This is a genomic window from Ruegeria sp. BJ6, from assembly GCF_056537885.1.
The window spans coordinates 854,905-1,084,809 of the sequence record NZ_JBQFSG010000001.1; the positions used below are offsets into that span (position 1 = coordinate 854,905).

The window sequence follows — 229,905 nt, forward strand, 5'->3', positions numbered from 1 at the left end:
GAGTTGCAGCGCGCGGAACGCGAAACCGAGATTGCGCAGCGAGAGCACTTGGCCAAGCTCGAGGCAGACGCAAAATCCCGAGAAGAAAGAGCGTGCGACGAGGCAAAGCTCGCCAGCGAAACCGCCCGGATCGAAAACGAAAAGCGGGTAAAGGCGACGCAAGTTGAAAGTGATGAGGCTCTGCGTAAGGCCGAGATGGCAGCAATTCGCGCTCTTGAAGAAGAAAAGATCGAAAACGACATTCTGATTGCCCGGAAGCGAGCCGCAGAATCCGAGGCGCGCGCGGAAGAGGAAGAAGCCCGGGTCAAAGTGATACTGGCGGCGGAAAACGTTCAGGCGCAGAAAGAACGTGCCATCGCAGAGCGTGAACGGGAAACCGCCCGCCTGAAACAGGAAAAAGAGCTTGAGCTCGAAAGTGCCAAGGTCAAGAGCGATGTCGAAACGCTGCTTGAGAAGGCCAAGGCTGATGCTGCCGCAAAAACCAAGGCCAGCGAAGCTGAACGCGCGCGCATGGAAGCCGAGGCCGCTGGCCGCATTGCTCTAAATCAAGCTGAAAACACACTTGGTGATGCAGTGATCCGGATGCGTCTGGAAGAGCGCAAACTCGACCGCTTGCCGGAAATCATGACGCAAATGATGAAACCGGTTGAAAAGATCGACTCGATCAAGATCAACCAGATCTCTGGCGCAGGCAGCGGCAATGGCTCTGGCGCGGGCGAAGGGATTGACGGCGCATTTGGTGCGGCCATGGACCAGATCCTAGGCATGGCCGTGCGTCTGCCGGCGATGAAGCAGATGGGCGAAGAAATCGGGTTTGATTTTGATGCAAATCTTGCAGGTCGGACTGCCGACTACGCCAACCGGATCAAAGACAAACCTAAGAACGACAAGTGACGGAAAAGCCGTCCGGCATCCAACAGGCATGACATTAGGGAGGAAATTGAAATGTCACTTAATCGCCGTAACTTTCTGGCCAGCACAGCGGCCCTTGCAGGCGCTTCGATGTTGCCCCGCATGGCAATGGCCGCAGATACGATAAAGCTGGGCTCGATCCTTGATACCTCTGGTATTTTTGATGCTTATGGCAAGCCGATGGACATGGCCATGCGTCTGGCTGTGGACGAGATCAACGCCGCTGGTGGACTACTGGGTAAACAGATCGAAGTCGTGGCTTATGACACCCAGTCCGACATGGCGCTTTATTCACAATATGGCCAGCAATTGACCCGCCAGGACCAGGTGGACGTCGTACATGGCGGCATTCTGTCGGCCTCGCGAGAAGCAATCCGCCAGACAATGCGCAAAACAAAAACGCCTTATTTCTATAATGTGCTTTACGAAGGCGGCGTCTGCGACCGGAACATCTTTATCAACGGCGTAACACCGGCACAGCAGGTTGAGGCGCTTGTACCCTACGCCATGGGCAAGTCCGGCAAGAAGGTCTACATCCTCGCCGCCGACTATAACTATGGTCAAATCACTGCGCGCTGGATTCAGAAATTTGTGGCTGACAATGGCGGTGAGACGGTGGGCGTCGATTTCTTCCCGCTGGATGTCAGCGACTTTGGGGCCACTATCGCGAAGATTCAATCTGTCGGTCCCGATCTGGTGATTGCCCCGCTTGTAGGCGGTGCGCATCTGTCTTTTTTCCGTCAGTGGGCTGCCGCTGGTATGAAAGACCGCATTCCGCTGGCTTCGACCACTTTGGGCGTAGGCAACGAGCACAAGGTTCTGACACCGGAGGAAGGCAACGGCATTATGGTTGCCTACAACTACAGTCAGGAGCTCGATACACCTGCGAACAACGCCCTCAAAGAAAAGTGGGCAGCTGCCTATGGCGATAGCAACCTGATCCATGAGATCGCAGTATCGAATTATCAAGGTGTGATGACTTGGGCTGAAGCCGTGCGTCAAGCAGGTTCGATGGATCGCGATGCGTTGATTGCAGCTCTGGAATCCGGACTGTCGATTGATGGGCCGGCGGGCAAGGTCACAGTCGATCCGAAAACGCACCACGCAGTGCTGGATGTTCACATTATGGAAATTGAGAACCAGGGCATGAAGGTGATCGAAACGCTGCCGCAGCGCCAGCCGATCGATACGCAGGCTGTGTGCGATCTGTCAGCCAACCCGGACGACAACTCGCAGTACGAAATCGAAATCTGATCTCCTGCAGATTTCGGCGGGGCGGCGGCATTGTCGCTCCGCACGCCCATTGTCGAGCCATCAAATCTTTCCAACGGAAACACATTCTCATGGACTTAACCGTCGTCATTCTTGTCGAAATGCTCTACGCGGTCGCCTCGCTGATCCTAATCAGCGCTGGGCTCGCGGTTGTTTTCGGCATGATGAAAGTGATCAACCTCGCCCATGGCGAATTCATGATGATGGGCGGGTACGCGACCATCACCGCCGTGAACCTCGGCGTGAACATTTTCGTGGCCATGCTAATCATTGCGCCCATTGTCGTAGGTCTGATCGGGCTAGTGGTCGAACGGCTGGTTATCCGCCATCTTTACGGGCGGTTGGTCGATACGATGTTGGCGACCTGGGGGTTGAGCTTGTTCTTCATTGGTCTCGCCACCATGATCTTTGGCAATACAACGACAGGGATTTCGACGCCGATCCCAGGCTTTGCCATCGGGAACTATCAGATCAACGGCTACAACTTCTTCATCATCGTGGTCGCAATTCTGTTGCTGATCGGGATGCTAACAATCCTGAAGGCCACGCGCGCAGGGCTTATCGCACGAGGCGCGATGCAGCGTTCGGATATGGCGGCGGCATTGGGTTACAGTCCCGACCGCATCTACATGGCGACCTTCTTTTGTGGCTCTGCCCTCTCTGGTTTGGCCGGGGCCGTTCTTGCGCCACTGGTTGGCCTCGTGCCGACATCTGGTGGGGCATATATCGCCAAGGCTTTCATCACCGTGATCGCAGGCGGACCATCCTTGATTGCAGGTCTCTTCTCGAGCGCCGGTTTCTTCGGCGTGGTGAACCAGATATTCACCTTCGCCATTTCTCCGGTGATCGGTGAAGTTGCTCTGTTGGTCGCAGCAGTCGTGCTGCTTCGCCTGCTGCCACAGGGGATCACGGGCAAGTTCTTCAAGGGGAAGCTGTGATGCAAGGGAGCCTGTCAAAAGACACCATCACGATCATCCTCGTCACGGCCTTTCTGATCTGGGTGATGCCTTTGATGATCAGCACATACACGCTGACCGTTCTGATCGTCTATGGGATGTTAGGGCTGAGCCTTGGCTTGATCTGGGGCTTCGGCGGTATCCTCTGCTTTGGCCAGGCCGCATTTTTTGGGCTGGGGGCCTACACCTATGCCGTTGCGGCCATCAACATCGGTGAAAGCACGGTTCCGATGATCCTTGCCGTTATTGTTCCGGCAGGATTCGCTGCTCTTCTTGGAGCAATGATGTTCTACGGACGACTGAACGATGTTTACCTTGGGGTCATCACTCTGGTTGTGACATTGATCCTATTCAAGTTCATCAATTCCACCGCCGGACCGCAATATGTGATTGGAGATGCTCGACTAGGCGGATTCAACGGCATTCCCGGATTTCAGACCTTGAACATCCCTGGAAGCCCGGACGACTACATATGGGGAGACAGCTATTTCTATGTTTGTGCCGTTTTGCTGGGGCTGGTGTTCTTCCTTGTGTCGGCATTGCTGAGATCAAGCTTTGGTCGCATCGCCGTCGGCATTCGCGAAAATGAAACCCGCATGTCCCTCATGGGCTACGATGTTCGGGCCAGAAAAACCGTTTTGTTTGCCACCGGCGCCGCCATTGCTGGGTTGGCCGGTGCGTTGTTCGCGAACTGGGCCGAAATTGTAACCCCAAGCTTGTTTTCCCTTGGCCAATCGGCCGAGATTATCATCTGGTGCATCGTTGGCGGGCTGGGTACGCGCTTGGGCCCGATCCTTGGTGCCGCTGGACTGGCCTATCTGAAGTTCCTTCTGGGCCAACAAACTTTGGTAGATAACACACTGATCACAGGTCTGATTTTAGTGCTGTTCGTCCTGTTCCTGCCAAAAGGCGTCGTTCCAGCATTGGCTGGTCTCTGGAAAGTGAGTTTTGGCCGCCGCCCATTGGGCCGCATTCATCAGCAACGTCGCATGATGAACCGAGGGCGAGTCAATGGTTGAAGCTGTTCTCGAAACTCATGGACTTACGATGCGTTTTGGCGGTGTTGTCGCGTCTGACAACGTTGATTTCAAACTCCGCGCACGCGAGCTGCGTTGCCTGATCGGACCAAACGGGGCCGGTAAATCCACGTTCTTTAAATGCGTGACGGGGTTGCAAACGCCAACAGAAGGCGAGGTATTTATGCGCGGAGTAGAAACTACGCATTGGATGCCTCATCAAATCGCCTCGATGGGCGTGGGCATCAAGACGCAAACACCCAATGTAATGGACAGCCTCAGCGTGTTCGAAAACATCTGGCTTGCGGCAAGGCGGTTTCACGATCCCCAGGATGCCAATCGGAAGACACAGGAAATCATCGAACGTCTCGCCCTTGGCTCGATTGCCCGGGACGATCTCGGGCGGCTGGCTCATGGCGAGCGACAACGCGTTGAGCTAGGCCTTGTCGCTGTCGGAGATCCCTGGCTGGTGCTTTTGGACGAACCAGCGGCAGGCATGAGCGCCGAGGATGTTGAGCGGATGACAGAGATCATCCATGAGCTGAACAAGACTGCTGCGATCATCATCGTCGAGCATGACATGCAGTTCATTCGCTCAATTGCCGAGATGGTGACGGTGTTCCACCAGGGAAAAGTACTGATGGAAGATCACGTTGATCGCGTAATGTCAGATCCCACCGTTCGAAACGTCTATCTTGGAAAGAAGGCCTGAGATGACTGATGACGTAACAAACATACTTGAAGTCAAAGGTGTCTCGGGTGGGTATGGCAAAGTGCCAATCCTGCACGGGATCGAATTCGCGGTAGCGGAAAATGAGGTGGTAGGCATTCTGGGCCATAACGGCATGGGAAAGACCACACTGTTGAAGACCCTCATGGGGTTCCTGCCCGCAGGGTCCGGGACGATCAGGTTTCATTCAACCGACATCACCGGGATGTCACCATTCGAGCGGGCAGGATTGGGACTTGGCTATGTACCCCAGGGGCGGGGAATTTTTCCGCAGCTGACCGTTCGCGACAATTTACGGTTTGCCTGGCATGAATATGCTGGTGCTTCTGAAAGCGATGTCATGGAAGCCGTTCTTGCGGACTTTCCGCGTCTGCGTCCGCTGCTTGACCGTGAAGGTGGCGCGCTGTCTGGCGGTGAACAACAATTGCTGGCCCTTGCCCGGTGCCTGATGGGCGATCCGGATTTCCTTCTGCTGGATGAACCAACCGAAGGAATCCAACCCTCGATCATCGAGGAGATGGGTGAAACGCTACTGGCCCTGCGCGAAAGCCGGGGGCTTTCCATTCTTCTTGTCGAACAGAATTTCGACTTCATCTCCGACCTGTCCGACCGGGTTCTTGTACTTGAACGCGGCCGCATTACCGGGGAACTCAGTAAAGCCGACCTGTCTGATCAGGCAAAGGTTGATCAGTTTCTCGGCTTCGGGGCGGCCCGCTCGACCCGAGGGCAGGCCAGTGCACGTCCGGCGACCCGGCAAACATCCACAACACGAACCAAATCTCAGGCAGTAACCGAGATCCAACCGGCTGCCGCAAGCGTGGTGACGAACATGACCATAAAACGACCAACCCTTTCGCAGATGCGTGACATGGCCAGCCGGTTTGGAATGAACCTGTCCGATGAAGATCTGAACGAATACCGCGAGATCATCGAGCCATACATGCAGGCCTATGACCGTCTGGATGCGATGCCCGACTACCTGCCCGAAGTTCGCTATCCACGCAGCCCCGGCCATTTCCCGAACCCGTCCGAAAATCCACTGAACGCATGGTACGTGAAAACAGAAGTGCGGGGGGCACCGGATGGCAAATTGCGTGGAAAACGCATTGCTCTAAAAGACACGATTTGCCTCGCTGGCGTACCGATGATGAATGGCTCGTCCATCATGGAAGGCTATACGCCCGAGATTGACGCCACAATCGTGACCCGAATGCTGGATGCCGGGGCCATCATCACCGGCAAAGCACATTGCGAAAATTTCTGCCTTTCAGGAGGGTCGCACACCAACGCCAAAGGGCCGATACATAACCCCTGGAAGCGAGGTTACATGGCGGGCGGCTCCTCTGGTGGATCGGCAGCGCTGGTGGCCGCTGGTGAAGTGGACATGGCAATCGCAGGTGATCAGGGTGGTTCAGTGCGCATTCCGTCCTCCAATTGTGGAGTCTACGGTATGAAACCCACCCATGGACTTGTCCCGTACACTGGCGCGATGCCAATCGAACAGACCATTGACCACCTCGGACCTGTGACAAACAACGTTGCCGACAATGCGTTACTGCTTGAAGTGCTGGCCGGCGAAGACGGTCTTGATCCGCGCCAGTACAAGCCCACAGTCTACAGTTATACTGAAGCGTTAGGTCGCGGTGCGCATGGGATGCGGATCGGCGTGTTGAAGGAGGGCTTCGGGCATGAAAACTCCGAAGCCGATGTCGACGCAAAGGTCATGCAAGCAGCAGATCGTTTTCGCGAATTGGGCGCGCGGGTGGAAGAGGCTTCCATCCCCGAGCATTACACTGCCATGGATGCGTGGACCGCGATTACACTTGAGGGCCTTCAGGATGGCATGATGTGGGGCAATTCAACAGGGACCAATTACAGGGGTCTGTTCTTGCCCTCGATGACTGATCACATGGCACAATGGCAGGGCCGCGCGGATGAACTCAGCCATTCACTCAAGGCCTGCATGTTTGTCGGAGAGCATTTTCAGCGCCAGTACAGGGGCCGGTTCTACGGCAAAGGTCAAAACATCATGCGGCTCTGCAACGAACGATATCTGGCAGCGCTAAAAAAATATGATCTTCTGTTGATGCCAACTCTTCCGATCAAGCCACAACCTCATCCGCCTGCTGACTGCTCGCTCAGTCTATACGTACAGCGTGCCTTTGAAATGGTTCCTAACACGGCACCCTTTAACGGTGGACTACCAGCTATGAGTATACCCTGCGGGTTGAGCGAGGGCCTGCCCATCGGAATGATGCTTGTCGGTCCAAACTATGGTGAAATGAAGATCTACCAGGCTGCGGATGCCTTTGAGCAATCGGGCGACTGGCGCAACATGTAAGGGAGGATCGATATGTCAATCCTGAGCGAAAGTCTGTCGGTTCGAATTTCTGAATGGGATGTGCGAACCGAGACAATCGGTGAAGCCACGGCGCCTCAAGACGGCAAATCATATGTCCGCGGCCCCACAACTCCACCATTGGCCTATATTACCATTTCCCAGCTTTTGCGCGATGCCGTTTCACGATTTGGCCCCCGAGAAGCCGCCGTATTCAACGAGCAAGGCATACGGATGAGCTATTACGACCTGGATCGCGCCGTCGATGAACTGGCTTCCGGGTTACTGGCGCTTGGTCTGGAAAAGGGGGATCGGGTCGGGATCTGGTCACCCAATCGTTTCGAATGGGTGCTTACGCAGTTTGCAACCGCTCGTGTCGGGCTTGTTTTGGTCAACATCAACCCTGCCTATCGCTTGGGTGAGTTGGAATACGCCCTGAACAAGGTCGGCTGCAAAGCCCTTATCGCGGCCAAAACCTTCAAATCCTCCGACTACGCAGGCATGGTCCGCAATCTCGCCCCCGAACTTGAAGATTGCGAGCCGGGACGTCTGCGTGCAGCGAAGTTGCCGCATTTGCGAAACGTCATCATCATGGACGACCAACCGGGTCCCGGTGCGTATTCTTTCGAAACGCTTAGGAAACTTGGCGGCCCGGCCCAGCAACTTCGAATCCCAGAGATCGACAAGACACTTAGCCCCGATGATGCCATCAACATTCAGTTCACCTCCGGTACGACGGGGATGCCCAAAGGGGCCACGCTTTCTCACTATAACATCGTCAACAATGCGCGGTACGTGACTGATCGCATTGGTCTGTCCGAGACGGACCGGTTAGCGATTCCAGTGCCACTCTATCACTGTTTTGGCATGGTCATGGGCGTGCTCGGCGCTGTCAGCAAAGGGGCGACTATGATCTTCCCCGGCGAAGGTTTTGATGCGCCGCAGACACTTGATGCGTTAGAAAAAGAGCGATGCACGGCCCTTTACGGCGTGCCAACAATGTTTGTGGCGATGCTTGAAAACCTTGAAGGTAATCCACGTGATCTATCCAACATGCGCACCGGCATCATGGCCGGGGCACCCTGCCCCGTAGAGGTCATGCAACGCGTGAATTCCGCAATGAATATGAAAGAGGTCACGATCTGCTATGGGATGACCGAAACCTCGCCTGTGTCCTTCCAGAGTTTCGTGGACGATCCCACCGACAAACGCTGCGAAACAGTTGGACGCGTTCATCCTCACCTTGAGGTGAAGATCGTCGATCAGGATGGGCAAATTGTGCCCGTTGGCATTCAGGGTGAGCTCTGCACCCGTGGTTATTCCGTCATGAAGGGTTATTGGGAGGACGCCGAGAAAACCGCCGAGAGCATCGTGGACGGATGGATGCATACCGGTGATCTTGCCGTTTTCGACCATGATGGCTTTTGCTCCATCGTGGGTCGTGTGAAGGACATGATCATCCGTGGCGGAGAAAACATCTATCCACGCGAGATCGAGGAATACCTGATGCGGCATCCAAAGGTCAGTGATGTTCAGGTCTTCGGCATTCCTGATGAGAAGTTCGGTGAGGAAGTCTGCGCCTGGGCAATTGCCAAGTCCGGCATGGAGCTGACCGAAGGCGAGCTCCGCGATGCGTTGAATGGACAGATTGCCCACTTCAAAGTACCGAGGCATATCCGCATCGTTGACGAGCTTCCAATGACGATCACCGGGAAGCCACAGAAGTTCGTAATGCGGGACAAGATGGTGGAAATGCTTGGATAGCGGTCATTCGCGCAACATGCAGCATCCAGGCAATTGGTCTTGGTGCCAACCAACGAGCTCGGCATCCGAGGGTTAGATGCGTCTGGTCTGGCTGAGGGCGGCCCATTGCGGACCTTCGCCACAACTTGAAGATGCTGCTGTGCGGCCCGTCAGACCGGCCTTTCGCTTTAAGTGCACTAACGTGCCACCGCTAAAGGTCGGCGGAGCGCAAAAATATTGCGCATCCCTCATGTGGCAAACGAATAGCGGCCAAAGCCACCACGTTGCGCTTCCCGCATTCCAAGTATTTCAACGGCTTACCCAAGATTTAGCATCGACTCAGGCTCCTATGGTAGCCTGAGGGCATCAGCGGGAAAACTCGGGAGGAAATGATGTCGGATGTTGACACTGTAAAGGCACTCGACGCGGCCATAATCGATGGAATCAACGCAAAGGACGCAGATAAGGCAACGGCACCCTATGCCGAAGATGGCGCAGCCATGCCCCCGGGGGCGCCGATGATGTCAGGTCACGCAGCCATTCGGGAATATTGGCAGGCAGCAATTGATGGCGGCCTAGGTGATGTTGTAGCCGATCTTACCGAGGCACAGGTCAGCGGAGACATTGCCATTACGATGGGAACATTGACTGGCTCCATGGGCGGACAAAAACTCTCTGGGAAGTACATTCTCTACTTCCGCAAAGGTGACAGCGGCTGGAAGGTTCAGCGCGACATCTGGAATTTCGACGAATAAAATTTGCGGAACGTCGCAACTGTCAAAACAAATGCTTTAAGGCGGCTGGTCGCACGTGGGCGGCATCGCTGTGCAGCACGGCGACTTGACCACTATCTGTGATTGTCCAACGAACCCGTGGCACCTTCAATCCACCACCAACTATGTTCGCCAGCCCCAGCCTGAAAGCAAACGGCCTCGGATTAGAACCGAGGCCATTTCTTCATTTGATTTGTATAAAATGACCTATTGAGACGTTTAGGTCATGCCGCGTGACACGCAACAGCAAACAGCTCGATACAGGGGTCAACCGCACTTGGAATGGCCGCAGCTGCGGCACGTCATGCACCCCTCGATCATGACCATATCGAATTGCCCGCAAGAGGGGCAGGCCTTGCCGCGAGGGGCGTCCGTGTTCACAACCTGCGCCTGCGGATCGGATTTCAGGCCCATCCCCTCACCTTCCAGAAAGCCGATAGCGATCAGATGCTGTTCGATAACGCCACCAATCGCGGCCAAAATTGAAGGGATGTATTTGCCCTTGACCCAGGCCCCACCCCGCGGGTCGAACACTGCCTTCAGTTCTTCAACCACAAAGGACACATCACCCCCCCGCCGGAACACGGCCGAGATCATCCGCGTCAGCGCCAGTGTCCAGGCATAGTGCTCCATGTTCTTCGAATTGATGAACACCTCGAACGGACGACGACGGCCGCCGATTACAATGTCATTGATGGTCAGATAGATCGCATGCTCGCTGTCGGGCCACTTGAGCTTGTAGGTCGACCCTTCAAGCGATTGGGGACGATCCAGAGGTTCGGACATATAGATGACATCGCCGCCCTCGACTTCGTGCGGTGCATCGGCACTTTCACCCGGTGCTTTATCTGAACTTTCGGAAACCGTCAGAACGGACCCCGTCACATCGTTGGGACGATAGGTGGTGCACCCCTTGCAGCCCTGATCCCAGGCCTGCATGTAGACATCCTTGAACGCGTCGAACGAAATATCTTCCGGGCAGTTGATCGTCTTCGAGATTGAGCTGTCGATCCATTTCTGGGCCGCAGCCTGCATTTTAACGTGATCCAACGGCGTCAGCGTTTGGGCGTTGACAAAGAAGTCAGGCAATTCGGCGTCTCCGAATTTGTCGCGCCAGTGCTGAACGGCGTAATCCACCACTTCTTCCTCGGTACGCGATCCGTCTTTCTGCAGCACCTTGCGGGTATAAGCATAGGCAAAGACCGGCTCGATCCCAGACGAGACGTTGCCCGCGTAAAGCGAGATCGTCCCGGTCGGCGCGATTGAGGTCAAAAGCGCGTTGCGGATGCCATGCTCGCGGATCGCATCGCGCACGTCTTCGTCCATGTCCTGCATTGCACCACTTGCCAGAAACGCGTCTGCATCGAACAGTGGGAACGCGCCCTTTTCGCGTGCCAGGTCCACCGACGCCAGATACGCGGCGCGGGCGATCGCGTGCAACCAGCGCTCGGTCTGACGCGCCGCCTCGTCCGAGCCATAGCGCAGACCGAGCATCAGCAGAGCATCAGCCAGCCCCGTCACCCCAAGTCCGATCCGGCGTTTTGCCTGCGCCTCGGCCGCCTGCTCTGGCAGCGGGAATTTCGAGGCGTCCACAACGTTGTCCATCATCCGCACGGCAGTTGCGACAAGCTCCTGCAACGCCTTTTCATCGAGATGCGCGCCATTCTCGAACGGCTCTGCCACCAGCCGCGCCAGATTGACCGAACCCAACAGGCAGGCACCATATGGCGGTAGCGGCTGTTCACCGCATGGGTTGGTGGCGGCGATGGTTTCGACGTAACTCAGGTTGTTGGCCTGATTGATACGGTCGATGAAGATCACGCCGGGTTCGGCATAGTCATAGGTCGCCTGCATGATCCTGTTCCACAGATCGCGGGCCTGAACCGTGTGATAAACCTTGCCGTCGAACACCAGCTCCCAAGGACCGTCCGCCTTGACCGCTTCCATAAAGGCATCTGTCACCAGAACGGACATGTTGAACATGCGCAAACGGGCCGGGTCGGATTTGGCGGTAATAAAATGTTCGATATCCGGGTGATCACAGCGCATCGTCGCCATCATCGCACCCCGGCGCGAACCGGCAGACATGATGGTACGGCACATGGCGTCCCAAACATCCATGAAGGACAGCGGCCCAGAAGCATCCGCCGCCACCCCGTGCACATCCGCGCCGCGTGGCCGGATGGTAGAGAAATCATAGCCTATGCCGCCGCCCTGCTGCATGGTCAGCGCGGCCTCTTTCAGCATGTCGAAGATCCCGCCCATGCTGTCGGGGATTGTGCCCATCACAAAGCAGTTGAACAGGGTCACCTGCCGTGCAGTACCCGCCCCGGCGGTGATGCGCCCTGCGGGCAGATATTTGAAGTCCTCCAGCGCTTCATAGAACTTCTGCTCCCAAAGCGCGGGGTCTTTTTCTACCTTGGCCAAATCCCGCGCGATCCGCCGCCACGTGTCCTCGACCGTCTGGTCGATGGGCGTGCCATCTGCCTGTTTAAAGCGGTATTTCATGTCCCAGATCTGCTCGGCGATGGGGGCGGCAAAGCGGCTCATTGGTGATTCCCTGACTAGAAAGAGGCATCCATCTTAGACCAGAAGCCACGCAAACCACAACAACTTGATGACATCCGATCTTGAGCTACAATATATAAGGTGGGCTTGGGACGACTCTGTGGGAAAGCTGTGGATAAGTACGTAAACCTCATAAAACTCTCGGTCGGGTCGGAAAGCGTGGATTCGCTGATTGCGTGGCAGGACAGCTATCGGCAACGCTTTGACGACGGGCTGCCGCGCCACATCACCCGCATGTGGCCCAAGCGTGAGGCCGAAATTCTGAACGGCGGATCGATCTACTGGGTGATCAAGGGCGTCGTTCAGTGCCGTCAGCGTATTCTGCGAATGGATGAGGTGACGGGCCAAGACGGCATCCGCCGCTGCGGCATCGTGCTGGAGCCCGAGGTTCACCGCACACAAAACGCGCAAAAGCGCCCGTTTCAGGGCTGGCGATACCTGAAGCCCGAAGACACGCCACCTGACCTGCCCAAAGGCAAATCACAGGACGATGCCCTGCCCGACGACCTAAATCGCGCCCTGGCCGAGATCGGTGTGCTGTAAGATCAGCTCAGCCGATCCATCAGTTCAGACAGAACCTTCTTGTCTGCTGCATCGTAACTGGCCACGCGACTGCGCCACAGGGTCGCCTGCGATCGCAGGATTAGCCCGTCTGGCAGGATTTTCAGGTGGTTGGCGCGCAATGTCTCACCGGTCGAGGTGATATCGGCGATGGCCTCGGCAGTCTCGTTAACTACCGTGCCTTCGGTCGCGCCCTGACTGTCGACCAAAGTGTAGTCTGCCACCCCCGCATCCGTCAGGAATTCACGCACCAGACGGTGATACTTGGTTGCGATCCGCAGACGGTGCCCATGGGCCTGCCGAAACGCTGCCGCCGCTGCATCAAGGTCATCCAGAGTATCAACGTCCACCCAACAGGCCGGAGCCGCGATGACCAGATCCGCCTGACCGAAGCCCAAGAGCGAGACCTCCTCGACCTGCTGTTCCCAACGCGGCAGTTTTTCGTGCACCAGATCGGTACCGGTCACACCCATGTGGATGCGCCCTGCCGCCAGTTCACGGGGAATTTCTCCGGCGGACAGCAGGATCAGGGAAACCCCGTCAATCCCATCGACTTTTCCTGCATACTCACGATCCGAACCGCTGCGCGACAATGTGATGCCACGCTTGTCGAACCACGAGAATGTCTTTTCCATCAACCGGCCCTTGGAAGGTACGCCCAGCTTAAGGCTCATTGGGACGCCTCCTCGATTTCAAGCATCAGGTCCGGGCGCAAAACACCTCCGACTGCGGGGATTTCGGCACCATTTCCCAGTTGCCGTGTCAGCGCATCATAACGGCCACCGGTTGCGATGGGCGGCAGATCGGGGCGCCCTTCGGCATAGAAACCAAAGACGAATCCGTCATAATATTCCATCGACGTACGGCCATAAGCGGCTTCGAAATCCAGCCGCTCAACGTCAACGCCACGCGCCTGAAGCGAGGCGATCCGGGCCTCAAGCCGATCCAGCGCGGGCGTGATCTGTGGCAGATCGACGGCCACATCGCGCAGTTGTTCCAGCGCAAAGGGCATGGTCTCGCGCACGTTGAGCAAGGTTTCCAGCCCCGCCAGCTCGTTGTCGGAAATTGGCGGTGTGTCACGGTCTTCGCGCAATGCAGCAATCCGCGCCTCGATCTCTGCGGCACGGCGCTTACCGATCATGGGCGCGTCAAAAGCCATCGGATCCGTCGCATCCAGCAAGGCGTTCCGGCCCTCGGGGGCCGGTTTACGACCCGCGAACCGGTCCAGCAGAATACGAAATCGGCGAGGACGCCATAGGTGCCGCATCAGCGCGGCCTTGCGCCGATCCGTTGTACGAAGACCTTGCACGGCAGCAGTCAGAATACCGATGTCACCTGTCGCCGCGCGCAAAGGCAGACCACGCAGCTGGAGCGCGAACAGCGAAAACACTTCGGCATCCGCTCCGGCGGGATCATCGCGGTCAAAGACCTCGTATCCGACCTGAATGTACTCATTGGCCCGGTCGGGGTCATGTTCCTGACGGCGGAAAACTTCACCCGAATAGGTGTAACGCGCAGGCTCGGCCCCGTCGCTCATATGCATCTGCACGACAGGCATCGTGAAATCGGGGCGCAGCATCTGCTCGCCCCGCAGCGCGTCCGAGGTCACATAGGCGCGCGCGCGAATGTCCTCACCATAAAGGTCGAGCAACAATTCTGCCGGTTGCAACAGCGGCGGGTCCACGACCTGCGCGCCGGCGGCCTCAAATCGCACGCGCATCATCGCGGCGCGGGCCTGTATCTGGGAACGGTTTGGCATCGCCTAGCCCTGACTGTCGAGAATTTCACGCACTTTGGAAACCAGATCGCCGCGCGGCACTTCGAACTGGCTGGGGCGTTCTTTCCATTCCTCCAGCGTGGCGCTTTCGGCGATCTTGGCGCCAAGGATAAGGTCCTTGATCTGCACGATGCCACCTGCCTTTTCATCACCGCCTTCGATCACGGCGATCGGAGAGTTCCGCTTGTCCGCGTATTTCAACTGATTGCCGAAATTCTTGGGGTTGCCCAAATACACCTCGGCCCGGATACCGGCATTGCGCAACTCGGCCACCATCGCCAGATAGTCGGCCATGCGGTCGCGGTCCATGACGGTAACGACCACAGGGCCCGTGGCCTGCGAACTTACCCGACCCTTTTCGTGCAGGGCGGCCAGAAGACGGTCGACGCCAATCGACACACCCGTCGCAGGCACTTCCTGCCCGGTAAAGCGTTTGACCAGATCGTCGTAGCGTCCACCGCCCGAGACCGATCCGAACTGCCGCTTGCGGCCCTTTTCGTCGAAAATCTCAAAGGTCAGTTCGGCCTCATATACAGGGCCGGTGTAATATCCCAGACCACGCACGACAGACGGATCAATCTCGATCCGGTCCGCACCGTATCCGCCCGCCGCCAGCAGCGCGCCGATTTGTTCCAGTTCGGCGATACCGTCCGCGCCAATCTTGCTGTCCCCTACTGCAGCACGCAGGTTTGCCAGCGTGCCAGCAGTTTCCGCAGCCTTGGAGGTCAGGAAGGCAATCACAGGCTCGGCCTGATCGTCGCTGAGACCCACACCATCGATGAACGCACCGGATGCATCCAAACGGCCCTTGGTCAGCAGTTCGCGTACGCCCTGCTCGCCCACTTTGTCGAACTTGTCGATGGTGCGCAGGACGTTGTCTCGGGCCGCGGCGTCTTCACCCAGCCCCATCGCCTCAAGCACGCCGTTCAGAACCTTGCGGTTGTTGACACGCACCAGATAGTCACCACGCGGAATGCCGACGGTTTCCAGAGTGTCCGACAGCATTGCGCAGATCTCGGCGTCCGCCGCCATCGAGGCCGTGCCGACCGTATCCGCATCACACTGATAGAACTGGCGATAGCGCCCCGGTCCCGGCTTTTCGTTGCGCCAGACCGGCCCCATCGCATAGCGGCGATAAGGCGTTGGAAGATCATTGCGGTGCTGGGCGTAGACGCGGGCCAAAGGCGCGGTCAGGTCGTAGCGCAGGGCCATCCAGTCGCCGTTGCCACCTTCGTCGAATTCCTGCCATGCAAAGACGCCCTCGTTCGGACGATCCACATCCGGAAGGAACTTGCCCAGCGCTTCGACGGTCTCGACCGCGCTGCTCTCCAGCGCGTCAAACCCATAACGATGATAGACGTCTGCAATAGCCCGCAGCATCTCGGTGCGCTGCGAAACTTCCTGGCCGAAATAGTCGCGGAACCCTTTCGGCGTAATGGCCTTGGGGCGGGGCTGTTTCTTGGGCTTGGCCATATGGGGCGTCCTTGGGATTTTCATGTTCCGCGCGCGGTCTATCTCATGGCCTGCATCGGGGCAAGCCAACCCACTGCCGCAGGGTGCGCTTTCTCTGGTCAGTCGGCCATGACAGCGCTATGAGCAGGATGGAAACAGGAGCACCCCATGCAGCAACTGGAAGAACAGATCGCCCACCTGACCCGTACGGTTGAAGACCTGAACACAGTCGTCACCCGGCAACAGGACGAGATCGACCGGCTGACCCGGCGGGTCGAAATGCTGCTGCAACGCGAGGCCGAGCGGGCGCAGGAAGGTTCGGGCGGGGTTGTGCTGGGCGACGAACGCCCGCCGCACTATTGAGCGGGCTAAATCATGCCAGGCTTAGAATCTTGCGATGCTCCAACCCGGTCATTGACCAATCGCGCCGACCACGCATCCTTGCTGCAAAACCATCCAGAGCATCGCCAAGCTGATCATCGAACCAAAGTGCCAGCGCTGTACGTGGCAGCATTGCCTTGTTGTGCTGGTAAGCGGTAACGAAAGTTCCGCCCTTGCCATCTGGTTCAAGCGTTACATCGAACTCTCCGTCCGTCAGACGCCGGTTCTTAGGATTTGAATTTCCAGAGAAAGAATAGTGGTAGCGATTTGGCGCATCGCATTCCAGCACGGTTTGCTGCTGCTTTTGAAAAATGGATGGCCCCATTAGGTAAGAAACGTCAAAGCTGTCTGGATTTCCCGGAACGGGTTGCGCGTCATACAATAACTGTTCCCAGCTCGAGCTTGCGCCACATTCGGCCAGCGCAAAAGCAGGCCAGACTTTCTCAATGGGTTGCCGCACACGCACGCGGCGTTTGGATTTCCAATCCAGACCAAAGCGAAACCCGTCCAAAACAGTCCCGTAGGTGATGGAGATAAAGCTCAGGAGCAATGCGAGGGTTATGATCGCTGTTAAAACGTCTGATAGGTTGAATTGATCAGCCAGACGTTCTGCAGGCTTAAGTGTGACATTGAGAAAAGCCCAGAAAGTGAGCATTTCAACCATCATTCGCAAACGGCGGAAGATCAGAACAAGCAGTGCAAAACCGGCAAACACGATGCCGCTGACCAGCACGATAGTCAGACCAAGGGCCAGCCACGTGATGAACGGGCCTGCGGTGGCCACCATTTCTACAAATTGCCCTTCAAATTGCTCCTGATGTTGAAAGGCGACAGTCATCATCAAGAAAAACGTCCCGAACAGAAGTCGGCGACGTTGCCTGTAAATCAGTTTGAACATGCTGCGCACACATAGGTTGTAGTATTCTACGCTGCATATCGCTCAGGATGTTGGCCAGAATAAGACGCACCAAAGCTTAGTCGAGAGTACCTTGGCCCAGTGATAGGCGACCCAAACCACCAATTGGTTACAAGCCCAGCGTCGTTTTCACAGCGTTGTCGACAACGCCACCCAGCAGCGCATTCTTGTCTTCGGCGCAACCTTCAGACAAAGCGGTCAGAAACGTCTCGCGCAGTTTGGCCTTGTCCTCGTCCGACGAGGCATGCTCTTCGATATTGATCTGGCGGTTGTAGATGGACAGGGCTGTCATTTTTTCGACGACCGCCAAAACAAAGGTCTCATCTCCGTCCGCCTCTTCAACTACAGATGCACAGGTGTGGTACATCACCGGCAAGGCATCCTGTACCATCTGATCCGCTTCTTCATCTGCCTGAGCCGCAATCGGAGTGACAGTGAAGGCAACAAAGGTCAGTGTTTTTAATGTGTTAAATCGCATCGCATTCACTTCCAGTTACGTCCGATAATGGCACCTGCCACGGCACCCGCTGCAGCACCTTTCCCGTCACCGATCAACGCGCCTACACCCGCGCCGACCACTGCCCCTTTGATTGTGTTGTCTTTCTTTTTGTCATCCGCCAACCCGGCAGATGCAGTCGCCAGAGATACGACCGCCGCGAAACCCAGTGATCTGAAACAAATACCTGAAATCGTCATGTCAGAGCCCTCCTGTGGCATGACCCAATAGGATATACCACTCAGCCTAACCGGGCACCTTCATTGTGGCAACAAAACGAAGGATCAGAGTTCCTCGACCGACAGGACACCTTCCAGAGACTTGATGGCGCCCTTGATCTGCGGGTTGATCGGAAAATCCTGACCAAGATCCATTTCCACCTCACCCGGAAGACCGGGGTCGAGAAGGCAAAGCTGTATCGGGCCTTTGGACGCGCCACGCGCTGCCGTGGCCGCATCTTCAAGGACGTTCGCAAACGTTGGCACCACCTGCGCGTCCTCTACGAAAACCCGCAATCCGGTCGCTCCGGCCTCGGCCACGGCCGCATCGATTGGACCGACAGACCGGCCCAGCAATTTCAACTGATCGGCCTCCATTGTCGCCTCGGCAGTCAAAACGACATGCGCACCGGTTTCCAGAAACTCTCGGCTTTTCTCCAGCGTTTCAGAGAACAACGTAACTTCATACGCGCCGGTTGGATCCGATAGCTGAGCAAAGGCGAAACGGTTGCCGCGCGCGGATTTACGCTCCTGCCGACCGGCGACGACGCCGGCCATCTTGGCAATCAGCGGGCCCGAGCGGGCCTTTTCCATCACATCGTCCAACGTAAGGACCTGTTTGCGCTTCAAGGCGGGCATGTAATCATCAAGGGGATGGCCAGACAGATAGAAACCGATGGCCTTGAATTCTTCACTCAACCGTTCCGCAGGCAGCCAGTCGGCTGTGGGCGACAGGCGGGGTTCAGGCAGATCATCCCCTGCCTCGCCGAACAGCGAAACCTGATTGGAGTTCTTCTGTTCATGGATCGCCGCCGAATACTGCACCAGCGGCTCCAGACTGTCGAATACCCGGCGACGGTTTTTGTCCAACTCATCAAATGCCCCAGCCCGTGCCATCATTTCGAGCGGGCGCTTGCCCACCTTTTTCAGATCAACGCGGCGGGCAAAGTCGAACAGGTTCACAAACGGCTTGTCGGCACGCCCTTCGACCACAAGGTTCATCGCCTCGACGCCGACGTTCTTGAGCGCGCCCAGCGCATAGACCAGATGCCCTTCGACTACGTCGAAGGTCGCCTGAGAGCGGTTCACGCAGGGTGGCACGTAGGGCAGTTCCAGCCCCTTGCGGACCTCTTCGAAATAGACCGCCAGCTTGTCGGTCAGGTGGATATCACAGTTCATGACGCCCGCCATGAACTCGACCGGGTGGTTCGCCTTTAGCCAGCCGGTCTGATAACTCACCACTGCATAGGCGGCGGCGTGAGATTTGTTGAAGCCGTAGTTGGCGAATTTCTCGAGCAAGTCGAAAACCTCGGAGGCCTTCTTGGCATCCACGCCATTCTCGCCCGCGCCCTTTTCGAATTTCGGGCGTTCGGCGTCCATCGCCTCTTTGATCTTCTTACCCATCGCGCGGCGCAGCAGGTCAGCACCACCAAGGCTGTACCCGGCCATGACCTGCGCGATCTGCATCACCTGTTCCTGATAAACGATGATGCCCTGAGTTTCCTCAAGGATGTGATCGATCAGCGGATGCACGGATTCGATCTTGCGCAGCCCGTTCTTGACCTCGCAATAGGTCGGGATATTCTCCATCGGGCCGGGGCGGTACAGCGCCACAAGGGCCACGATATCCTCGATACAGGTGGGTTTCATGCGCTTGAGCGCATCCATCATGCCCGAGCTTTCCACCTGGAACACCGCCACCGTCTTGGCCGCCGAGTAGAGCTTGTATGTCGCCTCATCATCCAGCGGGATGGCGTTGATCTGGTTCTCAGCCCCTTCGGCAGGTTCATAGAGTTCGGTTCCGTCCGCCGCGACGTGCAACGGGCGCCCAGATTTGAAAATCAGATCCATCGCGTTCTGGATCACGGTCAAGGTTTTCAAACCCAGAAAGTCAAACTTCACCAGCCCAGCTTGTTCCACCCATTTCATATTGAACTGGGTCGCGGGCATGTCGGACCGCGGATCCTGATACAGCGGCACCAGCGCGTCCAGCGGCCGGTCGCCGATCACCACACCCGCCGCGTGGGTCGAGGCGTTCCGCAGCAAACCTTCTACCTGTTGGCCGTAGGTAAGCAGACGCCCCACCACCTCTTCATTGCGGGCTTCTTCGCGCAGGCGGGGTTCGTCTTTCAGCGCCTTTTCGATGGAAACGGGTTTAACCCCTTCAACAGGGATCATCTTGGACAGGCGGTCCACCTGCCCATAAGGCATTTGCAGAACCCGTCCGATGTCGCGCACAGCAGCCTTCGACAACAGCGCACCAAAGGTGATGATTTGCCCCACCTTGTCGCGCCCGTACTTCTGCTGCACGTAACGGATCACTTCTTCGCGGCGATCCATGCAGAAGTCGATATCGAAGTCGGGCATCGAAACCCGTTCGGGATTCAGGAACCGTTCGAACAGCAGCGAATAGCGCAACGGGTCAAGGTCGGTGATCGTCAGCGCATAGGCCACCAGCGATCCCGCACCCGAACCCCGCCCCGGCCCCACCGGAATGTCGTGATCCTTGGACCATTGAATAAAGTCCGCAACGATCAGGAAGTAGCCGGGAAACCCCATGCCTTCGATGATGCCAAGCTCGAAATCCAGCCGCTCTTGATACTCTTCCGGTGTCACCGCATGAGGGATCACCGCCAGACGCTTTTGCAGGCCATCATTGGCGATGCGGCGTAGTTCGGCCACCTCGTCATCAGCGAATTTCGGCAGGATCGGATCACGGCGATAGGCCATGAAAGCGCAGCGTTTGGCGATCTCGACCGTGTTTTCGATTGCCTCGGGCAGATCGGCGAACAGCGTCACCATCTCCTGCTGCGATTTGAAGTAGTGCTGCGCGGTCAGGCGGCGGCGACCTTCCTGCTGGTCGACATAGGCGCCTTCCGAGATACAGATCAGCGCATCGTGCGCCTCGTACATGTCTGATGTCGGGAAATACACATCGTTGGTGGCCACCAGCGGCAGGTTCTTCGCATAGGCCATTTCCACATGGCCACGCTCGGTCAGGCGCTCAGCCTCGGGCCGTCCGTCTTCGCCCGGATGTCGCTGAAGCTCGATGTAAAGACGATCGGGGAACACGGTTGCAAGACGGTCCACCAAAACCTCGGCCGCCGGGCGCTGGCCTTGCTGCAGCAGCATCCCAACCGGCCCCTCCGGCCCGCCGGACAGACAGATCAGACCGTCTGAGCGTTCGGCCAACTCTTCCAACGTGACCTGTGGCAGTTGCCCGCCCTTGTCCACATAGAGGCAGGAGCTGAGCTTCATCAGGTTTTCATACCCAACCTCAGACTGCGCCAGTAGCACGAGCGGTGCTGGGGCCTTAGGTTTTTCCCCCGGCTGCGCCTGCACATAGGTCAGATCGACCTGACAACCCATGATCGGCTGCACCCCCGCCCCACTTGCGGTCACCGAGAACTCCAAAGCCGAAAACATGCTGTTGGTGTCCGTCACCGCGACGGCGGGCATCTCCAACTTGTCACAAAGACCCGGCAGCTTCTTCAGCCGCACGGCGCCTTCCAGAAGGGAATATTCGGTGTGAACGCGGAGATGAATGAATCGAGGGGTGCTGCTCATGCGCCGACGCTACCTCAGTCGGGCGTCGTGAAAAAGCCGGAACCGACCCGTTGAACAGCTAAAAAATCGCTCTGGATTATTCGGCTTTTCCAGAAGGTGCTTCGGGGGACGCTATTCACTCCAGAGGAAAAATGCTGTAGTTTCATAATTCTAGGCCGCTATCGGACAGATCGAAACAACGTTGGAGGAAGGTAATGCTGTATCTTAGGGGCAGTTTTTCTTGCCAGATCGCGCCAGCCCTTTCTAACATCTGTCGGCAAGCTATCAGCCCGCTACTCTTTCTACGTCGCATCGAAGGAGAGCACCACATGGGCGCAACCGGGTAAGGCGACGGGTTTCACGAATGAATATCGCGTTTCTTCTGAACGGAGAGACAGTGGAGTTGGCGGATGTCGATCCGACGGCCACGCTGCTGGACTGGCTGCGCGAGGATCGCGGCCTGACCGGCACCAAGGAGGGCTGTAACGAAGGCGATTGCGGTGCCTGCACTGTCATGGTGACGGATGAGGATGGCGCCAAGGCGCTGAACTCGTGCATCCTGTTCCTGCCTCAACTACACGGCAAGGCCGTGCGCACCGTCGAAGGTGCGAGCGGACCGAACGGAGAGGCCCATCCGGCCCAGCAGGCGATGGTTGATCTGCATGGGTCACAATGCGGTTTCTGTACCCCCGGCTTTGTCATGTCGATGGTTGCAAGTCACACCAATGGCGCGACGGATCATGACAACCAGCTTGCAGGCAATCTGTGCCGTTGCACCGGTTACGCGCCGATCATTCGTGCCGCCAAGGCCACCGAAGAGCATCCCGTTCCGGTCTGGATCAAGGATAAGCCGGTTGGCCCGCAGGCAACGCCGCCCATGCTGCCCGGCTCGTCCGACGAATTGGCCGCTGTCTATGCGCAGCACCCGGATGCCACTCTGGTCGCTGGAGCGACCGATGTGGGTCTTTGGGTCACCAAGCAGTTGCGCAATCTGGACCCGGTGATTTTCCTCAACCGCTGCGACGACCTGAAAGAGATCACGATCACTGAAGACGAAATCCGCTTTGGTGCCATGGTCGACATGAACCGTATGGGCGAAGCACTGGCCGATCTGTATCCGTCCTACGCCGAGATGATCCGCCGTTACGCCAGCGTTCAGGTCCGTCATGCGGCCACCGTCGGCGGCAACATCGCCAACGGCTCACCTATCGGAGACAACCCTCCAGCCCTCATCGCGCTGGATGCAACGTTGCATCTGCGCAAGGGCGATACGCGCCGTTCGATGCCGCTGGAAGATTTCTTTGTCGATTATGGTAAGCAAGACCGCACACCCGGTGAATTCGTCGAGGCCGTCAGCTTCAAACGGCAGGCGGACCGGCTGAAATGCTACAAGCTCAGCAAGCGGTTCGATCAGGATATTTCCGCCGTCTGTGGATGTTTCAATATAACCGTCACGGACGGTACCGTGACCAGCGCAAGGATTGCGTTCGGCGGCATGGCCGGTATTCCGAAACGGGCCAAAACTGTCGAGGCCGCTTTGATCGGCAAACAGTGGACAACCGAGACCGTGCAGACGGCACTGCCTGCCTTTGCCGAAGACTATACTCCGATGTCGGATATGCGCGCCTCGGCCAGCTATCGGCTGGAGACGGCCAAAGCCATGCTGGAACGGTACTTCCTCGAGGATCAGGGTGAAGTGACAAATGTGCTGGAGGTGTCGGCATGAGCGTGACCAAACCCCTGCCCCACGACGCCGCCCCGCTTCATGTCTCGGGAACGGCGCGTTATGTGGATGACATTCCCACCCCCAAGGGATCGTTACATCTGGCCTTTGGCCTCAGCCCCATCGCCAAGGGCAAGATCACGGCGATGGACCTGTCTGCAGTGAAGGCCGCCGAAGGTGTCGTCATGGTGATGACTGCTGACGATCTGCCTTTCGCCAACGACGTCTCGCCTTCTATCCATGATGAACCAATGTTGTCGGACGGAACCGTCAACTATGTAGGCCAACCTGTTTTCCTTGTGGCTGCGACCAGCCATCTGGCGGCACGCAAGGCCGCGCAACTCGGCAAGGTCGAATACGCCGAGGAAACGCCGATCCTGACAATCGAAGAGGCACTCGCGGCCGACAGCCGGTTCGAGGAAGGGCCGCGCATCTATGCCAAGGGTGATGTCGACAGTGCCATTGCAAATTCGGCACATGTGATCGAAGCCGCGTTTGAACTGGGCGGTCAGGAGCATTTCTATCTCGAAGGTCAGGCCGCTCTGGCCGTGCCGAATGAGGGCGGGGACATGCTGGTGCATTCCTCGACCCAGCACCCGACTGAGATTCAGCACAAAGTGGCTGATGCGTTGGGCGTACCGATGCATGGCGTGCGCGTTGAAACCCGCCGCATGGGCGGAGGGTTCGGCGGCAAGGAAAGCCAGGGCAATGCGCTGGCCGTCGCCTGTGCAGTTACTGCCCGCGCCACCGGCAAAGCCTGCAAAATGCGCTATGACCGCGACGATGACATGGTGATCACCGGCAAACGCCACGCTTTCCGTATCGCGTACCGTGCAGGGTTTGATGAGCACGGCCACATACAGGGCGTTTCATTTCTGCATCATGCCATCTGCGGGTGGGCACAGGACCTTTCCCTGCCCGTTGCGGACCGCGCCATGCTGCATTCGGACAACGCCTACCTGTTGCCGAACGCCCGGATCGAAAGCCACCGGCTGAAAACCAACACGCAATCCGCCACCGCCTATCGTGGGTTTGGCGGCCCGCAGGGTATGGTCGGGATCGAACGGGTCATGGATCATGCCGCTCATGAGCTGGGGCTGGACCCGGTCGAGTTGCGCCGCCGCAACTATTATGAGGCCGCACACAGCCCGGTGATCGAACCAACCCATATTCCTGAACGTCCGTTGGGACATGTCGATCCGCATGAGGATCTGACCAGCCTCGGCGCGGTTGAACAGGTGACCACTCCGCCGCCGGTCCGTCCGGTGCCCGAAGGCGGTAACACGACGCCGTATGGCATGGAAGTTACCGATTTCGAGTTGCACGGTATGACCGAAGCCCTGCTGAAATCCAGCGACTATGCGGCGCGCAAGGCGGCAATCGCAAAGTGGAACGCAGAGAACCGGGTGATCAAGAAGGGTATCGCCTTTTCACCGGTCAAGTTCGGCATCTCGTTCACATTGACCCACCTGAATCAGGCGGGCGCACTGGTACATGTGTATCAGGACGGCTCGGTGCATCTGAACCATGGCGGCACAGAGATGGGGCAAGGTCTGTTCCAGAAGGTGGCGCAGGTCGCCGCGTCTCGATTTGGCATTCCGCTTGAGATGATCAAGATCACCGCCACGGATACCGCCAAAGTGCCCAACACATCGGCAACCGCGGCCTCATCTGGCAGCGATCTGAACGGCATGGCGGTCAAGGCAGCCTGCGACACGATCTGCGACCGAATGGCGGCCTATCTGGCCGAGCGGCATCAGGCAGACGCCGCCACCGTCAAATTCAGCGACGGACATGTCGAAGTCGGCGGGGAACGCTACAGTTTCGCCGAGGCTGCGGCCCTCACCTATCAGGGGCGGGTCAGCCTGTCAGCGACCGGTTACTACAAAACTCCAAAGATCGAATGGGACCGGATCAAGGGACACGGTCGTCCGTTCTTTTACTTCGCCTATGGTGCATCCGTAACCGAAGTGGCAGTTGACACCCTGACAGGTGAAAACCGCATTCTGCGCACAGATATCCTGCATGATGCCGGGGCGTCGCTGAACCCAGCTCTGGATGTAGGTCAGGTCGAAGGTGGATACGTTCAGGGTGCAGGTTGGCTGACGACTGAGGAACTGGTCTGGGACGATCAGGGGCGGCTGCGCACGCATGCACCGTCGACCTACAAAATCCCTGCCTGTTCGGATCGCCCCGACATTTTCAATGTCGCGCTGTGGGATGGGCAAAACCGCGAGGACACGATCTACCGCTCGAAGGCGGTCGGTGAACCGCCCTTCATGCTGGGGATTTCCGCATGGCTCGCCCTGTCGAATGCGGTCGCTGCCTGTGGAGACGCCTACCCGGCGTTAGATGCACCTGCCACGGCCGAGGAAGTGTGGCGCGGTGTTCAGCGGATGAAGGGAGGCATCTGATGGGATTTGATCGGGAAGCTTTGAGGGAGGCGGTCAAAACCCATGGGTCTGTGGTCCGGGTGGTTATCGCCGGGATCAAGGGGTCGTCCCCCCGCGAAGTCGGTGCCGCGATGCTTGTTTGGGACAATGGGCAGTCTGGCACGATCGGCGGCGGCACGCTGGAATTTCAGGCCGCTGAGGCGGCACGTCATCAGAACTCGCAAAGAAAACTGACCCAACACGCGCTTGGTCCGGACCTTGGCCAGTGCTGCGGCGGTGCGGTCACCCTGCTGAGTGAGGTCTATGACCTGAAAGCCGTGAATCGTCTGGATGACACGATGATTGCACGTCCGGTTTCGGCTGGTGAAATGCCTCTGTCCGTCAAGCGTTTGCTGAACCGCGCGCGTGGACAAGGTGTTCAGCCAGAACCGCAGCTGCTTGACGGATGGATGATCGAACCAGTGCACAAACCGGCCCGCGACCTGTGGATCTGGGGCGCTGGTCATGTGGGCCGGGCGCTGGTTGATGTTCTTTCGCCCCTGCCCGATCTGGCAATCACCTGGGTTGATACAGGGCCGGAGCGATTTCCTGAAACAGTGCCGAACGGCGTGACGGTCGTGCCAGCCGCCAAACCAGCGGAACTGGTTCGTCACGCGCCGCGCGACGCCGAGCATCTGGTGCTTACTTATTCACACAATCTGGATTTGGAGCTGTGCAACAGGCTGCTTTTGCACGATTTCCGCTTTGCGGGCCTGATTGGCTCGGCTACCAAATGGGCGCGGTTCCGCTCTCGTCTTGCTGCGTTGGGGCATTTGCCTGAACGGGTAAGCCGGATCACCTGCCCGATCGGTGATCCGGGCTTGGGCAAACATCCGCAGATGATCGCGGTTGGCGTCGCGGCGCAAATCCTGCGCCCCGCCCTGCAAAACGACTTGAAGAAGGATCTGAGCGCGTGACCACACCACTTCTGAGCCTGCAAGGCCTGACCAAAGCCTATCCCGGCGTCGTGGCCAACGACACTGTCTCGTTCGATATCGGCGAGGGCGAAGTTCATGCGCTGCTGGGCGAAAACGGCGCAGGCAAATCCACTCTGGTCAAAATGATCTATGGGCTGGTCAAGCCTGACAGCGGTACGATGCTGTTGCGCGGCCAGCCCTACGCGCCACCCGAACCCCGCGCCGCACGGGCTGATGGGATTGCGATGGTGTTTCAACACTTTTCGCTGTTTGACGCGCTGAACGTGGCCGAGAACATCGCACTTGGGATGGAGAACCCGCCGCCGATGGGTGATCTGGCCTCGCGTATCCGCGAAGTCTCGGAGACCTACGGTCTGCCGCTGGACCCTTTCCGAACGGTTGGTGACCTCTCGGCGGGTGAGCGTCAACGGGTCGAGATCATCCGCTGTCTGTTGCAGGAGCCCAAGCTATTGATCATGGATGAACCGACATCGGTTCTCACCCCGCAAGAGGTTGATATCCTTTTCGAGACGCTTAATAAATTGCGGTCCGAGGGCACTTCGATCCTGTATATCTCGCACAAGCTTGAGGAAATCCGCACGCTCTGCGATCACGCCACGATCCTGCGTCTGGGCAAGAATGTTGGCGAATGTGTTCCAAACGAAACCTCGGCACGGGACATGGCCGAGATGATGGTGGGTTCGACCCTGCAGACGCCGGAACGGTCGGGACGTGAGTTTGGCGAGGTCGCACTGGATGTCAGCGGCTTGTCGGTGCCTTCGCCGTCGGAATTCGGGACGGCACTGAAAAACGTCCATATGACGGTGCGCAAAGGCGAGGTTCTTGGCATCGGCGGAGTCGCCGGGAATGGGCAGGACGAATTGTTGGGAGTCCTTTCAGGTGAAATTCCGACCACCGCCGACGCAATCAAGTTCAATGGCCAACCGATTGGCAAACTAGGGCCTACCGCGCGCCGTACGCTGGGCGTGCTGACAGCCCCCGAGGAACGACTTGGTCATGCCGCGGCCCCGGATATGAGCCTGACCGAAAACGCCCTGTTGACCGGATCGGTACGTGAAGGTCTGGAAAACAACGGCTTCCTGAAATGGGCTGAGACCAAGAGCTTTGCCGAAAAGATCATCGAGGTCTTCGACGTACGCACACCCGGCCCCGAAAACGCGGCACGGTCGCTGTCGGGTGGCAACCTGCAGAAATTCGTGATCGGACGCGAGGTGTTGCAGAACCCTGATGTGTTGGTGGTGAACCAGCCGACATGGGGCGTTGATGCGGCGGCGGCGGCCGCGATCCGTCAGGCCATTCTGGATCTGGCCGCCAAAGGCACCGCAGTCATCTGCATCAGTCAGGATCTGGATGAGTTGATGGAGATTTCAGACAGCTTTGCGGCCCTTAACGAAGGACGCCTGAGTGCACCGCGCACAACGGCAGGCCTGACGGTGGACGAGATCGGCCTGATGATGGGCGGCGCACACGGCATGGAGGTGGCGCATGTTTGATCCGTTGAACCGCCTCAAGCGGCCATATTTACAACGAGAAGAAGAACTTGGGGGGATGAGCAGATGATAGTGTTGGAGAAACGGCCGCAGCCGTCCAAAGCGTGGTCCTACGCGACCCCATTGGTGGCGGTGCTGGCAACAATGTTCTTTGGCGGGTTGCTATTCGCCATTCTGGGCAAAAACCCGGTTCAGGCGATTGGCACCATTTTTTGGGAGCCGCTGTTTGGCGAGTTTTCTTTCTATTACCGCCCGCAGCTATTGGTGAAAGGCGCGCCACTGGTCCTGATTGCCATTGGCCTGTCGCTGGGCTTTCGGGCTGGCATCTGGAACATCGGCGCCGAGGGGCAGTACATCATGGGCGCCATCTTTGGCGCAGGTGCGGGGCTTGCCTTTTATCCGCTGGAGGCGTGGTACGTCTTTCCGATCATGGTGATTGCCGGCGCGCTTGGCGGCTGGATCTGGGCAAGCATCCCGGCCTTTCTGAAAGTGCGGTTCGGTACCAACGAAATTCTCGTATCCCTGATGCTGGTTTATGTGGCTGAACAGATGCTGGCCTCGGTCTCGCTGGGACTACTGAAGAACCCCGAGGGGTTTGGCTTTCCCGGCTCGCGCAATCTGCAGTCTTATGCCAGCGCGCATAATGCTGAGCTGATTTCAGGATCGGGGATGCATTGGGGCGTCGTGACTGCTCTGATCGCTGTGATCTTTGCCTATATCCTGCTGAACCGTCACATGCTGGGCTTTCACATCCGGCTGACTGGCGAAGCACCCCGCGCCGCAAAATTCGCAGGCGTGAACCCGGCCCGCCTGATCCTGTTCTGTCTGGGTCTTTCCGGCGCATTGGCCGGATTGGCGGGGATGTTCGAAGTGTCCGGCCCTTCGGGCGTGGTCAGCATCGATTTCAACGTGGGCTATGGTTTCACGGCGATTATCGTTGCCTTTCTTGGCCGGTTGCACCCGATTGGAATTCTTCTGGCCGGGGGCCTGATGGCACTGACCTATATCGGCGGAGAAATCGCCCAGTCGCAACTGGGCCTGCCCGCCGCTGCCATTCAGGTGTTTCAGGGAATGCTGCTGTTCTTCCTGCTGGCATTCGATCTTTTGACAAACTACCGCATCCGTGCGGCCCGTAGTGAGGTAGCGTGACCCATGGATCTTGGTGAAATCAATCCCGTACTTTTGGTGGCCTCGCTTATGGTCGCCGCAACCCCCCTGCTATTGGCCGCGATCGGAGAGCTGGTCGTTGAGAAAGCTGGCGTTCTGAACCTTGGTGTCGAAGGCATGATGATCGTGGGAGCGATCAGTGGCTTTGCCATCTCGGTCGAAACCGGATCGCCCTGGCTTGGCTTCTTCGCCGCAGCGGTCGGCGGTGCTTTGCTGTCACTTCTGTTTGTCCTGCTGACACAGGTCGCACTGGCCAACCAGGTAGCGAGTGGACTGGCTCTGACTCTGTTCGGCTTGGGATTCAGCGCATTGATGGGACAAAGCTATGTGGGGATCACACCACCGGATATGAACGACCTCTATATCCCGCTCATCAGCGATATTCCGGTGATCGGTCCGATCCTGTTCCAGCATGATCCGATCCTCTATGTCGGGATCGCGCTGACTGCTACCGTCTGGTACGTTCTCAAGTTCACCCGTATCGGTCTGGTCCTGCGCGCGGTGGGTGAGAACCACGACGCCGCACATGCGCTGGGCTATAAGGTCATCAAAATCCGCGTTCTGGCGATCCTGTTCGGTGGGGCCTGCGCAGGTCTTGGTGGGGCCTATATCAGCCTGATCCGCGTGCCCCAATGGACCGATGGCATGACGGCCGGAGTTGGCTGGATCGCGCTCGCGCTGGTGGTGTTTGCCAGCTGGAAGCCATGGCGCGTTCTGTTGGGTGCCTATCTGTTCGGCGGCATCACCGTCTTGCAGCTTAATTTGCAGGCAGCGGGCGTTGCCATCCCTGTCGAGTATCTGGCAATGTCGCCCTACATCATCACGATCCTTGTGCTTGTGATCCTTTCGGCCGACAAGAGCAGTGCACCTGCCTCACTGGGCCGGATTTTCCACGCCTCGCACTAGACGGGGCCAAATGAACCAACTTGGGGAGTAACTACATGAAATTCACTTCAATTCTGGCAAGCGCCACCCTGGCGCTAGGGCTGGCCACCAGCGCCATCGCTCAGGAAAAAACCAAGGTCGGCTTTATCTATGTCGGCTCGATCAACGACGGGGGCTGGAACGAGCACCACCATCACTCGGCCAAGGAAATGCAGAAGCATTTTGGCGATAGCGTCGAGCTGGTTTATCAGGAGAACGTTGCCGAAGGACCCGATGCCGAACGAGCCATGACTCAGATGGCTCTTGAAGGCGCGGATCTGATCTTTTCGACGTCCTTCGGGTTTATGGACCCTACGATTAACGTGGCCAAGAAGTTCCCGGACGTGAAATTTGAACACGCGACCGGCTACAAGCGGGCCGACAACGTCTCGACCTATTCCGCCCGTTTCTACGAAGGCCGTGCGGTGCAAGGCCACATCGCCGGAAAAATGACCGAGTCGAACATCGTGGGCTACATCGGATCCTATCCGATCCCCGAGGTGATCCGTGGCATCAACTCGGCTTATCTCCACGCCAAGAAGGTCAACCCGGATGTCGAATTCAAGGTCATCTGGATTTACACTTGGCTTGACCCATCGAAAGAGGCGGACGCTGCCAAGGTTCTGATCGAACAGGGCGCAGATGTGATCCTGCAGCATACGGACTCGACCGCTCCGCTGGCGGCTATGAAGGACGCCGGCAACGTGATCGGGTTTGGTCAGGCTGCGGATATGGCTGAATATGCACCGCATCCGCGCGTCAGCTCGATCATCGACAACTGGACGCCTTATTATGTCGCCAGAACTCAGGCAGTCATGGATGGTAACTGGGAAAGCATCGATACTTGGGATGGCATCAGCAAAGGCATGGTCGGGATCGGAGAAATCTCGGACGCAGTTCCTGCGGATGTCAAAGAGGAAGCGCTGGCAATGAAAGCCGCGATCGCCGATGGCAGCTATCACCCCTTCACCGGCCCGATCAAGAAACAGGATGGCAGCGACTGGCTGGCCGAAGGCGAAGTGGCCGATGATGGCACACTGGCTGGCCTGAACTTCTATGTCGAAGGCCTTGAAGGCGAAATTCCGCAGTAAGCGCGGCTACTAAACCCAACGAAGGGCCAGCCATATTGGCTGGCCCCTTGCCAGAAATGTTGCAAGTTTATGCACGGCGCACGGCGCAACAGGCTGTTACAACAAAACACCCTCGCGGAATTCTGCGAGGGTGTTTTGTTGTCTGGAATGGCGGCTGTGCGGACAAAGCTGACATACGCATTGTCCTTGCCGATGCCGACTATCTGAGCCGGTTTTGGCAGCAGCGAACTTTTGAATTTCTAGTTTGGTACATGCACTAATTTGTTTTTCATCAATAACCCGTTAGGGTTACTTGTGAAATTGAAAGCCTCTAAGCTCCACTTCGTGGGATCGGTTTTCCAAGCCTCGTGAGGTCGAAATGGAAGATAGAATAAAAGAACTGGAATCACGGGTTCGTTTCTACGACAAGCTGCTGTATGCGGTGGGTGCCGTAGCTTTCGTGTTTGGCATTAGTGGCGGCTGGGGTCTGCTAACCATCAACAAGATCAACGCCTCAGTCGAGCAAGCTAGAAACAGAGTCGAAGCTGTTGCGCTCGAAATAAGAGAAGTTGCGGAGAATTCGGAAAATATCGATGGCGTCTTCCAGGAGCTTCTATCCAATGCTGAAGCTCAGATTTTCGCCACCGCATCGGAAATTGAAGCAGATCTTCCATCAATGTTAACTAACGAAATGGTGCTGAAGTTCTAAAGAACGGAATTCCAATGGGAAAATTTGAAGTGATCGAAGTGTCGGACCGAGAAGGGGGCACCATCGTAATTGGCAACCTAAACGATGGAACACCGAGTACAGCAATGCACCATGATAACAAAACCAAAGGAATTTATCTTACCGTTGGAGAAGTTGATGGACCCAGAATAAGATTCTTCAATCATGATGGGCAGGCGATCCTATTGCAATCCAAGAAGTCGGAATCCGGTTTAGTCATCAGTGGATTGGAAAATGAAACAAGAGTAGGTTTGGGAGTTATAGGCGATGACGAACATCCAAGTCTTGTCTTTACTGACGGTACAACCAACAAATCGTTTGGCATTCACGACTGAAAATTTTACTAGGTAACCTTTCCCTTATATTTTTTGATAGCGAAGAAATACGACTGGTCCTTAGCAAGAAAAACTGACCTTGGCTGTGCTAAAGCTTTGCTGTCAGCATGTCTTTTATGATTTGCTCTGCCAGTCCAAATACTGTCATTCGATGAAGGGCAGAAAACTGGCAATTTGGGCTCAAACTGGACCTGCAGCAGTGCGGCAGGCGAAAACACGGCCGTTGCCCAATGCAAATGACGGCGACGCGAAGCAAAATTGACGTTGGTTCAACGATCAGTCGCCGCCAATCGCGCGCCAAATGATTTAAAAACGTGAATATGATACTCTTGCAAATTAGAGAGCGAGATTATGACGCTTCCTTTTATGAAAGGAAATTGGGATGAACTCTGTTACCAATGTATCTAAGACGCTGATTGCTGCATTGATCGGATGGGTTGGCGTTTCCCAAACTGATATCAACCTAATTGGTTCAGCCGAGGCGCAGCAATCGGACAGCCAGATGCCGATGATATCGCCGACCGAAGCGCGTGAACGCGATTTCTACGCACCAAACAGTGAAACGCTGGCTCCCGATGAAATGCGTGTTATCGCTTGTGGCACCGGCATGCCGACCCCGCGACCGGCTCAGGCAGCAGCCTGTTTTCTTGTTGAACTAGGAAATGGCGACAAGTTTCTGTTTGATATTGGCGACGGATCGGTCGAGAGGCTTTTCGGGCTGCAAATTCCAACTGCTTTTCTCGACAAGGTCTTTATCGGCCACCTTCACGGGGACCATTTTGGCGGCATCGGCGCACTCTATGTTGCGGGCGGAATAGCCGGTCGGTTCTCGCCTCTGCGAATTTGGGGGCCCAGTGGCTCACGACCCGAACTGGGCACGGCGGCGGCTGTTGAAGCGATGGAAAAAATGTACCTTTGGGATCTCGAAGGGCGTTTGGGCCAGACCGATGTGCGCGGCTTTGCCACTGAAATTACTGAATTTGACTACAAGATCACGCAGGTCATTTATGAAGACAATGGCGTGAAGATCACTGCATTTCCTGCCATCCACTCCATCGATGGATCAGTTAGCTACCGGCTGGACTGGAATGATCTATCCTTTGTGTATTCAAGCGATACCTATCCGAACAAGTGGTTTGTTGAAATGGCTCAGGGCGCCGATCTGGTGGTCCACGAATGCTTCATAGCAGTGCCTGACCTAGTTGCGCGTTATGGTTTGACTCCCGAATCCGCTCTTCAGGTTGGCACTCAGATCCACACCCCGCCCGAAGCTTTCGGTAAGGTCATGAGTGCCGTGCAGCCTCGTCTTGCCGTGGCCTATCACTTCTGGACCGGAATCGACTCGACGCCTGGCGTTCTTGAACGGATTAGAAAGACGTATGATGGGCCGCTGAGCCTTGCTCAGGATTATATGGTCTGGAATGTCACAAAAGACGATATCAAAGTAAGAATGGCTGCAATCAACCACGAAAGCTGGAACCCGCCTGCAGCTTATCCGCCCGAACCTATCAACCCTGCGGATCAGAAAGGCTACTCACCGGAGATCGAAGCGGGCCGTTGGGACGTCGACGACGTGGTACGACCAATCTACAAAGAAGCCGAAGAAGCACTGGGGCGCGAATTCAAGTATCCCGGGGACTGAGCAATCACCGATGGCCTGAACAACGGAGGTACCGAGGTTTTATCGGCAAACTTTGCTCTTTATCTCTCATAGTTCGGTTTGGGCTCAGAACAGACACTAAGGTGTTGCTAATCGCGCACCCGCTCACACATGCTCAGCAACACTTCTGGCAGGTGTCTTGCCGTTTCGGCTGGCCCTTTTTCGCGGGGCGATTTCGATTTCAATCAACGATTTGAAAGGATTTCCTTGACGTGAACCGATCCGAGCGGGCCTCATTACCTTAGTAAGTGCGATCATCTTTTGTTTTGGAAAGGCCAGATGGCAGTCGAACCAAATGACAACACCCGTTGGTGGATACTGGGTGCGATGGGTGCCATTCTCGGCGTTATTCTGCTGGATGAGACCGTCGTCAGTGTCGCTTTGCCGACCATCCGAAAAGATCTTGGCCTGTCCGAACTGGATGCGCATTGGGTCGTAAACATCTATCTGCTGGTTCTGGCCTGTCTGGCTGGTGCCGCGGGACGACTGGGTGACATTCTGGGTCCCCGTCGGTTGCTGACGGCCGGGCTTTTGATCTTTGGCCTGTCTTCGGCCCTGGGGGGCCTGTCCCAAAGCGGCACGGCGCTTATCTTGGCCCGCGCGGTACAAGGTGTTGGGGCAGCTTTCATCTTTCCGCTGTCTCTGGTTCTTGTCACCCGGTCCTTTGAAGATCATGAGCGAGGCAAGGCGCTGGGACTTTACGGGTCGATTGGCACGGTGTTTTTGTCGCTGGGACCTCTGATCGGCGGCCTGCTGACCGAATACATGTCGTGGCGGTGGATATTCTGGGTCAACCCACCCATCGTTCTGATTGTGGCGGCCATCACGCTGAGCAAGTGGCGGGACCCACCCCATCTGCCTGAGCTAGGTTTTGACTGGGCAGGCTTTCTGATGCTGGTCATGGGATTGGGCATGATCGTGTTCGGCATTATGGAAGGACCCGACCGTGGCTGGACCCAGCCCGAGGTTTTGGTAACGCTCTTGCTTGGAGCGGCACTGCTGATCCTGTTCATACCGACCGAGCGTAAATCCCGTACCCCGCTGATCGCGGTATCACTGTTTGCCAGTCCCAGCTTCAGTGCTGCAAACATGATCATCTTTACGGCGCAATTCGTGAAAATCGTTCTGTTGGTCTTTGGCGCGTTGTACTTTCAGTCCGTGCTGGGTGTGTCACCTCTTGTCGCCGGGATCGCGCTGCTTCCATCGGTCGTGCCGCAGGTGCTGATCGCAACGCTTGCCGGCAAAACTTCGGACCGGCTTGGAACGCGCGGGCCGTCCCTGTCTGGAGTGTTTGCCGGAGTGGTCGCGGTCGCCCTTATTGCACTGGGTATGCAGAGCCGCCACACCATGTTCATATTCGCAGGGTTCCTGATCTGGGGCTGTGCCGTACCGTTCCTGTTCGTGCCCCCGCGCCGCGCGGTCATGTTCTCGGTTCCGCCGGCACTGCACGGTCAGGCGAGTGGAATTTCCATGTCATTTCAACTGCTGGGCGGAACGGTGGGTATGGCGCTTGGCAGTACTGTTTACGCGGTTACGCAATCTTTCTCACAGGTATTCTGGCTTGTTTCGACCTTTGTTGCGGCGGTGTGGACTTTTGCCTTTTTCTCGCTCGACAAAGAAACAAGCGTCCGCCCCCCGAAAGGGAGCGGGCGCAACTGAAGCACATTCAGCCAAGGATGGCAGATCAATGCCCGGTCAGCACCAGAGTATTGACCGGCATCAGGATCAGACGAAGCCGCAATCCGGCGGCGTGGACTACGCCGATCGTGTCGACCACATGCAGGAACGCCTTTTCCCAGAAGCCCAGATTTTCGTCTTCCAGCTTTTCATGATTGTCGGTGTAGACGTTTGCCAGACAGTTACTTCCGGGCGGAATTTCATTGGCCATCCCTTTGTAGAGCGGCTCAAGATACACCAATATCGAACCCGGATTTGTGTTTGCCTGCACATCACGCAACTCGTCGCTTGGCCGGATTTGGCCCGACGGGATAACGTCTTGTACTTCGACAACAACAACCGGGATCACGGTGAACGGCTTGGTCATGCAGCCCAGTTCACCAATCATGCCGGGTTTGATGACCTGAGCGGACAGTTGGTTGAATGCCGCCTGAAAACGATCATGCCCGGATGAAGACGGTACCAGAATGCCCGCAGGCCGCAGCAGCGGGCTGACATAGTCGCCAACCTGCAAACCGAACTGTTCGATCCGACCCGTCACACCCGCACTGACAACGGTTTTGTCCAGTTCGGTAAGGGCCGCGTCCAGTTGTGCGTTGGCGCTGGCCAGTTGAGCAGGGATCAGTTCCTCGATCTGCTGAACCACAGCTGCTCTTTGCGACTGGGCCGCGACCACTTTAGCCTCTCGCTCTTCAACCAGATTTTCCAAACGCTCGATCTCGGTCAGTCGAACTGCGCTTGAGCCTTCGTCGCGCAGCGTCGTGTTACGTTCCAGATCTTCAAGCGCCTGATCCAGCGCAGCACGCGCGCCGGCAATACCGGCTTCGGCCTCGGCCAGATCGGTTTGCGCCACCTTCAACGAGGCTTGAACCTGAGCGATTTGGGCATGCGCAGCCTCGACCTGCGCCGTTTGCGTAAAATCCTCAATCCGGAAAATGGGTTGACCGGCCGTTACGTGTTCGTTGTTCCTGACATACACCTCCGAAACGCGGCCACCCAGTTGCGGCAAGATCGTGACAGTGCGGAAATACGAAGCGGCGGTTTTGCTGGCCGGATGGAAATAAAACAACGTCGTGATGACGGTCAAAGCCAGAATCGCACAGGTCGTCAGCCCCCACCGCAATTCGTACCACATGGTGAAAAGCGTGATCTCGTGACCGATCCGTTTGCCTTGGACAAATCTGCGAAACAGAAAATCAGGCAGCACCGTGACAAGGGCGCACATCAATGTTTCCAGCATGTCTTAGCGCTCCTGCGGTGTGGGTTCGGACAGGTCCGGGATGCCCGCCGAAACATCTTCGGTCACCGGAGCGGGATCGCGTTCGGGTGCCAACGACCGGATGGCATCGGCTATCGCTCTGAGAGGGGCTGCAAAATCAGGGAACTGGAAACCGGCCACCAGAATGGCGGCAACCCAAAATATGCCGTTATGCGTGAAAAGCGCCAGAAGCGCCAATATGCCTACCAACTGAAACTGAGGGTGATTGGATTCGTGTGCAATCTTTTCCGGAATCGAATGGAGCGTGAAATAGGCAACCCCAATCAGCAATATGACAACAACTGTAAAAACAACCATGAACGTAAATAGAAAGTCACTGCCGTCTGCCTGGGTCACATAGGACGGAATATGCCCCGTGGCCATCGGGTGTAATTCTGCGGTACTCACCCTGCCCTCCTGTTTTTGCTATCACTTCTTTGGATGGGTTGATGCTTTATTTCAAGCCTGCTTATAAAGCATGAAAGACCTTTTTGTCGGTTGTACGCCCCAGAACCTCTGCAGAAACAAAGGCTTTTGAATGATGTCCACGCTGAACTCTTCTGATGGAACCCCGGCCAGCCGTTTTGCATTCGGCACGATGCAGTTCGGCGGGCGCGCCGATGCCGCGCAAAGTCAAGCCATGTACGATGCATGTCGGGGCGCGGGCCTGAACCATTTCGATACTGCATATGTATATACAGACGGACAGTCCGAAACTCTGCTGGGGGGCATGATCCGGTCCGAGCGTGAAAGCCTGCTGATCGCGACAAAGGCAGGGTACACCGGCGGCGCAGGCGGTAAGAACATCAGGTCTCAGCTGGATGTGTCCCGTCAGCGGCTCGGACAGGACATGGTGGACATTCTGTATCTGCATCGGTTCGACCCCGACACCGATCTTGCCGAAACGATCGAATGTTTTGCCGAACTCAAGCAGGCAGGAAAAATCCGGTATGTCGGCCTGTCGAATTTTGCCGCCTGGCAGGTGATGAAGGCCGTAAGAATTGCTGCGGATTTCGATCTGAGCATTGATATCCTGCAACCGATGTACAGCCTTGTGAAACGACAGGCCGAGGTGGAAATCCTGCCGATGTGTGCGGATCAGAACATCACGGTGGCGGCCTATTCGCCGTTGGGTGGCGGTCTGCTAACCGGAAAATATGCAAGCGGCGGCCAGGGTCGGTTGGCGGAAGACGACCGATATGCAGCGCGCTACGGGCAGGGCTGGATGTTTGACACGGCCAAATCGCTGACGGACCTCGCATCCGAAGAGGTGCTGGATCCGGCCACACTGGCCGTTTCATGGGTGGCGGCAAGCCCGTTTGGCGCAACGCCGATCATTTCGGCGCGGAATGTGGAACAACTTGCCCCATCCCTAGCGGCGATGTCTCATACCATGTCCCCTGATCTTTACGCCCGCGTGACGGCCCTGAGCCAACCACCTGCTCCGGCAACGGACAGGCTGGAAGAGCAGTCATGATAGATTTTCTTGTGATCGGCGGCGGCATCGCGGGCCTCAGCGCGGGTGCACGACTGTCGGAACACGGGTCTGTCACGGTTCTCGAAGCTGAAGACGCGTTGGGCTATCACGCGTCGGGCCGTTCGGCGGCCTTGTTCGAGCAGGACTATGGATCGGAATCGGTGGTTCAACTGAACCGTGCAAGCGCCGATTTTCTGCACTCCAATAACGGTGGTTACCTCAGCCCCCGGGGGTTGCTTCTGGTCGGTGGACTGGATCAGCACGGCCAGTTTGTGACAGACCTTGCGGAACTGGGCATGAATGAGACAAGCCCGGAAGATGCGATTAACCGGGTGCCTATTCTGAACCGAAAGACCGTCGGTTACGCCGCTATCAAGGAAGGCGCATTCGATATCGATACGGATCGGATGTTGCAGGATTTTGCCCGGACCATCCGCGCCAATGGCGGTGAGGTTCTGACAAAAAGGCGGGTCGTTGAAATCCGCAAAGACCGCAATTGGATCGTCGAGGCAGGCGAGACCTTTGAAGCAGCCCATCTAGTCAATGCGGCTGGTGCCTGGGCCGACGTGATGGCGCAGCTGGCCGGAATTACACCCATTGGCCTGATCCCCCTGCGCCGATCCATGGCCCGCATTCCGGCACCCGGCGGACATGACGTCCGCGATTGGCCGATGATGCTGGGTGTCGGAGAGCGCTGGTACGCCAAGCCGGATGCCGGAAAATTGCTGGTTTCCCCTGCCGATACCGACCCATCTGAACCGCATGACGCCTATGCTGATGACATGGTGCTTGCCGAAGGCCTGGCCCGCTACGAAGAGATGGTGACCGAGCCGGTGACCCGAGTCGAAGCCAACTGGGCAGGGTTGCGCAGCTTTGCGCCGGATCGGACGTTGGTTCTAGGCCCGGAACCATCGGATCCGACCTTTATCTGGTCCGCCGGACAAGGAGGGTATGGCATTCAGACCGCCCCGGCGGCGTCACGCCTCGTAACCGATCTTGTTGTGGGGACCGTGCCCGAGCTGGATGCCGCAACGATATCCACGCTGCGCCCGGACAGGTTGCGATCATGAAGGGCCGAAAACTCCCATCAAGTGCCAGTGTCGCAATCTCCACCGATGGGGCCAGAATGGTTGCGCCTGCGGCGACCCGGAATTCAGCCGCAATTTGCGATCTGCTTGAATCCGTGGCACCAAAAAAGGGACGCGCACTGGAATTGGCCAGCGGAACCGGGCAGCACGTCTCCGCCTTTGCCAAGAGGCTTCCCGGTGTGGAATGGCAGCCGACAGAAATAGCCTCTGACAGGCGCGCCAGCATAGACGAGTATGCGCTTGGTCTGGAAAATGTGGCCCCGGCAACCGAACTGGATGCGACCGCGCCGGGGTGGCACGCGAATTTCAGCGGCCAGCATCTAATAGTCCTGATTAACCTGCTGCACCTTATCAGTTGGACCGAGACTGAAACTCTGGTTTCCGAAACCAGTAAGGCACTCCTACCCGGTGGGCGTTTCGTGCTTTACGGCCCATTCAAGCGAAGTGGTGAATTTACCAGTGAAGGGGATGCTGCTTTTCACGCAACTCTGAGCGCCCAGGAGCCTGAAATCGGATACAAAGACGATGCCGATATTCTGGAACTGTTAAAGTCGGTCGGATTGGACCTGATCCAGATCGTCGGAATGCCAGCGAATAATCTGGCCTTTGTCGCTGAAAAGCGGGCGATCTGATCAAGATCAATACGTGCCCGGCGGAAATCCGTATGCATTCTCATTATGGAATGTATGAAGGATATTCGAATGACATGGCAAGAAAAGCTATCTGATACGCGCTCTGGCCTGCGTAATCTGAATGGTGCAATACCTGAAACCGCGCGTGCATTTGGCACCTTGGGGAAAGCCGTCAAAGAAGGCGGAACGCTGGATTACAAAGTCAAAGAATTCATAGCACTGGGCATGTCAATCGCCGTGCGGTGTGAACCATGCATCTCTTTGCACACCGAGGCGCTGGTGAAAGCCGGGGCAACGCGCGAGGAAATCTCGGATGTCTTGTCCATGTCCGTCCAGATGGGTGGTGGCCCGTCCATGATGTATGCCGCCAAGGCACTGGAGTGTTACGACGAACTGGTCGGCTGACCGTCCAAAAAAAAGGCCCCGGATTTAACCGGGGCCTTTGTTCGATCAACCGTCTTTGCGGATGACTTCGTTTTTCGGGTCGTAGGGGCTGTCGCAGGTGACGACCGCATCCCACAGCTTGTCCTGCATCTTGACCTGCAGCATGGTGCCTTCGACCGCCAGCTCGGGCTTCACATAGCCCATGCCGATGGATTTCTCGAAGGCCACCGAATAGCCGCCCGAGGTCAGACGACCCACGCGCTCGCCTTCCGGGGTGTACAGCGCCTCGCGGCCCCATGGGTCCGCATCCGACGGACCGTCGATCAGCAGGGTGCAGCATTTTACGCGCACGCCGGTTTCGACCATCTTGTCCTTGCCGTGGAACTCTTTGTTCAGATCGACAAAGCGCGGCAGGTCGGCCTCCAGCGGGTTTGCGTCACGGCCCAGTTCGTTGCCGAAGGCGCGATAGGATTTCTCCTGACGCAGCCAGTTTTGAGCGCGGGCGCCGACCAGCTTCATGCCATGCTTTTCACCGGCCTTCTCAAGCAGGTCGAACAAGTAGTTCTGCATCTCGATCGGGTGGTGCAGTTCCCAGCCCAGCTCACCAGTATAGGCCACGCGGATTGCGTTGACCGGGCACATGCCCAGTTCGATCTGACGGGCCGACAGCCACGGGAAGCGCTTGTTGGACAGAGCGGTTTCCGGATCGGCGTCCTTGATGACCTCTTTCAGAACGTCACGCGACTTGGGTCCGGCGATGGCGAACACGCCCCACTGGGTAGTCACGTCCTGGATCTCGATATAGCCGAACTCATCCATCTTGTCCTCGGCCGCCTTGCGCAGGAAGTCGGCGTCGTACTCGGTCCAGGCACCGGCAGAGACGATGTAGTAGTTGTTCTCGCCATTGCGGACGATGGTGTACTCGGTGCGGGTGGTCCCGTGCGAGGTCAGCGCGTAGGTCAGGTTGATGCGACCGACCTTGGGCAGCTTGTTGCAGGTGAACCAATCCAGGAATTGAGTCGCACCGGGGCCTTTGACGACGTGCTTGGTGAAGGCTGTGGCGTCGATCAGGCCAACGCCTTCGCGGATCGCTTTGGCCTCATCAACAGCATGTTGCCACCAACCGCCACGGCGGAACGAGCGGGCCTCTTTGTCGAAGTTTTCCGATGCGTCCAGCGGACCGAAATAGTTCGGGCGTTCCCAGCCGTTGACCCAGCCGAACTGCGCGCCACGTGCTTTCTGGCGGTCATACGCTGGTGCGGTGCGCAGCGGGCGGCAGGCTTCGCGCTCTTCGTCCGGGTGGTGCAGGATGTAGACGTGCTCATAGCACTCTTCGTTCTTGCGGGCCGCAAACTCGGTGGTCATCCAGTTGCTGCTGTACCGCTTGGGGTCCAGCGAGGCCATGTCGATCTCGGCTTCGCCATCGACCATCATCTGCGCCAGATAATAACCGGTGCCGCCTGCAGCGGTGATACCGAATGAGAACCCTTCGGCCAGCCACATATTACGCAGCCCCGGAGCCGGACCAACCAGCGGGTTGCCATCAGGGGTGTAGCAGATCGGGCCGTTGAAATCGTCTTTCAGACCGGATTCGGCACAGGACGGCACGCGTTCGGCCATAGCCATGTACTGATCCGCAATCCGGTCCAGATCCAGCGGGAACAGGTCTGCGCGGAAGCTGTCCGGCACGCCATGTTCGAACTGCGCCGGCGCGCCGTGTTCATAGATGCCCAGAATCCAGCCGCCACGTTCCTCGCGGGCGTAGGATTCATTGTCTGCGTCGCGCACAACCGGATGTTCGGGATTGCCCGCTTCACGCCATTTGACCAACTCAGGGTCTTTGTCCATGACGATGAAGGTATGCTCGACCGGGATCGCGGGCATCTTGATGCCCAACATCTTGGCGGTTCGCTGCGCGTGGTTGCCCGATGCTGTTACGACATGCTCCGCAGTGATTACCACCTGCTCATCTGAAGGAACGAGGTTGCCGCCCTTCTCGACCATCTTGGTGCAGGTGACTTCCCAGTGAGTGCCGTTCCAGTGGAACGCATCGGCCTGCATTTTGCGAACGATGTCGACACCGCGCTGGCGAGCACCCTTGGCCATCGCTTGGGTCACGTCAGCCGGGTTAATATAGCCGTCTTCGGTGTGATAGATCGCACCCTTCAGATCTGAGGTCTCGATCAGCGGCCAACGCTCTTTGATCTGTTCGGGTGTCAGCCATTCGTAGGCGACATCGCAGGTCTCGGCGGTGGACGCATAGAGCATGTATTCGTCCATACGCTCTTGCGTCTGCGCCATGCGCAGGTTGCCGACCACTGCAAAGCCTGCGTTCAGGCCGGTTTCTTCCTCGAGCTGCTTGTAGAAGTCGACGGAGTATTTGTGGATGTGAGTTGTCGCATAGGACATGTTGAACAGCGGCAGCAGACCCGCCGCGTGCCAGGTCGAGCCCGATGTCAGCTCGTCCCGCTCGATCAGCATCACATCGTCCCAGCCCGCTTTGGCAAGGTGATAGGCGATCGAAGTCCCGACGGCACCGCCGCCAACAACCAGTGCTTTGACTTGGGTTTTCATATCCGGGCGTCTCCCCTTGAATTAAGTTGCCACCATATGGCGCAAATACGCCTCTTTGCGTGACAACCATCCGACCAGTGGGGTTAAAAAAACGACGCGTTTCGGTTCGACCCGGTCAGTCTCCGAAACCTGAGCAGGTTTTTAGACTATCCCGAACAACGCAGGTGGCCGATCCGCCAACAAAACCACCCTTGTGGACCAGGACCGCGGCATTTTCCTCGGACGTTCCGGTCTGTTCGGATTTGCCGATAAATGACATCAGAGATGCAAACAGGTTGCTGATACCTGATCGGGCGTCAGCCTGCTGGGCATCACTGCCTACGAGTTTGGAGAGTTCTCTGCGATATGCGGCCTGAAGCGCATCGCCAATTTCGGGAACCCGGCCACCGGTGAAATCAAACAGATCTGTGGGAAATCCGTTGTCCTGCGCAAGAGTACTCAGCAGAAACGAAATGTCATCCGAATTCGCAAGCCTTTCTCCGGCGACTTCACCTTGCAGTTTCAGAAAGCGACCGCGCAGATCATTCATGTCCTGCGCCAGCGACACCTGATCGCCCTGCTGTACCGGAGCACCGCTACCGACAGACATGATCGGCTCGGACAACAAACCGTTCAGACCGTCGTAGTCTATTGTGCCAAGAATTTGGCCAATCGCGTCATCCGTGGCGCGTGCAACGACGATAATGTTCACCTCTTCGTCAAATCCAATTCGGCCTATGAACTTGCGAAGGTCATTCGGACCCAGTTCACTGGAATCACCGTAGGTGGCATACACAAATCCCACTCCGCCCAGAACAGAGTATCCTTGCTGCTGACCCGCATAAAAGTTGCTTCCGGAAACCCGCTGGGCCATCAGACCGGTCAAAGAGTTGGCGTCGCCCGCCTCCTTCAACACGACCTCGACCCAGATCACCTCATCGCCGCGCTGGTAAACCCAGCCACGTTTGTCCTGCGCGATTGCGCGTTCTTCGTCGGCGGAATCTCTGTTTCCGGTTGCGGCCACTTGTTCAGTACTGGTTTGCTCTGCGGCGGCAGGATTGGTTTGGGTCAATCCACTGTTGTCGCCGCTCAGCAGGCTGCGCCTCTGCCATCCTTCGGGCGCGGTGGGCAGATACGATTGTCCACCTGCGTCCCATCGCGCTTGACGACTACGCTCGTCTTGCTGTGCGGTTTTCCCCGCGCGGAATACGCCTGCCCGTTCTTCGATGGTGCGCACATACTCTTCGAACGACAACCGCCCGTCCGACCTTTTGCCCTGCTGAAAGTAGTCCAACACCACAAGAACAAGGCTGCATACCAAAGCAAATCCAAGGACACGCAAAACGCCCATCTTCTTCTCCGAAACGGATTTCGACTTGCTTTCGTTTGGCACCGGATTCAGGCGAGGTTATGACGATCCATGGACATGTTTACGAAATCACAACAATCAGGGCTCATTCACCCAGAATTTTCCCCGGATTCATGATGCCGTCCGGGTCCAGAGCGGCCTTGATCGCCGTCATAAACTGCGTCGCTGCGCCCAACTCTTTGGCAAGATACGGTTTTTTCCCCTGACCTATGCCATGCTCTCCGGTGCAGGTTCCCTCCATCGATATCGCGAGGTCGTTCAACCAACCCACGAATTCTTCTGCCTTGGCGACCTCATCCGCGTTGTCCATATCGATCAGCAGCAAGGTATGGAAATTCCCATCTCCGACATGGCCCACCACGGGGGCAAGCAAGCCAAGTTCGGCCGCTTTGCCCTGCGCGGTCGTCACGCACTCGGCCAGACGTGAGATCGGAACGCAGACGTCTGTCGAAATCCCTTTCGCGCCGGGCCTGAGCTGCAGGCTGGCCCAGTACATGTCATGCCGCGCCTGCCAGAGTTTGTTACGTTCCTCGGTTGTCGAGGTGGCCGCGAAATCTGTTCCACCGAACTCTTCGGCAATATTGCCAAAAGTCTCGGCCTGTTCGGAAACACCCGCATCCGATCCGTGAAATTCCAACAAAAGCAACGGCGTTTCGGGAAGGTCCAGATTGGAATAGGCATTTGCCGCACTGACGGAGGTCTCGTCCAGCAATTCGATGCGGGCGACCGGGATGCCGTATTGGATCGTCATCATCACTGCCTGACAAGCTGCATCGACCGAAGGGAACGAACAGCGGGCCGAGCTTATGGCTTCGGGAATGCCCTGAAGGCGCAGGGTGAGTTCCGTGATGACCCCCAGCGTTCCTTCGGCGCCAATCATCAGGCGGGTCAGATCATATCCAGCCGAGGATTTTCTGGCCCGTTGCCCGGTGCGGATAATCTGCCCGTCCGGCATCACGGCCTCAAGGCTCAGGATATTGTCCTTCATGGTTCCATACCGCACGGCGTTGGTGCCAGAGGCGCGAGTCGCCGCCATCCCACCCAGCGAGGCGTTGGCACCGGGGTCGATTGGAAAAAACAATCCCTGATCGCGCAGATAGGTATTCAGATCCTCGCGGGTCACGCCCGGCTGCACCACGCAGTCAAGATCGCCGACGTTCACCGCCAGAATCCTGTTCATCTGGCTCAGGTCAACGGATATCCCACCTGCAGGGGCGTTCACATGCCCTTCCAGAGATGTGCCCGTTCCAAACGGTATAACCGGTACTTTGTGCGCCGCGCAGGTTCTTACAATTTCTGACACTTCTTTGGTGGAATGTGGAAAGACAACCGCATCCGGGCTCTGATTGTCGATCCACGTGGTTGTGTGGCCGTGCTGTTCGCGAATGGCTGCCCCTGTCTGCAGGCGGTCGCCAAACTGTTGTTTGAGAACACCGACGACGGTTTCTATCCCGGTCTCGTTGCGCGGTAGCTCCGTTGCCTGCCCCATTGTGCTCTCCCCCTTCGATCATCACTCAGTCCCTTACATGAGTGAGTAAGAGGCTGCCTGCCATTGGGCAATACCCACAAAAGCGGATCATCATTCGCCCAGCGCGATACCCTCTCTCCGAGGGTCGGCCCCACCATAAAGCCCATCTGTGATTTCGATCGCGTGCAAGCCCGATGTCAGATCCCGTGCGTTGACTTCGAACTCCAGTTCGGTCAGCGCCTCGGCGAGGGCTTCGGCGGGTGTTCCCGCCTCGACGTCATAGGTGCCAAACCTGTTAACCAGATGCGGCAGGGACACGGCCTGCTGTACATCCATACCCCAGTCTGCCCATGCGATAATCGATTTCGCGACATACCCAATGATCCGACTGCCGCCCGGAGAGCCAATGGCCAGAACGGGGCTTCCATCCTTCATCACGATCGTCGGGCTCATCGACGATCTTGGACGCTTGCCGGGTTCCAGCCCGTTGGCGATGGGAATGCCATCCACATGCGTCCGGAATGAAAAATCGGTCAGTTCATTGTTAAGCAGGAATCCATTGGTCATCAGCCGGGAACCAAAAGCGTTTTCGATGGTCGTCGTCATCGACAGAACGTTGCCATACCCGTCCACGATGGAAATATGGGACGTCGATGGCAACTCCATCGACTCGTCATCCGCCCAGAGCATGCCATGGTCAAACTCGGGGTTGCCGGGCCCGACCTCTTGCAGGGCAGCGTCACTTTCCAGCAACGCGCCGCGCTGAGCCAGATAGCCCGGATCAACCAGCCCCTTGGTTGGCATCGGTACGAAATCGCTGTCGGCCATGTACCGGCCGCGATCCGCAAATGCGAGGCGAGATGCATCCCCGATCAACCGCCATGCCTCATGATTATCCGATCCAAGTCCGGCCAGATCATAACCGTTCAGCATTCCGAGAATCTGGCCGACTGTCAGCGCCCCAGAAGAGGGCGGCCCCATGCCGCATACATCGTACACCCGGTAGGTCGCGCAAACCGGCTCACGCTCGATCACCTGATAAAGCGCCAGATCCGTTCCCGACAAGACACCGGGGTTTCCCGGAGCTGTGCGCACGGTCGTAACAATGGCCGAAGCGATCTCACCTCCATAAAAACCGGCAGCACCTTCTGCGGCCAATGTCCGAAGCGTTTGGCCATATTCGGGGTTTTTCAGACGATCACCTTCGGCCAGCGGCACGCCATTGGGTAGAAAGTACTCTGCGGTTACCGGAAACCGAGACAACCGTTCAGCATCTGCTGCAATCAAACCCGCCAGTCTGGGTGAGACAAGAAATCCCTCTTCCGCCAACCGGGTGCCTTCCTGGAACAGCGCGGGCCAAGGTGTGCGGCCCCAGCGGCGGTGTGCTTCTTCCAAAAGCGCTGGTGTGCCCGGCGTGCCGACGGAAAGCCCCCCAACAACGGCATCAAAGAACTTCAGCGGCTCTCCGTTTTCATCCTGAAACAGGGTTGGTGTCGCTTCGCGCGGCGCAGTTTCACGTGCGTCCAGCGTGGTCAAGGCGCCCGAGGCGGCGTCATACCAGACCAGAAAGGCCCCGCCCCCCAATCCCGAAGATTGCGGTTCAACCAGCCCAAGAACGACCTGAACGGCAACCATGGCATCCGCTGCAGTACCACCGGCACGCAAAACCTCTGCCCCGGCCGCAACGGCAAGTGGGTTGGCTGCTGAAACCATCCAGTTTTCGGCATTGACAGGAATACCGGCCGCCTTGGCCTCCAGTGCGGCGACAACCTCCTCGGTCAGGGCTTGAACCTGACCTTCGGTGGCAGCTTCCGGGGAAACTGCATCGGCTGCTTCCTGCGCCAGAGAAGGCGAAATGGAAAACGCTGCCGAAAGAAGTAGTCCTGAAAAATACCTTAACCGCATTATTTCCTCCTATCGCCGGTCGGGCGTTCCGTATCGAAGGCGCAGTTCCACATTCCGTGAGGAAACCTCTGCGCCCGGATAGGACGCTTTACAACATGGACGGCACCACCTGATCGGGCGGGCGATGGCCGTCTTCGAAGGTCTTGATATTGATGATGACCTTCTCGCCCATCTCGATCCGCCCTTCCAGCGTGGCCGAGCCCATGTGCGGCAACAGCACGACATTCGGCATTTGCCGCAACCGGGGGTTCACGCTGGTGCCGTGTTCATAAACGTCCAGACCCGCCCCCGCGATCTCGCCCGATCGGATCATGCGGGTCAGCGCGTTTTCGTCGATCACTTCGCCACGCGATGTATTCACGATTACAGCTGATGGCTTCATCAGCTTCAGGCGGCGTGCGTTCATCAGATGAAAGGTCGATGGCGTCGACGGGCAGTTGACGGAAATCACGTCCATACGGGCAACCATCTGATCCAGGCTGTCCCAATAGGTCGCTTCAAATTCTTCCTCGATTTCCGGACGCAGCCTGCGGCGGTTGTGGTAGTGCACCTGCATCCCGAACGCGCTTGCCCTGCGCGCCACGGCCTGACCAATCCGGCCCATTCCCAGTATGCCAAGACGCCGCCCGCCGATGCGTCCACCCAGCAATGCCGTCGGAGCCCAGCCTTCCCAATCGCCTTTTTGCATGATCCCCAGACCTTCGGGGATGCGCCGTGTGACCGCCAGAATCAGCGCCATGGTCATATCCGCCGTATCGTCGGTCAAAACACCCGGCGTGTTTGAAACAAGAATTCCGCGTTGGCGCGCGGTGGCAACGTCGATGTGGTCGACCCCTGCCCCGTAACTGGCAATCAGCCTCAGGTTTTCACCGGCTTGCCCCAATAGCCCCGCATCGATCGTATCCGTAACGGTTGGAACCAGCACGTCGGCGTCGTTGACCGCCTCGACCAGTTCGTCCCGGGTCATTGGCGTGTCATCGTCGCGCAAACGCACATCGAAGAGTTCGCTTAACCGGGTTTCCACCGCTTCCGGCAACCGTCGCGTAACGACAACACTCAGACGTTCTCTTGGCACTTCAGCCCTCCCACTGCTTTGCAAACAGGCGCGCGTCATGGCATCGTGGCGCAGGATCAGGCGGGGCACAAGAACCCCGGGCGTTATTGGCACAACCTTTTTTGAAACCGGATCAACAGGCACAAGAGCAGGCAGGCAGTGAGTCGCGCATTTTCGGTGAAACGCCAGTGTTTGGCGCTGATTTTCTCGTTTCTTTTTGCGTTTTGCGCGGTTGCCGCAAACGCAGAAGATAAACGTGGTCCTGTCACCAACCTTCCGTTACCCCGCTTTGTCTCGATGAAAGCCGCCGAAGGGAATGTCCGGCGAGGCCCGTCTTTGACGCATCGAATCGATTGGGTTTTCAAACGCCGCGACATGCCGCTGCAGATCACGGCGGAATATGGCAACTGGCGCAAGGTGCAGGATCGCGACGGGGCTGGTGGATGGGTGCACTATGCGCTGCTGTCTGGTGTCCGAACCGTTCTGGTCGAGGACGAGATGTTGCCTATCTACGCCGGCCCCGATCCCAAGTCGCAAATCAATGCACATTTCGAGAACGGCGTGGTGGCCCGGCTGGGGACCTGCACGCTGGACTGGTGCCATATTTCAGCGGGCGGCTATCGTGGATGGGCTCTCAAGCAGGAACTCTGGGGGGTCGAACCCGAAGAGCTTCGCGAATAGGGCTGACGCAGGTTATCGGGGCGTTTGCGCTATGAACCGGTTGGTAACCTCGGCCAATTCAGCGCCAACATCTTCCTGCAGGAAGTGTCCTGCGTCCGGCAGCAAGACATGCGGCTGGCCAGCGGCCCCGGGGCACAGCTTTTGAAACACCTTGTCGACACCCGCCATGATGCGGTCATCCGCCCCAAACGCTGTCAGGACAGGCGTGTCGAGCGTGCGGATAACTTGCCATGCCTGCCGGTTCGGCTCGGACGCGGGATCGTCCGGACGATCCGGCACAAGCATCGGAAACTGCCGTGCACCTGACTTGAAACTCTCGTCCGGGTAAGGCGCGTCATATGCGGCGACCTCTTCATCCGTCAATTTCGACACCGTACCGCCAAAGACAATCCGACCGGCGGGAAACTCCGGAACTTCCTGACTGAAACTGCGCCATGACGCAAACGCGTCACCCAATGGCTGGTCACCCGTAGGCAGTGCGGTGTTGGCAACGACAATGCGGGCAAAACGCTCGGGCATCTCAGCCCACAACCGCAAACCAATCAGCCCGCCCCAGTCCTGACAGACCAGCGTGATCTGTTTCAGATCGAGCTTGCGAAGCACCTCTCCCATCCAGAAAACATGACGCTCATACGTATAGTCGCTGCGTTGGGCAGGTTTGTCCGATCGTCCAAAGCCGACCAGATCAGGGGCTACGGCACGGTGACCAGCAGCCGTGAATTTGGGTATCATGTGCCGGTACAAATAGGACCAGCTGGGTTCACCATGCATCATGAGAACCGGCGCGGCCTGCTCTGGTCCTTCGTCAACGTAGTGAACCCGCAGCGTTCCGCCTTCGGTATCGTCTACTTCCACGTAGTTTGGCGCGAAATCATAATCGGCCAAACCCTCAAAGCGCTGATCGGGTGTACGCAGCGTTTTCATGTCGGTCTCTCCCTCTCACCATTCTGACCCTAGCATTCGCCGGTTGCACCGCTAGTGTGAACGTAACGACACTCCGGGGGTGAAAATGAAGGCTGTAACCTATCGTGACTTCGGCACTGCCGGCGACGCGCTGCAGTTAGAAGAGCTTGAACCTGTTCCACCGGGTCATGGAGAGGTCGTCGTCGACCTCGCTTATTCCGGCGTGAATCCGTCCGATGTTAAGGCCCGATCCGGCGCCCGTCCGGGTGTTATCAAGCCACCTTTCCCGATCATCATCCCTCATAGCGATGGGGCAGGTGTCATCTCTGAGGTTGGACCCGATGTTTCCCAATCGCGAATTGGCGAGAGGGTTTGGATTTGGAATGGCCAATGGAAACGTGGGTTTGGGACGGCTGCCGAAAAGATCACCCTGCCATCGGAACAGGCCGTCAGCCTGCCCGATCAGGTTTCCCTGCAAACAGGCGCCGTACTGGGAATACCGGGCCTGACGGCCAGCCACACTGTATTTTCCGGGGGTGAAGTCGAGGGTCAGACCGTTTTGATCCACGGCGGATCGGGAACAGTTGGTTATCTGGCGGTGCAACTGGCGAAATGGGGCGGCGCAAAAGTCATTTCAACTGCCTCCCGGCACAATCTGGACCGGGTTGCCTCAGCCGGGGCCGACGCAGTTTTAGATTATAATTCTCCGGATCTGGAGCACCAGATTCTCGACGCAAACGGTGGCAAGACGGTTTCTCGAATCGTCGACGTGGAATTTGGCAAAACCGCCGAGATCAATTCGGCCGTGATCTCCGAAAATGGCCGCATAAACGCCTACGGATCAGCCCTGGAAATGGCGCCGGTACTTCCATTCTATCCCTTGATGTTCAAAGCAGTAACGCTGGAGATGGTATTGGTTTACCTCCTGCCCGCCGACCAAAGGGTTGCTGCAGCAGAACGATTGAACACCGCGCTGAAATCCGGCGCCCTGAACTGCCCGATACAATCGGTGTACAAGCTACAGGAGTGCGCCGCTGCCCATGAGGCCGTCGAGGCTGGAAGCCGTCAGGGCGCTATTCTTCTGGAAACGTCGGGATGATAAAAAAATATTTCTGAGCGGCTCATTTTTTTGAGAAGTGGGCCTTGATCCCCCCGAACAAGAGTCGTAGATAGCCGCTCACCGTTGGGGTGTAGCCAAGTGGTAAGGCAGCGGTTTTTGGTACCGTGTATCGTAGGTTCGAATCCTACCACCCCAGCCACCTTTTCCAGAAAAGCCAGGAAAATAGGGGGCAACTGAGCCTCCGGAAAATCCGATGTGATACAGCCGGCCAGAAATCGACCCGGCGCGCGGTCGCGCGAACTCCGTTACCATGCGGGCCCCTACCTCATGCGCCGCGGCCGTATTTTCTATTTCCGAAAACGCTTGCCAAAAAAATGCTAAAGCAGGTCCCAAACCTTTTTCTTTGCTTACCGATCGGGCAACCTCACCAGCTGGCATTACATTACATGTAGTGATCCATTGCATGTGCGCTGGATCAGAAAACATACGATGTTTTTTTTGCAGAATTTGGATAGACAATCTCAATGAAGAGGCTCGCCTAAGGTTTTCTTTCTGTCTTTCTTTCAGCCAACGCCACTTGATTTCAGGCCGCGACTAATCTTCGGTTTGCCATGGCAATCTTTGCAACAATAAAACGGGTAACCTTTCGCGCGTGCTGCGGCATCAAGAAGAAAAGGCTCGTTGTGGACATCGGAGGCAGTGCAGCATCTGCTCAGGATCGTGTCAGCGCCCGATCGCGGACGGCCCACAGCCGACCTTGAGCCCGCTCTTCAATTGCTGCAGTCACGCCCACATTGCCGCCATTCGCTGCGACCGCAAAGCTACCCTAAAAGCACGGCAATTCCGTTTGCGTTTGACGCAAAGTTGACAATTACATTGCCTCGTAATGATTGAACACTTCTGTGGCGCCATCCTTGCGGATCAGGAAGACCGAATAGGCCTCTCGCTCACTCTCCGGCCCCATGCCGGGTGAGCCAAAGGGCATACCGGGAACGGACAGCCCCACCGCATCGGGGCGCTCGGCCAGAAGACGCCGGATATCGGTTGGCGGCACATGGCCTTCGATGACGTAGCCCTCGACCAGGCCGGTGTGACAGGAGGCCATCTCCTCCGGGACACCCTTGGTGGCTTTATATTGAGACAAGGTCTCCCAAGAGGCGTTCTGCACCTCCATCTCGAACCCGTCGCGCTGCATGATGTCGATCCAAGCACCGCAACACCCGCAGTTCGGGTCCTTGAGGACCTCTACCCGCGGTTTGGCGGTTGCCAGAGCCGGCGAGGCAAGAGCGATGCCGGAGGCACCAAGGCCAGCCAGGAAGAGGCGGCGGTCGAGTGTCGGGGTGGTCATGTCATTTCCTTTCCGTTTTCGCGCCTGCGGTGTAACGATGGTTCTTGTGACCGAAACCGCGGGCAAGTGTCATGATATGTGTCAAGCGGGCGGTCAGGAGCCACCCTGCATCTGTTCGCTTTCGGTGCGCACCGCCTGCATGTCGCGGATTCGCTCAGGCCAGGTAGATTTGATATAGGCCAGGATGTCCCAGATCTGCTGGTCGCTCAGGCTGTCGCCGAATCCCGGCATACCGCTGGCAAAATCGGACACGCCGCGGGTTTCCAGCGCCGCTTCACCACCCCGTTTGGTGTAGTCAAACAGCAGCGCATCCCCGTGATGCCAGGTATGGCCGGTTTCGTCATGGGGCGGAGCAGGCAGGGTTCCATCCTCATTTGGGGCGCGCCAATTGGGTTGCCCCTCCAGTTCAACTCCATGGCAGGAGGCGCAAAACTCGGCATAGAGCACCGCGCCCTCCTCAACATCGGACGTTTTCGGTTGCAGCGGAGGTCCCGCCTGTGTGCCTGACGGCGCGAGCCATACGACCGCAGCACCGGTGACGACAATCCCGGCTAGGACAAATGCGAAGATGGTTCCGGTATTCATTGCCTCATCCCCCTTCATGTTCGTCCATCAGATAGGTCGCAATGGCTGTCCGGTCGGCTTTGGTCAGGAAACTTGTGCCGTAAAACACGACCTCGCCCATGGAACCGCCGAAGACGTCCCCTTCGGGTGTGATGCCGGTGCTCAGGGCATAGGCCAGGCTGGCCACATCCCATCCCTTTTCAGCCAAAGTCAGATGATCGATGGCCGGTGTTTTCTCACCGTCTGGCAGCGCATCGCTGCCCCGGAAGTGCTCCGTGTTGGACTTACGCGCGCCGGCGAAGTTGCGCCCTGTATGGCAGGCCGCGCAATGGCTGGCTCCTTCGACCAGTTCGCGTCCCCGGTTCCATACCGCGCCCTTACCTGCCACAGGCTGTGTCCTTGGAGGTTCCAGAAAGGCTGCGCGCCAGAGTTTCAACCCCCAGCGCTGGTTGAACGGAAAGACCATTGCGGGAGGGCGCGATGATTCTGCGACCGGTGGCACGGTTTGGAAGGCGGCCCAGAGATCGGCAATCTCCTGATCCGAGAAGTTGGCATAGAAAGGATAGGGGAAGGCCGGGTAGTAGGCGTGCCCTTCGGGCGAAACCCCCTCGCGGACGGCGCGGGCGAACTGTGCCCGGCTCCAGCCTCCGATCCCGTGGTCAGGGTCGGTGGTGAGGTTTGGCGAATACAGCGTGCCAAACGGGGTTTCCAACGCCATGCCACCCGCCAGTGGCGCTCCGCCTTTCGCGAAATCGGTATGACATGCGATGCAGCCGGAGGCGCGGGCCAGATAAGCACCGCGGTCGACATCCCCCTCCAGGGCGATGGGCGCCAGAGGCTGGCCGATCGGCCAGGCCATCAGGCCGACAAGGCTAACTGCGGCGATAACAGCGCCAGCCAGCCCCAGGCGATAAAACATACGCATTGTCCAGGCCTATTTCTCGACCCGAAAGCGTGTATGGCAAGCCGAGCAGACCTGCCCCATCATGGTGAAAACCCCGTCGGCCGGCATCTGCGACAGGTCCATCATATTGGCGCCTACACCGGTTCCCATCGTGCTGCCACCCATCATTGAGCCCCCCTGACCGCCCATCATATCGCCGACTGCCGGTGCTTCGCCCGCCATCAGCAACCCGTTTTCGGAAGCTTCCGCCAATCCGTCCGCCATCACACGCAGCTGATCGGCCAAGGCTGAAAACGCCTCCCAGTCCTGCCAGATCTCTGGCTTCGCCTCGGATGGTGCATCAAGGCTGCCTTTGGGGAACAATTTGGTCAGTGCCTCGCCGGCATGGCGGCTGATACCCTCCGACCGTTCGCGCACCACAGCGGCATCATAGTCGACCTGCCCCCGCATCATCGGGGTCAGCACTTTCATCGCCTCTTTCATCACGCCCATGCCATCCATGCGTTCTTTTACAACGCCGGTGGCACCGCCATGCGCAAACACCGATTGGCTTGCAACAGCCAGAACGGAGGCAACCACCGCGCCCAGCAACAGTTTTTCAATTTTCATCGGATTTCCCTGTCTGAGTTATCTCATCGCACCAAAGGGTGTGTACGGATACGGATCAGATCAGGGCTTTGGGTGGGGGCGGATCAAAATTCGAAACAACCGGGATGCCATTCGTCGCGTGCGGCAGACCATACCGTTCACTACATCCCGATAAATCCACGTTCAGATTTGACAGTTGGATGATCGCAGGGCCACTGCAGAACGCCCCGCCGTGACAATGGCCCTGGCGGTCCTTTTCAGCATGTTCAACGTGCGTTTGAACCTCGACGGAAACCACGGAGGGCTCATGTTTTCCATGGGCCTCAGCGACACCGCCGGACAAAAGCAGAGCAGCGACGAACACGCCTGCCGCGACGAGCATCAGCCCGATCCATCTGCGATTGTCCAAAAGCACTGCTCAGCTCATCCCATTGTGTTGTTTCAACTCTCTTACCGAGGCGATGATGTTCTCAACCTCTGCGCGGGTCAAGTCTTCGATCAGCGGCAACTCGCCGAACCGACACTGATGCGCGACCAAGTCTAATTTCCGCTCAATTGTTTTGGTGCTCGGTTGCCAATACCACTGAAGATTCCCATTCGCGGATCGTCGGCTATGCTTCATCCATGTCAAACCTTTCCGAACGAAGGCCGGCTGCTATTTCGGCTGCGGATGTGGCAACTATTCCAATCTCATGGGATAGGATGAAGCCGCCGCATTGACCGCGTTGCGTCGTTTTCGAAGCGACCTTCTTGCCCCAACAATTGGTGCGCACGGCGGTCGGGTGATTAATAAACATAGAGGACGGCTGGTTGATTGCGTTTACCAGCGTGGTTAGTGGTATCGAATGCGCGATGGCTATCCAAAACGGACTGACCGATAATCCTCAGCTTAAGTTGAGGATGGGTTTGAACAGCGGCGACCGGATGGACACGAAGAAGCCATTGAGTGGGCTGAAGCGTCAATCCGCATCCAGCCACATCGCAACAGCTCTTATCTGGATCTTGCAGTGAACAATGTCATTTACGGTAAATTAGGTGAGGCCGGGCATGCTATTTTCGACCGAAAGCGTTTGGTTCCTGACGCCTCGCTCCATTTGGCAGAACGCACGCATCCATTCACGCGACCCGAAGACCACGGACAATATCAACAGGGTTTGCGAGCAGCAGGTTTGAACAGATGCTCGATGTCGGTCCGGCGGGTTGACAGAATCTGACCCCACGCCATAAGGACCAGCGCGGCAAGACCCAGATACTGGGAAAGCAACGCGGCTTGGTCAGTGATGACTGGCAGGGAAAAGAGCCGATATGCGGGAACAAGCGTTGTTGCACAGATCAGAATGAGGCCAATCGGATTCATCTCGGGTCCTTGTTGAAAATGGGGTCGCCTTTACCTGAGAAGCTGTTGCGTCCGACAAAATTGGCCTTTCGGCAGAATTCAAGCGACATAGGCCGAAAGTTCATGCCCATCATGGCGCTTGTTTTGGCCTAACCGGCAGAGCTCATATCAATTGCACTACGGTGTCTGGCTGTGGAGCCCCAAATGAGAGTTTGTGGACCACCTTTGTGAGTAAGTGGAAGTGGTCCACAGAGATAGCAGTTTTGGTGAACTGCTATCTCATGGCCACGCGCGAGAAGGTCGAGGTGGCCAATCAGAGTTCTTTGTTTTGGTTTGCCAAAACACGAGTGACCTCCGGTTTAGAACTTCCATTCGTAGGAGGCCCAGAGCGCCTGTGTTGATACGTCAGCCCCGAGGGTCGATCTTGCTTCAAGGCGAACGACTCCCCCGTGATCGAACGGTTTCTCGTAGTTTAGCCGCACCTCTCCAAAGGTGTCTGTTCCTCCCCCGCCTGACGCCAAAGAAAGTGTGTTGCCAAATATGGTTACATCCACAACTGACGGGGCATCCGCGTCCCGATGGACTGCCTCCAGAGATGCTGACAGGCGCCCACCAAGCATCGGGGTTGCATAGGCCCCACCGATCCGGGTTTCGTTGAATGTGACGGTTCTGTCGCCAACTGATGCGTTTACGGTTTGGCCTGTTTCGGTGTAGCCATCCAGTTTTTGCTCGCCGTAAAGAAAGCTTGCCCTCGGAGTCAGGATTGAGCCATTTCTCAAGGCGATTTCTCGCTCTGCCGCAACCAAGGCAGTAATAATGTTGCTGGAATAGTCGGCCTCCGACGTCGTGCTCCCGCTGAAACGGGACTCGCTATTGTCTAGGTCGCCGTATCCCAAACCAAAGCTCAGATCGGCAAATCCGAAATTTTGAGCGACGATACCGCTGATAAACACACCCGAGGTATCAAAAGACGAAGATCCAAAGGTTCCGTCATTCTCCAAATAGCTGGCCCCAAACCCGTATCGCAATCCAGTTCCAAGATCGCGGGTCGCGCCTACGCTGACGCTCCACATATTTGACGTAAGGGATGCGGAGCTGCCGCTTGCCGTACCATCACTTCTGCTGCCGCTCACCAGGAAGTATGGTCGGAACCCTTCGATTGGACCACTTCCGCGAGTACTGAGCACCACCCGGTCACGGTCGACATTACCGGCATCGGCGCTGTCCAACTGGCGTGCAAGAGCGTATGAAAGCCCAGCAATCTCAAACGGCTGGTTTGTGTTCGGTTGCAGTTCCTTGGCATCGAACGAGGCGTAGACGGGTGCCGCCCCTCCTTCACCAGAGGTAAACCATCCCTGAGACGCAGAGGACACCGAGGTGGTGAATACACCGTTAGCGATGTCTTCATCCTGGAAACGGTAGACAACGCGACCGCCGACGTGACTCAGGTTTACGTCGTGATCGCTGACCCGAATGGTTCCGGTGATATTTGCCGTGGATTTGGCATTTAGCGTACCTCCTCCGTCACCGAGGTAAATCGCATAGCTTTTGCCGGTAGACACAGCTGAGACGTCACCTGTCACATTGACAGTGCCTTGGGCGCTACCAACAAAGATTCCGAAAACTTCTGTTTCTTTGCCACCATTGGCCGAGGCCGATATTGGGCCGGTGCTGTTCAGAGTGCTATTCGCGCTCAAAGCGCCAAGGGTCAGGCCTCGCGCACGCACAGTCTGGTCGCCCTTCGCGGACACCGAGATCGCACCTGAATTGTCGACCCGCCCATCAACATCGCCGACCTCCAATCCAATCGCTTCTACTGTCGCAACATTACGACCGTCGGCGAAAACCTGAATCGAGCCAGAATTCGAGATGCGGTTGTTGTTCGAAATATTACCCGTGACAATCCCTGCACCGAGTGCAGACGAGCCTACGGAAGTGTTGACAGCGACGGAGATATTTCCGCTGTTGGTTGCATTGAAGTCATCTCCGCCCTGGCCAAGGAAGATAGCGTTGCCTTTGCCTGAGGATTGGACATTGATATCCCCTGTCACGTTGACTGTGCCATTGGCGTTGCCCACAAAAATGCCATAGGCTTCCGTATCTGTACCCCCGTTGGCAGACACCGAGATCGAACCGCTATGGCTCAGAACGCCACCTGTGGGCAATGCGTCCGTTGTAATGCCGTGCGCACGGACAAGCATGTCACCTTGGGCGGAAACCGATATCGCTCCGGCATTCGATACATTCGTGTCGATCTGGTCAAAGGACATTCCGACGGCTGCAACGGCAGAAACATTTTGGCCCGTTGCTGAAACCTGAAGGGTGCCGGAGTTCAAAACGTCCCCACTATCACGAACGTTTGCTCCAAGAATACCAGCCGCAAAAGCTGTAGAACCCTGATCCGCCACCGCGTTGACAGTGATGTTGCCGCTGTTGGTTAGTTTGCCACCGACGTGAGAAAATCGCAGCCCCAGGGCTGAGGCATTCAAACCTGAAGCCGAGGCCGCAATCGCGCCCGAGTTCTCGAACACCCCGAAACCGCCCATCGGATCTTCGTTGATGTTGTCTACGTTAATCCCGGTGGCAACAGCGCGTTCGAAGGGAACAGGAGCGCTCGAATTGGTTATCGTAGCGCTCGCGACGATGCTGCCGGAATTTGAGAAACTGCCTTCGATGAAACCGAGGGCAATCCCGCTCGCGCGCGCAGTGGTATCTCCCGACGCTCTTGCCGTGATGTCCCCCGAATTGACAGCCAAACCCAGAACATCGTCCAGGGCGATCCCGTCTGCGCCAGCAAAATCAGCCTGCGCAAATGCCGAGATGACGCCCGAGTTTCTGAATGTGCCGCCAATGTCAGTCGTGTTGATCCCGTCTACATACGCCGAGCTTGTACCGACGGCCTGCACCGTAATAGCAGCGCTGTTATCCAAGGAACCATCGACATTCCCCCTAACATTAATTCCCTCTATGAACGCAAAGGATCCTCCGCCAGCGGTTGCCGTTATTGTTCCGCTGTTGGCTAGCGATCCATCCACGGCACCTGTCAGGATACCAATTGAATTGGCCGAGTCGCTGTCGGTAGCCTGAATCGTGATTTGGCCACTGTTTTCCAGCGAGCCCGCTACACGGCCGAAAACTCTGATCCCTTCGACGCTTGCGCCGGACCCCTGCCCTTTGGCCGAGGCAATGATCGTACCGGTGTTTGTCATAGTCCCATTTGCTGCAATGGAACCTGCGCGGAGTCCTTCGGCCGAGCCACTGGACCCCTGACTGGCAACCATAATATTCCCACTATTGGAAAACGTCCCCCGTACCGTTGAAGACCGGATTCCAATGGCTTCGATGCTTGATCCGTTGTCCACCTGGATGGTGATAGAGCCCGAGTTGCTCAGAGTGCCGCCGATTTCACCCACATCAATGCCGTATGCGGAGGCATGACTGACGGCGTCAGCCAGAACACTAATATTTCCCGAGTTCCGAAGCGTCCCGTTCAGCCGATCGGTATCAATACCGGTCACCAGCGCTGACGAAGATGTGGCGACAGCGCTCAAAGTGATTGTGTTAGTATTGATCAGGGAACCATCGACATTCCGGGAGTCTATCCCGGACGCGTTGGCGCTACTGCCTTGACTATTTGCTGTGATGGCTCCGTTATTGGTCAAAGCACCCTGAACAACTCCCGTTAATATCCCGGTCGCGTCGCCGTTGCGCGTACCGTTCGCCGCGATCACCAAAGGACCGTCATTGGTTAGTTGGTTACGCACCTCATCAACTTGAAACCCATATGCTTTGGCCGACCCGTTGCTGGCTCTTGCGTCGGCAAAAATCCCACCGCTGTTGAGCAGGGTACCCGAGATGTCGCGCGTCTGTATCCCCCGGGCAGTGGCCGAAGTGATCCCCGCAGCGACGACATTGACGGCTCCGCTGTTCGAAACACTCCCAGCGACATTGCCGAAATTGAACCCGTCAGCATTTGCGGTTGAGTTCGTCGCCACTGCCTGAATAACGACAACGCCCGAATTGTCGAAATTCCCGCTGTCGCCCACGCCTCCGATATCGAACCCATCTGCCGTAGCACTTCCGCCGAAAGCCAACCCGGAAATCATCCCTGAGTTGGTCAGTGTTCCGCTCAGGCCAGAGACTTTGACAACGTCATAGCCTGCTCTGCCGGTGTTGCTTGCTGTCATCTCGACAGTAAGTGCGCCGCTGTTTTGCAGACGCCCGGAGAGGTTGTTTACCACAATTGCGCCCCCGGTTGCCTGGTTTCCACCAGCTGCCAACACATTGATGGCGCTGGTACTGTTCAATTCCCCGATCAGACCATCAATTTCAACACCGGCTGCGCGGCTAATATTTGTTCCGGATGCAGATGCCTTAATGGGGCCAGAGTTATCAACCGTCCCGTTGATTGTCACAAAGGACATGCCAAATCCAAAAGCCGACCCAAAAGAGCTTGAGACATCAATACCAATGCTGCCGCTGTTACTCGCAGCTCCATTCACAACGTCGGCTATTAGTCCAATTGCTATAGCTCTGCTGCTGTTGCTGCCCCTAAGATCAATCGTACCGCTGTTTGAAAGCGTGCCATCGACTTGATTGGTCAGAATTCCAAATGAGGTTCCGCTAGTCAGGGCAGAATTCGCGATATCGATGACACCTGTATTCTGAACCGTTCCTGTGGTGATGCCCGATACATCTATCCCGAAAATGACAGCTGAGTCGCCAAGCGCGGCACCCATCGAAATCGTGCCCGAGTTCAGGACAGTGCCGGACAAGTCGCCATTGATGTCAACCGCCGAACGAGTCCTGACGTTGGCCTCGGGGGCCGTCAGTTGTCCGGCGTTTGTCAGCGTGCTGGAATAGTCCGGTACATTGACCTGCACCAATGCAGGTCCAGGCAAGCGGTTGATGTCGATTGATCCGGTAGCCGTGATCGTGTGGTCTTCGTCTATTGAACTGACCAGAGGTGTGGTACGCGTCCCGTTGACGACTTCACCAAACGATGCACCAGCCGAAACAGCCAGAACCGAGGCTGAACACAAGAATAGCGAGGGCGCAATGCTTGCCACTCTTCCCTTCCATTTGGTTAGACGCCCCCCGCGCTCAAAAGCGCGTACCCGCTGCTCGACCTGCATGTTTTCTGCCCCATCTGGTTAAAGTTTTTGATGCGCGCATGCGGGGTTGATTACCCCGCGTCATCCGCTCAATGCGCGTTTGCTTGCACACTCAACACTGGGCTTGAAGGGTCAAAAAGGGCGAGAATACGGCTGTTTCATAGGTATTGAACCTTAGTTTATGCCGCTTACACCTTAGTTTATCGCAGCCTGAAACTTCGCAGCGTCGAAGATGTGAAAAGCAGTTCTACCAAACCGACCATTCTCAAAGCTGCGTAGACAGCACGGACCGCATTTGTAGCGAGGCTGACCATCAAAACATGAAAATGAACAGTTTGTCGGCTCTGTCAAAATTGCAGCATCAGCGGGACACTGGCGTTTCGCCACCACCGTTGGACTTGAGGGTAAAGTGCATATCACCAATGAGCCAATCTGTTCGGAGTGGCCTTCACTGAGGATCAAAAATGGTTCAAGGATAGATATCCGCATCCCGACACCTTGAAGACCGGGCCGCGGGCCGAGCGCGACGCAGAAACAAGCCTATCAAACTTTAGGCGCGGCGAATTGGCTTCGATCCATCGCCGGTAAGGTCTTCCAAAAGGGCGCTGAAAAGTTGTGCTTTGTTTGAATAACCAGATTTCTTGTAGATTGAGTTTGTTTGGGCCTTCACAGTGCCCTCTTTCGCATCTCGGGCTTCAGCAATCTCTGCGGTGGAGCATCCTTTCAGGAGCAGTCGCGCGACGTCCCTCTCGGCTTTGGTAAATGCCCACTTTTCAAAGTAGCTCATCAAGAGCTCCTCAAACGCCTCAGAGGCGCGACTCGCTTTGCCTTCAAGCTTGGTCACGTGGTTTCCCATACGAAGCAACTCAACTCCTAGAACAGCGATCGCCCCCAACAAACACAGCATTACGATGATTGCCCAGATGTGGTACTCATCCCAGTTGTGCAACCACTCCAGACCCATCGCCTCGCTGAATTCTTCCAGAAGCATCACGAAAGCAGCAGCAAGCGATGCGAAAAACGATAGGGCCAGACGTTCTTTGGAGGGCGCCATAGTAAGTCTTTCAAGTTGCCGGTGATCTTTGCGCCGGTCGTTGTTTCTTTTGCGAGGTGTCGGGCTGGTCAGTTGCCCATCCGCTCCATATCGAACGGCACGATAGGGATGATTTGAGCAGACGAGATTTTGTCTGGGGATCGAGTTTTAGTGCTGCATACAAGAAACTTAGCATTGAGCATGTTTGTTTTTGGTTGCTCTGTCTGTTCGCTTGGGTTCAGGTGCCCGCGCTCCTCGTTGTTCAATTGTTTCTTTAACCTTGGACACTATTTTTCGGCTTATCGAAAATTCGTCACCACCCGGGTTCACGACGTAAGGGTTTCCATTTCTGTAAACGAGCTCGCTTATCTCGCTGTTAGACAGCCACCTCGAACGGTGAACCAACAAACCAGCTTCAGAATCCAAGCTCTCCACAGCGCTTTTAAGTGTCATTCTTATCAACTGCGTCCCGTTTTCAGTTGTTACCGATACGTATTGGTTCTGAGCTTCCAGCATCAGCAATGGCCCGCGATTTTTTTCGTCGAGCTTCAATTGGAACGGACAATCAGTTTGCTTAGGGGGGCGCCGAAACAGATACTTCAGGGGATCGTATCCGAACCCGGTTACAGCCTGGGCTCTGAAGTGCAAAAATATTGCGTAGGTAATTACAGACGAGACGAATGCAGACGTAAAATAATAGAGGATTGCGTGCTTAAGTGATGATCCGCCTGCCAGCAAGTGAGTTACAATAAAGGTCTTCAGGAATAAAATTATTAGATAGCTGCCCAAAGTCGTCCAAAAAACGCAAATTGAGTTTCGAATGGACCAGTAGAATAGACTGGGCCCGGCAAAGTAATAGAAGGCGTAAAACGCGATTACCCAGGCCAGCACGTACAGTGCATGCTGAAACTGACTGATGTTCGGAACTGCATGTCCCCGCTCCACAACCACGAGAGCGAGAAAAACCACAGCGTAGGCTGAAATGAAAACTTTGTCTTTCATCAAGCCACGCAGCCAGACCGTAAGTTCAGCCTTTGTCAGCAACGAACTATACTCCCCCACAAATCAACAACTCAGACATATCTGCTTGCCGCCGCTAATGGATAACCGAAGGGTGGTGCGACGGCTGTTCAAGGGCAGCAGAATGCAGGTTCTCGTTGGAGGTAATACTGCCACTATCTCGAGTGGCCAAGCAGGGATTGATTGGGTTTTGGACTGAGAGGCGTCGTTCAAACATATGCCTGGTGCGACTAGCATGACGCTTGAAACTGTATGACATGTGGACCTCTTTCATCCCCAAAATGTACTCCCGCAAGCCTTACGGTTGCGGGGTTTTGATCAGCCAACCGGTGAATGCGCTTGGCAAAACTTTTTCCGTTGTGAGCAATATCTGCGCTTTGGGCGTCGCTCGAAGAAGCAAATTTCTCAAGGCCCGCCCGTCGCGGAACTTATAGCTTAGTTGGTTTCATCTAAACTGGCTGGAGAGTGGAAAGTCTCGCTTTGGTGCGAATAACTGGCGTTTTGGTGTGAGCAACGTTCGACAGCGACTACCTTGTTGCCACTCTTTCTCACTCGGGCTGAGCAATTATTTTCGGCCGCTAAGTCGATCGGCGCGGGCAGGTGTTCGAACCAACGTTAATAGTAGGTGCGCTCTTCAACATCGCCGAGACGGGCCGCCGTGTAGCGGCGTCTCGAGTGGTCCGCGAACAATGAGAAATGATTGCAAATATAGCTTGTGCAAGGCCTGTTTCTTGGCTGTCGCTGCCATTCATAGCTTAAGCAGCATTTGACCCAATGGGACCTATGGGCTGCACTTAAGGTCCGCTATTTACTCGGTAACCAAAGTGGAGAGCAACCGCAGCGAATGGCCGTTTCCCGCCCATCCCGCGCAAGTCGTATGACCGGCGAGTTCCCTAACGTCCAAAAAATCAAAAGCAGAAAAGTGAGGCACAATATTGGACTCAAACCAATTTCTGAGCACTACCCATTGACCCCATTTCTTTTATTTTGTTAATTTTCAATATGTTGACAAAAAATCCTACCACCCCAGCCATCTTTTCCAAAAAAGTATATCGTCCGGTGTGATATGAAACTTGACCGGCTTGAAACACGACTTTTGTCGGGCAAGAACGCAACTTTTGCCAATCTTGAAGGTTTTAGCGGGTGGTTGTCAGCTTATTAGGCTGGTTTCCTCGTCTCCAGGAACAGCCGCGGTACATGAAGTCTGATGGCTCTGGATTCCTTACCCAAAACGGTAAACGGTGCTGTGGTACGATCCAGCAGACTGGCCCCTCGCTACGGGCGCAGAATTCGGAGCTGGTTGAGTTTGCACTTTGCGCAGCAAACCCGCCACTCAATTCGAGATATTGAGTGGCGGGTTCTGGGATTTGGCCATGACCAAAGATGAGCTTCACCCGTGTTGCGTGGTGTCCCACCAATGCGGTTGCATGAACAGTGGGATAGCCACGGTCTTGCCACTCAGTTTCTCTACTGATCCTTTTGTCAGCTCAAGCGCCATCCACGCCTCTGGTGCTGTCATCAGGTCCGGGTATGGCGTTTGCTTGTCCGTCCGGACAAACCCATATCTGGGGTAAAACGTCGGGACGCCCAGCACGAACACCGCATCCGTCCCAACTGAACTCAGTCGTTTAATGCTCGCCTCCATGATCTCTTTCCCAACACCGTGGCCCTGATACTCAGGCAACACCCCGCAAGGCGCCAGCAGGTAACATTTTGCACCTAGATGGTCTACGAAGTTAAACGGAGTAAAAAGCACGTTGCCTACGATCTTCCCGTCGCGTCTGGCGCTGATAGAAATCGTGTCCGCGAGGCCGAGAAAGTCTTCGGCAAGCCGAGCGATGTCGTCGCCTTCATCTTTTCCGAATGCCAGCCGGTGGACTTCAATAATAGCGTCAATGTCTGCTTGGTTCATGGTTCTTTCCTATCTTTGATTCATTTGGGCGCGAACGGATTTGATCCCCAACGCGGAGGCGCGGTAGGGATGACCATTCTTCGAGTGAATGAAGCGCTTTTTCAGCAAGCGTTGGAAAACGCTGAGAGTGCAGTCGGACAGCACATAACCGTCACGCGTATAACAAGTGACGTCATGGACTTTTCCGTTTTTCAGGCGATCGAAATGGATCGACCCGCCAAGGGCGAGTTCGTGCAAAACACGTTGCTCGTGCTTTGAGATATTCATTGTGATGTCTCGATTTTACGAAAGTACAACAACAGGACACTCAGCATCGCGCGTGAGTGTGCCCATCAATGTTGGTGTTCCTGAATTTGGGTCGCCAGGAACGGGCGTTAGGCCCGGGTCTCTTTCATAAAATCTCCGTTGTGTGAGGCGCACCGCCTCATACGTTTGGCGCACATAGGCCTTCAAGCGAGACAGGTCAATATCTCTTAAGTTCCGAGTGCCTTATATTGAGCGGTCGTGCGCACCGCCTCCCGCACGCGCCAGCACCCAGTCGACACCTCGTAAGAAGTCATCGATTGTTAATGGGTTTTCTTCGCCGCTTGACGCGGAGAGTACAAATCCATGCGTGTAGTCGATGAGAAGATGCAAAAGCACATCATTCTTGTCACCACCATTGAGCTCCTGCGTACAGGCCCGCAGCCTATCAGTGATGTCCAAGAGGTCTTTGCTGATGAGAGTGACATCTTCCAGAACTGCGCGCAGTAGGTTGGCATTCGGCAAAGCCCGAAAATAGTAGGCACTTAGTATGCTACGCGCTTTCGCGGTTGCTTCTTCTTCAACAGTGCCTTGAAGCGTGTTCGCAAAGGCAAGTTCAACCAAGTCGGCCAGCAGCTTTCTCTTGCTGCCAGAATGGTAAGTTACGGCCATCGGTGTGACCTTTAGCTTATCCGCGAGAACTCGAAACGAAAGCGCGCCTGCGCCCTGCTTTTGAACAATGGGTAACGCAGTTTGCAGGATATGCTGTTTAGACAGACGTTCTTTTGATTTTCTAGGCCGTCCGACGGTCGGTGTATTGGTCATGCATTTTGCACTTTGTAAACCAGATCGACCATACCTGATGGAAAGGGTTTGGCAGAGATCAGTTCAAGATCAACGTCGCCATCTGTTTCGCCAAAAATGCGAATGCCATCACCCAGTAGAATCGGAACTAACGTAATCTTCATGTCTTGTACAAATCCGGCTTGCAGGAACGACCGAATGATCGCACCGCCATCGACATAAACACGCTCGTAACCGCGCTGGTGAAAGATCTCCCATAACTCTTCTGGACTTGCAGTGGAGAACTCTACTTTGTCATGCAAATGTTGAGGCAAATCCTGTTTCGTCATGGAGCGGCTGAGTACCACGACGGGTTTCTCATAAGGCCATTCACCAAATCCAAGGACAGTTCGCAACGATCCTGTTCCCATAACAAGGGCATCAACACTGTCCATAAACTCGAAGAACCCGTGGTCTTCATTTTCTGCAGGTTGCTTGTTCAACCAGTCGAGCGAATGGTCTTTCCTGGCAACGAAACCGTCCAGGCTCATGGCCATCATGATGTGTCCGGTCGGCATGGCATCCTCCGTTCTATAGTATTTATACACCGTATAATAAAATAGAGCAAAGCCTGCGATTTGATCCCATCAGATACGACGCTTCAATGAGGAAAGTGGACACTCGCCCTCCCAAAGGCCCAATTGTAACGGGCTTGGAAGCGATGTAGCATTGGACTGCCGTGACCCTTTACCCGTTCTCCCGAGGTTTCCTGGCTGGATAAAGGCCGTCTTGGCACCGACAGCTGCGCAAAATTTTGAGAAAGAACAATCAGTCTGACCATCTGGTATTCTAGATTACCCGATATAGGTCACCCCACCCCGCCACCTTCTCATTTCGAATGCCGCAACGCTTGGTTTTGCAGAGATTCTGACCTTTCAAAGCTGGAAAAATCAGAGAACATGGCGTGGTGATGCGCAACAAGTCGAGTTATTCTGGAAAGACATCCGATACCTCTAATAGCACTTCCCTTATCTTATTCATTCCCCAGATCGCGTTTCAGTCACAGGCTGCCGTCACAATCATTTCTACTTTCAATACGCTGCGAGCAAGCTTGGACTCTCCACAGGCACGGGCTGGAGCGTGGCCTTCTGGTACCCAGGCGTCCCAAACGGCATTCATCTCGGCAAAATCTGCCATGTCGGCCAGCCAGATTTCGCACTTCAAAATACGGGTCTTGTCACTGCCTGCTTTGGCCAATAGATCTTCAACCTTAGCTAGAATGTCGCGTGTTTGGCCACTTACCGTAGACGCGTCCGAGGTCTGGCCGCATAGATAGGCAACACCGTTATGTTTGACGATCCGGCTCATGCGCTGGCCGGTTTCGATCCGTGTGATGGTCATGTCTTGTTTCCTTCCATTTGGGGAACCTTAGAGGGATTTTCGCCGGCCCAAATGTTCAAGTGGTTAGGCTTTTGGGGCTGTTTGGTCCGGTCTTATTAATGAGATGTGTATCAACTCGTTTTGGCACCAAAAGAGTGCAGGCAACTCGCCTGTGTGCGACATAGCAACTTTCTGCCCAGTTGGATTTCTTCCGCACTTACCAAATTCAACAACCCCAAGAAGGTTTATTACGGAGTCGATGGGATCAAGGAAGATATCTTCGGTGCGCGCCATTTCCTCAAAGGCCGCGCGGGACGTTCCGCTTAGTTTCCCCATATCCTGTCCAATACCTCTGAACCCTTATGTCCAAGGCATGATACCGGTATAGGTTTCGCGCGTTGCAACGGTATGCGCCATCTGCGCCAGTGTCGTCAAATCGAAGACCGAAAGTTGCAGTTCTTGCTGAAGCCGCGCGGCATATGGCGGCAAGTCGGTACACTCCAATACCAACGACCGTATCCCCGGTGATTGACGTCTAAGTCGCCGTGCGGCCTCAAGTACTTCGGCCTCGATCAAATCTGTGTCCATGCGGGTCCGCGTATTCCGCAAGATCACTTCAGCGAATTCGTTGGTGTCCTCCAATCCCTGAACCGCAACGGGAATACCAGCCGCTCCGACACCTTCGAAATGCCTCGGTGTCAGCGCAGACGCATCGGCTGTCAGTACACCCACCGGCGCGTTTGCCCCGGTCATATGAAATGCCAAAGGCACCTGGATCAGGCTGGATGCAAACACAGGCACGGAAACGGCTGCGGCGAGTTCTTTTTGAAACAAAGCCAGAAAACCGCAGCTTCCGGTGATGGCTCGAACTCCCTCTGCCTCAAGTCGTTTTGCGCCCTCAATAAAAGGAGCTAGCAACTCGGGCGTTGGGTTGTTTAGCAGGGTCGGGACTGTGATGCCGTCGATCATTTCATAGAGTACAGGAAACGGAAGGCTGGACGGGTTCTTGATATGCCCCGGCGGTTTTGGGAAGTAGCTTTCAAGGCACAAAACCCCGATTGAGGCCCCGCAGATGTTCTGGCCGCCTTCATAAATTGGCATGGCGCTTAGGTCCTTTCGAATTAGAGATTTAGAAGCGGGCCAGCGAAAATGGGTCCAGGTTTATATTTGGGCTGCGACCAGACACGAGGTCCGCCACAAGTTCCCCTGTTTTCGGCGCCATCATCAGGCCGTAGTGAGAATGCCCAAACGCGGTGTAGAGCCCTTCTTTGCCATTGAGTTGTCCAATCGCGGGCAAGCTGTCGGGAAACGAAGGACGCCGGCCCATCCAAAACTGCGCTTCGCCTGTGTTAAGGTCCGGCACCAAAGACTTGGCTTGATCAGTCAGTATCTGTTCTTTTCGAGGGTCGGCTGGGGCATCGATGCTGCCGAATTCGGCCGTGCCAGCAACCCTTAGGCCGCCCTGCATCGAACTTGCGACGATCTTTGCATCCACATCCATGACCGAATTGTTCAGCACAGCGGATGGGTTTGGGAACTCAACATGGTAACCCCGCTCGGCTACAAGGGGCACGGGTAGTCCCAGGGGTTTCAGCAGGTCGGCAGACCACACTCCGGCCGAAAGGACGACATGGTGTGCATTCAACGTGTCTTGCGACGTGTTTATTTGCCAGGCGCCATCCTCAGCGCGGGTCAGGTTGCTGACTTCGGCTCGCACGAATTCGGCCCCTTGCGCACGCGCTTTTTCGGCTAGAACAGCACCCAACCGTCCCGGAGAAGTTGCGCGCGCCTGACCTTTAATCACAATCGCGGCCTTGAACTCCTTTGACAATGCAGGTTCCATGCGCCGCAGTTCGGCGCCGTCGACACGCTCCAACTCACCACCTTTTTCCCGGCGGATTTGATAACCAAGCTCGTCCATGTCGGCCTGGCCAGGGTTGCGGAACGCGTGGATGTAGTAGCTGTCTGCGATAAGCTGTTCGTGCCCAGTGCCTTGGAGGTGTCGACGGTACAGATCAATGGATGGACGACACAAAATCTCCATCGCATCCGAAACTTCGCGCACAGACTTTTCGCCGGACTTGCCCAGAAAGCGCATCCCCCACGGGATCATCTTAGGCCAGAATGACGCCCTGACCGACAGCGCACTTTTTGGGTCCAGCAGCATTTGGGGGAGTTTCTTCCAAATGCCTGGTACTGCCTGCGGAATGATCGACCAGGGCGACACCACGCCGGCATTGCCGAATGAGGTTTCCTGCCCCGGGTCGCCCCGGTCCAAAAGGCGGACCGGTATGCCGCGTTCCTGAAGCGATAGTGCGCAACAGATGCCGACGATCCCTGCGCCTATGATGGTGACTTGCTCTGTCATCGCATCAGGCCGGAGATTGGCTGCGATTGCGCGCGATCAGCTGGGTGACGATGACCGGCGACGCCACGGCCAGAGCGATCAGGTCAGCCGTCAAGCTAGGCGCGACAAAGATCACCCCCGCAATGGCCATCAGAACACGCGAAGCGATATTCAACGGCTTCAGCCAATACCCGACCACAGCTGCGGACAGGGCTATGACACCGGCGATACAGCTGGTGGCGGTATAGGTGAATTCCCACAGGTTGAACCCGGTTGAGGATACAAACAGCAGAACCGGAGCATAGACAAAGGCCATCGGTGCGATCACTTTGCCCAACCCAAGGGTAAAGGCGGATAAACCAGTTCGGAACGGATTAGAGTTCGCAATCGCCGCCGCGGCATAGGCCGAGGTGCAGACCGGAGGTGTGATCTCGGACACCACACCGTAGTACAGCACGAACAGGTGGCTTGCGATTGGTGGAACGCCCAACTGCGCCAGCGCAGGCTGCGCCACAGAGACCAACATGATGTAAAGCGCTGTGGTAGGGATGCCTGCGCCCATCAGGATGCAGACGATAGCGATGAATACCAGCGAGATGAACAACTGTAGGTCTTCCATCGCAAACAGCTGGAAGCTGCCAAACGAGATCATGTTGTAGAGATCTGCCGCCAGATTTCCTGCGCCTTGTGTTACCATGAACCCGATGCGGAACCCGATACCAGTCGTGTTGATCACACCGACCACGATGCCCACGGCTGCTGCAGCAGCACCAACGGCCAGCGAGTATTTCACACCCAGTTCCACTGCAGCCAGCATCTCGGGCACTTCGATGCGCTTTTGCGGGTTCAGCGTTGCGATCACGGACAATCCGCACAGGATCACGGTCATGTTCAGATCGAAGCCGCCATCCGAGAATTTCCATAACACAAAGGCCAAGAACGCGACTGCGTAGATCAGTGTCGGAGGTTGTTTCAGGCGTGACATGCCCGCGATAACAGCAAGCGAGATGCCACAGAAGGCTGACATGAACGGCGTGTAGCCGGTAAACAGGACCACAAGCAGACCGATCAGGGGCACGATATTAGCCCAACCTTCCGCCCAGACGGCCTTAAGTTGCGGCAACTGCTCCTTGGCGAGACCTTGCAGGTTCAGCTTGCGCGCCATCAGGTGCACCACGGCAAAGACGCCGACATAGTGCAGGATCGCCGGGAAGATCGCAGCGATGACAATGGTGGTATAGGGAACTTCAAGGAACTCGGCCATGATGAAGGCGGCGGCTCCCATGATCGGCGGAGTGATCTGGCCACCAGCCGAAGACGCGGCCTCGACACCACCCGCAAAATGCCCGGGGTATCCAAGGCGCTTCATGTTGGGAATTGTCAGCGCGCCGGTCGAAACGGTGTTAGCCACGGAAGAACCCGAAATCGTGCCGAAGAAGGCTGAGGACACCACCGACACTTTTGCCGGACCGCCAGTATAGCGCCCCGCCAAAATAGTGGCGTTGTCTATGAAGAGTTGCCCCAACCCGGTGCGTTGAGCGATCACGCCGAACAGGACAAAGTGGAACACGATAGTCGAGACGACCCAAAGCGTAACGCCATAGATACCTTCCTGCGGGAAATACATCGACGACACGAAGGTCTTGAAATTCACACCGGGGTGTTGAAGCAGGCCCGGGAAATAGGGGCCCAGCAACGCATAAGAGATGAAGACACAGATGATCAGAGGCAGCACCCATCCCAGCGTGCGACGAGCGATGTCCAGCACCAGCAGGATGATGACCACGCCTAGAAAGACGTCATAGCCGTTGGGGTTGCCCATCCGGAAAGTCTGTTCTTCGATCCCGAGAAACGGGATCCCGCGCCACGCAAGCCCGACATACAGAGCGGCAAGAATTCCCAGCGCCATGAATACCAGATCGTAGAGAGGAACATTACCGATCCGGAACCGGCTGACCTTGAGGGCATAGAGGCTTTTGGCTCCGACAATCGGAATGGTGGCGTAGACCAGTATGAACAGCAGGGCGAGGTAGATGCCCATATGCCAGTGATCAGCTGGCAGGCCGAACCCGGCTGTGAAAAATTCGTAAAACGCAAAGATCAGGGCAACGACGCGCAGTGCCTTGCCCATTGTGGGCGTAACCTGTCGTACAGCGGCGCCTTCGTCGAACTGTTCCTCGATCGCGGCCAGTTCTTCGGCCGTCAGTTCGTGGTCATCAAGTTGCTGGGTCTCGGACATGATGGCCTCCCTGTATTTTTGGTGCTCTTTGAGAGTGCGATGCCCCTTTTCAGGGCATCGCTTCTGCAGCTCAGTTCACTGAGTGTTGGATTAGAGAAGACCAGCTTCTTTGTAGAACTTCTCGGCCCCTGGATGCAGCGGAACGCCCAGCGCTTCGACGCCGTCCAGCGCCGTGTCGGGCGTGATCTGCTTGCCTTTGGCGTGGCCATTATCCAGCAGCTTGCGAGTGTTATCGTTCCACAACGCCTTGGTCAGCTGATAGACCAGATCGTCGGATAGGTCCGAAGAGACAACCAACATCGCGCTGACCGCAGGTGTCTTGGTTTCAGCGTCGATGCCTTCATAGACACCACCCGGAATGGCCGAGGGGATGTAGGCAGGAATGATCTCGTTGATCTTCGCCAGATCTTCGTCGCTGAAGGAATGCAGGTTCATGCCCTTGGTCGAAGACAGTTGAACCATCGCGGCGACCGGCCAACCTGCGGCATAGAAATAGGCATCCAGCTGACCGTCGGCCAGACGCTCAGCGCTCTGGCTGTTGTTCAGCTCGGCTTCGTCCATATTGTCACGGTTGACGCCCCAGGCATCCAACATCTGCAGAACCGCAACCTGCGTGCCCGAACCAGCCTGCGCGATACCAACGCGTTTGCCTTCCAGATCGCCCAGATCACTGATCGTCTGGCCAGCTGGCAGAACCAGATGCAGGTCCTCAGGGAAGAGGTTGGCTACGATACGAAGTTTGGGGTGAGGCTTGCCCTCAAACTTGCCCTCGCCCAGATACATCGAGCGGGTGACGTCGGCTGCAGCCAGACCGGCCTCAAGCTCTCCATTCTGAACAGCGGCGTTGTTGAAGACGGACGCCGTGGTAGATTGTGCAATCGCAATCAGACCCGGAACGCCACATTGGCCGCCTTCTTCACACGGACGCGAGCCCGGAGGGGCGGAGATACCGTTTGCGATGGTGCCGCCGATGGGGAAGTAGGTTCCGCCTGCACCACCGGTCCCAATGCGGAAAAAGGTTGGGTCCTGCGCCAGAGCAGGAGCGGCAAGCGCGCCTGCCAGTGCCAGTCCGGTCAAGCATTTCACAAATTTCATCATCATCTCCCTTGTAGAATCGTCAGATTCGGTTTGGCCGAATTTCGATCCTGCAAGCGTAGTGGCAATTTTCATAAATACAAATTTGTTATATTTCACAAAACTAAAGTTTAGCTTATGTAATGTCTATGAACCTGACACAACTCACCGTCTTTCGCGAGGTGATGGAGACCGGCTCTATCTCTCAAACCGCCAAGAAACTGAACCGCACTCAGCCCGCGATCAGCCTAGCCTTGAAGAACCTTGAAAAGGATCTTGGCCTGACACTGTTCGAGCGGAAAGGACGACGATTGGTACCTGTTCCGGAAGCGCATTATCTTTTAGCCGAAACCGCTGGTATTCTGGACCGCCTTGCGTCGATTTCCAGCACAATGGAGGGGCTGATCAAAGGGCATTCCGGCAGCCTCAATATCGCTACAATGCCGGGCCCGTCCGCTTTTTTGTTCCCGCGCTTCATCAGCCAATCAGTCGGTGAAAACCCCGAGATACGCATCACATTGTCAACGCGCAGCTCGCCCCAGATTATGGAACTTGCGGGGACGCAGAATATAGATTTCGGCTTCGCGGACTTCGAGCACTCGGCCGGAAAAGAGCCTCAGTATTCTGCCGAACTGATCCGGGCAGATTGTTTTTGTGCCGTTGACCGTGACAGCCCGCTTGCTTCCCGCAAGATCGTATCCATTTCCGATCTTGACGGGGCTCCAATGGGGGGATTGCATGCCACGCATCCATTCCAAAGAAAAATCCGGCAAGAGTTTCAGGATGTTTCTGCTAACTACAATCCAACAGTGACCTGTCAGTACTTTCTGCCGTTGATTCCCTTTGTGAGCTCAGGTCAGTGCTGTTCGATCGTAGATCCGTTGACTGTAGCGACTGAACGAGAACTAAACCTGTCCAACGGAAAGGTCGCGTTTCTACCTTTCAAAAAACCGCTCAGATACGAATACGCGCTCCTTGAGCCAGACCACCGACCACCGTCCCAATTGGCTTTGAAGATCAAGGCGGGGTGGAAAGCCGAAGTGGTAAAGATGTTGGAAGAGGTGAAAGCAAACCCTGATGTAGTAGGAATACATGAAGCGAGAAACTAACGGAACAAACAGCTTTGGCGTTGCAAAACGATACTGTTGAGAGGGAGTTTCCGAATTTGGATCTATTGCGGTAGGTCAATGAATGCCTGCAATGGGCCGACCGCCGAGCTTTGCAAAATCCCCTTTAGTGCGCGTTGGGGTCATCGAGGCACCATGCAGCATCAGTCGCTTTGGGCTCTTTGCAGACCTCAGAGCCAGCGCAACATCTTGTCGGCAGATCCGTCTAGCTCAGACAAGGACGGCCCGTTCCGGACGTTCATCGCATAGCCTCTATGCTGCGGCCCGGCCCGTCAAACCCACCGTGCGCTGCACACGTAAAATCAGCGGGCGAACAAATTCACTGACCGTGGGACAAAGCTGCCGTTTACCGTAATGTCCTCAATCTAATTTGCCTGCATCCGATCAGCGTTGAATGGTGGCGAAATTAATGAGTTAGGAACCGAGAATAGGGTTTTAACTGAACTCTGCCGCTATACTGGCGAGGACAATTCAGAAGCCCGGTTGTCGGGCTCCAGAGGAACACGCACGGAGCCTGCAAACCGAACGAGCATGTTGAACCACCCCATGACCCATATTGCTTTAGTGGCATCGTTTCGCCCATATCGGTCAATCAATTTCTCCAATGAGTTTCTGCTTATCACAACCGATTTAGTGATCTCATCGCAAATTTCGCACAAAGTTGCAGTCCATCCATCGAGCGCGCTCAGATCGTTTCCAACAATTGCGTCGATATCACGCTGGGTTAGCCCCGCGTTTTTAGCGAATGCGATATGTTGTATCAGGACGTAGTCGACGCTGCAAAGTGCCGCGATGCGCAAAGCCATGACTTCTCTGTCAATTGCCGGAAATTGTGCATCATCGAACATCTCGGACAAGATCGCTGAAATTTCGCTGAGCCAGCCCGTTCTTCCCAGCATCCATAAAATGTTGAACTGCGACATTTTCTCAAGCAATTCAACGGTTTTGGCGTCCACACCATCAGGATTATCAATTGTCGGTACGGGCAACATGGATACTACCTTTCAATCAATCTACGACTGCACCATAGCATTTGAAGCCTCAATGACGGCCAGGTCAACCAAACGGATTGGGTGCCGTCCTGGTTCGCTTTGGGCTCATTGCTGTCGTTGGAGCAAGCGCAGCATCTTGTCTTCAGTCCTGCTTGACTCAGGACAGGACGACCCATTGCCGACCTTAGCTGCTCCTTCGGAATACTGCGGTGCGTCACGCCAAACCAGTCGTTGGCTACAGATGAAAATCCGCGCGATTGACTGACACTAGACGGGACTTTGAGTGTGCACGTGGGCCGGAATGCATTCTTAACTCTTCGCCACTTCAGCTTCGTAAGCGCTGATCATCTCATGACCGGTCATGAAGAAGGACGACTTGGAGACTAGATCGGTTATTCCATAGCGCTTGAGTTCCGTCTTTAACGATGGCTCGGCGAATAGAAACACGACGTTGATACCGCGTGCACGGAGCTTTTGAACAGTTGACTTCAAAACGTACCCGGCCGTGTAGTCGATGCCATCGATTGCGGATGCATCGATGCATAACCAGCGCGTCGGATCCTTGATCGCAGCGATGACATCTGTGACCTCGTTCGAAAATCGCTGTGCGTTTGCATAGTACATTCCGTGCGAGAAGCGGTAGATAGTCAGCCCCGGTTCAAATTGGCTGGGTTTGTCTAGGGATTGTGTTAGCCATTCGCCATCTGACGCCTTGGTGATCACGGAGTTCTTGGGTCGATAACCCTTTCGCGTGTGATCGATCAGCGAAAGAACCATTGCAAAGATGATGCCCTGTTCAACTCCGACGGCGACGACAACCGCAGCGGTGCTAATCGCGATCCAGAACTCGGTTGGCGCCTGGACGAAGATATCCCGCAATCCTCGATGGTCGATCAGCTTTAGGCCAATCAGGAATACGATAGCGGAAAGCACCGCGTTGGGTAAGAACGCGAGCGGCTGTGTCAAGAACAGCAGCACCAAAAGCACGACCAGAGCTGTGGTTAGTTGCGCTATTTGGCTTTGGCCTCCGGAACCGGCAACCATCTCGGTCTTGGTCGGGCTACCGTTGACGACGAATGTTGCACTGAAAGCCGCGCCAATATTAGCGATACCCAACCCGACAAGATCGGTATTTTCGCTGAATTTGTCCCCGTAGCGCATCGCATAGGCGCGGGAAGTGGCAGCACTCTGTGCGAGGATGACAACCAGTATCGCAATCGCTGTCGGCAGCAGCTGCTTGAATGTCATCCAGGTCCAGTCGACATCCGGGATTGAAAGCGATGGCAAACCACCGGGCACGTGGCCAAGCAAGGCAATACCATACCCTCCGAAATCAAAGTTCCAACTGAGCCCAATGATCCCGATTACAGCAATCAAAGGCCCCGGGATTTTGGGAGACAGGCGCTTGGTTCCGATGACAATGAACAAGACTGCGGCCGCAATCAAAAACGTTGCCCAATTAACCTGACCCACGTTTTGATAAGCGCTTGAGAGTTTTTCGACGACGCCATGGCCGCTGGTTTCAATACCAAACAATCCAGGCAATTCGCCCAGCGAGACCTGTACTCCGACACCGGTCAGAAATCCGACGAGCACCGTCCGTGACAGAAAGTCTGCCAGAAATCCAAGACCTATGATCCGGGCCGCAATCAGCAGAATGCCGGCCATCAACGCCAATAGCGACGCCAGCGCCATATATTCGGAAGGGCCACTCACAGCCATTCCGGCCAAGGCCGATGCGGTGATGGCAGCGGTCGCTGAATCTGCACCGACAACAAGATGGCGCGAGGATCCGAAAACCGCGAACAATGTCATCGGAATCAGGATCGTATAGAGCCCGGTAATGACCGGGGTTCCGGCAATTTTTGTGTACCCCATGACCTCGGGTATTGCGAGACATGCAAAAGTCACGCCGGCAAGAACTTCCATCGGAAGCTTCGCTGTATTAATCGGCAGGATTCCTTGCAGGACCGGAAGGGATAATCCGCGAATGCGGGGTGTTTTTTCAGGCATTCAAACGCTGCACCTTCGAATTAGAGTGGTCGCTGCTCGGTGGTGGAAACTATTTCTCGTGTTCGCGCGCGCGTTTTTCGGCGGCATGAAATTTCTTACGAATTTCTTCGAGGTCAACAGTCGGCTTCGGAAACTCCATATTCAAAGATTCCAGATATTCGCTGACAATCCGGGATACGGCCAGATTGCGGAACCACTTGTGATTGGCCGGAATGACAAACCAGGGCGCAGCGTCAGTACTGCACCTGGAAAGCGCCGCTTCAAAGGCCTTGGTGTAATCGTCCCAAAGCGGGCGTTCGGCATAGTCTCCTTCGCTGATCTTCCAATGCCGTGCGGGATCCTCCAGTCGTTCACCAAACCGGCGCAACTCTTCTTCGGGACTGATGTGCAAGTAAAACTTCAGAACATGCGTTTCGCTATCGCGAAGCAGCGCTTCGAATGCGTTGATATGGTCGTATCGCCTTACCCAGACGTCTTTGGGCACCAGATCATGTACCCGGACGACAAGAACATCCTCATAATGCGAGCGGTTGAAGATCGCGACCTGACCCTTGGCGGGTGTGGCTTTGTGATAGCGCCACAGAAAATCATGGGCGGCTTCTTCTTTGGTGGGAACCTTGAAGCCGCTGACGTTACAGCCCTGCGGGTTCATCGCTGCGAGGACGTGATTTATGGTCCCGTCTTTTCCGGCGGCATCGCGCCCCTGCAGGCAGATCAAAAGCGAGCGTTTCTTCTCGGCATATAGAAGATATTGAAGCTCGCTGATCTTTTGTGCGTAAGCCTCGATCTCGGGCAAAGCGTGCTGATGGTCTTCGTGCTTGTCCTTAAAATCGGCATCAATGTCGTCGAGATTGATCTTGCTGCCCGGCTTTACTCGAAATTTATTGAAGTAATGCATGAATCAGCCTTCCTATGCGTTTCACGCTGTATGGTGCGCCGCATTATGAGAGTCCTGTAACCGGCGCATCATACCCAGCTTTGTCAGATCAAGAATAACTAACCAGATCAGCATATAAACCCAGACCAGACCGATCACGGTCCACGGAATTTGTTCGACAAACCAACCGAAACCGCACAACGCGACGGCGATCGCTTGAGTACCGATAACCGCGATCAGCAGCGGGCGCGCGGGCCAGGGCCGGGCAAAGAAAGCTCCCCTTGATCGGACAACGAACAATAAAAGATGCCCACCCGCCGCAAGTTGCAGAAACAAGACCGTCTGTATTTGTTCTTGTGTCAGCGAAATCCATGACTGCAGAGACGTGCTGTTGATCCAGTGCATCCCAATCAGCAAGAGGCCAAAGGTCTGAACGATTGAAAGCAGCCCCATCAGACTGGCGCCAAGCAGAATGCGCCGCATGTCCCATCGGACGGGTTTCTTCGGCAGGTAGGTGTTGTCGTAGGCGATTGTCATGATCGGCACATCATCAAGCAGCGCCAGCATGATAATCATGATGGGCGTCAACGGAGAAAAACCGAATAGTATCGTCGCCATTACCACCACGAACATAATGTCCAGCGTCATGGCGACCCGGTAGACGATATAGTTCAGGATTCTCTCGAATATACGCCTTGCTTCTTCGATGGCATCAATGATGGTTGACAGTCCAGGCGCCGTTAAAACCAAGGCAGCGGCGGCGCGTGCAGCGTCTGTTGCCCCACTGACCGCAACCCCACAATCGGCCTGCTTCAGCGCCGGGGCATCGTTCACACCATCTCCGGTCATTGCCACGACATGTCCGCGATCCTGCAGTGCCTTGACGATGGCGTACTTATGTTCAGGAAAGACCCGGGCAAACCCATCCGCCCGTTCAACGTTTTGCGCAACTTGCTCTGGCAGCTGACTCATGTCCATGTTGGATGTGAACAGGTCCGAGGCCGCCTGAAGATGCGCGCCCATGCCTAGTTGGGCGGCGATCTGGTCGCCAATGGCCACGTCATCACCCGTTACCATTTTAACGGAAAGCCCATGTTCCTTGGCTCGCTGAATCGTCTCTTTCGAGTCATCACGCGGCGGATCGTAAAGCGACAGAATGCCCAGAAACGCCCAGGTTTTCCCATCGTCATCTGATCGCGCGACGCCTAGAGCGCGCATCCCTTTTGACGCAAGGCCTTCGACGTCATCTTGCGCTTTCCTGAGCAATTCAGACTCTAGCTCGCACAGGTCCAAAATGACCTGCGGCGCCCCTTTTGTATAGCTTGTAGATTTGCCGTCCGGGCCAGTTATGACCGCCTGGGTTCGTTTGGAAACGGGATCGAATGGAACAAATTTAACCTGCTTGTATTTGGACAGAGCGCTGGAATCCGACAGCCCTGCGATCACGGCCGCATCAATTGGATCGTCGCCATCAAACTGCGAAGCCAGTGCGCCCGCCTGAACAAGCTCTTTTGGATCATTCGCACCGAACAACACAGGATCGCCCAAGCTAAGCTGGTTCTTCGTCAAGGTTCCGGTCTTGTCCGAGCACAATACATCAACGCCGGCAAGTTCCTCGATAGCCTCCAATCGCGAAACGATTGCCTTCTTCTTGGAAAGGTTCATCGCGCCCAATGCGTTCGTTACTGTCATAACCGTCGGCATTGCCACAGGAATCGAAGCGACGAGCAGCGCCAGAACTGTTCTTAGGATGTCCGCGGCCGAAGACCATTTCCAAGAATGATCAACGATAATGTCGCGGTAAAGTTCGGTACCAACCAGAAGGAAGGCCAACGCGATTGACAGGATAATCAGGAAATCACCGATATGCGTGACGGCGATCTGTGAATGCGAAGCGCCTTTACCCGCGCCCGCCACAAGGCTTGCAGTTCGCCCAAAAAAGGTATCGGCGCCCGTAGCGATCACCACAGCGCTCATTTCGCCCTTCTTCGCGATACTACCGGAATACCCTACGTCGCCCACCGCCTTGGATACCGGAAGAGATTCGCCCGTCAGCGCTGCCTGGTCGATGCTGACATAGTCGCCGTCAATGAACCTAACGTCGGCCGGAATGACGTCGCCAAGCTTAACGCGCACTACGTCGCCCGGAACGACCGTCGCCGCATCAATTTGTGAGAACTTTCCGTCTCGCAGGACCATGGCTTTAGGGGCCATCCCCGCCTTCAGCGCCGCCAACGCATCCGCCGCCTTGCGTTCCTGCCAGAATCCTGACGCCGCGTTGTAGGCCAGCAAAACAAGGATGATGATGAAGTCTGACCAATGTCCGATCATTGCCGAAAGGACAGCTGCGGCCTCGATCATCCAAGGGATCGGCCCCCAAAGATATCCGAGCAATCGCTGCAGATCGCTGACGTGTTTTTCAGCCAGCTCGTTTCGCCCATATTGGCTCAGCCGATCCGAAGCCTCTGCTGAACTGAGGCCGTTACGAGTTGTCGAGAGATCCTTTAATACTGTCTCCAGGTCGACCTTCTCGAGCCCCGGATCTTTCTTTTGCGAAGGTTTAGACTGTGCCAGCATCTCTCTCACCCTGCAGACAAGCTAGCCCAAAAACAGCTTGCTTCGCAATTGGTTACACAGATCTGCAATTTGCTCAGTAGCGCTGCTAGCTGAGCGACCATGTTTCGCCAAGCCTTTTCAGCATTGAAGTCTGGCGGAAACTCTTAGTCTCACACAAAATCGCCTGACCACCTCAATAGGCAAGGTGATTGCGGTGGTCGTAACCCAAATTGCCCAAGGGCGTCTTCAAACCCGAAACTTGAGAACGTGGAAAACAGGCCGACCGGAAATAGCCCTATCTAAGGGCTTGCGTTAACCAGCTCTCAGATAAGGGATTGAGCCAGCGATGTCCGTGTCGTCGATGACGCGGAAATTCGAGATGCTTCCTGACTGCCGGGCCTGACCGTAAGGCGCGTAAGCAGGATCGGTCGCAAACCCGTCCAGTGCGGCGCGGGATGGAAATTCAAGAATAGCGATCAGAGTACTGTCTTTTGCCTCACCTTCGAGCGTTTCGATGTTCCCGCTGCGCGACAGGTAGCGGCCACCATGTTTCTCGACCAGCTTGTGGACGTTTGAGGCATAATCCGGGATCCAGCTTTCGTCCGTGACTATGATGTCTGCAATCAGATAAACGCTCATATCTTGTCTCCTCTTCTGTGGCGAACCGGTGTGGTAACACCAAGCATTTCGACGTTGCCCGAAGCGACAGACGCTCAGCTAGTCCTGGAACTGGAGCGGGTGATACAGTTTCTGGACTAGATGCATGTAGTGGTGCCGTTAGAGTGTGGATGAAAGAGCCAAGGGAGACGTCATGACACAGGCCGGTTACAAGCAGTTCTGCCCGCTCGCCATGGCCGCCGAAGTGCTCTGCACAAGGTGGACGATGGTATTGATGCGTGAACTCATTGCGGGCTCCACACGGTTCAACGACCTGCGCCGAGGCGTGCCCAAAATGTCTCCGACATTGCTTTCGCAACGGCTGAAAGACCTAGAAGCGTCAGGAATTGTCGAAAGAAAGCCGGTGCCCTCGGAACGGGGTGTATTCGAATATCACCTGACTGACGCCGGGCGCGATTTACGCGAGGTAGTTGTCGCGATGGGAATGTGGGGTCAGAAATGGGTCGAGTCGTCGCTTTCCTTGAAGAATCTCGATCCGTCACTTCTGATGTGGGACATGCGCAGGAACCTGAATCCCGAGCCGCTTCCAAAACAGCGTACCGTAGTCCAGTTCCTGTATCACGACCTGCCCTCAACAAAACGGGACTGGTGGTTGGTGATCGAGCCCGCAGGTGAAGTTGACCTTTGCTGGGCCGATCCCGGCTTTGAAATCGATCTTTATATATCGACAGACCTCAGAACCATGACGGCAATCTGGATGGGATTGACGGATATGTCTGCTGAGCGCGACAAGTTCGAGTTCACGGGTTCGAGCGAAATTTCTTCGACGATGCAGACATGGCTTGGACTAAGCCCCTTTGCCGTTCAGAAAAAGCTCGTATCTTAAAGGAGTTGGGATGTCTGTTTCGGCCACGTTGACTTGATCTACGTTTCAATTGAACCGGGTTGGATGGATGCAGATCGCAACAACTAACCTGCCATTGAGATTGCGACATTCATGCCGCGCGTCAACGTGTTGCTTACCATGCAGTTTTCTTTGGCGCGCTTAATGATGCTTGCCGGGTCAGATCCGTCATCGGTCGTACAATGAACAATCATTCTCGCATCTGTAGCCACAAGAGGTTCACCACTCAGGTCAAGTGAAACGTCAACCGTCACTTCTGCAAGGTTGACGCCAAGTTCTTCAGCCACATAACGCAGATCGTTGCAGAAACACCCACCCAAAGACAGGGCAAGAAGCTGGGCGCCGTTGAAGCCAAGCCCTTGCCCACCAGCTTTCCCCTCAGGCCTGTCGGCAACAATTGTGTGGCCTCCGGCCCAACCAACTGCGGCCTCTGTGCCGGGGATGTTTCGCAGTTTTACGTCAACCTGCATTTCTCACCTCCGCTAAATGGCAGACTTAATGCGGTGTCAGCATACTTTAAAATGGAACCTTCAGGTCAGATTTAACGCGAAGATCAATCTCATCTGACATTCAATACCTGCGCGTGGAGTATCGTGAGTGTCTGCCCGAATTGCTCTCAATACCTCAAGAATTGCGTTGGACGCTTCAGCCAACTTTGACCCAGATATCACCTCGTATTGGCCCGGTTTGGGAAATCTTGTTGACTCGCCGATAAATGGCAACTGCACAAAACCACCAGTTTTGCGGGCAGTGAGTTTACAGAAACCTAGCCTATTGACGCATTGGGTGCCGAGGGCAATCTTGGGTTATGGAACGGCCTAGGACACAATATGCCAAGGCAGGTGATATTCACATCGCCTATCAGGTTTTCGGGGACGGACCGATTGATCTGCTATGGGCACAAGGTTGGGCAACCCATATCGAATACGCTTGGGAGAGTCCGGACTATGCACGATTTCTGACGAAAATCAGTCGGTTTGCGCGGGTAATTTTCTTCGACAAACGCGGTGTGGGCATGTCTGATCGGGATGTCGGATATCCCACTCTTGAGGAACGTTCGCTGGACATCAACACGGTGTTGGACGCTGTAGGTACCGAACGGGTTGCGATCTTTGGAATGTCAGAAGGTGGTGCGATCTCCAGTGTTTTCGCAGCCACCTACCCCGAGCGGGCGAGCCATCTCATCCTAAACGGAAGCCGCCCTCGATACAAATGGGCGCCGGACTATCCGCTTGGGCTAAAGCCCGATGAATTGGAAGATGCGATAAAGCACTTTAGCGGTTACGCAGACGGCGACTTCATCGGGCTGGATGGCGCTCCCAGCATTTCTGATGATCCGGCGGCTCAACGTTGGCTCGATACCTATTTTCGGTATGCCGCTAGTCCCCGCGCTTTGATGAAGTTGTCGCAGATGAACTACAACATCGACTACCGGCATGTTCTCAAGGCGATTCAGACCCCTACTTTGGTCATGCATCGCGAGGGAGACCGATGGTGCGACGTGGGCCACGCGAGATATCTGGCCGACAATATCAAGGGTGCAAAGTTGCGGATTTTGCCAGGTGAAGACCACATCGCCTGGTACGGAGACCAAGATCAGGTGGTTTCTGAAATCAGGGCATTCGTGACCGGCGAAGCAGCCTCGGCGTCTGCTGAGAGAACATTGCTCACTTTGGTTTTTCTTGATCTCGTTGCTTCAACCGAACGCCTCACAATGATGGGTGATGAACGCTGGCATAGTTTACTGGATCAACTTGACCAGATTGTACAACGTCGCGTCGCTGCGTTTGGGGGAAACACAATTAAGTATACGGGAGATGGCTACCTTCTATCCTTCCGTGGGCCCACAAGTGCTTTGGATTGCGCACAAATTCTACGCAACGACGTGTCGAATATGGGATTAAAAAGCCGAACGGGAGTTCACACCGGCGAATGTGAAATCAGGGGAGAGGATTTGGCCGGCGTCGCCGTACACGTGGCGGCACGACTTATGGGCGAAGCTGGACCTGATGAAATTCTGACATCTCAGACGGTCAAAGACCTGACACTGGGATCAGATCACGACTTCTGTGAACTGGGGCGGCGAGAGCTCCGAGGCACCAGCGGAGAATGGACCCTCTTTGCCGTCGCAAATTGATGGTTCGTCAACCGTGCGACATAGGGTTGGCGAGGGTACGTACTGTGCTTTGCACCGCCGTCGGTCCTGATGCAGCGTCGAAGCCTGTATTAGTTTGAAAACCCTACAGTTCGACCTCGGGCAAGCTTTGACTTGTGAACCTGAGTAGCGACGCCGGCCGTCATACCGGAGCATAGTTTTCAGGCTAACCTGATCCGTCCCATCTGAGTGATCTAGTTTGAGTACTATTGCAGCTGAACAATAAATGCGGACACTCAGCCAATCAGGCCAATCCAATCATGTTCACCGCGTATGCAATATCAGCGTTTAGAGAATGGTCAGCAACGACAATAAAGCCGACACCGCTTTAACCAAACCATGTCCGCTATGCGCCAATAAAACCTTCTACCTCTGGCGCATCTTCCTCAAGGTATCGCGGCCCGGGACCGTTAGCACCGATTTTGTCGTCAGGATTGACCAGCTTGCAGGTATCCATCGACAAGCAACCACACCCGATGCAGCCTGCCATTCCGTCTCTCAACCGCTGCAAACGTGCGATACGGTCATCCAGTTCTTCGGTCCATCTGGTTGAGAGTTTTTCCCAGTGTTTGACTGTCACCTTTTCTTCGGGCGGCAGAAAATCCATTGCTTCGGCAATTTCCCGAAGCGGTATGCCCGCCCGTTGCGCCACCTGGATAATGGCGATCTTTCGCAAAACAGTCGGAGAATAACGACGGTGGTTGGCGTCGTTACGTACCGACGCGATCAGCCCTTTTCGCTCGTAGAAGTGCACCGCAGACACAGCGATGCCGCTGCGTTCAGCCACGTCTCCAACCGTCAGGCCACCTCTTCGCTTCATCCTGCAACCCTCGCGTTCAACCTATTGACCTCAACTTAAGTTGAGGAAGTAGCAACGCAAGAGCAGGCTCGAATCATCGGGCAGAAAACACGGAGATTGAAATGTCGAAACAGAAGCCAGCCTACCTTGTGGCCAGTTCGTTTATGCCTGAGGGCCACGGGGCGCTTGACCCCTACGGTCAGGCCACGCACCCCATTATGGAAAAGTGGGGAGGAGAGTTGATCGTTGCAGGTGAGACCGGGCAATTTATGGATCATTTCGAGGGTGAATGGAAAAAAGACGCCCGGTTCACGCTGTTCAGGTTCCCCTCGATGGAGGCGCTGCAAGGCTTCTGGAATTCGGAAGAGTATCAGGCCGTCAAGCACCTCAGAACGGATGTGATCCCCCCAAATTTTACGTTTGCAGTTGAGGGTTTCGACGCCGAAGAATGGGCCGAGCAAAACCCGGATCACGCTTACGTACAAAAAGACTGAACACCAATTTTGAGCGCGGAGCGAACAATGACGACAGCCGTAGACCACAAAACAGAGGCCGGGTGGCAGGAAATTCTAAGGGGAGAGTTCTCAGCAGCGTCCGCCGTCCTTGCGGCTGGCATAGCACTTCATGCGGTGAACATTACCCTTTCTGCCACAATGCTGCCTTCCATCGTGGCAGAGATTGGTGGGCACAGCCTTTACGCCTGGAACGCGACGCTTGCGACGCTTGCAGCGATCCTCAGTGCAGCCGTCACTGGGAAGCTGTTAAGGCGCACAGGTGTGCGCCTTGGATTTGGGCTGTCCGGGCTTGTCTTCGCGACTGGCAGCCTGCTTGCCGCATTGGCGTGGACCATGCCGATTTTGCTGGTCGGTCGGGTCATTCAGGGTGCTGGCGGCGGGATGCTGTTCACGCTCTGCTATTCGATGATCATCGTCGTCTATCCGGAACGCCTGTGGTCGCGGGCGATGGCGCTCTTGTCCGGAACGTGGGGGATCACAATGCTGTTTGGTCCAGCTATCGGAGGCATCTTCGCCGAGCTTGGCATGTGGCGCATGGGATTTGGGATCATGCTTCCGATCACGGCCTTGTTTGTCGCTCTGACCCTAAGGCTACTTCCTCGTAGTCAACAGGATCATAAGCCGACCGAGCGAATTGCATTCGGGCAATTGGGGTTACTTGCAGGGTCAGTCTTGGCGGTTTCCCTTGGCAGTATCGCACCATCTATCACATGGGCGGTCGCAGCTGTACTTGCGTCTGTCTTGCTTTTGCTGACTCTGATGCGCCGCGAACTGGTTCAGACCGTGCGACTGTTCCCGCGCGGTGCCACCGTCCCTGGAACACCGCTTTTTCTGGCTATTTCGGTCATGGCGCTTTTGATTTTCTGTATCAATGCCGAGTTCTTCATGCCGTTTTATCTGCAACGGCTGCATGGGCTAAGCCCGCTAATGGCAGGCTACGTGGCGGCTTTGGTTTCCATTGGATGGGCGGCGTCCGAAGTTTACTCCGCACGCTTTACAGGTCGAAAGATGCACCAGGCGGTCCTCGCCGGACCAATCCTGATGATGGCTGCCTGTGTGGCGCTTGGCACGGCCACGCCGATGTTCGGGATCGCAGGACCGGCAATGACGTCGCTGTTGTCCGTCGCCCTGATTGTTCTGGGTGTCGGCATCGGCTCCGGTTGGCCTCACCTCAACACATTCATCTTGCAATTCACGGATGAAAACGAACGGGACATGGCCGCATCTGCCCTATCTACAGTTCAGATGTTTGCAGTTGCGTTTGGCACTGCCGCGGCTGGTCTGGTCGGCAACTTCACCGGATTCAACGACGCTGGGAACCTGACGACCATAGCCAATTCCGCAGTGTGGCTGTTCGTGACTTTCGGGATGGTCGCCGGGGTTGCAGTTCTTGCCAGCCGCGCCTTGATAGCCGGGCAGAAGGAGTAACAGGATGGAACAACTATTCCCGGGCCTTTGGCAAGCACCGCATGAATTGCGCCTTGAGACATTGAAATCCCATGCCAATCTTGTTCAGCATCCTGAAGAACGAGAATAGACCAATGTCGCCGAAAGCACAGCGTCACCACTCTTTGGTCGAGGCTGATTTCGGCGAAATGGTTTGCCACGAAATCAATCAAGGTGCGCATCCGATGCGACAGGAAAGCTGCTTCCAGGCGAAGAAGAAAAATGCCACCGCCCCCAATGCAAAATTGAAAAATTGGGGGCGGTATCAGATCAATTCGAAAGTTGATTCAGTTCAGTAAAAATACGGCAGGTTTTTCTTTTTTGCGACCTCTACCCAGTTCGGCACGAATGGCACGATCTTATCTTGTGACGGCACCATGATCTCAATGAAATTCGCCCCGGGATTGGCGATCGCGTCGCGCAAGGTTTCTTCGATCTCATCTTCCGACGTGATGCGCGTGGCTTCGAACCCGAAGGATTCCGCCAGCTTCCGATAGTCGACCCCGCCAAAATCAGTTGTCCATGGCTCGTCGACATCATCCAACAGGATTGCCTCACCACGAATCCATCCGAATGTATCGTTTCTGGTCAGGATCACGGTGATGTTCTTGCCGCTTCTGCGAAGAGTTTCCAAATCGCCAATTACGAAGCCAAATGACCCGTCGCCGGTAAAAGAAATGACAGGGCCTTCTGATGCGTAAATCGCGCCCAGACCGGCAGGTATCGAATACCCCAACGCACCCATGGAATAGTTCGTGATGTAACGTCTTCCGGCCTCCCGGACAGACAACAATGCTGACGGGTAGATCGCGCTGACCCCGGGTTCGGACGTAACAACTGCATTCGACGGCAAGATCTTGTCCAATGCCTGAGACAGCTTGACCGGAGAAATGACACCCTCGGGCATTGGGATGTTGGAATTGAAAACCGCATCTAGAGCAGTGCGTTTGACCGGGTTGAGGTCTACCTCTGGTCTCGTGAGGTCAGGATGGTTCTTCTTGATCAGCTCAACCATGTATTCAAGGCTGGCCCGTGCATCCCCGACCAGTCCTACTTTGACCGGAAAGTTGTTGCCGACATGCGCTTCGGCGATGTCCAAGTGGATGAATGTCTTGCTGTAGGGATCTCCGTACAGGCGCCAGTGATCGGTCGAACTCGAATCCGTATTGGTCCCGACAAAGAACACCAGGTCCGCATTTTTGACGTAGTCATTTGAGTATTCCATCCCCCCTCTTGCACCGATCACGCGCAATGCAAGCGGATGGGTTTCCGGAATCGTACCTTTTCCTGCCGTGGTCGTGCCGACCGGGATTTGCAGAAGCTCGGCAAGCTCCAGAAGTGTTTCCGAAGCTTTTGAGATCAGCCCACCCTGCCCGGAAACGATCACAGGGCGTTCCGCCTTGAGCAACAGGTCAATCGTTTCCTTGATCTTGCTATGATCAGCGACCGGGCGATGCGCCGGATACGTGCTGTAGTCGGGTTCCGCATAAAGGTCGTCAATTTCCGCCTCATCGTGGAAAACATTGATCGGCACGCGGATGTGGACCGGTGCGGGCCGACCGGATGTAGCGACGCGAAATGCCCGGCGGAGGAGAAACGGAATTTCCTTGGGGTTGGTCACCAAAAAGGACTCTTTACAGATGCTGTCGTAGAGAGCGGTTTGATCGACCCCGGTTAAACCGTGTTTCTTGTCCTGATTGATAGGGATATCCGAGCTGAAAAATATGACCGGGACAGAGCTCAAATATGCCTCGGTGATACCCGGAGAACAATGCGTGACACCCGGGCTTGGGGCTTCGAGAACGGCGGGTCGGCCGGTAATTTTTGCATAAGCCTCGGCCGCGAAAGACGCGGTTCTTTCGTCGCGGGTCAGCACGTACTCGATCGGCGACTGCTTGCCCCATTCCTTGTACCAGCCGATTGTCGTCTCACCGGGCAGTCCAAAGACGTGGGTAACACCGTGCAGTTCAAGCATTTTCAGAATGACCTGAGCGCCATTCATTTTTTGGGTCTCAGCCGGTTTCATCTTGGATTCCTTTGTGTGAGAGAAATCTGTATACAGAGTTGTGGACTTACTATTATACAGATATCTGTTCAGTCAATGCATGAATGCACCGACGGCATAAACAATCCCGATCGATGGCAGGCACGGCTCGTGGTGTGGAGGTGATGAATTTTCCCAGGCCGATTTATCCTTGGCGCTCATGCTGCACAGAACAGTCGTGGTGAATGCTTCTGCGCGTCCGGAAAAAACTGCCAGGATGATCTGTGAGCCCGCGCCTGCTTAACCAGGGTTTCTTAGATGAACTTCTGACCGGGTGATCGCTGCAGCAACAGCGTCACCCATCAGATCCGTCATTGCGAAAGATGGATGCATGAAATCCTCAGGAGAGGCGTGGATCATCCAGCTCCAGCGGAAAGCGTTTCGGCATCAAACCCGCCTGAAACCAGGACACGAACGAATGTATCGAATAGACCGGCAACCCGGTTAGCTTTCTGACGTCTGCAGCATAAGGAACCATATTGGTGCATTCGAGCACGATAGCGCCGATATTCTCGTTCTTCGTCACCAACTCTTGCGCAGCATCCAACATGTCGAGCCGACACTTTTCGAAATCTATTTCCAAATGGCTGTCAAGAATTCCACGGGTGAATTCCCGGCCATTGTCGGTTCCAACAATTGGCGTGTCGAGCGGAACGTTGGCGGCGTTGAGGTGCGCCTCCGTCAGGGTCGACTTGGAAATCGTGATCACTCCGACTCGCCGTTCCGGCGGCAGCAGGACCTGGACCATTGGCACTTGCATCAGTGACGATGTCGCGACGGGCACGCCGACAGCTGCTGCGACTTCTTCCTGTATCAGGGACAAGAAACCGCAATTTGTGGTGATCCCGTCAACGCCGCTTTCGACCAGTTCACGCGCCGATGCGATGAAGGCTTCGGTCAAACCACGCGCGCCGTCGCGCACGACCCGATCGGGTGAGGCCCCCCGTACCAGCCGGTACTGAACCGGAAAATCCCAACTCAGCGCATTGCCTATATCTCCGGGAATTCGCGGGAATGTTGCGTCAAGCATCAGAATTCCGACTGAGGCGCCGTATATGCCTTTTCCACCCTTCAGGACAGTCATCAGTAGTTCCTTTGTTTTGTAGTCACAGCCGAGTACTTAGTTGGGTACGTAAAGCTGTGAAAATGCTTGCCGCACTGCGGCGGTAGTTTCTTCAATCCGGCGGCCGATATGATTGCGCAGAGCCAAAACGGCCTCATCTTCATTTCTTTGCGCAAGCGCATCCAATATTGCGACATGGTCCGCCCGGGTCCGCGCGCGCCGTATTTCCATATCGATAAACCGTACATAACGAATACGGGCATTGATGTTGGAAATCTGACGTTCAAGTTCCTCGTTCCGGGAAAGGCGGACCAGTCCCAAATGGAATTCTTCGTCCACATCTACCATTTCGGCGATGGAGTCTGTTGCCATGTAGTTGTCGTCACCACGTTTGACGTGTTCGGAAAGCGCCTCAATTTCCGCATCTGACGCACGCTGCACCGCTAGGCGCAAAGCCTCGCTTTCAATCGCCACGCGGGCCTCATAAAGCGCCTGAATCTTTTCCGGGCTAAGCGACCGGCAAAAAAACCCACGGCCGTTTTCGAAGTTCAAAAACCCTTCGGCGACCAATCGGTTCAGCGCTTCACGAAGTGGTGTTCGGCTGGCACCCAGAGATTTGGAGAGCGAACTTTCGTTGACACGCTGGTCTGGCTTGAATTCAAAATTCGTCGCCATTCTGCGCACTTCATCATAGATTTTGTCAACGCTGCTTGAAAGCTCACTCATATCGTCTCTCCGAGCAAAAGTTGCATTCAATTTGGTACACAGCGCTTCCTACACTCACATTGCACATATGTACATGCATCTCACATATGTACACGCATCCTCTGATGTCAGTTGTTGCATGACCTGAAAAAACTCACTGGAAAGTTCGGGAGCCATGGCAAACGCACGGGCAATTCCAACCCGTCTTGCGTTCGCCTTGAGACCTTCTCTGGCAAGCCGGATGCTCAAACACCGAAATTGGTGACCCGACAAGGAGTCATCCGGTCTCCACGTTAGCGTGTTTGGACCAAGAAACGACGCCCTTTGGGGTCAAATCCACGTGCCAAGGATCAGGAAAACCAACGCAACCGCTGCAGGTGATAGTCTGGCGTAAAGGATGAAGTTTCCGCGCGTGCCCGCGCTGCCGACCATGGCCGTCAGAACGATAAAACCCAAAACAAATGCTTGGGTCCAAGACTGAGAAGAGCCCGGCAGCCAAAAACTAAAACAGAGTCCCAAACCAATGGAGGCGTTGTAGGACGCGATACTCCGGCCTAAAAAACGTGTTCTATTAACCTCTTCCACATTGAAGTCAGTCACCCTTTCACACACGTCCTGCCAGCGAAACCACTGTGCGTAAGCAAATGCAAAATGACCACCTATTACAGCAGCAAGCGCAAGATAATAAAAATAAATCATGTAAAACTCCGTTAACTCAAACTTCGGGTGTCAAAAAACTGCCTCCATAGCGCATCATCATTCGAACGAATTGCGTTCGGTTAGAGCAGCCGGTTTTTGAAAGAATTGATTTCGTCTGCGCATTGATCGTCGAAACGGCACGCCCACGGCGATCGGCGATTTCCGGGTTGGTCAAACCGCGTCCAATTGAATTGACGATCGAGGTTTCTGCCTGCGTCAGACCAAAAGCTTGTTGCACATGATTGACATTAAAGGTTGCAGGCAAACTGGTGTCAGTGCTGCAAAGCAAAAACCCCCGAAACGGAGAAGTTCCCATCTCGTCCAGTCTATGCAACGGAATGACTTCAACACACAAAACATCGTTCGTGTGATTGAGTATACACTCCTTTCGGGGTCTTGCGCCGAACTTGCCATGTTGACGGGGACTATCCATCAAAGCCTCTAGACTGTTCTGTCCCTTGGGATCCGCAATGTGCAGACGCCCGTCCGCCAGAACACGAAACAACCGATAGCTTTCCTGCTGACGCTGAAATTCGTCGTTGCGCGCGACAACGCAACCACGCGCATCCAGCACACAAATTCCGATAGATAATTTGTCGATTGCAGACAGAATGGCCTCGTATCGCTGTTGCAACTGGCGCGTTGGAATTCCCAAATCAATTGCCTTTGCGAGGTGCGGCAGGATTTTGGACAGGAAGGCTCGTTCCTCTCCTATCAGCGGACCGCGCGCGATGTTCAGCTGAACAGAAAAAAGGGATATCCACTGATTGTCCTTGTTCATAACGCCCGCGGCACGATGAAGAATGCCAAGCTTCATCAGTTTTTTGACGTGTTCCTGCGATTTGAGTTCATTTAATGAGGGTGCCAAAGCGCTATCATCAATTAGCTGTATTGCGTCATCTTCATTCGTCTGCTGTCGTATGATTGCCTGATCGCGAGCCTCCAGTTCCTGACATTTTGACAAATAGACAGACAGTATATCTTGCGAGTACAGCCCTGAGTGCATCGGTGCCGTCAGAGTGCGCCCGTTGACAGTATCTGACCACTCAAAAATGATACTACCTTGCGCAGATACGCGATCTACAACCTCGTCAAGAACGTCGGTCCAACGATTGCTGTCTGCAACCGTATCGTAAATCCGCAAAATCAGCTGCTCTTCAGAATTGGTCACGGGACTATCCACCTATTCATTTTAGACAGGCTCTGTAATTCTAACCCTGCATTTAACCGCAAGCATAGCCCATTTGGGGGATGCTGAGATTTTGACAAATATGTAGTGTCGAAGGACAAATAAGATTCATAGTATATTTGAGAAATATGGAACAAAGGAGATTATAACGTCGCCGAGTATTCCTTTCTTTGGTTTGGAGAGTTTTTCCAGCTCGCTTTGAAGGACCTGAAAGATCTGACATTTAGACGACCAATTCGCGCGGCATCACTGCATCAACATTCAGGTACTCTAATTCTAAACTGATTTTTTCAGCTACCCGCAGTTGTGTTGCGATGGATGGTTTGCAATTTCATGGCTTTGAATGTAGCTTTCATCGCTAGAATAAACATTTTTGTTGCAAGTGGTTAGGACTCGTCAATCCTGCGCCACCTATCTGAGAACGCACAAGTAGATAAAATTTTAATGTGCCGAGGCTGGCGACGTCGTTTCCAGATGTCTGTCACGCTCGATGGATTTGGCAGAGTTAATTGCCTGACGCGGTTTGACACAGGGTTCGGAACATCTGCTCCAATAGGGCATCGCCCTTTCTGGCGCTGAATTCGTCGACGGGATCAAGATGTCCTGGACCAGAAAGGATACGAGGTTCCAGTTTACCGTTTCTGCGGTTTCTCAGGATCCACACGTTTGAAGTGTGCTGTTGATCCAGGTTTTTGCCAGCGAGATTGTTGTTATGTTCGATTTTATTACGCAAATTACAAATGCCGCCGCCGCAGTGTCCAACGATATTCGGCAAGCCCGTCGCCGCAAGCTGATAGAACGGCAATTTTATGAGGCCCAAACATCAATAACAGCGGCCTATAAACACCATGTTTCAGGGGCCACGGCTATCCGCTCGCTGCAAAGCCAAGCCAAGGCGCTATCGGTGACATGGCGCGACATCATTGATCTTGGCGACCCCTACCGCACCATCCATGAGCGTCGGCTGGAAAATCTGAAATCACAGGTCGTCAAAAACACCGAAGAAAAGGGCGCATGGTTTTTGGAACCGGACGCTGCAACTTTGGAGGCGCTGCAGGAGCCAAGGGTAGCCGCTGTACGAGCCCAGGCCGAAAATGATCTGTTTGAACTCCTCGATCAGTCACTCGATGCAGCGCTTCAGCAATTCGACAGGAAATGTACTGAGATCGAAAATCAGGCCGAAGATCAGCGCCGGACCGAACTCCGCGCGTTGATCTCCAAGAAACGCAACATTCTGGTGGCGGCCACACAGGCGGATACAGAGCGGGATGATGCGCGCAAGTTGCTGGTCGCTGCGCAGAATGGCTGGGCTGAACGTGTTGCAGCGTCTTACCAATCCGCGCTGGTCGACAAGCTGACCGAATTTGACGAAAAAATTCGACCGAAGTTGATCGCAAAGGTCGTACGCGAGCGCACAGCTGCTCACTGGATCAAGGAAATTCTTATCAAAGGCAACAGCGTGCCTCATGCCAAGCTGGGACGAGAATATCAGAAAAGCGATCAACACCTGCAGGACCAGTTGATCAACACGGTGACCCTGATGGTTTTGGAAGACGGCTCGCTGGTCTACCGCGCGCGTGAGCGCGATGCCGGAGGTCGGTTTTCATTCGAAACGAACTATATGCACGAGAGCACTCAGTTCAGAAATCAGGCACGGCACAAGGCTCCCGATCCTCAGGTTCGCGGCCCGGAGGATCGTGAACTGCCATTTGCCTTGCGGTTCCTTGATCAGGTGCAGATCCCGGCAACGACCTCTGCGAGCTTGAAAGAGGTTGCCTCATTCAGCATTCGTAGCGGCGACGATGTTGAACAAGTCATGTCACAATTCGAGGGCGATGTATTTGGTGCGCTGCACGGCTTGGAGGAAAACGGTTATCGCTACCCCCCACATATCACGGGCTTTCCGGGCACGCAGAGGGTTGCGGAGTGGCTGGGCAAGAATTCCGCGCGGCAGATTTCAGTGGCACTTCGCCCTGACGGGTTGTTGGCCGTTGTAGTCAAGCTGAACGATAGCAAAACGATCGTAGACGGCGACAAACCCGACAAGGTGATCCAACTCCGCGAGGATTATAATAGTGCGCGACTGATGAGCCTGCTGGTCGTGACATTGGTGACGCGCGTGCTGAATGGTTCGGACGGTGCCCGCTGCTTCCCAAGAAAATGCGGTCCGAGCGAGCGGCTGCATATTCCAAGTTTCTGTATATGGCCGCTTCAGGTCGATCCGCACGGGGCAGTGACCCGGGCCGAAACTCTTCTCGAACAGTTTGAATCAGGGGCGCTCAAACTGGACAACGTGCCAAGCTGGGCGGTGGGTTGGACCCCAACGATTCAGGCGAATGCACTGGCGGCCCGCTTCACCTTTACTGCGGAACGGCATCTACGCGTGCTGAACGCAACCGACGCTGGACCTATCGAGGTGAGGAAGGGTGTGAATGAAAATGACGCGCTACATAAGCTGACACAGTGGTTCAAATACACCTGTTTGCTGCTAGGTGCCCTTTGGGCGTCTATGGTGTTGTCTACTGTGGTGGCGACCAATGCCTATACAGTGCGCGAGCTATGGCTATCCACGCTGGCGTTTTCATTGATCGGTGTCTGGCGCTGTCTGATTTGCTGGGGTCTGTCAGCCCGTGCACGTGAACCGCGTCCACCGGCGAACCTGAACGGGTGGCTGTCGCGATTGGTGTCAGGCCTTTCAAAATTCGTAGGTGCGGTGGTCGATCGGGCCTTTGCCCGTCGATGGTTTCTGCTGACCGGTCCGGCAATCATGTGCTTGCTGATTGCAACTACATATCTTGGAGCACATTCACATTGGGAGGATATTTGGACCTCGCTGCAAGAACGGATACCTGATTTTTTCGTACTCAGCTCTCTTTTGCCGAATGGAGTTTCCTTGAGTGCCCTTTCTGGCGGTATCGAAGAGAACTCTGATGTCGCAGGGTTTCAGGCGTCGCTCTACAAAGGTGTCTGGGCGCTTCCGCTTCTCGCCATCGGTTTGATGCGGCACGGCTACATGCTGCTGTATGATCTGGTCCTGCAACGCGGCCAGCTACAACGTAAACTGAATTCGGTGGCCGGTGTCGAACAGACATGGGCTGCGGGTCGGGCACTGCCGTCGCTCATGACGTCTTCTGAGGGCGAGGCGCCAGCGTTGACCGACGAAAAAGCCTCGGCCATCAGCAACGCACTTGCGCGAATGGGAACGCGTGTGACCGCTGAACTCGCCGCAGCACGGTCGCGGTTCGACAAGGGCTCGGCGGCAAATGCCGCATTGGTAGCCGTGATTGGGCTGCTTGCGCCCTTTAGCGCGATGGAAGCAGCAAAGCTCAATGAACCAAGTGAACCAAGTCCCTATGAGGGCCTTTCCACCGAGTTGGAGAAGACACATGACAATTTGGTCGCGAAACTGGAGCCGTTGATACCGGAGTATCCTCTAGTCAACCGGATCGAGGTGACACCTGAGGTGCTTGCCGATCTGAGCAAGCTCAACGGTGAACTCTCTACGGTGTTGGAAACCCTGCAGGATATTCAAAACAACCGAAGTGTGACAATCTCGACTCGGGCCGAAACGAAGAACGCGATTGCTGCACTCGACGAGTTGTCTCGCGTAATGCGGCGGATGACAATGAGTTCCAAGTTGGCATTGGATGCCGATATCGGGTCAGCGCTGCAAGAGCTGGGGCTTCTCAAAGCCGTGCTCGATAAGTTGCGGGAAGGAGTGGTCATTCCCTTAACGCCCAAGGGATTGAGACCTCCTGAATCCGCACGATGGGTCGACATAGACCTCGCCTTTATCAATACGGCACCCGACACAGGAATTATACACCGGGTGTTCAAGCATTGTGACCAGTTGGGCGGGATGCGCTTCGATATCAACGATGCGAATATCAACAAAGGTGAGTGGTTCAGCGGCCACAACGTGACTGGCACGACCGACCTTGCTTCGCTTGTCGCGCGCATAAGTCCCGGGACCAACGCGCGAGGCGCAACTGCAGATGAACCCTGGCGGATATACATCCTGGGGCTGGCCGACACGCAGGGCAATGCCGTTTCAAACCTAAACCTGTCAAAGCGACGGGCCGAGGCCCTGAAAGAGGAGCTGTCTGATAAAGTAGGCGGGATACCAATTATGACCCTGCCTTTGGGTGAAGCAGGATGGCTGGCGGATACAGGTCTGCCGGATCAGGAAAGTGACGCAAATCATCGCAGCGCAACCGTGTATCTGTGCCCGCGGCAGATTCAGGTTGCAGACAACAATGCTGGAAGGGATTTTCAATGACCATCGTCAAGATCAATCGCATAGCCAAGGAAAAGACCCCGCGCAAAAAGCTGACTCAGATCGGCGAAGTGACAATGCAACACGGCCGCGGTTCGGGTGTCGATGTCAAAGAGTTCGACCTCCCCGATCAGCACATCATCGAAGCCGAGCTTGAAAACGGATTGATCCTGTTTCGGCGCGCGGATGATATTGGCGAAGTGAGCTCTGACCGCAGCGGTTCCGGCGGGACACAGCTAGTCCTGCCGCAATCTCTGGACCAAGGCGGCAACTCGCGCGGGCTGGGTGCGTTTGCGGTGCGCACTTACCGGTTCTTTTCAGGCAGTGGCCTGGGTGAAAAGGCAGCTTATGCCACCGCGCGGAAGCTTGAGCAAAAACCGCGGGAACTGGACGGTTGGCCGCGCAAACCCGCCTATCGTGACGAAGACGTGTTGCTGCCTTTGCTGCGCGACGGGGGGTTCGGAGAGATGGACGCCTCGTTGGCCACGCGTGATGGCGCTGAAATTCTTGTGCTGATCCACGGTACGGCTTCCAGCACCATGGGGTCTTTTGGACCAATCGTTCATGGCAAATCCGATGGAACCCTATCCCCGGGGACAACATCGCGCACGCAATGGGAAAGGCTTTGCAAAAGATTCGAAGACCCAAAAGACGACAATGAAGAAAAGCGTTGCCTGATCTATGGGTTCGAGCATCACACGCTGACACGCAGCCCCGTGCAGAATGCCATCGCGCTTTTGGAAGCGATACCGCGCAACGCCAAGTTACACATGCTTTCCCATTCACGGGGTGGGTTGGTCGGTGAACTGCTGTGCCTGCTACCGGACACATTAGACAAGGATGATCTGGAGCGATACGCGGACGCCGGGCTGCCACGCGACGATCTGGAAAAGTTCAAGCAACTGATGGCATTCAAGGCTCCGCAAGTGCAGCAATTCGTGCGCGTTGCGGCACCGATGCAGGGCACGTTGCTGAATTCGGACCGCATCGATACGACCTTCTCGTTGCTTTTCAACCTTATGAAGATCGTACCGGGTGGGCAGAACGTACTGGCCGACGCGTTCCGCGAATTTGCCCGCGAATTTATCGCAACGCGCGAGGATGTCTCAGTTTTGCCGGGGTTAGCGGCAATGAGCCCCGAGTCCGCACTGGTTGCGATCCTCAATCGGGCCAATCGCACCATCGAAAGTCCCTTGACTGTTGTCAGCGGTGATATCGAGCCATCCGGCATTCTCAAGTCGCTCGCCGTATTTGCGACGGATCTGTTCTATCGCGAGGATCACGACGTGGTGGTCCATACGCGTGCGATGCTCAAAGGTGTGCCGCGCAAACCCGACTTAAAGGTGTTTCCCGCGCAAGGCAGCGACGTGAATCACTTCAGCTACTTCTCCAACAAAATGTCATCGAAAGTGATAGTCGATGCGTTGACCGGCGTTGAGAACCCCAACCTTGAGTCGCGCGCGCCAGAGCCTGAGGCGATGGAGTTAATCTCGGGCACCCGAGGATCAGGGGCGGACAAGCCGCTCGTGTTTGTGCTGCCGGGGATCATGGGCAGCCATCTGCGGGTCAAGGGGCAAGACACGCCGATCTGGTTCAATCTCCCTCGCATTCTGACCGGCGAGCTTAGAAAAATCACAAGCAAGGACGGCGAACCTATTGAAGATGTTGAACCTGCTGGCGTTCTCAAACGCTTTTACGGAGGGCTCGTACGGCATCTGAGCCGCAGCCACGAGGTTGCAGTCTTTGATTTCGATTGGCGCAAGCCGCTACAGGAAGAGGCGGATCGGCTTTCCGCGCGCGTGCAAATGGAACTCAGCAAAATTCCCAACGGGGAAACGCGTCCGATCCGATTTGTGGCCCACTCGATGGGGGGGCTTGTGGTGCGTCTGATGATCAACCGCCATCGCGAATTGTGGGAAAAACTGCGCAGCGATGCGGGCAGCGGGTCCACGCTTGTTATGCTGGGCACGCCCAATCGTGGATCGATGTCGATTGTCTGGGCTCTGATGGGGCTCGACAAGATGATCCACACGATCGATCGCATCGACTGGAAGCATGATGTGCCCGAACTGGTGGAGAAAATGGTCCCATTGCAGGGCATTTTGGAACTGCTTCCCACAGACGGGGACGGAGCCTATTTCAAAAGGTCGACATGGCAGCAGTTGCGCAACGCAAAGGGCCCGAACTGGCCGCTACCCGAAAGCAAACGACTGAAAAATGCGGCCAAGACCTATGATGAACTGAAGCTGATACCCAATGATGCGCCCGCCATGAGCTATATCGCGGGCAATGCCGATATGACGCCGGCCGCATTGGACAGCACGACATTAAGGATGACAGGATCGCGACACGGTGACGGGCGCGTGCTGTGGCGCACCGGCCTGCTGCCGGATGTTTCCACATGGTATGCGTATGAAACCAGTCACGGCGACCTGGCGCGCGACAGGGATTTGTTCGGGCCGATCCTCGATCTGTTGCAAACCGGGCGCACAAACGGTTTACCACAGACACCGCCGGTTGAGCGCAGCGGTGCTCCGCTGTTCGAAGTGGTGGAACCCGAACTGCTCTACCCGTCCAATGAGGACGCGGAAGCGGCGATCATCGGGGCCACGGGTGCGGATGATCAAGAAATTGATGCCGAGAAGCGTACTCCCTGCAAAGTGTCCGTCACGCATGGAGATCTGCGACTGCACAATAGTGTGGTCACCGTTGGGCGTTATGAACACGAACCGATGGAAGGGGTCGAGCGCGACATTGATGAACAGTTGGACGGACAATTGGCACAACGTCGCGCGCTTGGGATTTATCCGGGGCAAGAAGGCACAGCCGAACTTTTCTTGCGCAAACAGCCCGTTGGAGAGTTTGCCACGGGGATCGACGGCGCCTTGGTCGTCGGCTTGGGCCGGGTCAGCGAATTGTCGCGGCGCCGCCTGTCGGTGACGCTGGCCAACGCCTTTGTCCTTTACGCATTACGCACGGGCCCCGTTGAGAAAGATGGGACAAAGGCACTGACGACTTTGCCAATCAGTTCCAACGACAGTCAGCTTTCAATTACCGATAGCGTGGAAGCGATCCTTGTGGCGCTACAGAACGCGAATAATCGCTTGCCACGCGATCACAGGATCACGCATCTGACCATCCTCGAACTCTACGAGGACCGCGCCATCGAGGTCGGCTCGGCCCTGTCTCGGATGGAGCGCGAGGGGCGCTGGAAACAGGACTTCAAGATCGACTGCAACATCCGCAATGGCCTGGCAGGACGGCAGCGGTTCCGCTTTGGTCCAGATACAAGCGGTAACCGGCGCATGCAGATTACAGTGCCTGAAAATGACACCGAGAGTCTGGATTTCGTGGTGTTTGATCGCGGCGCGTTGGCCCAGAAAGTGACTACGCGCGTCAAACGCAGCCGTATCGACAGCCTTATCCACGAGGCCACTGCAAACAGCCATACGGGACCGGACACAGGCAAACTGCTGTATGAGTGGGTCATCCCCAAAGAGTTGCGCGCCAAAACCTCGGACAAACGCAACATGACATTGCAGGTCGACGAAGCCGCGGCAGCTTACCCATGGGAGATGCTGCAGGACAACTGGGCTGAAGGTGGCAAACCGGTTGCGGTTGAAGCGCAGGTAACCCGCCAGTTGATTCGCCGACGCAGCGGTCTGGGGTCAAACATCGCCGCATCGCGCCGGGTCTTGGTGATCGGTGATCCGGTCAGCTTTTTCAGTGAACTGAAAGGCGCACAGGCCGAAGCCCGGCTTGTTGCCGACAAACTTGGCACCAGCGGCTGGACGCAAGATATGGACGTGCAAATCCGCGAGAACGTCGATGTAGAGCGCGCGCTTACATTAGAGGAGAACCAAATCCTGCATTTCGCCGGGCATGGTGTGTTCGAGTGGGGCGACAACAAACAGACCGGGCTCATAACAGGCAAGAAACGGGTGCTGGAGCCCGCCTTCATCGAAAAGCTGCGCTATGTGCCAGAGTTCGTGTTCCTCAACTGTTGCTACGGCGGCGCAATCGGCATCGCGCCGGACATGGCGGAAAATCCGGACGAAGAGAGAGATCCGCACACTCCTCGGGCAGCGCTGGCCAACCGTCCCGATCTCGCTTCGGGAATTGCGATGAAGTTCATCGAAGCTGGCAGTAAGGCCGTGATTGCCGCCGGTTGGGCTGTAAACGATGGCATGGCGCAGCTGTTTGCGACAACCTTCTACGACGCCTTCCTGAACGGATACAGTTTTGCCGAGGCAGTACGACTAGCACGGGCCAAGGTCTACGAGAGGGATCAAGACGGAAACACCTGGAGTGCCTATCAAACCTATGGCGATCCTGAGTTCAGATTGCAAAGGGGTGTGGGCGCGCATCGACCGGGCTGGGTCAAGCCCGAGTTCGTTTCACCCCGACAGGCAACATTGACGCTGCGGTCGTTAAAACTTGACGCACGGTTTGCGCCAACGGCTCAACAGACAACGCAGGTTGCCAAACAGTTCATGGAGACACTGCGGGTCGTCAACGGGCACAGCGAATGGAGCCGCAATCCCGAGCTGTTCGAGGCCATAGCTGATGTTTGCGCGGAATTGGGCGATTACAAAAGTGCCATTGAATATTACGAGAGAGCGGTACGCCGTTCGCCCCCGACCCTGTCGCTGAATGCCTTGGAAAACCTGATGTCCTTGCGGGTGCGCGTGGATACGCAAACCCGCATCGAGAAACAACAAGGCTCATCGAAAAGGGAAATTGAAAAGGCGCGCAAAAAGGAAGAAGAGACGATACGGGCGGCAATCGACTATCTGGTGCAACAGGAAAAAATCGCAGGTGAACGCAGTGCAGCCCTGCGCCAGACACGGATCGGTGACGGATACCTGCGGCTGACGGCCTGCGCTTTTGTCGGTTCCCCTACAAAGGCAACCACCATTGATTATCTGGAACGTGCGCGCGGGGCCTATGACACTGCCGTAACCTGCGGGTTCCAGCTTCCCGAGTTCGACACGGCGTACCCCCTGATCCGACGGGCGCTTGCAGACTTTCTTTTGTCTTGTGCATCTGACGGCAAACTGGGTCACTCCATTGATGAGCTTATGCCGGTGGTAAATCGCGTGGCTCAGGACATAAAGGAAACCGACGCGCAACAAACGCAGTTCCAACGTCGCCGACTGATTGCGGAAACCCGCCTCTTCGAACTTGTCTCGACGGACGTATACAATGCCTCACTCCAGGGCGAGTTGCTTGATGTCTTTGGGCAGTTGTTTCTGGATGGCGGGTCCATCCGGCGACGCAGAGAAGTCGTGAGCGACCTCTACACCGTCGCCCAGTTGTTGTCCGAGGTAGGCAAGCAACGCACCAATCAGTTGGACACAACAGTCGGCGAAACGGTCAGGTCATTGGCGCGAGAGCTTGAGAACGGAATTCCAAAAGTCTCGGACTCAATTTTGAATTTAGCAGAGGAGATTTGACAATGAACGACCTGTTTGAAGGAAACGAATACGATTTTGTGGAAGGGGATTTGCTTCAGGAGGCGCTAAGGGGGGACTATTCCCGCAGTGATACGCCTGAGATGGTGGAATTCCGGGCATTTTTCGACACCCTGCCCAGCGAGTATTTCACCGCAGACGAATTTATGGTTCTTGGCCCGTCCAACCGCCCCGGCGGAAGTTGTGAGGGCAAGAACGGTTTGGCGCCGAAAAGCCTGTGGGACAATGTGAAGCCGCTTGTGAAGGCCATGAACCTGATCCGGAAGGAATTGGGCACTTCGGTTCAGATCACAAACTGCTTCCGCAGTGGACCCTACAACGCGTGCGTTGGAGGCGTACCTGGCAGCTTCCATTCAAGATTCCAGGCGGCGGACTGGATCTGCAGTGCGGGCAACTCTGCCACATGGGCGAGCGCGGCCAGAGCAGTCAGAGATGCCGGAGGGTTTTCAGGCGGCATTGGTATATACAACAGTTTTGTGCATGTTGACGTGCGCGGCTCAAACGCAGATTGGGACAATCGCAGTTAATCTGCTCGGCTGAATCTTTCTGAACTCAGGCAGGGTCGTTTACACGCTTCGCGCTTTGTGGAGTATCGTTGGATCAGCCATTCTTCCTCAAAAAAAGGGCGCCCATCGGGCGCCCCCAATATTAAACCTTTGGCAGGGCTTCAGCCGTTGGCGGCAATAAGTTCGGACTGCGCAACGATGACTTCCGCCTGCTTGATCGAGGCGATATCAACCAGACGTCCTTTGTAAACGGTCGCACCTTCGCCATTTGCCTTGGCCTGCTCCATTGCGGCAAGGATTTCCCGCGCCTCAGCGACAGCTTCATCGGATGGGGTAAAGACCTGATTGGCAAGGGCGATCTGTTTGGGGTGAATAGCCCATTTTCCCACCATTCCCAACGTAGCCGACCGTTTGGCCTGCGCAATATAGCCTTCGTCATCCGAGAAATCGCCAAACGGTCCATCCACAGGCAACACGCCATGTGTGCGGCAGGCAGCAACAATTGCGGCCTGCGCCCAATGCCATGGGTCAGACCAGTGTTTCTGACCTTCGCGCAACATGTAATAGTTTTCCTGCGTTCCGCCGATGCCGGTGGTCTGCATTCCCATCGATGCCGCAAAATCCGCCGCACCAAGGCTCATCGCCTGCAGGCGGGGCGAGGATGCCGCGATTTCTTCGACATGCGCAATACCGGCGGAGGATTCGATGATCACTTCAAAGCTGATTGGCTTGCTGCGGCCCTTGGCGCGTTCGATGGCCGTGACCAGCGCGTCGACCGCGTAAACATCGGCCGCACAGCCGACCTTGGGAATCATGATCTGGTCCAGCCGGTCACCCGCCTGTTCCAGCAGGTCAACAACATCACGGTACCAATACGGCGTGTCCAGCCCGTTGATCCGCACGGACATGTACTTGTTGCCCCAGTCGACCGTGTTAAGCGCCTCAATCACATTGGCGCGCGCGATGTCCTTGTCGGACGGGGCGACCGAGTCCTCCAGATCCAGATTGATCACGTCCGCAGCAGACGCCGCCATCTTTGGGAACAGTTTGGTGTTCGAACCAGGCCCGAACAACTGACAGCGGTTAGGACGCGCAGGGGCGGCAGGTTGAATGCGAAAGCTCATCTGGACCTCTTTCGGGTAATGAAATTGCGATTTCGTTGCCTCATGGGGTATTAAATTGCGCATGCATGCGCAAGCACCTTTGTGCAAGTGCAGCATTGCCATCGCAGCATCTGTTGCCGATGCAGTGGTTTTGAGTGACTAAAGTTTAATCAGTTTGAAAACTTGAAAGATTTTTGCGCTATTTTCTAAGTTTGCGCAAAAATCTCCTGTCAGAGACCCCGGCGGCCGGGCAAAACGCGAAACGCTCGCCACGCCGGTTCAATAGTTTACGCCGGAATCAAAGGAGTGCATTGCAATGATCGAGACACCGTATCTGTTGTTTTTGGGCGATGCGCCCGACCAGCTGGCGGCGAAAGTGGCCCAGGGCATCAAGGACTGGCGCCCTGAAAATGCGGTTGGTCAGTTCCGCATGGACGGATGCAAGGCCGATCTGGGCCTGAAGGACATGGACCTGATCGAAGCCCGCGAGGCCGGGGCAAAAACTCTGGTCATTGGCGTTGCCAACCGGGGTGGCGTGATCAGTCAGGAATGGAAAAAAGTGCTGGTGATGGCACTGGAGGAAGGTTTCGATCTGGCATCGGGCCTGCATAACCTGCTGCGTGACGAACCCGATCTGGTGGCCGTAGCCGAGGCGACCGGGCGCAAGTTGCATGACGTGCGCGTACCGGAAGTGGATTATCCAATTGCTAATGGCATCAAGCGCAAGGGCAAGCGTTGTCTGGCCGTTGGAACCGATTGCTCGGTCGGCAAAATGTACACCGCCCTCGCAATGGACAAGGAAATGCGCGCGCGTGGAATGAAATCGACCTTCCGCGCCACTGGCCAAACCGGAATCCTGATCACCGGAGACGGTGTGCCGCTGGATGCGGTTATCGCCGATTTCATGGCCGGATCGGTTGAGTGGCTGACACCGGACAATGACGACGACCACTGGGACCTGATCGAAGGTCAGGGTTCCCTGTTCCACATCTCGTATTCCGGCGTGACGATGGCGCTGATCCATGGTGGCCAGCCGGATGCCCTGATCCTGAGCCATGAGCCGACACGCGAGCATATGCGCGGTCTGCCAACTTACCAGCAGCCTACCCTGCAGGAATTGCGGGACATGGCACTGACGCTAGCGAAGGTGGCGAACCCGAAATGTCAGGTCGTCGGCATCTCGGTGAACACCCAGCATATGGGTGAAGCCGAGGCCAAAGCGTATCTTGAGAAACTCGAAGCCGAGATGAACCTGCCCGCGACCGATCCGTTCCGTTTCGGTTCGGACAAGCTGGTGGATGCGCTGGCCGCAATGTGATCTAAGCGGCGCGCCGGTGGCTAGGTTTTCTGCCTCCGGCGACCGTATTTTGAACAAGAAGAAGGATGGCGCGTGTGCAGATAGAAGTCACCCGCGATGTATTTCGACTGGCGCAGGTATTCACCATTTCGCGCGGGTCGCGGACCGAAGCCAAGGTATTGACGGTTCGGGTGTCCGATGGCGCGTATCAGGGCTGGGGCGAATGTGTGCCTTATGCGCGGTATGACGAAACGCTGGCATCCGTCGAAGCAGAGATTGCCGGATTGCCCGAGGCGTTCACCCGTGAAGGGTTGATGGAACTGTTGCCTGCAGGGGCCGCACGCAATGCCGTGGATTGCGCTCTTTGGGATCTTGAGGCGAAACGCGCAGGCAAGCGGGCATGGGATCTGGCGGGGCTGGCCGCTCCGGGGCCAGAAATTACTGCCTACACCCTGTCGCTGGACACACCCGACGCAATGAGAGAACAGGCTGCAAAAAATGCGCACCGGCCTTTGCTCAAAATCAAGCTGGGTACTCCGGATGACATGCCCCGACTTGAGGCAGTGCGCGCCGGTGCGCCCGATGCCCGGATCATCATTGATGCGAACGAAGGATGGTCTGCGGACGTCTATGCCGATCTTGCACCACATCTGGTGCGGCTGGGCGTGGCGCTGGTCGAACAACCCCTGCCCGCCGGCGATGACGAAGCCCTGATCGGGATGGAGCGCCCAGTGCCGGTCTGTGCCGATGAATCCTGCCATGATCGGTCCAGCCTGCCCGCGCTCAAAGGCAAATATGATGTGGTGAACATCAAACTGGATAAAACCGGTGGGCTGACCGAAGCGCTGAAACTGCGTGAGGCGGCGCTGGCCGAGGGGTACGGTATCATGGTTGGCTGTATGGTCGGCAGTTCGCTGGCGATGGCCCCTGCGACTCTGGTGGCACAAGGCGCGACAGTAACCGACCTTGACGGCCCACTTCTGTTGGCCGAAGACCGCGACACCCCGCTGATTTTTGACGACGCCGGTGTGCACCCGCCCATGGCGGCACTCTGGGGCTGAGGAGACATACATGACCCGAACCGTTTACGTGAATGGCGAATACCTGCCCGAGACCGAGGCCAGTATCTCGATCTTCGACCGAGGCTTTCTGTTTGCCGATGCCGTCTATGAAGTGACCAGCGTTCTTGATGGCAAGCTGATCGATTTCGAAGGTCACGCCGTGCGCCTGAAGCGTTCGCTGGATGAGCTGGACATGGCCGAGCCGTGCAGCAAGGACGAGTTGCTGGAAATTCACCGCAAACTGGTCGAGCTGAACGGCATCGAAGAAGGGCTGGTCTATCTGCAGGTGACCCGTGGCTCGGACGGTGATCGGGACTTCGTGTTCCCTTCGGCAGACACCAAACCGAGCCTTGTCCTGTTTACGCAAAACAAGCCCGGGCTGGCTGACAGCCCTGCGGCCCGCAAAGGTGCCAAGATCATTTCCATCGAAGACATCCGCTGGGGCCGCCGCGATATCAAAACGGTCCAGTTGCTGTATCCTTCGATGGGCAAGATGATGGCCAAGAAGGCCGGATGCGACGATGCGTGGCTGGTTGAAGATGGCTATGTGACCGAGGGAACATCGAACAACGCCTACTTCGTCAAGAACGGCAAGATCGTTACCCGCCCGCTGTCGAACGACATTCTGCATGGCATCACTCGCAAGGCAGTGCTGCGGCTGGCCGCCGAAGCGCAGATGGAAATTGAAGAGCGGTTGTTCACAATTGATGAGGCCAAAGAGGCGGATGAGGCGTTCACCACCTCTGCAAGCGCCTTCGTGATGCCCGTTGTCGAGATTGACGGCGTGCAGTTGGGCGATGGTGCGCCCGGCCCGATTTCCAAGCGGTTGCGGGAAATCTATATCGACGAAGGCCGCAAAACTGCGATCTGAGGCCAAAACGACCTCTGACTGACGAGAACAGACGATTTTGCAAACCTCCCGCTGGTAACCTGCCAGTGGGAGGTGTTCTTATGCGGCCATTCGAGGGATTGCGGGTTCTGGACCTGACACATGTCTTTGCCGGACCTTTCTGCGCATATCAGTTGGGAGTTCTGGGTGCCGAGGTCATCAAGATCGAACCGGTGGACCGCCCGGACATGACACGCGAGGAAGGTGCAGATACCGACCTGAACGCAATGGGCATGGGATTGTCGTTTCAGGCACAGGGCGGGAACAAGCGAACACTGGCACTGGACCTCAAATCGGACGAGGGTCAAAGCCTGTTTGAGCATTTGGTCAAAACGGCAGATGTCGTAGTGCTGAACTACACCGCCCACGCGGTGGATGAGCTTGGTCTGGACTATGACAGGCTGGCCGCGCTGAAACCGGATTTGATCTACTGCTTGATCAGTGGATTTGGCGCTACCGGTCCAAAGGCGGATCACCCGGCATATGATGTCGTCATTCAGGCATTCACCGGTGTCATGGCCGCAAATGGTGAAGCTGACAGCGATCCGGTGCGCATAGGCCCGGCGGTCATTGATTACGGCACCGGGGCGCAGGCGGCACTGGCGATTTCCGCCGCTCTGTACGGGCGGGCGCAAACCGGTCTCGGACGGCGGATTGACGTTGCGATGGCTGATTGCGCGCTGATGTTGATGAACTCTCATACCGCTACGACGCTTGCGACCGGCGTTGCACCCAGACCTCATGGCAACCATGACCCGTCGCTGGCCGGATATGCGACTTACGAAACAGCAGACGGAACTTTGATGATCGGCGCATTTTCCAACGCCCAGATGGCACGCCTTATGTCGGCAATCGGCGAGGATGAACGGGCCAGTGCCATATTGTCGACCCCGAGAACGGAAATCGACACCCGCAGGGAAGAAGACGCCGAAGTATTGACGCGCGCACTGCGGTCGAAGTCGGCGGCCGAGTGGGAAACCATTCTGAATGCGCACCACGTCCCCGCTGCAAGAGTGCGTGGTCTTGCCGAGACGCTTCGCGAGGATCAGGTTGCCTCTCGTAACGTCGTTCAGCAAGTTGACGAGGCGCGCTTTGCGGTCGCCGGGTTCGCCTACGATCACGGCAGCCCAATGCTGACCGGCGCGCCTAGGGCGCACGGAGCCGACAGCCGATCCGTGCTGGCAGAACTGGGGATCGACACGGCCAGATTTGACGCTCTGGCCGCGGCTGGCGTAGTGTTCAGCCCTTCTTGAGTACGTTTTCCTCGAAGGCGACTTTGAATTCGGCCTGCTTTTCAGCGCTGGCCTCGGTCTGATAATTGGCCTTCCATTCGTCCATGGTCATGCCATAGAAAACCTCACGCGCTGCCGCCTTGTCCATCTCGATACCTTTTTCATTCGCAGCTTCCTGATACCACCGGGCAAGACAGTTGCGGCAGAACCCGGCAAGGTTCATCAGGTCGATGTTCTGTACATCGGTCCGGTCTTCCATCAGGTGTTTTTGCAGACGGCGAAAGGCAGCGGCCTGGAGTTCAATTTCGGTTTGCTGGTCCATGAGTGTGGCTCCGCGTGAAATACTGTTGTCCTGTATCCGACCTAACAATCCAGACGTCTGGTTACAACAAACAGGAGGGACCCGAAGGTCCCCCGCAATTGGTATTTTTGCTGCCTATGGCGTCCTCAGGCCAGTTTCAGCGCCAGCCAGGGTATCAGGCAGAAGATGATCGTCAGTATCTTGTAGTTGGCCAGATACTTGAAATAGGCCTTTTTGACATCGGCCCGTTCCATCTGAAACATCCTGCCGTGTATGCCTGCAATCCAGTCCTGCAGCACCACAACCATTAGCGTGGTAAACAGCAAAATCGCAATGTTCAGGACCGTCATCCAGCCGAAGACGGTCGTCAGGAATTCCTGAGTCATGGTCGTCTCCTTTCATCCATAATATGGGGTTCGGCCGGTGCCCGCACAATAATCTGACGCCCGAATCCGGTCTAAATTGACCCCACGTTACGCTTCGCTATTCCCAAGCGCGTCTTGCAGAACAACGGCCAGTCGCTCAGCCCACGCACGTTGCCCAGCGTGGTTTGAAATCAGGTCATTCCGTATTTCAATCAACGCGTTAGGCCGTCCATGACTGGTGCAATGCTTGTCGATCGCATCTCCGGGCAAAACACCCGTATAGGGTTCGTTCACACCAACACACAGGTCGCCTTCGGCCTCAAGCCGGTCGATCAGCGGTCGGGAAAACCGCTCATCCGAAGTGTGCAGAACTCCAATGTGCCACGGACGCGGATCGCGGCCCCGCAATTGGCGCGTGAACGAGTGCATAGATACGACAACCGCATGAGGCAGAGCGGCCATACGCCCCAATGCGTCGTGATAGGGGCGGTAACACATGTTCAGCCGCCGCTCCCGCTCTGCCTCATCAGCGTAGCGGTTTCCGGGGATGATCGAACCGTCATAAAGCTTCATCAGCAGGGTTGGGTCGTCTTCGCCCCGGTTCGGATCGATAACAAGTCGCGAAAAGTTCGCCGCGATAACCGGTGCATTCAGAAGCTCGCCCAGATGTTTCGATACCTCATAGGCCCCGACGTCATAGGCGATGTGGCGCTCCATATCCTCGCGCGGCAGGCCCAGATCCCCTCCGTTAACTTCCGGTGGAACGGTGTTGGTCGCGTGATCGCAGGTAATCAGCCAGCGGGACGGCCTGTCCTCGCCGTGAATAAAGAACGGAGTGTTTGTCATAAGCCTGTCATCTAGTTTGTCGCAGGTGTAGGGCAGTTGTCTGGAAAAGGGAATTGCGCAATAAGCAGACCGGGGCGCTGTTTGCGATAACAGCGATAAATTGAGGAGAGCAAGGCCAATGCGACGCCTGAGAAATGTGAAAATCGTGGCGACGTTGGGTCCGGCGTCCGAAAGTTATGAAATGATCCGGGCGCTGCACGAGGCCGGGGCAGACGTTTTCCGCCTGAACATGAGCCACGGCAGCCACGATGAGATTCGGGAAAAGCACCGGATCATCAGGCAGGTGGAAAAGGATCTGGACAGCCCGATCGCCATTCTGGCTGACCTGCAAGGCCCCAAATTGCGCGTCGGTGTCTTTGCCAATGATGCCGAGGACCTCGAAGAGGGCGCTGCGTTCCGTCTTGATCTGGATGAAACACCCGGCAATTCAACCCGCGTCTGCCTGCCGCATCCCGAAATTTTCGAAGCGCTGGAGCCCGGCGCGCATCTGCTGGTCAACGACGGCAAGATCAGTCTGCTGGTGGAAAAATGCGGCCCTGATTTCGCGGATTGCAAGGTGGAAATTGGCGGCACGATTTCGAACCGCAAAGGAGTGAATGTACCGGATGTGGTATTGCCGTTGGCCGCGCTCTCCGAAAAAGACCGGGACGATCTGGAATTTGTCTGTCAGCTGGGTGTCGACTGGCTGGCGCTGAGCTTTGTGCAGCGTGCGAAAGATGTGTTCGAGGCGCGCGCGCTGGCCGATGGCCGCGCGGCGATCCTGTCCAAGATTGAAAAACCCGCCGCGGTCGAAGCATTCAACGAAATTCTTGATGCCTCCGACGGGATCATGGTGGCGCGCGGCGATCTGGGCGTAGAGCTGCCGGTGTCCGCCGTACCACCAATTCAGAAACGGCTGGTGCGCCGCTGCCGCGCGGCCGCCAAGCCGGTGATCGTGGCGACCCAGATGCTGGAAAGCATGATCGAAAGCCCGATGCCAACCCGTGCCGAGGTGTCCGACGTGGCCACAGCCATCTATGAAGGTACGGACGCAATCATGCTCAGCGCCGAGTCCGCCGCGGGGTCCTATCCGATCGAAGCGGTTCAGACCATGGACAAGGTGGCTGTCGAGGTCGAGGCCGATCCGAACTATACTCAGATCATCACCGCCTCGCGGACGGCCAAGGGCACGACAGTTGCCGACGGCATCGTCGCTGCTGCACGTGAGATTGCCGAAAAGACGGATATCAAGGCGATCTGCTGTTTTACGCAAAGTGGCACGACCGCCCTGTTGACCGCACGAGAACGCCCCGGCGTGCCCATCATTGCGATGACATCCCTTAAAGGCACGGCGCGACGTCTGTGCCTGAGCTGGGGCTGCAACTGCGTGATGACCCCGGAACTGGAGCGATTCAAAAGCGCGGTGGTCAATGCGGCGCGTGCTGCACGGGCCGGAGGGTTCGCAGGGGATACGGATCAGATCGTCGTTACGGCGGGTGTCCCGTTCAATGTCCCGGGCACCACGAATATTCTGCGTGTTGCACCTTGTGACGAAAGGTTGATCTACAGCACCGATCCAGAGTAATTCGAGCGCTGTTTCTATGCCTTTGGCAAAGAATCCTGCCTTTACCTCTTGCCAGTTGGCCAAGACTTGCGTAAACGGCGCCTCTGATCGCGTGACCGGCCAATGTGGCATGCCGAGTCGCGTTTAGTACCGAACCCCGAAAGGAGACGGAAATGCCTAAGATGAAGACCAAATCGAGCGCCAAGAAGCGCTTTAAGGTGACTGCGACCGGTAAGGTCCTTGCTGGCCAGGCCGGCAAGCGTCACGGCATGATCAAGCGGACCAAGAAATTCATCCGCGATGCCCGTGGCAACACCACTCTGTCCGCCCCCGACGCCAAGATCGTCAAGGGCTACATGCCCTACGACCGCTAAGAGGAGATACCGATATGTCCCGCGTTAAAGGTGGAACCGTAACTCACGCCCGTCACAAGAAGGTCATCAAGGCCGCCAAAGGTTACTATGGCCGCCGCAAGAGCACCTTCAAGGTTGCCCGTCAGGCCGTCGACAAGGCCAACCAGTACGCAACCCGCGACCGTAAGAACCGCAAGCGCAATTTCCGCGCTCTGTGGATCCAGCGCATCAACGCTGCTGTCCGCAGCCACGACGAGGCTCTGACCTATTCCCGCTTCATCAACGGCCTGAACCTGGCCGGTATCGAAGTGGACCGCAAAGTTCTGGCCGACCTGGCCGTGCACGAACCGGAAGCGTTCGGCGCGATCGTCGCCAAAGCTCAGGCTGCTCTGGCCGCCTGATCCTCTTTCGAGAGACAGTGATTGAAAGGTCGTTCCTTTGGGAGCGGCCTTTTTTTGTTATGAAAGAACGCAATTCGCGTTGGCTTTGTTCGGATACTTCCGGTTTCAGCCTAAGCTGAATTTTCCCAGGTTACCGGGTCCAATCGGAACAGCTTGGCCAGTTCATCGTAAACTGCCGGTACCTCAGCTTTCAAACCTGAAGGTCTTTCGAAAAACACCTCTACGGCGACCGCGAAGAACTCTTCATGACCTACTGCGCCATAGGCGTCGATTAGCGTCCTTTGCCCGTTTTCTACCGCCCGGACATGGGCGTCATAGGCTGTCAGAAACACCTGCTCCCACTTGGAATAGCTCTGCCCCTCACTCAGAACGGGAACTCCATCGGTGTGGCCGGATAAGTCGTCTATTTGATGCGCAAATTCGTGAAACACGACGTTTTGTCCATCTCGGTCGTTCAAGGCCCCTTGCCTGCTGTGCGCCCAGGACAGAACGACTGGACCGCGCCCCCAGCTTTCTCCGGTGCGAACAACTTCCTGTTCCGTGACAACAAAGCCCGAATGTCTGCTTTGCCGGGACTTGAAGGCATTTGGATAAATGAGAATGGTCGTCAGATGATCGTACCACAAGTCACTGTTGACAATGAGAAGGCACGCCTGAGCAGATATGGACAGTTCCATTTCTTCGGTGACCTCCAGCCCATTGCAGCCGACAAAGTTCACCTGCTCGAGAAACAGATTCACTTTGCCGTCAAGATTGCCGCGCAGGTTCGGTGGAAGCCTACGGATCAAAGGAACCTGCGTTTCAACGATGGCGCGTTGCCGGTCTGAAAGCGGGGTGGAAAGCAACTGCGCGCGAGTGCGCTGTTTCGACCAATAGCGGTACCCGAAATAACCTACGGCCAAAAGAAGAACTGCGATGAAAATTGTCATGGACAGACACTACTGCGGTCAGTTGAGACTGGGAATGATATTCTCCTAAGTCAGACCGATGTCGGTTGCTGGCAAAGCTTCATACGCCGGTTGAACGTCCAAGCCAGCATCACCTGAGATGCCATACTTCAGGCTCTTCTGGTGAAACAAAAAAAACCGGCGCTGTGCGCGCCGGTTTCAAATAGTCTAAATTGCCAAGCGAGTGTCAGCCAAACACACGCCCCAGCGCGCCGTCGACCGCGTCCGTGATCTGGTCAATATCATCTGGTGTCGCGATCAGGGCGGGCGAGAAGCACAGGGTGTTGTTGCGGCCCGGCAGCGACCGGTTGGTGACGCCGATGATAACCCCCTGGTTCATACAATCCGCCACAACAGCCTGTGCCAGCTTTTCATCCACCGGTTCTTTGGTTGACCGATCCGACACCAGCTCGGCCCCCAAGAACAAGCCTTTGCCGCGCACGTCGCCGACGACTTTGTGCTTTTCCATCAGCGCCTGCAGGTTGCCCATCATGCGCTCGCCCATGTTGGTGCAGTTGCCCAGCAGGTTCTCGTCCTCGATGATCCGCATGTTCTCGATTGCTGCTGCCGGTCCGGCGGTGCAGCCACCAAAGGTCGAAATATCGCGGAAATAGTTCAGCGGATCAGAGGTGTCGTCCTTGAACATGTCAAAGACTTCTTCGGTGGTCACCATGCAGGCAATCGCGGCGTAACCCGAGGCGACGCCTTTGGCCATGGTCACAAAGTCGGGCTTGATGCCGTATTGCTGATAGCCGAACCAGGTGCCGGTACGGCCCACACCACAAACAACCTCATCGATATGTAGCAGGACATCGTATTTCTTGCAGATTTCCTGCACACGCTCCCAGTAGCCTGCGGGCGCTTCGATCACGCCGCCACCAGCGGTAACCGGTTCAAGGCACAGTGCGCCGACGGTTTCAGGGCCTTCGCGCAGGATCACCTCTTCGATGGCATCCGCCGCTGCCTGACCAAAGGCCTCGCCCGACAGATCCTCTTTGCCCAGCTCGTGCTTGCGGTATTCCATGCAATGGGGCACGCGCACAAAATCAGGTGCAAAGGGGCCGTATTGCGCGTTCCGCTCGTCCTGACCACCTGCCGACATGGTCGCAAGGGTCGAGCCGTGGTAGTCGCGGTCACGATAGAGAATCTTGGTCTTTTTGCCGCCATAGCGCTTGTGCGCGATCTGGCGAACCATCTTGAAGGCTTTCTCGTTCGCCTCAGAGCCGGAGTTGGTGTAGTAAACCCGGCTCATGCCCGGCATCTTGTCGATCAGTTTTTCAGCAAAGATCGAACCGGGGATAGAGCCTGCGGAATTGGCGAAATAGCACAGCTTCAACAGCTGGTCGTACACCGCCTTGGCAATGGATTCGCGGCCGTAGCCGACGTTGACGGTCCAGACGCCCCCCGAGACAGCGTCGAGGTGCTCCTTGCCCTTTTGATCCCAGACACGCATGCCTTTACCTTCGACAATGATGCGCGGATCATTAGTTTCAAAGGGCTTATGCTGGATCAGGTGATGCCAGATATGGGCGCGGTCGGCCTCGACCACGCGGGAAAGATCGTTTTCGTTGAACGTGCCGTCCATGACATGTCCTTTCAAAGTGAAGTGTTGCGCTGAACTCGGGGCGTGCTCTGTCCGGGCAAGCAATTTTCCATGACTCAGATCAGCGCGAAAGGCCAGTATTAGATAGGGCCAGATGGGCTGATCGCGTATCTCCAGTCCAAAACGGACTAGTATTACTACGGATTTATTTCAAACACTTCTTTGTGCTCTATGCGCCAACACGATCTGGGAGGAATGGCAGATGACTTCGACCAACATTTACGATCGCCATCTGGGCAAGAATCAAGCCAACCACACACAGCTTTCTCCGCTCAGCTATATCGAGCGGACCGCAGCCGTGTATCCCGATTATGAATCGGTGGTGTATGGCCAGCGCCGGTACACCTGGGCGCAAACCTATTCGCGTAGCCGACGTCTGGCCAGCGCGCTGGCCAAGCGCGGCATCGGGCGGGGAGATACGGTTTCCATCATCGCAGCCAATATCCCGGAAATGTACGAGGCGCATTTTGGTGTACCGATGGCCGGAGCGGTCCTGAACGCCATCAACACGCGCCTCGACGCAACGATCATCGCGTTCATTCTGAACCACGCCGAGGCCAAGGTTCTGCTTGTCGACCCCGAGTTCTCGGGTGTTGTGCAGGAAGCATTGAAGCAGGTCGAGAGGTCGGACATTCTGGTGATCGATATCGAGGATGACAGCTTTGACGGCGGTGAAAAACTGGGGGCTCTGACCTATGACGCACTGCTGGCCGAGGGCGATCCCGAGTTTGACTGGTCGCTGCCGGGGGACGAATGGGATGCGATTTCTCTGAATTACACGTCGGGCACAACCGGCAACCCCAAGGGGGTGGTTTACCACCATCGCGGGGCGGCGCTGAATGCGACCTCGAACATTCTGGACTGGGGTATGCCAAAGCATTCGGTCTATCTGTGGACGCTGCCGATGTTTCATTGCAATGGCTGGTGTTTCCCTTGGACGATGGCGGCCAATGCGGGTGTGTCGATCTGCCTGCGCGCGGTGCGGGACGAGCCGATTTATCGCGCCTTCCATGATGAAAAGGTCACGCATTTCTGTGGCGCCCCGATCGTGCTGAACATGCTGGCAAACGCGCCCGATCACCTGCGGGATTTCGATCATGAGATCAAGGTGATGACAGCAGGTGCGCCGCCCCCTGCCGCTGTCATCGAAAAGATGGAAGGGATGGGGGTCGCGGTCACCCATGTCTATGGCCTGACCGAGACATATGGCCCATCAGTCGTCTGTGCATGGAAAGATGAATGGGACGCCAAAGAGGCCGAAGAGCGTTCAGCGCTGAAAGTACGGCAAGGGGTGAAATACGTTGCCTTGTCCGGTCTCATGGTTGCCGATCCCGAAACGCTGGAACCGGTCCCCGCTGACGGTGAAACCATGGGTGAGATATTTATGCAGGGCAACATCGTGATGAAAGGATACCTCAAGAATCCCGACGCCACGGACAAGGCCTTCAAGGGGGGGTGGTTTGCCTCGGGCGATCTGGGGGTCATGCATCCTGACGGGTATATCGCGCTCAAGGACCGGTCCAAGGACATCATCATTTCGGGGGGCGAAAACATCTCGTCAGTCGAGGTTGAGGGCATCCTTTACAAGCATCCGGCAGTGATGGAGGCGGCAGTGGTCGCACGTCCGGACGAAAAATGGGGTGAAACCCCGTGCGCTTTCGTCGAACTGAAACCCGGCAAAGAGGCAACCGAGGCGGAACTGATAACGTTCTGCAGGGACAATATGGCCCACTTCAAGGCACCCAAGACCGTCGTGTTCGGAGCATTGCCCAAGACGTCTACGGGCAAGATTCAGAAATTCGCCCTGCGGGACCGGGCGCGGGCGCTTTGATCGGAAACTGAAAACAAACAGGCCGCTCTGGGACGGCCTGTTTTGTCGGTTCAGCGGTCGAAGATCGACAAATCCAGATCCAGCATCTCACCCATCCAGAAGGCCCTGTCGCGGTGATCTTCAAGGTGCTGCCCGGTTTCGGGATGGGTAAAAACGGTCAATCCCTTCCGGTTCAGCAAAAGCCAGGGGATAACAGCGTCAAACGCGTCGGCGTCGAACCCCAGCTGACAGCTCCATCGGGGATGAGGACCAACATTGCGGGCGTGCATGCGCCCCATCTGAACGGGAAACAGGCGGGCGGCATCTTCGCAGACCTGCCGCGCAATATCCTGCGTGTCAGCGTCGAAATAGACGTGGGCGTGGTATCCGGTGATTTCGGGCATTCGAACCTCTTGCGGTGACTGCACGAAATTTAAGGTGGCCGGACGGCGATGAACACAGCCATCCGCAAACATAATATGTGCGCTTGTTCAGGCGGGTGCGTGCATATCCGGATGCGCCGCAACAAAAGCAGGATGTTTGGCACAAGCGGCTTCAACACTCAGAAGTTTTGGCAGGTTGGTCAGGTCCACGTCCCATCGCCGGGCGTTATACATCTGTGGCATCAAACAGATATCGGCCAGTCCCGGTTTTGAACCGGTGCAAAAGGGTGCCTGATCAAAGCCGCTCAGCAGGGTTTCAAAGGCCAGTAACCCCGGGCGAATGAAATGCCGCATCCAGTCGCCGGGCATTCTTTCAGTTCCACCACTAAGGTCGGTCGCGTATTTGGCCACCTGCAGGTTGCAGACAGGGTGAATGTCCACTGCAATGGCATGGGCCAAAGCCTGCTCACGGGCCCGCGCGGCCGGGGATTCGGACAACAGGCCCAGCCCCCGCGTTTGATCCAGATAGTCGAGTATCGCCAGAGATTGCGTCTGCCTTTGGCCGTCAATTTCCAGAACAGGTACAAATCCCTGAGGGTTCAAAGCTAAATGAGCGTCGGATTTCTGCTCTCCGCTGACCAGATCAACAACAACTGACCGGTAGGCAATACCGGCCAGATTCAGCGCGATCCGAACGCGGTAACTGGCCGAAGACCGCCAGTAGTCATAGAGCACAACGTCGCTCATTCAATCTTCCCCGAATGCAGTAAGGCAACCGACGCCAGCCGGTTGCCAGTTTCGAACAATTTGGTTGTCTCAGAGGTTACTCAGTTCCTTTGCATGCAGCCAGTCCGCATGTTTGGGGGCCTTTTTCGTCTTTGACCACTCTTCCAGCATGTCCCACTTCACATCGTTCAGCTTGTCCAGCATCGCCTGTTCTTCCGGGTCCGGGCAGGCCAGTTCGACGCGATGCCCGTTCGGATCGAAGAAGTAGATCGAATGAAAGATCGAGTGATCCGTGACGCCAAGAACCTCAACACCATTGGCTTCCAGATGATCCTTGAACGCAATCAGTTCGTCACGGTCTTTTACCTTGAACGCGATATGCTGCACCCATTTGGGGGTATTCGGATCGCGACCCATTTCGGGCTTAGTCGGCAGCTCAAAAAACGCCAGCACGTTGCCGTTCCCTGCATCCAGAAACAGATGCATGTACGGGTCGGGTTCGTGGGTTGAGGGGACATGATCCTCGGCAATCGCCAGAATGAAGTCCATATTCAGCATCTTGCCGTACCACTCGACCGTTTCCTTGGCGTCCTTGCAGCGATAGGCGACGTGGTGAATCTGTTCAATTTTCATTGGGCTTACTCCTGTTTCAGGGCCGCTGCATTAATTGCCTGGCTCAGTACTGTGCGATCACCAATGTGATTGGCGAGCACCAATACAAGCCGGGCGTTCAGGGCATCACTATCCGCTTTCTCCAGCCCCTCATGGGCCGCCAGTAGATCGGCATAAAAGTCATCCGCGCCGTCGATATTCGGTGTCAGGATCAGATCGGTCATGTGCTCTTACTCCTTGCCGGTGGCCCGGCGGATCGCATGCCGGAACGAGTTTTCTTCGAAAGTGTCGCGCCGCGCCGCCACGTGCTGGTCCGGACGGATCAGATAAACGGCGCTTGTGGCATCACCCAAATACCGGCGCTTCAGCTCCAGCGTCGGATCATCCTTGACGGACAGGGCAAGGCGCGTGACTTCGATGCCATCTTCTTCGATGACGTCCGGTGCATCCGCATCAATCGTGAGCAGTGTGAACTTACCCGCCAGCTTGGGCAGCAGGAACTCATCGCCCAGCGGGGCATCGGGGCAGGCAGAACCCGGCCTTGTTCTTGCGGGCCCGTTCAGAGCGTCCGCCGAGTTCAGCGGCGAGCCGTCATAAGTGCAGGGCACGCTAAGACGACCGGAATTCACCAATGGGCGGGCGAATTCATAGTGTTCACTGAGGTCCAAAACGGCATCCCGAAGAACGCGCGACATTTCGGATTTCGGAGTGATGAAATCGGTCGAACGGGTCGAATTCAGAATGTTCTCGTCCGCACCGTGAATGCGTTCGGCATCATAACTGTCCAGCAGGCTTTCCGGGGCCTTGCCGTCCATCACCAGCTTCAGTTTCCAGCACAGATTGTCGGTGTCCTGCAGCCCTGAATTCGCACCACGGGCCCCAAAGGGTGAAACCTGATGTGCGCTGTCGCCTGCAAAGATCACGCGACCATGGCGGAATTTTTCCATGCGGCGGCACTGGAATGTGTAGATCGAGACCCATTCCAGTTCGAACTTCACGTCCTCGCCCAGCATTGCCTTGAGGCGGGGAATGACGTTTTCGGGCCGCTTCTCACGCTCCTTGTCGATATCCCATCCCAGTTGCAGGTCAATCCGCCATACGCCATCCGGTTGCTTGTGCAACAACGCCGACTGGCCTCGGTTGAAGGGCGGGTCGAACCAGAACCAGCGCTCGGTCGGAAAATCGGCGTCCATGATCACGTCCGCGATCAGAAAGTTGTCTTCGAACACGCGGCCGACAAAATCCTTGCCCAGCATGGCCCGGGTTGGTGACCCCGCCCCATCGCAGGCGATCAGCCAGTCCGCCTCGACCGTGTAGGAACCTTCGGGCGTTTCCACCTCAAGTTTCACATGATCGGGATGAGTACCGATGGCTTCGACCTTGTTGCGTCCGCGGATTTCAATCGGGGCTCCTCCGGCCTGCAATTCACGGACCCGGTTCACCAGATATTCTTCGAAATAGTATTGTTGCAGGTTGATGAACGCCGGGCGTTGGTGGCCCTCTTCGGGCAGAAGGTTGAAACCATAAACCTGACGGTCGTCAAAAAAGACCTTGCCAAGGTTCCAGACGACGCCCTTGTCCACCATTGGCTGCCCGCACCCCAGCCGATCCAGGATTTCCAGCGGGCGTTTGGCAAAACAGATCGCGCGGCTGCCAAAACTCACTTTGTCATTATCGTCCAGAACCAGCACTTCGACACCTTGCTGCGCAAGGTCGATGGCAGCGGCGAGACCGATTGGCCCTGCACCGACCACGATCACCTTGTGCCGAACCGGCGCAGATGCGTCCTGATCCGCGCTGTGTTCGTAGGCATAGAGTGGAACTTCAAAGATCTTGTTCATGGGCCCTCCCCCGATGCTCATGCGCTCAGGGCGCAAATCTCCTGTCCTTCGCCGCGCTGGCGCCGAAGGTTCTGGTGTATCGTTTCATTGTTTCATTCGGGGCAACACGATCTGGATCAAAGTCGCCCCGATTCATTAGCCCTGCAGGGCCTCCCACATTTCCAGATCACGCTGGGCGGTCCAGATGCGGGGTGTGTCTATACCGCGCGCTTCGTCATAGGCGCGGGCGACGTTGAATGGCAGGCAGTGTTCATAGATCGCGTAATCGGCGAATTTCGGATCACATTCTGCGCGCACTGCATCCCACGCCTCTTTCAGCGATCCACCGCGGGCGGCAACCTTTGCCGCCGGGCGATAGGTGCTTTCAACAAAGTCACGCGTGTTCTCAATGGCGGCGTTGACCATGTCTTTGCCGACCAACGCGTCACCCCGGCCAGGCGCGATCGCATCAACGTCAAACCACTTGATTTCGTCCAGGGTATCGCCCCAGTCATTGAAATGACCGTCGCCGCAATAGCAGGCCGAGTGGTATTCGACGATATCGCCGGTGAACATCACGTTCTGGTCCGGCACATGGATGACAATGTCCCCTGCCGTATGCGCACGGCCCAAATGCATCAGATCGACCCGGCGATTACCCAGATAGATAGTCATCGTGTCGCTGAACGTGGTTGTTGGCCAGGTCAGGCCGGGGATGCTCTCATGTCCTTCGAACAGGCGAGGAAAGCGCTGGAATTCGCTATCCCAGTCCTCTTGCCCGCGTTCCACGACCATGGCGCGGGCCATGTCGGACATGACGATCTGCTGTGCACCGAAGGCACTGGCACCCAAAACGCGCACCGCGTGATAGTGGGTCAGCGCCACATGAGTGATCGGCTTGTCTGTCACTGAACGCACACACTCGATCACCTTGTTCGCCAGTCGAGGTGTGGCCTGCGCTTCCACAATCATAACGCTGTCATCGCCGATGATGACGCCCGAGTTCGGATCGCCCTCAGCCGTGAAAGCATACAGTCCCTCGCCGACTTCGGTGAAGGATATCTTCTTTTCCGTCATGTCCCCCTGGGACGCAAATGCTTTGGTCATGGTGATTTCCTTATCGTGCGTAGGGGTTTTCAAGTGCAGGCAGAACGGTGCCCGTGCAGTCACCGAAGCCGATTGTATAGCCGTCACCTTTGGCAGCACCTTTCAAGGTCAGCGTATCGCCATCTTCGATGAAGGATCGGGCCTCACCCGTGTCCAGCGTCAACGGCTCCTTGCCGCCCCAGCTGAGTTCCAGCAGCGAACCGCGCTCGGGCTTGGTCGCCCCGGAAATGGTGCCAGACCCCAAAAGGTCGCCCGCATTCATCGGGCAGCCTGACGTCGTATGGTGGGCGAGTTGCTGCGCGGCGGAATAGTACATTTCCCTATAGTTAGTACGCGCAATTGTGGTCGCGTCTTTCCCGTCCGGCGCCATGGTTATTTCCAGGTCGATGTCATAGAGCATCGGACCACAGTCGTTGAGGTGATCCAGCAACTCGAACTCGCGTGCGGGAGTGTCACAGCGAAACGGCTCCAGCGCCGCTTTGGTCACGATCCACGGGCTGATTGAGGTGGCGGTGGCCTTGGCCTGGAAGGGACCAAGTGGCTGGTATTCCCATGCCTGAATGTCGCGGGCCGACCAGTCGTTCAGCAGAACGTAGCCAAAGATATTATCATCAGCTTCTTGCACCGATATCGGTCCGTCCGACGGCGTACCGACAATTGCGCCCATTTCCAGTTCGATGTCGAATCTGCGGCAGGGCAAGAACGCGGGCAGATCATGGTCAGGTGACTTGAGCTGTCCCCAAGGCCTGCGGACATCCGTGCCGGAGACGACAACTGACGATGCGCGGCCATTGTAGCCGATGGGAATATGCAGCCAGTTGGGCGGCAGTGCATTTTCAGGCCCGCGGAACATAGTACCGACGTTGAATGCGTGGTTCCGGCCTGCATAGAAATCGGTGTATTCGCTGACCGCAAAAGGCATATGCAATTCGGCGTCAGTCATCGGCACAAGCAACGGTTCAACCCTGTCCTGTTCCGGCGAACCTTCTGAAAGCAATGCGATCAGCCGGTCACGCAGCGCCGCCCAGACGGCAGGACCTTCTTCCATCAACTCGTTCCAGAAGGGCACGTCGAACAGAGGATAATCGGCCAGCGAAATCAGACCGGCGGCCTCTGCCTCGGTAACATCAAGGATCATGTCTCCGATGGCAACACCACAACGTGGATCGGACCCGGCGGTCGAAAAGACGCCATAAGGCAGGTTGTTCAGCGGAAAGGGGTGGTTCGCATCGTTGGCCGAAGCCACCCAGGATTTCATTAACGGCATGTTACGTCCTTAATCAGTCGCGGATATAAGCCCGCTAAATTGGGTTATTGGGCGGAGCGCAGAGATTTTAGCCCTAGAAGCAGGGCCGCCACGATCATGAAGCTGCCACCGATCCGGTCCAGCCACAGCCGTGCGGACCCTTTCAGGCGGCTGGCCAGCCAGCTTGCGCTGCCGCCATAGACCGTCAGGAAAAGCCCGTCGATAGCCAGGTAGGTTGCCGACAGAATTGCGAACTGCAGCCAGAAAGGTTGTGCGCCGTTTATGAACAAAGGGAACAACGCGGCAAAGAACACAACAGCCTTGGGGTTCGCAGCAGAGGTTACAAAACCTTGCATCCACAGCGCCTTGCGGCTGGCCAGTTTCGCGGATTGCGAAGTCTTGCTTTCGGCCTTCAGAATTGTGCGGAGGCCGAGAAACACAAGATACGCCACGCCGAGCCACTTGATGACCGCCAACGCAGTACCAGAAGTCGCAATCAGCGCCGCAAGGCCAAGACCTGCTGCCAGCATCTGTAACAGGTTTGCTGTTAGGTCACCGGCTGCTGTGAACAGGCCACGCGGCAACCCGTTAGCAGCCGAATTGGACAGCATCAGCAACTGGCTTGGTCCCGGTGTACTCATCAGCAGCAGGACCGTGGCGACGTATGTGATCCAGATATCAAAGCTCATGATACGCTCATTTCTTGCCCGGAGTTCCGTCGAATTTCTTCTCAAGCGTTGTCCAGCAATCGATATAGTCGTCCTGCAGTGGCGCTTCGTTGGCTGCAAACGCGGTCAGATGCTGCGGGAAGCGGGTCTCGAACATAAACGACATCGTGTTTTCCAGCTTGTCCGGCCCAAGGTTCGAATTCGATGCCTTTTCAAAGGCTTCCTTGTCCGGTCCATGCGGCAGCATCATATTGTGCAGGCTCATCCCGCCGGGAACAAATCCCTGCGGCTTGGCATCGTACTGACCATAGATGTTCCCCATCAACTCGGACATGATGTTCTTGTGGTACCATGGCGGGCGGAATGTGTCCTCCATCACCATCCAGCGTTCCCGGAACAACACAAAGTCGATATTGGCGGTTCCCGGTTGTCCCGAAGGTGCGGTCAGAACGGTAAAGATCGACGGATCGGGGTGGTCGAACAGGATCGCTCCAACCGGACAGTATGTGCGCAGATCATATTTACAGGGCGCATAGTTGCCATGCCAGGCAACCACATCCAGCGGGCTGTGCCCGATGCTGGTGGTATGGAACTGTCCGCACCATTTGATGGTGACGGTCGACGGCACTTCGCGGTCCTCGAACGCGGCAACCGGTGTTTTGAAATCACGCGGATTGGCCATGCAGTTGGCGCCGATCGGGCCCCTGCCCGGTAATTCGAATTTCTGGCCATAATTTTCGCAGACGAATCCACGGGCCGGACCTTCCAGAACTTCGACGCGATAGAGCAGTCCGCGCGGAATAATCGCGATTTCCTTGGGCTCCAGATCGATAATGCCAAGCTCGGTCGCAAAGCGCAGGCGGCCTTCTTGCGGGACAACCAGCAATTCGGAATCGGCCGAATAGAAATAGTCGTCCACCATGGATTCAGTGACGAGATATATGTGGCTGGCCATTCCGACCTGGGTGTTCACGTCACCTGCCGTGGTCATGGTACGCATGCCGGTCAACCAGGTCAGCGACTCGTTCGAGTGCGCAACCGGGTCCCAGCGGTATTGGCCAAGGCTGATTACGTCAGGATCGACACAGGGCGCAGATTTCCAATACGGCAGATCGATCTTTTCGTAGCGATGCGAGTGCTTGACCGACGGACGAATGCGATAGCACCAGGTCCGTTCAGGGTGCGTTGCTGTAAAGGCCGTACCGCTCAGCTGTTCACCATACAGTCCATAGTTACATTTCTGTGGGCTGTTCATGCCCTGCGGCAGAGCACCGGGCAAAGCCTCGGTTTCGAAGTCGTTTCCAAAACCCGGCATATAGCCTTCGTGCGTGCCCACAGGCGTACTGGCCTGGGTCATTTTATGGGGGTCAGTCGGACGATTCATGGCGCGTTCCTCCGTTTGCTGCTTGTCGAATAATAGTTGATTTTGTAACTAACAAGCATGACACAGCACAAAAAACCCGAAAAAGATGACTTCGATCTGCGAAATTTCCTGCCTTTTCTTCTGAATCAGGCCGCCGAGGAGAGTTCGCTGGAATTCCAGCGCGTCTACAAGAATCGGTATGGAATGTTGCGTACCGAGTGGCGCGTCCTTTTTCATCTGGGCAATTATGGTGAAATGACCGCCAAGGAAATTGGCGAGCGCGCCAAGATTCACAAGACCAAGGTCAGCCGTGCGGTTCACAAGCTGGAACAGCGTCGATATCTGTCCCGCACCCGCGATGAAAACGATCGCCGGGTGGAACGATTGGCTCTGACGACCGGCGGTCAGTCGGTCTATCGTGAATTACGGGGGATTGCAGAGCAATATGACGCAAAACTAGCTGCGCATTTCACAAATGGCGAGGCCGCGCTGCTGCGCATGATGCTGCGACGGCTGGCGGGTATGGATTGACGCACTGGTAAATTCAGGACGCCAACCCCAGATGACTCTCAGCAGATTTGGAGCCTTACATGACCGCCGCAAATACCATTTCCCCTGAGGCCAATACACTGATCAGCTGGCTGATCGAGCGGGGGCTGGAAGGTGCAGGCCACGAAGAACTTCTTGAGGGGTACTGTACGAGGCTGGTCGAGCTTGGTGTGCCGCTTATGCGGTTTCATTCGGCTCAGACCGCGTTGCATCCGACCTATGGGGGGATTGGATATAGCTGGTATCACGACGAAGGCGGGCATTTCGAGAATTATGAATATACAGAAACGCCCAGCGAAAGATGGGTAAACAGTCCGCTATATATTTTGATGCAACAAAAGATGGATACCCTGCGCGAAAGGCTGGTTGAGCAAAACGAACCCAGCCGGTTCCCATTTCTGAATGAGTTGCGCGAACGCGGAGCCACCGATTATCTCGCCACAGGCCTTGTGTTGGAGAAATGGGATCCAGATAAACCCATCGACCCCAAAAATTCACCCGAAGGTGTCCTGTTGTCCTGGGCCAGCAACGGCGCCGACGGGTTTCGTGACAGCGATCTGGAATTAATCAGGGCCGCACTGCCGCATCTTGGTCTGGCGATCAAATCGGCGACCAATCGCAAGATGGCCAGTGATCTGATGCGCGTATATCTGGGCCGGGACGCGGGGCGCCGCGTGCTGTCGGGCGAAATCCGTCGAGGATCGCTTCAACAGATCGATGCGGTGATCTGGAATTTCGACCTTGAGGGGTTCACCAGCCTGTCCGAAGAACTGCCGGGCCCCGAAATCATCGAAATGCTCAATGACTATCTGGCCGTCGCCGTCGACGTGGTTCAGGATTGCGACGGCAGCATTCTGAAGTTCATGGGCGACGGCCTGATGGCGATGTTCGATGTCGGTGAAATCGACGCCGATGCGCGGGCGGCGCTTGAGGCGGTTGCTCAGTTGCAGGCCCGGATGACCGAAAAGAACGCTGAGCGGCAGGCAGTCGGTCTGCCCACAGCAAATTATACGCTGGCCCTGCATGCAGGCGAAATTCTGTATGGAAATATCGGGGCGGAAAACCGTCTTGATTTTACCGTGATTGGCCCGGCGGTAAATCAGGCGGCCCGAATAGCCGGAATGCACAGATCACTGGGGCAGAGGATTTTGCTTTCGGACGACGTGGCTCGTGCCGCACAACCATGCGCGCACGATCTGATCTCGCTTGGCCGTTACATGTTGCGCGGCGTTTCCGAGCCGAAAGAACTGTTCACCGTGTATCGGGGTGGGTCCTAGAAATCGATCTCGACACCCGGCAGGTTTAGTTCCTTCATCATGTCGCGCAATTCCTGCCGGGCCGCGATGTTCGAGATATTCAGCTGCTTGACGCCGATGTCCTTGAGATCCAGCAGCGTCAGACCACGTGGGAACAACTCGCGAAAGATCACCCGCTCGGAAAAGCCCGAGGCGACACGGAAGCCGATTCGCTGGGACAGCATCTCGATGGCGCGCTGCATCTTTTCCTTGTTGACCATGCGCTGTGTGCCGACCCGGTTTCGCACGACAACCCAATCGAGGGGTTTCAGACCTGCCTGTGCCCGAAGCTGGCGCGCGTTCCAGACCATTTCGGAATAGACGGACGGGCCAAGAATTTTTTCGCCCTGCGTGTCGATCCGCGCCAGCAGATCGAAGTCGATGAAGCTGTCATTGAGTGGCGTGATCAGCGTATCGGCCAGTGAATGCGCCACCTGGCTGAGCCGGGTATGAGAACCCGGACAATCGATCAGTATGAAATCACTGTCACTTTCCAGCTCGGCAACGGCTGCAGACAACCGATGATCATAGATGTTCTCGCCGGGTTTCAGAACCGAGGCGTCGATTTCCGGCAGGTCGTGGTGTCGGGGGCTGGGCAGCCGAAGCTCGGACCCGTTGATATAGCCCTTGCGGTTCTCGAAATAGCGGCCAAGGCTGCGTTGGCGCAAATCCAGATCCAGCGAACTGACCTTGTGCCCCAATCTGGCCAGCGCAGTGGCCACATGCATGGATACCGTAGACTTGCCTGCGCCGCCCTTTTCGTTCCCCACTACGATGATATGTGCCATGCCTGTATTCCCGGTTTGTCACGCTTTTGACCACGCGTTGTTGGTCGACACTATATGTTGTGTGGGCATCGAAGGAAAGAACCTACATGCGTTTACCGGGCATATTGAGGCTCAAAAATGCAGCGATTGCTTCGAGGTTTTCTTTCCCCTGCCCTGCACGTGCCGAATTTCTGCTGCTGAATCACTCTTTTGTGGTGCGCGCGGGCCAATGCAGGAACGATTGGAACGCTCATTCTAAATGCCTTGAATATCGTCCTGCCAGCACTGATCCGTGCCGGAATTGGATACTGGCTGGCAAATATCGACGCCCCGGTTGACGACAAACTCATCAGAAGACCCGTTGCGTGAGTCGGCTGCCCGCCCCTGATCCTGGCGTATCTGGCCACAACCACGATCGGGGTATGGACCTTCTGTTACATGATGACCCGAGCGGCGAGTCTCATAAAACGATGATACCAACATCGTTGTCACCGGAACGTATCCTTCGTGCAGCCTATGGGCTGTCAAAAGAAAACGGGGCCTGAAGCCCCGTTTTCGAACCTTTTTAGTGTCCAAACACGTTGTTTGGCACCCACTTCATCTTTTCGCCCTGCTTGCCCCATTTCATCATCAGGCAGGCAGTGCTGTATTTCTGAAAGTACACAATGTTCAGATCATACCATCCGGCCTCGGGTACTTCGACCTCGACACGCTGGTTGGCCTCGCATGGCTGGCGCGCCGAGAAATAGCCGACCTGCTGACCGCCGATCCGGGCGTCGATCCCGTCATTGGACCAGGTTTCCAGCTCATAGATTCCGGGCGCATCGAACCGGATATATCCTTTGATATCGGCAGCAACGTTCATCGCCTTGTCAAACGTCAGAACCGGGTCGCCTTCGGATGTGTCCCGATAATCCAAACCCCGCAACGCGCGGCCGGGTTTGGCGCTGGATACCATCTGCTTGGCCATGTCGATCGATTGAATCTTGGACGGCGGATCGCCGCCCCATGCGTATTTCACCGCAAGTCCGGCTTTTGGGCTCGAAGGCTGCGGACTGGCCGGTTTTAGCTTGATAGGCGCGGCCGAGAGCGCCGAGGCCAGCGTCAACCCAAATACCGCAACCATTCCTGTTAAGAATGATTTCATACTCATCTCCCGTGCTGTTAGTTTGCCGACCCTCGCCGATCTGATGCAAACGAACTCATCCATGAGCCTAGGCGGCAATTTTTCGTGCGACAACCCCGCTCGGCATCACTTTTGTCGACTCAGGCCCGCATGTCCTTGGGCGAGCCCATGACAACATAAGATGTGATGGATGTGACATGGGGCAACGTTCCAAGAACTTCGGTATGAAATGTCTTGTATGAAGGAAGGTCTGCACATTCCACCCGCAGCAGATATTCGATGGTTCCGGTAATGTTGTGACACTCCACCACTTCCGGTGCCTGTTGCAGCGCCTTTTCGAACCCTTCCTGCGCGGCCTTTGTGTGCTCTCCCAGCCCGACACCGATATAGGCCACAAAGCCCAACCCAAGCGCAGCGGGGTTCAACACGGCACGATAGCCCGCAATGATGCCCAACCGCTCCAGTTCCTGCACGCGACGAAGGCAAGCCGAAGGAGAAAGCCCCACGCGCTCGGCCAGTTCCAGATTGCTGATGCGCCCATCCCGCGATAGCTCGCGCAATATTCGGCGATTTATTTCGTCCAATTTAGTCATTTGTTGCGAAATCTATTGATACACACACAAAAACGCAATTTCATTTGCCGTGAACGCAGCAATTATCGGCGCATGACCTACGATATCCTGTTTGCCCTTGTGGTGTTTGCCTTCGTCTCATCCATCACGCCGGGGCCGAACAACCTGATGCTGATGGCCTCGGGCGCCAATTTCGGCTTTCGGCGCACGATCCCGCACATGTTGGGCATCGGGCTGGGATTTACCTTCATGGTGCTTCTGGTTGGCGCAGGATTGGTGCAGGTCTTTGACAGATTTCCGGTCAGCTATTCCGTGCTGAAGATCGCGTCTGTGGTTTATCTGCTGTATCTCGCCTGGAAGATCGCCCATGCCGCGCCAGCAACCGGTCAGGACGCATCGGGCAGGCCAATGAGCTTTCTACAGGCCGCCGCGTTTCAATGGGTGAACCCAAAGGCTTGGGCGATGGCGCTGACCGCAACAACCGCATACGCGCCGGGCCAGACGCTGAACGCAATAATTGTTGTCGCCCTTGTGTTCGGTGCGATCAACCTGCCTTCGGTCAGCACATGGACGGTACTTGGGCAGCAGATGGCGCGAATTCTGACAAACCCGCGCCGTCTGGTGGCTTTTAACTGGACCATGGCCGGACTGCTTGTTGCCTCGCTCTATCCGGTTCTCTGGCCGCAATGAATTAGCGGAGCGGCAGACAGATCTCGGTCAGCAACTCCTCAGGCGGCGTTTCCCGCGGATTGTTCAGGTAGATTTCATAGCAAGGCTGATCAGCGGGTTCTTCGCCCGATTGCGGCAACCAGTTACCAAACAGGCTGTGATAGGCCGCATGGATGCCGGAATACGGCCCTTTGTAGGTCAGAACAGCGGTCTTGCCACCGGGTATCTGCCACTCTTCCATACCATCGGGAATATCCGCGCCCCGGAATTCAGCGCCTGCAAAACTGCGCAATTGATCCTGCGGAACGTCTTCGGGGCTGTCCAGATACAGGGCCAGCATGGGTCCGACATGCGGCCAGAGCTGGCGGGATTCGCACAACGCTCCGAACGCTTCAAAGCTCTTGCCGATCTTGGCATATTCGCCCTTGTGCGGCAGCGCAGCCACGCGGCGGGCAGGTTCATTTCGGGTGGTCACAGGGTGCATGGGATATCCTCCGGTTTTGAAGTTTGGATGAGCCGGCAGAAACTGCCCCGCCTTTCTGAATGCAGCGGGGCTGCTGCCGTAAGCCTCGGAAAAGGCCCGTGCAAAGGATTTCAGGTTCGGATATCCGACGTCAGCCGCAATCTGCGGAACCGGCGTTTCGGATTGTACCAGCCACGTAGCGGCGCGATGCAGACGCAAGCGGCGAACAGCCTGTGCGCAGGTCTCGCCCGTGATCGCGCGAAATACGCGATGCCAATGAAACCGCGACATTGCCGCCACATCCGCCAGAGCGTCCAGCGACAGATCATCTGCCGGGTGGTTGTGGATATGGGCAAGTACGCGCAACACGCGATCTTCGTAACTGGTTGCCATAGTGGCTTTTCCTCTTTCACTTCGCTCCATTGAGGATGCATATTCCATTGCCACAAATCTTGCTGAGTTGCATCCTGAGCGACCTGAGGTCATATAGCAGGGAACTTTCGCGTTAAGAGGCGTCATGACTCAGTATCTGGATTTCGAAAAACCCCTGGCCGAGATCGAAGGCAAGGCCGAGGAACTGCGCGCGCTGGCGCGTGCCAACGAAGAGATGGACGTGACCGAAGAAGCGGCAGCGCTTGATGCAAAAGCGGCCAAGCTTCTGGACGAGCTGTACGATGACCTCACGCCATGGCGGAAATGCCAGGTGGCACGCCATCCTGAACGGCCCCATTGCAAAGACTATATCGAGGAACTGTTTTCCGAATTCACTCCGCTGGCCGGTGACAGGAACTTTGCTGACGATCTGGCTGTCATTGGTGGGCTGGCCCGTTTCAACGATCAGCCGGTAATGGTGATCGGTCACGAAAAGGGTTCTGACACGAAATCGCGGATCGAACGGAATTTCGGCATGGCCCGACCCGAAGGGTATCGCAAGGCTGTGCGCCTGATGGAAATGGCGGGCCGGTTCGGCCTGCCGGTGATCACCCTGATCGACACCGCTGGCGCCTATCCCGGCAAAGGTGCCGAAGAGCGCGGACAATCCGAAGCCATCGCGCGCTCGACCGAGATGTGCCTGAAAATTGGTGTACCTCTGGTTTCGGTCATCATAGGCGAAGGCGGGTCAGGTGGCGCGGTTGCGTTTGCGACCGCCAACCGCGTCGCAATGCTGGAACATTCGATCTACTCGGTGATTTCTCCCGAAGGCTGCGCCTCGATCCTTTGGAAGGATTCCGAAAAGATGCGCGAAGCTGCCGAGGCGCTGCGCCTGACAGCGCAGGACCTGAACAAACTTGGGGTTTGCGACCGGATCATTGCTGAACCCAAAGGCGGTGCGCACCGTGATCGTCCGGCAACCGTCGAAGCCGTCAGCGAAGCGATTTCCGCAATGCTGGAGGAGTTGAGCGGAAAAGACGCTGCGGCCCTGATTCAGGATCGCAGGCAGAAATTCCTTGATATCGGCTCCAAAGGACTGGCCGCTTAACTGCGCGGCCAGCCCTGTACCTGGTAGATTAGACCATCAGCCGCCAAGGCGGCGCAGCAGGTCCACCGAGGGCTCACCCGTAACCGTCAGGCCGTTGGCACTTTGATATTCGCTGATGGCGGCCTTGGTGTTGGACCCGACCACCCCGTCCGCGCCTTGCGTGTCGTATCCCGCAGCGGTCAGACGTCTTTGCAGGTCCTTGCGATCATCCAGCGTCAACCCGGTCGCGTCCGGGCCGAAAGAAGCCTGAAACGGTGCGCCGCCCGCGATGCGGTCTGACAGGTGACCCACCCCGATCGCATAGCTGTCCGAGTTATTGTACCGTTTCAAAACCTGAAAATTCCGGAACACAGCAATTCTGGGTCCTGGAACCTGCGGTTGCAGAACCGCAACCGGCGTGCCGGAATTGGCGGCGGCCGAACCGACCTCACCTCCCCAAGGCTGTCCCCGGACCCAACCCGCGCGGGCCAGATAGGCGGCGGTGGAGGCCAGCGAATCCGTCGGATCATCCGACCAGATATCGCGACGGCCATCGCCGGTGAAATCCACGGCATAGGCCAGGTATGACGTCGGAATGAACTGCGTATGCCCCATGGCCCCGGCCCAGCTGCCGGTCATGTTCGCAGGCGTCGTATCACCGTTCTGCAGGATCTTCATCGCGGCCACCAACTGGCTTTCAAAGAAAGCTCCACGCCGCCCGTCATAGGCTAGCGTCGAAAGCGCCGAAACCACCGGAACATCCCCACGTCGCTCGCCGTACCGGCTTTCCAGCCCCCAGACGGCAACCACGACTTCCTTGTCCACGCCGTATTGTGCCTCGATGCGCGACAACGTGGACCCGTGGCGTTGAAGCATCTGCTTGCCAGTGCTTATTCTTTCATCCGAAGCGGCAATAGCCAGATAATCCTCAAGCGAGCGCTTGAATTCGGTCTGGTTGCGGTCGCGCTCGATCACGCCAGGCAGATATCCCGCCCCCTGAAAGGCGCGGTCTATGGTCGTTTGCGAGATACCCTGAGCCGACGCGCGCCCTTTGAAGCCCGCGACCCAGGCATCCCAACCGGCATTTGGCACCGCCTTCATCCGACTGCTTGACGTATTCTGCGTCACGCCGCCGCCGGAACAGGCCGCCAGCATCGTTGACCCAAGCCCAAGTGAGAAAATTCGACGATTGATCATGACTGAAATCTGCTCTTGTTTTGATTTGTATTCAGATTAGCGAACTTGCCGGCATCGTACCAGCAAACATGGCGCGTGAATTGCTTTCGAAAGCATCACGCGATCCGCACTGGAAAATTCGGCAAAAAGCCGCTCAGGCCACAAGCAGACGAAGGCCCTGCGTGACGTCCGAGCGGACCGCTAGGCGAAGACCCGGCTCGTCCCCGGCCTTTAGGGCGGATATGATCAACCTGTGAAAATGCGGCGGTTCGGTCCGGCGCAACCGACCATAGAGGGCGCGCATGGTTGGCCCAAGCTGCAGCCATACGGTCTCTGCCATGGCCAGCATGGCCGGTGCCTGCGCTCGCAGATACAGCGTGCGGTGAAATTCCAGATTGGCGCGGATATACCCAACTGCATCCCGCTTGGTCACCATTTCCGCCACGGACATGTTGATGGTCTGCAACCGATCGATCAGCGCCATATGGGCACGCGGTAGCGCACGGCTGGCCAATTCCACCTCAAGCAGCGCCCGCAAAGCAGCCAGCTCTTCGATACGGTCATTGCTCAGCTCAGGTGTCGAAACCCGTCCCGATGTCGACAACGAAAGCGCACCTTCCGCCGCCAGCCTGCGAACTGTCTCGCGCGCCGGCGTCATGGATACGCCAAATTCCTTGCCAATGCCTCGTAGGGTCAAAGCCTGACCCGGTGGAATTTCCCCATGCATGATCCGCGACCGCAATGCGCGGTAGACACGATCATGCGTGGCTGGTTGGGAGTCTGTGGAGCGTGCGGACAACATGGCCCCATGTGATCACAAAATGCGGCGACGTCAACTCGCGTCGATATCGAACCGATAACGGTGCAGTTCCGCGCCATTGTCCCGCAACCAGCGGCGAGGCAACTGGTACGGCCCGAATAGGCGTTCGACCTGCGCCCAGAAAGCCGGGGAGTGGTTCATTTCGGCCAGATGCGCGACCTCATGCGCCGCAACATAATGCAGCACTTCGGACGGAGCCAGGATGAGGCGCCAGGAATACATGAGCCCCCCGTCCGAACTGCACGACCCCCATCTGGACCGAGTGTCGCGCAAGGTGAGGCGCGAGTATGACCGCCCAAGCATGGCGGCATAGTCATCGCTGGCTTCAGTCAGGCGCTCGCGCGCAAGCTCCTTGAGGAAACGGGCAAGCCTGCGGGCCTCGGATCCGGCCGGGACAGCAACTTCCCCCGGACGCAGTTCAATTCTGCGCCCTGTCGCTACAACGATTCGCCGCAGCCGCCCCTCTATCGGAATCTCTTCGCCGGGCCGTACAACGGAATGCTCAGGTCTGGCCTGCAGATGCCCCCGGATCCAGTCCTCCTTGACCCGCGCAAAATCCAGCGCCTCGGTTTCGGGAACTCCGGGCGGCAAGGTCAGCGTAACCCGACCATCCAGCTGAGAAATCCTCAGGCTGATCCGTCGCGCACGCGCCGATCTGCGCAATGTCAGGGGCACTGGCGGATGCCCTGGCAACGCATGTCGCCCCATGGCACGATCTCCTCTGCTCAAAGGCTTTGACAGCCCCTGCCGCATGTGGCAGGTGAGCTGAATCATTTATACGACTCACCTGATATCAAGGGGATTTGAGATGCCCAAGGAAGAATGGGGTGTAAAGCGCGTTTGTCCGACAACAGGCAAACGGTTTTATGACCTGAACAAGGACCCGATCGTTAGCCCCTATACCGGCGAGATCGTGGAACTGGAAACCGGCAAAAGCCGGATGATTGCCGCGGACGCCGAAGACGCCGCATCGGCCAAGGCACGTGAGAATGCCTCGGACGAAGATCTGGTTCTCGACGATGATGACGCCGCGGACGTTGATATCGACGACGACATTCTCGAGGATGACGACGACGACAACGTCTCGCTGGACGACATCACGGATATGTCCTCCGAGGACGAATCCTGATACTTTTCAGAGGCGGCGGAAACTGCGCCGCCTCTGAATCTTCGGCTGGATTTCGGCCGACAAATTTTTAGCGGACTCTGCTTTTTGGGCTTGCACTTGGGTGCTTCGTCTCATAAACGTCCGTCCACCGCGAAGCGGTACCTATTTGGGGCCTTAGCTCAGTTGGGAGAGCGCTTGCATGGCATGCAAGAGGTCAGGGGTTCGACTCCCCTAGGCTCCACCAAATCCTCACAGGACAACTAAATAGCAAGCACGAGAGCAGTGTGGCGCAAAGGTCGCTGCAGGGGTATCTCTTGCTGTCCAGACACGGTTTCTATTGCTTCCGTTGGCCCTGTGACAGGTGTCTCAACGCCGATGTGTTAACCGCTATTCCACTCTTGGCAGATCTATCCGTGACGCCAAAGGTCAAGCCCGTCACGGATAGGGAAAGCCGGAACGTACAAAGACGTTGCGCAATAAAGCTTGGGAAAAATTAAAGGGCTGACCGAGGGGGTAGAGGTCAGCCCTTTTTGGGGGTGTCCGGATCTGTGAATGGTGACCCGTTGAATCATCTATACCGTTTTCCGCGACCGCAGGATATTAGGGCATTCCCGTAGCCGCAGCAAATTGCCTATCAGGGCTGAGTTCCCGGCAAGCTTGCCGTTGGATTTTCTCTTGGAACCAGCGCGAAGCCCACGTGTAACAAGCAGAAATGTCACGACTATTTTGACAGCTCTTTAAACGCGGTAGCCAGACGCTCAGAAGGCCAATTCTAAGCGGAAATATTCAGGAACGGATTTTTTTAGGAAATTTCCCGCTTACCCTGCCCGGAAAGCAAGATTGCGGTCGATTCCCCACCAAGGCCGAATCGCTGCCTGAGGAGAAAACGCAAGGCACTAGCCACCGCGCAGGCGCTGCATCAGGTAAACTTCGCTGCCTTCGGGGATCGGCTCGGTCAGGCCGGTTGCGATGACGCGGCCGTCAATGGCGATTGAGACACCGGCATCAACCGGGCCCTGCAACTGCGGATAGGCTTTGGTCAGTTCGCGCAGCAATTCGCCGGTGGTGCCTGCCTCAACCGTCACAACCTCCTGGCCTCCGGTCAGAGACCGGAGGCCAGACCAGAGGTGGACCTCAACCATTGTCCTTGAGCGCCGCCAGAATACGGGGCGGTGACATGGGCAGTTGGCGAAGCCGCACGCCAGCGGCGTTGGATACAGCATTGGCGATGGCCGCAAGCGGCGGCACGATACCGGTTTCGCCGACGCCGCGTACGCCGAACGGGTGGCCCGGATTGGGCACTTCGACAATCACCGTGTCGATCATCGGCAGGTCGCTTGCGACAGGAATGCGGTAGTCGAGGAAGATCGAGTTCTGCAGGCGTCCATCGTCGCCATAGACATATTCCTCGTTCAGCGCCCAACCAATGCCCTGCGCGGCACCGCCCTGGTACTGACCTTCGACATAGGTCGGATGGATCGCCTTACCCGCATCCTGAATGACGGTATAGCGGGAAACCGAGGTTTTGCCAGTTTCCGAATCGACCTCGGCATCGACGATATGGGTGCCAAATGACACGCCGGCGCCTTCCGGTGTTGCCTCGAAATGACCCGAGATCGGGCCGCCGGTTGATCCCATATCGGCGGTGATGTCGGCTAGTGGCATCGGATCGAAATCGCCTGCATTCGGACCGGAAGGCACAGCACAGCCGTCTTCCCATTTCACCGCGTCGACCGGAATGCCCCATTTGGCTGCTGCCCGTTCGCACAGGCGTTCAACCGCATGGCGTGCCGCCTTGATGGTGGCCAGACCGCTGGCATAGGTCACACGGCTGCCGTGGCTGACATCGTTGTAACCCAGCGTGGCAGTGTCGGCGACGGTGACGCGGATATTCTGGTAGGGAACGCCCAAAACCTCGGCCGCCATCAACGCCATCGAAGCGCGCGAGCCGCCGATATCGGGCGTGCCAACCATAAGCTGCGCCGATCCATCCTCGGACAGGGCCAGCGATACGGATGTTTCGCCTCCGTGGTTGAACCAAAAGCCGCAGGAAATCCCACGCCCCTGTCCCGGCTTCAGCGGCGCTGAATAATGGGGATGGGCCTTTGCGGCCTCGAGCGTTTCAACCAGACCGATCTGTTCGAACCGGGGGCCATAGCTGGCCTTGGTGCCTTCGTGCGCCGCGTTTTTCAGGCGTACGTCGACAGGATCGAGGCCCAGCTTGTTGCACAGTTCATCCAGCACGGATTCCACAGCAAATGCCCCCATCGGCGCGCCCGGCGCGCGATAGGCCGCCTGTTTCGGGCGGTTGGTCATCACGTCATAACCCACCTGGCGAACATTGGTCAGGTTATATGGCGCGAAGGCACACATGGCGGTGAATTCACCCGGTGCGCCCGGAAAGGCCCCGCCCTGCAGGCGGAAGATGCCCTGAGCGGCTGTGATGGTGCCGTCTTTCTTCATCCCGATCTTGACGTCCATGGACGCCGAGGACGTCGGCCCGGTAGCCCGGAACACCTCAGAGCGGTTCATCACAATCTTGACCGGGCGATTGGCCTTGCGCGAAAGCGCCAGTGCCACGGGCTCGATGAACACGGTGGTCTTGCCACCAAAGCCGCCGCCGATTTCCGACGCCGTCACGCGCAATTGCGAGGTTTCCATCCCCAGCAGAGCGGCGCAGGTCTTTTGCGCGATCCAGTGTCCTTGTGTCGTACACCACAGCTCGCCTTTTCCATCATTGCCTAGCGTGGCAAGACAGGCATGGGGTTCAATATAGCCCTGATGGGTCGCCTCGGTGGTGAAGCTGTCTTCAAGCACCAGATCGGCCTCGGCAAAGCCTGCCTCGACATCGCCGTGACCGCTTTCGTGATAGCGAACCACGTTCGGGTGCATGCCCTCAGGCACGGAATAGTCTGCCGCCCCTTCGCGGATCACCGGCGCGTCAGACTGCATCGCCTTGTCCACATCCGTGACGTGCGGCAGAACCTCGTATTCCACCTCGATCAGTTTCAGCGCGTCCCGCGCGGCCAGCGCCGAAGTTGCGGCCACAGCTGCCACCGCATGGCCGTCATACAGCGCCTTTTCACCGGCCATGACGTTTTCAAGAACGTTCCAGAATTCGCCTTCCATCCCGGGCAGGAACGGCACCTTGTCCGAAAAGTCGGCGCGCGTGACCACGGCCTTGACGTCCTTGTGCGCCTCGGCTTTGGACGTGTCGATCCTGACGATCCGTGCATGGGCATGGGGCGAGCGCAGGATGGCACCGTGAAGCATACCGGGCGCATAGGCGTCAGCCCCGAATTTGGCGCGGCCTGTCACCTTGTCCAGCCCATCGGGGCGGTCGGGGCGCGTTCCTACGAATTTAAAGTCCGATTTGCGATCGTCGAGTGCCATTACGAAGCCTCCCGCAGTTCAGCAGCCGTATCCATCACGGCGCGAATGATCTTGTCGTATCCGGTGCAGCGGCAAAGGTTACCTGCCAGCCAGTACCGCGCCTCCTCCTCGGTTGGGTCGGGGTTCTTTTCCAAAAGCGATTTGGCGGCGACCAGAACACCGGGTGTGCAGATCCCACATTGCAGGGCCGCGTGTTCGATGAACTTCTGCTGTAGCGGGTGTAGAATGTCACCGTCGGCGATGCCCTCGACCGTTTCGATCTGTTTACCTTCGGCCTCAACACCCAACATCAGGCAGGAACAGACCAGACGGCCATCCACCGTGACCGAACAGGCGCCGCAGTCGCCGGTGCCGCAGCCCTCTTTCGCGCCGGTCAGGTTCAGTTTGTCGCGCAGGCAATCCAGCAGGGTTTCGCGCGGATCGCAGAGATATTCGACCGTATCTCCGTTAACGGTCGTGGAAACGTGGAACTTGCTCATGGCTCATTCTCCCTTTGCGCGGGCATAGGCGATTTTTGCGGCGCGTTTGGCCAGAACGCCAGCGACCTCGGTTCGGAATTCGATGGTACCGCGTTTGTCGTTGATCGGGTTGCAGGCGGCAGAGGCCGCAGCGGCCAACGCATCAAGCGCCGCATCGTCCAATGTGGTGCCGATGATGGCATTGGCGCACTCTTCCACCAGCAAGACGGTTGGTGCAACGGCGCCAAGCGACACGCGGACTTCGGCGATCGTATCGCCGTCCAGTCGCAGGTTGACGCCAACGCCGACCACGGCAATGTCCATCTCGGTGCGCGGAATGAAACGCAGATAGGCGTCACCGCCATTCTCGCCACGCGCAGGGATGTTGACCGCTGAAATCAGCTCGCCCTTGGCCAGTGACGTGCGTCCCGGAGCGGTGGGGATATCCCCGACCGCGACTTCACGGGCTCCATCCGGGCCGGTAACAGTAACAGTCACTCCGGCCGCCACCATGGCCGGAACGGAATCAGCCGCCGGCGAGGCGTTGCACAGATTTCCGGTCAGCGTGGCGCGCCCCTGCACCTGCGTCGACCCGATCAGATCCATGGCCTCGACCACGCCGGGCCAGTCGCGACCAAGTTCGGGATGCTCGCTCATCTCGGCGCCGGTGGCCGCGACACCCAGCGTCCAGCTGCCGTCGGTATTGCGGGTGATATCCGATACACCATTGATTTTCTTGATATCGATCAGTGTGTCGGGCGTTACAAGTTCCGAGCGCAGCTGCACCAGAACATCTGTGCCCCCCGCCAGAAAGCGGGTAGTGCCGGTTGCGTTCGCAGCCAGAGCCGATGCCTCGGCAAAGCTGGCTGGGCTATGATAGTCCATGATTTTACCTCGCGCCTGTTGGTCAGGGTTCACTGGGGTTTGGATGGACGTTAGTGCAGCAACCCCGGCGCGTCCATGGCAGGAGCGACCTATTTTTTTAATACGGAATGTCGTTTCCCGACCATAGTCAGAGATCGATTTCGATTATCCCGTCCGGCTCTGCCGCGCGGCTCTGGCACAAGATGATCGCACCTTCGCGCTGTTTCTTCGACAGCACAAAGTCTCGGTGTTCGATTTCGCCGGAAACAACACCGCATTTACAGACGCCGCAAATCCCGTCGGCGCATTTGACATCCACGTGGATGCCGGCCTCATTCAACACCTGCGCGGCATCCTTGTCGGCCGGAACTTCCAGTTCACGCCCCGATTGGCCCAGTTTCAGTCGGAAGGGGTGGTTTTCGTATTCCGGCTGTTCCGGAACCGAGAAATATTCCAGATGCCGCGCCTCATCCGGAAAGCCCTGCCGTTCCGCCGCCTGAATTACGCCGTCCATGTACCGGTCCGGTCCACAAGTGTAGACGTGCCAGCCATCCTGATACCCGGACAGAATCGCATCCAGTTCGGCACGGGTACCTTCATCCGAGAAATGGTAATGGACCCGATCTGCCCATGGCATCGCCGCCAGATCATCCAGATATCCTGCCGATTGGCGCGCGCTCGATGAATAGTGCAGTTCAAACTCTCTGCCGAGCGCGTGCAGGCGGTGGGCGAAGGCGATCATCGGGGTAATGCCGATGCCGCCACCCATCAGGAACGTCTTGGCTGCGCTTTCATCCAGATCAAAGTGGTTGATTGGTTTCGAGATGAAAACCTTGCGACCTTCGTCAAAGATCCGATGCAGCAGGGCGGACCCGCCACGCCCCTCATCCTCGCGCAGCACGCCGATCTGGTATTTGCTGCGATCCGACGGATCTCCGGACATCGAGTACTGACGCAGAAATTCGGGGGCCACCAACACGTCCAGATGCGCACCAGCTGTCCATTCCGGCAGCGATGCGCCGTTTATGGCCGAAAACTCGTACTTGCTGACATCCGTGGTCATTTTATCGACCTTGGTCAGTTCGACACGCATCACCGGGGCATCGCCGGCAATCTGATAGCGGTGCACCACGGACATGTCGCCCGCAGCCATGCGGGATTTATACTCTTCCGCCGTCACCATCGCCTCATAGGCAGCGATCCCGGCCTCGCGGTCCATCGCAAACGGATAGGGCCACGGGTGCGGCGCCAGATAGGCCGGGTAGACGGCAAGAGTCTGATCCTCGTATTTCAGGTCCAAATCCTTTTGCAGGTCGCGCCGGTTGAGGGGATGCACGGATGGCCGATAAGCCCCGTCCGCCTGCAATTCGATGTCCCACCACCATTTCTTGGTGTCGTTCAGTCCTCCGTTACCGACGGCATCGTCCAGTTTTGCAAGCACAGGCGCGGTCGAGGGGATATTCATCGCCGCCCAGCGGAAAGGACGTTCCTTGAAAATACCTTCGAGGTTCCAGGGACAGGTTTTCATGCATCGGCCGCACATTGCCCCGCCCGGCGTGGTGATCCGGTAAGTGGCACATTTCTGACTGTCTGATTTCCAGATCTCATAGCCGTTGAACATCAGCTTTGGCCCGGCGGTGATCGCGCCCGACGGGCATTCGCGCGCGCACTTGTTGCAGGCCTCGCAAAACTTCTGCAGGCCAAAGTCGATGGGCTTGTCATGGCTCATCGGCATGTCCGTTGTCACAACACCGGATTTGAGGCGCGGTCCCAGATAGGGGTTCAGGATAACCTCGCCGATGCGACTGACCTCACCCAATCCGCTTAGCAGCAGAAGCGGTGGTTGCAGCACTTCGCCATCCATCACCGTATGCGCCTTGGCCTTATAGCCGAGATTGCGGATCTGCTGTGCAATCACACCGCCAAGCAGTGAGAACCGCAAATAGGCCCGCATGGACTGGGCGACGCTGATCCAGTCGTCGCCAGACGCGCCCTCCATCGTCTCATAACCCTGATCGATGATCATGCTGACGGCCTGATCATGGGGCGGCACAATCTCTTCTCCGGTGGCGTCATGCGAATACCAAGCCCAGTCAGGACAGCGGCTGAGGCCCACTGCATCGACACCCAGAAAGTAGGTCGCGGCCTTGATATTCGCCGCGTTGCGCGTGGCATCAGCGGGTATGGGGACCTCAGCGCTTTCGCCGTCCTGCAAAAGGACAAACGCCCCCAGCGCCCGGCGTTGCGCAAAACTTGGCGCGGCCTTGCGTGCGTAATGCCCGCCCTTGGCCCCATCCTGCAGCGCCTTACCCATGTCGCCAAACTGTGCCCGGGCAAACATGTCGGCGCGTTTGGGCACGCGGGCGACGTTGGCCTCGTCAATATAGGTGGTCGGGTCATCCACCCGTTTGAGCCTTTCGAACGGATGCGCGCCGTCCATGTATCGGCGTTTGGCGTAGGGATCGCGGTTCAGTGCGTTTTTGGCAAACCCCGTACCCAGCCACCAGGCCGGGCCTTGGGTTCGGAACCAGGGCTGATCGGCCATAGACACCAGAGGGCTGTCATGGGCGATCTCCATCTCGGTGGTCACGGCCGCCAGCCCAAACCGTGTTCCCAACCACGGCGCGACAAGGGCCCCGTCCTCGGCCGATACCAATCCTGCCGCAACTGCCAGTTTGCCCAGATCGACATCCGAAGACGTCGCCGTGTGCGCCCGCGCGTCAAATCCCAGCAGGCGGATGTAGTTGGCGATGACAACGGCGTTTTCTGTCGCCAGCAGGCAGGCGCGATGGTCTTGCGCATCCCCGATCCAATCCGACCCCGGTTCAGTCGGTTCAGGGTCTCGGTGATGTTCGTAAAGGAACACGATGGCATGGCGATGACCATCAATGGTGGTTGGTTTGGCCTCCATGCTTTCCTTGAGGTCCGCCATGATCACGTCAATGCCCGAGGCCAGCGTTTTGGTCTGCCGGGTCTTCAGCGCGTGGGCCAACCGGTCGATATCCGGATTGCGGCGGGATTCGCCCAACATGGCCTCAGCGGGCAGAGGGCCGCATCCCATCATCGACGCATCGTTGAAATACCCGAACGCTTTCAGATGATCGGCGCGTTCCTGCGGGTCAGCCGGAATCTCCGCCATCGCCGGATTCACGAATCCGTCCCGGATCGCATCCATCATCGCCTGAAACTCGCCCATGGCATTGACGATGCTTTCGGGGTTTTCAGGCCGGTGATAGCTCAGCCCGGCCATCGCGGGCACGGCGGACAGGTCCGGCATCCCGGTGCGGCGTTCCAGACGCTCCAGCGGATAGCCCCCCATATGAACGGGCCTGTTTTTGTCCGAAAAAAAGCGGAGTCCCATCGCGCATCTCCTGTTTCCAGCCTCTGCTAGACTGGATTGGACAGCAAAACCATTCATGATTAATCATAGATTGCATGAACAAAATCGATTTCACAGACATAGACGGCAAGGTGCTGCGCGCCTTTCTGACCATCCTCGAAGAAAGCTCGGTCTCAAAAGCGGCTGACCGGCTGGGTGTCACGCAGTCGGCGGTCAGTCACACACTGGGGAAATTGCGGGTGATGCTTGGCGATCCGCTTTTCGTCCGATCAGGTCAGGGGCTGACGCCGACGGAACGGGCGCAGTCGTTGAAGGAGCCGGTGCAAAAGGTGCTCGACGGGATGCGGGCCCTGACCGAAGGGCGGCCTTTTGATCCATTGTCCGAAGAAATGCACTTTCAGATCGCCGCCAACGATCTGCAGCGCGAGTTGATCTTTCCTGCCCTTCTGCGCGAAGCGCGGGCAGAGCGGGTAAGGCTGCGGCTGGACCTGGAACTGTCAGGCGTTCCCGATCCCGCAATATTGCGCAGCGACCGCTGTCAGCTGGCACTGACCCCCCTGCCCCCGGACGGGCCCGACATTTTTCAGAAACGTCTGCTAAGCAGCCCGCTGATGATCTACTATGATGCTAAGCGGCGCGACCCGCCCACAAGCTGGCGAGACTATTGCACAGCAGAGCATGTCGAGGTGCGCTTTGCGGATGGCCGCAGCGCCAAGTCGGTCATGCGCGGCGTGGACCAGAGCCAGATTCGACCCGCCACTGTCACGCTGCCGCATTTCAACGCAATCCCCGCCTTTGTGAAGGGCAGCGACCTGATTTCGACCGACACCGCACTTATGTCGCGTGGGCCACTGACCGGCCTGGATTGCGCGCCGCTGCCTTTCGACTGCGAACCTGTATCCATCTACATGGTTTGGCACGAACGCTCGACCGGCGATCCGGCACATCGCTGGCTGCGTGAACGCATCGAGAGAATTGCGGCACGCCTTCATATCTGAGATTTCAGCCACTCCCGCATCGCCGTGACAAGTTCGGGCTGCCGCGGCTGCCTTGGGGCTACGATGAAAAACCCCAGATCCTCGACGAGGCTTTCCGCCAGTGGCCGCACCAGTCGGCCCAAAGCTATTTCCGCAGACACCAGTGGCGCATTTGCAAGCGCGCAGCCCTGACCCGCAATTGCGGCGTCAATCGCAAGGCTGGTTTGGCTGAAACTCATCATGCGCGGCTTGCCAGAGACGCCCAACCGTTCCAGAAAAAGCGGCCAAAGGCCATGGGAATCGCTGAGCAATGTCTGACGCAAAAGATCCGAAGGCTCGGTAATCTGTGCCGCAAGGTCGGGGGCACAGACGGCTACAAATTCCGTTGAAAACAGTGGCTCGGCCGTCAGTCCCGGCCCAAAGGGCGCCCGCCCCTGTCGGACTGCGATATCGATGCCATCCGTCTGAAAGTCAGCCAACCGCTCGCGCGCGTCCACCTGCACCGAAATGTCCGGGTGTTGCGCAGTAAAATCGCGCAATCGCGGGACAAGCCATTTGGAGGCAAAGCTGGGTGTGACCGAAATTGTCAGTTGCCGCACTTCCGACAATCCATCCACGGCTTCCCCAATCAATCGAAAGGCGCGGCGCAGGGGCGCGTGGAAGCGGCGTCCGGGCTCGGTCAGGCGCAAACCTCGCGGTAGCCGCTCAAACAGCTGCACACCCAACCGCGCCTCCAGCCCCCGCACCTGTTGCGCCACGGCCCCCTGCGTCACGCCCAGTTCCTGGGCCGCAACGCGGAAATTGAGGTGACGCGCCGAAGCCTCGAAAGCGCGGAGCGCATTGAGCGGAGGGAGTGAAGTCATGAGGTCCAGCTGTAGATTTTCTACAGGATAAAGACACGAGAACTGATTGGTCAAATCGCAATTCAAACAACATTCTGGAACCCGGTTAGATATGGAGAAATACAATGTCGGACAAAGTGGCCCTGATAACGGCAGGCGGCAGTGGAATGGGTGCAGATGCAGCGCGCAGGCTTGCCGCGGATGGCTTTCAGGTTGGTATCCTGTCCTCTTCCGGCAAAGGCGAGGCACTGGCTGAGGAGTTGGCAGGGATCGGTGTGACCGGTTCAAACCAATCCAACGAGGACCTGCAAAGGCTTGTGGATGCGGCCATGTCCCGCTGGGGGCGCATTGATGTTCTGGTGAATTCCGCCGGGCATGGGCCGCGCGCGCCAATACTTGAGCTAACCGACGAGGACTGGCATCGCGGGATGGACGTCTATTTTCTGAACGCAGTGCGACCCGCGCGACTGGTGACCCCGATCATGCAAAAGCAGGGTGGCGGGGCGATCATCAACATCTCGACCTTCGCAGCGTTTGAACCTGACCCGGTCTTTCCTACATCCGGCGTGTTCCGGGCGGGTCTTGCTGCCTACACCAAGCTGTTCTCGGACAAATACGCCGCGGACAATATCCGCATGAACAACGTCCTTCCCGGCTTCATCGACAGTCTTCCGGAAAAGGAAGAGTTTCGCACCCGCATACCGATGGGCCGTTATGGCAAAAGCTATGACGAGATCGCTTCGGTCATTTCCCTGCTGGCATCAGAGGGCGGCGGGTACATCACCGGTCAGAACATCCGGGTGGATGGTGGCATCACCCGCTCGGTCTGAGTGGTCAGAACCGGGCCTTTACCAGATGCGTCAGTGCCGCGCCGGTTTCAAAAAAGGCGCGGCGCAGGCCCGGCCAGCTTTCCGAATGCGTTTGCACGGCCGGTAACGGCAGCAGGTCCGGGTCACCTTTCAAAAGGCTTTCGGCCATCAGCCGGCCGAACACCGTTCCCGGACCGATACCGCGTCCGGAAAACCCGTGCGCAGACAGGGCATTCAGCCCGATTTCGGTGATCTTCGGGATATGGTCCGACGTCATGGCGATGCGCCCGTGCCATCCCTCGGACAATGGCTGATCCGCTAGTTGCGGGAACAGCTCTGCCAGTTTGCGTTTGATCCAGCCGGTATGCGCGGTGCGCCCCGCATGGCCCAGGTCACCCATTCCGCCGATAATCAACCGCCCCTCCTGATCCGTGCGGAAAGAGGTCATGATCAAACCGGTGTCCCAACAACCTTCACCACCGGGCAGAATGCCTGCGCGCAGATTGTCGGACAAAGGGGCTGTAGCGTACTGAAAATAGTAGACCGGCACATAGGCCGTCGCAGTCGGTTGCAAGCCCTGATGATAGGCATTTGTTGCCTGAATGACCGAACGAGCGCGCACCGTACCGCCGGTTGTCGTCAGCTGCCAAAGGTCTCCTTCTCGGTGCAGGGAATGGACCGGGCTTTGGGTAAACACGTGCGCACCTGATGCGATGGCCGCCCGCGCCAAGCCGCGAACATAGGAAAGAGGCTGGATCGTGCCCGCCCGTGGATCAAACAAAGCGCCGTGAAAGGCGGTGCTACCTGTTCTGGCGCGGGTCTCATCTGCTGATAACAATTCGACCGGGGCGCCTGAGTCGCGCAATTGAGTGTGGCGAGCCTTGAGATCACGAAACCCTGTCGGTGAATGCGCACAATGCAGGGTTCCGTTCTGCACCGGCTCGCAATCGATCCCGTGGGCTCCGATCAGCCGAAAAACCTCTGACGGGGCCTGAGCCAGCAGGTCAATCAGCCGATCCCCCGCCCGCACCCCGAGATGCGCCCGGATGTCGTCAGGGGGCAGCCACAGCCCGGCATTTGCCAGCCCGACATTGCGTCCCGAACCGCCATGCCCGATCTCCTGCGCCTCAAGCAGACAGACCGACGCCCCGGACTGCGCCGCGTGCAGTGCGGCGGAACATCCGGTGTAGCCACCGCCGATCACGGCAAGGTCGACCGTCAAGTCTCCGGCCAATGGCGCTGTTTCGGTCCGTTCGTGACTGGTATTCAGCCACAGGGAATGCTCGGGGTTGTTCACGGTCTGCCTATCAAGATTTTGCGCGGATCATTGCGGCACGATCAGCCGGTTGCAAGCGCCCTTTGGTCCTCACGACCCATTGAAACCAGCATCGGCTGCGCCTCCTGCTGATCCTGAAAAGACGCCTTGTTCGTCATTCCACGCCATTCGGCCAGTACCAGAGACTGCGCTACGGCCCCGCCAAGCGTGGCGCCCGGCCCTGTGACGATGAACAGATCGGGGGCGAATTCACGTGCCGCGGTCTGGATAGCGCGGGTGAAATCATACGCCTCGGTCACCTGATGCCCCAGCGTGTAATCCCACAGGGCGCCCGTATCCGTCGCCCCCGGCCACCAGATATTGCCGCGCCCGTCGATCAACGGGCGGTCAGGCTGACCGAACAGGTCGACACCAAGCCGCGCGCGCCCTTCGGCGGCAACGGGGGCCTGCAGCCGGGTGTGGAAGGCAGCATGATTGGCAAGGCGCATCGGAAAGCGTTCCTGCACGATGGGTTGAGATGCCTCAAAGGCCTTCAGCCCCTCTTCGTTGCCCGCCAGAACCAGCATGCCGCCCAGATCGATGGACAGCGCCAGATCATGCCCCTCCATCGCGTCGATGCGCGCAACATGGGCCAGCAGCTCAGCCTTGCGGGCGGGATCGCGGACCCAGTCGTCGCCCATGAAGGGATAAACCAATTGCCCACCGATCAGCTTGTCCTGCATCAGCGTGCCCATGGTGTTCACGACGCGAAACCCGTTTTCCGGGCTCAGCGCCCCGGCTGCGGCCAGCGCGATGTACCAACCCATCGAGTTGCCGGTGACGGCCACCACTTCGATATCCTCGGCCAGCGCCTGCGCATCAGCCAGCGACGCGGCGTAGATCAGTGGCGAGGCCACATCCCCGCGGGAAAACCTGCCGACCGAGAACCGTTCGGCGCTGTCCAATGCGGTAACGGCCTCCTGCCCTGTTTCAGCGCGGATGGTGTCAAATGTGCGGAACAATTCCATCTGCCCGGCATGGTGGCGGTGCAGATAGCCCAGTTCCGGTTTGTTATACGTCCCCCGACCGGGGCAGATCACAACGGCGGTACGGGTCATTTCTTTGCTCCGGTCAGAGAGAGGGCGGCGGTGACGATGCCATCTTTCGACGGCAACGGCGCAGCATAGGCAGGGCCGGTGGCGATGAAACAATCTTCGGCCACGACACGCGCGGTCGGAATGGCACCACCTTCTTCGCAGAAGAAAGTCATCAACGCCTCGGACTGGCTGCCTGTACGGCGGCATTCATCAACGATCAGAACGTGTTTGCAGCCTTTGGTGGCCTCGCGCAGCGCCTCGACCGGCAGCGGCGCCAGCCAGCGCATGTCAATGATCCGGGTACTCAGACCTGCCGCCTCCAGCTCGGGCAGCGCCTGCTGCGACAGGTAGTGCCCATTGCCGTAGGTGACGATGGCCAGATCAGTGCCGGCGCCGTGCACACCAACTTCGCCCAGCTCGATCCGTTGATCCGGCGATGGATAGGTGGTCATCCAAGCAGCATCCTGCGCGCCGTGCAGATCCCGCATCGGGTAAAGCGCGATGGGTTCGAGGAACACCACGACCCGTTGCTCTTCGCGCGCCAGCCGCACGCATTCGCGCAACATCCGCGCCGCATCTGAACCGTTCGAAGGGCAGGCGATGATCACACCGGGAATGTCGCGAAGGACAGCCAGCGAGTTGTCATTGTGAAAATGCCCGCCAAAGCCTTTCTGATAGCCCAGCCCCGCGATGCGCAGCACCATAGGGTTGGTGAACTGACCGTTCGAGAAAAACGGCAGGGTCGCGGCCTCTCCCCTGATCTGATCCTCGGCGTTATGCAGATAGGCCAGGAACTGAATTTCGGGGATCGGAACAAATCCGTTATGCCCCATACCGATGGCAAGGCCCAGAATCGACTGCTCATCCAGCAACGAGTCGATCACCCGGTCGGGGCCAAAGCGTTGCTGCAATTTCTGCGTCACACCATAGACGCCCCCTTTGCGGCCGACATCCTCGCCCATGCAGACGATCTCGCCATGTTCCAGCATCAGATCGGTCAGCGCCCAGTTGATCAGGCGGCTCATGGGCTGGGGCTCATTCATTGCCCGCATGTCGCCGCCAAATGCTTGCGCGCGCACCTCGGCGCTGGGGCCATTGGTGGGTTTGCAGTCGCGTTTGGGCGGGATCAGGCTGGCCATGACCTCTTGCGCGGTGGCCAGATGCGGACGGGTTGCCGCCTCGGCCGCTACGCGGTCGGTGCGGGCGCAGGTGTCTTCGTAAATCTGCAAGGCCTGATCCGGCGACAAGGCACCGGCCTGATCCAGCAGGCGCACCGAATGCAGCAGCGGATCATTCGCCTCATCCGCCTCAACCTCGGACTTGCTGAGGTAGGTGGTTGGCACGTCGGCCCCGGCGTGGCCATAAAGGCGCACGGTTTTCAGGTGCAGGAAGGCGGGTTTGCGGCGGGTACGAACATACTCGGCCGCCTCTTGTGCGACGGCGTAGGTCTCATAAATATCCAGACCGTTGGCCTGGAAGTACCTGATGCCCGGTCGATGTTCCATCGAAGCCTGTATCCAGCCCTTCGGTGTTTTCACCGAAATACCGATGCCGTTATCCTCGCACACAAACAGCAGTGGCAGCGGCGTGGATTGCACACTTGTCCAGCCCGCCGTGTTGATTGCCCCCTGTGCCGTCGAATGGTTGGCGGACGCATCGCCAAAGGAACACATGGCGATCCCGTCTGCGGGCAGTTGCCGGTGCTCCGGGCCGTGCCTGCGCGCCGCGCCCAGCGAATAGGCCGCCCCCACCGCCTTGGGCAGATGGCTTGCAATCGTCGATGTCTGTGGCGGAATCATCAGTGCCTTCGATCCCAGCACCTTGTGCCGCCCGCCTGAAGTCGGGTCCTCTTTCGAACAGGCAAAACTCAACAACATGTCCCATGTGATCTGTTGACCGGGCACCTGTTCGGCGCGGGCGATCTGAAACGCGGCGTCGCGATAGTGCAGAAAGGCAATGTCGGTCGGACGCAGCGCGTGTGCGACCGCGGCCATCCCTTCGTGCCCCGACGAACCGATAGTATAGAACCCCTGCCCGGCCTTTTGCATCGCCCGGCTCGTACGATCCAATGCACGGCTAAGCACCTGCGAGCGATAGAGCGAGACGGCCTCGGCGTCACTCAATCCCGGCGTCGGGTCGGCGCCATCGGGAAAGTCGCGCTTTGCAACGCGGGTCAGGAAATTCTCGTGAACGATCTGGGCGCGGTCCATGGCTCGGCCTTCTCAAGTAATGTTGTCGTGTCAGAGCGCGGCAACCGCGCGCGAGATGCGGGCAAGCCCTTCGGTCAGGCTATCCGTTGCATAGGCGAAGGACAGGCGCAAATGGCCGGGCATCCCAAAGGCGCGACCCGGAACCAGCGCGACACCGGCCTCATCCAGCAGATACCGACAGAACTCATGGTCTACAGGCATCTTTGCCGGCGTTTTGGGGAACACGTAGAAAGCCCCGTCAGGTGTCGCGCAGCTAAGTCCGGCAGCATTCAGCCCTGCGACGACAAGATCGCGGCGCGCCTGCATCTCGTTTCGACGCTCGGCCAACAAGTCCTGCGGGCCTGTGATGGCCTCCAGCGCCGCAGCTTGCGCGATGGAACAGGCACCGGATGTAATCTGACCTTGAACCGCCACCATTGCCTTGATCAGCGCCGCGGGCCCGATACCCCAACCGATCCGCCAGCCGGTCATCGAATAGGCCTTGGACACCCCGTTCACGATCAGCGTGCGATCCGCCAGCGCGGGCACGGCCTGCACAAACGGCGTGAAAGGCACATAGGCGAGGTGCTGATAAATCTCGTCCGAAATCACCCAAACCTGAGGGTGTTTTTCCAGAACCTCGCCCAGTGCCTGCAATTCATCTTTGGAATATACGGCCCCGGTCGGATTGGAGGGTGTGTTCAGCAGCAACCAGCGGGTGCGCGGGGTGATTGCGGCCTCCAATTGCCCGGGTGTCAGCTTGAAATCCTGTGTGACCGGGCAATCCAACACCACCGGCGCGCCTCCGGCCAGCTTTACCATGTCCGCGTAGCTGGTCCAGAACGGGGCGGTCGTTATGACTTCGTCCCCGGCGTTGAGCGTTGCCATAAAGGCCGCAGACAGGACCTGCTTGGCCCCTGTGGAAACGATCACATTGGCGGCCTCCACCCCTGCCTGTTCCGCAATTGCTCCGCGCAATGCTGGTGTTCCGGCCGTCGCAGGATATCTGGTTTGGCCATTTAGCGCCGCGCTATGTGCCGCCTCGACCACGTGGCCCGGAGTTGGAAAGTCTGGCTCGCCCGTACTCAGCGCGATCACATCCACGCCCTGCGCGCGCAGTCTTGCCGCATGTTCCGAAATCTGAACGATTTCGGACAGTTCGATCCCTTCAAGCCGCCCGGCCCTTTGAAATTCGCCCAAGCTGTTCTGAATGGTCATGGTGCAATCCCCGAATAACAGTCAGTACCTGTGTGTATCCTGCTGGCATTGGCAGAAAGCCAGTGATATTCCATCCGAAAGGTATGAGGATAAGTCATATGATTGCGCCCCGCCGGTTTCTGCCCTCGATCTCATCCCTGCTGGCGCTTGAGGCGGTGGACCGTCTTGGCAGTGCCTCGGCAGCGGCCGAGGAGCTGTCGCTGACACAAAGTGCGATCAGCCGGCAACTCAAAACGATGGAAGAACAGTTGGGGGTCGAGCTGATCCAACGCACGCAGATGCGTCTTCACCTGACACCTGCGGCAAGAGAGTATGTGGAAACGGCAAGATCGGCGCTGCAACAACTGGCGCAGGCGTCGCTCAAGCTGAAAGCCAATCCAACGGGCGGGTCGCTGCATCTGTCGATCCTGCCCGCATTTGGCATGCACTGGCTGGCACCTCGGCTGCAGGACTTTGCTCGGCGCCACCCCGAGGTGACGGTAAACCTGAACACGCGGCTGAAACCGTTTGATTTCGAAACCGAGCCCTTTGATGCCGCAATCCACTTTGGCCAGCAGGACTGGGCCGGAGTGAACTACCTACCCATCATGCGCGAAGAGGTTTTGCCAGTCTGCGCACCTGACCTTTTGCCGGAAGGTCTGAGCAGTATCGGTTGGCTGCAGGATGCACCGCTGCTGCACCTCGACACGCGCCCCGATGCCTGGGAGCAGTGGTTCGCAGCCCAGGGCCAGCCTGCCGAAGGCGTCCGCGGCATGCTGTTCGATCAGTTCTCGACAATGATACAGGCAACCATTCACGGGTTGGGCGTTGCGCTGATGCCCAGCTATCTGGTGGCCGAAGACCTGAAATCCGGGCGTCTGGTTCTGGCCTTGGACGGGCCCGTGGTAAGCCTTGGGGATTACTACCTCGTCTGGCCGCAAAGACGGGCCGAGCCCGAGCCGCTCAAATCCTTTCTGAAATGGCTGAAAGGGCAACTTGAGCAGGAATGATGAATTGGCCGGTTCGAGTTTTCAGCTTCAGAACTTGCCGTTTTCATTCTTCCATTCACTGCGCGGTGCAATATTTTCGACGGTGTCCCAATGCTCGACGATCTTGCCATCCGCGACACGGAACAGGTCATAGAACGCGCTGTGCGTCCCATCGGAATACCCTTCGCAAACCGTCAGGACAAAACTGCCCTCGGCCAATACCCGGTGCAGATGGCGATAGTCGATCATCCGCTGACCATCCATATCCGGGGACAGAGCCTTGCGCAGCTGCGCGAGGTCGTCATCAAAATGCGGGCTGTGCTCGGCAAAGGCGGATGTGTCGATGCAGGCATCGATCTGGCCCGCATCACCACCGATCAAAGCGGTTTCGACAAACTTCCGAACAAGAGCCCGATTGGCTTCGGTCTTTTCCGGATCAGTGGCTTCGGCGGGGCCGTCAACCATGCTGCGCCCGGACAGGTTTGGGCCTTGCCGCTTCTGGATGTTGTCCCAGTGCTCGACGGCCTGACCGTCTTCAAACCGGAACACCTCGAACCCGATGTTGCGGCGGGAGAAATCGTATTCGGTATGTGCAAAGACGAAATCCCCGTCTTCAAAGGCGCGCACGATATTCACACGGGGCGAGGTTTCGGACAGGCGCTTGAACAGCACCGCCAATCCCTCACTGCCCTCGTGTGTCTGAGGGTTGTGCTGGATGTACTTGGCCTCATTGACCACGGCGACCGGGCCGGGGTCACCGGTTTCGATGCTTTTCAGCAGGGCGCGAATGCGGTCCTTGTTGGCGTCCGGCATATCGGTGTCCATTCACGGGTCAGATGTCGCGGTCCGGGACAGAATGTCAGGCATCTTTGATCCCGGCAACAAGGTTGTGAACTGGGTCAGCAACGATACAGCAGCTTAAACTGTTCGGCCTTCGGCCTTGCGTACTGCGGACAGCGGGCTGGGCGCGCGCGTTCAATGCTCGCGCGTGCCCAGCCCAACGGGAGGAAGTCTTCCGGCAGGAAGGTCGACGTCAGGCGGAAGCGCCCCTTGCCTGCTTAAACGTCCAGCGAACGCGCGATGAGTTCTTTCATCACCTCATTGGTGCCGCCATAGATCATCTGCACGCGCGCGTCCGCATAAAGACGCGCGATGGGATATTCCATCATGAAGCCATAACCGCCAAACAGTTGCAGGCATTCGTGCATGATCTCGTTTTGCACTTCCGAGCCCCAGTATTTGACCATCGAAGCCGTCGGCGCATCCAGCTGCCCCTGTTCCAACTTGGCGATGCAGTCGTTGACGAAGCTGCGCAGGACCTCGGCCTTTGTCTTGCACTCGGCCAGCTTGAACCGGGTGTTCTGAAAATCCATCACGCGCTGGCCGAACGCCTTGCGCTCCTGTACGTATTTCACCGTTTCAGCGATTGCGAAATCAATGGCGCCCAGCGCCATGATGCCGATTGTCAGACGCTCCCAAGGCAGCTGCTTCATCAGCTGATAGAACCCCTGCCCCTCTTCGGGTCCGATGAGGTTGGTCATCGGGACCTTCACGTCTTCAAAGAACAGCTCGGCCGTATCGTTGGCTTTCATCCCAAGCTTCTTGAGATTGCGCCCCCGGCGGAAACCCTCGGCCCCATCCGTTTCGACAGCAATCAGCGAGACACCTTTGGCGCCCTGCGATTTGTCCGTCTTGGCGACCACGATGACAAGATCAGCAGTCTGACCGTTGGTGATGAATATCTTCGACCCGTTGATCCGGTAGGAATTGCCGTCCTTTTCCGCCGTGGTCCGGACCGATTGCAGATCGGACCCTGTGCCCGGTTCGGTCATGGCAATGGCACCGACCATTTCGCCGGATGCCAGCTTGGGCAGCCACTTCTGCTTTTGATCTTCGCTGCCATAGGCAGTGATATAATGGGTAACGATAGATTGGATGCCATAACCCCAACCGGCATCCCCGCGCGATGTCTGTTCGTAAATCGTGATCGAGTCGAAACCCATGTCACCACCAACGCCGCCGTATTCTTCGGCGATTGAACCAGCCATCAGGCCGGTTTCACCGGCCTTGTTCCAGAACTCGCGATCCACAACCCCGTTGCCGACCCAATTGTCGATGTTGGGAACAAGTTCGTCGTCCATGAAACGGCCCGCCATTTCCGCGAACATGCGGTGTTCGTCGGTGGCCCAGGTTGAGGTGCTGGTGATTAGCGACATATCCATCTCTCCGGTCTGAAGTTGCAGGAAGGCTAACGTGCAAGGCGATTCAAACCAATCCGGGTGACGCCGCGTCTCGAAAGAGTGCTACGCAACGTCCTTTGGGATCAGCCGGATACTCGCCGCCGAACGCCTTTTGCCGGGGGTTTTTCGGCACCGCCCGCGAAACACTGGGCAATGGACATCCATTCGACCGCAACAGGCCCTTCTACCTTGAGCGTGGTGTCCGCAATGTTGCGTGTCTGTGTGACCACCTGAGCGAATTCCACCGCAGAACCGGAAATCCGGTTCTCTCCAGGTTCTCCGAACTCCCAAAGGGTTCCGGACGGGGCGGTCAGGTCCAGTCGCGGCATGATTTCAGGTACAGCCGAGCCATGCACCTTGTAGGTCCAGCCAAACGTGTTCACGCCCAGAATGACGATGTTCTTTATCCGGTCGGTTTCCTGCCGCTCTACCCCAAGGATGTCGAACACCTCTTGGCCATGCGCCCAGGTTTCCATTTGCCGGGCGGTAATCGACGAACGAACGGACATGTCCGGACCGGCCCATTTCACGCGTTGCTTCGGATCGAGACCGGCCCAGCGCTTACCCATGCCCGTGTACAGCTCCCGCCACGCTTCGCGCAGGTCTTCGCCACGCTCGGATATCATGGCATTTTCGGTTGCCCTGAAGCCGTTGGACTGAATTCCGGCAAAGGTCTCGGCCACGCGAACCTGAAAGGCGTCCTCGTCATTCAACGACAGCTCGGCCATCTGATTCCAGAAGTGCAGGTGCACAAGAACATCGTTCAGCGTCCAGCCCTTGAACTGGGTAACCGTGTCCCATTTGTCGCCCGCCACGTCAGCCAGAACGCCGTGCAGAGCCTCGCTTTCGTCCAGAAAATCCTTTGCCTGTTCCATGCTCATCCCTCCAACGTCGCCATCAGCCGTTCGGTGGCGTCCAGATAATCCTGCTTGAACTCCTGCACGACAGCGCCCGCCGATGACATCTGGTTCATCAGACCGACCCCCTGCCCGACCCAATAGGTTGCAAGCTCGGCCGCGCCTTCGTGCCCGCCTTCTGCCAGTTTCTCGATCTTGCCCAGGGCCGGTTCCGAGATCAGCGACTGGAACGGCATCGGCAACGGATCGGGGCCTTGCGCCTCCCACGCTTCGGTCCAGGCCGAGCGCAACTGGCGCGAGGTTTTGCCGGTGCGCGACCGGGAACGGACCGTATCCGAAGACGAGGCCGCCAGCATCTTGTCCTTGATCGTCTGGCTGGGCTCGCCCTCGGCAGTCGTCAGCCAGACCGATCCGCACCACGCCCCGGCGGCCCCCATGGCCATTGCGGCAGCCATCTGCCGCCCCGTGACGATACCACCCGCCGCCAGAACCGGCGTGTCCCCCGCGACCGAGACCACCTCGGGCACCAGCACCATGGTCGAAATTTCACCACAGTGCCCGCCGGCCTCGCCACCGGCGGCTACCAGAATATCCACGCCCGCCGCAACCTGACGTTCGGCATGTTTTCGGGATCCGACCAGAGCCGCGACCGGGACACCCGCCTCACGGGCACGATCCAGCATGATCTGCGGCGGTGTCCCCAGTGCATTTGCGATCAGTTTGATGGGAAAGGAAAAGGCCACATCCAGCATTTCCTGCGCACCACCGCTGTTGAGATTGTGCGAGAAATGCAGCATCGCCTTGCGCCGCTCGGCCAGATCGTCCGCCTGAACGCCATTTTGGGCCAGAACAGATTCGACAAACTCCATGTGCTCGCCGGGCAGACCGCCAAGCAACTGGTCGTCCGATGGCTCATCCCCTTGCCGTTGAATCGAAGTTGGGACGATCAGGTCGACGCCATAGGGTTTGCCGTCACAATTGGCGTCGATCCATTCCAGTTCGGTTCGCAGTTGCTCGGGCGTGTACATCACCGCTCCAAATACACCCATGCCACCCGCGCGGCTGACCGCGGCCACTACGTCACGGCAATGGCTAAACGCAAACAGCGGAAACTCGATTCCAAGTTTTCGGCACAGGTCGGAATTCATCTGATCATCCCCTTTGATCTCTATCGCTGCGCCGCCCGGTGCGAATGGCGCGGAACGCGACGTTCTTTCTGTGACGCCCTCCTCGGCGCTTTACAGACCATCCGTTCTGTTTCTACGTTGCCCGCAACAGGCGTACCGGTCAACGCAGCGCGGACCCGCGCGACGTCACGGAACAAGCTGACCCAAAAGGAGGCGACATGACCTGCCCTTCCCCATTCATGACACCCGAGCGTGAGGCCTATCGCAGCAATCTGAAACGGTTCTTCGACACGGAAGTGAAGCCCAACATCGAGGATTGGGAGGCCAAGCGGTCAGTCCCATGGGACCTGCATGAAAAGCTGGGCGACATGGGTGTCTTCGGCTTTGGCATTCCCGAAGAATATGGCGGCCTTGGCTTTGACGACGCTTTCATGCGGGCGGATTATGCCGAAATGGCCTTCGGCTGTGGCGCCTCGGGCGTTGCGGCAGCCGTTGGTGGGCGCATGATATCGCTGGGCCCGATCGTCAAGTTTGCACCCGAAGAATTCAGAAATACGGTTCTGCCTGAAATTGTCGGCGGACGCATGAATTCCTCGCTTGCGATTACCGAGCCGGGCGGCGGATCGGATGTGGCAAACCTGACCACCAAAGCCGAACGAACCGAAGATGGCTGGGTTCTGAACGGCGCCAAAGCCTACATCACCGGGGGCATGGATTCGCAATGGTTCGTCGTTGGGGCCAGAACCGGCGGGCCGGGGCTGACGGGGATATCCCTCTTTCTGATCGAAGCGGACACACCGGGTTTCACCCGCACGCCGCTTGGCGGCAAGATGGGCTGGCATTGTTCGGAACAGGCGATGCTGCATTTCGATGACTGCAAAGTCTCAGCTGAGGCGCTGATCGGCCCAGAGAACAAAGGGTTCATCGCCATCATGAACAACTTCAACTTTGAACGCCTCGCTATGGTTGCCGGAGGCCTTGGCATGATGCGCGTTTGCTATGATGCCGCGCTGGATTGGGCACGCGAGCGCCGGACCTTCGGCCAAAGGCTGATCGACCATCAGGTCATCGCTCACAAGTTCGCCGAAATATCGGCCCGTATCGACATGATCGAAGCCTATCTGGAACGTATCTGCTGGGCGATCAATCAGGGCCTCATGCCCGCTGCCGAAATCGCCAAGGCCAAGGTCCAGTCCACCAAGGCGCTGGAATTCGTGGCCTCCGAGGGCATGCAGATATTTGGCGGTGCCGGTTATCTGACTGGCAACCCAGTGGAACGGGTCTGGCGCGAGGTCAAGGTGATGGCCATCGGCGGTGGTTCGGAAGAGATCATGCGTGATCTGGCCGTGCGGCAAATGGGGCTCGCCGGGCAATGACCATCGACGGTCCACACTAACGCGCCGGACTGATTGGGGATTGGAACAGATTCCGATTCCACAGGTAGGCCCTGCGGTGTAAGTTGCCGATATAGCCAACCCATGAAAGTCCCACGGCGGGAAAGACCAACAGATGGCCGTCATTGCGACATTCAAAGCGATCCCGCTGGATGCCTTCAGCGACCGCCCCGGCGGCAGCAACGATCCGTTTGTTCTTGCCAACAATGATCCGGACCAGTTTCTGAACGTCACCATCGATGATGACGATACATTGATTGACGGCGACACGATCATCAATGAAACGCCAGACGACCCCAATCAGATCGGCATCGTAACGGACGCTGCCGGAAATCCGGTTTCAACCGACGGTATCTACGTGGAATGGACGGCCACCTATACCGGTACCAACGGTCAGGTGATCGAGGTCTGGCGCTTCGAGCTGGACAATGGGCTGCGCTTTTTCGCGGTATCTGAAATCCCCGAGGTGGGCGTCACCTTCACCACATCTAACAAGGATCAGGGTGCGGACGATCTGAACCCCGCGGATATTCCGGATACGCCCTGTCTGACACGTGGCGCTTTGATCCGCACTGAGCACGGCGACCGCCCGGTCGAAAGCCTGTCCGAAGGCGACCTGATTTTGACGCATGACAATGGCCTGCAGCCCCTGCGTTGGATCGGCAGGCGATCGTTCGGGCCTGATGAACTGGCCATGAACCCCAAGCTGCAACCGGTGCGAATCCCGGCGGGATCGCTGGGTTTGGGGCAACCGACAAGGGACTTGCTGGTGTCCCGCCAGCATCGCATGTTCGTTGCGTCAAAGATCGCCGAGCGCATGTTCGGGCAATCAGAAATCCTTGTGCCTGCAATCAAACTGACTGCGCTGCCTGGTGTGACGATTGAAGAAAGCGCCAAGTCGGTCGAGTATTATCACCTGTTGTTCGATCGGCATGAAATCATCTTTGCCGAAGGCGCCGCAACCGAAAGCCTGCTTGCAGGCCCTCAGGCGCTCGGGTCCCTCAGCGCAGATGCGCTTGAAGAGATTCTGGTTATTTTCCCTGACATCATGAACCTGAAATGCCTGACTGATCCTGCAAGGTTCATCCCCTCGGGAAAGCAGCAAAAACAACTGGTCTGGCGTCACCTGAAAAACAACAAACCCCTGCTGCGTGACAGCTATGTAACCTGATTCAGACAGCGCTACGTGACGTCACTAAACAAGTTCCGTAACTGTTCAGTTGCAGATTCGGATTTCAGCCTTCTAGCTTTCCGGCAACGGATCAGGAGGAGAAACCATGGCCACCCCAGCCTATATCTACGATGCGGTGCGGACACCGCGCTCGCGCGGCAAGAAAGACGGCACCCTGCACGAGGTAAAGCCCATTCAACTGGCCGCCGGGCTGTTGCGCGAGTTGCAGTCGCGGCATGATCTGGACACCTCGCAGGTAGGTGACGTGATTTTGGGGTGCACCGCGCCCGTCGGCGATCAGGGGGCCTGTGTGGCCAAGGCCGCCGTGCAGGCCGCGCATTGGGACGAGGCAGTTCCCGGCGTACAGCTTGACCGGTTCTGCGCTTCGGGTCTGGAGGCAGTGAACATGGCGGCCGCCAAGGTCGGATCGGATCAGGAAGATCTGGTCGTAGCAGGCGGTGTGGAATCCATGAGCCGAATTCCGATGCTGTCACAGGGCGGGGCGATGTTCACCGACCCGGATTTCGTAATTGACCAGAACTCGGCCCCGCAGGGGATTGGTGCAGATCTGATCGCCACCATCGACGGTTACAGCCGCGAGGATGTGGATGCATTTGCCGTCGAAAGCCAGAAACGCGCGGCACATGCGCGCGACAACGGCTGGTTCGACCGGTCGGTGGTGCCGGTGAAGGATGAAAACGGCATCACGGTGTTGCAGCGCGATGATTACATCAAACCAAACACCGATATGCAGAAACTGGGCGCGCTGAATCCGTCCTTCGCGCAGATGGGTGGATTTGGATATGACGACATGGCGCTGGCCAAATATCCGCAGGTTTCGCGGATCAACCATGTGCACACGCCGGGCAACTCCTCGGGCATCGTGGATGGGTCGTCGGCGGTGATGATCGGTTCGGAAAAGTCAGGCAAGGAACTGGGGCTGGAGCCTCGTGCGCGGATCGTTTCGGCCACAGTGATCTCTACCGATCCGGTGATCATGCTGGCAGGCCCCGGACCGGCGGCTAAAAAGTGCCTCGACAAGGCAGGTCTCAAGGTTTCGGACATCGACATCTGGGAGATTAACGAAGCTTTCGCATCGGTTGCCATGCGTTACATGAAAGACCTCGAAATCGACCACGAAATCACCAACGTGAATGGCGGCGCGATTGCCATGGGTCATCCGCTGGGCGCAACCGGTGGGATGCTGGTTTCGACCGTTCTTGACGAGCTGGAGCGCCGTAATGCCAAGCGGGCCATGATCTCGCTGTGTGTGGGCGGCGGCATGGGTATCTCGACCCTGATCGAGCGTCTTTGAAGGAGAACGGATATGGGTGAATTTCGCTACGAAAAAGACGCCGATGGTATTGTCACGGTCACCATGGACATGGACGGCCCGGTAAACGCGATGAACGCGCAGTTCTGGCCGCTGTTTTCCGAAACCATGGACCGGATCGAGGCCGAAGAGGGCCTAAAGGGTGTGATCTGGACCTCGGCCAAGGACACGTTCTTTGCCGGCGGTGATCTGAACATGCTGAAAAGCATCGAGGCAGACGGTGTTGATGAGTTGTTCCAATCCGTCGAGGCTACCAAAGCCGTGATGCGGCGGCAGGAGAAATTGCCGGTCCCAGTGGTTGCTGCCATCAATGGGGCCGCGCTGGGTGGAGGCTATGAGATCTGCCTTGCCTGCAACTATCGCATCGCCGCCGAGAACCCGAAAACCAAGATCGGCCTGCCCGAGGTGACCCTGGGCCTGCTGCCCGGTGGGGGTGGCGTTGTTCGCCTGACCTACCTGCTGGGCATGGAAGGTGCGATGCCATTCCTGCTGGAGGGCCGTCAGGTTTCCCCTGACAAGGCGATGAAGGCCGGGTTGATTCACGAGGTGGTTCCGCCCGAACAACTGCTGAGCCGGTCCAAGGAATGGATATTGTCGGTACAAGGTGACGAAGCGGCGATAACGCAGCCGTGGGACACCAAGGGCTACAAGATACCTGGCGGGCCTTCGACATCACCCAAGAACATGACCCGCATCGCCGGGGCCGCCGCGATGCTGTTCAAAAAGACGCGGGGGCTGATGCCAGCGCCGGTCAAAATCCTGGACATCATGACCGAAGCAGCAGGCAAGGTCGATTTCGAAACCGCCCAACGATATGAGAGCCGCCGCTTTGTCTCGCTGACACCGATGGCCACAACAAAGAACATGATCGAAACGCTGTTCTTTGGCATGAACAAGGTCAATGGCGGCGCAAGCCGTCCCAAGGGTGTACCACCATCTAAGGTCGAGCGGCTGGGCATTCTTGGCGCGGGCATGATGGGTCAGGGCATCGCCTATTCCGCGGCGATGGCAGGTTTGCCGGTGGTGTTGAAAGACATGTCGATGGAGGCCGCAGAAAACGGCAAGGCCTACACCGCCGGGTTGCTGGACAAACGGGTCAAACGCGGCCGCATGTCGCCCGAGCAGCGGGATGCCGTGCTGGCCCTGATCACGCCGACGGAACAGTCGGACGACCTGAAAGGCTGCGATTTGATCATCGAGGCGGTGTTCGAGAAAATCGACATCAAGGATGCCGTTCTGGCCGAGCATGAGGCGCTGCTGGCCGAAAATGGCGTCTGGGGGTCGAACACCTCGACCCTACCGATCACACGGCTGGCCACCGGAGCCGCGAAGCCCGAGAATTTCGTCGGCCTGCACTTCTTCTCACCTGTCGACAAGATGCCGTTGCTGGAAATCATCGCTGGTGAAAAGACGTCGGACGAAACGCTGGCGCGTGCCTTCGACTTTGCCCGCCAGATCCGGAAAACCCCGATCATCGTCGGGGACAGCACCGGGTTCTACACCTCGCGCACCATCGGCACCAAGATCATCGAAGCTGCTGAACTTGTGGCCGAAGGGCATGATCCGGTGCGCGTCGACAACCTGTCGCGCCTTACCGGAATGCCGACGGGGATGCTGTCGCTGCTGGATGAGGTGCAGATCAAGCTGGTCACCGACATCTACAACACACAGGTTGAGATGGGCCTGCTGGACCCCGCGCAGGAACAGAACCCCGGCGCACGCGCCATGCTGGCCGAAATGATCAGCCAGCACGGGCGCCACGGCCGCGCAACCGGCAAGGGCTTTTATGACTATTCCGATGAGGGCAAGACAATCTGGCCCGGCCTTGAGGCCTGGCGCAAGGATGACGTGCAGATCAGCGACCAGGATATACAGGACCGCATCCTGTTCCGCGCGGTGCTGGAAAGCCTGCGGTGTCTGGAAGAAGGCGTTTTGCGTACGGTTGCCGACGGCAATGTCGGGTCAATTCTTGGCATCGGCGCTCCGGTTCACACCGGTGGGTACATTCAATACGTGAACACCTATGGGCCTGAACGATTTCTGACACGGTGCGAGGAACTGGCCAAAGCCTATGGCCCACGTTTTGAGCCGCCCGAAATCCTGAAACAACATGTGGCAGAGCAAAAGACTTTTGCCTGATCTGAACGGCGCGGCTTACCCCCGCGCCGTCATTTTTTCAGTGCCGCGTCCAGCAATGTTTGTGCTGCCTCTTTTGCCTCCCTTGCCGGGTCGCAGCTGTTCAGCAAAACCGAAGTGACAATCGCCCCTTCCTTCAAAAGCAGAATCTGACACCCCAATTTTTCGGGGTCGGACACACCCGCATCGCGCGCCAGCCGTGTGAAATGCTCCAGCAGCAGGCGCTTGTGCTCTGCCGCCTGAACGTGGATCGGGTGATCCTTTTCCTGAAACTCAGCCCCCGCCTTGATGAACATGCAGCCGCGATAGGTGTCTTTTTCAAACCACTCCTGCAGCACGTCAAATCCCGCGATAAGCTGACCCGCGGGCGTGTCCGCCAGTTCTTCGACACGGCGCAGAAACCAGTTGCGAAAACTCTCATCCCGCAGGCGCAGCGCGGCCAAAATGAGCTCTTCCTTGGTGCGGAAGTGTTTGTACATCGACGTTTTCGACACACCGGTTTCTACAACCAGCTTGTCCATTCCGGTGGCATGGAAGCCGTCGCGGTAAAAGACCTCCAGCGCCTTTCGGACAAGCTCATCCCGTTTGTTTGGGCGCATGATTCGGCTCCTTGGTGTACAGATCAGTACATAGTAGTGAATCTACTTAGACGCAAATGACCATGGTAATTCATTGTTATTGATTACTTTTCCGCACACGAAACTCTACCTCGAAAAAATGTTACCGTGCATGACTTGAAAAAGTTTACCGATCTGTACACTTTAACTACATCATTTACCGATCTGTACACCAAGGATCTGACCGATGCGCCGCCATGCCAGTTTATTTCACACCCGGCACGTTCCTCTTCTTCTGACTCTGGCGCTACTCGCCGCCACTCTCGCCTGAAAGAACCGAATGATATGACCCGCCCTCCTCTGCCTCCTTTCACTGCAGAAACCGCTAAGCAAAAGGTGCGCCTGGCCGAAAACGGATGGAACAGCCGCGATCCCGATGTCGTCACACCGGCCTACACCGAAGACAGCCAGTGGCGGAACCGGGCCGAGTTCCTGTCCGGGCACGACCAGATCCACGCCTTTCTGACCCGCAAGTGGAACCGGGAACTGGACTATCGCCTGATCAAGGAACTGTGGTCCTATTCCGGCAATCGCATTGCGGTTCGATATGCTTATGAATGGCATGATGACAGCGGGCAGTGGTTTCGCTCTTATGGCAATGAAAACTGGGAATTCGCCGAAGATGGACGTATGGCGCGCCGCCACGCGTCGCTGAACGATCTGCCCATACCTGGGGAACAGCGCCTGTTTCACTGGCCAGCCGGTCCCCGGCCCGACGATCATCCTGGCCTGTCCGAACTTGGCCTCTGAAAGGAACCGCCATGCCCCGCGCCTTTGCAGAACTGACCTTCACCCCCGCCGTCCGCGCCCATCAGGAAAGGATGGGATCAGCGGCCTCATACGCGAAATTCATCAATGGCGGCCCGCAGCAGGGCCATCAGATCGGCGACGCCGAAAAGGCATTTATCGAGGCGCGTGACGGGTTCTATCAGGCCACCGTGTCCGAAACCGGCTGGCCCTATGTACAATTCCGCGGCGGACCCGTCGGGTTCCTGAAGGTGTTGGGCCCGACAACGATCGGCTATGCGGATTTCTCGGGCAACAGGCAGTATATCTCGCGCGGGAATCTGGATGGTAACGACCGGATCGCGATGATCCTGATGGATTACGCGAACCAACGCCGGCTCAAGATACTTGGACGTATGGAATTTACCGAAGGCGACGCCGCCGCCGTGGCCCTTTACCCGGACGGAGCAGAGGCCTCCGCCGAACGGGCCGCAATCATCCGGGTCGAGGCACTGGACTGGAATTGCCCGCGCCACATCACGCCCCGCTTTACCGAGGCAGAGCTAAAACCGCATCTGAATAATTTGGGGCAGCAACTGGCCCAGTTGCAGCAGGAAAACGAACGGTTGAAGGCGGAACTCGCCGCACGGCCCTGACATGCCGTTCATGTAGAAAGACGTCAGCGTTCAATCCCTGCCGGTCGAAACCATTGCCTCGATTCCCGCCGCGCAAAATTCGATCAGGCGATCCAGACCGGACAAGTCGCCGCCCTGCGACAACGCCTCGACCCGCCACGCGCTGTTGAGATGGGCCAGCATGGCCGACACGGAATAGACCTGACCGGTCGCCAGCACCGCCGGATCTACGCCGGGATACAGCGCCGTGATTTCCGCAATGAACCGCCGGGCTGTCGGGTCAAAACACTCTGCCGCAATGTCGTGCCAGCGCGGATCGACCGAGACATGCGCGACCAGGCGCCCGTAGGCCATCCACCCCGACCCGCCGGTCTGCGCCAGTGTCACGTAGGGGCGGATGAAGCAATCCAGAATGCCCCGCAAGGTGACCCGCCCCTGCAAATTAAGCGCCTCAAGCGCCTCGATCCGGATGCGGGCCAGTTCGTCCGCACGGCGGGCGACCGCCTGATGAAACAGCTCTTCTTTTCCACCGCCGTGATGATGCACTAGCCCCACCTGCACCCCGGCCAGCGCCGCGATATCGCGGATAGATGCACCTTCGAATCCTCTTTCTGCAAATACAGCCTCAGCCGCATCCAGAATCCGTGCCTTGGTCTGCAGGGACCGTTGCGAGGGTGCCCTTTGCCTTTGTTTTTGCGTGATTTTCGCCGTCATGAGATTCATCTTGCCTTATTTTGAACGATCGTTCAAGTTAAGCATCGCGAACAGGGGAGAGTTCATGACGGAAACGCGCGAGGCATTCGCCTTGATCGGGGCCGGTCCTATGGGGCTGGCTGCGGCAAAGGTGCTCAAGGAACAGGGCATCCCGTTTCAGGGGGTCGAGTTGCATTCCGATGTGGGCGGATTGTGGGATATCGACGCCCCCAAATCGACGATGTACGAAACAGCCCACCTGATTTCATCCAAGCGGATGACCGAGTTCGCCGATTTTCCGATGTGCGATACGGTGGCTGAATACCCGTCACACCGGGCGATGAGGGACTATTTTCGCGATTTCGCGACGCGCTTCGGGTTGCGCGAGCACTACAGGTTTGGCGCGGAAGTCATCGAAACAGCCCCTTTGGGCGCGCCGGGTGAGGGCTGGCGGGTGAAATGGCGCGACGCAGATGGTGTGCACGAGGCCGAGTTTGCGGGTGTGTTGATTGCCAACGGCACGCTGTCCGAACCCAACATGCCCGAATTTGAAGGCACATTCGACGGCGACCTGATACATGCCTCGCAATACCGCTATCCTGGTCAGTTCGACGGCAAGCGGGTTCTGATCGTGGGCGCGGGCAATTCTGGCTGCGACATCGCGGTGGATGCCATTCACCACGCGAAACGGTGCGACCTGTCCATGCGGCGCGGGTATTACTTCGTGCCCAAATACGTGTTCGGCAAACCCGCCGATACGATGGGCGGCAAGATTCAATTGCCCATGTGGCTCAAGCGCAAGGTGGACAGCCTGATCCTTGGCTGGTTTGTGGGGAACCCGCAAAAGTACGGTTTTCCCAAGCCGGACTATAAACTGTACGAAAGCCATCCGGTCGTGAACTCACTGGTCCTCTACCACGCGGGACACGGTGATCTGCGCATTCAGCCCGACATCGAACGGCTGGACGGCAAAACGGTCCACTTCAGGGATGGCAGCAGCGAAGATTACGACATGATCCTCGCCGCCACGGGGTACAAGCTGCACTATCCGTTCATCGACCGCGACCTGTTGAACTGGCAGGGGGACGCACCGCATCTGTACCTCAACGCGATGCATCCAGACAGGGATGATCTGTTCATTCTCGGAATGATCGAAGCAACCGGATTGGGCTGGCAGGGACGGCACGAGCAGGCCGAGATGGTGGCGCGCTATATTAAGGGTATTCGCAATGGCTGCCCGGTAGCGGCTGAGCTGAAAGCCAAAAAACAGGAAAACTATGGGCGCGCCACCGGAGGCATGAACTACCTCAACCTCGCCCGCATGGCCTATTACGTGGACAAGGCAACCTATCGGAAAGCGGTCACAGGCTGGATCAGGCGGTTCAGGAAAGCCGCCCCATGACCGGCATCGATGAAATCACGCTGAACTTCAGTCCCGCCTCGATGATGCTGCTAAACGCAATTCTGGCGGTGGTGATGTTCTCAATCGCCATCGATCTGACGCCGCAGGATTTTCAGCGCCTGCGCCGCGCCCCCAAGCCGGTGATTGTGGGGCTGGCGTCGCAATTCATCGTCCTGCCCGTTTTGACCTTTGCGCTGGTCTGGCTGATGGCTCCGCGCCCCTCAATCGCGCTGGGGCTGATCCTTGTGGCGGCCTGCCCGGGCGGCAACATCTCGAACTTCATTACCCACAGGGCGGGTGGCAACACCGCCCTTTCGGTATCCATGACAGCCTTTGCAACGATAGGCGCAATTGTCATGACGCCCGCCAACATTGCGCTTTGGGGCGGGCTTTATCCGCCAACGCGCGCGATCCTGCAGCGCACCGAAATCGATCCGGTTCAGATCGCCATCACCGTGGGCCTGATGCTGATCCTGCCGCTGGTTCTGGGCGTAACGCTGAACCAGCGACGCCCGGAATTGACCGCGCGTCTGCGCAAGCCGCTGCAATATCTGTCGATGGGTATTTTTGTTGCCTTCATCATTCTCGCTCTGGCTGCAAACTGGGGATTTTTCCTCAGCTTCGCCGGGGCCGTTGCCGGGCTTGTGATCCTTCACAACGCGCTGGCTCTGGGGGGCGGCTGGGTTGTGGCCACTCTGACCCGGCTGTCCCCCTATGATCGCCGCTCTGTCACCATCGAAACCGGCATCCAGAATTCCGGGCTTGGCCTTGTTCTGATCTTCGCCTTTTTCAACGGGCTTGGAGGCATGGCCGTCGTCGCAGCTTTCTGGGGCATCTGGCACGCGATTTCCGGAATTGCGCTGGCTTCGCTCATGGCCCGGACCGAGGCCGCCCGATGACCCGCATCCTGATCACCGGAGCCGCCGGAATGGTGGGGCGCGCATTGCTTGCGGAACTGGAAGGGGCCGAGGTGTTTGCGACGGACCTGCACCGTCCCGATCCCATGCCGGACGGCATGAGTTTTCTGCGCATGGACGTCACCACGGGCGAGCCCGCCCGCGTCATCGCCAAGGTCCGACCTGATATCATCGTGCATCTGGCCTCGATTGTGACACCGACGCCAGACATGGGTCGTCAGACAGCGTTTGCGGTGGATGTGGAAGGTACGCGAAAGGTCGTGAATGCGGCCATTGCCAACGGGGTCAGGCGGCTTGTCGTCACCTCATCCGGAGCGGCCTATGGCTATCACCCGGATAACCGCGTGCCCCTGCGTGAGTCCGATCCGCTGCGTGGCAACGCTGAGTTTCCCTATTCCGACCACAAGCGGCAGGTCGAAGAGCTTTTGGCCGAGGCCCGTAAGGTTGCGCCCGGGCTGGAGCAGGTCATTCTGCGCATCGGGACCGTTCTGGGCGAAGGAACCGAAAACCAGATCACCGCACTTTTTCACAAACCGCGCCTGCTGGCAGTGTCGGGCAGCGAAAGCCCGTTTGTCTTTATCTGGACTCGCGATCTGGCCCATATCCTGAAACGCGCGGCAACCGATGGTCCGGCTGGGATTTACAACGTAGCGGGAGACGGCGCACTGGGTGTGTCCGATCTTGCCGGCGCATTGGGCAAACCGGTACTGCGCCTCCCGCCCTGGCTGCTCAAAGCCACACTTGCTGTCGCCCGCCCGCTGGGGCTGTCGCGCTATGGACCTGAACAGGTTCGGTTTCTGCAATACCGGCCGGTACTGGCGAATGACGCCCTGAAATCAGAATTCGGATACACGCCCGAGAAATCCAGCGCCGAGGTCTTTGATTTTTGGAAAAAGCAGGCGGGCCTGTGAAGACTGCCGTCATATCCGGGGGTGCGGGTGGATTGGGACAGGCCCTTTCAGCCGCATTGCAGCGCGACGGCTGGCGCGTGGTCCTGCTGGATCTGGATGTAACCGGGCTGCACCCAACCCCAACTCAGTTGCCGGTATCCTGCGATCTGACTGACCCCGGGCAACTGGAAAATGCCGTACAGAAGGTATTGGCGGCAAGCGACAGCATCGATCTGGTGATCTACAATGCGGGAATTACCCAGATCTGCGGGTTTGACAGGTCGGACGAGGCCAGCCATCGCCGGGTATTCGAAATCAACTACTTCGCAGCTATCGCCATGGCCCGTGCCTTTCTGCCCGAGATACGGAAATCAAAGGGGGCGCATCTGGCGATATCATCGGTTGCCGGTTTCGCCCCGCTTTATCATCGCACCGCTTATGCGGCGTCAAAACACGCGCTGGAGGGGTTCTTCAAATCCCTGCGGTCCGAGGAAAAGCCGTTCGGTGTACGCGTTCACATCGCCTGCCCGTCTTTTGTAGCCACCAATCCGGAGAATGAGGGACGGCAGGCTGACGGAACGTCCCGCCCCGGCTCCGCTGCCGACGGAATGGACCCGATGACGCCCGAAAAGGCTGCCGACATCATTCTGAACGGCATCAGACACGGCAGGTTCACGATCCCGGTCGGCAGGGTGGCCTTTGTTGCCTGGCTGATCAATCGTCTGTCTCCGCGCCTGTACCAACGACTGATGGAGCGGAATATTCGTGGAGCCTTGACGAAAAAAGTGTGATCAGCCCTTGACCTTCCCGTGACTGGAACCCCCATTTGATTGTCAGGTTCCAGATCAGGACGACTCGGATGACACCTCAAACAACACAACTCAAGATCACCGGCATGAGCTGCGCGTCCTGTGTTGCACGCGTTGAAACCGCGTTGCGCGACGTCGATGGCGTTACCGATGCGTCGGTCAATTTCGCAACCGGGACCGCTCAGGTGGATTATGCTGGGCCGGTCGCCGCATTGGCCGATGCGCTGGATGCTGTCGGATATCCGGCTGCCACGCAGGAAACTGTTCTGAAGATCGATGGCATGAATTGCGCCTCATGCGTGGCCAAGCTGGAACGCGCGCTGAAGGCGGCTCCGGGTGTTATCGATGCCAGCGTTAATCTTGCGACCGAAAGGGCGAGCGTCACTTATGCCGAAGGCGCAACCGATCCCGGCGCCCTTGCCGCGGTTTCGACAGAACTCGGCTATCCGGCGCAGCCAATGGGTGATGGCAGCGACACTCAGACCCATAACGATCAAAAGGATCAGGAAATCAAATCCCTGACCAGATCAACGATAATAGCGGCCGCTTTGGCTTTGCCCGTGTTCATTCTTGAAATGGGCGGACACATAATCCCGGCGTTTCACCACTGGGTTCATGCCATGATCGGCGCGCAAACCAGCCAGTTGATCCAGTTCGCGCTGACCTCGGCCCTTTTGATCGGTCCGGGTCGGGTGTTTTACGCCAAAGGCGTCCCCTCGCTGCTGAGGGGGGCGCCGGACATGAACGCTCTGGTCGCGCTCGGCACGGCCGCCGCTTATTTCTATTCCGTGGTCGCGACATTTGCACCGCAGGTTTTGCCGCAAGGCACTGCCAACGTCTATTTCGAAGCGGCTGCCGTTATCGTCGTCCTCATCCTGCTGGGCCGCCTGCTGGAAGCGCGCGCCAAAGGGCGAACCGGATCGGCGATCCGCAAACTGATCGGTTTGCAGCCCAAAACGGCGCGGGTCGAACAGGACGGCAAAACGGTTGATTTGCCGATAGCCTCGATTGTTGCCGGAAACATCCTGCAAATCCGACCGGGCGAGCGTGTTCCCGTGGATGCAGAGGTATTGGACGGCACCTCATATGTCGACGAAAGCATGATCACGGGCGAGCCGGTTCCAGTCAGCAAATCAACTGGATCCGAAGTTGTCGGCGGCACCGTGAACGGAACAGGCGCGTTGCGTGTCCGTGCCACCCGCGTGGGCGCGGATACCGTTCTGGCGCAGGTCATTCGCATGGTCGAACAGGCGCAAGGGGCCAAACTGCCGATTCAGGGGTTGGTTGACCGGATCACGCACCGCTTTGTTCCGGTGGTGATCGCCGTTGCGATCCTGACGGTTGTTGTCTGGCTGATTGTCGGCCCATCACCATCACTGCCGCTTGCGCTGGTCGCGGGCGTATCGGTTCTGATAATCGCCTGCCCCTGCGCTATGGGGCTGGCCACGCCAACATCGATCATGGTGGGGACCGGGCGCGCGGCTGAGCTGGGGGTTCTGTTTCGCAAGGGCGATGCCTTGCAGCAGCTTCAGCAGGCGCGCGTCGTTGCGCTGGACAAGACCGGCACACTGACGCTGGGCCGACCCGAACTGGTCGATGTCATCACGACAGGAGGATTTGCCCGTGACGAGGTGTTGCGCCTGGCCGCAGCGGCTGAGGCACAGTCGGAGCATCCGATTGCCGCCGCCATCACCCGCGCTGGACCATCTGAGTTGCCTAAACCTGCGGAATTTGAATCGCTCACGGGCCTTGGGCTTCGCGCACGCGTCGATGGGCGTGATATTCTGGTCGGTTCTGCACGGCTCATGTCTCAGGAAAGTATCGATCTGTCACAGCTTGAACCGGCAGCGCTTAAACTGGCAGATGAAGGCGCGACGCCGCTTTATGTCGCCATCGATGGCAGCCCCGCCGCCGCACTGGCGGTTTCCGATCCGATCAAGCCGGGCACCCGTGAAGCTATCGGTCAGTTGCACGACATGGGTCTGACCCTGGCCATGGTCACCGGCGACAATGCCCGCACGGCAAATGCGCTGGCCGACAAATTGGGCATCGACCATGTGACTGCCGAAGTTCTGCCGGACGGCAAGGTTGCCGCCATTGAGGCACTGCGCGACACCCATGGAACGCTTGCCTTTGTGGGTGACGGAATTAACGATGCCCCGGCCTTGGCTGCTGCTGATATCGGGGTGGCCATTGGCACCGGAACCGATGTGGCCATCGAAACGGCAGATGTGGTGCTGATGTCGGGCGATCTGCGCGGCGTGGTGAACGCGGTCGAGATCAGCCGCCGAACCATGCGCAACATCCGTCAGAATCTGGGCTGGGCCTTCGGCTACAATGTCCTTCTGATCCCCGTGGCGGCTGGCGTGCTGTATCCATTTGGCGAGCACCTTCTGTCACCGGCGCTGGCAGCCGGTGCCATGGCACTGTCGAGTGTCTTTGTCGTCTCGAACGCCCTGCGTCTGCGCCGGGTGCGGCCCAGCATGCCCGAAGACACGCAGCCGGTATCGACACAGGAGGTGCACTCATGAATATCGGAGATGTCGCAACCCGAACCGGTCTGCCCGCGAAAACCATCCGCTATTACGAGGATATCGGCCTGATCAGGCCGCTCCGCGACGACAACGGGTATCGCCGGTTCCGCGATCAGGACCTGCACAAGTTGAACTTTCTGGGACGCGCCCGCGCACTGGGCTTCACGATCGAGGATTGCCGCACCTTGCTGGCGCTATACGAGGATGAAACCCGCGCCAGCGCCGACGTGAAACGTGTCGCGCGGGATCATCTGGCACAGATCGAAGCCAAGATCGCCGACCTGAACGCCATGCGCGACACGCTGAGTCATCTGGTCGACGCCTGCGCAGGTGACGACCGGCCCGATTGCCCGATCCTGCAGGATCTGGGCAGCAAATCGTGACGCGGGGTTGCCCTTTGGGTTCAGCTTTGCTTTGTCTCTGCCAGATATTTCCGGCCCGCTGAACTTTCCCGGCCGGGTTGGACAGCAGAGAGGATCACCAGATGGCAAAAGTCGCGTTCCTTGGCCTTGGTGTCATGGGATATCCCATGGCAGGTCACCTTCAGGCCGCGGGCCATGAGGTTACCGTTTACAACCGCACGGCCGCCAAGGCCGAAGCCTGGGTTGCCCAGCATGGCGGGGCGATGGCCGCCACTCCGGCAGAGGCGGCGCAGGGGGCGGAACTGGTCATGGCCTGTGTCGGCAATGACGACGATCTGCGCATGGTCTGCACAGGTGATGGTGGCGCATTTCACGGCATGTCCAAGGGGGCCATTTTTGTCGATCACACCACCGTTTCGGCCAAGGTGACCAACGAGCTTTATGATGCTGCCAAAACCATGGGCATCTCTTTCGTGGACGCGCCGATTTCGGGCGGACAGGCAGGGGCCGAAAATGGCGTCCTGTCGATCATGTGCGGCGGCGATCAGGATGCCTATGACAAGGCCGAGCCAGTGATGCAGGTCTATTCCAAGATATGCCGCCGCATTGGCGAAAGCGGCGCCGGGCAAATGACCAAGATGTGCAACCAGATCGCCATCGCAGGGCTGGTGCAGGGCCTCAGCGAAGCACTACATTTTGCGGAAAAGGCGGGTCTGAACGGGCGCGCGGTGGTCGAGGTCATCAGCCAGGGCGCCGCAGGCAGCTGGCAGATGGTCAACCGGCACGAGACGATGCTGGACGATCATTTCGACTATGGTTTCGCCGTCGACTGGATGCGCAAGGATCTGGGTATCTGTCTGGACGCCGCCAACGAAAGCGGCGCTTCCCTGCCCGTTACCGCGCTGGTCGATCAGTTTTACAAGGACGTGCAGAAACTGGGCGGCGGGCGCTGGGATACGTCCTCGCTGTTCAAACGGCTGCGGGCGCTGGATTAATCAGATGAGTGACATGACGGATTTCTGGGCCGCTGCCCTGCGGCAACATTGGGGACTCGAGGCCCGGCTGTCGCGACTGGACGGCGAATATGACCTGAACTTTCTGGTCGAGGCCAAAAATGGTCAGGACTATGTGCTGAAGGTCATGCGCGCGGGCTGCGAAGCCGGGTTTGTCGACCTGCAGGTGAAGACTCTGGAATATATCGCGGCCGAGGCCCCGGGGCTGCCGTTTCCCAAGGTTCTGTCGGACCTGAAAGGCGTCAAGCTGCCCGAGATACCCGATGAACAGGGCCAGCAGCGCCTTGTCTGGCTGCAGGAACGGCTGCCCGGTCGTTGCTACGCAAAGGCCACACCAAAGACCGACGAACTGATTATGAAACTGGGCCGGGTTCTGGGCGCCACCGACAGGGCACTGGAACGGTTCACTCACCCAAACCTGCACCGCGAGAATTTCAAATGGGATCTGACGCAGGCGGGCTGGATCTCTGACAAGCTGGGCGCAATCGCAGACCCGGCCCGGCGTGCATTGCTGGAGGGGGTCGCCGCCCAATTCGACGGCATCTCGGATCAGTTGGCGGACCTGCCCAAACAGGCCATCCACAACGACGCCAACGACTACAACATTCTGGTCGAGGGAGAGCTGAACGACCGTCAGAGCATTTCCGGCCTGATCGATCTGGGGGACATGTGTGCCGGCCCGCGCATCTGCGATCTGGCAATTGCCGGAGCCTATATCGTACTGGATCATCCCAAGCCCGAGCGCGCTCTGGTCGCGCTGGTGCGCGGATATCACGCCGCCAACCGCCTGCGCCCGCAGGAGGTTGATCTGATCTGGCCGCTGTTGCGGATGCGGCTTGCCGTCTCGGTTGTGAACTCGACCCTGATGGCGGTCGAAAACCCGGATGACCCTTATGTCACCATCAGTCAGGCGCCTGCGTGGCGGCTGCTGGAGAATGCATCGATCAACGGCGATCTGATGCCTGCCCGTCTGCGCGCGGCCTGTGGCCTGCCAGTGACCGACGGGGCCGAGCGCATCCACGCCTATCTTGCGGAACATCGCGGTCAGTTCGCTGAAATGTTCGGTCAGGACCTGACCGATGCGCCGATGGGGTCGCTGTCGGTCGAAAACTCGACCTGGCCGCAGAATCCGTTCCACATGCCTCTGGATGAAGCCGCCTGCGTGGGCGAAGAATTCGGCGAAGGCCCCTGGCTGGGTTATTACAGCGAACCGCGCCTGATCTACGCCGAACCCGGTTTCCGCAAAGGGCCGTGGAAAGCCTCGGACCGACGCACCGTTCACCTGGCCGTTGACGTTTTCGCCCCGGCGGGAACCACGCTTTATGCCCCGCTCAGCGGACGGGTCGAGGTGGTCGAGAATCGCATCAGCCACCTTGATTACGGCGGCGTGGTGATCCTGCATCATGAAACACCCGAAGGTGATCCGTTTTACACGCTCTACGGTCACTTGGACCCCGAGATTTGCGGCAGGCTGAAACCCGGCGATCCGGTGGCGCAGGGGGCGGCTTTTGCGCGGCTTGGCGACGCCAGCCAGAATGGCGGCTGGGCGCCGCACGTTCATTTCCAACTGGCGCTGACAACCGACGGGATGCAGGCCGACTGGCCCGGCGTCGGCGACCCGGACGAGATGTATCTGTGGCATGCCGTCTGCCCCAATCCGGCGGCGTTGTTGAACCTTACGGATGACAAGGTGTTCTATCGCCCGACCGACAAGCAGACGATCCTGCATGGTCGGCATGACCATTTCGGCGGCAATCTCAGCCTGACCTATGACGATCCGGTGATGCTGATGCGCGGCTGGAAGCATCATCTGTTCGACGAATGGGGCCGCCCCTATCTGGATGCCTACAACAACGTCCCGCATGTGGGCCATGCCCATCCCCGGATTCAGGCGGTTGCAGCGGATCAGCTAAAACGGATGAACTCGAACACCCGCTATCTGCATCCGGCGCAAACGGCCTTTGCCGAAAAGGTTCTGTCGAAGCTTCCCGATCATTTCGAGGTCTGCTTTTTCGTCAACTCAGGCACCGAGGCGAACGAACTGGCCTTGCGGCTGGCCCGGGCGCATACCGGCGCAAGGGGCATGGTGACGCCGGATCACGGCTATCACGGCAACACCACAGGTGCGATCGACATCTCGGCCTACAAGTTCAACAAGCCGGGTGGCGTCGGGCAGGCGGACTGGGTCGAACTGGTCGAAGTGGCGGACGATTATCGCGGATCATTCCGACGCAACGATCCCGACCGCGCCACAAAGTTCGCGAATCTTGTCGATCCGGCAATTGCCGCACTGCAAGAAAAGGGTCACGGCGTTGCGGGCTTTATCGCCGAGACCTTCCCCTCGGTCGGCGGTCAGATCATCCCGCCCAAAGGGTACCTGACAGCCGTTTACGAAAAGATCCGCGCGGCGGGCGGGGTCTGCATCGCGGACGAGGTACAGACGGGCCTTGGCCGATTGGGTGAGCACTATTTTGGCTTCGAACATCAAGGCGCGCTGCCCGATATCGTGGTGATGGGCAAACCTATCGGCAACGGTCATCCGCTGGGCGTTCTGGTGACAACCCGCGCCATTGCCGACAGCTTCAACAACGGGATTGAATTCTTTTCCACCTTCGGCGGTTCGACGCTGTCATGCCGTATCGGCAAAGAGGTTCTGGATATCGTCGACGATGAGGGCCTTCAGGACAATGCCCGCGCCATGGGCACACAACTGATCGAGGGGCTGCGCCGGATCGAAACCGATTTTGCCTGTGTCGGCGATGTGCGCGGCATGGGGCTGTTCCTTGGCGTTGAACTCATCAACCCGGATGGATCGGAAGGCACCGAAATCTGCAGTTTCGTCAAGAACAGAATGCGCGATCATCGTATCCTGATCGGCAGCGAAGGGCCAAAGGACAACATCCTGAAAATCCGCCCGCCGCTGACCATCGAAGCCGAAGACGTGGACATGATCCTGTGGGCCTTGCGCGACGTGCTGTCCGAAGTCGGAGACTATACCCCTGCCCCGACCTGTGATCACGAACACCATGGGTGTGGCTGCTGCTGAAACTGCAAAACCCCGGCGGGGATATGCCGGGGTTCTGCGATCGTCGATGCTATTAAACTTTTATCAGTGCAGTACCGACGATGGGGTCTGATGCCCGGTTGTCGGCATTGGCACGACAGCCGTCATGCGGCGCAGCGCCAGCCCCAGTTGCTCGGACAACGACGTCAGGGCGGGTGCAAAATCCGGGCGGACGATGAGCGAAGCCATCATCATCGCATCTTCCCTTTCGCCATCAGCAGCTGCCGCGATCATCTGGGCAAAACAGTTTTCGTCCGCGCCAAGACAGGCGCAGCCCAATCCGTGACGGATAAGCGGACGGCGGCCGTGTTGCGCACAAAGCGCGCAAAGGCGCTCCAGCGTCATCATGGCAGCGCGCCCCTGATCCGCGCCCAGCGCGATATCGAAATCACTGGCGGCATCGGCACGACCACCGGCACCTTCACCCCAAAGGCGAAGGTACATGACGGCGCCGGCCTCGACAGGGTTCAGATCGGCCAGACGGCCCACCGCCGCCCCGCCGCGAGGGGTCGGACGGCTCATTTCGTGAGGATCAGTTTGCCCGCGCGCGTGATGCGCAGCGTATATAGCTGATCGCCCAGTTCGATATGGGCGAGGTTGCCGCCTTTGGTCAGTTCCTCAGCCTTATGGGCGGGAAGCATCGAGACAGCATAACCTTGGGTCGGAGTGGGGTTCTGGGCATTCATAGGATCATCTCCAGAGCTTGAATCACGAGGGGCCTTGTCGCTCGGATCGTCGTTCCGGCTGGTACGCTCAGACATATCAGATCCTGACTTTTTGCTTTTTTATCATTGGGTTCAGATCTGGCTGGCCCTGAGCACTCTGGGGTGGCTGATATTTCCCACCTGTAATCTGATTAAAATAGTAAGGTATGTCAAGGGGCCATATTTCCCATCTGAAACAGATGCGGTTGCGCAGCCCGTCACGACCGGCTACCCCGTTCAAGAACCGTATTCTCAGACCGGGATTCACAGATGACCGCCAGGATTGTTTTTGACCTCGATGGCACTTTGGTCGATAGCCTTCCCGACATTGCCGGGGCCGTAAACAGCATGCTTGCTGAGGTGAACCGCGATGCATTGTCCCTGAGCACAGTTTGCTCATTCGTCGGGAACGGCCTGCCGAATCTTGTCGGAAAGGTCATCGATCACTGCGACATGGATATGGGGCAACACGCCGAGCTGACGCGTCTGACACTGCATCACTACAACAAACGGTCCAGCGATCTGACGGTTCCATATCCCGGTGTGCGCGAATCGCTGGCAACGCTGCAGGGCGCGGGATTTACACTGGGGCTCTGCACAAACAAACCCGAAGCCCCTGCCCGCCACGTTTTGGAGGCGCTGGAACTGGCGCAGTTTTTTGACGTCGTGATTGGGGGCGATACCTTCGACAGGCGCAAACCCGATCCGGCACCGTTGCACGCCGCGTTCGACCACCTCGGGGACGGGCCGCGCCTGTTCGTTGGCGACAGCGAAGTGGATGCTGAAACCGCACAACGGGCCAAAGTGCCGTTTCTGTTGTTCACGGAAGGATACCGGAAAAACCCGATCGAGCACTTGGCTCATACAGCTTCATATAGTGACAGTGCCGACTTGCCCGAACTGGTTGCGCAGGTTCTGGACGAGATGCCAAACACTGTGCCAAACGGAACGTAACCAGCTGCTTTCAGCCCCGGAATCCGCTGTTTTTTAGGGCCGGATGAATTTTGCGCTGCCGACCCTTCGCTGGCTGGGGGCATTACTGCTGTCCGCAACTGGGGCCTGTTGCGCCGCCGGGGCCGGTTGCGCCACCGCCGGGGCAGATCCGCAGGCCACACCATCTCCGTCCAGATCGTTTCTGGGGTGATATCCCGGCTCGCCCATGCGTACCGGCCCCAGTCCGACGGCCCGCGCCGCATCGCACCCCGCCAGCGCCACAAGATGCGCCACCGCTTCGGTCGGCTCGTAAGACGTCGTGCGCATGTAAACACCCAATGCAATGACAATGGTGGTAATTGGCAGGACCAGCACCATCATCAGGATGCGAACCGGTGACAACGCATGTTTGCGCAGCGCATCCGCCCGTTCACGCCGCCTGGCGGATCGGGGGTTGGGACTTTTCTCCGGTTCCGGGTTTCTTCGGCGCATCATGGGAACTTAGATGATCATCCTATGTGGCAATGAAAGGGCCGCGACATGACAAAAAACCGGCCGGGTTTCAGGGCGCGTTGCGCTGCGAGGCGTCTCGCGTGAAGGCTTCGGGATAGGATGCCACCTCGCGCTGATGGGATGCCGCCCCGGCCCACCAGACCAACTGATCGAATGTCCGCGCCATATATCCCTGCCATCGTGTCGAATCCACTGTTTCAGCAAACCCGCCATCGGTCGCAAAAACATCGTGCGCCTTTGGTACGTGGATCATTGCGGAAACCGGCAGGCACCCCAACTCGCTCAGGAATGTGCGCATGTTGACCGCCGCGCGTGCACCACCCCATTGCCCGGCCGAATAGGTGACAATCGCGCTTGGTTTGTAGGAATACAGCGAGCTACCGAAATGGTTCAGAAGGTCCGCAAGGGCCGGGGACATGGAATGGTTGTATTCCGGGCTGACCATAACGAACCCGTCCGCACCGGAAATCTTGCCCGCCAGCGCGTTCAGCCCTTCCGACGCGCGCCCCCTGGCATAGGAAAAATGAGGTTTGAACGGACGCGGCAGATAAATCTGCAACGGGTCAACAAGCTCGACCTCATGCCCAGCGCCTGTCAGCTGCATCTGACAGGCGCGCGCGACCCGTTCACCCAGACGGGCGGGGTGCGGAGGGGTGCTTTCACGGACAGAACCGAGGAATACAAGAAATTTCAGGGGCACATCCAACTCCATATCGACAGGCAATTTCAGCCTCGCCGCGGGCAGCCTATGTGTTTATCACTTGCTTTGCCATTCGCGGATTACAAAATGCCGGAGCCACCATGATTAGGAACGATCCAGTTCAGCCCGCCGACGATGCGGCCCGTACACTTGCGCGCGAGTTGATCTCTGCCGCGACGCACGCTGCCATCGCCGTATTGCAGCCGCAGTCATCGCTGCCATCGGTTTCCCGGATTGCCCTTGCGACCGACGACCGGAACCAACCGGTATCACTGATCTCGTCTCTGGCCGAACACACCCGTGCGCTGCAGGCCAACCCAAACTGTGCCCTGCTGATCGGGGAACCTGGTGAAAAAGGCGACCCGCTGACACACCCGCGCCTGACCCTGCATTGCCAGGCCGAGCTGATCGACCACGGGACCGAAGACCACAGGATTTTGCGCACCCGGTACCTATCGCAGCGGCCAAAGGCAAAGCTGTATGTTGATTTTACCGACTTCTGCTTTGTCCGCTTCAACGTTTCCGACGGGCTTCTCAATGGCGGCTTCGGCAAGGCGTTCCGGCTGACACCACAGGATTTCTGACGGCGGGCTTGCCCGACTCGGGCAAGGGGCGCACACTGGCACTCTCTAGTTCACAAACGGCGCCCGGGTCGCGCCGACTGCTCAGACGGGCGCCATGGAGTTACGGAGGACACCATGACCATAGCTGCGCGCCTCAAACATCATCTCGACGCTCAGGGGCTGCCCTTTGACATGATCCGGCACCCTTATGCCGCCACAGCCGCCGAATGCGCCGAGGCGGCCCATGTCCCGGGTGACCATCTGGCAAAATCCGTCCTGATTCACATGGAAGAAGGGCCGATGCTGGCAGTAGTGCCATCAAACCACAAGCTTGACCTCACAACGCTGCAATCGATCCTTTCCCGCCGCATCGGTCTGGCGCCCGAGGCCGAAGTGGAAGACGTCTTTGACGATTGCGATCTGGGCGCCGCACCACCGGTTGGGGCCGCCTATGACGTGCCAACCATCATCGATGACAGCCTGACCGGTCTGGACAAGGTCTGGTTCGAGGCCGGTGACCACAAAACACTGGTTGAAATGAAGGGCGGAGATTTCGACCGCCTGATGAAGGACGCCGATCACGGCTCATTCTGCTGTGTGAACTGATCCGGCGGCTGGCCGACTGGCCAGCCTTCGGTCTCAGGCTGTTGGCTATCGAACCACGTGCACCGCACACTGCGCGTGTCGGACAACGTGCGTCGTGGTCGAACCAAGCAGCAAATCCTGCATCCCGGGCCGGTGGGATGCCATGATGATCAAGTCCGGTTTGTTTGCCTCCGCCCAATCGAGGATCGTTCGACCCGAATGCCCTTCGATGACCAGTCCCACCGCGTTCGGCAGATTGGCTGCAAGGCGGTCCAGTTCGACCTGTATCGCCTTGCGCGCCTCTGTCAGATACTCCGCAGGCATATATGAGATGGCATAGTCGGGGATATGTTCGACAACATGCAGCAAAGTGATCGCCGCCCCGGGTGTTGCCAACATCTCGGCCAGTTTGAGCGGCCCGGAAGTATCCCTTTCGGCATCGAAGGATATCGGAACAAGAATATTGTGATACATGGCTTGCGCCTCCGCTTCAGTCAGGGTCAGACTGCTCCGACATAGTTGAAATCGCCTTGATTCAGGTCAGTCTCAGCCAAAGGTTTCCGCCACGTCGTACATCACCGGTTCGAAACTCTTGCACAGTTCGTTGATCTTGCGGTTGCGATCACGCATTTCGGGCGTGCGCAACATCGCCAGAAAATCCTCACGCCGCTGCCATTGCGAATAATTGGCTATCCGGGTCTGTGCATCGTTCACATGCAGGCCTGCGGAAATGAAACCGGGTTGCTTTGAAATGAAGCTCTCGAAGGCGTCTGTCAGCGCCTCAAGCAAATCCTGACAGGTCCCCGGTGTCATTTCGAAGGTGGTGATCACAGTCTGAATGCTGGCGTCTTTCGAGATTTTTGGCATCTGGCTACTCCTCCTGCTTCCTCCAGCCTAACACAGCTTTTTCCGTTTTCTCAATTTTCCTTGGCAATCCAGCGACTTCCGGAACGAAATGTTTCGTAGAAGTTACCAACTGACTAACCAAGCGTTAACCAAGGTTGCGGATGCTGCGCCCGGAAGGGAAGTTCATGGTCCGCTTGCTTGCAATCCTACTACTTATGGTCCCAGCACCTGTCGAAGCCGGTGCGTGGCTGCGCGACAAGGGCAAAGGGTTTTGGGCGCTGTCGGCAACCGGGTTCAAAACAGATGCGGGAGAGTACAAATACAAGTCCTCCGCCTATTTTGAATACGGCGCGCTGACATGGCTTACGGTCGGGCTGGATGCCGAGGAACATCAGGATCTGTACGGCCACGCACTTATTTTTGCCCGGTTTCCCGTTAAGGATTTCGGCAATGCGGGCAGACTGGCCGCCGAGTTTGGCGTCGGTGCCTATCACAAACGGGACAAGGCGTGGGCGCTTTACAAAACCACGTTGTCCTACGGCAAAGGCTTTCAGAGCGGTTGGGGCAATGGCTGGGCCGCGGTTGACGCCGCGCTGGAATACCGCTCGCACGAGAAACTGGCGCGCAAACTGGATTTCACCGTTGGCGTGACGTCCGAGCGCTGGCTGGATCCCCTTCTGCAAATCGAAACGACCCATGTTTCCGACAAACCGTTTTACTGGAGCGTCAGACCGTCGGTGATGATCCGCCCGAAATCCTCTGAAACCATCTGGGTGCTGGGGCTGGAGCGTAACTCGGCCCGCAGGGGAACCGGCCTGAAGTTCGCTGTGTGGCGCGCGTTTTAATCCCCGCGCTGGAACAGGCCGCCGTTACCGGCGACCTGAAATAAAGGTGTGTCAGACATCAATCCGCATCGTGACAGAGACCTTACCCTTCACGGCATCAGACCAGTTCAAGCGCACCTGATCACCACTGCTGCCCTGCTGCAGGTCCACATATTGTGTCGCATACCGGACCGCGTTGTTCCCATTACGAAGTGGACCATGGGCCACAACGCTGTCGCACCCTCTGGCGCGGGCGCCGAACGGTAAATTTCCCTCCGAACCAACGGTCCAACTCAACGCAGCCGTGTTCTGACTGTGGATCACGCGCAGCGGGTTGGAGCTTTTGTGCGTCACGTTGTGATAGGTGTTACCTTCGAACTGCACATGCGTGGTTCGGTTCAAATCCAGCCCTGCATACGTGGTATCGATCCGTTCGGCCCGGGTTATTTTCCCATTTATCGATCGGAACTTGTTTCCGGTGACCGAAAAACCATTAAGGAAATGACCGGTCCCGTAAGGACGGACCACAATATAGCTGAACCACGGCGCAACATCGCCGGACAGAAAGATGTTGTCGGTGACGCTCATGGCGCTGAACGAAAATCCGGTGGTAAAGTCCGGAAACTGATCACGCTCGTTTGTCCATTCGATATGACAGTTGTCGACGTAATTCTCGGCGATGGTCGAACTGCTGTAGGTACCGATCATGACCAGACCGGCCGTGCGCACGCCGTTTGCAACGGAATCACCCTGAAAGAAGTGATTTCCCAGAACCATGTTGTTGGCCCCGCCCAGCACTGCAAAATGGCGGAACCGGGTGGCCCGGTTGTGGCGCAGCTTGATATCGTTGGCATTGGCGTTCAGGGCAATGGTGGTGCGGTCCGGCACCGGCTTGGCGTCCTCCGACGACAAGAACTGGCACCCGTCGATCAGCATACCCTGACACCCGCTTCCGATCGAAGTGATCCCGCGGTTCTTTGGCCGGCTGATAAAGCAATCCTTCAGCGAAAAGGTTGAGCCAGAGGGGGCCAGACGGATGGCACTGCAACGGCCATTGCACTGAAACTCTACACCCTCCATGCCGAATTTCTGAAGCGAACTAAATCCCTTGAAGTCCAGCAGATATTTCTGGTTACGAAATTCATAGTTCTGCGTGCCGCCTCCGCCAAACAGCTGTCCGCTCAGCGTAATCTCACCTGCGCCTTCGTTCTTGGAGCGGACATAGATCTCGCGCCCGACACCGCTGCCGCGCAGCAATGAGCCAACCGGGATATTCGCGATATTAGCCACATTTTTCAGCTTGTAGGGATCGCTCGGTTGATAGGTTGCGACCGAATTATAGAAAACCGTATTCCAACTGTTGCTGTCTTGTGCATCCAGTTGGCCGTTGCGGATCACCCGACGGGTAGCATAGCTGGTTTTGTTCGGCACCGCCGCCTGCATATCGATCGGTTCGCTGACCGCGATCTTGAGCCCGCCCATATCAAGCGATTCGTGATCCGAATTGTTCAGCAACGCCTGAAAGGCCTTGCGAAAGGCCAGTGACTCGTCGCCGAAAGCTGCGACATAGGTCGGCAGATCGAAGCTTTTGGTCAAAAGAAAAATCTTGTCCGCAGGCATCGTAACCGTGCCTTCAAACTCGATTTCCGAATTGATGCTTGTCGTTTCGCCCAGAAAGTATGTCCCCTTCGAGACAAAGACACGGCGACCGTTGGCGGCCTGATCCGCTGCCTCGAAAGCAGCCGAGTCGTCGGCCACGCCATCACCGACCGCGCCAAAGTCGCGCACATCGACAACACCGAGCATATCGCGCAGGAACACTTTGGTAACATCCGTGATCTGGATGTCGTCCACCCGCACTACCGAGCCATTCGGCCCTTCGAGGTTCAGACCGAAATGTCCGTACAGGGCCTGAGTCCCCCACGACATATCAACACCGGGCCTATACCCTGTGCCGACGATCGCGGTCACCTCGGTCACCTCACCGTAGTTCGTCAGCTGAATCGCCGGGCCTTTTTCGATCAGACCGGCGACATGAGCGTCACCCGCACCGCCAGCCCAACCTGCAATCCGTACAACCGGCAGTGGCCCACTGACCGCCTTCACACGCGCAGTTACGCGCAGGTAACACCCCGGCAGCAAAGGTGTCTGCCCCATGTATCGCAGCTGCTGGGTGGCGCTGACCTTGATCAGCTCCAGACAACCGCCGAAATGAGAATCGGAAGGGGCAAAATTTCCGATGCCAGATCCCTGATAGCTGGGCGAACCGGCGGTCCCGTCGCCGCTTGACCATACATCCAGTCCGTTCACAAACGCAGGCGGCATGAAAACGATGCCATCGGTGATTGCCTTGTTCATAAAAAAATCCCTTTCGCAGTTGCGCGGCACCCGCATGCCGACGCACGTCGTTGGCCGGGTCCGGGCCATTCCCGAACGCGGGCTTTTGGGTATCTGAAAGGGATTAACCGGTGCTCATATCATCGTGACGGTGGTGTTGCGTCAGGCCGCCGGGTCCGAAACGCCAAGGATCTGCACTGCATTGATCCTCCAGCCGTTTTCCAGTTCGATCATCTGGTAATCCAAAAGATGAACCTGCCCTGCCCCGTCGATGACCATGACTTTCTGCCAAAGCGCGCCTGCGATTTCGCGTAATTCCAGAAATCGCACATCGGCCGGTCGCCAAACCATGGGGTAGCCATTTCTGACCATCGCGCCAAAGTTCTCGGGCGTGCGAAAGAACTGCTGGATATTCGGGCTTGCAAAGGTAAAGGCCGTCGCGAAATCATCCGCCTCGAAGGCCCTCATCTGCGCCTTGATGTTCGCCTCGATCTCGGCGTTCTGAGCCCATGCAGGCGCGACCACTGTAAACCACAGAGCAACTGCAAACATGAAACGACGCATGGGGCCACCTCCTGTCGGTCAGGTAGCCCCATGTGAATTCAGGTCAAATCAGACCAGCTCTCCGGCCAGCGCCTTGTCGATCAGAGCAACGGTTTCCGGCACGCCATATAGCGCGATGAAGCCACCAAATCGCGGGCCCTGACTTGCGCCCAACAGAACTTCATAAAGCGCCGTGAACCAACCCCGCATCGGGTCAAACCGTTCACGTCCGATCGAATAGACAACGGATTGCAGCGCCTCATCCTCGATCGGCCCGTCATAGGCCTGCAATGCGGTCTTCAACGCCTCCAGCGCCTCGCGTTCCTGATCGGTTGGGGCACGGTGCTGGCGCGTCGGTTTAACAAAGTCGTTGAAGTACCGCACGGCAAAGCCAGCCGCCTGATCCAGATCAGGATGCGTCTCGGCGGTTGCCTCGGGTGCATAACGACGGACAAAACCCCACAGCGTCTCTTTATCCTCGGCACCCGATACGGACGCGAGGTTCAACAGCATCGCAAACGGCACCATCAGGGTGGATTCAGGCACCTGACCACCATGGATATGCCATACAGGATTGTTCAGCTGTGCCTTCAGCTCCTGCCCCGGATAGGCGCGCAACTGCTGGTGATATTCGTCAACCGCCTTCGGGATCACGTCGAAATACAACCGCTTGGCCGTCTTGGGCTTCTGGTACATGAAATAGGACAGGCTTTCGGGCGCCGCATAGGTCAGCCATTCCTCCATCGAAAGGCCATTGCCCTTGGACTTGGAAATTTTCTGTCCCAACTCGTCGTTGAACAACTCATAGCTCAGACTTTCAGGCGGCTGTTTGCCCAGCGCCCGGCAGATTTTCGATGACTGCGTGACCGAGTCGATCAGGTCCTTGCCCGACATCTCATAATCCACGCCCAGCGCTGCCCAGCGCATGGCCCAGTCCGGCTTCCACTGCATTTTGACATTACCGCCAGTGACCGGAATCTCGACCTTCTCGCCGTCCGGCTCTTCATAGACGATGGTGCCCTTGGCCACATTCCGCTCCAGCGTCGGCACCTGCAAAACATGCCCGGTTTTCGGGCTGACCGGCAAGAAGCACGAATAGGTCTCGCGCCGCTCAGGCCCAAGGGTCGGCAGCATGATTTCCTGAACCTTGTCGAACCGTTCTAGCGCCGTCAGCAACATCTCGTCGAAGCGGCCCGAGGTGTAGTAATCGGTGGCCGACGCGAATTCGTATTCAAAGCCGAAGCTGTCCAGAAAATCACACAGCATCGCATTGTTGTGCTGCGCGAACCCCTCATGCGTGCCGAACGGATCGCGCACCTTGGTCAGGGGCAGATGCAGATCCTCTTTCAGTTCTTCCTGCATCGGAACATTGGTCGGCACCTTGCGGAAACCGTCCATATCGTCCGAAAAACACAGCAGTCTGGTCGGAATGTCACTGATCTGTTCAAAGGCATGACGCACCATCGAGGTCCGGGCCACTTCGCCGAACGTACCGATATGCGGCAGCCCCGAGGGGCCATACCCTGTCTGGAACAGCACATATCCCTTCTCGGGCGGAGATTTCTGATAGCGTTTGAGCACCCGGCGCGCCTCTTCAAAAGGCCAGGCCTTGGACGCAAGAGCGGTTTCACGCAGTTCAGACATTGATTTCGATCTCCATCGGGGAACAGCGCCGATCACCCCATGCGACCGGCCCGAACCCTCCTATTGTGCTATCGCAGCATGAGTCAATCGCCAGACCCGGCAAACAGCGCAAATCCCGGCACAGCGGCCCTGTTTATGTAATTTTCGCATTTATGCGGCATTAGAGTTGAACACCCTCATGGCGGCCCGTATCTTGCGCTGAATATATTCAGCAGGACAATATCATGACCGAGCAAGCGCCCCACCCGATGACCCCGCAGGATTGCCTTGTCGCGATCATGGTTGCGATTTCAGCATCCGATGAAAATATTCGCACGGCGGAACTGGTGAAAATCCAAACTGCGGTGAACATGCTACCTGTTTTTGCCGAATACGACATCGACCGGATGAAGCGTGTCTCGCAGATTGTATTCGATTTGTTCGAACAGGAAGAAGGCCTTGATGCCATGTTCGGCCTGATCCGGGACAACCTGCCGGAACGGCTGAACGAAACGGCTTATGCGCTTGCATGCGACGTTGCAGCAGCCGACGGCAAACTTGCCGAAACAGAACTGCGCCTGCTGGAAGAGATTCGGTATGAGCTGAACATCGACCGGCTGCACGCCGCCGCCATCGAACGTGGTGCGCGGGCACGTCACGCGACTTGACGGGTTTTGACGAGCAAATCCAACTCAGACCACAGCAAAGAAATCAGCTGAAAGGCCGCACGATCCTGCGAGCCAACCGCAGAAATTGTGCGACCGTCTCAGGCTGGGCCCACTTCTGACCTGTTCATTTCATACTAGTGGCGATCCCGGAAGGACTCGAACCCTCAACCTGCTGATTAGAAGTCAGCTGCTCTATCCAGTTGAGCTACGGGACCACTTTGCCTTTCTTGCTGCTTTTAGCGGCGGGGTTCAAGAGGCAAGCGCATAAAGGCGCTGTTGGGATCATCCTCATACCCATGGATGGGCCCGCAATAGGAATATCCCAACGCTTCATAGAGTTTGCGCGCGGCATCATATTCCGTCAGATGCGCGGCCCCCGTTTCCAGAACCAGCGCGGTCACCCCTTCGGACTGCGCAATCCCGGCAAGGCGATTCATCATCACCTTGGCCAATCCGCGCCCGCGCGCTTCAGACAGGATATGGACGGATTTCACTTCTGCCGTCCCGTCGGGCAAAGATTTCAGCGCCCCACATCCCAATGGCTGCCCATCATCATAAAGCGCCCAAAACCGAATTCCCGGCCCGCGCAGGGCCTCGGCATCCATTGTGTGATTGCTTTCCGCCGGTCCCGCCGTCTGACTGTGGGCAAAATGCGCCTGTACGACCGGGCGCATCACCTCGGACGTTGGGTCATCCTCGCGAATTTCGATCATTCAGTGGGTCCAGGGGCTACGCCGGTCGGTGGCGAAATTCTCACCATATCCCCGGGCGCGCAGATTCGGCTTGCGTTTATGTGGCTCACTCACCTGCACTTCGATGCCATGGTCCGCTGCGTAATCAAGCGCCTCTTCCTTGGTGTCGAACTTCAGCCGCACCTGCGTCTGCGTGTCGTTCGACGACGTCCAACCCATAAGCGGATCAACTTCGCGCGCCGAGGCGGGGGCGTATTCCAGAACCCACTTCCGGGTCTTGGCCATGCCCGAGGTCATTGCATTCCTTGCAGGCTGGTAAATCCGTGCGCGCATGTGGCTCTCCGTACTCGCTTGGCTGGGCTTGTTTATGCGTCAGAGCTCGGGCGGGGACAAGATCGCAATTGTCGCGGCTGAATGTGCTTTCTGATGCCAAAAACTGTCATCAGGGTCTTCTATCACTCACTACGATACCTAGAAGAGGTAAGAAAGATGATGGGCCCAACCCAGGTTGAACATGCAAAAGCTATGACCCGGAAAGGGCAATCAGAACGGAACTCGGCGATACAACCTGCACTAAATGGTGTTCAGCATATGCGACACAGGATCAGGTCTTGCAGTTGGACAAAATAAGAACAAATGTAGGGGCCTGACCCGGAGCTTGCCTATGCCCTACGCCCATTCCGACAAGACCCAGCTGACGGCTGATGATGTCCGCGCCCGCCTGAAGCTCGAGGGCGGCAAGCAATTCGTCATGCACACCGAATTTGCCCCCGCAGGCGACCAGCCGACCGCGATCAAGGAACTGGCCGGCGGCGTGCAGGATGGCGAGCGTGATCAGGTCCTGTTGGGCGCGACCGGTACGGGCAAGACCTTCACCATGGCCAAGGTGATCGAGGAAACCCAGCGCCCGGCGATCATCCTTGCACCCAACAAGACGCTGGCCGCGCAGCTTTATGGTGAGTTCAAGGGCTTCTTCCCGGAAAACTCGGTCGAGTATTTCGTGTCCTACTACGATTACTACCAGCCCGAGGCCTATGTGCCGCGCAGCGACACCTACATAGAAAAGGAATCGCAGATCAACGAACAGATCGACCGGATGCGCCACTCGGCCACCCGGGCGCTGCTCGAACGGGATGACGTGATCATCGTGGCCTCGGTCTCTTGCATCTACGGTATCGGCTCAGTCGAAACCTATGGGGCGATGACGCAGGACCTGAAGGTCGGCAACGAATACGATCAGCGTCAGGTGATGGCTGATCTGGTCGCCCAGCAATACCGCCGCAACGATCAGGCGTTTCAACGCGGGTCTTTCCGCGTACGGGGCGATTCACTGGAAATCTGGCCCGCCCACCTTGAGGACCGCGCGTGGAAGTTGTCCTTCTTTGGCGAAGAACTGGAACAGATCACCGAATTCGATCCCCTGACTGGCGAGCGTGCCGCCACGATGGAGCATGTGCGGGTCTATGCGAATTCGCACTACGTGACGCCGAAACCCACGATGCAGCAGGCGATCATCGGCATCAAAAAGGAACTGCGCATCCGGCTGGACCAACTGGTGGGCGAGGGCAAACTGCTGGAAGCGCAACGTCTGGAACAGCGCACCAACTTCGATCTGGAAATGCTCGAGGCCACCGGCGTCTGCAACGGGATCGAGAACTACTCGCGCTATCTCACGGGCCGCGCGCCGGGTGAACCACCCCCGACCCTGTTCGAATTCATCCCTGACAACGCCATCGTCTTTGCGGATGAAAGCCACGTCAGCGTCCCGCAAATCGGTGGTATGTACCGGGGCGACTATAGGCGCAAGTTCACGCTGGCCGAACACGGGTTCCGCCTGCCGTCGTGCATGGACAATCGACCGCTGAAGTTCGAGGAATGGGACGCCATGCGCCCGCAATCCGTCTTTGTCTCGGCCACCCCGGCGAAGTGGGAGATTGAACAGACCGGCGGCGTCTTCACCGAACAGGTGATCCGCCCCACCGGGCTCTTAGATCCCGAGGTCGAAATCCGCCCAGTCTCCATGCAGGTCGACGACCTTCTGGACGAGGTGCGCAAGGTCGCCGCCGATGGCTACCGCACGCTGGTCACCACGCTGACCAAACGCATGGCCGAGGACCTGACCGAATACCTGCACGAACAGGGCATCAAAGTCCGTTACATGCACTCGGACATCGACACGCTGGAGCGCATTGAAATCCTGCGCGACCTTCGCTTGGGCGCTTTCGACGTGCTGGTTGGCATCAACCTGCTGCGCGAGGGGCTCGATATCCCCGAATGCGGGCTGGTCGCCATTCTGGACGCGGATAAAGAAGGCTTCCTGCGCTCGGAAACCTCGCTGATCCAGACCATCGGTCGCGCTGCGCGGAATGCCGACGGGCGAGTGATCATGTATGCCGACAAGGTCACCGGCAGCATGGAACGCGCCCTGAGCGAAACCAACCGCCGCCGCTCCAGGCAGCTTGCCTATAACGAAGAACACGGCATTACGCCCGAGACGGTGAAGAAGAATGTCGAGGATGTTCTGGCCGGGCTTTACGAGGGCGACGTCGACATGAACCGCGTCACCGCCACCATCGACAAACCGATGCACGGCGCGAATTTGGAAGCCCATTTGGACGGTCTGCGCGACCAGATGCGCAAGGCCGCCGAGAACCTGGAATTCGAAGAGGCCGCCAACATCCGGGATGAGATCAAACGTCTGGAAGCGGTCGATCTGGCCGTCGCCGACGACCCCATGGCGCGCCAATGGGCGGTCGAGAAAGCCTCGGAAGATGCAGTGAAATCGCGCGGACGGTCAACGGCTGGCAGGCCGGGGCAAAGGGGTGGGAATGTGAAGCGGAGGAAGCGGTGAAATTAACGATCTTTTTAATGATCACCTAAAAGGCAACACAAGGTTCTCAATACTTCTATGTATCGCTTCGATGTTTCGTATTTCATCTTGGGGTACGACGATGTCGGGCTGTTCTTGCAGCCGATTGATGTCCTGGCTCAAAACCTCAGTTAACTGATTGACTTCGCGAAGTGCTTCTGCCTGATCCTGCGCTGTTTGGGCGACTGTTGAAAACACTCCCAACGCGTTACTTACATCCACAATCATAGTTGTATCAGACCTGATTGTCATTGGCACGTCACGACTTACACGACGTCCATTCAATCGAAAATCTGGTGGCGGAAACGGGCTTCCTTGCAGGTCATGTGGAGTAACGACCATTTCTAAGTCGTGTTCACCGTCTGTAGAGAAAAACTGCGCGACCAGTGATGCAGTGAAACAAAACGCGCCGACGTACATAAATTGCTGCAAAATACTCTTCTTGTTGGGGGTAATGTCTGTAAGTGTGAGCGCATATATGACGAGAACGAGCATAAGGCCCGCTAAACCAAGTGGCCCATACTCCAAAAACGTCTGAAAAGCTGGGATGCTATCGTTATCCATAACAATTCATTCAAAAAAACCGCTTCTATGGTATCATGCTCAAAGAGTCTTAGCAAATGCCTTGATAATACATGGAATCATAAAACGGTTTTCCATCCCTTCACTGCTAGCGTGTTAAACGCAAGAAGGGGTTAACACCATCCCGCGCCTCAGCACCGCCCACTTCTGTCTGATCAATCTTGCCACCGTCGCCCATGCTCAACACCCCACATTTCAAACTTGCAGCCCAGCGCTCCCTCCTCCACGTTTGAAATCACAAATTGTGGTTCCAAACGGTTGCCATGACGAACCCGATCACCCTGCCCTGCACGCATGAAGTCCAAAGCGCCAATCAAAGAAAGCTTGGCGTGCGCGTGGCCTGACAGAGCAAATTGCGAACTAGCTCAGCCCACTCCAACCGCAACACATATCCGGAAAATCAAATGAATTCATCTGGGTACCTGGCTCTGGCGCGCGATTGCTTGCTTGGGGCTGACTGTTGCTGGCGTTAGCTGGCTTTCGTTGGCTTTTGCTTGCTGTTGCTGGCGCGAGGCTGGCTTTTGCGTGCTGTGGCTTACGATGGCTTGCTGCAGCTGGGTTCCTGTGAGTTCAGTATGGATTGGATATAAGAATCCCCGAACCCATGTCAACAAAAAATCCAATAAAAACATATAGTTGACTTATTTGGTCGGGCATTTTCACCCAACGTATTTCCCCGATTTCCCATCCCGCACCTGTAGTTCAAGGTTGCAGCCCAGCGGGCCCTGCTTCACGTTTGAAATCACAGCCTGTGATTCCAAGTGGTTACGATGACGAACCCGAAAAACCTGCCCAGCCCGCATGAGGTCCAAAGCGCCATTCACAGGGTGCGCGGCACCCGCGTGGTGCTGGCCGAGGATCTGGCGCAGTTCTATGGAAAATCCGTCAGTGCCTTCAATCAGGCCGTGTCGCGCAACAAGGACCTGTTCGAAGGCTACCGCTTTCAACTCACCGACACCGAGGTCGCCGATTTGATATCACAGAATGTGATTTCAAAACCAAAGGGCCGCGGCGGGCGGCGGGTCAATCCGTGGGTCTATACGGATTACGGCGTGGCCATCGCCTCGGCCCTGTTCAAGGACCCACGCGCCATCAAGATCACCCGGATGATCACCGAGGCCTTTGTCGATGGCGCAAATGCTCTGGCGGAAACCCCACGCAGCCTGCCCGAGATTCTCCCCCCCGACGGCACCCCTGCCCCGCTGCTGCCCAATGGCGAGCAACTGCGCGATCTGGCCGAAAACATCCTCGATTCCGGGCAGCAGAGCCTGGTTGACTACATCGCCAATCCCACCACCAAGCGCCAGCAAGCGGTGGCGGTGATCATGAAGACCTTGGCTGAAACTGCAGGCGAAGAGGTCCGGACCCAGCAGGAACGCCTGCGCCTGCGCATCGCCGAACGTCTAGCCACCGGCGATTACGCGGATGATGATGATCGCAAACAACTGCTGGAATTGCTGCAGGCGATGAAGGGTTAGAGCGCTTTGCGTTTGATTTGAATCGAAATACGCTGCCTCTCCCTTCGGTCGAACGCGCATTTCGATCAGGTTGTCTCAGACAAAACGCAAAACGCCTTAAACCCCCAGCTCGGCCCGCATCTTTTTGGTCAGCTTGGCCACGACCAGATCATAAGAGGTCACGATATGCTCACGCAGTGAGGTATCGCTCATGCCCCGCTCGTCATAGACCTGCAGCCACTTCATCCCCCGCGACGCCAGATAGGGGGCCGGGCGTATGCCGGGTTCGTCCCCCAGCACTTCAAAGGCCAGATCGGTCGCCTTGAAAGTGAACGCATCGCGCCCTTCGTTCCACCCGCAGATCGCAAATACCTTGCCGCCCACCTTCCACACATCCGCATTGCCCCATTGAACCACGTGACTGGTTGCTTTGAGGCCGGAACAGAAGGCGTTGAACTCATCACGGGTCATTGCGCCGCTCCCGGTTGTTGCGCCCGTAGAAAACTAAATTTTCATCGTTCATGAATGCCTCAACAAGGCAGGCGGTCGACGATCGGCTTGAATTTTCTGGATGCAAGGAAAACCTCGGGCAGCTCAGACAGTACGGCGTCGATCGGATCATAAACATTTGACGCCGCCGCCAGAATCTCTTCGGACACCTGCTTGGGCTCTCGCCCCACGCGATCAGGCAGCACAAACTCCAACCCAATAAATTCCGAGATATCCTTTTGCCGTCGCCAGATTGCGTCATAGTGCACGCACAACACCGGCACTTCTTCGAAAGTTGCCCACTCCCTTACTTGCTCGGCCTGGCGCAAAACGTCGTATTTGAACAGGTCTTCGAACGGGCCTTTTGCGTTCATATGGTAAAGGTGTTCTTCAACCCAATCCGCCCCGAAGCGTTCCAATGTCGAATACACCGAAAGCGCAGAATCCCTGGTCGGACCAAAACAAAACACGACTTTGACATCGCGACGTCCACGCAACGCATCAGGGAAATCGTGCGTTTTGACGACCGTCCCGTAAGAAAGTGACGCTTGATCAAGGCGGGGTTCAAATATGGTTCCAGCCTTTTTTTTCCACCACGTATCCTGAACGCGTGCCTCACGCAGCGCTTCATACATCAGCGTACTGCCGGAACGGCCGTTGCTGGCCACGACGAGGCAAGGTCTCGGTTTGAACAGAATGCTGGGCCTGAGTTTTATCACCTGGCAAATTTCTCGTGTCTACGCCCACCGGAGGCGGCGTTCGCACCGAAGGGGCCTCGTGGAATTGTGATGGTCTTGGTAACCTTTGCCAGTGGGGGGTTCAACCCCGTCGCAGATTCCCCCGAAACCGCAAACGCGACAGCTGTGCGCAATCTCCGCACATAGTTCCGGCAAATTTTAGTGAGGATCGCCAGCGTTCAGGATGGAACGTGAGGGTTGGTAGCGGGTTGCGCACTGGCCAGCAACTTGAGCTTGCAAATGGCAAAGGCCAGAACACCAGCCACAAGGACCACTCCGAACGAGACACTCAAGTAGGTGGCGACGCCCTGCCAGACAGATGCGCCCAGAAAGACCATGCGCCCAATAGCGGAAAGGATTCCGATGATACTGCCAAGAAAGATTACTATCAGCGCCATTCCCATGCACTCTCATAAGTGGTGCGATCATGGAAGCAGTAAAATTGGGCGGAGATGTGGCGCGCATTGGGCAAAGCCGGGTTGCGCTGAATTTTGCTTATCAGCGTCCGTGAAACCGGCAGGAAAACTCTCAACACCGTGGAATCAGGGGCGGTTAAGCCTGACGCCTTCAAGCATTTGCCTCGCTACTCAGCTTTGTCGCGGCAAGCAGCCCCTCAAGGACCGCTTCTTCGCAACTACGGGCCATCTGACAATCACCGATTGAAAAAACGGAACCTGAATATTCTGCCAGTGTTTCCTCAAGCTCGACATTTGGGCGATGCCCCATTGCAAGAACCAGAGTGTCCACATCTTCCAGAACGATCGCGGAACCGCTCACGGTGTGCTGAAAAAAGGCGCTGTCCGCGTCGCGACCGAACACCCTTGCATAAGGTATGATTTCGACGCCAAGCGCGTGCAGACGTGCGACAGTCGCGTCACGCACATAGGATTGCAGCCCCTCGCCCGCGTGCAGCCCGTTGACGGCAAGCCTGACGTGACACCCGGCCTGGGCCAGCATCTCAGCCACGCCCAGACCGATCCAGTCCCCTTTCCAGTCTGCGACCACAACACGGCTGCCGGGGTTGACCTCGTTGGTCAGAACCTGCCAGGCGTTACAGGTTTGGCCCTCACCATCATCATGAAAGCTCTCCGGCCAATACGGTTCCGCGCCGGTGGCAAGGATCACGGCATCCGGCGCTTCGGCCCGAACAAATTCTGCATCCACGCGGATACCCGTTCTGACCCGCGCGCCCGAGTTTCCAAGTTCTCGTTCCAGATTGGTGATGATACCACCGAATTCTGCCCGGTGCGGTATCAGCTGCGCCAACCGAACCTGCCCGCCCAGATGCCGCTCGGCCTCGTACAATGTTACATCGTGACCGCGCAGGGCCGCCGCTGCCGCCGCCTTCATTCCGCCCGGGCCACCACCGATGACCATCACCTTTTTCGGGTCGGGCGCGGCAATGACGCTGGCGAATTCCAGTTCCCTGCCGCTTTCGGGATGCTGGATGCAGGATATCGCATGCCCCTTGTGAAAGTGTCCGATGCACGCCTGATTGCAACCGATGCAGGCGCGGATTTCGTCAGAATGGCCTGACTGCGCCTTGGATGGCATCTGAGGATCACAGATCATCGCGCGCGTCATGCCGCACATGTCCGCGGCACCGGACGACAGGATGCCCTCGGCTTCCTGCGGCTGGTTGATGCGCCCGGTCACGATCACCGGCAGATCGACCGCGGCCTTCACCCGGGCCGAAAACGGCGCGACATACCCGGGTTCGTAGAACATCGGCGGCACGATATGCACCGCTCCACCCAATGTTGCCGACGTTCCGTCGACAAGCGATACATAATCGATCTGATCCGCAGCTGACCGGATCGCGCCGAGGGAAATTTCGGCGTCGGATCCATCTTCGTACTGCTCGTTGCCAGAGATACGCAGACCGACGACAAAATCCGCGCCGGTTGCAGCGCGCGCACTTGCAATGGCTTCGGTCAGGAACCGGCGGCGGTTTTCTTCGGTTCCGCCCCAACGGTCCGTACGCCGGTTCACGTTGGTGTTCAGGAATTGCGCAGGCAGGTATCCGTGACTTGCGACGATTTCGACACCATCAGCCCCGGCCCGCTCCATCCGCGCGGCGGCTGCGCCGTAACCCGCGATCACCTCTTCGACCATCTCGCTGGTCATGGCGCGCGGGATCACATGGAACCGTTCGCTGGGGGATACCGATGGCGCCCAGGCGACCGGGGCTGTACCGTCCAGACTTTCGGTCATTTCCCGACCGGGATGAAACAACTGCACAAACAGCTTTGCACCCTCGGCATGCACCGCGTCGGCCAGACGGGCGAACCCCTCGATACAGTCATCGTCAGTACCCATCAGGACATGGCTGGTATAGCGGGCACTTTCGTGAACCCCGACAACCTGCGTCACGATTAGCCCGACACCGCCGGCTGCACGGGCGCGGTGGTATGCAATCAGCCTGTCATTGACCTTGCCATCGGTGGGCATGGTCGTGTCATGGCCGGTCGATACGATCCGGTTGCGTATGCGGGTCGCGCTGATGTTCAGCGGTTTGAACAGATGCGGAAAGGGCTGGCTCATGCTGGCGTATTATTCCTTCAGGTTGCGGATCGATCGGCCCGCGCCATCCGGGCGGGGAAAATGGGCGTGTTCCTTCTCCAACTTCTTCAACGCTTCGGCAACATGCGGAAGCGGTTCGCAAACCTGCCGGGTACACAGATCGACATGAAGGATCATCATCTCCACGGTGGCCGACAGCCCTCCATCTGGGCCCAGAATGCGGTGAAACAGGTGCGTTTTCCTGCCGCTGCCATGCAGCACCTGCGTCTGCACCGTGATCATGTCGCCCTCGTGCAGCTCGGACAGATACCGAATGTGGGTTTCCCCGGTGAAATGACTGTTGCCGTTTGCGATATACTCGGCGGTCACACCACAGCTTTCCGTCAACGCGTCCGCCGCGTTTGAAGCGACTTCGATGTAATGCGCCTCGTTCATATGGCCGTTGGCATCGGTCCAGCTTGGCGGGATAACACGTTGCGCGGTTACCGGCAGATCGGCGCTCTGGGGAATTGGCAGATGGGTTTCCTGTATGCGGATCGTCCGGCCCGCGCCGCAGTTTCGGTGCTTTAACGCCCGGATAAGAGCCACCAGATTGGCATCGCGGGCCTTTTCCATTTCCCGAATGCTCAGATGCCCGGATTGCGCATCGGACTGGTCCGCCACGCGCGCCACAAGCGCCTCGTCAAGGTCGGGGACATCCATCAAATGGGTCAACGGCTCTTTCAGTGAGGGTCCGAATTGCGCCAGAAAATGGCGCATCCCTGCCTCTCCTCCGGCAAGCCGATAGGTGTCGAACTGCCCCATCTGTGCCCATCTCAGGCCGAACCCGTAAAGGATCGCTTCGTCAATCTGCCCGGTGGTGGCAACTCCGTCTTTCACCATCCACAGCGTTTCGCGCCAGACAGCTTCCTGCAGGCGATTGCCAATAAAGCCATCCACCTCACGGCCCATCACCAGCGGATGCATCCCTATCGAACGCAAGGTGTCGGCCGCACGGGTTTTCAGTATGTCCGGAGTGATATCCGACCCGACGATTTCCACCAGCGTCATCAGGTAGACCGGGTTGAACGGATGCGCGACGATCAGGCGTTCCGGTCGCTTCAGCAGGTCCTGCAACCGACTGGGCCGGTAGCCTGACGTAGAAGAGGCCAGCACCGTTTCCGGACCAAGATGAGGTTCGATTTCGGCATAAAGCGACTGCTTGATTTCCAGCCGTTCGGGCGCGCTTTCCTGCACCCAGTCCGCGTTTGCAACTGCCTCGGCCAGAGTGGCCGCGAAGGTAAGTTTGCCCTCGGGTGGCAAGGGGCGATCATACAGCGCAGGCAGGCTGGCGCGGGCGTTGTCCAGCACTTCGGCAAGTTTGCGTGGTGCATCCGGCGAGGGGTCGAAAACCGAAACGTCGTGACCGTTCAGCAGAAACCGGGCAGCCCAGCCACCACCGATGACGCCGACACCAACAATCGCGACCTTCATTCCGCCGCCTCTTGCGCGGTGCGCTGCGCGGGAACAATCAGGGCATCCACTGCCATCGCCCCTGTCGGTGTCACCATCACGGGGTTCACGTCGATTTCAGATATCTGGCTGGCAAGGGCCGCACAGGCGAGGGAAAAGGCACTCAGAGCTCTGGCCGCGCCTGCCATATCGCCGGGTGCTTCGCCCCTAACCCCGTCGATCAGTCGCGAGATACGCAGCTTGCGGATCATCGCCTCGGCCTTGTCCACGCCAAACGGGGCCCGCGCAAACTGGCGCTCGTCGAACAGCTCGACCAGAGTGCCTCCGGGCGCGACCATGACCAGCGGTCCGAAATCCGGATCCATCACGCAGCCAAAGGCAAGCTCCACGCCTTTTTCGGCCTGCCTCTGCACGACCACGCGCGGACCCAGACGGGTTGAGAGGCGGGCATAGGCCGCATCCAGGTCAGCAGCATTCCATAGGTTCAGGACCACACCACCCAGATCGCTTTTGTGGTCAATTCCCGCTTCGGCAGTCTTCAGCACTACCGGATACCCCAGTTCCGCCCCCGCTTCGGCAACGGCACCTGCATCCTGACAAATCCTGCTGGTGGCACCGGGCACGCCGAAACGCGCCAACACCTCAAGGCTTGCGGCCTCATCAAGATGGCCGGGCAGATCGCAATCAGTCTCTGGTACGTCCGGCACCTCAGCCAATGCCCCACACCGTGCATCCGCCCAGTTCTGGAACGCCCGAACGGCCTGCATCGCGTTTTCCGCTCCGTTCAGACATGGCACACCCAACTCCGCCAATTCGTCTCCGATCCCCCGGTTGTGGGTCTGCCCGAAACTTGCATAGAAAAAGACCGGTTTTTCGGTGCGATCAACCAGCCGTTTGGCATGGGCCAGCAAATCAGGTTCATAAACATAGTCATCGCGCAGGTCGGCCTCAAAGCCCAGCATCGACACTTCGGGCGCGGTGGCCAGAATATCCAGTCCTCGGTCAAAGACCTTGGGAAACTCATCAGTCAGGTCCGCAGCGCAATCAAGCGGGTTTGAGGGTTCCAGTTCCGGCGGCAGCGCATCGCGCAGCCGGGCGCGCGTCGTGTCGCTGAGCCGGGCCAGAGGCGTGCCGGTTTCCTCGGCCAGATCAACCTGCATTTCCCGCAGACCCCCGCTATCCGTCACCAGCCCTGCCCCGCCCGGGCCGGGAATACGCCCGGTCGAACACAAAAGTGCCGTGTTCATCAAGGCGTCCACCGACGAGACCGAGATCGCATCGCATTCCTCGAACACGGCCTCGTAAGCCGTGTGGCTGCCCGCCAGCGCCCCGGTATGCGAACGGGCCAGCCGCGCGCTTTCCTCGGTCCGGCCAACCTTGCAGATCACCACCGGCTTGCCCGCATCACGCGCGCGCTTCAGGCTTTGGACCAGACCTTCGGGGTTGCGTGCACTTTCCATGAAAACGGCGATGGCCTTTGTCGTATCACGGCCTGCGGCATAGTCGATATACTCATCCACGGTGGCGCCGATCTCCTGCCCGGGTGACGCGACAAGATCAAAACGAAAGCGGGGATCGTTCATTCCCAACACGGTGAACACACTGCCGGAATGAGCAATCAGTGAAATTCCTCCGGGTTTCATGTGATCCGCAGGATAGAAACTGCCCGTCAGCCCCGTCCGGATGTTAAGGACCCCCATGCCGGCCCCACCGCAAACCGGAAGACCGGCCTCTGCGGCAATATCCCTGAGCCGAGCCAGAATCGAGGTGCCATCCGGCGTTTCTCCGTGGCAAGCATCGAACAAAACCGCTGATTTCACGCCAAGGTCGATGGCGTCCACCAACGCAGCCTCAAGGTTCGGACCGCCAATGCCAAGAACGGCCAAATCCGGTACGTGATCCAGATCACGGATCGAGGTCACAGCCCTGCGCCCCTGAATTTCACCGCCCCGCGGATTGATAAAGTCGATTGGCCCGGAAAAGCCACCGGACAAAGTGGCCTTTGCCAGCCGCTCACCAAATGAACCGGGCCGGGCAGACGCGCCCAGCACGGCCATCGAACGGGCCTCGAATAATGGGGATAACCGGTGCGTCATGTTCTCAGCCCTTGAAACTCGGATCACGCTTTTCGGCAAAGGCGACAGAGCCTTCGGTGAAATCGTCCGACTGGATCATCCGTTCGTATAGCGGCATGTCGCTGCGCCCGACCCAGGCGCGGCGCACGGCAGCATGGCTTTCCTCGACTGAGCGATGCCCATATCTTCGCATGTATTCCTTGAGCGCCCCGGCCACCAATGGCGCACCCTGCGCAATTGTTTCAGCGACCCCGCGCGCATGTGGCAGCAACTGATCCACTGGCACCACATCCCGCACAAGACCCCAGTGCTTGGCCTCGTCCGCATACATCTTGCGCCCCGTCAGGATCAGATCCATCGCGACATTCCATGGAATGCGGTGATGCAGCTTCTGGATCGCACCACCATCGGGCAGGAAACCGCGCTGCATCTCGGGCAGCCAGAAATAGGCATCCTCTGCACAGATGATCACATCGCCACCCAGCGCCAGCTCGAACCCGCCGCCAATTGCGCCACCGGCCAGGGCCACGACCACAGGTTTGTATAGATCAAAAAACTCCGGCAGCCCTCCCAGCCCGCCGGGGCCAAGGTCAAAGCCGTTTTCATCGTCAGCGCTTTCACCGGCTGCAAACGCCTTAAGATCCCAGCCCGCCGAAAAAATGTTCTTGTCATTGCCGAGGCTGGACAACAGCCCGACGCGCAGATCTTCGCTATCATTCAGCCGCTTGAACGCGGCGTACATCTGTGTGCTGAGATCAAGGTTGATCGCGTTCACTGGCGGTCGATTCATCGCAACCTCCAGAACGTGCTTATGTTCAGTTACCTGAATCAGCCCGGTCATGACATCCTCCTGCAATCATGATGAGACGGTAGAATCCGACCTGCCATCCGTCCAATTTTCTTGATTTCTGTAGAGAAACGGCATGATTGATAGGGGGAAAGAGATCATTATATCATGAAGAGGATTCATGATGCAGTATTGGAAGACCATCCCACCGCTTAAGGCGCTTCTGGCGGTCGAGGCCACGGCGCGCCTGCGCAGTTTCACACGCGCCGGAGAAGAGCTGAACACAAGCCAATCCGCCGTAAGCCACGCGGTTACGTTGGCCGAGAGTTTTCTTGAAACGAAATTGTTCGATCGCTCTGCCCGTCCGATCAGCCTGACCCGCGAGGGGCGCGAATATGTCGCCTCTCTCACCGGCTGTCTGGCGCAACTCTCTGCCGAGACTGAATCGCTACGCAGCCGTCAAACCGGAAATATCCTGACGATTTCCTGCAATCTTGCCTATGGAAACTACTGGCTTCTGCCGAGGCTTAAAAACTTCCACGAAACGCATCCGGACATACAGGTCAACATGGTGACGGCCTATCACGGGATGGCGACCCTTGATCCGGGCATTGATGTGGCGATCCGCTTCGGCATGGGCGACTGGCCGGATTTACAGGCGTATCTGTTGTTCAGGGAACAGATCCTGCCCGTGGCCTCGCCCGGATACCGGGACCGGTCAGAGACGGTTTCCAGCCCTGCGGATCTGATCGGCCATACGTTGCTACATGCCCATTCCAATGACAAATCATGGTACGATTGGCCGCAATGGTTTGAACATTTCGGCACCAAACCAAAGGGGCCGCTATTAGGACCGACCTTCGACAACCACCTGCTGATGATGCAGGCCGCGCTCAGCGGGCGCGGTGTCGCGCTGGGTTGGATCGGAACCGCCACCGATTTCCTCAGAGAAGGCCAGCTGGTTCCGTTGCTCGATACGCCCATTGCGCTAAGGCAAGGATTGTTTGCGGTCGTCCGGGACCAGCAGAACGCAAATGTTGCGGCTTTTCTGAATTGGATATGCAGACATACCAATGAACAGTTCAAAACCCTGTCATCTGAGTTTTGGTCCGATCAGGTCAGCTAGATCAACGCGCAGATGGTCCGCTGCCCGGTCTCATCACCGGCCCGGCCACTGCACGCTGATCGGGTCTGTACAGCAGACGGCGTCCCCGCATAATGTCGACCGGAATGCGCATTCGGAGACGCCCCCATGAAAGTTGCCACCGCCGCTTACCCGCTCGACTGGCTCGACAGCTGGGCGCAGTATGAAGACAAGCTGAACGCCTGGGTGTCCGAAGCCGCCGGGAATGGCGCTGACCTTCTGGTGTTTCCCGAATACGGCGCGATGGAACTGTCTACGCTGGACGGTGCCGACGTTGCCGGGGATCTGGAGCGGTCGATTCACGCCGTTTCCGACCGGATGGAAGATGTACAAATCGTACATAAGCGCCTCGCAGCCGAGTACAAATTGCACATTTTGGGTGCATCAGCGCCCGTGAACACAGGTCAGGGCCGTCCGGTGAACCGGGCCGATCTCTACACCCCCAATGGTGGCCACGACCATCAGGACAAACAGATCATGACCCGGTTCGAGCGTGAGGACTGGGACATCGCCGCCGGCGGTCCGCTCAAGCTGTTCGATACCGACCTGGGCAAGATCGGTATCCTGATCTGCTATGATAGTGAGTTTCCCCTGCTGGGCCGCGCGCTGAGCGAAGCAGATCTGATCCTTGTGCCCTCGTGCACCGAGGCCCTGTCGGGATATTGGCGTGTTCGCATTGGCGCTATGTCAAGATCGCTGGAAAATCAATGTGTTACCGTCATGTCATCGCTCGTGGGCAGCAACAACTGGTCCGAAGCGGTGGATATGAACACGGGCGTGGGCGGGGTTTTCGGGCCTCCTGACACTGGGTTTCCCGAAACCGGTGTTCTGGCCGAAGGCACGCTGAACCAGCCCGGCTGGACCTATGCCGATGTCGATCTGAAGGCAATTGCTCATGTCCGCGCGGATGGCAGGGTATTGAACCGCACCCACTGGGCCGAGCAGGATCCCCGCGCCCAATCCGTCACAATGTGTTGCCTTTAGGCAATTCCACCCTTGAAATAAGGCCAAAATAGGCTCATTTAAGCGCACATACTGCAGATTCTGCAGGTGCAACGTAATGATGGAGACAACATGGCCAAGGAAGATACGCTCGAATTTCCCGGTGTCGTGAAGGAACTCCTGCCTAATGCGACGTTTCGGGTCGAGCTGGAAAACGGCCATGAGATCATCGCACATACGGCAGGCAAGATGCGCAAAAACCGCATCCGTGTTCTGGCCGGCGACAAGGTTCAGGTCGAGATGACCCCTTATGATCTGACCAAGGGTCGGATCAACTACCGCTTCAAGTAACGCCAGTCACATGGCGTTTATCCTCGGATCGGGCAGCCCGCGGCGGCTGGACCTGTTGGCTCAGCTTGGCGTGCAGCCCGATGCGGTTCGCCCCCCCGATATCGACGAGACACCGCTGAAAGGTGAGCTGCCGCGCCCGTATTGCCTTCGTATTGCGCGCGAAAAAGTTCAGGCAGTTCAGGCAGGTAGCGATGACATCGTGCTTTGCGCCGACACGACCGTGGCACTGGGGCGGCGCATCCTCGGCAAACCGGCAGATGCAGCCGAAGCAGCCGAGTTCCTCTATGCATTGTCCGGACGCCGCCACAGAGTGATTACAGCCGTCGCCGTACGGCGCGGTGACCGGGTGTATGAGCGCGACGTCGTAAGCCAGGTCAAGGTCAAACGGCTGTCGGATTCCGAGATCAACGCCTATCTTGCGACCAAGGACTGGCAGGGCAAAGCGGGTGCCTATGCAATACAGGGACCCGCCGGTGCCTTTATTCCCTGGATAAGCGGATCCTTCACAGGCATCGTCGGCTTGCCACTTTCAGAGACGGCGTCACTTTTGCAGGCGGTACGGTATCCGCTGTATCAGGAGGCTTCATGAAAGGTCGAACCATCGTCCTGGATCACATTCAGGGTCGCGAGGCCGCTGCCCTGATGGTTGATGGTAAACTGGACGATTTTCTGATTGCCGGAGATGCCCCGCCCCCCGGCACCATCTATCGCGCCCGTGCCGACCGTCCGGTCAAAGGCCAGGGCGGAATGTTCCTCTCGACACCGGATGGCCCGGCATTTCTGCGTCAGGTCAAAGGCTTGGCACCGGGCGCATCGCTGTTGGTTCAGGTCACGGGCTATCCCGAGCCGGGCAAGGCAATTCCGGTTACTGCCCGTCTGCTCTTCAAAAGCCGTTATGCAATCGTGACACCCGATGCACCGGGCCTGAACATATCACGCAGCATTCACGACGATGAGGAACGTGACAGGTTGCTTGAAATCGCACACGACCACATGAGCGACTGCGCACATGGCCTCATACTGCGGTCCTGTTGTCAGAATGCGGATGCCGACGAAGTCGCCGAGGATATCTCTGCGATGCGAGCTCTGGCCGATCAGGTTCTGAATGATGCGGGAACTGAACCCGAAGTGCTGAGCGAAGGCGACGGTCCGCACGTTCTGGCCTGGCGCGACTGGACTGAACCTGCGGAAATCGCGACCAAGGCGGGCGACTTTGAAGTGCACGGCGTTCTGGACGCGCTTGAAACCGCCCAGAGCCAGGATGAGCCCCTGCCCGGCGGCGGGCTGTTGCACATCCAGCCAACTCGCGCACTGGTGGCCGTCGATGTGAACACCAAGGGCGATACATCTCTGGCAGCCGGTACCAAGGCCAATTTCGCATGTGCCAAGGCTTTGCCTCGCGCATTGCGAATCCGCGGGCTGGGCGGCCAGATCACGCTCGATCTGGCCCCGATGCCCAAGAAAGATCGCCGGGGGTTCGAGTCTACGCTGCGCGCGGCCTTCCGGAACGATCTCGAAGAGACGATACTTGCCGGGTGGACCCCTTTGGGCCATTTCGAATTGCAGCGAAAACGCGGGCGCGTTCCGCTGGCCGAGGCACTGAAATGAGCTGCCCGATCTGCGAAGAAGCGACGGACAATAAGTACCGCCCGTTCTGCTCGAAACGCTGCGCGGATATCGATCTGGCAAAGTGGCTGAACGGCTCGTATTCGGTTCCGTCGCAGCGAGAAGACGATACTGACACGGTGGAAAACCCCGAGGCTGGCGGATCGGATCGACCGCACTAAAAAAATGTCAAAAAGCCTCTGGACACTGCGTGGTGCAAGTCATAGAACGCGTCCACCCAACGGCAAACGCCGTTCCCGTGCCCGGGTAGCTCAGGGGTAGAGCAGTGGATTGAAAATCCTCGTGTCGGTGGTTCGATTCCGCCCCCGGGCACCACATACATTTTATATCCAATTGATTGCTATGCTAAATCCAGATCTCAAGCGAAGTATATCCACCTAAATATCCACCCACTCGTCTAAGCTGCTCGCGGTCATGTCTATAGCGCGGCGGCAGCTTTCGGACAATTTGGCACGATTTCCCGGACAACTCGACGTGAACATTTGGTCGGCTCGGCCACACAACCGACATTCGCTGCAAGCGAGTGATCTGTTATGGCGCGGCGCGGCTACCGACATGCTTTGCATGGCCGCGCTGTGATTGACATCGAGCCCCCCTTAAACAAACTTAGTAAGTCGCTGCGGCGGTGATGCCAGACGATTGCAAACCAGTCACGGCAAGGGTTGAATTGCTGACAATCATTCAGCGCAGACTGTGCAACATCGAACCGTGGTCGCGTTCGTCGGCCGCCGGAACGGCCCAATCCGGTCATTGAGCCTTGCCAACTGATGCTGCGCCGCGGCCCGTCGAACCTGCTGTCCGCTGCAGGCGCAAAATCAGAGACTGGCTAAACTCACGCTGCCCGGACGAAATGAACTTTCGCTGCGCCTCCACTAAGGTCGGCTATCGCCTGCGCTGCTGATCATTTGATTTGATAAAAAAATGAAAGCTTTCGGCTTACGCCGCCCGGCGGGCGCGGAAAGGGTGCCGCGCTCTGAACCTGTGCCTTGGCGGCACGGTTTAGATTCTGGGAACCTGAACTGTCGACGATGTCGACCCAAGCCAGCGTTCCATCCGGATTGATCTCGAAGAAAACCTGCGCGAACCCTCTGTCTTTGACATAGACGACCGGAGATCGATTGAGATGGACCAGTACCTCACCGGCATAGTTTGTTGTGTCAGCGTTGCCTGGTCCGCGCCCACCTGACCGGCTTCCGCTGCTTCTCTGACTGAAGGCATCGACACCATCGCGCTGATAGGTGCGAAGCGGCGACTCGACCAACTGCGTGGGATTGCGCAGGTCACTGAAATCGTTCAATCCGTCGCGCAAACCCTTCAACGTGGGTGTTGGCCGCTCTTCGCGTAGACGCGGACGCGGAGAAGTGGCCATGGCCAGATCGGTCGCATCCGTTTCTTCATCGCTTGCTGCGGCATCGGGTTCGTCAGGCACTGGCTCTGCCGTTTCAAGCGGGATTTCCGGCACGATAGCCGCCTGTTCCAACGGGACAACCGGAACTGCCGCGGTCTCGGGCGCCGGAGCAATCGTGGCAGCAGGTGCAATGGATGGCGCGACCGCGGTCTCGGCCTCAACGGGTGCTGCGCTGCCGTCAGCCGTGCCAACCGGAGTTTCTGTAACCGTGTCGGGTTCCACCGGCGGTGTTGCGGCCGTTTCCTCGGCGGTGTCAGCGCCATCTTCGGGCGGGTCTTCACCCTCTGGCGCGTCGGGTTGAGGCGGCTCCGCTGCCGTCGGTTGCAGGATTTCAGCAGTGCCGGTGTCGGGCGATGACACTTGTTGCGGGTCGTCCGAGGCCACACGCGCATCGCTGGTCGGTACTTCCGCCGGTTCAGGTTCCGGCGCCGTCTCGACCGGAGGATCGGGCACTTCTGCGGGTTCGGGTTGCACCGGTTCGGCGGGGGCATCCGCCAGATCTTCGAAAGCATTGCCCAAGGCGACCGTGTCCGCTGTGCTGTCCGCCGCAGGCCGTGCTGCCGGGTCAGGCACAACAACGCTCAGGCCAAAAAAGTGAACCAGCAGCGACACCAGCAGGGCAATCGTCGCAACAGCCAGCGACCGGCGGATCATTCGAGGGCCTGCACGGTCACGAGAAACACCGAGGATGCGCCAAGGCGGCGGAGCGTGCCGGTGACCTCGATCAAGCGGGCGCCGGAGACGTTGCGGTCGGGCACAATCCTGACGGGTTCGGTACCGTGACCCGTCATGTAAGCCTCCGGATCGGTCGCTGTGCCGCGAAAGCTCAGGCTTCCGTCCTGGTGCAGCACCAATGCGTCGGGCGGTTCCCTCCCCTCGAGCTCGTTTGTGTTCACAAGCTCCAGATCGGGGTCGAGCGGTGCGGCCAGCGTGCCGGCAATCAGGAAAAAGATCAGCATCAGAAAGACGACGTTGATCAGCGGGATGGTCGAGTCGCGTTTGCGGCGGGGACGGGCGTGGCGGATCATTGGCTCACTCCAACACCGTTACGCTCAACCCGTCGCGCCCACGTAGGCGAACCAGCAGATCCACCAGCCGCTGCGCCGAGGTGTCGGCATCAAGGCTGACCAGAACCTGCCCGGTCTCGACCTGCACGGTCAGCTCATCGAGTGAGGTCGGCGCGCCATTCAACGTCAGCCGCTCTGCGCCAAGCTGAACAAAGACCCGTTCCGTCGGTTCGCTGGCTGCTGCACCCCCGGCGGTTGCGCTGCTCAGCTCGATCTCGCTGAAACGCGAGAAGGTCGATGACAGCATGAAGAACAGCAAAAGCAAGAAGATCACGTCGATGAGCGGTGTCACCGACAAGGGCCGTCTGACAAAGGGCGCTGCCCTACGCATGCTCGGGCGTTACCGAGGAGGCATCGGTTCCCGCCGCCGCGATGGCCTGACCCGGCACGAGCACGGTGCGCAGGGCTTTGTCCGCGAAGACCCGCTCGCGCGCGGTGCGGCTTTCGAACCAGGAGAGCAGCATCGAAGTGGGCATGGCCACGGCAAGGCCAACCGCCGTGGTCACCAAGGCGACCCAGATGCCGCCGGCCAACAGAGAGGGATCGACAGAGGAGCCCGCCGTCTGCAGGCTCTGAAACGCTTCGATCATGCCCAGCACAGTGCCAAAGAGCCCTAACAGCGGGGCGAGCTGCGCAATGGTGTCCAGCAAACGAAAGCCTCTCTCAAGCCCGGCAAGCGCCAGACCCGCTTCGGCGTCCAAACGATCATCGAGGCCGGGCGTCTCGGGTGTATCCATTGCGGCGCCGACAATCGGGGCGAGGTAGCTGTGGCTGTCGTCAAGACGCGCACGCGCCGTCTGCCGGTCTCCGTTGTCCCAAGCTGCCAGCGCCTCGGACAGAACCCGGTGCCGACCGACCCCACAAGCTGCATATTGCCAGATCTTGTAGATGGTTACCGCCAAGGTCAGCACAGACATTACGATCAGGATCGCGACCACCGGACCGCCTAGAGCAAGGATCTCGCGCAGGGCTTCAAACGGGTTCATCCGAGAAGCTCCACTTCGACACGGCTGCTTGGAGACAGCGCCTCATGACAGATCTTGCTCTCGGCCCCCGCGACAACGCAAGAATTCGCCCCGTTAATCAATGCCCGTCCCACCATGTCGCAGGCCATGCCGGGCAGATCGAACTGGCGCACGCGCGGTCGTCCCGCCGGTAAATCGCGGAAATCGAAGAGCGACAAGCGCACGACCCCACCGGTTGGATCGAATATCACGGTCTCGAACACGGCTTTGTCGATCTCTTCTTCTGTCATGTTTTGCGCAAAGAAGGTCAGGCGGCAGGCGCCGTCAACATCCTTAAGCGCATTCAGTTCAATAAGAAGGCCCGATGGTCGCTCTGTGGTGACCTGTGCGAGCAGCGTCGTCTGAAACGAAGATGCTACGACCAAAAGCCCAGCAAGAGCAAGGCGACGAAATAGCATGGTTTGTCTCCCGAGCGCAGATTTCTTGAATGCCATAGAACCGCGACGCTCCGCGTCGGCCATGCCAAAACTATGTCAACTCGTCCCTGCTTTAAAGGGCCATTAGAGACAGCCTTGTCAGCAGCCAAAGTCGGCTTTCGGCAATCGCTTCCATTTATTCAAGGTGCCGCATTTGGGACTATGGGCTCGAGCTTACCTTAGAAGCGCCGCACCATTAATACACCCAAACCATCGCACCAAATTGAAAACGGCCCAAACCGGTCATTGAGCTTTGCTATCCGATGCTGCGGCGCGGCCCGTCGAACCTGCCGTTCGCTGCGTGCGCGAAACTTGAGACCGATCGAACTCACGGTTTGCGGACAAAGTTGCATTTCGCTGTGCCTACCTGCCCCACTCTCTCAAGTTGTCGACAATTAAATACACGGAAGAAGCGCTAACTGCCTGACCTGAATTGCTCCACCGTTTACGTGGAAGACGATGGATTGAGAATTGAAGCAAAGGCCACCGCTTAAAGTTGACGCGAACACTGTATGGCAATGAGATAACGCAGGTTTGTGAAACAGATATCACGAAATGTCGTAGCGATAACATAGCCCGACCAGCGACGGTTCACCTAACAACAGTCAAACCAAATCAGATGGAATTAGTCGCAGACCACAATGCGCGGGAAAAATCGCAGGGTTCAATCAAGCTGAAAAAACTTGGCCAAGGCCAAAATCTTCCGGTTTGACGATTCTGGCCACTACCAACCAAATAGAGCCACTCATGGATACATCATCAAGAGGGCAGCGCATGTCTCAGCACCGCAATCAGATTGGTTTCCCGCAAATTGGCAAGCCTGCCAAGGATATCCTCGACGCGATGGACGCGGCACGGGTTGGAGATTGGGATTGGTTCTCTCTCAAAAACCTGACCGCCTCTTACTATGGCGGAAGTGACGTAGCCGACGTTGCCAAGGACGCTTTTGTCAAACATATCGGTGACAACGTCGTTCACCAAACCGGTCTGCATCCGTCGGTTCGGAAGTACGAAACCGAAGTGATCGAGATGGTGAAAGAGCTCTTTCATGCCCCTGAGAATGCAGCAGCGACCATCACGACCGGTGGGTCGGAATCCATCATCCTGGCCCTGAAAACTGCGCGCGACCGGGCGCGTGAGCTCAAAGGGATCACCAAACCCAATATCATCGTGCCGCAGTCGGCCTATGCCGTCTTCAACAAATTGAGCCACTTCCTGGATATCGACGTCATCCAGATGGACGAAAGCCCCGACTACCGGGCTAACGTGGCTGGCATGAAAGCGGCCATCAACGAAAAAACCATCATGTTGGTGGGGTCCTGCCCGCCGTTCCCTCTGGGCGTTGTGGACCCGATCGAAGAGATCGCAGCCATTGCCCAGGAGCATGATCTGTGGATGCATGTGGATGCCTGCATCGGGGGCTTCATGCTGCCGTTCGCTAAGGAACTGGGCTACGACGTCCCGAACTTTGACTTCTCGGTACCCGGTGTGACCTCTATGTCAGCAGACTTCCACAAATACGGGTACAGCTATCGCGGGTGTTCGATCCTGGTCCTGCGTGATGCGGATCTGGTAAACTGGCAGGGTTTCGAGGTCGCGAACTGGAACGCGGGTGACTATTACTCGAAGAACACAGCCGGCTCGCGCAACTCGGGTCCGATAGCTTCGGCCTGGGCCGTGTTCAACTACCTTGGCCGCGAAGGGTTTCTGCGCGTCACAGCCGAAGTTATCAAAGGTCGCGAGGCGTTCTGCAATGGGATCAACGCCATCGATGAACTGGAGATTCTGGGTACACCCCAAGGCCCCCACTTTGCCTTCAAGGCCGACGGGCTGAACATTCTTGCCATTGCGGATGGTCTTATGGATCGCGGATGGGCGATCAATATCGGTAGCAAACCGGACGCCATTCTGCTGATGGTATCTTGCCACCACCATGAAATTGCCGACGATTTCCTGAGCGACCTGCGAGACGTGGTCGAAGCAGTCAAATCCGGAGAGATCAAGGCAAAGGGCGAAGAAGAGGTTTACGGAATCTACTGATGTGCTCAAGGGAGGGTATGTGATGGAAATTCGCAAACTGGCTGTTTACGCGGAAACCGTAATCACTGAGGCTGGGAAGCCTAATGCACAGGAGGTCACGCGCGTGGCGGCAGCGGGCGTGATAGCAAACCCTTTCTCCGGCACATTCCAAGAGGACCTGAGCCAGCTTTTCGATTTTGGTGGCTTGCTTGGGGAAAGGCTGGTTCAGGCCGCCCTGCCGCATCTGCCGCGTGCCGCAGTGTCTTACGGGAAGGCTACCATCGTTGGCGTGAACGGCGATATCGAGCACGGTCACGCCATGTTGCACCCAAAGCTGGGAAAGGCCATGCGCGATCCTATTGGCGGCGGCGCTGCGCTGATCCCGTCAGCAGCAAAGGTCGCCGCGGCTGGTGCAGTGCTGGATGTACCACTCGGCCATAAGGATGATGCCTGGTCATTCGATCATTTTGATACAATCAGCCTGTCTGTTCCCGACAGCCCTCGGCCTGACGAAATCATGATGGTCATAGCGCTTGCCGATGGCAGTCGTATCAATCCGCGTGTTGGCAAGACGCGCGCCGAAATCTGAGGACACAATGACTCCTGACAGAGATCGTCTCGCACAAACGCTTATTGAACTTGTCCGAATTCGGAGTGTGAATCCATTTGATGAAAGCGCCAAGGAAGGTTTCCGCGAACAAGAAATGTCGGATGATTTGCTGTCCCGGTTTCGGACCTTGGGCATGGAAACAGGCTGGCGTCAGGTTGCACCCGGGCGACCCAATGTTTGGGGTCGATTAAAGGGAAACGGCGACGGGCCGACCATCATGCTTGCGGCTCATATGGATACGGTTGGAACGGTAGGTTACGAAGCGGCATTTGAAGCAGAGCTGAAAGATGGCCAGATCAATGGTCGTGGATCTTGCGACATGAAAGCCGCATTAGCCTGCTATTTCGAAGTCGTTCACTTGCTGCGCGAGAACGACATCACATTGCCGGGCGATTTGATTATCGCTGGAATCGTCGATGAAGAGCATTTGCTGACCGGCTCTGCCGAGATGGGTGAAAATGGCCCCAGTGCGGACTTTGGGATTATCGGAGAGCCATCGAAGTTGGCGATTTGTCCGGCGCACAAAGGTCAGCTATGTGCCAAGATCTACACCAGCGGTGTGGCCACACATTCGTCGCGACCGGAGAAAGGTGTCAACGCTGTCGAACATATGGGCGCAGTCATTCAACATCTGTCGGGGTTGAACGTAGAGCTTCAAGAAAAAGGACCATCTCACTCTTTGTGCGGTAGCGGTCGGTTTTCGATGAACGTCATCCGTGGTGGAACTTTTGCTTCTGGAATTCCGGATCAGTGCGAAATGGAGGTTGACCGTCGCTTCCTGCCCGGTGAGGACATAGATGATATTCTGAATGACTATCGCGCGCGTTTGGCTGAATTGAGCAAGATTATTCCGGATTTTCGGGCTGAAGTCATCGGACCAACACTGCTGGCGCGAGCCTTGGATGTGCCCTTAGATTCACCCCTCGTCGAGGCAATTTCAGGTGCGGCAAAAGCAACACTTAAATGCGAACCCCAGATCACTGCGTTCCCTGGCGGCACAGACGCGCCTAACCTTGGGTTTCCTTGTGTGATCTGCGGCCCAGGGGATCTGGCGCAGGCGCACAGTACGGATGAGTATGTTGAGCTGGAAGAAATGGTGCGGGCGACTGAGATTTATCTGAGAACGGTTTTGTCTTTGAACGGTTTTGAGAGCGCCAAAGTGAACGGCTTTTTTAGTCAAGTTTGCGTTTGATCGACTTCTCGCAGATTGCGCGACTTCAGCCGAAAAGTGGCATATAAATCAGTCAGTTGTTCGGAAGCCTGCCGTCGCCATTGAGCTATGCAGCCCTTGTGTAGACTGAACAACCGTTGAAAGCCGCGCACCGTTTTGTTGGAACTCCAAGCTGCGATATAGGTGTCCAAGATGACCAACGTTCGGCAAGTACGCCGCAAATAATCAACAAGCCTCAAGATTGTGGAAACGTTGGATTCGGTTGCAATTTATCGGGATGGTGAGTGCCTCTCGCACTCACCTTTTTCAAACTGCAGGCCCATCAAATGGCCGAACTTGCAAAAGAAAGCGGTCGGGTAATTGTCCCGGTAGTAGAGGTAATTGGCTGCTGCGACACTGGCTACAACAAGCGAAACTACAAGCAGCCGCCGTTTCTTTTCCAACTTCAACCACCGTTTTCTGATGAAGCTCTGCGGAAAAAACTCAGGCCAATGTCATGCATATCGGTTTGCCTCGAGCCCTTCGAACGAAATGTCGGGCTGGCGCTCAACGACCAGGTCCGCAACGGCACGGCTTGAGCCACAGGCCATTGTCCAGCCAAGCGTTCCGTGTCCAGTGTTCAGAAATAAGTTCTTGAGTTTTGTGCGCCCCAATACGGGTGTCCCATCCGGTGTCATTGGGCGCAGCCCGGTCCAGTTTTCGATTTTGGTCTGGTCGCCGCCATCGGGGAAAAGGTCATTCACGACATAGCGCACCGCATCGGTCGCGTGTCTGCCGAGTTTCTTGTTGAACCCGATGATTTCCGCCTGACCGGCAACACGGATGCGGTCGCCAAGCCGTGTCAACGCAACCTTATAGGTCTCATCCATGATTGTGGATTGCGGTGCCGCGCCAGGGTCTTTCACCGGCAAGGTGATGGAATAGCCTTTCACCGGATAGATCGGCAGATGAATGCCCAGGTCTTTCAACAAGACGGCGGAATAGGGGCCAAGGCAGCAGACAAACCCGTCCCCTTCAAACGAGCCATTCTCTGTCAGAACGGATGTAATCTGATTGTTGCGGGTTTCGAAGCCCTTGATCGTTTCATTGTACCGGAACTTGACACCCATTTTTTCGGCTTTGGCGGCAAGGGCTGAGGTAAATTTCCGGCAATCGCCAGTGCGGTCGGACGTTAGTTGCAAACCACCGACAATTTTCTCCGCGACATTGGCCAAGCCCGGTTCTGCGGCGATACAGGCATCGCGATCCAGAACCTCAAACGGTGAGGCAAATTCACGCAGAACGTCCTGATCAACCTTTGACGCCTCAAGCTGTTTTTCGGTCCGGAACAGTTGCAGTGTTCCGAGGTTTCGCTGGTCGAAATCGATTGGAACGTCTTTCAACAGATCCGTCAGTGCGTCTCTGCTATAGCTCGACACCCGCACCATGCGGCTTTTGTTGATGCGATAGGATTCCTCGTTGCAATTGCGCAGCATCTGCAATCCCCATGCCCACATAGACGGGCTGAGCAAGGGCCAGATTGTCAAAGGCCGGTGCCGCATCAGCAACCATTTCATGGCTTTCTTGGGAATTCCCGGCGCGGCCCATGGGGAGGACATTCCGTATGAAAGCTCACCAGCGTTTGCAAAGCTTGTTTCAAGACCGGCTTCCCGCTGCCGGTCAATGACCGTGACATCAATGCTCTGCTTTGCCAGATAATATGCTGTGGTGACGCCGATGACACCCGCACCGAGTACGATGACTTTCATTCGCTTAAGCTTTCACTGACCCGAATTGGCTGAATTACTCTGCTTCAACAGCAGTGACGATCACTTCGACGCGGAGCTGCGGACGCGCAAGTTTGGCCTCGCCGCAGGCCCGAGCCGGCGCATGACCCGCTGGAACCCACGCATCCCATACGTCATTCATTTCATTGAAGTCGGCCATGTCAGCTAACCAGACAATGGCTTGCAGCATGTGCTTGCGGGACGAGCCGTATTTTTCAAGAAGAGCGTCAACGCGGGACAGACAGTCTTTTGTTTGCTCGGCCACAGTGTCGCCGCTTCCGACCTGACCGCAGAGATACAGCACGCCGTTGTGTTTTACGACTTTGCTCATGCGTTGACCGGTTTCAAAACGTTCTATCATTTTATTGTCCTTGATTGGGAAGTTGGGTGTCTTCAGTTCGCAGTGTGACTTTTTTCTGTTAGGATATGAGCCCCACTATCTGTATCTGCTTGCCCGACAACGAATTGGTGTTGTTTCGTACCTTCTCCGAAATCGAAGGTTGAAGCTTGACCGCGACGTGAAACCAGTTGCGATCGATACTTCGTCAATCGACAAGTCTGTAAACTTCAGGAGATGGAAGGCGCGTTCCAAACGTATGTTCAGGTAGACGGATGTCGGCGTTTCCCCAAAAAACCTCTGAAACTTGCGTTGCACTTGACGCGGCGACGCCTCCAATGACTTCGAAAGCCCATCAAGGCAAAGCGGATCTTCCACGTTTTGTTTCATCATCGCTATGGCGCGACACAGAGTTGAATTTCCTTTCGCAAGTCGAAGGTAATGGTTCTCGGCCTCAGATCGGTTCGCGGAGGAAGAAAAAGTCAGGCCAATGTGGCTCAGAACTTGCTGCGCGAGAAACTCACCGCAGTCATCAGCGACCATAGACCCGATCATGTGCAACGCCGCAAGTTCACCGGTCGCGGAATGCACCTTGCCATGGCGGAAGGCTGGCACATCTTCCGGCGCTATCTGTATTGCCTCTTCATCAGCAGCTTCAAAAAATTTGGTGTGGATACAGAAGCTGTAGTTTCGAAGGAAAGGCACCTGAGCCGCAAGCAAGACCGCACCGCCAACGAGCCCGATGCGATCTGTGCATGGTAAGTGTGTTCTCAATAACCGTGTACCGATTTCACTTGGCAGCCATGGTTTGCTTAGGCCGCCAAACAAAATGACCGTTCGCATTGACAGGTTGGAACGCAAGGAAAACGCACTCTCTACACTGCGAACAACTTCAATTCGGTACTTCTTTTCTGATGCAAACCTATTCGTGAGTTTAAGCAACTCTAAACATGCTTTCACGGCATACATGGAGTTGTAGTCCTGAACGACAAAGACCACTTCTTTGGCGCTGCCGCTGTGCTCTCCCCAAAAATCATTTGGGTCGGCAATGATCTCGGTCTGATGCAACATAGCGTACCTCGGATAGGTGTTTGGCTCAGGGATCGTTGGGAGAGTTTTCCGGAGGCGTATCTGCCTTGTGTAGAAACTTGGAGAATTCCTGGTCCGGCACCAAGCTGCCGCCAGTCGCCCAAATCACGTGAACTGCGTTACACATCACAGGGCCTAAACAGTTTTCTTTCAGGTATTTCTGACCTTCATCAGAGCCCAGAACAATTGCGGGGCCGCCCAGACCAGCTGCAGCAGATGGTTCCAGTTTTTGCCCGGTTTTTTCCCACGCAACCCTCAACCAGCGGAAAAGGTCACTATCGCGTACCGTGTAAACACCACTCAGCAATGGCTGCATAACCTGCGCTACAAACCGGCTTACTTCGGCGACAGCCATTCCATCAGCTTCGGTCTTGTTTGTCAGGCCGATGTCGTAGACGGATACAGGTCTTTCTAAACCCGACGCCAGTTGAACCAAAGCGCAAGGGGACTGAGCAGGTTCGACGAAAAAGCTGTGCGCGAGTAAACCAAATTCCTGCACGATCCCGTAGGCTATTCCGCCTGGCGCCCCTCCGATCCCACAAGGAAGATAGAGAAACAAAGGCGTGTTTCGATCTATCCTAATACCTTTACTCTCTAACTGTTCACGCAGCTCTGACGCTGCGGCGGAGTAGCCGTAGAAGAGTAATTCGGATCTCTCATCATCAACAAAATAGGTATTGGGGTCATTGTCCGCTTCGGCGCGGGCTGCGGAAACCGCGGTGCCATAGTCGGCTTTGTGCTGTACAACCTGCACGTCATAGTTCCGCAGCCGCGCAACTTTCCATGGTTTTGCATCCGACGACATGTGAACAACGGCACGAAATCCAAGAGCGCGCGCTACGACACCAATGCTAAGTCCAAGGTTTCCGGTCGAGCCAACAGCAATAGTGTATTTTCCGAAAACGGACTTGATGGAGTCATTAGCGAGATGCTCGATCGGATCACAGGGCGACATCAAATTCAACTTGAGCGCCAACGACAAGGCGTACTGACACACCTCATAGATTCCGCCTCGAGCCTTTATCGAACCTGCCACAGGCAAGTTGTTGTCAGCTTTGAGAAAATACCGACCTTGCGAGAACCCGAATTCGCAATCTTGTGCCGTTAACTCTACCAAATCAGATGCCAAAATGCCCCTGCTGGTTTTCAACTCCGGAAAGCAGTTTTCAAGTAACGGGGCAAATTTTTCCCAATTGGCGACCGCTTCCGCCACCTTTTGGGGATGAGCAACGTCGTTTGAAACGTCCTGAACCGATATTCTGTTGGAATTGATCCACAGCACCGGGTCTCCTGATAGAAGTCGGGCTTTCAAGCTATGTTCCATAACGAATTAGACCCCGAAGTATCGCACCATTAGAGATTGAAGGAATTGCCCCGTCGCAAGGGAGTATGCGACGGGGCAGGTTTGTGGTCCGAATTTCAGACCACCTGGGAGTGTATTAGCTGGCGTAAGCGGGAAAGGCCGCGCACAAGTCCGCAACGGCGGCTTTGCAGCGCGAGACTGTCCCATCGGTTACGCCAGCGGCTTCTGCCTCAATGAGGTTTGCAATCAAGTTGCCAAGTTCTTCAAACTCGGTTTCTTTCATGCCGCGAGTGGTGGCGGCGCTCACTCCCAAGCGCAATCCAACCCATTCGGGCGGACGCGGGCTGTCATTTGGAATTGCGTTCTTGTTTGCAGTAATATTGGCCTTTTCCAGAACAACTTCAGCACGTTTGCCGGTGATGCCTTTCGGGCTGAGATCAACCAGCACTAAATGAGTATCGGTACCACCGGACACAATGCGTAACCCGCGACCCTGCAGCGTTTCTGCAAGTTTGGCCGCATTGGTTTTGACCTGAGCGCCGTATTCTTTGAACTCATCTGTCAGCGCTTCGGCGAGGCAAACCGCTTTCGCTGCCAGTACCTGGCTGTGAATCGAACCCTGAACGCCCGGGAATACGGCCGATTGCAGCTTTTTGAACCACTCCTCATTATTGGTGAGGATCAGGCCGCCACGAGGACCACGCAACGTTTTGGTGGTTGTACAGGTAACGATGTCGGCGTGAGGGAAAGGTGACGGGTGCACACCTGCTGCGACAAGGCCTGCAATGTGCGCCATATCCACATGGAAAAAGGCTCCTACATTCTTGGCGATCTGGCCCATGCGATCAAAGTCGATCTCACGTGGGTAAGCGGAACCACCAGTAATGAGCAGTTTGGGCTGGATTTCTTTAGCCAGATCCTCAAGCGCGTCGTAATCGATAACTTCGGTTTCAGCATCAACACCATAATGGTGCGGTTCGAACCAGCGTCCGGACAGGTTGGCTTTCAGTCCGTGGCTCAGATGGCCACCGGCCGCCAGATCCAGCGACAAAACCTTGTCGCCCGGCTTGAGCAGCAAGAAGAAGACCGCCAGATTGGCTTGGCTGCCCGAATGAGGTTGAACGTTAGCATAGTCGCAGCCGAACAGCTCTTTCGCACGATCAATTGCAGCCTGCTCGACGATGTCGACAAACTGTCCACCGCCATGGAAGCGGTTGCCGGGATAGCCTTCCAGTGTCTTGTTGGTCATCTCGTGTCCGAGGACATCCAAAACCGCACGGCTGACGATGTTTTCTGAAGCGATCAGTTCGATCTGATCTTGCTGACGCTGTTTTTCGTTAACCAGCGCTTCTGCAACAACAGGATCGGTCACCACGATAGGGGTCGAAAAATGTTGCGACATTGGATTTCCTCCAGAGGGGTTTCGATTGAATAAAAATCCGCAGTTTGTCTGGCCAAAGCAAATCAGTATTGCTATTTTTTTGGCGCAGAAAAACTAAGGCTAAACCAATGTCACTTTCTCCCCGCCGCCCAAAAGGACCGCACCTGAACGCCCTGCGGGCATTTGAAGCCGCTGCCCGATTGAAGAGCTTTGCTGCGGCTGCCGACGAGCTATCCGTTACTCCAGGTGCAATCACTCAACACGTCAAATCCCTCGAAGCTTGGGCTGGGGCTCAGTTGTTTGTCAGGAACGCGCGAGGCATAACTCTCACGCCTTTGGCGGAGAAACTCTTACCCGGATTTAGCAAAGCATTCGATCAGCTTGGCGACGTCGTGCAAGAGTTGCGTGCAACTGCACAACCGCTGAAAGTCAAAGTTGCCGCCCTGCCATCGGTTGCGCAACTTTGGTTGGCTCCTCGGCTCGGGAAACTACGCCTTGTCGCTCCGGAAATTTCCGTTTCGGTGGTGGCTCTTGAAGCCCCACCAAACCTCGCTCGGGAGCCGTTTGATTTGACACTCTTCTATAGCCGCGCGGTGTTGGGAGAAAACGAAATTCCAATCTCGGATGATATCATTTTTCCAGTGTGCGCTCCTGCGGTTGCGGCACGCCTGCATTCAATCACTGATCTTTCGAATGAGACCCTTTTGATTGACGAATCTTGGACAGATGATTGGCAATTTTGGTTGAACGGCCAGCCAGATGGCAACTCCGTGGTACAATCAGGAACGACACATTCTCTATTTTCCGTAGCCTTGGAGGAAACCCGCCATGGCGGGGGAGTATTGATGGCACACGAATTGCTGGTGCGCGAACTCTTGGAAAGTGGAGCCCTCGTTCGCCCTTTCGAAGGTTCACTGAAGCTTCCTCGGAAACTTGTAGCCAAGTACACTTCATCATTTCGCAGGTCGCCTGCCTTTGACAAGGTGCTATCGCTCCTGCTGGACGAATTGCACTCAAACACAGCGTAGCCAAACTCAAGTCGATTAGCGTTACAAGCTCATATTAGTGCCGTAGAAAATGGGTCGGAAAAGTTGGTATCGCCACCCCACCTCATTGCTTAGCAACTTTCTCCTTTTCTGATCTAACCCAATCCCAAAAAACTCGTACATTTGGTTTATTGAGGTTTTCTTCGGATGTTAGGACGAAATAGCTTTTCGGAGCCTCTATCTCCTGCTCGAAGGGTTTTACTAACCGTCCAGAAGAAATCTCTTTGTCCAACAAACCTGTATGACCGATCGCGACTCCGCCCCCGTCGATGGCGGTTTGTATCAATGCGGAGTACAACGAAAAACCGAGAGAATTCTTAAGCTCAGGGCCACCGACTTCTAACAGCCAATAATTCCAGTCCTCGTCCCAGTAGAGATCATACAGTGCTGGTACACTAAGAAGGTCATCAAGTGTCATCCCATCGGGGTATTCGCGCAGCAATTGGGGTGAGCAAACTGGCGTCAGCCTTTCAGACAGAAAGCGCATTGTGACGAACTCGTCAGGAGGCGTCTCACCATGCCAAATCATGATATCAAGATTGCCGGTTCGGAAGTCTGGTTCTATCAAATCTGCGATGAGTTCGGCTTTGACGTCCGGAAAATGGTTCAGAAACCTTTGGACAAGCGGCAATACCAGCCTTTCAGAAACAACATGCAAAGCTCCAATTCGCATCGGTTGTGCCTCATACTGCGCCTTGAATATTTGCGTCTTTCGTTTGAAGTCACCAAGCAACGATTGAGCGATTTCGAGGTACTTTTGTCCAGCTTCGTTAAGCTCAACCCCTCGTGAATGCCGTTGGAACATTTCAACGCCCAAACCTTGCTCAAGGTTTTTAACCTGATGAGCTATCGCCGCTGACGTTAAGTTCAATTCGTCTGCCGCCTTCTTGAAACTGTTTAGGCGCGCTGCTGCCTCAAATGCGCGCAGCGAATAAATCGGGGGCAAGCTGGGCATACTCTCTTCTTCCAAGTTACGTAGAGCTAAATTCAGTGAAGGTTACTTCCATTTGGTCGTTTTCCAGACTTGGGAATGGGTCTTCGGCCTTTATCGAATTACCAGCTTCGACATAAATATTATTTTGTCAATCTCCTGCAATCGACAGTAATTCGATTCACATGCCGAGTTTTACTCAACCGCTTGTAAATAAGAAAAAAGTTGATACTTTCCATGTATACTTCTCCCCATCTCTCTATCCATTGAGATACTACCATTTGACTTTAGGCATAAAATTTCTTTGCCAAGACCAAAATCTTCCAGTTTGTCAGGATCGCCTCAAGGTCGGACAAATTATGTACTGTCGGACCTCCTGCATGTGGTGGGCGGTTGAGACAACAGAACTTGGGAGGAGTTATGAACTTCAATCATTTTTCTAAGTTTGCCGTAGCAACCGTGTTTGCTACGGGAACGATGCTGTCGGCCATTAACCCGGCGCAAGCAGACGAGCGGTTCACCTTGGCACACCCAATGCCGCCTGAGCACATCTTCCATCCGACTTCCGAGAAGTTCATGGAAGCCCTGGGGGAAGGATACGAGGTCGAGTATCACCCAGGTGGAGACCTCGGCGACTGGACGTCTTTGTTTGAGCAGTCCATGCAAGGTGCAGTCCCAATGACCATGACCTTCGCGGCAACAGAATTCGATCCGCGCCTGAACATTTTCGCAGCTGGGTACATTGTCGACAGCTGGGAGCAAGCCCGCGAGCTCTATGGGCCTGGCGGCGCACTTATCCCGGTTTACGACGAAATCCTGGCGGACCTCGATATGAAACTCGTCGGCGTGCTGCCGGTCGACTTTGGGGGCTACGCGATCCGCAAAGGTGTGGGCGAAGTACCGCTGAACCTGCCGGAAGAAGGCAATGGCATCAAAGTTCGTGTGCCTGGCCTGGAAATCGCCATCAAACGCTATGAACTGCTGGGCTTTAGCCCGGTTCCGATGCCATTCTCCGAATTGTATACCGCCCTGCAGCTGGGCACCGTGGACGGTCGTACTTTTGGTCCACCGCCGGAAATCTGGCAGATGCGCGACGTGTTGGAAGCATACGTCTACAGCAAGGACTATTTCGAGCACGCCTATTGGCTGGTCAACAAAAGCTGGTGGGACGGTTTGTCTGACGAAGACCGCAGTGAAATCCAAGGCGCGGTAGACACAGCCGTTGGATGGGCCTGGGACGAGGCCCAGAACATCAGTGACAAAACGCTGGAAGACATTCGTGGCGCAGGAATCGATGTCGTTGAGTTCTCACCCGAGCAGCTCGAAGCCGTGAAAAAGATTGTCTACGAGCAGGAATGGCCTTTCCTCGAAGAAATCGTAGGCCCGGAGACAACCGCAGCCCTGAAGTCTGCGGCCGGCATCAACTAACGATGCCTCCTCCCGACTGCCCGGCAAATTGCCGGGCAGTTTTTATCAGAACAATCCATGTAACGGGGGGAACAAATGACACCCGAAACTACGGGAATAACCGCGTTTGAACGGGGGTTCTTGTTGATCCTCAAATCAGCAATGATCTTCTTTGCGCTTTCACTTGCCATACTGATGTTTGTCACCGTGATCATGCGGTACGGAATGTCCAACCCATTCTTGGCGATCGAAGAAGCCTCGATTTTGCTGGGAATTTGGCTGTACTTTGTGAGCGCCAGTTACGTTACAGGCACGCGCGCGCATATATGCGGCGGCGCGTTGCATCTGGTCGTTAAGAGCGAAAAGAAGAAAAACTATGTGCGTCTGATGACGTCTTTGATCTGCCTGGGCGTAACGTTGGTCGCGCTGTACTACGCCGCTCAATACGGCTGGTTCACATTCGAACGAGGACGAAAAAGCACTTACTTGCAGTGGCCACGATCAATCTGGGTCGCAAGCATGGTGTTTGGTTTTGCCGTAATGGCGCTGTTTTTCCTGCTTCAAACCATGCGTGATGCCATGAAAATCCGAGATTTTAACGAACAAAACGTGATGGGAGAATCCTGATGCTCGCGGTTTCTGTGGCACTCATACTGATTGTCGTCCTGCTGATGCTGGAGGTTCCGGTTGCGTTTGTATTCGGACTGGCATCGTTGGTAATTGTTCTGATTACCGGGCGAGACATCGCCTTCCTCATTCCCTATGCGTACCAACAGGAAAGCAGCTTTGCGCTGCTGGCTTTGCCGCTCTTCGTGATCGCAGGCTCGTTGATGGGGGCCAGTGGCATTTCGGATCAGTTGGTTCGATTTGTGAACGCATTTGTTGGCTCCATCAAAGGTGGGCTTGGTGCCGTAACCATCGTGACCTGCGCCCTGTTTGGCGCAATCGCTGGCAGCGGGTCTTCCGCGATTGCCGCAATCGGTTCGATGATGATCCCCCGCATGGTCGAGGCCGGCTATCCGCGTTCTTACGCCATTTCACTGGTTGCGTGTTCCTCGGTTCTGGCCATTCTGATCCCTCCGAGTGTCGCGATGATCCTGTTCGCGATCACAAGTGGCCTTTCGGTCGCCGCCTGTTTCCTTTCCACCATCATTCCCGGTGTGCTGATCATGGCGATCTATGTGATCATGAACGGGTTTGAGGCGCGCAGGTTCAAAGATCTTGAGGTCGAGCCCAAGGTGACCCTGCCGCAGCGCGCTGGGAAAATCTTCCGCGCAACCAAAGGCGCCTTCTGGGCCCTGCTGATGCCGGGGATCATGCTGGGCGGGATCTATGGTGGGATCTTCACACCGACCGAGGCCGCAGCTGTTGCCCTGATCTATACCCTTCCCGTCGGGTTCATAATCTACAAGGGTCTGAACATGCGCACGACGACGGATGCGCTTGTCGAAGGTTCGCGCAACACTGGCGCCATCATGATGATGCTGTTCTTCCTGTTCATCATGAGCCGCGCAATGGTGCAAGAGAACATCCCGAAAGACATCGCCGACTTCATGCTTTCGATCTCGGACAACAAGATGGTCATTCTGCTGATGATCAACCTGTTGCTGCTGATGCTGGGCATGTTGGTTGACGATACGGCCGGCGCTGTTTTGGCGGCGATTGTTCTCCTGCCTGTTACCAATGAGATTGGCATCCACCCGATCCACTTTGCGGCCATTGTCGGCACCAACCTCGGCCTGGGGAATGTCACGCCACCCTGTGCCCCACTCCTCTTCATGTCCGGGGCGATTGGGGGTCAGACAATTGACCAATACATCAAACCCACTCTGAAATTCATGCTGATTGGCCACCTGCCTGTGGTGCTGCTTGTGACTTACATTCCCGACATTGCGCTGTACCTGCCGCGCACCCTGATGGGGATACTGTAAGCAGTCTGAGGCCCCGCGCAGACAGGCTCGGGGCCTTCTTACACGAAATCGACTGAGTAAAGGGACAAACTATGCCGCTCAAAGATATTCTCGTTGCATTCAGCAATGGCAGCACGTCAAAAACCGTTCTCAACTTTGGTTTGTCACTGGCTGACCAGGCAGGCGCAAAGATCACCGCAATTCACGTGACACCGCCGGTGATGGAAGAAAACCAGATTCTGTCCTGGATGCCCGAGCGGCTCATGAAACAAGTTCAGCGTGCTAACGAAGAAGTGCCGATCAAAGCCAAAGAGGCGCTTGACCAGCAAATCGGTACGTCCAGAACAGTGAACTGGCGTGTGGAGTTGGGGGACGTTTCAGACAAGCTTGCATCACACTCCCGCCTGCATGATCTTTTGATTGTTGGGAAATACGCTGAAACAACCGAAGAATCCGGAGCCCATGTTCGGTCGGAGCATATCGTAACACGGTCGGGGCGTCCGCTTATTGTCGTACCGCAGAGCTGGAATGCTGGAGGGCCGCTCAAAAGAGTGGTCGCTGCCTGGGATGGCGGTTTGACTGCGACACGAGCTCTGTGTGATCTGCTGCACCTGATGCCGTTCATAGACCATTTGGATGTGGTGAGTGTAACTCAGGCGAGCGAAAAAGCATCTCCTTTGAAAGAGCTGAAAGAACACCTTTCACACCACTGCCAAAACTTCAGTGTAACTGCGTTGAAACCCGAGGGGGCGACCGCCATCCAAATCCTAAATTACTGCCGGGAAACCGAGGCCGACATCTTGGCAATTGGTAGCCGAGGGACCCCCCGTTTACGCAGTGGGCTGGTGCACGGTGGAACTGGGCGTACGATCCTTGATCGGTCCGATACACCGGTTTTCGTATCTCATTAATCACTTCGACCGAAGAAGCGCGGATATGCACGTCACTCTGCAGGTGGGCAAACCAAGTAAAAGCACGTCCAAAATCAAAAGTCGGCGCACTACTAATACTTGTCCGCAACTTCACTTTACGCGGTGAGTTTCCTTACACCCAGTCTCACAAGTGGTGTGGCAGCCCGCTGAAAATGTAGCGGGCTGCGTTTGTTCGTATGAGTTGGTCTATGGGTTTGAGAACACAATCCTAAATGCAGATCTTCGCTTTAGATGAGCCCTACCAGCCCTTCGGAAGGATTGAGTCTTTGAACATTTTGTCCATTGCCTTTTGCGGCAGGAACCGACGCAAGAACGTCAACATCTTTGCATCTTTTCCGATGAAGCGCGCAGCCGTGTTGCACACCGTCCTCGAGCAGATGGAGAAAACACACGTGGACGCGCTGATTAAAGATTCGCTTAACCCTGAGCCCGTGGCAATTATACGAGCCTGTTAGGACTTATTGGGGGCCGAGCACCAGTTGTGAGGACGGCAATCGAATGTCCGTTTTTGGTAGGGACGGCCGGATGTATTTGCTCCTGTAGCAAATGGCAGCTATCCGCCCTTGGTGCAGGAGATCGAGTTCGCGATGCGCAGACTGCAGAATTTGGGTCCGCTACGTGAATTCACGCTATGTCCGCACTCCGGACGTTGCTGTCGTCTGGGCTGGCTCAATGTCCCACCGAAACCGTCAGATGACGGCTTTGAGCCCAATCCTACTAATGCTGCGCCGTGCTCGAATGTCCGCATTTCGAGAGCGCGCGAGAAATATCCAATAAACAAGTCTCGGAAAAGACGAAACGTGGCAAGGGATTTGGCCTAAAATCAAACGCACCAGGTGCTTGTCTAACGCACTTCGCTCGCCTCTGGTGGCAAAAAGCGGGTTGCAAAAATTCGTTGTAGAACTCGAGTCCTTGGGTGGGACTGAAAAAAAATTCGTCACCCGCGCACACAGATGGAAGAGTGCATTCTTCGCTTCTATTTGGCTCGTTGTGTCAGTTCATGACGCAAACGCCAATTTCGTCTGATATCTTACCCATTGTGGGACGCCCATAGATATTCCATCGCACTGTCGGTATTTGGATGCCACTGTGGTGGCGGGGGCATCCTTTCAAAAACTCAATTCGGAAAGGTTGATTTTTTCCGCGAGTTAAGAAAGAAATTCCTGTGTAAATATTGCAGCGCAGAAGAAGTGAACATGCGTAAAGTAAACACGATGGAGGAATTTGCGCAGGTCAGCGGGATTTCCAGACCAACGCTTTCCAAATACTTCAACGACCCCAACTCGGTCCGCGCCTCGACCCGCAAACGAATTGAAGAAGCGCTGGAAACCTTTGACTACACTCCCAACGTTTATGCCATCAACCAAAACCGCCGGACGACGCGAAATATTGGCATCATTGTTCCAAACCTTGCGGACCCGTTCTTTACAGAAATTGGACGTGAAGCTGAGCTGGCTTGCATCGACGCTGGGTACCGCCCGATCATTCTCAGCTCTCACGGGGATCCTGAACAGGAGGTCGCCAATTTGGCGTTCCTGGCTGCATTAAAACCGGCAGGCGTACTGTTGGCACCTTTTGGTCGCATATCGCAACAGGATGCAGTTCTGGAATTCAGCAAACGTCTGCCGATAGTTCTCTTCGATGCCAACATTGAAGGAAGCGGGCTGCCTTTCTACGGAACCGACAATTTCCAAAGCATCGATCTGATGGTGGAATACCTGTGCCGCAGTGGGTCACCTCCTTGCTTTTTTGAGATGAAGACGCCCCTGAATCCAAACGCACGAAAGCGTCATGCGGCCTATCTGGAAAGTATGGAACGCCTGGGTTTTACGCCGAACATTTATCAGGCGGAAGGGGAAGGTTGGGCTTTTGAAGACATCGGATTCCGAGAGGGAGGACAGATGATCAGCAAGGGCCATTTTGCGACTGACACGGTGCTTTGCAGCAATGATCGTCTGGCCATCGGCATGCTGGCGGCAGCCTACGCGCATGGGGTGCGAGTCGGTTTGACCGAGGCCAGTACGCTGCGAATTGCGGGGCATGATGATCATCCATTTGCCCGTTTCACTGGACCCCGTTTGACGACTATTGCGCAAGACTACAAAGCAATTGCGAAATCTTCCGCTCAGCGGCTTGTTGGAATTATTGAAGGTGAAACAGATGGTTCTGACGCTCTGTTGATTGAAAACCCGGGACAACTGGTCATGCGGGAATCGGCATAAACCAAAAAATTTACGCGCGTAAAAAATAAGATTGACGCAGCGAAATGTTTCGATCTAGGATTGTCCATTGTCTATCTTTGGGAGGAATCAGGATGACATTGCGAGGTTCACTGCTCACCGCGACCGCATTGACGCTGGTCGGTGTTGCGGCCAACGCAGATACCATCACCATTGCTACCGTGAACAATGGCGACATGGTTCGGATGCAGGGCTATACTGACGAATTCACCGAGGCGACCGGCCACGACGTTGAATGGGTCACGCTGGAAGAAAACGTGCTGCGCCAGCGCGTGACCACCGACATCACCACCAAAGGCGGCCAGTTCGATATCATGACCATCGGCATGTACGAGACGCCGATCTGGGGTGCAAACGGCTGGCTGGTACCGCTGAATGACCTGAGCGCCGAATATGATGCAGCAGACATCCTCCCCGCCATGGCTGGTGGCCTGAGCCATGACGGCACGCTCTACGCCGCGCCGTTTTACGGTGAAAGTTCCATGATCATGTATCGCACTGATTTGATGGAAAAGGCAGGGCTGGAAATGCCCGACAGCCCGACTTGGGAGTTCATCCGTGAAGCGGCCACAGCGATGACCGATCGCGACGCCGATATCAACGGCATCTGTCTGCGCGGCAAGGCCGGTTGGGGTGAAGGTGGGGCGTTCATCACTGCCATGTCCAACTCCTTTGGTGCGCGATGGTTCGATGAGGATTGGAAACCTCAATTCGACACCGAGCAGTGGGCGAACACGCTCAATTTCTTCAAAGGTATGATGGATGAAAGTGGCCCCACCGGCTATGCTACCAACGGCTTCAACGAAAATCTGAACCTGTTCCAGCAGGGCAAATGCGGCATGTGGATCGACGCCACTGTTGCGGCATCATTTGTGACCAACCCGACCGACAGCACTGTAGCTGACCATGTCGGTTTCGCGCTGGCGCCGAACACCGGTCTGGGTAAAAACGCCAACTGGCTGTGGGCCTGGGCCCTTGCCATCCCGGCAGGCACCCAGAAGGAAGGTGCCGCAAAAGAGTTTATCGAGTGGGCCACCTCCAAGGACTACATCGAACTTGTTGCCGCCAACGAAGGATGGGCCAACGTTCCGCCCGGCGCACGTCAGTCTCTCTATGATAACCCGGAATACCAGAAAGTACCCTTCGCACAGATGACGCTGGACAGCATACTTTCAGCTGACCCGAGCAACCCAACGGTTGATCCGGTGCCATATGTCGGTGTCCAGTTCGCTGCGATCCCGGAATTTGCGGGGATTGCCAGCCAGGTGAGCCAGGAATTCTCGGCCGCTTACGCTGGTCAGCAGAGTGTCGAGGAAGCGCTTGAAAAAGCGCAGGCAATTGCCACTGAAGAGATGGAAGCCTCGGGCTATTGATCTTCCTCCCGGAAGGGGCGGCACACCTGCCGCCTCTTTTCCGCTAAGTTTTCGTTCAATACGACGCGAAAAGGAGCTTTGTCATGGCGACACGGCATTCTCGATCTGCGGCCCGATTGATGATGGCCCCGGCAGTTGTGCTGCTTTTGGGGTGGATGCTCGTGCCTCTGATTATGACTTTGTACTTCTCGTTCCGAAATTACTTTCCTTTACGCCCGGACCGGGTGCCAAGCTGGGCTGGATTTGACAACTATATACGGTTCATCTCCTCCAGCGCATTCTGGCCTGCTGTCTGGACCACGCTTTTGATTGTTGGGTGCGTGCTGGTGATTACCGTGGTGCTTGGAGTATTACTGGCGCTATTTCTGGATCAACCGATGTGGGGTCAAGGCGTGGTCCGCATCCTTGTGATTGCCCCGTTTTTTGTGATGCCCACGGTGTCGGCTCTTGTCTGGAAAAACATGTTCATGGACCCGACAAACGGGCTGCTTGCGCATCTATGGCGGTTCTTCGGGGCCGAACCCGTGTCTTGGCTCTCGGAAGCCTCGATCCCGTCCATCGTGATGATCGTATCCTGGCAATGGCTTCCCTTCGCCACACTGATCCTGCTGACAGCCGTGCAGTCGCTCGACGGTGAACAATTGGAGGCTGCCGAGATGGACGGAGCACCGCCATTCGCGCGGTTCACCAACCTGATCCTGCCTCATCTCAGCCGGGCTATTACCATCGTCGTGCTGATCCAGACGATCTTCCTGTTGTCGATCTTCGCAGAGATCTTCGTCACCACCGGGGGGGCCTTCGGCTCTCGCACGCTGACATACCTGATCTTCCAGCGCGTGCTGGAAAGCCAGAACGTGGGTCTGGGCTCTGCGGGCGGTGTCTATGCAATCATTCTCGCCAATATCGTGGCCATCTTCCTGATGCGCATCGTTGGCAAGAATCTGGACGCGTGAGGAGGCGGACATGGCACGCGCAGTTACGACGCAACGCAAAATGATCAACACCGTGGTCGCCTGGGGAATTGGTCTGCTCATCTTCTTCCCAATCCTCTGGACAATTCTCACCAGTTTCAAACCCGAAGCTCAGGCAATTGCGGACCCGCCGCTGTTCCTGAACTTCGACTGGACGCTGGAGAACTACGCCACAGTGATGGAACGGTCGAACTATGCACGCTTTCTGTGGAATTCGATCTTCATTGCGGGCGGTTCCACGATCCTTGGGCTTCTCGTCGCCATTCCGGCGGCCTGGTCCATGGCCTTTGTGCCCAGTAAACGGACCAAAGATGTCTTGTTGTGGATGCTGTCCACCAAAATGCTTCCGGCGGTCGGGGTGCTTTATCCGATCTACCTGATCTTCATCAGCCTCGGGTTGCTGGACAGCAAAGTGGGCCTTGTCTTGGTACTGATGCTGATCAACCTGCCGATCA

206 protein-coding genes and 4 tRNA genes (2 of these 210 cut by a window edge) are annotated in these 229,905 nt (G+C 57.0%); 96 read left to right on the forward strand and 114 right to left on the reverse strand.

Annotated elements, in window-relative coordinates:
- The 8 genes from ACR0D6_RS04150 to ACR0D6_RS04185 form a co-directional block, all read left to right on the forward strand.
- Positions 1–894: the 3' portion of a flotillin family protein gene (locus ACR0D6_RS04150; RefSeq protein ID WP_480764566.1), read on the forward strand. 708 nt of this gene lie to the left of the window's left edge; 894 of the gene's 1,602 nt are visible here — the last part of the coding sequence; its start codon lies off the left edge, out of view; it ends in the stop codon at positions 892–894.
- Between the two features lie 51 nt (positions 895–945).
- Positions 946–2,166 carry an urea ABC transporter substrate-binding protein gene (locus ACR0D6_RS04155; protein WP_480764567.1) on the forward strand — a complete coding sequence of 407 codons (1,221 nt, stop codon included), beginning with the start codon at positions 946–948 and terminating at the stop codon, positions 2,164–2,166.
- A gap of 89 nt (positions 2,167–2,255) precedes the next feature.
- Positions 2,256–3,122 (forward strand): branched-chain amino acid ABC transporter permease, encoded by an 867-nt coding sequence (locus ACR0D6_RS04160; RefSeq protein WP_480448566.1) that lies wholly within the window; start codon positions 2,256–2,258, stop codon positions 3,120–3,122.
- Positions 3,122–4,159 carry a branched-chain amino acid ABC transporter permease gene (locus ACR0D6_RS04165; RefSeq protein ID WP_480764568.1) on the forward strand — a complete coding sequence of 346 codons (1,038 nt, stop codon included), beginning with the start codon at positions 3,122–3,124 and terminating at the stop codon, positions 4,157–4,159. Before ACR0D6_RS04160 ends, ACR0D6_RS04165 begins: the two co-directional genes overlap by 1 nt.
- Positions 4,152–4,868, forward strand: a complete 717-nt coding sequence (locus ACR0D6_RS04170; RefSeq protein WP_480764569.1) for an ABC transporter ATP-binding protein — start codon at positions 4,152–4,154, stop codon at positions 4,866–4,868. The genes ACR0D6_RS04165 and ACR0D6_RS04170 overlap by 8 nt, the downstream gene beginning before the upstream one ends.
- Before the next feature lies 1 nt (position 4,869).
- The gene (locus ACR0D6_RS04175) at positions 4,870–7,227 is read left to right on the forward strand and encodes an amidase (protein WP_480764570.1); all 2,358 of its coding nucleotides are present in this window, start codon (positions 4,870–4,872) and stop codon (positions 7,225–7,227) included.
- 12 nt (positions 7,228–7,239) lie between these two features.
- On the forward strand, positions 7,240–8,988 hold the full coding sequence (locus tag ACR0D6_RS04180) for an AMP-binding protein (RefSeq protein WP_480764571.1): 1,749 nt from the start codon (positions 7,240–7,242) through the stop codon (positions 8,986–8,988).
- A gap of 371 nt (positions 8,989–9,359) precedes the next feature.
- Complete coding sequence (locus ACR0D6_RS04185; RefSeq protein ID WP_480764572.1) at positions 9,360–9,722, forward strand: YybH family protein; 363 nt, start codon at positions 9,360–9,362, stop codon at positions 9,720–9,722.
- 285 nt (positions 9,723–10,007) lie between these two features.
- On the opposite strand, the gene ACR0D6_RS04190 is transcribed toward ACR0D6_RS04185, so the two are convergent.
- Positions 10,008–12,290: an adenosylcobalamin-dependent ribonucleoside-diphosphate reductase gene (locus ACR0D6_RS04190; protein WP_480764573.1), complete on the reverse strand. Its 2,283-nt coding sequence runs from the start codon at positions 12,288–12,290 to the stop codon at positions 10,008–10,010.
- 129 nt (positions 12,291–12,419) lie between these two features.
- Between ACR0D6_RS04190 and ACR0D6_RS04195 the strand changes: the two genes are divergently transcribed.
- On the forward strand, positions 12,420–12,851 hold the full coding sequence (locus ACR0D6_RS04195) for a DUF1489 family protein (RefSeq protein ID WP_480764574.1): 432 nt from the start codon (positions 12,420–12,422) through the stop codon (positions 12,849–12,851).
- 2 nt (positions 12,852–12,853) lie between these two features.
- Here the strand turns inward: ACR0D6_RS04195 and hisG are convergent, their stop codons facing one another.
- The 3 genes from hisG to hisS are packed head-to-tail and all read right to left on the reverse strand — an operon-like array spanning position 12,854 to position 16,119.
- Positions 12,854–13,543 carry an ATP phosphoribosyltransferase gene (gene hisG, locus ACR0D6_RS04200; RefSeq protein WP_170651068.1) on the reverse strand — a complete coding sequence of 230 codons (690 nt, stop codon included), beginning with the start codon at positions 13,541–13,543 and terminating at the stop codon, positions 12,854–12,856.
- Positions 13,540–14,628, reverse strand: a complete 1,089-nt coding sequence (locus tag ACR0D6_RS04205; RefSeq protein WP_170651069.1) for an ATP phosphoribosyltransferase regulatory subunit — start codon at positions 14,626–14,628, stop codon at positions 13,540–13,542. The genes hisG and ACR0D6_RS04205 overlap by 4 nt, the downstream gene beginning before the upstream one ends.
- Before the next feature lie 3 nt (positions 14,629–14,631).
- Complete coding sequence (hisS, locus tag ACR0D6_RS04210; protein ID WP_480764575.1) at positions 14,632–16,119, reverse strand: histidine--tRNA ligase; 1,488 nt, start codon at positions 16,117–16,119, stop codon at positions 14,632–14,634.
- Between the two features lie 147 nt (positions 16,120–16,266).
- On the opposite strand from hisS, the gene ACR0D6_RS04215 reads away from it, so the two are divergent.
- Complete coding sequence (locus tag ACR0D6_RS04215) at positions 16,267–16,461, forward strand: SlyX family protein (protein WP_170651071.1); 195 nt, start codon at positions 16,267–16,269, stop codon at positions 16,459–16,461.
- A 10-nt stretch (positions 16,462–16,471) separates the two neighbouring features.
- Here ACR0D6_RS04215 and ACR0D6_RS04220 read toward each other — a convergent pair whose 3' ends face one another.
- From ACR0D6_RS04220 to dnaE, 4 genes are all read right to left on the reverse strand, one after another.
- Positions 16,472–17,377, reverse strand: a complete 906-nt coding sequence (locus ACR0D6_RS04220) for a hypothetical protein (RefSeq protein ID WP_480764576.1) — start codon at positions 17,375–17,377, stop codon at positions 16,472–16,474.
- Positions 17,378–17,504: 127 nt separating this feature from the next.
- Complete coding sequence (locus tag ACR0D6_RS04225) at positions 17,505–17,873, reverse strand: hypothetical protein (protein ID WP_480764577.1); 369 nt, start codon at positions 17,871–17,873, stop codon at positions 17,505–17,507.
- 5 nt (positions 17,874–17,878) lie between these two features.
- Positions 17,879–18,091, reverse strand: coding sequence for a YMGG-like glycine zipper-containing protein (locus ACR0D6_RS04230; protein ID WP_170651073.1), 213 nt, complete (start codon positions 18,089–18,091; stop codon positions 17,879–17,881).
- A gap of 84 nt (positions 18,092–18,175) precedes the next feature.
- On the reverse strand, positions 18,176–21,676 hold the full coding sequence (dnaE, locus tag ACR0D6_RS04235) for a DNA polymerase III subunit alpha (protein WP_480764578.1): 3,501 nt from the start codon (positions 21,674–21,676) through the stop codon (positions 18,176–18,178).
- Positions 21,677–22,019: 343 nt separating this feature from the next.
- Between dnaE and xdhA the strand changes: the two genes are divergently transcribed.
- The 11 genes from xdhA to ACR0D6_RS04290 all read left to right on the forward strand — a co-directional run bounded on the left by xdhA (position 22,020) and on the right by ACR0D6_RS04290 (position 35,780).
- Entirely contained in the window at positions 22,020–23,381 is a 1,362-nt protein-coding gene (gene xdhA / locus ACR0D6_RS04240; RefSeq protein ID WP_480764579.1) for a xanthine dehydrogenase small subunit, read from the forward strand.
- Entirely contained in the window at positions 23,378–25,792 is a 2,415-nt protein-coding gene (gene xdhB, locus ACR0D6_RS04245) for a xanthine dehydrogenase molybdopterin binding subunit (protein WP_480764580.1), read from the forward strand. The genes xdhA and xdhB overlap by 4 nt, the downstream gene beginning before the upstream one ends.
- The gene (gene xdhC, locus ACR0D6_RS04250) at positions 25,792–26,727 is read left to right on the forward strand and encodes a xanthine dehydrogenase accessory protein XdhC (protein WP_480764581.1); all 936 of its coding nucleotides are present in this window, start codon (positions 25,792–25,794) and stop codon (positions 26,725–26,727) included. The genes xdhB and xdhC overlap by 1 nt, the downstream gene beginning before the upstream one ends.
- Positions 26,724–28,241 (forward strand): ABC transporter ATP-binding protein, encoded by a 1,518-nt coding sequence (locus ACR0D6_RS04255; protein ID WP_480764582.1) that lies wholly within the window; start codon positions 26,724–26,726, stop codon positions 28,239–28,241. Before xdhC ends, ACR0D6_RS04255 begins: the two co-directional genes overlap by 4 nt.
- A gap of 63 nt (positions 28,242–28,304) precedes the next feature.
- Positions 28,305–29,387 (forward strand): ABC transporter permease, encoded by a 1,083-nt coding sequence (locus ACR0D6_RS04260; RefSeq protein ID WP_170651079.1) that lies wholly within the window; start codon positions 28,305–28,307, stop codon positions 29,385–29,387.
- A 3-nt stretch (positions 29,388–29,390) separates the two neighbouring features.
- Entirely contained in the window at positions 29,391–30,311 is a 921-nt protein-coding gene (locus ACR0D6_RS04265; protein WP_480448546.1) for an ABC transporter permease, read from the forward strand.
- A 35-nt stretch (positions 30,312–30,346) separates the two neighbouring features.
- The gene (locus ACR0D6_RS04270; protein WP_170651081.1) at positions 30,347–31,420 is read left to right on the forward strand and encodes a BMP family ABC transporter substrate-binding protein; all 1,074 of its coding nucleotides are present in this window, start codon (positions 30,347–30,349) and stop codon (positions 31,418–31,420) included.
- A 358-nt stretch (positions 31,421–31,778) separates the two neighbouring features.
- Positions 31,779–32,108 (forward strand): hypothetical protein, encoded by a 330-nt coding sequence (locus ACR0D6_RS04275; protein ID WP_480764583.1) that lies wholly within the window; start codon positions 31,779–31,781, stop codon positions 32,106–32,108.
- 14 nt (positions 32,109–32,122) lie between these two features.
- A complete protein-coding gene (locus tag ACR0D6_RS04280; RefSeq protein WP_480764584.1) occupies positions 32,123–32,461 on the forward strand; it encodes a hypothetical protein in 339 nt (112 codons plus the stop codon).
- Between the two features lie 382 nt (positions 32,462–32,843).
- Entirely contained in the window at positions 32,844–34,103 is a 1,260-nt protein-coding gene (gntH, locus tag ACR0D6_RS04285) for a guanitoxin biosynthesis MBL fold metallo-hydrolase GntH (RefSeq protein WP_480764585.1), read from the forward strand.
- Positions 34,104–34,400: 297 nt separating this feature from the next.
- Positions 34,401–35,780, forward strand: coding sequence for an MFS transporter (locus ACR0D6_RS04290; RefSeq protein ID WP_480764586.1), 1,380 nt, complete (start codon positions 34,401–34,403; stop codon positions 35,778–35,780).
- A gap of 25 nt (positions 35,781–35,805) precedes the next feature.
- On the opposite strand, the gene ACR0D6_RS04295 is transcribed toward ACR0D6_RS04290, so the two are convergent.
- Entirely contained in the window at positions 35,806–37,038 is a 1,233-nt protein-coding gene (locus ACR0D6_RS04295; RefSeq protein ID WP_480764587.1) for an HlyD family secretion protein, read from the reverse strand.
- 3 nt (positions 37,039–37,041) lie between these two features.
- Positions 37,042–37,440 (reverse strand): hypothetical protein, encoded by a 399-nt coding sequence (locus ACR0D6_RS04300; protein WP_480764736.1) that lies wholly within the window; start codon positions 37,438–37,440, stop codon positions 37,042–37,044.
- A 154-nt stretch (positions 37,441–37,594) separates the two neighbouring features.
- On the opposite strand from ACR0D6_RS04300, the gene ACR0D6_RS04305 reads away from it, so the two are divergent.
- From ACR0D6_RS04305 to ACR0D6_RS04320, 4 genes are all read left to right on the forward strand, one after another.
- A complete protein-coding gene (locus ACR0D6_RS04305) occupies positions 37,595–38,533 on the forward strand; it encodes an aldo/keto reductase (RefSeq protein ID WP_480764588.1) in 939 nt (312 codons plus the stop codon).
- On the forward strand, positions 38,530–39,603 hold the full coding sequence (locus tag ACR0D6_RS04310; protein WP_480764589.1) for an NAD(P)/FAD-dependent oxidoreductase: 1,074 nt from the start codon (positions 38,530–38,532) through the stop codon (positions 39,601–39,603). The genes ACR0D6_RS04305 and ACR0D6_RS04310 overlap by 4 nt, the downstream gene beginning before the upstream one ends.
- Positions 39,600–40,253 (forward strand): DUF938 domain-containing protein, encoded by a 654-nt coding sequence (locus ACR0D6_RS04315; protein ID WP_480764590.1) that lies wholly within the window; start codon positions 39,600–39,602, stop codon positions 40,251–40,253. The genes ACR0D6_RS04310 and ACR0D6_RS04315 overlap by 4 nt, the downstream gene beginning before the upstream one ends.
- 69 nt (positions 40,254–40,322) lie before the next feature.
- Positions 40,323–40,658: a carboxymuconolactone decarboxylase family protein gene (locus tag ACR0D6_RS04320; RefSeq protein WP_480764591.1), complete on the forward strand. Its 336-nt coding sequence runs from the start codon at positions 40,323–40,325 to the stop codon at positions 40,656–40,658.
- A 45-nt stretch (positions 40,659–40,703) separates the two neighbouring features.
- On the opposite strand, the gene ACR0D6_RS04325 is transcribed toward ACR0D6_RS04320, so the two are convergent.
- The 5 genes from ACR0D6_RS04325 to ACR0D6_RS04345 form a co-directional block, all read right to left on the reverse strand.
- Positions 40,704–43,211 carry a GcvT family protein gene (locus ACR0D6_RS04325; protein WP_480764592.1) on the reverse strand — a complete coding sequence of 836 codons (2,508 nt, stop codon included), beginning with the start codon at positions 43,209–43,211 and terminating at the stop codon, positions 40,704–40,706.
- A gap of 115 nt (positions 43,212–43,326) precedes the next feature.
- Entirely contained in the window at positions 43,327–44,541 is a 1,215-nt protein-coding gene (locus ACR0D6_RS04330) for a hypothetical protein (RefSeq protein WP_480764593.1), read from the reverse strand.
- Positions 44,542–44,644: 103 nt separating this feature from the next.
- Complete coding sequence (locus ACR0D6_RS04335) at positions 44,645–46,048, reverse strand: FAD-binding oxidoreductase (RefSeq protein WP_480764594.1); 1,404 nt, start codon at positions 46,046–46,048, stop codon at positions 44,645–44,647.
- A gap of 90 nt (positions 46,049–46,138) precedes the next feature.
- Positions 46,139–47,932: a gamma-glutamyltransferase gene (gene ggt, locus ACR0D6_RS04340; protein WP_480764595.1), complete on the reverse strand. Its 1,794-nt coding sequence runs from the start codon at positions 47,930–47,932 to the stop codon at positions 46,139–46,141.
- 88 nt (positions 47,933–48,020) lie between these two features.
- Positions 48,021–49,007 carry a 2-hydroxyacid dehydrogenase gene (locus ACR0D6_RS04345; RefSeq protein ID WP_170651095.1) on the reverse strand — a complete coding sequence of 329 codons (987 nt, stop codon included), beginning with the start codon at positions 49,005–49,007 and terminating at the stop codon, positions 48,021–48,023.
- Between the two features lie 171 nt (positions 49,008–49,178).
- Between ACR0D6_RS04345 and ACR0D6_RS04350 the strand changes: the two genes are divergently transcribed.
- The gene (locus tag ACR0D6_RS04350; RefSeq protein WP_480764737.1) at positions 49,179–49,667 is read left to right on the forward strand and encodes an SH3 domain-containing protein; all 489 of its coding nucleotides are present in this window, start codon (positions 49,179–49,181) and stop codon (positions 49,665–49,667) included.
- Between the two features lie 12 nt (positions 49,668–49,679).
- Here ACR0D6_RS04350 and ACR0D6_RS04355 read toward each other — a convergent pair whose 3' ends face one another.
- Positions 49,680–50,591, reverse strand: a complete 912-nt coding sequence (locus ACR0D6_RS04355; RefSeq protein WP_170651096.1) for a haloalkane dehalogenase — start codon at positions 50,589–50,591, stop codon at positions 49,680–49,682.
- An 85-nt stretch (positions 50,592–50,676) separates the two neighbouring features.
- On the opposite strand from ACR0D6_RS04355, the gene ACR0D6_RS04360 reads away from it, so the two are divergent.
- Both ACR0D6_RS04360 and ACR0D6_RS04365 read left to right on the forward strand, forming a co-directional pair.
- Entirely contained in the window at positions 50,677–51,669 is a 993-nt protein-coding gene (locus tag ACR0D6_RS04360; protein WP_480764596.1) for an NADPH:quinone reductase, read from the forward strand.
- Between the two features lie 85 nt (positions 51,670–51,754).
- Positions 51,755–51,829, forward strand: a tRNA-Gln gene (locus ACR0D6_RS04365).
- 672 nt (positions 51,830–52,501) lie between these two features.
- Here the strand turns inward: ACR0D6_RS04365 and ACR0D6_RS04370 are convergent.
- From ACR0D6_RS04370 to ACR0D6_RS04385, 4 genes are all read right to left on the reverse strand, one after another.
- Positions 52,502–52,978 (reverse strand): DUF411 domain-containing protein, encoded by a 477-nt coding sequence (locus ACR0D6_RS04370; protein WP_480764738.1) that lies wholly within the window; start codon positions 52,976–52,978, stop codon positions 52,502–52,504.
- 93 nt (positions 52,979–53,071) lie between these two features.
- Complete coding sequence (locus ACR0D6_RS04375; RefSeq protein ID WP_480764597.1) at positions 53,072–53,563, reverse strand: c-type cytochrome; 492 nt, start codon at positions 53,561–53,563, stop codon at positions 53,072–53,074.
- 4 nt (positions 53,564–53,567) lie between these two features.
- Entirely contained in the window at positions 53,568–54,461 is an 894-nt protein-coding gene (locus tag ACR0D6_RS04380) for a c-type cytochrome (protein ID WP_480764598.1), read from the reverse strand.
- A gap of 15 nt (positions 54,462–54,476) precedes the next feature.
- The gene (locus ACR0D6_RS04385; protein ID WP_480764599.1) at positions 54,477–55,055 is read right to left on the reverse strand and encodes a c-type cytochrome; all 579 of its coding nucleotides are present in this window, start codon (positions 55,053–55,055) and stop codon (positions 54,477–54,479) included.
- 217 nt (positions 55,056–55,272) lie between these two features.
- Here ACR0D6_RS04385 and ACR0D6_RS04390 point away from each other — a divergent pair, with 217 nt between their 5' ends.
- On the forward strand, positions 55,273–55,578 hold the full coding sequence (locus ACR0D6_RS04390) for a hypothetical protein (protein WP_480764600.1): 306 nt from the start codon (positions 55,273–55,275) through the stop codon (positions 55,576–55,578).
- A 600-nt stretch (positions 55,579–56,178) separates the two neighbouring features.
- Here ACR0D6_RS04390 and ACR0D6_RS04395 read toward each other — a convergent pair.
- From ACR0D6_RS04395 to ACR0D6_RS04455, 13 genes are all read right to left on the reverse strand, one after another.
- On the reverse strand, positions 56,179–56,391 hold the full coding sequence (locus ACR0D6_RS04395; protein WP_480764601.1) for a hypothetical protein: 213 nt from the start codon (positions 56,389–56,391) through the stop codon (positions 56,179–56,181).
- A gap of 338 nt (positions 56,392–56,729) precedes the next feature.
- Complete coding sequence (locus tag ACR0D6_RS04400; protein ID WP_480764602.1) at positions 56,730–61,439, reverse strand: beta strand repeat-containing protein; 4,710 nt, start codon at positions 61,437–61,439, stop codon at positions 56,730–56,732.
- Between the two features lie 595 nt (positions 61,440–62,034).
- Positions 62,035–62,538 carry a helix-turn-helix transcriptional regulator gene (locus tag ACR0D6_RS04405; protein WP_480449569.1) on the reverse strand — a complete coding sequence of 168 codons (504 nt, stop codon included), beginning with the start codon at positions 62,536–62,538 and terminating at the stop codon, positions 62,035–62,037.
- A 168-nt stretch (positions 62,539–62,706) separates the two neighbouring features.
- Positions 62,707–63,561, reverse strand: coding sequence for a LytTR family DNA-binding domain-containing protein (locus tag ACR0D6_RS04410; RefSeq protein WP_480764603.1), 855 nt, complete (start codon positions 63,559–63,561; stop codon positions 62,707–62,709).
- Positions 63,562–64,927: 1,366 nt separating this feature from the next.
- Positions 64,928–65,449, reverse strand: coding sequence for a GNAT family N-acetyltransferase (locus ACR0D6_RS04415; RefSeq protein ID WP_480764604.1), 522 nt, complete (start codon positions 65,447–65,449; stop codon positions 64,928–64,930).
- Between the two features lie 9 nt (positions 65,450–65,458).
- Positions 65,459–65,716 (reverse strand): YjhX family toxin, encoded by a 258-nt coding sequence (locus tag ACR0D6_RS04420; RefSeq protein ID WP_480764605.1) that lies wholly within the window; start codon positions 65,714–65,716, stop codon positions 65,459–65,461.
- A 222-nt stretch (positions 65,717–65,938) separates the two neighbouring features.
- Entirely contained in the window at positions 65,939–66,517 is a 579-nt protein-coding gene (locus tag ACR0D6_RS04425) for a TetR/AcrR family transcriptional regulator (protein WP_480764606.1), read from the reverse strand.
- Entirely contained in the window at positions 66,514–67,053 is a 540-nt protein-coding gene (locus ACR0D6_RS04430) for a dihydrofolate reductase family protein (RefSeq protein ID WP_480764607.1), read from the reverse strand. The genes ACR0D6_RS04425 and ACR0D6_RS04430 overlap by 4 nt, the downstream gene beginning before the upstream one ends.
- 478 nt (positions 67,054–67,531) lie before the next feature.
- Complete coding sequence (locus ACR0D6_RS04435) at positions 67,532–67,876, reverse strand: RidA family protein (RefSeq protein ID WP_480764608.1); 345 nt, start codon at positions 67,874–67,876, stop codon at positions 67,532–67,534.
- A 339-nt stretch (positions 67,877–68,215) separates the two neighbouring features.
- Positions 68,216–68,956: an aspartate/glutamate racemase family protein gene (locus tag ACR0D6_RS04440; protein WP_480764609.1), complete on the reverse strand. Its 741-nt coding sequence runs from the start codon at positions 68,954–68,956 to the stop codon at positions 68,216–68,218.
- A 28-nt stretch (positions 68,957–68,984) separates the two neighbouring features.
- Positions 68,985–70,223, reverse strand: a complete 1,239-nt coding sequence (locus tag ACR0D6_RS04445; RefSeq protein WP_480764610.1) for an NAD(P)/FAD-dependent oxidoreductase — start codon at positions 70,221–70,223, stop codon at positions 68,985–68,987.
- A gap of 4 nt (positions 70,224–70,227) precedes the next feature.
- Positions 70,228–72,441 carry a TRAP transporter permease gene (locus ACR0D6_RS04450; RefSeq protein ID WP_480764611.1) on the reverse strand — a complete coding sequence of 738 codons (2,214 nt, stop codon included), beginning with the start codon at positions 72,439–72,441 and terminating at the stop codon, positions 70,228–70,230.
- 90 nt (positions 72,442–72,531) lie between these two features.
- Positions 72,532–73,536 (reverse strand): TAXI family TRAP transporter solute-binding subunit, encoded by a 1,005-nt coding sequence (locus ACR0D6_RS04455; RefSeq protein WP_170651118.1) that lies wholly within the window; start codon positions 73,534–73,536, stop codon positions 72,532–72,534.
- A gap of 128 nt (positions 73,537–73,664) precedes the next feature.
- Between ACR0D6_RS04455 and ACR0D6_RS04460 the strand changes: the two genes are divergently transcribed.
- A complete protein-coding gene (locus ACR0D6_RS04460) occupies positions 73,665–74,624 on the forward strand; it encodes a LysR family transcriptional regulator (protein ID WP_480764612.1) in 960 nt (319 codons plus the stop codon).
- Between the two features lie 470 nt (positions 74,625–75,094).
- On the opposite strand, the gene ACR0D6_RS04465 is transcribed toward ACR0D6_RS04460, so the two are convergent.
- The 5 genes from ACR0D6_RS04465 to ACR0D6_RS04485 all read right to left on the reverse strand — a co-directional run bounded on the left by ACR0D6_RS04465 (position 75,095) and on the right by ACR0D6_RS04485 (position 81,719).
- On the reverse strand, positions 75,095–75,634 hold the full coding sequence (locus tag ACR0D6_RS04465; RefSeq protein ID WP_480764613.1) for a carboxymuconolactone decarboxylase family protein: 540 nt from the start codon (positions 75,632–75,634) through the stop codon (positions 75,095–75,097).
- 309 nt (positions 75,635–75,943) lie between these two features.
- Positions 75,944–77,563 (reverse strand): SulP family inorganic anion transporter, encoded by a 1,620-nt coding sequence (locus tag ACR0D6_RS04470; protein ID WP_480764614.1) that lies wholly within the window; start codon positions 77,561–77,563, stop codon positions 75,944–75,946.
- Positions 77,564–77,696: 133 nt separating this feature from the next.
- Positions 77,697–78,545, reverse strand: coding sequence for a polyphosphate kinase 2 family protein (locus ACR0D6_RS04475; RefSeq protein WP_480764615.1), 849 nt, complete (start codon positions 78,543–78,545; stop codon positions 77,697–77,699).
- A 21-nt stretch (positions 78,546–78,566) separates the two neighbouring features.
- Positions 78,567–81,101, reverse strand: coding sequence for a plasma-membrane proton-efflux P-type ATPase (locus ACR0D6_RS04480; RefSeq protein ID WP_480764616.1), 2,535 nt, complete (start codon positions 81,099–81,101; stop codon positions 78,567–78,569).
- Positions 81,102–81,392: 291 nt separating this feature from the next.
- Positions 81,393–81,719: a DUF1330 domain-containing protein gene (locus ACR0D6_RS04485; protein ID WP_480764617.1), complete on the reverse strand. Its 327-nt coding sequence runs from the start codon at positions 81,717–81,719 to the stop codon at positions 81,393–81,395.
- Positions 81,720–81,891: 172 nt separating this feature from the next.
- On the opposite strand from ACR0D6_RS04485, the gene ACR0D6_RS04490 reads away from it, so the two are divergent.
- Positions 81,892–82,584, forward strand: coding sequence for a winged helix-turn-helix transcriptional regulator (locus ACR0D6_RS04490; RefSeq protein ID WP_480764618.1), 693 nt, complete (start codon positions 81,892–81,894; stop codon positions 82,582–82,584).
- A gap of 83 nt (positions 82,585–82,667) precedes the next feature.
- On the opposite strand, the gene ACR0D6_RS04495 is transcribed toward ACR0D6_RS04490, so the two are convergent.
- Positions 82,668–83,072: an OsmC family protein gene (locus ACR0D6_RS04495; protein WP_170651132.1), complete on the reverse strand. Its 405-nt coding sequence runs from the start codon at positions 83,070–83,072 to the stop codon at positions 82,668–82,670.
- A 338-nt stretch (positions 83,073–83,410) separates the two neighbouring features.
- Between ACR0D6_RS04495 and ACR0D6_RS04500 the strand changes: the two genes are divergently transcribed.
- Positions 83,411–84,739: an adenylate/guanylate cyclase domain-containing protein gene (locus tag ACR0D6_RS04500; protein ID WP_480764619.1), complete on the forward strand. Its 1,329-nt coding sequence runs from the start codon at positions 83,411–83,413 to the stop codon at positions 84,737–84,739.
- A gap of 364 nt (positions 84,740–85,103) precedes the next feature.
- On the opposite strand, the gene soxR is transcribed toward ACR0D6_RS04500, so the two are convergent.
- A complete protein-coding gene (soxR, locus tag ACR0D6_RS04505) occupies positions 85,104–85,577 on the reverse strand; it encodes a redox-sensitive transcriptional activator SoxR (RefSeq protein WP_480764620.1) in 474 nt (157 codons plus the stop codon).
- A gap of 101 nt (positions 85,578–85,678) precedes the next feature.
- Here soxR and ACR0D6_RS04510 point away from each other — a divergent pair, with 101 nt between their 5' ends.
- From ACR0D6_RS04510 to ACR0D6_RS04520, 3 genes are all read left to right on the forward strand, one after another.
- On the forward strand, positions 85,679–86,050 hold the full coding sequence (locus ACR0D6_RS04510; RefSeq protein WP_170651135.1) for a DUF1330 domain-containing protein: 372 nt from the start codon (positions 85,679–85,681) through the stop codon (positions 86,048–86,050).
- Between the two features lie 27 nt (positions 86,051–86,077).
- Positions 86,078–87,499, forward strand: coding sequence for an MFS transporter (locus ACR0D6_RS04515; RefSeq protein ID WP_480764621.1), 1,422 nt, complete (start codon positions 86,078–86,080; stop codon positions 87,497–87,499).
- A 113-nt stretch (positions 87,500–87,612) separates the two neighbouring features.
- Positions 87,613–87,816: a hypothetical protein gene (locus tag ACR0D6_RS04520; protein WP_480764622.1), complete on the forward strand. Its 204-nt coding sequence runs from the start codon at positions 87,613–87,615 to the stop codon at positions 87,814–87,816.
- On the opposite strand, the gene ACR0D6_RS04525 is transcribed toward ACR0D6_RS04520, so the two are convergent.
- The 5 genes from ACR0D6_RS04525 to ACR0D6_RS04545 all read right to left on the reverse strand — a co-directional run bounded on the left by ACR0D6_RS04525 (position 87,810) and on the right by ACR0D6_RS04545 (position 93,199).
- Entirely contained in the window at positions 87,810–89,543 is a 1,734-nt protein-coding gene (locus tag ACR0D6_RS04525; RefSeq protein ID WP_480764623.1) for a thiamine pyrophosphate-binding protein, read from the reverse strand. The two genes, ACR0D6_RS04520 and ACR0D6_RS04525, sit on opposite strands and share 7 nt — an antisense overlap.
- A 358-nt stretch (positions 89,544–89,901) precedes the next feature.
- Entirely contained in the window at positions 89,902–90,645 is a 744-nt protein-coding gene (locus ACR0D6_RS04530; RefSeq protein ID WP_170651138.1) for an aspartate/glutamate racemase family protein, read from the reverse strand.
- Between the two features lie 36 nt (positions 90,646–90,681).
- Positions 90,682–91,350, reverse strand: a complete 669-nt coding sequence (locus tag ACR0D6_RS04535; protein WP_170651139.1) for a GntR family transcriptional regulator — start codon at positions 91,348–91,350, stop codon at positions 90,682–90,684.
- A gap of 309 nt (positions 91,351–91,659) precedes the next feature.
- A complete protein-coding gene (locus ACR0D6_RS04540) occupies positions 91,660–92,028 on the reverse strand; it encodes a DUF1304 family protein (protein WP_480764624.1) in 369 nt (122 codons plus the stop codon).
- Between the two features lie 16 nt (positions 92,029–92,044).
- Positions 92,045–93,199 (reverse strand): helix-turn-helix transcriptional regulator, encoded by a 1,155-nt coding sequence (locus tag ACR0D6_RS04545; RefSeq protein WP_480764625.1) that lies wholly within the window; start codon positions 93,197–93,199, stop codon positions 92,045–92,047.
- A 730-nt stretch (positions 93,200–93,929) separates the two neighbouring features.
- Here ACR0D6_RS04545 and ACR0D6_RS04550 point away from each other — a divergent pair.
- From ACR0D6_RS04550 to ACR0D6_RS04560, 3 genes are read left to right on the forward strand one after another with little or no spacing between them, the layout of a single operon-like run.
- Positions 93,930–97,496 carry a hypothetical protein gene (locus ACR0D6_RS04550; protein WP_480764626.1) on the forward strand — a complete coding sequence of 1,189 codons (3,567 nt, stop codon included), beginning with the start codon at positions 93,930–93,932 and terminating at the stop codon, positions 97,494–97,496.
- A complete protein-coding gene (locus ACR0D6_RS04555) occupies positions 97,493–102,949 on the forward strand; it encodes a CHAT domain-containing protein (protein ID WP_480764627.1) in 5,457 nt (1,818 codons plus the stop codon). Before ACR0D6_RS04550 ends, ACR0D6_RS04555 begins: the two co-directional genes overlap by 4 nt.
- Before the next feature lie 2 nt (positions 102,950–102,951).
- A complete protein-coding gene (locus tag ACR0D6_RS04560) occupies positions 102,952–103,494 on the forward strand; it encodes a D-Ala-D-Ala carboxypeptidase family metallohydrolase (protein ID WP_480764628.1) in 543 nt (180 codons plus the stop codon).
- A gap of 140 nt (positions 103,495–103,634) precedes the next feature.
- Here the strand turns inward: ACR0D6_RS04560 and ACR0D6_RS04565 are convergent, their stop codons facing one another.
- Positions 103,635–104,597: an L-malyl-CoA/beta-methylmalyl-CoA lyase gene (locus ACR0D6_RS04565; RefSeq protein ID WP_170651145.1), complete on the reverse strand. Its 963-nt coding sequence runs from the start codon at positions 104,595–104,597 to the stop codon at positions 103,635–103,637.
- A 295-nt stretch (positions 104,598–104,892) separates the two neighbouring features.
- Between ACR0D6_RS04565 and dgcN the strand changes: the two genes are divergently transcribed.
- From dgcN to ACR0D6_RS04585, 4 genes are all read left to right on the forward strand, one after another.
- On the forward strand, positions 104,893–105,894 hold the full coding sequence (gene dgcN, locus ACR0D6_RS04570) for an N-acetyltransferase DgcN (RefSeq protein WP_480764629.1): 1,002 nt from the start codon (positions 104,893–104,895) through the stop codon (positions 105,892–105,894).
- Between the two features lie 74 nt (positions 105,895–105,968).
- A complete protein-coding gene (gene dgcA / locus ACR0D6_RS04575) occupies positions 105,969–106,934 on the forward strand; it encodes an N-acetyl-D-Glu racemase DgcA (protein ID WP_480764739.1) in 966 nt (321 codons plus the stop codon).
- 10 nt (positions 106,935–106,944) lie between these two features.
- A complete protein-coding gene (locus ACR0D6_RS04580) occupies positions 106,945–107,805 on the forward strand; it encodes a D-amino-acid transaminase (protein WP_480764630.1) in 861 nt (286 codons plus the stop codon).
- A gap of 80 nt (positions 107,806–107,885) precedes the next feature.
- The gene (locus ACR0D6_RS04585; RefSeq protein ID WP_480764631.1) at positions 107,886–109,076 is read left to right on the forward strand and encodes a CaiB/BaiF CoA transferase family protein; all 1,191 of its coding nucleotides are present in this window, start codon (positions 107,886–107,888) and stop codon (positions 109,074–109,076) included.
- Here ACR0D6_RS04585 and ACR0D6_RS04590 read toward each other — a convergent pair.
- The 3 genes from ACR0D6_RS04590 to ACR0D6_RS04600 all read right to left on the reverse strand — a co-directional run bounded on the left by ACR0D6_RS04590 (position 109,063) and on the right by ACR0D6_RS04600 (position 110,567).
- A complete protein-coding gene (locus tag ACR0D6_RS04590; protein ID WP_480727953.1) occupies positions 109,063–109,377 on the reverse strand; it encodes a DUF1244 domain-containing protein in 315 nt (104 codons plus the stop codon). The two genes, ACR0D6_RS04585 and ACR0D6_RS04590, sit on opposite strands and share 14 nt — an antisense overlap.
- Before the next feature lie 125 nt (positions 109,378–109,502).
- Positions 109,503–109,742 carry a DUF6868 family protein gene (locus ACR0D6_RS04595; RefSeq protein WP_170651151.1) on the reverse strand — a complete coding sequence of 80 codons (240 nt, stop codon included), beginning with the start codon at positions 109,740–109,742 and terminating at the stop codon, positions 109,503–109,505.
- Positions 109,743–109,829: 87 nt separating this feature from the next.
- Positions 109,830–110,567: an N-formylglutamate amidohydrolase gene (locus ACR0D6_RS04600; RefSeq protein ID WP_480764632.1), complete on the reverse strand. Its 738-nt coding sequence runs from the start codon at positions 110,565–110,567 to the stop codon at positions 109,830–109,832.
- 118 nt (positions 110,568–110,685) lie between these two features.
- Here ACR0D6_RS04600 and pyk point away from each other — a divergent pair, with 118 nt between their 5' ends.
- The 3 genes from pyk to rplT all read left to right on the forward strand — a co-directional run bounded on the left by pyk (position 110,686) and on the right by rplT (position 112,864).
- Complete coding sequence (gene pyk / locus ACR0D6_RS04605) at positions 110,686–112,131, forward strand: pyruvate kinase (protein ID WP_480764633.1); 1,446 nt, start codon at positions 110,686–110,688, stop codon at positions 112,129–112,131.
- A gap of 152 nt (positions 112,132–112,283) precedes the next feature.
- A complete protein-coding gene (gene rpmI / locus ACR0D6_RS04610) occupies positions 112,284–112,484 on the forward strand; it encodes a 50S ribosomal protein L35 (protein ID WP_010443552.1) in 201 nt (66 codons plus the stop codon).
- A gap of 14 nt (positions 112,485–112,498) precedes the next feature.
- Positions 112,499–112,864: a 50S ribosomal protein L20 gene (gene rplT, locus ACR0D6_RS04615; protein WP_008756009.1), complete on the forward strand. Its 366-nt coding sequence runs from the start codon at positions 112,499–112,501 to the stop codon at positions 112,862–112,864.
- Between the two features lie 110 nt (positions 112,865–112,974).
- Here the strand turns inward: rplT and ACR0D6_RS04620 are convergent, their stop codons facing one another.
- Together ACR0D6_RS04620 and ACR0D6_RS04625 are read right to left on the reverse strand one after the other, a co-directional pair.
- A complete protein-coding gene (locus ACR0D6_RS04620; protein WP_480764634.1) occupies positions 112,975–113,793 on the reverse strand; it encodes a M90 family metallopeptidase in 819 nt (272 codons plus the stop codon).
- A 205-nt stretch (positions 113,794–113,998) separates the two neighbouring features.
- On the reverse strand, positions 113,999–115,396 hold the full coding sequence (locus ACR0D6_RS04625) for an aminotransferase family protein (RefSeq protein ID WP_480764635.1): 1,398 nt from the start codon (positions 115,394–115,396) through the stop codon (positions 113,999–114,001).
- A gap of 220 nt (positions 115,397–115,616) precedes the next feature.
- Between ACR0D6_RS04625 and ACR0D6_RS04630 the strand changes: the two genes are divergently transcribed.
- Complete coding sequence (locus ACR0D6_RS04630) at positions 115,617–117,245, forward strand: acyl-CoA synthetase (protein WP_480764636.1); 1,629 nt, start codon at positions 115,617–115,619, stop codon at positions 117,243–117,245.
- A 50-nt stretch (positions 117,246–117,295) separates the two neighbouring features.
- On the opposite strand, the gene ACR0D6_RS04635 is transcribed toward ACR0D6_RS04630, so the two are convergent.
- The 9 genes from ACR0D6_RS04635 to hmgA form a co-directional block, all read right to left on the reverse strand.
- Complete coding sequence (locus ACR0D6_RS04635) at positions 117,296–117,628, reverse strand: DOPA 4,5-dioxygenase family protein (protein ID WP_480764637.1); 333 nt, start codon at positions 117,626–117,628, stop codon at positions 117,296–117,298.
- Positions 117,629–117,715: 87 nt separating this feature from the next.
- The gene (gene maiA / locus ACR0D6_RS04640) at positions 117,716–118,354 is read right to left on the reverse strand and encodes a maleylacetoacetate isomerase (protein WP_480764638.1); all 639 of its coding nucleotides are present in this window, start codon (positions 118,352–118,354) and stop codon (positions 117,716–117,718) included.
- A 69-nt stretch (positions 118,355–118,423) separates the two neighbouring features.
- The gene (locus tag ACR0D6_RS04645; RefSeq protein ID WP_170651159.1) at positions 118,424–118,966 is read right to left on the reverse strand and encodes a VOC family protein; all 543 of its coding nucleotides are present in this window, start codon (positions 118,964–118,966) and stop codon (positions 118,424–118,426) included.
- 5 nt (positions 118,967–118,971) lie between these two features.
- Positions 118,972–119,169: a DUF2783 domain-containing protein gene (locus tag ACR0D6_RS04650; protein ID WP_480764639.1), complete on the reverse strand. Its 198-nt coding sequence runs from the start codon at positions 119,167–119,169 to the stop codon at positions 118,972–118,974.
- A 6-nt stretch (positions 119,170–119,175) separates the two neighbouring features.
- Entirely contained in the window at positions 119,176–120,786 is a 1,611-nt protein-coding gene (locus ACR0D6_RS04655; RefSeq protein ID WP_170651161.1) for an FAD-dependent oxidoreductase, read from the reverse strand.
- Positions 120,787–120,921: 135 nt separating this feature from the next.
- Entirely contained in the window at positions 120,922–121,872 is a 951-nt protein-coding gene (locus ACR0D6_RS04660; protein WP_170651162.1) for an MBL fold metallo-hydrolase, read from the reverse strand.
- Positions 121,873–121,882: 10 nt separating this feature from the next.
- Positions 121,883–123,139 carry a fumarylacetoacetase gene (fahA, locus tag ACR0D6_RS04665; RefSeq protein ID WP_480764640.1) on the reverse strand — a complete coding sequence of 419 codons (1,257 nt, stop codon included), beginning with the start codon at positions 123,137–123,139 and terminating at the stop codon, positions 121,883–121,885.
- Positions 123,140–123,183: 44 nt separating this feature from the next.
- Positions 123,184–123,807 carry a LysE family translocator gene (locus ACR0D6_RS04670; protein WP_170651164.1) on the reverse strand — a complete coding sequence of 208 codons (624 nt, stop codon included), beginning with the start codon at positions 123,805–123,807 and terminating at the stop codon, positions 123,184–123,186.
- A 7-nt stretch (positions 123,808–123,814) separates the two neighbouring features.
- Positions 123,815–125,170 carry a homogentisate 1,2-dioxygenase gene (hmgA, locus tag ACR0D6_RS04675; protein ID WP_480764641.1) on the reverse strand — a complete coding sequence of 452 codons (1,356 nt, stop codon included), beginning with the start codon at positions 125,168–125,170 and terminating at the stop codon, positions 123,815–123,817.
- A 57-nt stretch (positions 125,171–125,227) separates the two neighbouring features.
- On the opposite strand from hmgA, the gene ACR0D6_RS04680 reads away from it, so the two are divergent.
- Entirely contained in the window at positions 125,228–125,680 is a 453-nt protein-coding gene (locus tag ACR0D6_RS04680) for a MarR family transcriptional regulator (RefSeq protein ID WP_170651166.1), read from the forward strand.
- A gap of 59 nt (positions 125,681–125,739) precedes the next feature.
- Positions 125,740–126,975, forward strand: a complete 1,236-nt coding sequence (locus ACR0D6_RS04685; protein WP_480764642.1) for an adenylate/guanylate cyclase domain-containing protein — start codon at positions 125,740–125,742, stop codon at positions 126,973–126,975.
- Here the strand turns inward: ACR0D6_RS04685 and ACR0D6_RS04690 are convergent.
- From ACR0D6_RS04690 to ACR0D6_RS04700, 3 genes are all read right to left on the reverse strand, one after another.
- Positions 126,972–127,781, reverse strand: a complete 810-nt coding sequence (locus ACR0D6_RS04690; RefSeq protein ID WP_170651168.1) for a division plane positioning ATPase MipZ — start codon at positions 127,779–127,781, stop codon at positions 126,972–126,974. The genes ACR0D6_RS04685 and ACR0D6_RS04690 overlap by 4 nt on opposite strands.
- Positions 127,782–128,325: 544 nt before the next feature.
- The gene (locus tag ACR0D6_RS04695) at positions 128,326–128,907 is read right to left on the reverse strand and encodes a PA14 domain-containing protein (RefSeq protein ID WP_170651170.1); all 582 of its coding nucleotides are present in this window, start codon (positions 128,905–128,907) and stop codon (positions 128,326–128,328) included.
- Positions 128,908–129,026: 119 nt separating this feature from the next.
- Positions 129,027–129,479, reverse strand: coding sequence for an Lrp/AsnC family transcriptional regulator (locus ACR0D6_RS04700; protein WP_480727996.1), 453 nt, complete (start codon positions 129,477–129,479; stop codon positions 129,027–129,029).
- Between the two features lie 72 nt (positions 129,480–129,551).
- Between ACR0D6_RS04700 and ACR0D6_RS04705 the strand changes: the two genes are divergently transcribed.
- Positions 129,552–130,148, forward strand: coding sequence for a LysE family translocator (locus ACR0D6_RS04705; RefSeq protein ID WP_480764643.1), 597 nt, complete (start codon positions 129,552–129,554; stop codon positions 130,146–130,148).
- Position 130,149: 1 nt separating this feature from the next.
- Here the strand turns inward: ACR0D6_RS04705 and ACR0D6_RS04710 are convergent, their stop codons facing one another.
- The gene (locus tag ACR0D6_RS04710; RefSeq protein ID WP_480764644.1) at positions 130,150–130,983 is read right to left on the reverse strand and encodes an AraC family transcriptional regulator; all 834 of its coding nucleotides are present in this window, start codon (positions 130,981–130,983) and stop codon (positions 130,150–130,152) included.
- Between the two features lie 124 nt (positions 130,984–131,107).
- On the opposite strand from ACR0D6_RS04710, the gene ACR0D6_RS04715 reads away from it, so the two are divergent.
- Positions 131,108–132,070: an acetyl-CoA carboxylase carboxyltransferase subunit alpha gene (locus ACR0D6_RS04715; RefSeq protein WP_480448472.1), complete on the forward strand. Its 963-nt coding sequence runs from the start codon at positions 131,108–131,110 to the stop codon at positions 132,068–132,070.
- Positions 132,071–132,106: 36 nt separating this feature from the next.
- Here ACR0D6_RS04715 and ACR0D6_RS04720 read toward each other — a convergent pair whose 3' ends face one another.
- From ACR0D6_RS04720 to ACR0D6_RS04730, 3 genes are all read right to left on the reverse strand, one after another.
- Positions 132,107–133,246: a lytic murein transglycosylase gene (locus ACR0D6_RS04720; RefSeq protein WP_480764645.1), complete on the reverse strand. Its 1,140-nt coding sequence runs from the start codon at positions 133,244–133,246 to the stop codon at positions 132,107–132,109.
- Positions 133,247–133,379: 133 nt separating this feature from the next.
- Positions 133,380–134,027, reverse strand: coding sequence for a GntR family transcriptional regulator (locus tag ACR0D6_RS04725; protein ID WP_480764646.1), 648 nt, complete (start codon positions 134,025–134,027; stop codon positions 133,380–133,382).
- A 30-nt stretch (positions 134,028–134,057) separates the two neighbouring features.
- Entirely contained in the window at positions 134,058–134,753 is a 696-nt protein-coding gene (locus ACR0D6_RS04730; protein WP_480764647.1) for a M48 family metallopeptidase, read from the reverse strand.
- A 100-nt stretch (positions 134,754–134,853) separates the two neighbouring features.
- On the opposite strand from ACR0D6_RS04730, the gene ACR0D6_RS04735 reads away from it, so the two are divergent.
- Together ACR0D6_RS04735 and ACR0D6_RS04740 are read left to right on the forward strand one after the other, a co-directional pair.
- Entirely contained in the window at positions 134,854–135,174 is a 321-nt protein-coding gene (locus ACR0D6_RS04735) for a TIGR02300 family protein (RefSeq protein WP_480764648.1), read from the forward strand.
- Between the two features lie 147 nt (positions 135,175–135,321).
- Positions 135,322–135,397: transfer RNA gene (locus tag ACR0D6_RS04740), tRNA-Ala, on the forward strand.
- Positions 135,398–136,049: 652 nt separating this feature from the next.
- On the opposite strand, the gene ACR0D6_RS04745 is transcribed toward ACR0D6_RS04740, so the two are convergent.
- The 5 genes from ACR0D6_RS04745 to ACR0D6_RS04765 form a co-directional block, all read right to left on the reverse strand.
- Entirely contained in the window at positions 136,050–136,376 is a 327-nt protein-coding gene (locus ACR0D6_RS04745) for a MoaD/ThiS family protein (RefSeq protein WP_480764649.1), read from the reverse strand.
- Complete coding sequence (locus ACR0D6_RS04750) at positions 136,288–138,546, reverse strand: xanthine dehydrogenase family protein molybdopterin-binding subunit (protein WP_480764650.1); 2,259 nt, start codon at positions 138,544–138,546, stop codon at positions 136,288–136,290. Before ACR0D6_RS04750 ends, ACR0D6_RS04745 begins: the two co-directional genes overlap by 89 nt.
- The gene (locus tag ACR0D6_RS04755; RefSeq protein WP_480764651.1) at positions 138,546–139,025 is read right to left on the reverse strand and encodes a (2Fe-2S)-binding protein; all 480 of its coding nucleotides are present in this window, start codon (positions 139,023–139,025) and stop codon (positions 138,546–138,548) included. Before ACR0D6_RS04755 ends, ACR0D6_RS04750 begins: the two co-directional genes overlap by 1 nt.
- A gap of 3 nt (positions 139,026–139,028) precedes the next feature.
- On the reverse strand, positions 139,029–139,889 hold the full coding sequence (locus ACR0D6_RS04760; protein WP_480764652.1) for an FAD binding domain-containing protein: 861 nt from the start codon (positions 139,887–139,889) through the stop codon (positions 139,029–139,031).
- Between the two features lie 127 nt (positions 139,890–140,016).
- Positions 140,017–143,229, reverse strand: coding sequence for a reductive dehalogenase (locus tag ACR0D6_RS04765; RefSeq protein WP_480764653.1), 3,213 nt, complete (start codon positions 143,227–143,229; stop codon positions 140,017–140,019).
- Positions 143,230–143,303: 74 nt separating this feature from the next.
- Here ACR0D6_RS04765 and ACR0D6_RS04770 point away from each other — a divergent pair, with 74 nt between their 5' ends.
- Positions 143,304–144,206: a LysR family transcriptional regulator gene (locus tag ACR0D6_RS04770; RefSeq protein ID WP_480764654.1), complete on the forward strand. Its 903-nt coding sequence runs from the start codon at positions 143,304–143,306 to the stop codon at positions 144,204–144,206.
- Here ACR0D6_RS04770 and ACR0D6_RS04775 read toward each other — a convergent pair.
- Positions 144,197–145,048, reverse strand: a complete 852-nt coding sequence (locus tag ACR0D6_RS04775; RefSeq protein ID WP_480764655.1) for a LysR substrate-binding domain-containing protein — start codon at positions 145,046–145,048, stop codon at positions 144,197–144,199. The genes ACR0D6_RS04770 and ACR0D6_RS04775 overlap by 10 nt on opposite strands.
- A 104-nt stretch (positions 145,049–145,152) precedes the next feature.
- Between ACR0D6_RS04775 and ACR0D6_RS04780 the strand changes: the two genes are divergently transcribed.
- Positions 145,153–145,857, forward strand: coding sequence for an SDR family oxidoreductase (locus tag ACR0D6_RS04780; protein ID WP_480764656.1), 705 nt, complete (start codon positions 145,153–145,155; stop codon positions 145,855–145,857).
- A gap of 4 nt (positions 145,858–145,861) precedes the next feature.
- On the opposite strand, the gene ACR0D6_RS04785 is transcribed toward ACR0D6_RS04780, so the two are convergent.
- The 4 genes from ACR0D6_RS04785 to ACR0D6_RS04800 are packed head-to-tail and all read right to left on the reverse strand — an operon-like array spanning position 145,862 to position 151,595.
- Complete coding sequence (locus tag ACR0D6_RS04785) at positions 145,862–147,133, reverse strand: NAD(P)/FAD-dependent oxidoreductase (RefSeq protein WP_480764657.1); 1,272 nt, start codon at positions 147,131–147,133, stop codon at positions 145,862–145,864.
- Positions 147,134–147,174: 41 nt separating this feature from the next.
- The gene (locus tag ACR0D6_RS04790; RefSeq protein ID WP_480764658.1) at positions 147,175–148,209 is read right to left on the reverse strand and encodes an ACP S-malonyltransferase; all 1,035 of its coding nucleotides are present in this window, start codon (positions 148,207–148,209) and stop codon (positions 147,175–147,177) included.
- Positions 148,206–150,398: a dehydrogenase E1 component subunit alpha/beta gene (locus ACR0D6_RS04795; protein ID WP_480764659.1), complete on the reverse strand. Its 2,193-nt coding sequence runs from the start codon at positions 150,396–150,398 to the stop codon at positions 148,206–148,208. The genes ACR0D6_RS04790 and ACR0D6_RS04795 overlap by 4 nt, the downstream gene beginning before the upstream one ends.
- A 30-nt stretch (positions 150,399–150,428) precedes the next feature.
- Positions 150,429–151,595, reverse strand: coding sequence for a pyridoxal phosphate-dependent aminotransferase (locus ACR0D6_RS04800; protein WP_480764660.1), 1,167 nt, complete (start codon positions 151,593–151,595; stop codon positions 150,429–150,431).
- 98 nt (positions 151,596–151,693) lie between these two features.
- On the opposite strand from ACR0D6_RS04800, the gene ACR0D6_RS04805 reads away from it, so the two are divergent.
- Positions 151,694–152,584: a LysR substrate-binding domain-containing protein gene (locus tag ACR0D6_RS04805; protein WP_480764661.1), complete on the forward strand. Its 891-nt coding sequence runs from the start codon at positions 151,694–151,696 to the stop codon at positions 152,582–152,584.
- Between the two features lie 27 nt (positions 152,585–152,611).
- On the opposite strand, the gene ACR0D6_RS04810 is transcribed toward ACR0D6_RS04805, so the two are convergent.
- The 4 genes from ACR0D6_RS04810 to ACR0D6_RS04825 form a co-directional block, all read right to left on the reverse strand.
- Positions 152,612–153,388 (reverse strand): nuclear transport factor 2 family protein, encoded by a 777-nt coding sequence (locus ACR0D6_RS04810; protein WP_480764662.1) that lies wholly within the window; start codon positions 153,386–153,388, stop codon positions 152,612–152,614.
- A 233-nt stretch (positions 153,389–153,621) separates the two neighbouring features.
- The gene (locus tag ACR0D6_RS04815; RefSeq protein WP_480764663.1) at positions 153,622–154,779 is read right to left on the reverse strand and encodes an acyl-CoA dehydrogenase family protein; all 1,158 of its coding nucleotides are present in this window, start codon (positions 154,777–154,779) and stop codon (positions 153,622–153,624) included.
- Positions 154,780–154,886: 107 nt separating this feature from the next.
- A complete protein-coding gene (locus ACR0D6_RS04820) occupies positions 154,887–155,678 on the reverse strand; it encodes a TIGR03084 family metal-binding protein (protein ID WP_480764664.1) in 792 nt (263 codons plus the stop codon).
- Between the two features lie 2 nt (positions 155,679–155,680).
- Complete coding sequence (locus tag ACR0D6_RS04825; protein WP_480764665.1) at positions 155,681–156,808, reverse strand: NAD(P)H-dependent flavin oxidoreductase; 1,128 nt, start codon at positions 156,806–156,808, stop codon at positions 155,681–155,683.
- Positions 156,809–157,005: 197 nt separating this feature from the next.
- Between ACR0D6_RS04825 and ACR0D6_RS04830 the strand changes: the two genes are divergently transcribed.
- The 4 genes from ACR0D6_RS04830 (at position 157,006) to ACR0D6_RS04845 (ending at position 162,824) form a co-directional block, all read left to right on the forward strand.
- Positions 157,006–158,163: an acyl-CoA dehydrogenase family protein gene (locus tag ACR0D6_RS04830; protein WP_480764666.1), complete on the forward strand. Its 1,158-nt coding sequence runs from the start codon at positions 157,006–157,008 to the stop codon at positions 158,161–158,163.
- A gap of 133 nt (positions 158,164–158,296) precedes the next feature.
- Positions 158,297–159,352, forward strand: coding sequence for a Hint domain-containing protein (locus ACR0D6_RS04835; protein WP_480764667.1), 1,056 nt, complete (start codon positions 158,297–158,299; stop codon positions 159,350–159,352).
- 106 nt (positions 159,353–159,458) lie between these two features.
- Positions 159,459–160,667 carry an acetyl-CoA C-acetyltransferase gene (locus tag ACR0D6_RS04840; RefSeq protein ID WP_480448439.1) on the forward strand — a complete coding sequence of 403 codons (1,209 nt, stop codon included), beginning with the start codon at positions 159,459–159,461 and terminating at the stop codon, positions 160,665–160,667.
- Positions 160,668–160,679: 12 nt separating this feature from the next.
- The gene (locus ACR0D6_RS04845; protein ID WP_480764668.1) at positions 160,680–162,824 is read left to right on the forward strand and encodes a 3-hydroxyacyl-CoA dehydrogenase NAD-binding domain-containing protein; all 2,145 of its coding nucleotides are present in this window, start codon (positions 160,680–160,682) and stop codon (positions 162,822–162,824) included.
- Positions 162,825–162,853: 29 nt separating this feature from the next.
- Here ACR0D6_RS04845 and ACR0D6_RS04850 read toward each other — a convergent pair whose 3' ends face one another.
- On the reverse strand, positions 162,854–163,420 hold the full coding sequence (locus ACR0D6_RS04850; protein WP_480764669.1) for a TetR/AcrR family transcriptional regulator: 567 nt from the start codon (positions 163,418–163,420) through the stop codon (positions 162,854–162,856).
- A 303-nt stretch (positions 163,421–163,723) separates the two neighbouring features.
- Between ACR0D6_RS04850 and ACR0D6_RS04855 the strand changes: the two genes are divergently transcribed.
- Both ACR0D6_RS04855 and ACR0D6_RS04860 read left to right on the forward strand, forming a co-directional pair.
- A complete protein-coding gene (locus ACR0D6_RS04855; protein ID WP_480764670.1) occupies positions 163,724–164,188 on the forward strand; it encodes a nuclear transport factor 2 family protein in 465 nt (154 codons plus the stop codon).
- Between the two features lie 11 nt (positions 164,189–164,199).
- Entirely contained in the window at positions 164,200–164,820 is a 621-nt protein-coding gene (locus tag ACR0D6_RS04860; RefSeq protein ID WP_480764671.1) for a pyridoxamine 5'-phosphate oxidase family protein, read from the forward strand.
- Between the two features lie 30 nt (positions 164,821–164,850).
- On the opposite strand, the gene ACR0D6_RS04865 is transcribed toward ACR0D6_RS04860, so the two are convergent.
- The gene (locus ACR0D6_RS04865) at positions 164,851–165,513 is read right to left on the reverse strand and encodes a TetR/AcrR family transcriptional regulator (RefSeq protein ID WP_480764672.1); all 663 of its coding nucleotides are present in this window, start codon (positions 165,511–165,513) and stop codon (positions 164,851–164,853) included.
- Positions 165,514–165,577: 64 nt separating this feature from the next.
- Between ACR0D6_RS04865 and ACR0D6_RS04870 the strand changes: the two genes are divergently transcribed.
- The 8 genes from ACR0D6_RS04870 (at position 165,578) to ACR0D6_RS04905 (ending at position 176,465) form a co-directional block, all read left to right on the forward strand.
- The gene (locus ACR0D6_RS04870) at positions 165,578–166,894 is read left to right on the forward strand and encodes a flavin-containing monooxygenase (protein WP_480764673.1); all 1,317 of its coding nucleotides are present in this window, start codon (positions 165,578–165,580) and stop codon (positions 166,892–166,894) included.
- On the forward strand, positions 166,891–167,793 hold the full coding sequence (locus tag ACR0D6_RS04875) for a bile acid:sodium symporter family protein (protein ID WP_170651207.1): 903 nt from the start codon (positions 166,891–166,893) through the stop codon (positions 167,791–167,793). Before ACR0D6_RS04870 ends, ACR0D6_RS04875 begins: the two co-directional genes overlap by 4 nt.
- Positions 167,790–168,722 carry an SDR family oxidoreductase gene (locus ACR0D6_RS04880; RefSeq protein WP_480764674.1) on the forward strand — a complete coding sequence of 311 codons (933 nt, stop codon included), beginning with the start codon at positions 167,790–167,792 and terminating at the stop codon, positions 168,720–168,722. The genes ACR0D6_RS04875 and ACR0D6_RS04880 overlap by 4 nt, the downstream gene beginning before the upstream one ends.
- Positions 168,719–169,492 carry an SDR family NAD(P)-dependent oxidoreductase gene (locus ACR0D6_RS04885; protein WP_480764675.1) on the forward strand — a complete coding sequence of 258 codons (774 nt, stop codon included), beginning with the start codon at positions 168,719–168,721 and terminating at the stop codon, positions 169,490–169,492. Before ACR0D6_RS04880 ends, ACR0D6_RS04885 begins: the two co-directional genes overlap by 4 nt.
- A 68-nt stretch (positions 169,493–169,560) precedes the next feature.
- On the forward strand, positions 169,561–172,041 hold the full coding sequence (locus ACR0D6_RS04890; protein ID WP_480764676.1) for a heavy metal translocating P-type ATPase: 2,481 nt from the start codon (positions 169,561–169,563) through the stop codon (positions 172,039–172,041).
- Positions 172,038–172,427 carry a Cu(I)-responsive transcriptional regulator gene (gene cueR / locus ACR0D6_RS04895; protein WP_480448426.1) on the forward strand — a complete coding sequence of 130 codons (390 nt, stop codon included), beginning with the start codon at positions 172,038–172,040 and terminating at the stop codon, positions 172,425–172,427. The genes ACR0D6_RS04890 and cueR overlap by 4 nt, the downstream gene beginning before the upstream one ends.
- Positions 172,428–172,528: 101 nt before the next feature.
- Positions 172,529–173,401, forward strand: coding sequence for an NAD(P)-dependent oxidoreductase (locus ACR0D6_RS04900; protein WP_480764677.1), 873 nt, complete (start codon positions 172,529–172,531; stop codon positions 173,399–173,401).
- A 4-nt stretch (positions 173,402–173,405) separates the two neighbouring features.
- Positions 173,406–176,465 carry an aminotransferase class III-fold pyridoxal phosphate-dependent enzyme gene (locus tag ACR0D6_RS04905; RefSeq protein WP_480764678.1) on the forward strand — a complete coding sequence of 1,020 codons (3,060 nt, stop codon included), beginning with the start codon at positions 173,406–173,408 and terminating at the stop codon, positions 176,463–176,465.
- A 63-nt stretch (positions 176,466–176,528) separates the two neighbouring features.
- On the opposite strand, the gene ACR0D6_RS04910 is transcribed toward ACR0D6_RS04905, so the two are convergent.
- On the reverse strand, positions 176,529–177,005 hold the full coding sequence (locus ACR0D6_RS04910) for a hypothetical protein (protein ID WP_480448423.1): 477 nt from the start codon (positions 177,003–177,005) through the stop codon (positions 176,529–176,531).
- Entirely contained in the window at positions 177,002–177,169 is a 168-nt protein-coding gene (gene hemP / locus ACR0D6_RS04915) for a hemin uptake protein HemP (RefSeq protein WP_170651215.1), read from the reverse strand. The genes ACR0D6_RS04910 and hemP overlap by 4 nt, the downstream gene beginning before the upstream one ends.
- 288 nt (positions 177,170–177,457) lie before the next feature.
- On the opposite strand from hemP, the gene gph reads away from it, so the two are divergent.
- The gene (gene gph, locus ACR0D6_RS04920) at positions 177,458–178,141 is read left to right on the forward strand and encodes a phosphoglycolate phosphatase (protein ID WP_480764679.1); all 684 of its coding nucleotides are present in this window, start codon (positions 177,458–177,460) and stop codon (positions 178,139–178,141) included.
- Positions 178,142–178,174: 33 nt separating this feature from the next.
- Here gph and ACR0D6_RS04925 read toward each other — a convergent pair whose 3' ends face one another.
- Together ACR0D6_RS04925 and ACR0D6_RS04930 are read right to left on the reverse strand one after the other, a co-directional pair.
- Entirely contained in the window at positions 178,175–178,501 is a 327-nt protein-coding gene (locus tag ACR0D6_RS04925; RefSeq protein WP_480764680.1) for an excalibur calcium-binding domain-containing protein, read from the reverse strand.
- A gap of 181 nt (positions 178,502–178,682) precedes the next feature.
- Positions 178,683–179,333 carry an NADPH-dependent FMN reductase gene (locus ACR0D6_RS04930; RefSeq protein WP_480764681.1) on the reverse strand — a complete coding sequence of 217 codons (651 nt, stop codon included), beginning with the start codon at positions 179,331–179,333 and terminating at the stop codon, positions 178,683–178,685.
- A gap of 101 nt (positions 179,334–179,434) precedes the next feature.
- Here ACR0D6_RS04930 and ACR0D6_RS04935 point away from each other — a divergent pair, with 101 nt between their 5' ends.
- Positions 179,435–179,917 carry a HugZ family pyridoxamine 5'-phosphate oxidase gene (locus ACR0D6_RS04935; protein WP_480764682.1) on the forward strand — a complete coding sequence of 161 codons (483 nt, stop codon included), beginning with the start codon at positions 179,435–179,437 and terminating at the stop codon, positions 179,915–179,917.
- 114 nt (positions 179,918–180,031) lie between these two features.
- Positions 180,032–180,502, forward strand: coding sequence for a YbaK/EbsC family protein (locus ACR0D6_RS04940; protein WP_170651219.1), 471 nt, complete (start codon positions 180,032–180,034; stop codon positions 180,500–180,502).
- Between the two features lie 45 nt (positions 180,503–180,547).
- Here the strand turns inward: ACR0D6_RS04940 and ACR0D6_RS04945 are convergent, their stop codons facing one another.
- Together ACR0D6_RS04945 and ACR0D6_RS04950 are read right to left on the reverse strand one after the other, a co-directional pair.
- Positions 180,548–180,955: a universal stress protein gene (locus ACR0D6_RS04945; RefSeq protein ID WP_170651220.1), complete on the reverse strand. Its 408-nt coding sequence runs from the start codon at positions 180,953–180,955 to the stop codon at positions 180,548–180,550.
- Positions 180,956–181,027: 72 nt separating this feature from the next.
- On the reverse strand, positions 181,028–181,348 hold the full coding sequence (locus ACR0D6_RS04950) for an antibiotic biosynthesis monooxygenase family protein (protein ID WP_170651221.1): 321 nt from the start codon (positions 181,346–181,348) through the stop codon (positions 181,028–181,030).
- 164 nt (positions 181,349–181,512) lie between these two features.
- Between ACR0D6_RS04950 and ACR0D6_RS04955 the strand changes: the two genes are divergently transcribed.
- The gene (locus ACR0D6_RS04955) at positions 181,513–182,172 is read left to right on the forward strand and encodes a hypothetical protein (protein ID WP_480764683.1); all 660 of its coding nucleotides are present in this window, start codon (positions 181,513–181,515) and stop codon (positions 182,170–182,172) included.
- A gap of 51 nt (positions 182,173–182,223) precedes the next feature.
- On the opposite strand, the gene ACR0D6_RS04960 is transcribed toward ACR0D6_RS04955, so the two are convergent.
- The 3 genes from ACR0D6_RS04960 to ACR0D6_RS04970 form a co-directional block, all read right to left on the reverse strand.
- Positions 182,224–184,509 (reverse strand): glycosyl hydrolase family 28-related protein, encoded by a 2,286-nt coding sequence (locus ACR0D6_RS04960; RefSeq protein WP_480764684.1) that lies wholly within the window; start codon positions 184,507–184,509, stop codon positions 182,224–182,226.
- 141 nt (positions 184,510–184,650) lie between these two features.
- Positions 184,651–185,052, reverse strand: coding sequence for a DUF4864 domain-containing protein (locus ACR0D6_RS04965; RefSeq protein ID WP_480764685.1), 402 nt, complete (start codon positions 185,050–185,052; stop codon positions 184,651–184,653).
- 48 nt (positions 185,053–185,100) lie between these two features.
- On the reverse strand, positions 185,101–186,675 hold the full coding sequence (locus ACR0D6_RS04970; protein WP_480764686.1) for a lysine--tRNA ligase: 1,575 nt from the start codon (positions 186,673–186,675) through the stop codon (positions 185,101–185,103).
- A gap of 224 nt (positions 186,676–186,899) precedes the next feature.
- Here ACR0D6_RS04970 and ACR0D6_RS04975 point away from each other — a divergent pair, with 224 nt between their 5' ends.
- Positions 186,900–187,322 carry a tellurite resistance TerB family protein gene (locus ACR0D6_RS04975; RefSeq protein WP_170651226.1) on the forward strand — a complete coding sequence of 141 codons (423 nt, stop codon included), beginning with the start codon at positions 186,900–186,902 and terminating at the stop codon, positions 187,320–187,322.
- A gap of 138 nt (positions 187,323–187,460) precedes the next feature.
- Here ACR0D6_RS04975 and ACR0D6_RS04980 read toward each other — a convergent pair.
- The 3 genes from ACR0D6_RS04980 to ACR0D6_RS04990 all read right to left on the reverse strand — a co-directional run bounded on the left by ACR0D6_RS04980 (position 187,461) and on the right by ACR0D6_RS04990 (position 188,347).
- Positions 187,461–187,537 (reverse strand) — tRNA-Arg (locus tag ACR0D6_RS04980).
- A gap of 21 nt (positions 187,538–187,558) precedes the next feature.
- Positions 187,559–188,035, reverse strand: coding sequence for a GNAT family N-acetyltransferase (locus ACR0D6_RS04985; protein ID WP_170651227.1), 477 nt, complete (start codon positions 188,033–188,035; stop codon positions 187,559–187,561).
- Complete coding sequence (locus tag ACR0D6_RS04990) at positions 188,036–188,347, reverse strand: ETC complex I subunit (protein WP_170651228.1); 312 nt, start codon at positions 188,345–188,347, stop codon at positions 188,036–188,038.
- A gap of 331 nt (positions 188,348–188,678) precedes the next feature.
- Here ACR0D6_RS04990 and uvrB point away from each other — a divergent pair, with 331 nt between their 5' ends.
- A complete protein-coding gene (gene uvrB / locus ACR0D6_RS04995) occupies positions 188,679–190,865 on the forward strand; it encodes an excinuclease ABC subunit UvrB (RefSeq protein ID WP_480764687.1) in 2,187 nt (728 codons plus the stop codon).
- 21 nt (positions 190,866–190,886) lie between these two features.
- Here the strand turns inward: uvrB and ACR0D6_RS05000 are convergent, their stop codons facing one another.
- Positions 190,887–191,447 carry a hypothetical protein gene (locus tag ACR0D6_RS05000; RefSeq protein WP_480764688.1) on the reverse strand — a complete coding sequence of 187 codons (561 nt, stop codon included), beginning with the start codon at positions 191,445–191,447 and terminating at the stop codon, positions 190,887–190,889.
- A 788-nt stretch (positions 191,448–192,235) separates the two neighbouring features.
- Between ACR0D6_RS05000 and ACR0D6_RS05005 the strand changes: the two genes are divergently transcribed.
- Positions 192,236–192,943 carry an ORF6N domain-containing protein gene (locus ACR0D6_RS05005; protein ID WP_480764689.1) on the forward strand — a complete coding sequence of 236 codons (708 nt, stop codon included), beginning with the start codon at positions 192,236–192,238 and terminating at the stop codon, positions 192,941–192,943.
- A 96-nt stretch (positions 192,944–193,039) separates the two neighbouring features.
- Here the strand turns inward: ACR0D6_RS05005 and ACR0D6_RS05010 are convergent, their stop codons facing one another.
- The 7 genes from ACR0D6_RS05010 to ACR0D6_RS05040 form a co-directional block, all read right to left on the reverse strand.
- On the reverse strand, positions 193,040–193,393 hold the full coding sequence (locus tag ACR0D6_RS05010; protein WP_480764690.1) for an MmcQ/YjbR family DNA-binding protein: 354 nt from the start codon (positions 193,391–193,393) through the stop codon (positions 193,040–193,042).
- A 59-nt stretch (positions 193,394–193,452) separates the two neighbouring features.
- The gene (locus ACR0D6_RS05015) at positions 193,453–194,079 is read right to left on the reverse strand and encodes a hypothetical protein (protein WP_480764691.1); all 627 of its coding nucleotides are present in this window, start codon (positions 194,077–194,079) and stop codon (positions 193,453–193,455) included.
- Positions 194,080–194,327: 248 nt separating this feature from the next.
- Positions 194,328–194,546 (reverse strand): hypothetical protein, encoded by a 219-nt coding sequence (locus ACR0D6_RS05020; RefSeq protein WP_170651234.1) that lies wholly within the window; start codon positions 194,544–194,546, stop codon positions 194,328–194,330.
- A gap of 169 nt (positions 194,547–194,715) precedes the next feature.
- A complete protein-coding gene (locus ACR0D6_RS05025; RefSeq protein ID WP_480764692.1) occupies positions 194,716–196,692 on the reverse strand; it encodes an oxidoreductase in 1,977 nt (658 codons plus the stop codon).
- Positions 196,693–196,701: 9 nt separating this feature from the next.
- The gene (locus ACR0D6_RS05030; protein ID WP_480764693.1) at positions 196,702–198,144 is read right to left on the reverse strand and encodes a carnitine 3-dehydrogenase; all 1,443 of its coding nucleotides are present in this window, start codon (positions 198,142–198,144) and stop codon (positions 196,702–196,704) included.
- The gene (locus tag ACR0D6_RS05035; RefSeq protein WP_480764694.1) at positions 198,141–200,246 is read right to left on the reverse strand and encodes an acetate--CoA ligase family protein; all 2,106 of its coding nucleotides are present in this window, start codon (positions 200,244–200,246) and stop codon (positions 198,141–198,143) included. The genes ACR0D6_RS05030 and ACR0D6_RS05035 overlap by 4 nt, the downstream gene beginning before the upstream one ends.
- Positions 200,224–201,039 (reverse strand): enoyl-CoA hydratase-related protein, encoded by an 816-nt coding sequence (locus ACR0D6_RS05040; protein WP_480764695.1) that lies wholly within the window; start codon positions 201,037–201,039, stop codon positions 200,224–200,226. The genes ACR0D6_RS05035 and ACR0D6_RS05040 overlap by 23 nt, the downstream gene beginning before the upstream one ends.
- Before the next feature lie 130 nt (positions 201,040–201,169).
- Between ACR0D6_RS05040 and ACR0D6_RS05045 the strand changes: the two genes are divergently transcribed.
- The 7 genes from ACR0D6_RS05045 (at position 201,170) to ACR0D6_RS05075 (ending at position 205,363) form a co-directional block, all read left to right on the forward strand.
- A complete protein-coding gene (locus ACR0D6_RS05045; protein ID WP_480764696.1) occupies positions 201,170–202,111 on the forward strand; it encodes a LysR substrate-binding domain-containing protein in 942 nt (313 codons plus the stop codon).
- Positions 202,112–202,237: 126 nt separating this feature from the next.
- Entirely contained in the window at positions 202,238–203,113 is an 876-nt protein-coding gene (locus tag ACR0D6_RS05050) for a carbon-nitrogen hydrolase family protein (RefSeq protein ID WP_480764697.1), read from the forward strand.
- Positions 203,114–203,203: 90 nt separating this feature from the next.
- Positions 203,204–203,422 carry a translation initiation factor IF-1 gene (infA, locus tag ACR0D6_RS05055; RefSeq protein WP_005978431.1) on the forward strand — a complete coding sequence of 73 codons (219 nt, stop codon included), beginning with the start codon at positions 203,204–203,206 and terminating at the stop codon, positions 203,420–203,422.
- Between the two features lie 10 nt (positions 203,423–203,432).
- Complete coding sequence (locus ACR0D6_RS05060; RefSeq protein ID WP_480764698.1) at positions 203,433–204,011, forward strand: Maf family protein; 579 nt, start codon at positions 203,433–203,435, stop codon at positions 204,009–204,011.
- Positions 204,008–205,030, forward strand: coding sequence for a ribonuclease E/G (locus tag ACR0D6_RS05065; protein ID WP_480764699.1), 1,023 nt, complete (start codon positions 204,008–204,010; stop codon positions 205,028–205,030). The genes ACR0D6_RS05060 and ACR0D6_RS05065 overlap by 4 nt, the downstream gene beginning before the upstream one ends.
- Positions 205,027–205,209, forward strand: a complete 183-nt coding sequence (locus ACR0D6_RS05070; RefSeq protein WP_480764700.1) for a DNA gyrase inhibitor YacG — start codon at positions 205,027–205,029, stop codon at positions 205,207–205,209. Before ACR0D6_RS05065 ends, ACR0D6_RS05070 begins: the two co-directional genes overlap by 4 nt.
- Before the next feature lie 79 nt (positions 205,210–205,288).
- A tRNA-Phe gene (locus ACR0D6_RS05075) sits at positions 205,289–205,363 on the forward strand.
- A gap of 586 nt (positions 205,364–205,949) precedes the next feature.
- Here ACR0D6_RS05075 and ACR0D6_RS05080 read toward each other — a convergent pair.
- Genes ACR0D6_RS05080 through ACR0D6_RS05100 form a run of 5 tightly spaced genes read right to left on the reverse strand, consistent with a single transcriptional unit; the run spans position 205,950 to position 208,946 of the window.
- The gene (locus tag ACR0D6_RS05080; RefSeq protein WP_480764701.1) at positions 205,950–207,110 is read right to left on the reverse strand and encodes an energy transducer TonB family protein; all 1,161 of its coding nucleotides are present in this window, start codon (positions 207,108–207,110) and stop codon (positions 205,950–205,952) included.
- Positions 207,107–207,484 (reverse strand): ExbD/TolR family protein, encoded by a 378-nt coding sequence (locus ACR0D6_RS05085; protein WP_480764702.1) that lies wholly within the window; start codon positions 207,482–207,484, stop codon positions 207,107–207,109. Before ACR0D6_RS05085 ends, ACR0D6_RS05080 begins: the two co-directional genes overlap by 4 nt.
- A 4-nt stretch (positions 207,485–207,488) precedes the next feature.
- A complete protein-coding gene (locus ACR0D6_RS05090) occupies positions 207,489–207,815 on the reverse strand; it encodes a biopolymer transporter ExbD (protein WP_480764703.1) in 327 nt (108 codons plus the stop codon).
- A 31-nt stretch (positions 207,816–207,846) separates the two neighbouring features.
- A complete protein-coding gene (locus ACR0D6_RS05095; protein WP_480764704.1) occupies positions 207,847–208,509 on the reverse strand; it encodes a MotA/TolQ/ExbB proton channel family protein in 663 nt (220 codons plus the stop codon).
- Complete coding sequence (locus tag ACR0D6_RS05100; protein WP_480764705.1) at positions 208,506–208,946, reverse strand: hypothetical protein; 441 nt, start codon at positions 208,944–208,946, stop codon at positions 208,506–208,508. The genes ACR0D6_RS05095 and ACR0D6_RS05100 overlap by 4 nt, the downstream gene beginning before the upstream one ends.
- A gap of 792 nt (positions 208,947–209,738) precedes the next feature.
- On the opposite strand from ACR0D6_RS05100, the gene ACR0D6_RS05105 reads away from it, so the two are divergent.
- Genes ACR0D6_RS05105 through ACR0D6_RS05115 form a run of 3 tightly spaced genes read left to right on the forward strand, consistent with a single transcriptional unit; the run spans position 209,739 to position 212,785 of the window.
- The gene (locus ACR0D6_RS05105) at positions 209,739–211,004 is read left to right on the forward strand and encodes a pyridoxal phosphate-dependent decarboxylase family protein (protein ID WP_480452728.1); all 1,266 of its coding nucleotides are present in this window, start codon (positions 209,739–209,741) and stop codon (positions 211,002–211,004) included.
- Positions 211,005–211,026: 22 nt separating this feature from the next.
- Positions 211,027–211,572, forward strand: coding sequence for an amino acid synthesis family protein (locus ACR0D6_RS05110; protein ID WP_480452729.1), 546 nt, complete (start codon positions 211,027–211,029; stop codon positions 211,570–211,572).
- 7 nt (positions 211,573–211,579) lie between these two features.
- On the forward strand, positions 211,580–212,785 hold the full coding sequence (locus ACR0D6_RS05115; RefSeq protein WP_480452731.1) for a M20 family metallopeptidase: 1,206 nt from the start codon (positions 211,580–211,582) through the stop codon (positions 212,783–212,785).
- Positions 212,786–213,258: 473 nt separating this feature from the next.
- Here the strand turns inward: ACR0D6_RS05115 and ACR0D6_RS05120 are convergent, their stop codons facing one another.
- From ACR0D6_RS05120 to ACR0D6_RS05140, 5 genes are all read right to left on the reverse strand, one after another.
- Positions 213,259–214,512: a D-amino acid dehydrogenase gene (locus ACR0D6_RS05120; RefSeq protein WP_480452733.1), complete on the reverse strand. Its 1,254-nt coding sequence runs from the start codon at positions 214,510–214,512 to the stop codon at positions 213,259–213,261.
- A 34-nt stretch (positions 214,513–214,546) separates the two neighbouring features.
- Entirely contained in the window at positions 214,547–214,891 is a 345-nt protein-coding gene (locus tag ACR0D6_RS05125; protein ID WP_480452734.1) for a RidA family protein, read from the reverse strand.
- Between the two features lie 75 nt (positions 214,892–214,966).
- Entirely contained in the window at positions 214,967–215,938 is a 972-nt protein-coding gene (locus ACR0D6_RS05130; protein WP_480452736.1) for a helix-turn-helix domain-containing protein, read from the reverse strand.
- 25 nt (positions 215,939–215,963) lie between these two features.
- A complete protein-coding gene (locus ACR0D6_RS05135) occupies positions 215,964–217,280 on the reverse strand; it encodes a D-serine ammonia-lyase (RefSeq protein ID WP_480452737.1) in 1,317 nt (438 codons plus the stop codon).
- Between the two features lie 115 nt (positions 217,281–217,395).
- The gene (locus ACR0D6_RS05140; RefSeq protein WP_480452739.1) at positions 217,396–218,661 is read right to left on the reverse strand and encodes a serine hydroxymethyltransferase; all 1,266 of its coding nucleotides are present in this window, start codon (positions 218,659–218,661) and stop codon (positions 217,396–217,398) included.
- Positions 218,662–218,768: 107 nt separating this feature from the next.
- On the opposite strand from ACR0D6_RS05140, the gene ACR0D6_RS05145 reads away from it, so the two are divergent.
- The gene (locus ACR0D6_RS05145; RefSeq protein WP_480452740.1) at positions 218,769–219,668 is read left to right on the forward strand and encodes a LysR family transcriptional regulator; all 900 of its coding nucleotides are present in this window, start codon (positions 218,769–218,771) and stop codon (positions 219,666–219,668) included.
- 82 nt (positions 219,669–219,750) lie between these two features.
- Here the strand turns inward: ACR0D6_RS05145 and ACR0D6_RS05150 are convergent, their stop codons facing one another.
- The gene (locus ACR0D6_RS05150) at positions 219,751–220,656 is read right to left on the reverse strand and encodes a LysR substrate-binding domain-containing protein (protein WP_480764706.1); all 906 of its coding nucleotides are present in this window, start codon (positions 220,654–220,656) and stop codon (positions 219,751–219,753) included.
- 381 nt (positions 220,657–221,037) lie between these two features.
- On the opposite strand from ACR0D6_RS05150, the gene dctP reads away from it, so the two are divergent.
- From dctP to ACR0D6_RS05195, 9 genes are all read left to right on the forward strand, one after another.
- Positions 221,038–222,045 carry a TRAP transporter substrate-binding protein DctP gene (gene dctP / locus ACR0D6_RS05155; protein WP_480452743.1) on the forward strand — a complete coding sequence of 336 codons (1,008 nt, stop codon included), beginning with the start codon at positions 221,038–221,040 and terminating at the stop codon, positions 222,043–222,045.
- Positions 222,046–222,186: 141 nt separating this feature from the next.
- Complete coding sequence (locus tag ACR0D6_RS05160; RefSeq protein WP_480764707.1) at positions 222,187–222,651, forward strand: TRAP transporter small permease; 465 nt, start codon at positions 222,187–222,189, stop codon at positions 222,649–222,651.
- On the forward strand, positions 222,651–223,955 hold the full coding sequence (locus ACR0D6_RS05165; RefSeq protein ID WP_480452746.1) for a TRAP transporter large permease: 1,305 nt from the start codon (positions 222,651–222,653) through the stop codon (positions 223,953–223,955). Before ACR0D6_RS05160 ends, ACR0D6_RS05165 begins: the two co-directional genes overlap by 1 nt.
- A gap of 71 nt (positions 223,956–224,026) precedes the next feature.
- A complete protein-coding gene (locus ACR0D6_RS05170) occupies positions 224,027–224,845 on the forward strand; it encodes a universal stress protein (protein ID WP_480764708.1) in 819 nt (272 codons plus the stop codon).
- Positions 224,846–225,078: 233 nt separating this feature from the next.
- Entirely contained in the window at positions 225,079–225,321 is a 243-nt protein-coding gene (locus ACR0D6_RS05175; protein ID WP_480764709.1) for a hypothetical protein, read from the forward strand.
- Between the two features lie 741 nt (positions 225,322–226,062).
- Entirely contained in the window at positions 226,063–227,088 is a 1,026-nt protein-coding gene (locus tag ACR0D6_RS05180) for a LacI family DNA-binding transcriptional regulator (protein ID WP_480764740.1), read from the forward strand.
- 92 nt (positions 227,089–227,180) lie between these two features.
- The gene (locus ACR0D6_RS05185; RefSeq protein ID WP_480764710.1) at positions 227,181–228,479 is read left to right on the forward strand and encodes an ABC transporter substrate-binding protein; all 1,299 of its coding nucleotides are present in this window, start codon (positions 227,181–227,183) and stop codon (positions 228,477–228,479) included.
- Between the two features lie 83 nt (positions 228,480–228,562).
- Entirely contained in the window at positions 228,563–229,432 is an 870-nt protein-coding gene (locus ACR0D6_RS05190) for a carbohydrate ABC transporter permease (RefSeq protein ID WP_170651125.1), read from the forward strand.
- A 10-nt stretch (positions 229,433–229,442) separates the two neighbouring features.
- A protein-coding gene (locus ACR0D6_RS05195; protein ID WP_480764711.1) for a carbohydrate ABC transporter permease crosses the window boundary here: on the forward strand, positions 229,443–229,905 show its 5' portion. It continues 368 nt past the right edge of the window; only the first 463 of its 831 coding nucleotides appear in the window; the start codon lies at positions 229,443–229,445; the stop codon falls past the right edge of the window.

What these genes read in the sequence shown, in the direction of transcription:
- ACR0D6_RS04155 (WP_480764567.1), top strand. Translation starts at nt 946, where the DNA reads ATGTCACTTAATCGCCGTAACTTTCTGGCCAGCACAGCGGCCCTTGCA.
- ACR0D6_RS04160 (WP_480448566.1), top strand. Translation starts at nt 2,256, where the DNA reads ATGGACTTAACCGTCGTCATTCTTGTCGAAATGCTCTACGCGGTCGCC.
- ACR0D6_RS04165 (WP_480764568.1), top strand. Translation starts at nt 3,122, where the DNA reads ATGCAAGGGAGCCTGTCAAAAGACACCATCACGATCATCCTCGTCACG.
- ACR0D6_RS04170 (WP_480764569.1), top strand. Translation starts at nt 4,152, where the DNA reads ATGGTTGAAGCTGTTCTCGAAACTCATGGACTTACGATGCGTTTTGGC.
- ACR0D6_RS04175 (WP_480764570.1), top strand. Translation starts at nt 4,870, where the DNA reads ATGACTGATGACGTAACAAACATACTTGAAGTCAAAGGTGTCTCGGGT.
- ACR0D6_RS04180 (WP_480764571.1), top strand. Translation starts at nt 7,240, where the DNA reads ATGTCAATCCTGAGCGAAAGTCTGTCGGTTCGAATTTCTGAATGGGAT.
- ACR0D6_RS04185 (WP_480764572.1), top strand. Translation starts at nt 9,360, where the DNA reads ATGTCGGATGTTGACACTGTAAAGGCACTCGACGCGGCCATAATCGAT.
- ACR0D6_RS04190 (WP_480764573.1), bottom strand. Translation starts at nt 12,290, where the DNA reads ATGAGCCGCTTTGCCGCCCCCATCGCCGAGCAGATCTGGGACATGAAA.
- hisG (WP_170651068.1), bottom strand. Translation starts at nt 13,543, where the DNA reads ATGAGCCTTAAGCTGGGCGTACCTTCCAAGGGCCGGTTGATGGAAAAG.
- ACR0D6_RS04205 (WP_170651069.1), bottom strand. Translation starts at nt 14,628, where the DNA reads ATGCCAAACCGTTCCCAGATACAGGCCCGCGCCGCGATGATGCGCGTG.
- hisS (WP_480764575.1), bottom strand. Translation starts at nt 16,119, where the DNA reads ATGGCCAAGCCCAAGAAACAGCCCCGCCCCAAGGCCATTACGCCGAAA.
- ACR0D6_RS04215 (WP_170651071.1), top strand. Translation starts at nt 16,267, where the DNA reads ATGCAGCAACTGGAAGAACAGATCGCCCACCTGACCCGTACGGTTGAA.
- ACR0D6_RS04220 (WP_480764576.1), bottom strand. Translation starts at nt 17,377, where the DNA reads ATGTTCAAACTGATTTACAGGCAACGTCGCCGACTTCTGTTCGGGACG.
- ACR0D6_RS04225 (WP_480764577.1), bottom strand. Translation starts at nt 17,873, where the DNA reads ATGCGATTTAACACATTAAAAACACTGACCTTTGTTGCCTTCACTGTC.
- ACR0D6_RS04230 (WP_170651073.1), bottom strand. Translation starts at nt 18,091, where the DNA reads ATGACGATTTCAGGTATTTGTTTCAGATCACTGGGTTTCGCGGCGGTC.
- dnaE (WP_480764578.1), bottom strand. Translation starts at nt 21,676, where the DNA reads ATGAGCAGCACCCCTCGATTCATTCATCTCCGCGTTCACACCGAATAT.
- xdhA (WP_480764579.1), top strand. Translation starts at nt 22,020, where the DNA reads ATGAATATCGCGTTTCTTCTGAACGGAGAGACAGTGGAGTTGGCGGAT.
- xdhB (WP_480764580.1), top strand. Translation starts at nt 23,378, where the DNA reads ATGAGCGTGACCAAACCCCTGCCCCACGACGCCGCCCCGCTTCATGTC.
- xdhC (WP_480764581.1), top strand. Translation starts at nt 25,792, where the DNA reads ATGGGATTTGATCGGGAAGCTTTGAGGGAGGCGGTCAAAACCCATGGG.
- ACR0D6_RS04260 (WP_170651079.1), top strand. Translation starts at nt 28,305, where the DNA reads ATGATAGTGTTGGAGAAACGGCCGCAGCCGTCCAAAGCGTGGTCCTAC.
- ACR0D6_RS04265 (WP_480448546.1), top strand. Translation starts at nt 29,391, where the DNA reads ATGGATCTTGGTGAAATCAATCCCGTACTTTTGGTGGCCTCGCTTATG.
- ACR0D6_RS04270 (WP_170651081.1), top strand. Translation starts at nt 30,347, where the DNA reads ATGAAATTCACTTCAATTCTGGCAAGCGCCACCCTGGCGCTAGGGCTG.
- ACR0D6_RS04275 (WP_480764583.1), top strand. Translation starts at nt 31,779, where the DNA reads ATGGAAGATAGAATAAAAGAACTGGAATCACGGGTTCGTTTCTACGAC.
- ACR0D6_RS04280 (WP_480764584.1), top strand. Translation starts at nt 32,123, where the DNA reads ATGGGAAAATTTGAAGTGATCGAAGTGTCGGACCGAGAAGGGGGCACC.
- gntH (WP_480764585.1), top strand. Translation starts at nt 32,844, where the DNA reads ATGAACTCTGTTACCAATGTATCTAAGACGCTGATTGCTGCATTGATC.
- ACR0D6_RS04290 (WP_480764586.1), top strand. Translation starts at nt 34,401, where the DNA reads ATGGCAGTCGAACCAAATGACAACACCCGTTGGTGGATACTGGGTGCG.
- ACR0D6_RS04295 (WP_480764587.1), bottom strand. Translation starts at nt 37,038, where the DNA reads ATGCTGGAAACATTGATGTGCGCCCTTGTCACGGTGCTGCCTGATTTT.
- ACR0D6_RS04300 (WP_480764736.1), bottom strand. Translation starts at nt 37,440, where the DNA reads ATGGCCACGGGGCATATTCCGTCCTATGTGACCCAGGCAGACGGCAGT.
- ACR0D6_RS04305 (WP_480764588.1), top strand. Translation starts at nt 37,595, where the DNA reads ATGATGTCCACGCTGAACTCTTCTGATGGAACCCCGGCCAGCCGTTTT.
- ACR0D6_RS04310 (WP_480764589.1), top strand. Translation starts at nt 38,530, where the DNA reads ATGATAGATTTTCTTGTGATCGGCGGCGGCATCGCGGGCCTCAGCGCG.
- ACR0D6_RS04315 (WP_480764590.1), top strand. Translation starts at nt 39,600, where the DNA reads ATGAAGGGCCGAAAACTCCCATCAAGTGCCAGTGTCGCAATCTCCACC.
- ACR0D6_RS04320 (WP_480764591.1), top strand. Translation starts at nt 40,323, where the DNA reads ATGACATGGCAAGAAAAGCTATCTGATACGCGCTCTGGCCTGCGTAAT.
- ACR0D6_RS04325 (WP_480764592.1), bottom strand. Translation starts at nt 43,211, where the DNA reads ATGAAAACCCAAGTCAAAGCACTGGTTGTTGGCGGCGGTGCCGTCGGG.
- ACR0D6_RS04330 (WP_480764593.1), bottom strand. Translation starts at nt 44,541, where the DNA reads ATGGGCGTTTTGCGTGTCCTTGGATTTGCTTTGGTATGCAGCCTTGTT.
- ACR0D6_RS04335 (WP_480764594.1), bottom strand. Translation starts at nt 46,048, where the DNA reads ATGGGGCAGGCAACGGAGCTACCGCGCAACGAGACCGGGATAGAAACC.
- ggt (WP_480764595.1), bottom strand. Translation starts at nt 47,932, where the DNA reads ATGCGGTTAAGGTATTTTTCAGGACTACTTCTTTCGGCAGCGTTTTCC.
- ACR0D6_RS04355 (WP_170651096.1), bottom strand. Translation starts at nt 50,591, where the DNA reads ATGAAAACGCTGCGTACACCCGATCAGCGCTTTGAGGGTTTGGCCGAT.
- ACR0D6_RS04360 (WP_480764596.1), top strand. Translation starts at nt 50,677, where the DNA reads ATGAAGGCTGTAACCTATCGTGACTTCGGCACTGCCGGCGACGCGCTG.
- ACR0D6_RS04370 (WP_480764738.1), bottom strand. Translation starts at nt 52,978, where the DNA reads ATGACCACCCCGACACTCGACCGCCGCCTCTTCCTGGCTGGCCTTGGT.
- ACR0D6_RS04375 (WP_480764597.1), bottom strand. Translation starts at nt 53,563, where the DNA reads ATGAATACCGGAACCATCTTCGCATTTGTCCTAGCCGGGATTGTCGTC.
- ACR0D6_RS04380 (WP_480764598.1), bottom strand. Translation starts at nt 54,461, where the DNA reads ATGTTTTATCGCCTGGGGCTGGCTGGCGCTGTTATCGCCGCAGTTAGC.
- ACR0D6_RS04385 (WP_480764599.1), bottom strand. Translation starts at nt 55,055, where the DNA reads ATGAAAATTGAAAAACTGTTGCTGGGCGCGGTGGTTGCCTCCGTTCTG.
- ACR0D6_RS04390 (WP_480764600.1), top strand. Translation starts at nt 55,273, where the DNA reads ATGGCCCTGGCGGTCCTTTTCAGCATGTTCAACGTGCGTTTGAACCTC.
- ACR0D6_RS04395 (WP_480764601.1), bottom strand. Translation starts at nt 56,391, where the DNA reads ATGAATCCGATTGGCCTCATTCTGATCTGTGCAACAACGCTTGTTCCC.
- ACR0D6_RS04405 (WP_480449569.1), bottom strand. Translation starts at nt 62,538, where the DNA reads ATGGCGCCCTCCAAAGAACGTCTGGCCCTATCGTTTTTCGCATCGCTT.
- ACR0D6_RS04415 (WP_480764604.1), bottom strand. Translation starts at nt 65,449, where the DNA reads ATGAACCAAGCAGACATTGACGCTATTATTGAAGTCCACCGGCTGGCA.
- ACR0D6_RS04420 (WP_480764605.1), bottom strand. Translation starts at nt 65,716, where the DNA reads ATGAATATCTCAAAGCACGAGCAACGTGTTTTGCACGAACTCGCCCTT.
- ACR0D6_RS04425 (WP_480764606.1), bottom strand. Translation starts at nt 66,517, where the DNA reads ATGACCAATACACCGACCGTCGGACGGCCTAGAAAATCAAAAGAACGT.
- ACR0D6_RS04430 (WP_480764607.1), bottom strand. Translation starts at nt 67,053, where the DNA reads ATGCCGACCGGACACATCATGATGGCCATGAGCCTGGACGGTTTCGTT.
- ACR0D6_RS04435 (WP_480764608.1), bottom strand. Translation starts at nt 67,876, where the DNA reads ATGACCATCACACGGATCGAAACCGGCCAGCGCATGAGCCGGATCGTC.
- ACR0D6_RS04440 (WP_480764609.1), bottom strand. Translation starts at nt 68,956, where the DNA reads ATGCCAATTTATGAAGGCGGCCAGAACATCTGCGGGGCCTCAATCGGG.
- ACR0D6_RS04445 (WP_480764610.1), bottom strand. Translation starts at nt 70,223, where the DNA reads ATGACAGAGCAAGTCACCATCATAGGCGCAGGGATCGTCGGCATCTGT.
- ACR0D6_RS04450 (WP_480764611.1), bottom strand. Translation starts at nt 72,441, where the DNA reads ATGTCCGAGACCCAGCAACTTGATGACCACGAACTGACGGCCGAAGAA.
- ACR0D6_RS04455 (WP_170651118.1), bottom strand. Translation starts at nt 73,536, where the DNA reads ATGAAATTTGTGAAATGCTTGACCGGACTGGCACTGGCAGGCGCGCTT.
- ACR0D6_RS04460 (WP_480764612.1), top strand. Translation starts at nt 73,665, where the DNA reads ATGAACCTGACACAACTCACCGTCTTTCGCGAGGTGATGGAGACCGGC.
- ACR0D6_RS04465 (WP_480764613.1), bottom strand. Translation starts at nt 75,634, where the DNA reads ATGTTGCCCGTACCGACAATTGATAATCCTGATGGTGTGGACGCCAAA.
- ACR0D6_RS04470 (WP_480764614.1), bottom strand. Translation starts at nt 77,563, where the DNA reads ATGGAAGTTCTTGCCGGCGTGACTTTTGCATGTCTCGCAATACCCGAG.
- ACR0D6_RS04475 (WP_480764615.1), bottom strand. Translation starts at nt 78,545, where the DNA reads ATGCATTACTTCAATAAATTTCGAGTAAAGCCGGGCAGCAAGATCAAT.
- ACR0D6_RS04480 (WP_480764616.1), bottom strand. Translation starts at nt 81,101, where the DNA reads ATGCTGGCACAGTCTAAACCTTCGCAAAAGAAAGATCCGGGGCTCGAG.
- ACR0D6_RS04485 (WP_480764617.1), bottom strand. Translation starts at nt 81,719, where the DNA reads ATGAGCGTTTATCTGATTGCAGACATCATAGTCACGGACGAAAGCTGG.
- ACR0D6_RS04490 (WP_480764618.1), top strand. Translation starts at nt 81,892, where the DNA reads ATGACACAGGCCGGTTACAAGCAGTTCTGCCCGCTCGCCATGGCCGCC.
- ACR0D6_RS04495 (WP_170651132.1), bottom strand. Translation starts at nt 83,072, where the DNA reads ATGCAGGTTGACGTAAAACTGCGAAACATCCCCGGCACAGAGGCCGCA.
- ACR0D6_RS04500 (WP_480764619.1), top strand. Translation starts at nt 83,411, where the DNA reads ATGGAACGGCCTAGGACACAATATGCCAAGGCAGGTGATATTCACATC.
- soxR (WP_480764620.1), bottom strand. Translation starts at nt 85,577, where the DNA reads ATGAAGCGAAGAGGTGGCCTGACGGTTGGAGACGTGGCTGAACGCAGC.
- ACR0D6_RS04510 (WP_170651135.1), top strand. Translation starts at nt 85,679, where the DNA reads ATGTCGAAACAGAAGCCAGCCTACCTTGTGGCCAGTTCGTTTATGCCT.
- ACR0D6_RS04515 (WP_480764621.1), top strand. Translation starts at nt 86,078, where the DNA reads ATGACGACAGCCGTAGACCACAAAACAGAGGCCGGGTGGCAGGAAATT.
- ACR0D6_RS04520 (WP_480764622.1), top strand. Translation starts at nt 87,613, where the DNA reads ATGTCGCCGAAAGCACAGCGTCACCACTCTTTGGTCGAGGCTGATTTC.
- ACR0D6_RS04525 (WP_480764623.1), bottom strand. Translation starts at nt 89,543, where the DNA reads ATGAAACCGGCTGAGACCCAAAAAATGAATGGCGCTCAGGTCATTCTG.
- ACR0D6_RS04530 (WP_170651138.1), bottom strand. Translation starts at nt 90,645, where the DNA reads ATGACTGTCCTGAAGGGTGGAAAAGGCATATACGGCGCCTCAGTCGGA.
- ACR0D6_RS04535 (WP_170651139.1), bottom strand. Translation starts at nt 91,350, where the DNA reads ATGAGTGAGCTTTCAAGCAGCGTTGACAAAATCTATGATGAAGTGCGC.
- ACR0D6_RS04540 (WP_480764624.1), bottom strand. Translation starts at nt 92,028, where the DNA reads ATGATTTATTTTTATTATCTTGCGCTTGCTGCTGTAATAGGTGGTCAT.
- ACR0D6_RS04550 (WP_480764626.1), top strand. Translation starts at nt 93,930, where the DNA reads ATGTTCGATTTTATTACGCAAATTACAAATGCCGCCGCCGCAGTGTCC.
- ACR0D6_RS04555 (WP_480764627.1), top strand. Translation starts at nt 97,493, where the DNA reads ATGACCATCGTCAAGATCAATCGCATAGCCAAGGAAAAGACCCCGCGC.
- ACR0D6_RS04560 (WP_480764628.1), top strand. Translation starts at nt 102,952, where the DNA reads ATGAACGACCTGTTTGAAGGAAACGAATACGATTTTGTGGAAGGGGAT.
- ACR0D6_RS04565 (WP_170651145.1), bottom strand. Translation starts at nt 104,597, where the DNA reads ATGAGCTTTCGCATTCAACCTGCCGCCCCTGCGCGTCCTAACCGCTGT.
- dgcN (WP_480764629.1), top strand. Translation starts at nt 104,893, where the DNA reads ATGATCGAGACACCGTATCTGTTGTTTTTGGGCGATGCGCCCGACCAG.
- ACR0D6_RS04580 (WP_480764630.1), top strand. Translation starts at nt 106,945, where the DNA reads ATGACCCGAACCGTTTACGTGAATGGCGAATACCTGCCCGAGACCGAG.
- ACR0D6_RS04585 (WP_480764631.1), top strand. Translation starts at nt 107,886, where the DNA reads ATGCGGCCATTCGAGGGATTGCGGGTTCTGGACCTGACACATGTCTTT.
- ACR0D6_RS04590 (WP_480727953.1), bottom strand. Translation starts at nt 109,377, where the DNA reads ATGGACCAGCAAACCGAAATTGAACTCCAGGCCGCTGCCTTTCGCCGT.
- ACR0D6_RS04595 (WP_170651151.1), bottom strand. Translation starts at nt 109,742, where the DNA reads ATGACTCAGGAATTCCTGACGACCGTCTTCGGCTGGATGACGGTCCTG.
- ACR0D6_RS04600 (WP_480764632.1), bottom strand. Translation starts at nt 110,567, where the DNA reads ATGACAAACACTCCGTTCTTTATTCACGGCGAGGACAGGCCGTCCCGC.
- pyk (WP_480764633.1), top strand. Translation starts at nt 110,686, where the DNA reads ATGCGACGCCTGAGAAATGTGAAAATCGTGGCGACGTTGGGTCCGGCG.
- rpmI (WP_010443552.1), top strand. Translation starts at nt 112,284, where the DNA reads ATGCCTAAGATGAAGACCAAATCGAGCGCCAAGAAGCGCTTTAAGGTG.
- rplT (WP_008756009.1), top strand. Translation starts at nt 112,499, where the DNA reads ATGTCCCGCGTTAAAGGTGGAACCGTAACTCACGCCCGTCACAAGAAG.
- ACR0D6_RS04620 (WP_480764634.1), bottom strand. Translation starts at nt 113,793, where the DNA reads ATGACAATTTTCATCGCAGTTCTTCTTTTGGCCGTAGGTTATTTCGGG.
- ACR0D6_RS04625 (WP_480764635.1), bottom strand. Translation starts at nt 115,396, where the DNA reads ATGGACGGCACGTTCAACGAAAACGATCTTTCCCGCGTGGTCGAGGCC.
- ACR0D6_RS04630 (WP_480764636.1), top strand. Translation starts at nt 115,617, where the DNA reads ATGACTTCGACCAACATTTACGATCGCCATCTGGGCAAGAATCAAGCC.
- ACR0D6_RS04635 (WP_480764637.1), bottom strand. Translation starts at nt 117,628, where the DNA reads ATGCCCGAAATCACCGGATACCACGCCCACGTCTATTTCGACGCTGAC.
- maiA (WP_480764638.1), bottom strand. Translation starts at nt 118,354, where the DNA reads ATGAGCGACGTTGTGCTCTATGACTACTGGCGGTCTTCGGCCAGTTAC.
- ACR0D6_RS04645 (WP_170651159.1), bottom strand. Translation starts at nt 118,966, where the DNA reads ATGAAAATTGAACAGATTCACCACGTCGCCTATCGCTGCAAGGACGCC.
- ACR0D6_RS04650 (WP_480764639.1), bottom strand. Translation starts at nt 119,169, where the DNA reads ATGACCGATCTGATCCTGACACCGAATATCGACGGCGCGGATGACTTT.
- ACR0D6_RS04655 (WP_170651161.1), bottom strand. Translation starts at nt 120,786, where the DNA reads ATGAACAAGATCTTTGAAGTTCCACTCTATGCCTACGAACACAGCGCG.
- ACR0D6_RS04660 (WP_170651162.1), bottom strand. Translation starts at nt 121,872, where the DNA reads ATGACCAAAGCATTTGCGTCCCAGGGGGACATGACGGAAAAGAAGATA.
- fahA (WP_480764640.1), bottom strand. Translation starts at nt 123,139, where the DNA reads ATGCCGTTAATGAAATCCTGGGTGGCTTCGGCCAACGATGCGAACCAC.
- ACR0D6_RS04670 (WP_170651164.1), bottom strand. Translation starts at nt 123,807, where the DNA reads ATGAGCTTTGATATCTGGATCACATACGTCGCCACGGTCCTGCTGCTG.
- hmgA (WP_480764641.1), bottom strand. Translation starts at nt 125,170, where the DNA reads ATGAATCGTCCGACTGACCCCCATAAAATGACCCAGGCCAGTACGCCT.
- ACR0D6_RS04680 (WP_170651166.1), top strand. Translation starts at nt 125,228, where the DNA reads ATGACACAGCACAAAAAACCCGAAAAAGATGACTTCGATCTGCGAAAT.
- ACR0D6_RS04685 (WP_480764642.1), top strand. Translation starts at nt 125,740, where the DNA reads ATGACCGCCGCAAATACCATTTCCCCTGAGGCCAATACACTGATCAGC.
- ACR0D6_RS04690 (WP_170651168.1), bottom strand. Translation starts at nt 127,781, where the DNA reads ATGGCACATATCATCGTAGTGGGGAACGAAAAGGGCGGCGCAGGCAAG.
- ACR0D6_RS04695 (WP_170651170.1), bottom strand. Translation starts at nt 128,907, where the DNA reads ATGAAATCATTCTTAACAGGAATGGTTGCGGTATTTGGGTTGACGCTG.
- ACR0D6_RS04700 (WP_480727996.1), bottom strand. Translation starts at nt 129,479, where the DNA reads ATGACTAAATTGGACGAAATAAATCGCCGAATATTGCGCGAGCTATCG.
- ACR0D6_RS04705 (WP_480764643.1), top strand. Translation starts at nt 129,552, where the DNA reads ATGACCTACGATATCCTGTTTGCCCTTGTGGTGTTTGCCTTCGTCTCA.
- ACR0D6_RS04710 (WP_480764644.1), bottom strand. Translation starts at nt 130,983, where the DNA reads ATGGCAACCAGTTACGAAGATCGCGTGTTGCGCGTACTTGCCCATATC.
- ACR0D6_RS04715 (WP_480448472.1), top strand. Translation starts at nt 131,108, where the DNA reads ATGACTCAGTATCTGGATTTCGAAAAACCCCTGGCCGAGATCGAAGGC.
- ACR0D6_RS04720 (WP_480764645.1), bottom strand. Translation starts at nt 133,246, where the DNA reads ATGATCAATCGTCGAATTTTCTCACTTGGGCTTGGGTCAACGATGCTG.
- ACR0D6_RS04725 (WP_480764646.1), bottom strand. Translation starts at nt 134,027, where the DNA reads ATGTTGTCCGCACGCTCCACAGACTCCCAACCAGCCACGCATGATCGT.
- ACR0D6_RS04730 (WP_480764647.1), bottom strand. Translation starts at nt 134,753, where the DNA reads ATGGGGCGACATGCGTTGCCAGGGCATCCGCCAGTGCCCCTGACATTG.
- ACR0D6_RS04735 (WP_480764648.1), top strand. Translation starts at nt 134,854, where the DNA reads ATGCCCAAGGAAGAATGGGGTGTAAAGCGCGTTTGTCCGACAACAGGC.
- ACR0D6_RS04745 (WP_480764649.1), bottom strand. Translation starts at nt 136,376, where the DNA reads ATGCTGTATCCAACGCCGCTGGCGTGCGGCTTCGCCAACTGCCCATGT.
- ACR0D6_RS04750 (WP_480764650.1), bottom strand. Translation starts at nt 138,546, where the DNA reads ATGGCACTCGACGATCGCAAATCGGACTTTAAATTCGTAGGAACGCGC.
- ACR0D6_RS04755 (WP_480764651.1), bottom strand. Translation starts at nt 139,025, where the DNA reads ATGAGCAAGTTCCACGTTTCCACGACCGTTAACGGAGATACGGTCGAA.
- ACR0D6_RS04760 (WP_480764652.1), bottom strand. Translation starts at nt 139,889, where the DNA reads ATGGACTATCATAGCCCAGCCAGCTTTGCCGAGGCATCGGCTCTGGCT.
- ACR0D6_RS04765 (WP_480764653.1), bottom strand. Translation starts at nt 143,229, where the DNA reads ATGGGACTCCGCTTTTTTTCGGACAAAAACAGGCCCGTTCATATGGGG.
- ACR0D6_RS04770 (WP_480764654.1), top strand. Translation starts at nt 143,304, where the DNA reads ATGAACAAAATCGATTTCACAGACATAGACGGCAAGGTGCTGCGCGCC.
- ACR0D6_RS04775 (WP_480764655.1), bottom strand. Translation starts at nt 145,048, where the DNA reads ATGACTTCACTCCCTCCGCTCAATGCGCTCCGCGCTTTCGAGGCTTCG.
- ACR0D6_RS04780 (WP_480764656.1), top strand. Translation starts at nt 145,153, where the DNA reads ATGTCGGACAAAGTGGCCCTGATAACGGCAGGCGGCAGTGGAATGGGT.
- ACR0D6_RS04790 (WP_480764658.1), bottom strand. Translation starts at nt 148,209, where the DNA reads ATGACCCGTACCGCCGTTGTGATCTGCCCCGGTCGGGGGACGTATAAC.
- ACR0D6_RS04795 (WP_480764659.1), bottom strand. Translation starts at nt 150,398, where the DNA reads ATGGACCGCGCCCAGATCGTTCACGAGAATTTCCTGACCCGCGTTGCA.
- ACR0D6_RS04800 (WP_480764660.1), bottom strand. Translation starts at nt 151,595, where the DNA reads ATGACCATTCAGAACAGCTTGGGCGAATTTCAAAGGGCCGGGCGGCTT.
- ACR0D6_RS04805 (WP_480764661.1), top strand. Translation starts at nt 151,694, where the DNA reads ATGATTGCGCCCCGCCGGTTTCTGCCCTCGATCTCATCCCTGCTGGCG.
- ACR0D6_RS04810 (WP_480764662.1), bottom strand. Translation starts at nt 153,388, where the DNA reads ATGGACACCGATATGCCGGACGCCAACAAGGACCGCATTCGCGCCCTG.
- ACR0D6_RS04815 (WP_480764663.1), bottom strand. Translation starts at nt 154,779, where the DNA reads ATGTCGCTAATCACCAGCACCTCAACCTGGGCCACCGACGAACACCGC.
- ACR0D6_RS04820 (WP_480764664.1), bottom strand. Translation starts at nt 155,678, where the DNA reads ATGGAACAGGCAAAGGATTTTCTGGACGAAAGCGAGGCTCTGCACGGC.
- ACR0D6_RS04825 (WP_480764665.1), bottom strand. Translation starts at nt 156,808, where the DNA reads ATGAATTCCGACCTGTGCCGAAAACTTGGAATCGAGTTTCCGCTGTTT.
- ACR0D6_RS04830 (WP_480764666.1), top strand. Translation starts at nt 157,006, where the DNA reads ATGACCTGCCCTTCCCCATTCATGACACCCGAGCGTGAGGCCTATCGC.
- ACR0D6_RS04835 (WP_480764667.1), top strand. Translation starts at nt 158,297, where the DNA reads ATGGCCGTCATTGCGACATTCAAAGCGATCCCGCTGGATGCCTTCAGC.
- ACR0D6_RS04840 (WP_480448439.1), top strand. Translation starts at nt 159,459, where the DNA reads ATGGCCACCCCAGCCTATATCTACGATGCGGTGCGGACACCGCGCTCG.
- ACR0D6_RS04845 (WP_480764668.1), top strand. Translation starts at nt 160,680, where the DNA reads ATGGGTGAATTTCGCTACGAAAAAGACGCCGATGGTATTGTCACGGTC.
- ACR0D6_RS04850 (WP_480764669.1), bottom strand. Translation starts at nt 163,420, where the DNA reads ATGCGCCCAAACAAACGGGATGAGCTTGTCCGAAAGGCGCTGGAGGTC.
- ACR0D6_RS04855 (WP_480764670.1), top strand. Translation starts at nt 163,724, where the DNA reads ATGACCCGCCCTCCTCTGCCTCCTTTCACTGCAGAAACCGCTAAGCAA.
- ACR0D6_RS04860 (WP_480764671.1), top strand. Translation starts at nt 164,200, where the DNA reads ATGCCCCGCGCCTTTGCAGAACTGACCTTCACCCCCGCCGTCCGCGCC.
- ACR0D6_RS04865 (WP_480764672.1), bottom strand. Translation starts at nt 165,513, where the DNA reads ATGACGGCGAAAATCACGCAAAAACAAAGGCAAAGGGCACCCTCGCAA.
- ACR0D6_RS04870 (WP_480764673.1), top strand. Translation starts at nt 165,578, where the DNA reads ATGACGGAAACGCGCGAGGCATTCGCCTTGATCGGGGCCGGTCCTATG.
- ACR0D6_RS04875 (WP_170651207.1), top strand. Translation starts at nt 166,891, where the DNA reads ATGACCGGCATCGATGAAATCACGCTGAACTTCAGTCCCGCCTCGATG.
- ACR0D6_RS04880 (WP_480764674.1), top strand. Translation starts at nt 167,790, where the DNA reads ATGACCCGCATCCTGATCACCGGAGCCGCCGGAATGGTGGGGCGCGCA.
- ACR0D6_RS04890 (WP_480764676.1), top strand. Translation starts at nt 169,561, where the DNA reads ATGACACCTCAAACAACACAACTCAAGATCACCGGCATGAGCTGCGCG.
- cueR (WP_480448426.1), top strand. Translation starts at nt 172,038, where the DNA reads ATGAATATCGGAGATGTCGCAACCCGAACCGGTCTGCCCGCGAAAACC.
- ACR0D6_RS04900 (WP_480764677.1), top strand. Translation starts at nt 172,529, where the DNA reads ATGGCAAAAGTCGCGTTCCTTGGCCTTGGTGTCATGGGATATCCCATG.
- ACR0D6_RS04905 (WP_480764678.1), top strand. Translation starts at nt 173,406, where the DNA reads ATGAGTGACATGACGGATTTCTGGGCCGCTGCCCTGCGGCAACATTGG.
- ACR0D6_RS04910 (WP_480448423.1), bottom strand. Translation starts at nt 177,005, where the DNA reads ATGAGCCGTCCGACCCCTCGCGGCGGGGCGGCGGTGGGCCGTCTGGCC.
- hemP (WP_170651215.1), bottom strand. Translation starts at nt 177,169, where the DNA reads ATGAATGCCCAGAACCCCACTCCGACCCAAGGTTATGCTGTCTCGATG.
- gph (WP_480764679.1), top strand. Translation starts at nt 177,458, where the DNA reads ATGACCGCCAGGATTGTTTTTGACCTCGATGGCACTTTGGTCGATAGC.
- ACR0D6_RS04925 (WP_480764680.1), bottom strand. Translation starts at nt 178,501, where the DNA reads ATGATGGTGCTGGTCCTGCCAATTACCACCATTGTCATTGCATTGGGT.
- ACR0D6_RS04935 (WP_480764682.1), top strand. Translation starts at nt 179,435, where the DNA reads ATGATTAGGAACGATCCAGTTCAGCCCGCCGACGATGCGGCCCGTACA.
- ACR0D6_RS04940 (WP_170651219.1), top strand. Translation starts at nt 180,032, where the DNA reads ATGACCATAGCTGCGCGCCTCAAACATCATCTCGACGCTCAGGGGCTG.
- ACR0D6_RS04945 (WP_170651220.1), bottom strand. Translation starts at nt 180,955, where the DNA reads ATGTATCACAATATTCTTGTTCCGATATCCTTCGATGCCGAAAGGGAT.
- ACR0D6_RS04950 (WP_170651221.1), bottom strand. Translation starts at nt 181,348, where the DNA reads ATGCCAAAAATCTCGAAAGACGCCAGCATTCAGACTGTGATCACCACC.
- ACR0D6_RS04955 (WP_480764683.1), top strand. Translation starts at nt 181,513, where the DNA reads ATGGTCCGCTTGCTTGCAATCCTACTACTTATGGTCCCAGCACCTGTC.
- ACR0D6_RS04960 (WP_480764684.1), bottom strand. Translation starts at nt 184,509, where the DNA reads ATGAACAAGGCAATCACCGATGGCATCGTTTTCATGCCGCCTGCGTTT.
- ACR0D6_RS04965 (WP_480764685.1), bottom strand. Translation starts at nt 185,052, where the DNA reads ATGCGTCGTTTCATGTTTGCAGTTGCTCTGTGGTTTACAGTGGTCGCG.
- ACR0D6_RS04970 (WP_480764686.1), bottom strand. Translation starts at nt 186,675, where the DNA reads ATGTCTGAACTGCGTGAAACCGCTCTTGCGTCCAAGGCCTGGCCTTTT.
- ACR0D6_RS04975 (WP_170651226.1), top strand. Translation starts at nt 186,900, where the DNA reads ATGACCGAGCAAGCGCCCCACCCGATGACCCCGCAGGATTGCCTTGTC.
- ACR0D6_RS04985 (WP_170651227.1), bottom strand. Translation starts at nt 188,035, where the DNA reads ATGATCGAAATTCGCGAGGATGACCCAACGTCCGAGGTGATGCGCCCG.
- ACR0D6_RS04990 (WP_170651228.1), bottom strand. Translation starts at nt 188,347, where the DNA reads ATGCGCGCACGGATTTACCAGCCTGCAAGGAATGCAATGACCTCGGGC.
- uvrB (WP_480764687.1), top strand. Translation starts at nt 188,679, where the DNA reads ATGCCCTACGCCCATTCCGACAAGACCCAGCTGACGGCTGATGATGTC.
- ACR0D6_RS05000 (WP_480764688.1), bottom strand. Translation starts at nt 191,447, where the DNA reads ATGGATAACGATAGCATCCCAGCTTTTCAGACGTTTTTGGAGTATGGG.
- ACR0D6_RS05005 (WP_480764689.1), top strand. Translation starts at nt 192,236, where the DNA reads ATGACGAACCCGAAAAACCTGCCCAGCCCGCATGAGGTCCAAAGCGCC.
- ACR0D6_RS05010 (WP_480764690.1), bottom strand. Translation starts at nt 193,393, where the DNA reads ATGACCCGTGATGAGTTCAACGCCTTCTGTTCCGGCCTCAAAGCAACC.
- ACR0D6_RS05020 (WP_170651234.1), bottom strand. Translation starts at nt 194,546, where the DNA reads ATGGCGCTGATAGTAATCTTTCTTGGCAGTATCATCGGAATCCTTTCC.
- ACR0D6_RS05025 (WP_480764692.1), bottom strand. Translation starts at nt 196,692, where the DNA reads ATGAGCCAGCCCTTTCCGCATCTGTTCAAACCGCTGAACATCAGCGCG.
- ACR0D6_RS05030 (WP_480764693.1), bottom strand. Translation starts at nt 198,144, where the DNA reads ATGAAGGTCGCGATTGTTGGTGTCGGCGTCATCGGTGGTGGCTGGGCT.
- ACR0D6_RS05040 (WP_480764695.1), bottom strand. Translation starts at nt 201,039, where the DNA reads ATGACCGGGCTGATTCAGGTAACTGAACATAAGCACGTTCTGGAGGTT.
- ACR0D6_RS05045 (WP_480764696.1), top strand. Translation starts at nt 201,170, where the DNA reads ATGCAGTATTGGAAGACCATCCCACCGCTTAAGGCGCTTCTGGCGGTC.
- ACR0D6_RS05050 (WP_480764697.1), top strand. Translation starts at nt 202,238, where the DNA reads ATGAAAGTTGCCACCGCCGCTTACCCGCTCGACTGGCTCGACAGCTGG.
- infA (WP_005978431.1), top strand. Translation starts at nt 203,204, where the DNA reads ATGGCCAAGGAAGATACGCTCGAATTTCCCGGTGTCGTGAAGGAACTC.
- ACR0D6_RS05060 (WP_480764698.1), top strand. Translation starts at nt 203,433, where the DNA reads ATGGCGTTTATCCTCGGATCGGGCAGCCCGCGGCGGCTGGACCTGTTG.
- ACR0D6_RS05065 (WP_480764699.1), top strand. Translation starts at nt 204,008, where the DNA reads ATGAAAGGTCGAACCATCGTCCTGGATCACATTCAGGGTCGCGAGGCC.
- ACR0D6_RS05070 (WP_480764700.1), top strand. Translation starts at nt 205,027, where the DNA reads ATGAGCTGCCCGATCTGCGAAGAAGCGACGGACAATAAGTACCGCCCG.
- ACR0D6_RS05080 (WP_480764701.1), bottom strand. Translation starts at nt 207,110, where the DNA reads ATGATCCGCCGGTCGCTGGCTGTTGCGACGATTGCCCTGCTGGTGTCG.
- ACR0D6_RS05085 (WP_480764702.1), bottom strand. Translation starts at nt 207,484, where the DNA reads ATGATCCGCCACGCCCGTCCCCGCCGCAAACGCGACTCGACCATCCCG.
- ACR0D6_RS05095 (WP_480764704.1), bottom strand. Translation starts at nt 208,509, where the DNA reads ATGAACCCGTTTGAAGCCCTGCGCGAGATCCTTGCTCTAGGCGGTCCG.
- ACR0D6_RS05100 (WP_480764705.1), bottom strand. Translation starts at nt 208,946, where the DNA reads ATGCTATTTCGTCGCCTTGCTCTTGCTGGGCTTTTGGTCGTAGCATCT.
- ACR0D6_RS05105 (WP_480452728.1), top strand. Translation starts at nt 209,739, where the DNA reads ATGTCTCAGCACCGCAATCAGATTGGTTTCCCGCAAATTGGCAAGCCT.
- ACR0D6_RS05110 (WP_480452729.1), top strand. Translation starts at nt 211,027, where the DNA reads ATGGAAATTCGCAAACTGGCTGTTTACGCGGAAACCGTAATCACTGAG.
- ACR0D6_RS05115 (WP_480452731.1), top strand. Translation starts at nt 211,580, where the DNA reads ATGACTCCTGACAGAGATCGTCTCGCACAAACGCTTATTGAACTTGTC.
- ACR0D6_RS05120 (WP_480452733.1), bottom strand. Translation starts at nt 214,512, where the DNA reads ATGAAAGTCATCGTACTCGGTGCGGGTGTCATCGGCGTCACCACAGCA.
- ACR0D6_RS05125 (WP_480452734.1), bottom strand. Translation starts at nt 214,891, where the DNA reads ATGATAGAACGTTTTGAAACCGGTCAACGCATGAGCAAAGTCGTAAAA.
- ACR0D6_RS05130 (WP_480452736.1), bottom strand. Translation starts at nt 215,938, where the DNA reads ATGTTGCATCAGACCGAGATCATTGCCGACCCAAATGATTTTTGGGGA.
- ACR0D6_RS05135 (WP_480452737.1), bottom strand. Translation starts at nt 217,280, where the DNA reads ATGGAACATAGCTTGAAAGCCCGACTTCTATCAGGAGACCCGGTGCTG.
- ACR0D6_RS05140 (WP_480452739.1), bottom strand. Translation starts at nt 218,661, where the DNA reads ATGTCGCAACATTTTTCGACCCCTATCGTGGTGACCGATCCTGTTGTT.
- ACR0D6_RS05145 (WP_480452740.1), top strand. Translation starts at nt 218,769, where the DNA reads ATGTCACTTTCTCCCCGCCGCCCAAAAGGACCGCACCTGAACGCCCTG.
- dctP (WP_480452743.1), top strand. Translation starts at nt 221,038, where the DNA reads ATGAACTTCAATCATTTTTCTAAGTTTGCCGTAGCAACCGTGTTTGCT.
- ACR0D6_RS05160 (WP_480764707.1), top strand. Translation starts at nt 222,187, where the DNA reads ATGATCTTCTTTGCGCTTTCACTTGCCATACTGATGTTTGTCACCGTG.
- ACR0D6_RS05165 (WP_480452746.1), top strand. Translation starts at nt 222,651, where the DNA reads ATGCTCGCGGTTTCTGTGGCACTCATACTGATTGTCGTCCTGCTGATG.
- ACR0D6_RS05170 (WP_480764708.1), top strand. Translation starts at nt 224,027, where the DNA reads ATGCCGCTCAAAGATATTCTCGTTGCATTCAGCAATGGCAGCACGTCA.
- ACR0D6_RS05175 (WP_480764709.1), top strand. Translation starts at nt 225,079, where the DNA reads ATGCAGATCTTCGCTTTAGATGAGCCCTACCAGCCCTTCGGAAGGATT.
- ACR0D6_RS05180 (WP_480764740.1), top strand. Translation starts at nt 226,063, where the DNA reads ATGCGTAAAGTAAACACGATGGAGGAATTTGCGCAGGTCAGCGGGATT.
- ACR0D6_RS05185 (WP_480764710.1), top strand. Translation starts at nt 227,181, where the DNA reads ATGACATTGCGAGGTTCACTGCTCACCGCGACCGCATTGACGCTGGTC.
- ACR0D6_RS05190 (WP_170651125.1), top strand. Translation starts at nt 228,563, where the DNA reads ATGGCGACACGGCATTCTCGATCTGCGGCCCGATTGATGATGGCCCCG.